This is a genomic window from Blastococcus sp. SYSU D00922 (assembly GCF_054050495.1).
This window is the reverse complement of record NZ_JBJGZL010000004.1, coordinates 111,247-338,036: the sequence shown is the minus strand read 5'-3', so window position 1 is coordinate 338,036 and position 226,790 is coordinate 111,247. Positions and strand designations below refer to the sequence as shown.

The 226,790-nt window shown below is 73.9% G+C and carries 216 protein-coding genes and 3 tRNA genes (2 of these 219 only partly in view); 110 read left to right on the top strand and 109 right to left on the bottom strand.

The window, feature by feature from the left end:
* The 4 genes from ACI78T_RS08805 to mftA all read right to left on the bottom strand — a co-directional run.
* Positions 1 to 1,403: the 5' portion of a putative bifunctional diguanylate cyclase/phosphodiesterase gene (locus ACI78T_RS08805; protein WP_456557711.1), read on the bottom strand. Its footprint begins 484 nt before the window's first position; 1,403 of the gene's 1,887 nt are visible here — the first part of the coding sequence; the start codon lies at positions 1,401 to 1,403; its stop codon lies off the left edge, out of view.
* Between the two features lie 70 nt (positions 1,404 to 1,473).
* Positions 1,474 to 2,688 carry a mycofactocin radical SAM maturase gene (gene mftC, locus ACI78T_RS08800; protein WP_456557710.1) on the bottom strand — a complete coding sequence of 405 codons (1,215 nt, stop codon included), beginning with the start codon at positions 2,686 to 2,688 and terminating at the stop codon, positions 1,474 to 1,476.
* Positions 2,685 to 2,966, bottom strand: a complete 282-nt coding sequence (gene mftB, locus ACI78T_RS08795; protein WP_456557709.1) for a mycofactocin biosynthesis chaperone MftB — start codon at positions 2,964 to 2,966, stop codon at positions 2,685 to 2,687. Before mftB ends, mftC begins: the two co-directional genes overlap by 4 nt.
* Positions 2,967 to 2,971: 5 nt before the next feature.
* Positions 2,972 to 3,088 carry a mycofactocin precursor MftA gene (mftA, locus tag ACI78T_RS08790; RefSeq protein WP_456557708.1) on the bottom strand — a complete coding sequence of 39 codons (117 nt, stop codon included), beginning with the start codon at positions 3,086 to 3,088 and terminating at the stop codon, positions 2,972 to 2,974.
* 80 nt (positions 3,089 to 3,168) lie between these two features.
* Between mftA and mftR the strand changes: the two genes are divergently transcribed.
* The gene (gene mftR / locus ACI78T_RS08785) at positions 3,169 to 3,756 is read left to right on the top strand and encodes a mycofactocin system transcriptional regulator (RefSeq protein WP_456557707.1); all 588 of its coding nucleotides are present in this window, start codon (positions 3,169 to 3,171) and stop codon (positions 3,754 to 3,756) included.
* Between the two features lie 92 nt (positions 3,757 to 3,848).
* Positions 3,849 to 5,081: a pre-mycofactocin synthase MftD gene (gene mftD, locus ACI78T_RS08780; protein ID WP_456557706.1), complete on the top strand. Its 1,233-nt coding sequence runs from the start codon at positions 3,849 to 3,851 to the stop codon at positions 5,079 to 5,081.
* Between the two features lie 52 nt (positions 5,082 to 5,133).
* Here the strand turns inward: mftD and ACI78T_RS08775 are convergent, their stop codons facing one another.
* Positions 5,134 to 6,573: a bifunctional 3-(3-hydroxy-phenyl)propionate/3-hydroxycinnamic acid hydroxylase gene (locus ACI78T_RS08775; RefSeq protein ID WP_456557705.1), complete on the bottom strand. Its 1,440-nt coding sequence runs from the start codon at positions 6,571 to 6,573 to the stop codon at positions 5,134 to 5,136.
* A gap of 170 nt (positions 6,574 to 6,743) precedes the next feature.
* On the opposite strand from ACI78T_RS08775, the gene ACI78T_RS08770 reads away from it, so the two are divergent.
* Positions 6,744 to 7,868, top strand: a complete 1,125-nt coding sequence (locus tag ACI78T_RS08770) for an NDMA-dependent alcohol dehydrogenase (protein WP_456557704.1) — start codon at positions 6,744 to 6,746, stop codon at positions 7,866 to 7,868.
* 21 nt (positions 7,869 to 7,889) lie between these two features.
* Here the strand turns inward: ACI78T_RS08770 and ACI78T_RS08765 are convergent, their stop codons facing one another.
* The 5 genes from ACI78T_RS08765 to ACI78T_RS08745 all read right to left on the bottom strand — a co-directional run bounded on the left by ACI78T_RS08765 (position 7,890) and on the right by ACI78T_RS08745 (position 12,599).
* Positions 7,890 to 8,462, bottom strand: coding sequence for an MOSC domain-containing protein (locus tag ACI78T_RS08765; protein ID WP_456557703.1), 573 nt, complete (start codon positions 8,460 to 8,462; stop codon positions 7,890 to 7,892).
* A gap of 8 nt (positions 8,463 to 8,470) precedes the next feature.
* On the bottom strand, positions 8,471 to 9,592 hold the full coding sequence (locus ACI78T_RS08760) for an XdhC family protein (protein ID WP_456557702.1): 1,122 nt from the start codon (positions 9,590 to 9,592) through the stop codon (positions 8,471 to 8,473).
* Between the two features lie 41 nt (positions 9,593 to 9,633).
* The gene (locus ACI78T_RS08755; RefSeq protein WP_456557701.1) at positions 9,634 to 10,749 is read right to left on the bottom strand and encodes a vWA domain-containing protein; all 1,116 of its coding nucleotides are present in this window, start codon (positions 10,747 to 10,749) and stop codon (positions 9,634 to 9,636) included.
* A complete protein-coding gene (locus ACI78T_RS08750) occupies positions 10,742 to 11,656 on the bottom strand; it encodes an AAA family ATPase (protein WP_456557700.1) in 915 nt (304 codons plus the stop codon). Before ACI78T_RS08750 ends, ACI78T_RS08755 begins: the two co-directional genes overlap by 8 nt.
* Positions 11,657 to 11,771: 115 nt before the next feature.
* Positions 11,772 to 12,599, bottom strand: a complete 828-nt coding sequence (locus tag ACI78T_RS08745; protein WP_456557744.1) for a DUF2382 domain-containing protein — start codon at positions 12,597 to 12,599, stop codon at positions 11,772 to 11,774.
* Positions 12,600 to 12,943: 344 nt separating this feature from the next.
* On the opposite strand from ACI78T_RS08745, the gene ACI78T_RS08740 reads away from it, so the two are divergent.
* The 4 genes from ACI78T_RS08740 (at position 12,944) to ACI78T_RS08725 (ending at position 15,320) form a co-directional block, all read left to right on the top strand.
* Entirely contained in the window at positions 12,944 to 13,753 is an 810-nt protein-coding gene (locus tag ACI78T_RS08740) for a DUF3097 domain-containing protein (protein WP_456557699.1), read from the top strand.
* A gap of 66 nt (positions 13,754 to 13,819) precedes the next feature.
* Complete coding sequence (locus ACI78T_RS08735) at positions 13,820 to 13,984, top strand: hypothetical protein (RefSeq protein ID WP_456557698.1); 165 nt, start codon at positions 13,820 to 13,822, stop codon at positions 13,982 to 13,984.
* A gap of 72 nt (positions 13,985 to 14,056) precedes the next feature.
* Positions 14,057 to 14,938, top strand: coding sequence for a hypothetical protein (locus ACI78T_RS08730; RefSeq protein ID WP_456557697.1), 882 nt, complete (start codon positions 14,057 to 14,059; stop codon positions 14,936 to 14,938).
* 4 nt (positions 14,939 to 14,942) lie between these two features.
* Positions 14,943 to 15,320, top strand: coding sequence for a GntR family transcriptional regulator (locus ACI78T_RS08725; RefSeq protein WP_456557696.1), 378 nt, complete (start codon positions 14,943 to 14,945; stop codon positions 15,318 to 15,320).
* On the opposite strand, the gene ACI78T_RS08720 is transcribed toward ACI78T_RS08725, so the two are convergent.
* Together ACI78T_RS08720 and ACI78T_RS08715 are read right to left on the bottom strand one after the other, a co-directional pair.
* Entirely contained in the window at positions 15,321 to 16,160 is an 840-nt protein-coding gene (locus ACI78T_RS08720; RefSeq protein WP_456557695.1) for an aldo/keto reductase, read from the bottom strand.
* Positions 16,161 to 16,229: 69 nt separating this feature from the next.
* Complete coding sequence (locus ACI78T_RS08715) at positions 16,230 to 17,489, bottom strand: MFS transporter (RefSeq protein WP_456557694.1); 1,260 nt, start codon at positions 17,487 to 17,489, stop codon at positions 16,230 to 16,232.
* Positions 17,490 to 17,627: 138 nt separating this feature from the next.
* Here ACI78T_RS08715 and moaA point away from each other — a divergent pair, with 138 nt between their 5' ends.
* From moaA to ACI78T_RS08685, 6 genes are all read left to right on the top strand, one after another.
* The gene (moaA, locus tag ACI78T_RS08710; RefSeq protein ID WP_456557693.1) at positions 17,628 to 18,680 is read left to right on the top strand and encodes a GTP 3',8-cyclase MoaA; all 1,053 of its coding nucleotides are present in this window, start codon (positions 17,628 to 17,630) and stop codon (positions 18,678 to 18,680) included.
* Between the two features lie 2 nt (positions 18,681 to 18,682).
* The gene (locus ACI78T_RS08705) at positions 18,683 to 18,949 is read left to right on the top strand and encodes a MoaD/ThiS family protein (RefSeq protein WP_456557692.1); all 267 of its coding nucleotides are present in this window, start codon (positions 18,683 to 18,685) and stop codon (positions 18,947 to 18,949) included.
* A gap of 20 nt (positions 18,950 to 18,969) precedes the next feature.
* Positions 18,970 to 19,167 (top strand): hypothetical protein, encoded by a 198-nt coding sequence (locus ACI78T_RS08700; protein ID WP_456557691.1) that lies wholly within the window; start codon positions 18,970 to 18,972, stop codon positions 19,165 to 19,167.
* 41 nt (positions 19,168 to 19,208) lie between these two features.
* Positions 19,209 to 19,697 (top strand): GAF domain-containing protein, encoded by a 489-nt coding sequence (locus tag ACI78T_RS08695; protein ID WP_456557690.1) that lies wholly within the window; start codon positions 19,209 to 19,211, stop codon positions 19,695 to 19,697.
* A gap of 42 nt (positions 19,698 to 19,739) precedes the next feature.
* On the top strand, positions 19,740 to 20,585 hold the full coding sequence (locus ACI78T_RS08690; RefSeq protein ID WP_456557689.1) for an SMP-30/gluconolactonase/LRE family protein: 846 nt from the start codon (positions 19,740 to 19,742) through the stop codon (positions 20,583 to 20,585).
* Between the two features lie 191 nt (positions 20,586 to 20,776).
* Complete coding sequence (locus tag ACI78T_RS08685; protein ID WP_456557688.1) at positions 20,777 to 21,109, top strand: hypothetical protein; 333 nt, start codon at positions 20,777 to 20,779, stop codon at positions 21,107 to 21,109.
* Positions 21,110 to 21,140: 31 nt separating this feature from the next.
* On the opposite strand, the gene ACI78T_RS08680 is transcribed toward ACI78T_RS08685, so the two are convergent.
* The 6 genes from ACI78T_RS08680 to ACI78T_RS08655 all read right to left on the bottom strand — a co-directional run bounded on the left by ACI78T_RS08680 (position 21,141) and on the right by ACI78T_RS08655 (position 25,265).
* Positions 21,141 to 21,551 (bottom strand): molybdenum cofactor biosynthesis protein MoaE, encoded by a 411-nt coding sequence (locus ACI78T_RS08680; RefSeq protein ID WP_456557687.1) that lies wholly within the window; start codon positions 21,549 to 21,551, stop codon positions 21,141 to 21,143.
* Positions 21,548 to 22,135, bottom strand: coding sequence for a nucleotidyltransferase family protein (locus ACI78T_RS08675; protein ID WP_456557686.1), 588 nt, complete (start codon positions 22,133 to 22,135; stop codon positions 21,548 to 21,550). The genes ACI78T_RS08680 and ACI78T_RS08675 overlap by 4 nt, the downstream gene beginning before the upstream one ends.
* Before the next feature lie 12 nt (positions 22,136 to 22,147).
* A complete protein-coding gene (locus ACI78T_RS08670; RefSeq protein ID WP_456557685.1) occupies positions 22,148 to 23,194 on the bottom strand; it encodes an ABC transporter ATP-binding protein in 1,047 nt (348 codons plus the stop codon).
* Entirely contained in the window at positions 23,191 to 23,997 is an 807-nt protein-coding gene (locus tag ACI78T_RS08665) for an ABC transporter permease (RefSeq protein WP_456557684.1), read from the bottom strand. The genes ACI78T_RS08670 and ACI78T_RS08665 overlap by 4 nt, the downstream gene beginning before the upstream one ends.
* Complete coding sequence (gene modA / locus ACI78T_RS08660) at positions 23,994 to 24,791, bottom strand: molybdate ABC transporter substrate-binding protein (RefSeq protein ID WP_456557683.1); 798 nt, start codon at positions 24,789 to 24,791, stop codon at positions 23,994 to 23,996. The genes ACI78T_RS08665 and modA overlap by 4 nt, the downstream gene beginning before the upstream one ends.
* A gap of 81 nt (positions 24,792 to 24,872) precedes the next feature.
* The gene (locus tag ACI78T_RS08655) at positions 24,873 to 25,265 is read right to left on the bottom strand and encodes a TOBE domain-containing protein (RefSeq protein ID WP_456557682.1); all 393 of its coding nucleotides are present in this window, start codon (positions 25,263 to 25,265) and stop codon (positions 24,873 to 24,875) included.
* Positions 25,266 to 25,366: 101 nt separating this feature from the next.
* On the opposite strand from ACI78T_RS08655, the gene ACI78T_RS08650 reads away from it, so the two are divergent.
* From ACI78T_RS08650 to ACI78T_RS08625, 6 genes are all read left to right on the top strand, one after another.
* Entirely contained in the window at positions 25,367 to 27,076 is a 1,710-nt protein-coding gene (locus ACI78T_RS08650; protein WP_456557681.1) for a RecQ family ATP-dependent DNA helicase, read from the top strand.
* Positions 27,077 to 27,158: 82 nt separating this feature from the next.
* Entirely contained in the window at positions 27,159 to 28,802 is a 1,644-nt protein-coding gene (locus tag ACI78T_RS08645; RefSeq protein ID WP_456557680.1) for a carbamoyltransferase family protein, read from the top strand.
* Between the two features lie 172 nt (positions 28,803 to 28,974).
* Positions 28,975 to 29,412, top strand: coding sequence for a DUF4383 domain-containing protein (locus ACI78T_RS08640; protein WP_456557679.1), 438 nt, complete (start codon positions 28,975 to 28,977; stop codon positions 29,410 to 29,412).
* A gap of 142 nt (positions 29,413 to 29,554) precedes the next feature.
* Positions 29,555 to 29,830 carry a DUF3040 domain-containing protein gene (locus tag ACI78T_RS08635; RefSeq protein ID WP_456557678.1) on the top strand — a complete coding sequence of 92 codons (276 nt, stop codon included), beginning with the start codon at positions 29,555 to 29,557 and terminating at the stop codon, positions 29,828 to 29,830.
* Between the two features lie 43 nt (positions 29,831 to 29,873).
* Positions 29,874 to 31,085, top strand: coding sequence for an acyl-CoA dehydrogenase family protein (locus tag ACI78T_RS08630; RefSeq protein WP_456557677.1), 1,212 nt, complete (start codon positions 29,874 to 29,876; stop codon positions 31,083 to 31,085).
* Between the two features lie 41 nt (positions 31,086 to 31,126).
* Positions 31,127 to 31,501 (top strand): DUF1801 domain-containing protein, encoded by a 375-nt coding sequence (locus tag ACI78T_RS08625; RefSeq protein ID WP_456557676.1) that lies wholly within the window; start codon positions 31,127 to 31,129, stop codon positions 31,499 to 31,501.
* A 9-nt stretch (positions 31,502 to 31,510) separates the two neighbouring features.
* Here the strand turns inward: ACI78T_RS08625 and ACI78T_RS08620 are convergent, their stop codons facing one another.
* Entirely contained in the window at positions 31,511 to 31,711 is a 201-nt protein-coding gene (locus tag ACI78T_RS08620) for a hypothetical protein (protein WP_456557675.1), read from the bottom strand.
* 164 nt (positions 31,712 to 31,875) lie between these two features.
* Here ACI78T_RS08620 and ACI78T_RS08615 point away from each other — a divergent pair, with 164 nt between their 5' ends.
* The gene (locus ACI78T_RS08615) at positions 31,876 to 32,385 is read left to right on the top strand and encodes a SigE family RNA polymerase sigma factor (RefSeq protein WP_456557674.1); all 510 of its coding nucleotides are present in this window, start codon (positions 31,876 to 31,878) and stop codon (positions 32,383 to 32,385) included.
* Between the two features lies 1 nt (position 32,386).
* Positions 32,387 to 33,781, top strand: a complete 1,395-nt coding sequence (locus tag ACI78T_RS08610; RefSeq protein WP_456557673.1) for a hypothetical protein — start codon at positions 32,387 to 32,389, stop codon at positions 33,779 to 33,781.
* 4 nt (positions 33,782 to 33,785) lie between these two features.
* On the opposite strand, the gene ACI78T_RS08605 is transcribed toward ACI78T_RS08610, so the two are convergent.
* The gene (locus ACI78T_RS08605) at positions 33,786 to 33,995 is read right to left on the bottom strand and encodes a hypothetical protein (RefSeq protein ID WP_456557672.1); all 210 of its coding nucleotides are present in this window, start codon (positions 33,993 to 33,995) and stop codon (positions 33,786 to 33,788) included.
* A 29-nt stretch (positions 33,996 to 34,024) separates the two neighbouring features.
* On the bottom strand, positions 34,025 to 34,537 hold the full coding sequence (locus ACI78T_RS08600; protein ID WP_456557671.1) for an N-acetyltransferase family protein: 513 nt from the start codon (positions 34,535 to 34,537) through the stop codon (positions 34,025 to 34,027).
* Between the two features lie 102 nt (positions 34,538 to 34,639).
* Between ACI78T_RS08600 and ACI78T_RS08595 the strand changes: the two genes are divergently transcribed.
* Genes ACI78T_RS08595 through ACI78T_RS08580 form a run of 4 tightly spaced genes read left to right on the top strand, consistent with a single transcriptional unit; the run spans position 34,640 to position 36,825 of the window.
* Positions 34,640 to 35,533 (top strand): DNA/RNA non-specific endonuclease, encoded by an 894-nt coding sequence (locus ACI78T_RS08595; RefSeq protein WP_456557670.1) that lies wholly within the window; start codon positions 34,640 to 34,642, stop codon positions 35,531 to 35,533.
* Positions 35,534 to 35,573: 40 nt separating this feature from the next.
* Positions 35,574 to 35,864 (top strand): ArsR/SmtB family transcription factor, encoded by a 291-nt coding sequence (locus ACI78T_RS08590; protein WP_456557669.1) that lies wholly within the window; start codon positions 35,574 to 35,576, stop codon positions 35,862 to 35,864.
* A gap of 1 nt (position 35,865) precedes the next feature.
* Positions 35,866 to 36,264, top strand: a complete 399-nt coding sequence (locus ACI78T_RS08585) for a VOC family protein (RefSeq protein WP_456557668.1) — start codon at positions 35,866 to 35,868, stop codon at positions 36,262 to 36,264.
* 39 nt (positions 36,265 to 36,303) lie between these two features.
* The gene (locus ACI78T_RS08580; protein WP_456557667.1) at positions 36,304 to 36,825 is read left to right on the top strand and encodes a GNAT family N-acetyltransferase; all 522 of its coding nucleotides are present in this window, start codon (positions 36,304 to 36,306) and stop codon (positions 36,823 to 36,825) included.
* 9 nt (positions 36,826 to 36,834) lie between these two features.
* On the opposite strand, the gene ACI78T_RS08575 is transcribed toward ACI78T_RS08580, so the two are convergent.
* Complete coding sequence (locus ACI78T_RS08575) at positions 36,835 to 38,421, bottom strand: LCP family protein (RefSeq protein WP_456557666.1); 1,587 nt, start codon at positions 38,419 to 38,421, stop codon at positions 36,835 to 36,837.
* Positions 38,422 to 38,627: 206 nt separating this feature from the next.
* Here ACI78T_RS08575 and ACI78T_RS08570 point away from each other — a divergent pair, with 206 nt between their 5' ends.
* From ACI78T_RS08570 to ACI78T_RS08555, 4 genes are all read left to right on the top strand, one after another.
* The gene (locus ACI78T_RS08570) at positions 38,628 to 39,578 is read left to right on the top strand and encodes an acyl-ACP desaturase (protein WP_456557665.1); all 951 of its coding nucleotides are present in this window, start codon (positions 38,628 to 38,630) and stop codon (positions 39,576 to 39,578) included.
* 28 nt (positions 39,579 to 39,606) lie between these two features.
* On the top strand, positions 39,607 to 40,410 hold the full coding sequence (locus ACI78T_RS08565; protein WP_456557664.1) for an exodeoxyribonuclease III: 804 nt from the start codon (positions 39,607 to 39,609) through the stop codon (positions 40,408 to 40,410).
* Between the two features lie 2 nt (positions 40,411 to 40,412).
* Positions 40,413 to 41,162 (top strand): peroxide stress protein YaaA, encoded by a 750-nt coding sequence (yaaA, locus tag ACI78T_RS08560; RefSeq protein WP_456557663.1) that lies wholly within the window; start codon positions 40,413 to 40,415, stop codon positions 41,160 to 41,162.
* A 136-nt stretch (positions 41,163 to 41,298) separates the two neighbouring features.
* On the top strand, positions 41,299 to 43,887 hold the full coding sequence (locus ACI78T_RS08555) for a SpoIIE family protein phosphatase (protein ID WP_456557662.1): 2,589 nt from the start codon (positions 41,299 to 41,301) through the stop codon (positions 43,885 to 43,887).
* Here the strand turns inward: ACI78T_RS08555 and ACI78T_RS08550 are convergent.
* Positions 43,884 to 45,551 carry a DEAD/DEAH box helicase gene (locus tag ACI78T_RS08550; RefSeq protein WP_456557661.1) on the bottom strand — a complete coding sequence of 556 codons (1,668 nt, stop codon included), beginning with the start codon at positions 45,549 to 45,551 and terminating at the stop codon, positions 43,884 to 43,886. The two genes, ACI78T_RS08555 and ACI78T_RS08550, sit on opposite strands and share 4 nt — an antisense overlap.
* A 63-nt stretch (positions 45,552 to 45,614) precedes the next feature.
* Here ACI78T_RS08550 and ACI78T_RS08545 point away from each other — a divergent pair, with 63 nt between their 5' ends.
* Complete coding sequence (locus ACI78T_RS08545; RefSeq protein WP_456557660.1) at positions 45,615 to 47,027, top strand: amidase; 1,413 nt, start codon at positions 45,615 to 45,617, stop codon at positions 47,025 to 47,027.
* A 121-nt stretch (positions 47,028 to 47,148) separates the two neighbouring features.
* Here the strand turns inward: ACI78T_RS08545 and ACI78T_RS08540 are convergent, their stop codons facing one another.
* Entirely contained in the window at positions 47,149 to 52,113 is a 4,965-nt protein-coding gene (locus ACI78T_RS08540; RefSeq protein ID WP_456557659.1) for an NAD-glutamate dehydrogenase, read from the bottom strand.
* Between the two features lie 79 nt (positions 52,114 to 52,192).
* Positions 52,193 to 52,564, bottom strand: a complete 372-nt coding sequence (locus ACI78T_RS08535) for a phage holin family protein (RefSeq protein ID WP_456557658.1) — start codon at positions 52,562 to 52,564, stop codon at positions 52,193 to 52,195.
* 115 nt (positions 52,565 to 52,679) lie between these two features.
* Here ACI78T_RS08535 and ACI78T_RS08530 point away from each other — a divergent pair, with 115 nt between their 5' ends.
* From ACI78T_RS08530 to ACI78T_RS08520, 3 genes are all read left to right on the top strand, one after another.
* Complete coding sequence (locus ACI78T_RS08530) at positions 52,680 to 53,129, top strand: hypothetical protein (protein ID WP_456557657.1); 450 nt, start codon at positions 52,680 to 52,682, stop codon at positions 53,127 to 53,129.
* Positions 53,130 to 53,203: 74 nt separating this feature from the next.
* Positions 53,204 to 54,397, top strand: coding sequence for an AAA family ATPase (locus tag ACI78T_RS08525; protein ID WP_456557656.1), 1,194 nt, complete (start codon positions 53,204 to 53,206; stop codon positions 54,395 to 54,397).
* Between the two features lie 53 nt (positions 54,398 to 54,450).
* Positions 54,451 to 55,194, top strand: a complete 744-nt coding sequence (locus tag ACI78T_RS08520; protein WP_456557655.1) for a ZIP family metal transporter — start codon at positions 54,451 to 54,453, stop codon at positions 55,192 to 55,194.
* On the opposite strand, the gene ACI78T_RS08515 is transcribed toward ACI78T_RS08520, so the two are convergent.
* A complete protein-coding gene (locus ACI78T_RS08515; protein WP_456557654.1) occupies positions 55,195 to 56,967 on the bottom strand; it encodes a SpoIIE family protein phosphatase in 1,773 nt (590 codons plus the stop codon). It lies immediately after the preceding gene.
* Positions 56,968 to 57,181: 214 nt separating this feature from the next.
* On the opposite strand from ACI78T_RS08515, the gene ACI78T_RS08510 reads away from it, so the two are divergent.
* Both ACI78T_RS08510 and ACI78T_RS08505 read left to right on the top strand, forming a co-directional pair.
* Positions 57,182 to 58,864 carry a SpoIIE family protein phosphatase gene (locus ACI78T_RS08510; RefSeq protein ID WP_456557653.1) on the top strand — a complete coding sequence of 561 codons (1,683 nt, stop codon included), beginning with the start codon at positions 57,182 to 57,184 and terminating at the stop codon, positions 58,862 to 58,864.
* Positions 58,865 to 58,920: 56 nt separating this feature from the next.
* A complete protein-coding gene (locus tag ACI78T_RS08505) occupies positions 58,921 to 59,376 on the top strand; it encodes an ATP-binding protein (protein WP_456557652.1) in 456 nt (151 codons plus the stop codon).
* Between the two features lie 99 nt (positions 59,377 to 59,475).
* On the opposite strand, the gene ACI78T_RS08500 is transcribed toward ACI78T_RS08505, so the two are convergent.
* From ACI78T_RS08500 to crcB, 18 genes are all read right to left on the bottom strand, one after another.
* A complete protein-coding gene (locus tag ACI78T_RS08500; RefSeq protein WP_456557651.1) occupies positions 59,476 to 59,955 on the bottom strand; it encodes a hypothetical protein in 480 nt (159 codons plus the stop codon).
* Complete coding sequence (locus ACI78T_RS08495) at positions 59,952 to 60,314, bottom strand: response regulator (RefSeq protein WP_456557650.1); 363 nt, start codon at positions 60,312 to 60,314, stop codon at positions 59,952 to 59,954. Before ACI78T_RS08495 ends, ACI78T_RS08500 begins: the two co-directional genes overlap by 4 nt.
* Positions 60,311 to 60,865, bottom strand: coding sequence for a chemotaxis protein CheX (locus tag ACI78T_RS08490; protein WP_456557649.1), 555 nt, complete (start codon positions 60,863 to 60,865; stop codon positions 60,311 to 60,313). Before ACI78T_RS08490 ends, ACI78T_RS08495 begins: the two co-directional genes overlap by 4 nt.
* On the bottom strand, positions 60,862 to 61,245 hold the full coding sequence (locus ACI78T_RS08485) for a response regulator (RefSeq protein WP_456557648.1): 384 nt from the start codon (positions 61,243 to 61,245) through the stop codon (positions 60,862 to 60,864). Before ACI78T_RS08485 ends, ACI78T_RS08490 begins: the two co-directional genes overlap by 4 nt.
* Before the next feature lie 2 nt (positions 61,246 to 61,247).
* A complete protein-coding gene (locus tag ACI78T_RS08480; RefSeq protein ID WP_456557647.1) occupies positions 61,248 to 62,072 on the bottom strand; it encodes a CheR family methyltransferase in 825 nt (274 codons plus the stop codon).
* Entirely contained in the window at positions 62,069 to 63,175 is a 1,107-nt protein-coding gene (locus ACI78T_RS08475; RefSeq protein WP_456557646.1) for a protein-glutamate methylesterase/protein-glutamine glutaminase, read from the bottom strand. The genes ACI78T_RS08480 and ACI78T_RS08475 overlap by 4 nt, the downstream gene beginning before the upstream one ends.
* A 429-nt stretch (positions 63,176 to 63,604) precedes the next feature.
* The gene (locus tag ACI78T_RS08470) at positions 63,605 to 64,498 is read right to left on the bottom strand and encodes a hypothetical protein (RefSeq protein WP_456557645.1); all 894 of its coding nucleotides are present in this window, start codon (positions 64,496 to 64,498) and stop codon (positions 63,605 to 63,607) included.
* A gap of 145 nt (positions 64,499 to 64,643) precedes the next feature.
* On the bottom strand, positions 64,644 to 65,090 hold the full coding sequence (locus ACI78T_RS08465; protein WP_456557644.1) for a chemotaxis protein CheW: 447 nt from the start codon (positions 65,088 to 65,090) through the stop codon (positions 64,644 to 64,646).
* 2 nt (positions 65,091 to 65,092) lie between these two features.
* Positions 65,093 to 67,549, bottom strand: coding sequence for a chemotaxis protein CheA (locus ACI78T_RS08460; RefSeq protein ID WP_456557643.1), 2,457 nt, complete (start codon positions 67,547 to 67,549; stop codon positions 65,093 to 65,095).
* Between the two features lie 153 nt (positions 67,550 to 67,702).
* Entirely contained in the window at positions 67,703 to 69,337 is a 1,635-nt protein-coding gene (locus ACI78T_RS08455; RefSeq protein ID WP_456557642.1) for a methyl-accepting chemotaxis protein, read from the bottom strand.
* Between the two features lie 274 nt (positions 69,338 to 69,611).
* Positions 69,612 to 71,216, bottom strand: coding sequence for a methyl-accepting chemotaxis protein (locus ACI78T_RS08450; protein WP_456557641.1), 1,605 nt, complete (start codon positions 71,214 to 71,216; stop codon positions 69,612 to 69,614).
* Between the two features lie 241 nt (positions 71,217 to 71,457).
* Positions 71,458 to 73,104, bottom strand: a complete 1,647-nt coding sequence (locus ACI78T_RS08445) for a methyl-accepting chemotaxis protein (RefSeq protein ID WP_456557640.1) — start codon at positions 73,102 to 73,104, stop codon at positions 71,458 to 71,460.
* Positions 73,105 to 73,350: 246 nt separating this feature from the next.
* Positions 73,351 to 74,967 carry a methyl-accepting chemotaxis protein gene (locus ACI78T_RS08440; RefSeq protein WP_456557639.1) on the bottom strand — a complete coding sequence of 539 codons (1,617 nt, stop codon included), beginning with the start codon at positions 74,965 to 74,967 and terminating at the stop codon, positions 73,351 to 73,353.
* A 259-nt stretch (positions 74,968 to 75,226) separates the two neighbouring features.
* Entirely contained in the window at positions 75,227 to 76,834 is a 1,608-nt protein-coding gene (locus ACI78T_RS08435; RefSeq protein WP_456557638.1) for a methyl-accepting chemotaxis protein, read from the bottom strand.
* Positions 76,835 to 77,140: 306 nt separating this feature from the next.
* Positions 77,141 to 77,887, bottom strand: coding sequence for a trehalose-phosphatase (gene otsB, locus ACI78T_RS08430; RefSeq protein ID WP_456557637.1), 747 nt, complete (start codon positions 77,885 to 77,887; stop codon positions 77,141 to 77,143).
* Positions 77,884 to 79,299 carry an alpha,alpha-trehalose-phosphate synthase (UDP-forming) gene (locus ACI78T_RS08425; protein ID WP_456557636.1) on the bottom strand — a complete coding sequence of 472 codons (1,416 nt, stop codon included), beginning with the start codon at positions 79,297 to 79,299 and terminating at the stop codon, positions 77,884 to 77,886. The genes otsB and ACI78T_RS08425 overlap by 4 nt, the downstream gene beginning before the upstream one ends.
* A gap of 65 nt (positions 79,300 to 79,364) precedes the next feature.
* A complete protein-coding gene (locus ACI78T_RS08420; RefSeq protein ID WP_456557635.1) occupies positions 79,365 to 79,721 on the bottom strand; it encodes a fluoride efflux transporter FluC in 357 nt (118 codons plus the stop codon).
* Positions 79,718 to 80,095, bottom strand: coding sequence for a fluoride efflux transporter CrcB (gene crcB, locus ACI78T_RS08415; protein WP_456557634.1), 378 nt, complete (start codon positions 80,093 to 80,095; stop codon positions 79,718 to 79,720). Before crcB ends, ACI78T_RS08420 begins: the two co-directional genes overlap by 4 nt.
* Positions 80,096 to 80,193: 98 nt before the next feature.
* Here crcB and ACI78T_RS08410 point away from each other — a divergent pair, with 98 nt between their 5' ends.
* Complete coding sequence (locus ACI78T_RS08410; RefSeq protein ID WP_456557633.1) at positions 80,194 to 81,300, top strand: CaiB/BaiF CoA transferase family protein; 1,107 nt, start codon at positions 80,194 to 80,196, stop codon at positions 81,298 to 81,300.
* Between the two features lie 64 nt (positions 81,301 to 81,364).
* Here the strand turns inward: ACI78T_RS08410 and ngg are convergent, their stop codons facing one another.
* From ngg to ACI78T_RS08395, 3 genes are all read right to left on the bottom strand, one after another.
* The gene (ngg, locus tag ACI78T_RS08405; protein ID WP_456557632.1) at positions 81,365 to 83,122 is read right to left on the bottom strand and encodes an N-acetylglutaminylglutamine synthetase; all 1,758 of its coding nucleotides are present in this window, start codon (positions 83,120 to 83,122) and stop codon (positions 81,365 to 81,367) included.
* Positions 83,123 to 83,133: 11 nt separating this feature from the next.
* Complete coding sequence (locus ACI78T_RS08400; RefSeq protein ID WP_456557631.1) at positions 83,134 to 84,918, bottom strand: N-acetylglutaminylglutamine amidotransferase; 1,785 nt, start codon at positions 84,916 to 84,918, stop codon at positions 83,134 to 83,136.
* Positions 84,919 to 85,028: 110 nt separating this feature from the next.
* Positions 85,029 to 86,504 carry a S8 family serine peptidase gene (locus ACI78T_RS08395; RefSeq protein ID WP_456557630.1) on the bottom strand — a complete coding sequence of 492 codons (1,476 nt, stop codon included), beginning with the start codon at positions 86,502 to 86,504 and terminating at the stop codon, positions 85,029 to 85,031.
* Positions 86,505 to 86,624: 120 nt separating this feature from the next.
* Here ACI78T_RS08395 and ACI78T_RS08390 point away from each other — a divergent pair, with 120 nt between their 5' ends.
* From ACI78T_RS08390 to ACI78T_RS08380, 3 genes are all read left to right on the top strand, one after another.
* Positions 86,625 to 87,617, top strand: coding sequence for an aldo/keto reductase (locus ACI78T_RS08390; RefSeq protein WP_456557629.1), 993 nt, complete (start codon positions 86,625 to 86,627; stop codon positions 87,615 to 87,617).
* 84 nt (positions 87,618 to 87,701) lie between these two features.
* Positions 87,702 to 88,067 (top strand): hypothetical protein, encoded by a 366-nt coding sequence (locus tag ACI78T_RS08385; protein WP_456557628.1) that lies wholly within the window; start codon positions 87,702 to 87,704, stop codon positions 88,065 to 88,067.
* The gene (locus ACI78T_RS08380) at positions 88,060 to 88,515 is read left to right on the top strand and encodes a hypothetical protein (RefSeq protein ID WP_456557627.1); all 456 of its coding nucleotides are present in this window, start codon (positions 88,060 to 88,062) and stop codon (positions 88,513 to 88,515) included. Before ACI78T_RS08385 ends, ACI78T_RS08380 begins: the two co-directional genes overlap by 8 nt.
* Here the strand turns inward: ACI78T_RS08380 and ACI78T_RS08375 are convergent.
* A complete protein-coding gene (locus ACI78T_RS08375; RefSeq protein ID WP_456557626.1) occupies positions 88,470 to 89,216 on the bottom strand; it encodes a hypothetical protein in 747 nt (248 codons plus the stop codon). The genes ACI78T_RS08380 and ACI78T_RS08375 overlap by 46 nt on opposite strands.
* A gap of 168 nt (positions 89,217 to 89,384) precedes the next feature.
* On the opposite strand from ACI78T_RS08375, the gene ACI78T_RS08370 reads away from it, so the two are divergent.
* Positions 89,385 to 91,685, top strand: a complete 2,301-nt coding sequence (locus tag ACI78T_RS08370) for a SpoIIE family protein phosphatase (protein ID WP_456557625.1) — start codon at positions 89,385 to 89,387, stop codon at positions 91,683 to 91,685.
* A 7-nt stretch (positions 91,686 to 91,692) separates the two neighbouring features.
* Here ACI78T_RS08370 and ACI78T_RS08365 read toward each other — a convergent pair whose 3' ends face one another.
* Both ACI78T_RS08365 and ACI78T_RS08360 read right to left on the bottom strand, forming a co-directional pair.
* Positions 91,693 to 92,199, bottom strand: coding sequence for a flavin reductase family protein (locus tag ACI78T_RS08365; RefSeq protein ID WP_456557624.1), 507 nt, complete (start codon positions 92,197 to 92,199; stop codon positions 91,693 to 91,695).
* Positions 92,196 to 93,134, bottom strand: a complete 939-nt coding sequence (locus tag ACI78T_RS08360; RefSeq protein ID WP_456557623.1) for a hydroxymethylglutaryl-CoA lyase — start codon at positions 93,132 to 93,134, stop codon at positions 92,196 to 92,198. Before ACI78T_RS08360 ends, ACI78T_RS08365 begins: the two co-directional genes overlap by 4 nt.
* Positions 93,135 to 93,282: 148 nt before the next feature.
* On the opposite strand from ACI78T_RS08360, the gene ACI78T_RS08355 reads away from it, so the two are divergent.
* Positions 93,283 to 94,191 carry a GGDEF domain-containing protein gene (locus ACI78T_RS08355; protein WP_456557622.1) on the top strand — a complete coding sequence of 303 codons (909 nt, stop codon included), beginning with the start codon at positions 93,283 to 93,285 and terminating at the stop codon, positions 94,189 to 94,191.
* Positions 94,192 to 94,195: 4 nt separating this feature from the next.
* On the opposite strand, the gene ACI78T_RS08350 is transcribed toward ACI78T_RS08355, so the two are convergent.
* Complete coding sequence (locus tag ACI78T_RS08350; RefSeq protein ID WP_456557621.1) at positions 94,196 to 94,810, bottom strand: hypothetical protein; 615 nt, start codon at positions 94,808 to 94,810, stop codon at positions 94,196 to 94,198.
* A gap of 192 nt (positions 94,811 to 95,002) precedes the next feature.
* Between ACI78T_RS08350 and ACI78T_RS08345 the strand changes: the two genes are divergently transcribed.
* A complete protein-coding gene (locus ACI78T_RS08345) occupies positions 95,003 to 96,955 on the top strand; it encodes a methyl-accepting chemotaxis protein (RefSeq protein ID WP_456557620.1) in 1,953 nt (650 codons plus the stop codon).
* A 63-nt stretch (positions 96,956 to 97,018) separates the two neighbouring features.
* On the opposite strand, the gene ACI78T_RS08340 is transcribed toward ACI78T_RS08345, so the two are convergent.
* From ACI78T_RS08340 to ACI78T_RS08330, 3 genes are all read right to left on the bottom strand, one after another.
* Positions 97,019 to 98,098 carry a M20 family metallopeptidase gene (locus ACI78T_RS08340; RefSeq protein ID WP_456557619.1) on the bottom strand — a complete coding sequence of 360 codons (1,080 nt, stop codon included), beginning with the start codon at positions 98,096 to 98,098 and terminating at the stop codon, positions 97,019 to 97,021.
* A 1-nt stretch (position 98,099) separates the two neighbouring features.
* On the bottom strand, positions 98,100 to 99,734 hold the full coding sequence (pgm, locus tag ACI78T_RS08335; protein ID WP_456557618.1) for a phosphoglucomutase (alpha-D-glucose-1,6-bisphosphate-dependent): 1,635 nt from the start codon (positions 99,732 to 99,734) through the stop codon (positions 98,100 to 98,102).
* Between the two features lie 145 nt (positions 99,735 to 99,879).
* On the bottom strand, positions 99,880 to 100,728 hold the full coding sequence (locus ACI78T_RS08330) for an alpha/beta fold hydrolase (RefSeq protein WP_456557617.1): 849 nt from the start codon (positions 100,726 to 100,728) through the stop codon (positions 99,880 to 99,882).
* Positions 100,729 to 100,794: 66 nt separating this feature from the next.
* On the opposite strand from ACI78T_RS08330, the gene ACI78T_RS08325 reads away from it, so the two are divergent.
* Positions 100,795 to 102,507: a helicase gene (locus ACI78T_RS08325; protein WP_456557616.1), complete on the top strand. Its 1,713-nt coding sequence runs from the start codon at positions 100,795 to 100,797 to the stop codon at positions 102,505 to 102,507.
* Here ACI78T_RS08325 and ACI78T_RS08320 read toward each other — a convergent pair.
* The 3 genes from ACI78T_RS08320 to ACI78T_RS08310 form a co-directional block, all read right to left on the bottom strand.
* Positions 102,494 to 102,919, bottom strand: a complete 426-nt coding sequence (locus ACI78T_RS08320) for a DUF6220 domain-containing protein (RefSeq protein ID WP_456557615.1) — start codon at positions 102,917 to 102,919, stop codon at positions 102,494 to 102,496. The two genes, ACI78T_RS08325 and ACI78T_RS08320, sit on opposite strands and share 14 nt — an antisense overlap.
* 65 nt (positions 102,920 to 102,984) lie before the next feature.
* A complete protein-coding gene (locus ACI78T_RS08315; RefSeq protein WP_456557614.1) occupies positions 102,985 to 104,523 on the bottom strand; it encodes a flotillin family protein in 1,539 nt (512 codons plus the stop codon).
* Positions 104,520 to 105,083: a hypothetical protein gene (locus ACI78T_RS08310; protein WP_456557613.1), complete on the bottom strand. Its 564-nt coding sequence runs from the start codon at positions 105,081 to 105,083 to the stop codon at positions 104,520 to 104,522. The genes ACI78T_RS08315 and ACI78T_RS08310 overlap by 4 nt, the downstream gene beginning before the upstream one ends.
* Positions 105,084 to 105,215: 132 nt before the next feature.
* On the opposite strand from ACI78T_RS08310, the gene ACI78T_RS08305 reads away from it, so the two are divergent.
* The 3 genes from ACI78T_RS08305 to ACI78T_RS08295 are packed head-to-tail and all read left to right on the top strand — an operon-like array spanning position 105,216 to position 108,736.
* Positions 105,216 to 106,568, top strand: coding sequence for a DNA polymerase IV (locus ACI78T_RS08305; RefSeq protein ID WP_456557612.1), 1,353 nt, complete (start codon positions 105,216 to 105,218; stop codon positions 106,566 to 106,568).
* Positions 106,565 to 108,121 carry an FAD-binding oxidoreductase gene (locus ACI78T_RS08300; protein WP_456557611.1) on the top strand — a complete coding sequence of 519 codons (1,557 nt, stop codon included), beginning with the start codon at positions 106,565 to 106,567 and terminating at the stop codon, positions 108,119 to 108,121. Before ACI78T_RS08305 ends, ACI78T_RS08300 begins: the two co-directional genes overlap by 4 nt.
* Positions 108,122 to 108,130: 9 nt before the next feature.
* Positions 108,131 to 108,736, top strand: coding sequence for a class I SAM-dependent methyltransferase (locus ACI78T_RS08295; protein ID WP_456557610.1), 606 nt, complete (start codon positions 108,131 to 108,133; stop codon positions 108,734 to 108,736).
* Between the two features lie 262 nt (positions 108,737 to 108,998).
* On the opposite strand, the gene ACI78T_RS08290 is transcribed toward ACI78T_RS08295, so the two are convergent.
* From ACI78T_RS08290 to ACI78T_RS08280, 3 genes are all read right to left on the bottom strand, one after another.
* A complete protein-coding gene (locus tag ACI78T_RS08290) occupies positions 108,999 to 109,889 on the bottom strand; it encodes a hypothetical protein (RefSeq protein ID WP_456557609.1) in 891 nt (296 codons plus the stop codon).
* A gap of 134 nt (positions 109,890 to 110,023) precedes the next feature.
* Entirely contained in the window at positions 110,024 to 111,208 is a 1,185-nt protein-coding gene (locus ACI78T_RS08285) for a CoA transferase (protein ID WP_456557608.1), read from the bottom strand.
* 5 nt (positions 111,209 to 111,213) lie between these two features.
* Positions 111,214 to 112,407: a PucR family transcriptional regulator gene (locus ACI78T_RS08280; RefSeq protein WP_456557607.1), complete on the bottom strand. Its 1,194-nt coding sequence runs from the start codon at positions 112,405 to 112,407 to the stop codon at positions 111,214 to 111,216.
* Positions 112,408 to 112,499: 92 nt separating this feature from the next.
* Between ACI78T_RS08280 and ACI78T_RS08275 the strand changes: the two genes are divergently transcribed.
* Positions 112,500 to 113,597, top strand: coding sequence for a ferredoxin reductase (locus ACI78T_RS08275; protein WP_456557606.1), 1,098 nt, complete (start codon positions 112,500 to 112,502; stop codon positions 113,595 to 113,597).
* A gap of 19 nt (positions 113,598 to 113,616) precedes the next feature.
* Entirely contained in the window at positions 113,617 to 114,819 is a 1,203-nt protein-coding gene (locus ACI78T_RS08270; protein WP_456557605.1) for a fatty acid desaturase family protein, read from the top strand.
* 60 nt (positions 114,820 to 114,879) lie between these two features.
* Here ACI78T_RS08270 and ACI78T_RS08265 read toward each other — a convergent pair whose 3' ends face one another.
* Positions 114,880 to 115,041: a hypothetical protein gene (locus ACI78T_RS08265; protein ID WP_456557604.1), complete on the bottom strand. Its 162-nt coding sequence runs from the start codon at positions 115,039 to 115,041 to the stop codon at positions 114,880 to 114,882.
* Position 115,042: 1 nt separating this feature from the next.
* Entirely contained in the window at positions 115,043 to 116,437 is a 1,395-nt protein-coding gene (dnaB, locus tag ACI78T_RS08260; RefSeq protein ID WP_456557603.1) for a replicative DNA helicase, read from the bottom strand.
* A gap of 489 nt (positions 116,438 to 116,926) precedes the next feature.
* On the opposite strand from dnaB, the gene ACI78T_RS08255 reads away from it, so the two are divergent.
* The gene (locus tag ACI78T_RS08255) at positions 116,927 to 117,328 is read left to right on the top strand and encodes a RidA family protein (protein WP_456557602.1); all 402 of its coding nucleotides are present in this window, start codon (positions 116,927 to 116,929) and stop codon (positions 117,326 to 117,328) included.
* Between the two features lie 85 nt (positions 117,329 to 117,413).
* Here ACI78T_RS08255 and rplI read toward each other — a convergent pair whose 3' ends face one another.
* The 5 genes from rplI to ACI78T_RS08230 all read right to left on the bottom strand — a co-directional run bounded on the left by rplI (position 117,414) and on the right by ACI78T_RS08230 (position 120,129).
* The gene (gene rplI / locus ACI78T_RS08250; protein WP_456557601.1) at positions 117,414 to 117,860 is read right to left on the bottom strand and encodes a 50S ribosomal protein L9; all 447 of its coding nucleotides are present in this window, start codon (positions 117,858 to 117,860) and stop codon (positions 117,414 to 117,416) included.
* A gap of 11 nt (positions 117,861 to 117,871) precedes the next feature.
* Positions 117,872 to 118,108, bottom strand: a complete 237-nt coding sequence (gene rpsR / locus ACI78T_RS08245) for a 30S ribosomal protein S18 (RefSeq protein WP_116452047.1) — start codon at positions 118,106 to 118,108, stop codon at positions 117,872 to 117,874.
* A gap of 35 nt (positions 118,109 to 118,143) precedes the next feature.
* Positions 118,144 to 118,632, bottom strand: coding sequence for a single-stranded DNA-binding protein (locus ACI78T_RS08240; RefSeq protein ID WP_456557600.1), 489 nt, complete (start codon positions 118,630 to 118,632; stop codon positions 118,144 to 118,146).
* 2 nt (positions 118,633 to 118,634) lie between these two features.
* Positions 118,635 to 118,922, bottom strand: coding sequence for a 30S ribosomal protein S6 (gene rpsF, locus ACI78T_RS08235; protein WP_135095045.1), 288 nt, complete (start codon positions 118,920 to 118,922; stop codon positions 118,635 to 118,637).
* A 178-nt stretch (positions 118,923 to 119,100) separates the two neighbouring features.
* Positions 119,101 to 120,129 carry a hypothetical protein gene (locus ACI78T_RS08230; RefSeq protein ID WP_456557599.1) on the bottom strand — a complete coding sequence of 343 codons (1,029 nt, stop codon included), beginning with the start codon at positions 120,127 to 120,129 and terminating at the stop codon, positions 119,101 to 119,103.
* Positions 120,130 to 120,266: 137 nt separating this feature from the next.
* Between ACI78T_RS08230 and ACI78T_RS08225 the strand changes: the two genes are divergently transcribed.
* Positions 120,267 to 121,076 (top strand): deoxyribonuclease IV, encoded by an 810-nt coding sequence (locus ACI78T_RS08225; protein ID WP_456557598.1) that lies wholly within the window; start codon positions 120,267 to 120,269, stop codon positions 121,074 to 121,076.
* Here the strand turns inward: ACI78T_RS08225 and ACI78T_RS08220 are convergent.
* The 3 genes from ACI78T_RS08220 to ACI78T_RS08210 form a co-directional block, all read right to left on the bottom strand.
* A complete protein-coding gene (locus ACI78T_RS08220; RefSeq protein ID WP_456557597.1) occupies positions 121,071 to 122,636 on the bottom strand; it encodes a glycosyltransferase family 87 protein in 1,566 nt (521 codons plus the stop codon). The two genes, ACI78T_RS08225 and ACI78T_RS08220, sit on opposite strands and share 6 nt — an antisense overlap.
* Positions 122,637 to 122,719: 83 nt before the next feature.
* A complete protein-coding gene (locus tag ACI78T_RS08215) occupies positions 122,720 to 125,134 on the bottom strand; it encodes a transglycosylase domain-containing protein (protein WP_456557596.1) in 2,415 nt (804 codons plus the stop codon).
* 206 nt (positions 125,135 to 125,340) lie between these two features.
* The gene (locus ACI78T_RS08210; protein WP_456557595.1) at positions 125,341 to 125,754 is read right to left on the bottom strand and encodes a DUF5318 family protein; all 414 of its coding nucleotides are present in this window, start codon (positions 125,752 to 125,754) and stop codon (positions 125,341 to 125,343) included.
* A 145-nt stretch (positions 125,755 to 125,899) separates the two neighbouring features.
* Here ACI78T_RS08210 and ACI78T_RS08205 point away from each other — a divergent pair, with 145 nt between their 5' ends.
* From ACI78T_RS08205 to ACI78T_RS08195, 3 genes are all read left to right on the top strand, one after another.
* A complete protein-coding gene (locus tag ACI78T_RS08205; protein WP_456557594.1) occupies positions 125,900 to 126,517 on the top strand; it encodes a PadR family transcriptional regulator in 618 nt (205 codons plus the stop codon).
* Positions 126,505 to 127,584 carry an inositol-3-phosphate synthase gene (locus tag ACI78T_RS08200; RefSeq protein ID WP_456557593.1) on the top strand — a complete coding sequence of 360 codons (1,080 nt, stop codon included), beginning with the start codon at positions 126,505 to 126,507 and terminating at the stop codon, positions 127,582 to 127,584. Before ACI78T_RS08205 ends, ACI78T_RS08200 begins: the two co-directional genes overlap by 13 nt.
* Before the next feature lie 103 nt (positions 127,585 to 127,687).
* Positions 127,688 to 128,464, top strand: coding sequence for a hypothetical protein (locus tag ACI78T_RS08195; protein ID WP_456557592.1), 777 nt, complete (start codon positions 127,688 to 127,690; stop codon positions 128,462 to 128,464).
* A 126-nt stretch (positions 128,465 to 128,590) separates the two neighbouring features.
* On the opposite strand, the gene ACI78T_RS08190 is transcribed toward ACI78T_RS08195, so the two are convergent.
* Positions 128,591 to 129,259, bottom strand: coding sequence for a YqgE/AlgH family protein (locus ACI78T_RS08190; protein WP_456557591.1), 669 nt, complete (start codon positions 129,257 to 129,259; stop codon positions 128,591 to 128,593).
* Between the two features lie 100 nt (positions 129,260 to 129,359).
* Between ACI78T_RS08190 and ACI78T_RS08185 the strand changes: the two genes are divergently transcribed.
* A complete protein-coding gene (locus tag ACI78T_RS08185) occupies positions 129,360 to 130,646 on the top strand; it encodes an MFS transporter (protein WP_456557590.1) in 1,287 nt (428 codons plus the stop codon).
* 7 nt (positions 130,647 to 130,653) lie between these two features.
* Here the strand turns inward: ACI78T_RS08185 and ACI78T_RS08180 are convergent, their stop codons facing one another.
* Positions 130,654 to 131,652: a matrixin family metalloprotease gene (locus tag ACI78T_RS08180; protein WP_456557589.1), complete on the bottom strand. Its 999-nt coding sequence runs from the start codon at positions 131,650 to 131,652 to the stop codon at positions 130,654 to 130,656.
* A 43-nt stretch (positions 131,653 to 131,695) separates the two neighbouring features.
* Positions 131,696 to 133,183 carry a CCA tRNA nucleotidyltransferase gene (locus ACI78T_RS08175; RefSeq protein WP_456557588.1) on the bottom strand — a complete coding sequence of 496 codons (1,488 nt, stop codon included), beginning with the start codon at positions 133,181 to 133,183 and terminating at the stop codon, positions 131,696 to 131,698.
* A gap of 124 nt (positions 133,184 to 133,307) precedes the next feature.
* Here ACI78T_RS08175 and ACI78T_RS08170 point away from each other — a divergent pair, with 124 nt between their 5' ends.
* The 9 genes from ACI78T_RS08170 to ACI78T_RS08130 all read left to right on the top strand — a co-directional run bounded on the left by ACI78T_RS08170 (position 133,308) and on the right by ACI78T_RS08130 (position 145,222).
* A complete protein-coding gene (locus ACI78T_RS08170; protein WP_179708004.1) occupies positions 133,308 to 133,784 on the top strand; it encodes an NUDIX hydrolase in 477 nt (158 codons plus the stop codon).
* Positions 133,781 to 136,138, top strand: coding sequence for a hypothetical protein (locus ACI78T_RS08165; protein ID WP_456557587.1), 2,358 nt, complete (start codon positions 133,781 to 133,783; stop codon positions 136,136 to 136,138). The genes ACI78T_RS08170 and ACI78T_RS08165 overlap by 4 nt, the downstream gene beginning before the upstream one ends.
* Positions 136,135 to 138,111 carry a murein biosynthesis integral membrane protein MurJ gene (gene murJ, locus ACI78T_RS08160; protein ID WP_456557586.1) on the top strand — a complete coding sequence of 659 codons (1,977 nt, stop codon included), beginning with the start codon at positions 136,135 to 136,137 and terminating at the stop codon, positions 138,109 to 138,111. Before ACI78T_RS08165 ends, murJ begins: the two co-directional genes overlap by 4 nt.
* A gap of 80 nt (positions 138,112 to 138,191) precedes the next feature.
* Positions 138,192 to 139,922 carry a hypothetical protein gene (locus tag ACI78T_RS08155; protein ID WP_456557585.1) on the top strand — a complete coding sequence of 577 codons (1,731 nt, stop codon included), beginning with the start codon at positions 138,192 to 138,194 and terminating at the stop codon, positions 139,920 to 139,922.
* 56 nt (positions 139,923 to 139,978) lie between these two features.
* Entirely contained in the window at positions 139,979 to 140,989 is a 1,011-nt protein-coding gene (gene trxB, locus ACI78T_RS08150; RefSeq protein ID WP_456557584.1) for a thioredoxin-disulfide reductase, read from the top strand.
* A gap of 74 nt (positions 140,990 to 141,063) precedes the next feature.
* On the top strand, positions 141,064 to 141,393 hold the full coding sequence (gene trxA / locus ACI78T_RS08145; protein ID WP_116452060.1) for a thioredoxin: 330 nt from the start codon (positions 141,064 to 141,066) through the stop codon (positions 141,391 to 141,393).
* A 149-nt stretch (positions 141,394 to 141,542) separates the two neighbouring features.
* Entirely contained in the window at positions 141,543 to 142,712 is a 1,170-nt protein-coding gene (locus ACI78T_RS08140; protein ID WP_456557583.1) for an N-acetylmuramoyl-L-alanine amidase, read from the top strand.
* 69 nt (positions 142,713 to 142,781) lie between these two features.
* A complete protein-coding gene (locus tag ACI78T_RS08135; RefSeq protein WP_456557582.1) occupies positions 142,782 to 144,218 on the top strand; it encodes an aminotransferase-like domain-containing protein in 1,437 nt (478 codons plus the stop codon).
* Positions 144,215 to 145,222 carry a D-alanine--D-alanine ligase family protein gene (locus ACI78T_RS08130; protein WP_456557581.1) on the top strand — a complete coding sequence of 336 codons (1,008 nt, stop codon included), beginning with the start codon at positions 144,215 to 144,217 and terminating at the stop codon, positions 145,220 to 145,222. The genes ACI78T_RS08135 and ACI78T_RS08130 overlap by 4 nt, the downstream gene beginning before the upstream one ends.
* Positions 145,223 to 145,300: 78 nt before the next feature.
* Here the strand turns inward: ACI78T_RS08130 and ACI78T_RS08125 are convergent, their stop codons facing one another.
* From ACI78T_RS08125 to rpmH, 8 genes are all read right to left on the bottom strand, one after another.
* Positions 145,301 to 146,335 (bottom strand): ParB/RepB/Spo0J family partition protein, encoded by a 1,035-nt coding sequence (locus ACI78T_RS08125; RefSeq protein ID WP_456557580.1) that lies wholly within the window; start codon positions 146,333 to 146,335, stop codon positions 145,301 to 145,303.
* Positions 146,336 to 146,363: 28 nt separating this feature from the next.
* The gene (locus ACI78T_RS08120; protein WP_456557579.1) at positions 146,364 to 147,407 is read right to left on the bottom strand and encodes a ParA family protein; all 1,044 of its coding nucleotides are present in this window, start codon (positions 147,405 to 147,407) and stop codon (positions 146,364 to 146,366) included.
* Between the two features lie 100 nt (positions 147,408 to 147,507).
* Positions 147,508 to 148,185, bottom strand: a complete 678-nt coding sequence (gene rsmG / locus ACI78T_RS08115) for a 16S rRNA (guanine(527)-N(7))-methyltransferase RsmG (protein ID WP_456557578.1) — start codon at positions 148,183 to 148,185, stop codon at positions 147,508 to 147,510.
* The gene (locus ACI78T_RS08110; protein ID WP_456557577.1) at positions 148,182 to 148,835 is read right to left on the bottom strand and encodes a Jag family protein; all 654 of its coding nucleotides are present in this window, start codon (positions 148,833 to 148,835) and stop codon (positions 148,182 to 148,184) included. The genes rsmG and ACI78T_RS08110 overlap by 4 nt, the downstream gene beginning before the upstream one ends.
* Positions 148,836 to 148,910: 75 nt before the next feature.
* Complete coding sequence (gene yidC / locus ACI78T_RS08105) at positions 148,911 to 149,996, bottom strand: membrane protein insertase YidC (RefSeq protein WP_456557576.1); 1,086 nt, start codon at positions 149,994 to 149,996, stop codon at positions 148,911 to 148,913.
* The gene (gene yidD / locus ACI78T_RS08100) at positions 149,989 to 150,321 is read right to left on the bottom strand and encodes a membrane protein insertion efficiency factor YidD (RefSeq protein WP_456557575.1); all 333 of its coding nucleotides are present in this window, start codon (positions 150,319 to 150,321) and stop codon (positions 149,989 to 149,991) included. The genes yidC and yidD overlap by 8 nt, the downstream gene beginning before the upstream one ends.
* Positions 150,318 to 150,698 (bottom strand): ribonuclease P protein component, encoded by a 381-nt coding sequence (gene rnpA / locus ACI78T_RS08095; RefSeq protein ID WP_456557574.1) that lies wholly within the window; start codon positions 150,696 to 150,698, stop codon positions 150,318 to 150,320. Before rnpA ends, yidD begins: the two co-directional genes overlap by 4 nt.
* A gap of 1 nt (position 150,699) precedes the next feature.
* Entirely contained in the window at positions 150,700 to 150,837 is a 138-nt protein-coding gene (gene rpmH, locus ACI78T_RS08090; protein WP_040338882.1) for a 50S ribosomal protein L34, read from the bottom strand.
* Positions 150,838 to 151,515: 678 nt separating this feature from the next.
* Between rpmH and dnaA the strand changes: the two genes are divergently transcribed.
* The 7 genes from dnaA (at position 151,516) to ACI78T_RS08055 (ending at position 160,852) form a co-directional block, all read left to right on the top strand.
* Positions 151,516 to 153,258, top strand: coding sequence for a chromosomal replication initiator protein DnaA (gene dnaA, locus ACI78T_RS08085; RefSeq protein ID WP_456557573.1), 1,743 nt, complete (start codon positions 151,516 to 151,518; stop codon positions 153,256 to 153,258).
* Between the two features lie 969 nt (positions 153,259 to 154,227).
* Complete coding sequence (gene dnaN, locus ACI78T_RS08080; protein WP_456557572.1) at positions 154,228 to 155,376, top strand: DNA polymerase III subunit beta; 1,149 nt, start codon at positions 154,228 to 154,230, stop codon at positions 155,374 to 155,376.
* Positions 155,373 to 156,386 (top strand): phosphogluconate dehydrogenase (NAD(+)-dependent, decarboxylating), encoded by a 1,014-nt coding sequence (gene gnd / locus ACI78T_RS08075; RefSeq protein WP_456557743.1) that lies wholly within the window; start codon positions 155,373 to 155,375, stop codon positions 156,384 to 156,386. The genes dnaN and gnd overlap by 4 nt, the downstream gene beginning before the upstream one ends.
* Before the next feature lie 47 nt (positions 156,387 to 156,433).
* The gene (gene recF, locus ACI78T_RS08070; RefSeq protein ID WP_456557571.1) at positions 156,434 to 157,612 is read left to right on the top strand and encodes a DNA replication/repair protein RecF; all 1,179 of its coding nucleotides are present in this window, start codon (positions 156,434 to 156,436) and stop codon (positions 157,610 to 157,612) included.
* Entirely contained in the window at positions 157,609 to 158,109 is a 501-nt protein-coding gene (locus ACI78T_RS08065; RefSeq protein WP_456557570.1) for a DUF721 domain-containing protein, read from the top strand. Before recF ends, ACI78T_RS08065 begins: the two co-directional genes overlap by 4 nt.
* A gap of 33 nt (positions 158,110 to 158,142) precedes the next feature.
* The gene (locus ACI78T_RS08060) at positions 158,143 to 159,072 is read left to right on the top strand and encodes a hypothetical protein (protein ID WP_456557569.1); all 930 of its coding nucleotides are present in this window, start codon (positions 158,143 to 158,145) and stop codon (positions 159,070 to 159,072) included.
* A 55-nt stretch (positions 159,073 to 159,127) separates the two neighbouring features.
* A complete protein-coding gene (locus ACI78T_RS08055; protein WP_456557568.1) occupies positions 159,128 to 160,852 on the top strand; it encodes an ABC transporter ATP-binding protein in 1,725 nt (574 codons plus the stop codon).
* A gap of 106 nt (positions 160,853 to 160,958) precedes the next feature.
* Here ACI78T_RS08055 and ACI78T_RS08050 read toward each other — a convergent pair whose 3' ends face one another.
* Complete coding sequence (locus ACI78T_RS08050) at positions 160,959 to 162,440, bottom strand: SDR family oxidoreductase (protein WP_456557567.1); 1,482 nt, start codon at positions 162,438 to 162,440, stop codon at positions 160,959 to 160,961.
* Between the two features lie 121 nt (positions 162,441 to 162,561).
* On the opposite strand from ACI78T_RS08050, the gene ACI78T_RS08045 reads away from it, so the two are divergent.
* The 7 genes from ACI78T_RS08045 (at position 162,562) to ACI78T_RS08015 (ending at position 170,076) form a co-directional block, all read left to right on the top strand.
* The gene (locus tag ACI78T_RS08045; RefSeq protein WP_456557566.1) at positions 162,562 to 163,971 is read left to right on the top strand and encodes an APC family permease; all 1,410 of its coding nucleotides are present in this window, start codon (positions 162,562 to 162,564) and stop codon (positions 163,969 to 163,971) included.
* A 259-nt stretch (positions 163,972 to 164,230) separates the two neighbouring features.
* Positions 164,231 to 166,264: a DNA topoisomerase (ATP-hydrolyzing) subunit B gene (gene gyrB, locus ACI78T_RS08040; protein WP_456557565.1), complete on the top strand. Its 2,034-nt coding sequence runs from the start codon at positions 164,231 to 164,233 to the stop codon at positions 166,262 to 166,264.
* Positions 166,265 to 166,310: 46 nt separating this feature from the next.
* Positions 166,311 to 168,779, top strand: coding sequence for a DNA gyrase subunit A (gyrA, locus tag ACI78T_RS08035; RefSeq protein WP_456557564.1), 2,469 nt, complete (start codon positions 166,311 to 166,313; stop codon positions 168,777 to 168,779).
* Between the two features lie 78 nt (positions 168,780 to 168,857).
* Entirely contained in the window at positions 168,858 to 169,532 is a 675-nt protein-coding gene (locus ACI78T_RS08030; RefSeq protein WP_456557563.1) for a DUF3566 domain-containing protein, read from the top strand.
* Between the two features lie 162 nt (positions 169,533 to 169,694).
* Positions 169,695 to 169,768, top strand: a tRNA-Ile gene (locus ACI78T_RS08025).
* 63 nt (positions 169,769 to 169,831) lie between these two features.
* The gene (locus tag ACI78T_RS08020; RefSeq protein WP_456557562.1) at positions 169,832 to 169,975 is read left to right on the top strand and encodes a DLW-39 family protein; all 144 of its coding nucleotides are present in this window, start codon (positions 169,832 to 169,834) and stop codon (positions 169,973 to 169,975) included.
* A gap of 28 nt (positions 169,976 to 170,003) precedes the next feature.
* A tRNA-Ala gene (locus tag ACI78T_RS08015) sits at positions 170,004 to 170,076 on the top strand.
* A gap of 14 nt (positions 170,077 to 170,090) precedes the next feature.
* On the opposite strand, the gene ACI78T_RS08010 is transcribed toward ACI78T_RS08015, so the two are convergent.
* A complete protein-coding gene (locus ACI78T_RS08010) occupies positions 170,091 to 170,714 on the bottom strand; it encodes a carboxymuconolactone decarboxylase family protein (RefSeq protein ID WP_456557561.1) in 624 nt (207 codons plus the stop codon).
* 148 nt (positions 170,715 to 170,862) lie between these two features.
* On the opposite strand from ACI78T_RS08010, the gene ACI78T_RS08005 reads away from it, so the two are divergent.
* A complete protein-coding gene (locus ACI78T_RS08005; RefSeq protein WP_456557560.1) occupies positions 170,863 to 171,396 on the top strand; it encodes a peptidylprolyl isomerase in 534 nt (177 codons plus the stop codon).
* 79 nt (positions 171,397 to 171,475) lie between these two features.
* On the opposite strand, the gene ACI78T_RS08000 is transcribed toward ACI78T_RS08005, so the two are convergent.
* The gene (locus ACI78T_RS08000) at positions 171,476 to 171,679 is read right to left on the bottom strand and encodes a hypothetical protein (RefSeq protein WP_456557559.1); all 204 of its coding nucleotides are present in this window, start codon (positions 171,677 to 171,679) and stop codon (positions 171,476 to 171,478) included.
* On the opposite strand from ACI78T_RS08000, the gene ACI78T_RS07995 reads away from it, so the two are divergent.
* Complete coding sequence (locus ACI78T_RS07995) at positions 171,663 to 172,307, top strand: rhomboid family intramembrane serine protease (RefSeq protein WP_456557558.1); 645 nt, start codon at positions 171,663 to 171,665, stop codon at positions 172,305 to 172,307. The two genes, ACI78T_RS08000 and ACI78T_RS07995, sit on opposite strands and share 17 nt — an antisense overlap.
* Here ACI78T_RS07995 and ACI78T_RS07990 read toward each other — a convergent pair.
* Positions 172,304 to 172,717 carry a PH domain-containing protein gene (locus ACI78T_RS07990; protein ID WP_456557557.1) on the bottom strand — a complete coding sequence of 138 codons (414 nt, stop codon included), beginning with the start codon at positions 172,715 to 172,717 and terminating at the stop codon, positions 172,304 to 172,306. The genes ACI78T_RS07995 and ACI78T_RS07990 overlap by 4 nt on opposite strands.
* An 86-nt stretch (positions 172,718 to 172,803) precedes the next feature.
* Here ACI78T_RS07990 and ACI78T_RS07985 point away from each other — a divergent pair, with 86 nt between their 5' ends.
* Complete coding sequence (locus tag ACI78T_RS07985) at positions 172,804 to 173,961, top strand: thiolase family protein (RefSeq protein WP_456557556.1); 1,158 nt, start codon at positions 172,804 to 172,806, stop codon at positions 173,959 to 173,961.
* Between the two features lie 507 nt (positions 173,962 to 174,468).
* Here the strand turns inward: ACI78T_RS07985 and crgA are convergent.
* Entirely contained in the window at positions 174,469 to 174,741 is a 273-nt protein-coding gene (gene crgA, locus ACI78T_RS07980) for a cell division protein CrgA (protein ID WP_456557555.1), read from the bottom strand.
* A gap of 130 nt (positions 174,742 to 174,871) precedes the next feature.
* Between crgA and ACI78T_RS07975 the strand changes: the two genes are divergently transcribed.
* Positions 174,872 to 175,636 (top strand): DUF881 domain-containing protein, encoded by a 765-nt coding sequence (locus ACI78T_RS07975; RefSeq protein WP_456557554.1) that lies wholly within the window; start codon positions 174,872 to 174,874, stop codon positions 175,634 to 175,636.
* An 11-nt stretch (positions 175,637 to 175,647) separates the two neighbouring features.
* Positions 175,648 to 176,316: an aminodeoxychorismate/anthranilate synthase component II gene (locus tag ACI78T_RS07970; protein WP_456557553.1), complete on the top strand. Its 669-nt coding sequence runs from the start codon at positions 175,648 to 175,650 to the stop codon at positions 176,314 to 176,316.
* 61 nt (positions 176,317 to 176,377) lie between these two features.
* On the opposite strand, the gene pknB is transcribed toward ACI78T_RS07970, so the two are convergent.
* The 7 genes from pknB to ACI78T_RS07935 all read right to left on the bottom strand — a co-directional run bounded on the left by pknB (position 176,378) and on the right by ACI78T_RS07935 (position 185,617).
* Positions 176,378 to 178,126, bottom strand: a complete 1,749-nt coding sequence (gene pknB, locus ACI78T_RS07965; RefSeq protein ID WP_456557552.1) for a Stk1 family PASTA domain-containing Ser/Thr kinase — start codon at positions 178,124 to 178,126, stop codon at positions 176,378 to 176,380.
* A 154-nt stretch (positions 178,127 to 178,280) separates the two neighbouring features.
* Entirely contained in the window at positions 178,281 to 179,969 is a 1,689-nt protein-coding gene (locus ACI78T_RS07960) for a protein kinase domain-containing protein (protein ID WP_456557551.1), read from the bottom strand.
* The gene (locus ACI78T_RS07955) at positions 179,969 to 181,414 is read right to left on the bottom strand and encodes a peptidoglycan D,D-transpeptidase FtsI family protein (protein ID WP_456557550.1); all 1,446 of its coding nucleotides are present in this window, start codon (positions 181,412 to 181,414) and stop codon (positions 179,969 to 179,971) included. Before ACI78T_RS07955 ends, ACI78T_RS07960 begins: the two co-directional genes overlap by 1 nt.
* The gene (locus ACI78T_RS07950) at positions 181,411 to 182,826 is read right to left on the bottom strand and encodes an FtsW/RodA/SpoVE family cell cycle protein (RefSeq protein ID WP_456557549.1); all 1,416 of its coding nucleotides are present in this window, start codon (positions 182,824 to 182,826) and stop codon (positions 181,411 to 181,413) included. The genes ACI78T_RS07955 and ACI78T_RS07950 overlap by 4 nt, the downstream gene beginning before the upstream one ends.
* Positions 182,826 to 184,226 carry a protein phosphatase 2C domain-containing protein gene (locus ACI78T_RS07945; protein ID WP_456557548.1) on the bottom strand — a complete coding sequence of 467 codons (1,401 nt, stop codon included), beginning with the start codon at positions 184,224 to 184,226 and terminating at the stop codon, positions 182,826 to 182,828. The genes ACI78T_RS07950 and ACI78T_RS07945 overlap by 1 nt, the downstream gene beginning before the upstream one ends.
* Positions 184,227 to 184,299: 73 nt before the next feature.
* Positions 184,300 to 184,767, bottom strand: a complete 468-nt coding sequence (locus ACI78T_RS07940) for an FHA domain-containing protein FhaB/FipA (RefSeq protein ID WP_456557547.1) — start codon at positions 184,765 to 184,767, stop codon at positions 184,300 to 184,302.
* A gap of 16 nt (positions 184,768 to 184,783) precedes the next feature.
* Positions 184,784 to 185,617: an FhaA domain-containing protein gene (locus tag ACI78T_RS07935; RefSeq protein ID WP_456557546.1), complete on the bottom strand. Its 834-nt coding sequence runs from the start codon at positions 185,615 to 185,617 to the stop codon at positions 184,784 to 184,786.
* Positions 185,618 to 185,806: 189 nt separating this feature from the next.
* Here ACI78T_RS07935 and ACI78T_RS07930 point away from each other — a divergent pair.
* Positions 185,807 to 185,889 (top strand) — tRNA-Leu (locus ACI78T_RS07930).
* A 63-nt stretch (positions 185,890 to 185,952) separates the two neighbouring features.
* On the opposite strand, the gene ACI78T_RS07925 is transcribed toward ACI78T_RS07930, so the two are convergent.
* The 3 genes from ACI78T_RS07925 to ACI78T_RS07915 form a co-directional block, all read right to left on the bottom strand.
* The gene (locus ACI78T_RS07925; RefSeq protein WP_456557545.1) at positions 185,953 to 186,405 is read right to left on the bottom strand and encodes a DUF1707 SHOCT-like domain-containing protein; all 453 of its coding nucleotides are present in this window, start codon (positions 186,403 to 186,405) and stop codon (positions 185,953 to 185,955) included.
* A 90-nt stretch (positions 186,406 to 186,495) separates the two neighbouring features.
* Positions 186,496 to 186,975, bottom strand: coding sequence for a pyridoxamine 5'-phosphate oxidase family protein (locus ACI78T_RS07920; protein ID WP_456557544.1), 480 nt, complete (start codon positions 186,973 to 186,975; stop codon positions 186,496 to 186,498).
* A 37-nt stretch (positions 186,976 to 187,012) separates the two neighbouring features.
* Complete coding sequence (locus ACI78T_RS07915) at positions 187,013 to 188,176, bottom strand: acyl-CoA dehydrogenase family protein (protein WP_456557543.1); 1,164 nt, start codon at positions 188,174 to 188,176, stop codon at positions 187,013 to 187,015.
* An 89-nt stretch (positions 188,177 to 188,265) separates the two neighbouring features.
* On the opposite strand from ACI78T_RS07915, the gene ACI78T_RS07910 reads away from it, so the two are divergent.
* Positions 188,266 to 188,847, top strand: a complete 582-nt coding sequence (locus tag ACI78T_RS07910; RefSeq protein ID WP_456557542.1) for a TetR/AcrR family transcriptional regulator — start codon at positions 188,266 to 188,268, stop codon at positions 188,845 to 188,847.
* Positions 188,844 to 189,299: a GNAT family N-acetyltransferase gene (locus tag ACI78T_RS07905; RefSeq protein WP_456557541.1), complete on the top strand. Its 456-nt coding sequence runs from the start codon at positions 188,844 to 188,846 to the stop codon at positions 189,297 to 189,299. The genes ACI78T_RS07910 and ACI78T_RS07905 overlap by 4 nt, the downstream gene beginning before the upstream one ends.
* A 6-nt stretch (positions 189,300 to 189,305) precedes the next feature.
* Here ACI78T_RS07905 and ACI78T_RS07900 read toward each other — a convergent pair whose 3' ends face one another.
* Positions 189,306 to 190,181 (bottom strand): proline dehydrogenase family protein, encoded by an 876-nt coding sequence (locus ACI78T_RS07900; protein ID WP_456557540.1) that lies wholly within the window; start codon positions 190,179 to 190,181, stop codon positions 189,306 to 189,308.
* 58 nt (positions 190,182 to 190,239) lie between these two features.
* Here ACI78T_RS07900 and ACI78T_RS07895 point away from each other — a divergent pair, with 58 nt between their 5' ends.
* The 7 genes from ACI78T_RS07895 to nhaA are packed head-to-tail and all read left to right on the top strand — an operon-like array spanning position 190,240 to position 198,221.
* On the top strand, positions 190,240 to 191,154 hold the full coding sequence (locus tag ACI78T_RS07895; protein WP_456557539.1) for an aldose 1-epimerase family protein: 915 nt from the start codon (positions 190,240 to 190,242) through the stop codon (positions 191,152 to 191,154).
* Between the two features lies 1 nt (position 191,155).
* Positions 191,156 to 191,887, top strand: coding sequence for an MOSC domain-containing protein (locus ACI78T_RS07890; RefSeq protein ID WP_456557538.1), 732 nt, complete (start codon positions 191,156 to 191,158; stop codon positions 191,885 to 191,887).
* A gap of 5 nt (positions 191,888 to 191,892) precedes the next feature.
* Positions 191,893 to 192,108 carry an RNA-binding S4 domain-containing protein gene (locus ACI78T_RS07885; protein ID WP_456557537.1) on the top strand — a complete coding sequence of 72 codons (216 nt, stop codon included), beginning with the start codon at positions 191,893 to 191,895 and terminating at the stop codon, positions 192,106 to 192,108.
* Between the two features lie 52 nt (positions 192,109 to 192,160).
* A complete protein-coding gene (locus ACI78T_RS07880) occupies positions 192,161 to 193,597 on the top strand; it encodes an RNB domain-containing ribonuclease (protein ID WP_456557536.1) in 1,437 nt (478 codons plus the stop codon).
* Positions 193,594 to 194,781, top strand: a complete 1,188-nt coding sequence (locus ACI78T_RS07875; protein WP_456557535.1) for a pyridoxal phosphate-dependent aminotransferase — start codon at positions 193,594 to 193,596, stop codon at positions 194,779 to 194,781. Before ACI78T_RS07880 ends, ACI78T_RS07875 begins: the two co-directional genes overlap by 4 nt.
* Before the next feature lie 11 nt (positions 194,782 to 194,792).
* A complete protein-coding gene (locus ACI78T_RS07870) occupies positions 194,793 to 195,539 on the top strand; it encodes a nitrilase-related carbon-nitrogen hydrolase (RefSeq protein WP_456557534.1) in 747 nt (248 codons plus the stop codon).
* 60 nt (positions 195,540 to 195,599) lie between these two features.
* Positions 195,600 to 198,221 carry a Na+/H+ antiporter NhaA gene (nhaA, locus tag ACI78T_RS07865; protein WP_456557533.1) on the top strand — a complete coding sequence of 874 codons (2,622 nt, stop codon included), beginning with the start codon at positions 195,600 to 195,602 and terminating at the stop codon, positions 198,219 to 198,221.
* A 4-nt stretch (positions 198,222 to 198,225) separates the two neighbouring features.
* On the opposite strand, the gene ACI78T_RS07860 is transcribed toward nhaA, so the two are convergent.
* A complete protein-coding gene (locus ACI78T_RS07860) occupies positions 198,226 to 199,059 on the bottom strand; it encodes a PRC and DUF2382 domain-containing protein (RefSeq protein WP_456557532.1) in 834 nt (277 codons plus the stop codon).
* Between the two features lie 139 nt (positions 199,060 to 199,198).
* Between ACI78T_RS07860 and ACI78T_RS07855 the strand changes: the two genes are divergently transcribed.
* Both ACI78T_RS07855 and ACI78T_RS07850 read left to right on the top strand, forming a co-directional pair.
* On the top strand, positions 199,199 to 200,725 hold the full coding sequence (locus ACI78T_RS07855; RefSeq protein WP_456557531.1) for a CYTH and CHAD domain-containing protein: 1,527 nt from the start codon (positions 199,199 to 199,201) through the stop codon (positions 200,723 to 200,725).
* 73 nt (positions 200,726 to 200,798) lie between these two features.
* Positions 200,799 to 202,046, top strand: coding sequence for a metallophosphoesterase (locus ACI78T_RS07850; protein ID WP_456557530.1), 1,248 nt, complete (start codon positions 200,799 to 200,801; stop codon positions 202,044 to 202,046).
* 9 nt (positions 202,047 to 202,055) lie between these two features.
* Here the strand turns inward: ACI78T_RS07850 and ACI78T_RS07845 are convergent, their stop codons facing one another.
* Positions 202,056 to 202,625, bottom strand: a complete 570-nt coding sequence (locus ACI78T_RS07845; RefSeq protein WP_456557529.1) for a TetR/AcrR family transcriptional regulator — start codon at positions 202,623 to 202,625, stop codon at positions 202,056 to 202,058.
* Positions 202,626 to 202,782: 157 nt separating this feature from the next.
* The gene (locus ACI78T_RS07840; RefSeq protein WP_456557528.1) at positions 202,783 to 203,814 is read right to left on the bottom strand and encodes an ATP-dependent 6-phosphofructokinase; all 1,032 of its coding nucleotides are present in this window, start codon (positions 203,812 to 203,814) and stop codon (positions 202,783 to 202,785) included.
* A gap of 149 nt (positions 203,815 to 203,963) precedes the next feature.
* Between ACI78T_RS07840 and ACI78T_RS07835 the strand changes: the two genes are divergently transcribed.
* From ACI78T_RS07835 to ACI78T_RS07825, 3 genes are all read left to right on the top strand, one after another.
* Positions 203,964 to 204,704, top strand: a complete 741-nt coding sequence (locus ACI78T_RS07835) for a GntR family transcriptional regulator (protein ID WP_456557527.1) — start codon at positions 203,964 to 203,966, stop codon at positions 204,702 to 204,704.
* Positions 204,704 to 205,177, top strand: coding sequence for an SRPBCC family protein (locus ACI78T_RS07830; protein ID WP_456557526.1), 474 nt, complete (start codon positions 204,704 to 204,706; stop codon positions 205,175 to 205,177). The genes ACI78T_RS07835 and ACI78T_RS07830 overlap by 1 nt, the downstream gene beginning before the upstream one ends.
* A 126-nt stretch (positions 205,178 to 205,303) precedes the next feature.
* On the top strand, positions 205,304 to 205,576 hold the full coding sequence (locus ACI78T_RS07825; protein WP_206340279.1) for a GlsB/YeaQ/YmgE family stress response membrane protein: 273 nt from the start codon (positions 205,304 to 205,306) through the stop codon (positions 205,574 to 205,576).
* Between the two features lie 25 nt (positions 205,577 to 205,601).
* Here ACI78T_RS07825 and ACI78T_RS07820 read toward each other — a convergent pair whose 3' ends face one another.
* Positions 205,602 to 206,252 (bottom strand): MBL fold metallo-hydrolase, encoded by a 651-nt coding sequence (locus tag ACI78T_RS07820; protein ID WP_456557525.1) that lies wholly within the window; start codon positions 206,250 to 206,252, stop codon positions 205,602 to 205,604.
* 116 nt (positions 206,253 to 206,368) lie between these two features.
* Between ACI78T_RS07820 and ACI78T_RS07815 the strand changes: the two genes are divergently transcribed.
* Positions 206,369 to 206,587: a hypothetical protein gene (locus ACI78T_RS07815; RefSeq protein ID WP_456557524.1), complete on the top strand. Its 219-nt coding sequence runs from the start codon at positions 206,369 to 206,371 to the stop codon at positions 206,585 to 206,587.
* A gap of 158 nt (positions 206,588 to 206,745) precedes the next feature.
* On the opposite strand, the gene ACI78T_RS07810 is transcribed toward ACI78T_RS07815, so the two are convergent.
* Positions 206,746 to 207,510: an enoyl-CoA hydratase-related protein gene (locus tag ACI78T_RS07810; protein ID WP_456557523.1), complete on the bottom strand. Its 765-nt coding sequence runs from the start codon at positions 207,508 to 207,510 to the stop codon at positions 206,746 to 206,748.
* Positions 207,511 to 207,695: 185 nt separating this feature from the next.
* Between ACI78T_RS07810 and efeU the strand changes: the two genes are divergently transcribed.
* The 6 genes from efeU (at position 207,696) to ACI78T_RS07780 (ending at position 216,350) form a co-directional block, all read left to right on the top strand.
* Positions 207,696 to 208,586 (top strand): iron uptake transporter permease EfeU, encoded by an 891-nt coding sequence (efeU, locus tag ACI78T_RS07805; RefSeq protein WP_456557522.1) that lies wholly within the window; start codon positions 207,696 to 207,698, stop codon positions 208,584 to 208,586.
* Positions 208,573 to 209,715 carry an iron uptake system protein EfeO gene (gene efeO, locus ACI78T_RS07800; RefSeq protein ID WP_456557521.1) on the top strand — a complete coding sequence of 381 codons (1,143 nt, stop codon included), beginning with the start codon at positions 208,573 to 208,575 and terminating at the stop codon, positions 209,713 to 209,715. The genes efeU and efeO overlap by 14 nt, the downstream gene beginning before the upstream one ends.
* A complete protein-coding gene (gene efeB, locus ACI78T_RS07795; protein WP_456557520.1) occupies positions 209,712 to 211,016 on the top strand; it encodes an iron uptake transporter deferrochelatase/peroxidase subunit in 1,305 nt (434 codons plus the stop codon). Before efeO ends, efeB begins: the two co-directional genes overlap by 4 nt.
* A gap of 219 nt (positions 211,017 to 211,235) precedes the next feature.
* Positions 211,236 to 212,867 carry a protein kinase domain-containing protein gene (locus ACI78T_RS07790; protein WP_456557519.1) on the top strand — a complete coding sequence of 544 codons (1,632 nt, stop codon included), beginning with the start codon at positions 211,236 to 211,238 and terminating at the stop codon, positions 212,865 to 212,867.
* A gap of 83 nt (positions 212,868 to 212,950) precedes the next feature.
* A complete protein-coding gene (locus ACI78T_RS07785) occupies positions 212,951 to 214,456 on the top strand; it encodes a protein kinase domain-containing protein (protein WP_456557518.1) in 1,506 nt (501 codons plus the stop codon).
* Positions 214,457 to 214,556: 100 nt separating this feature from the next.
* Positions 214,557 to 216,350 carry a SpoIIE family protein phosphatase gene (locus ACI78T_RS07780; RefSeq protein ID WP_456557517.1) on the top strand — a complete coding sequence of 598 codons (1,794 nt, stop codon included), beginning with the start codon at positions 214,557 to 214,559 and terminating at the stop codon, positions 216,348 to 216,350.
* A 6-nt stretch (positions 216,351 to 216,356) separates the two neighbouring features.
* Here the strand turns inward: ACI78T_RS07780 and ACI78T_RS07775 are convergent, their stop codons facing one another.
* Positions 216,357 to 217,094 carry a hypothetical protein gene (locus tag ACI78T_RS07775; RefSeq protein ID WP_456557516.1) on the bottom strand — a complete coding sequence of 246 codons (738 nt, stop codon included), beginning with the start codon at positions 217,092 to 217,094 and terminating at the stop codon, positions 216,357 to 216,359.
* Positions 217,095 to 217,204: 110 nt separating this feature from the next.
* On the opposite strand from ACI78T_RS07775, the gene ACI78T_RS07770 reads away from it, so the two are divergent.
* Positions 217,205 to 218,488: a competence/damage-inducible protein A gene (locus ACI78T_RS07770; protein WP_456557515.1), complete on the top strand. Its 1,284-nt coding sequence runs from the start codon at positions 217,205 to 217,207 to the stop codon at positions 218,486 to 218,488.
* A 15-nt stretch (positions 218,489 to 218,503) separates the two neighbouring features.
* Here ACI78T_RS07770 and ACI78T_RS07765 read toward each other — a convergent pair whose 3' ends face one another.
* From ACI78T_RS07765 to ACI78T_RS07740, 6 genes are all read right to left on the bottom strand, one after another.
* Positions 218,504 to 218,662, bottom strand: a complete 159-nt coding sequence (locus ACI78T_RS07765) for a hypothetical protein (protein ID WP_456557514.1) — start codon at positions 218,660 to 218,662, stop codon at positions 218,504 to 218,506.
* A gap of 38 nt (positions 218,663 to 218,700) precedes the next feature.
* Positions 218,701 to 219,546: a class E sortase gene (locus tag ACI78T_RS07760; protein ID WP_456557513.1), complete on the bottom strand. Its 846-nt coding sequence runs from the start codon at positions 219,544 to 219,546 to the stop codon at positions 218,701 to 218,703.
* A 133-nt stretch (positions 219,547 to 219,679) separates the two neighbouring features.
* A complete protein-coding gene (locus ACI78T_RS07755; protein ID WP_456557512.1) occupies positions 219,680 to 220,717 on the bottom strand; it encodes a hypothetical protein in 1,038 nt (345 codons plus the stop codon).
* Between the two features lie 149 nt (positions 220,718 to 220,866).
* Positions 220,867 to 221,922 (bottom strand): hypothetical protein, encoded by a 1,056-nt coding sequence (locus tag ACI78T_RS07750; protein WP_456557511.1) that lies wholly within the window; start codon positions 221,920 to 221,922, stop codon positions 220,867 to 220,869.
* A 34-nt stretch (positions 221,923 to 221,956) separates the two neighbouring features.
* Positions 221,957 to 222,973, bottom strand: coding sequence for a hypothetical protein (locus ACI78T_RS07745; RefSeq protein ID WP_456557510.1), 1,017 nt, complete (start codon positions 222,971 to 222,973; stop codon positions 221,957 to 221,959).
* Between the two features lie 168 nt (positions 222,974 to 223,141).
* Positions 223,142 to 223,582, bottom strand: a complete 441-nt coding sequence (locus tag ACI78T_RS07740) for a hypothetical protein (RefSeq protein ID WP_456557509.1) — start codon at positions 223,580 to 223,582, stop codon at positions 223,142 to 223,144.
* A 28-nt stretch (positions 223,583 to 223,610) separates the two neighbouring features.
* On the opposite strand from ACI78T_RS07740, the gene ACI78T_RS07735 reads away from it, so the two are divergent.
* From ACI78T_RS07735 to ACI78T_RS07715, 5 genes are all read left to right on the top strand, one after another.
* Positions 223,611 to 224,084, top strand: coding sequence for a hypothetical protein (locus ACI78T_RS07735; RefSeq protein ID WP_456557508.1), 474 nt, complete (start codon positions 223,611 to 223,613; stop codon positions 224,082 to 224,084).
* 295 nt (positions 224,085 to 224,379) lie between these two features.
* A complete protein-coding gene (locus tag ACI78T_RS07730; protein WP_456557507.1) occupies positions 224,380 to 224,592 on the top strand; it encodes a ribbon-helix-helix protein, CopG family in 213 nt (70 codons plus the stop codon).
* On the top strand, positions 224,580 to 224,948 hold the full coding sequence (locus ACI78T_RS07725; protein WP_456557506.1) for a type II toxin-antitoxin system death-on-curing family toxin: 369 nt from the start codon (positions 224,580 to 224,582) through the stop codon (positions 224,946 to 224,948). The genes ACI78T_RS07730 and ACI78T_RS07725 overlap by 13 nt, the downstream gene beginning before the upstream one ends.
* Before the next feature lie 55 nt (positions 224,949 to 225,003).
* The gene (locus tag ACI78T_RS07720) at positions 225,004 to 226,623 is read left to right on the top strand and encodes an acyl-CoA dehydrogenase family protein (RefSeq protein ID WP_456557505.1); all 1,620 of its coding nucleotides are present in this window, start codon (positions 225,004 to 225,006) and stop codon (positions 226,621 to 226,623) included.
* A gap of 123 nt (positions 226,624 to 226,746) precedes the next feature.
* Positions 226,747 to 226,790 carry the 5' end (the start) of a putative bifunctional diguanylate cyclase/phosphodiesterase gene (locus ACI78T_RS07715; RefSeq protein ID WP_456557504.1) on the top strand. 2,077 nt of this gene lie beyond the right edge of the window, so only the first 44 of its 2,121 coding nucleotides appear in the window; the start codon lies at positions 226,747 to 226,749; the stop codon falls past the right edge of the window.

Below are 226,790 nucleotides of genomic sequence, written 5' to 3'. Positions count from 1 at the left end.
TCCTCGAGCGCCGCGACGACGTCGGCCGTCACGTCGCCGTCCTGGAACTGGCGGGGCGAGAGGTTGACGGCCATGCGCAGCGGCGTGCCGGTCTCGGCCGTCCAGGCGGCGCCCTGGCGGAGCGCCTCGCGCAGCACCCACCGCCCGATGCCGGTGATCGCGCCGGTCTCCTCGGCGAGCGGGATGAACTCGACCGGCGGGACCAGGCCGCGTTCCGGGTGGTTCCAGCGGACCAGCGCCTCGAAGCCGGTGGTGCGGCCGTCGGTCAGGCGGACCGTCGGCTGGTAGTGGACCTCCAGCTGGCCGGCGTCCGCGGCGACGGCGAGGTCCTGGGCCAGGCCGGCCCGGCGGCGGGCGGCCTCGGCCATGCCGTCGGCGTACACGACGAGCCGGTTCTTGCCCTGCGCCTTCGCCAGGTACATGGCGAGGTCGGCGTTGCGCAGCAGCGCGTCGGCGGTGCGGTCGGTCGAGTCCGTGGAGGCTGCGACGCCCACGCTGGCGTGCACGGTGACCGGCCCCTCGGCCAACGGCACCGGTACCGACAGCGCGACGAGCGCACGCTCGCCGACGGCGCGGGCCACGTCGGGACCGCCGCTGACGACCACGGCGAACTCGTCACCGCCGATGCGCGCGACGACGTCCCCCGGGCGCACGCAGCCCCGGAGACGCTCGGCCAGGACCAGCAGCAGCTCGTCGCCGGCGGCGTGGCCGCGGCTGTCGTTGACGTCCTTGAAGTCGTCGAGGTCGATGAACAGCACGCTGACCGCGCCGCCCCGGTCGAGCAGGCGGTGGGTGATCTCCTCGAGCAGCGTGCGGTTGGCCAGGCCGGTGAGCGGATCGCTGAGGACCTGGTCCTCGTTGAGCCGCCAGGCTGCCAGGTGCGCGATGCTCGCGGCGAGCACGAAGGCCGCGTGGATCCCGGCCCACAGCCACGGGTCGTGCTGCGCGTCGTGGCTGAAGACGGCGTGCGGGTACAGGGTGCCGAAGACGCCGTGGTGCACGGTGACGACGACCAGCGCGATGCCGTACGGGACCCAGTCCTGGTACAGCGAGACGACGCCGATCATCACGAAGAAGACGAAGTGCGACTCGGTGACGCCGCTCCACAGGTGGACGAGCGCTACCGAGGCGGCCATGAGGCTGATCGTGGTGGCCGCCGCGCGGAGCTTGCGGCCGAGCTGCGGGAGCGCGGCCGGGACGACCGGGCCCGCGACCGCGGCGAGGACGGCCACGGCGGCCGGCTGACCCGCGCCCTGGAACCAGGCGAAGATCACCAGGAGCCCGGCCGAGGCCAGGCACAGCCGCATGATGACGCCGTGGCGGCGTTCCCAGACCGCCTCGGGCAGCAGGCGACCCTCGGGCAGCAGGCGGACGGCGCGGTCCCGCAGGCGGAGGAGGATCACCGTCCCCGCATCGGCCGTTGCGCCCCCCGGCTGGAGGAATTTCGCGCCGGGTGCCCCTTTCGGGGTGGGATCAGCGCAGGTCGAGCCCCGCCAGCGGCGACTCGTCGCAGATCTTGCTCGGGATCGAGGGGATGCCCAGGAGCGTCGGCTGACCGCGGACCGGCCCGGTGTGGGAGTGGTCGATGTGGCTGCGCGGGGTGGCCAGCTCGGCGTCCCGCGCGGCCAGCGCCGTCTCGCCGTAGCCCTGGACGCACTCGGGGTCGGGACCGTCCAGCGGCAGACCGGTGAAGAACTTCGCGGCCATGCAGCCGCCGCGGCAGGCGTCGAAGTGGGCGCACTTCGTGCAGGCGCCACCGGTCTGCGGGCTGCGCAGCTCGGCGAACAGGTCCGACGACTGCCAGACCCGCTGGAAGCCGCCCTCGTCGCGGACGTTGCCGGCCAGGAAGTTCTCGTGGATCGCGAACGGGCAGGCGTAGACGTCGCCGACCGGGTCGATCAGGCAGACCACCCGGCCCGCCCCGCACAGGTTCAGCCCCGGCAGGGACTCCCCCAGCGCCGACAGGTGGAAGAACGAGTCACCGGTGAGCACCCGGTCGCCGTTGGCGAGCAGCCAGGCGTAGAGCTCGCGCTGCTGCTGCTGGGTGGGGTGCAGCCGGTCCCAGACGTCGGCACCGCGCCCCGACGGCCGGAACCGGGTGATCCGCAGCTGCGCGCCGTAGCGGTCGGTGAGGGCCGTGAACTCGTCGAGCTGGCCGGCGTTCTCGCGGGTGACGACGACGGAGACCTTGAAGTCCTTCATCCCGGCCTCGGCCAGGTTCTCCAGGGCGCGGGTCGCGGTGGCGAAGGAGCCCGTGCCGCGGACGGCGTCGTTCACCTCCGCCGTGGCGCCGTCCAGGGAGATCTGGACGTCGACGTAGTCGGTGCGGGCCAGCTGCTCGGCACGGGCCCGGTCCAGCTTGATGCCGTTGGTGGAGAACTTGACGCCGACGTCGTGGCCGATGGCGTAGTCGAGCAGGTGCCAGAAGTCGGGCCGGACCGTCGGCTCCCCGCCGCCCACGTTGACGTAGAAGACCTGCATCCGCTGCAGCTCGTCGATGACCGCCTCCGCCTCGGCGGTGGACAGCTCCCGCGGATCCCGCCGTCCCGACGAGGACAGGCAGTGCACGCACGCCAGGTTGCAGGCGTAGGTGAGCTCCCACGTGAGGCAGATCGGGGCGTCGAGCCCGTACTCGAACTGGTCGACCAGCCTCCCGCCGACGGGGCGTGCGGGGACGACGGCGGTCATGCGCGAACCTCGATCATCTGGGAGCGGGCCAGGTCGGCGAGCGCCTTGACGTAGGCGGCCCGCTGCGCGTCGGTCACGCCGCAGGCGGTGAGCGCCTCCGCGGCGGTGGGGTGGTCGGCCAGCGCCTCGACGACGGCGACCAGCAGCTTCGACTTCAGGAAGGAGAGCTTCCGGTTGCCGAAGTGGTAGACCAGCGCGCCGAACGGCTCGGGCCGCAGGGCGACCGACCGGGCCTTCCGCCAGGGCAGGTCGACGTCGAAGCCGACCGCGGTGGTCACCGGGCTCAGTAGACGCCGCACATGCCGTCGATGGAGACCTCCTCGACGAGGGACTCCTCGACCAGCTCCTCCTCCGCCGCCGGAGCGGGGACCGTATCGACGTCGGTGTTCGTCTCGGGCATGGCGGCCTCCGGGCGGTGCGTGCGGGTGCGGTGTCGCGGACGTTAGTGACACCGGGTGCCACTGGCAACACAATGCCCGCGTGACGGGGACGAGGACGGCGCCGGCCGAGACCACGCGGCTGCGCGTCGAGCGCGCCGCCCTCGACCTGTTCGCCGCCCGAGGCTTCGAGAACGTGATCAGCGACGAGGTCGCCGACGCCGCCGGGATCAGCCGCCGGACGTTCTTCCGCTACTACCCGACGAAGGCCGACGCCGTCTGGGGCGACTTCGCCGGGCACGTCGCCCGGCTGGAGGCGCTCCTGGCGGCCACCCCGCCGGCGCAGCCGGTGCTCGCTGCGGTCTGCGCCGCCTACGTCGAGGTCAACGACTACCCGGAGGCCGAGCTACCGCTCCTGCGGAGGCGGATGCGGCTGATCCTGGGCGAGCCGGCGCTCCTGGCGCACTCGGAGCTGCGCTACGCCGACGTCGACCGGGCGGTCGCCCGGTACGTCGGGGGGCGGACCGGCTCACCGGCGACCGCGCTCGTCCCCCGGCTGGTGGCGACCTGCACCCGCGCGGCCGCGATCACCGCCTTCGAGGTCTGGCTGGCCGACGAGCACTCCTCCCTGGCCGCGCACCTGCACTGGGCGTTCGAGGAGATGGCCGCCGGGTTCCCGGGCCTGCGCTGAACCGGCCCCGGTGTGGTGCCCGTCTCCTGCCCGGCCGCTAGCCTGGCACTCAGTGCCAACGGCCGGGCGGCCGGTCGGCGAGGAGGTCAACGATGGCTAACCCCTGGTTCGAGTCGGTCGCCGAGGCGCAGCGCCGGGCGAAGAAGCGGCTGCCCAAGGGCGTCTACGGCGCGCTGGTCGCGGGCTCCGAGCGGGGGCTGACGCTCGAGGACAACCTGGCCGCGTTCGCCGAGCTCGGCTTCGCGCCGCACACCGCGGGCCTCGCCAACGAGCGGAACCTGGGCGTCACCGTCATGGGCCAGCCGCTCTCGATGCCGGTGCTGATCAGCCCGACCGGCGTGCAGGCGGTCCACCCGGACGGCGAGGTGGCGGTCGCCCGCGCCGCGGCCGCCCGTGGCATCGCCATGGGGCTCTCGTCCTTCGCCAGCAAGCCCGTCGAGGAGGTCACCGCGGCCAACCCGCAGACCTTCTTCCAGATGTACTGGGTGGGCACGCGCGACGAGATGCTCGCCCGCATGGACCGCGCGAAGAAGGCCGGCGCGGTCGGCTTGATCGCGACCCTCGACTGGTCGTTCGCCTACGGCCGCGACTGGGGCAGCCCGTTCATCCCGGAGAAGATCGACTTCGAGGCGGCCCGCCGGTACGCCCCGCAGGTGCTCCTGCGCCCGCGCTGGCTGTGGGACTTCGCGAGGACGAAGAAGCTGCCCGACCTCACCGTGCCGAACATGGTGGCCACCCCGGGCGAGCCGGCGCCGACCTTCTTCGGCGCCTACGGCATGTGGATGAACTCCCCCATGCCGACGTGGGAGGACGTCGCCTGGCTGCGGGAGCAGTGGGACGGCCCGTTCATGCTCAAGGGCGTCATGCGGGTGGACGACGCCAAGCGCGCCGTCGACGCCGGCGTCACGGCGATCTCGGTGTCCAACCACGGCGGCAACAACCTGGACGGGACGCCGGCCTCGATCCGCGCCCTCCCGTCGGTCGCCGACGCGGTGGGCGACCAGATCGAGGTGCTCCTGGACGGCGGCATCCGGCGCGGCGGCGACGTCGCGAAGGCCCTCGCCCTGGGTGCCAAGGCCGTGATGATCGGCCGCGCCTACCTGTGGGGCCTCGCCGCCAACGGCCAGGCGGGCGTGGAGAACGTGCTCGACCTGCTGCGCGACGGGCTCGGCTCGGCGATGGTGGGCCTGGGCCGCCCGTCGGTCGGCGAGCTCAGCCGCGACGACCTGGTGATCCCGCCGGGCTTCGAGCGCCAGCTCGGCCAGGCCGCCGTCGACACCGCTCTGCAGCCGGTCAACCCGGCCCGCCGCCGCCGCGAGGCCTGACCCCGCGCACCACTGTGCGCTGATCCACCTCATCGGCACGCCATGGGGTGGATCAGCGCACAACGGCGGCTGAGGCCACGATGCGGTCCGGGCGGATCCGGACGGTCGCGCCCCGCAGCCACGTGCGCAGCCGGCCGCTGGGATCCGTGACCTGGACCTCCGTGCCGTCGTCGCGGCGCAGGACGAGGTCCGCCGTCAGCTCCGCCCAGCCGCCGCCCAGCACGTCGTCCAGCCGGCACGGCCGCCCGTCGACGAGCACCTCCGGCTGCGGCACCAGCGACCCGGCCAGCCGGCGGCCGGCCCGGCCGCTGCGTTCGACGAGCGGACCGGGCCGCAGGGGCGGGGTGCGGCTGTCGGTGGCGAGCGCGGCCACGGCAGGGATTCGGCGCAGCACGGCCAGCACCCCGCGCCGGACGACGTCCCCGCCGCGCCCGCCGCCGGTCATGAGCGCCCCGAGCAGCTGGGCGACCCGGATGAGCGCCCTCGCGTGCGGCTCCCGCTCGGCCTGGTAGCTGTCGAGCAGGTCGTCGTCCGCCTCGCCGGCGAGGACGGCGGCCAGCTTCCAGGCGAGCTGGTGCACGTCACGCAACCCGAGGCCCAGCCCCTGACCGACGAACGGTGGGGACAGGTGCGCGGCGTCCCCCGCCAGCAGCACCCGCCCGGCGCGCCACCGGTCGGCGACCTGGGCCCGGAACGTGTACTCGACCGCACGCACGATCTCGACGTCGCCCGGGTCGACCGGGCGGAGCAGCTCGGCGAGCCGTTCCGGCGTCGTCGCGTCCGCGACCGTCTCGCCCGCCGCGAGGCGGCACTCCCAGCGGTACCGGTCCCCCGTCACCGGCATGAACGTGGCGGGGTGCCGCGAGTCGCAGACCTGGTGCGCACCCGGCCACACGGGGAGCTCGGCCGGCGAGACCACGTCCAGCACCAGCCACCGGTCGGGCCGGCCGAGGTCGCGCATGGAAGCACCGATCAGCTCGCGGACCGTGCTGTTGGCGCCGTCGCACCCCAGCACCGCCGCGGCGCGGACGGACCGGTCCGCCCCGGCGCCCCTCCCGCGCGCGACCACCGTGACGCCGTCGTCGTCCTGGGTGAGGCCGGTGACCTCGACCCCGCGCTCGACGGGGATGCCTGCCGCGGCGACGGCGCCGGCCAGCACCGCCTCCAGGTCGGGCTGGTGGACCAGCGAGCCCTGCGGCCAGCCGTGGACCCCGGCGTCCGGGTGCCGGGCGAACTCCGCGAGCACGCGGTGCGACCCGTCCAGCAGCCGGAGCCCGGCCATCGGCCGGCTGCGGGCCAGGACGTCGTCGGCCACGCCGGCCGCCTGCAGGACGCGGAAGACCTCGTCGTCCAGGTGCACGGCCCGCGGCAGCGGATAGGGCTCGCGGTGCCGCTCGAGCACGACGACGGGCACCCCCCGCCGGGCGAGCAGCAGCGCCGCCGTCAGCCCGACGGGCCCGGCGCCGACCACGACCACGGGAGCGCCGGACACGCCGTCAGTCTCGCCGACCGCTGCACGACGTTGCAGCCCACCACGGAACCGAACAGTCAGGGTTGACGGGCGATGCGCGCCGTCAGCAGAGTGTGACCCACGGCACGGTACCCCCTGGTACCGCGCCGCTCTGTCTTGCCAACGGCGGCACATCGGCGGAAGGAAACGGCGTGAAGACCAAGGGCGCGATCCTGTGGGGCGTGGGCGAGGAGTGGTCGGTCGAGGAGATCGAGGTCGGCGACCCGGTGCACGGCGAGGTGACCGTCCAACTGGCGGCCTCCGGCCTCTGCCACTCCGACGAGCACCTCGTCACCGGCGCCACCCCGGTGAACTTCCCCTCCCTGGGCGGGCACGAGGGCTCGGGCGTCGTCACCAAGGTCGGCCCGGGCGTGGCCAACCTCAAGGAGGGCGACCACGTCGTCACCGCCTTCATCCCGGCCTGCGGGCAGTGCCCGCCGTGCGCCAAGGGGATGCAGAACCTCTGCGACCTCGGCGCCTTCCTCCTCGGCGGCACCGCGATCGCCGACGGCACGCACCGCGTGACCGCCCGGGGTCAGGGCGTCTCGCCCATGTGCCTGCTCGGCACGTTCTCCCCGTACATCACCGTCCACCAGGCGTCGGTCGTGAAGATCGACGAGAACGTCCCCCTCGACGTGGCGGCGCTCGTCGGCTGCGGCGTCACCACCGGCTGGGGCTCGGCGACCAAGGTGGCCGCGGTCCGCCCCGGGGAGACCGTCGTCGTCATGGGCGTGGGCGGGGTCGGCATGAACGCCGTCCAGGGCGCCGCCGCCGCCGGTGCCCGGCACGTCGTCGTGGTGGAGCCGGTCGCGCACAAGCGCGACTGGGCGAAGAACTACGGCGCCACGCACTCCTTCGCCACGGCCGAGGAGGCCACGGCCGCCGTCAACGAGCTCACCTGGGGGCGGATGGCCGACAAGACGATCATCGCCGTCGGCGACATCCAGGGCGAGGACATCCAGGCCGCGCTCAGCCTGACCGGCAAGGGCGGCCGCGCCGTCGTCACCGGCATGGGGAACTACGCCAACGTCGACGTGAAGCTGAGCCTGTTCGAGCTCACGCTGCTGCAGAAGGACCTGCAGGGCGCCATCTTCGGCGGGCTCAGCCCCCGCGCGGCCATCCCCGAGCTGCTCGCGCTCTACCAGGGCGGCCAGCTCAAGCTCGACGAGCTCGTGACCAACCGGTACGCCCTCGAGGACATCAACAAGGGCTACCAGGACATGCGGGACGGCGAGAACATCCGCGGGATGATCGTCTACGGCGACAGCGACCGCTGACGTCCTGGCCGGCCGGGTGCCTCAGGCGCCCGGCCGGCCCCGGACCGCCGGCTTCACCGCGTCCCCGGCCCTCGCCGGGTCCAGCGGGACGGCGCTGCGGAGGACGGCCGGCCCCACCCTCAGGACGCCGTCCGACAGCGGCGCGCAGCGGATGCCGCCCCGCCCGCGCATCCCCCGGTGGGCGCCGGCGGTCAGGACGGCGTCCAGCCAGGCGCAGGGGTTGGCCGGCCGGCCGCCCTGCAGCAGCACCTCCCCCTCGCCGCAGTCGAGCGAGAACAGCTGCCCACGCAGCGCCTCCACCTCGGCGCCCCGCAGCACGACGTTGCGCCGGGCGAGCAACGGGTCGAGCGGCCCGGAGCCGAGTTCCGCGGCCAGCGCCTCCACGGACTCGGCCGCCAGCACCGTCACCGAGGCGTCCCGGTGGGCGGGCTTGCCGGCGTAGCGGTCGCCGACGATGCCGAAGCCCGCGCGGACCCTGATGCGCTCGCGCCGGTCCGCGGACTGCTCGGGGACGGTTCCGCCCGGCCGCCCGTCGTAGCGGTGCTCCGGCGAGGCGAGCAGCCCGACGACGTGGACGTCGTAGCGGTGCGGCACGTCGGGCGTCAGCGCTCGGCCGTCCGGTGGATGGGGCCCTCGGTCCCGGCCAGCCGCTCCCCCGTGCCGCCCCAGCGCCCGGCGATGATCTCCGCCGCGATCGAGATTGCCGTCTCCTCCGGCGTGCGCGCCCCCAGGTCCAGGCCGATGGGCGAGGACAGCCGGGCCATCTCCGCCTCCGACAGCCCGGCCTCCGCCAGCCGCTCCAGCCGCTCGTCGTGCGTGCGCCGCGACCCCATCGCCCCGACGTAGGCGACCGGGATCCGCAGTGCGACCTCGAGCAGCGGGACGTCGAACTTCGGGTCGTGGGTGAGCACGCAGAGGACCGTGCGCTCGTCGATCCGTCCCGCGTCCACCTCGGCCTGCAGGTAGCGGTGCGGCCACTCCACGACGACCTCGTGCGCGTCGGGGAACCGCTTCGCCGTCGCGAACACCGGCCGGGCGTCGCAGACGGTCACCCGGTAGCCGAGGAAGGCGCCCACCCGCGCGACGGCGGCCGCGAAGTCGATGGCACCGAAGACGACCATCCGCGCCGGGGGTGCGAACGAGTTCACGAACAGGGTCAGGTCGTCGCCGCGGCGCTCGCCGTCGTGGCCGACGTGCAGGAGACCCGTGCGGCCCGCCGCCAGCATGCCGCGGGCGTCGGCGGCCACCGCGTCGTCCAGGCGCTGGAGGCCGAGCGTCCCCGACTCGCGGTCGGGCCAGAGGACCAGCCGCCGGCCCAGCCGGTCGTCCGGGCCCTTCACCACGGTGACGACGGCGACCGGCTCGTGCCGATCCACCGACTCGGCGACCTCGCCCAGTTCCGGGAACGACTCGCGGGAGACCGGCTCGACGAAGACGTCGAGGATGCCGCCGCACGTCAGCCCGACGGCGAACGCGTCGTCGTCGCTCACGCCGTAGCGCTCGAGGGTCGGGACGCCGGTCTCGACGGCGTCCTTGGCCTCTTCGTAGACCGCGCCCTCGACGCAGCCGCCGGAGACGCTGCCCACCGCCGTGCCGTCCGGGCCGACCAGCATCGAGGCACCCGCGGGTCGCGGCGCGGAGCGCCAGGTGGCGACCACCGTGCCCATGCCGACGGTCTCCCCCGCCTGCCACCAGCCGACCAGCTCGTCGAGCACGTCACGCATCGGAGGGCTCCTTCCTCCCGGAACGTTCCACGTGCAACGTCTCACGCACGCTGGATCACTCCCGTCAGCTCCTCGAAGGCGGCCATGCTGTGGCCGGACACGAAGTGGTCGACCGACGGCAGCGCCGCCTGCATCCCACCGGTCAGCGGCTCGTAGCCGGCGCGCCCCTTGTGCGGGTTCACCCAGACGACCGCGTGCGCCAGCCGCCGCAGCCGCACCATCTGCGCGGCCAGCAGGTCGGTGCCGCCCCGCTCCCAGCCGTCGCTGCACAGGACGACGACCGCGCCCCGAGCGGTGCCGCGCTGCCCCCACCGGTCCAGGAACGCCTTGAGCACCTCGCCGAGCCGCGTGCCGCCCGACCAGTCGGGGATCGCCGAGCCGCTGGCGGCCAGCGCGCGGTCGGGGTCGCGCAGCCGCATCTCGCGGGTGACGCGGGTCAGCCGGGTGCCGATGGTGAAGACCTCGGTGGTCGCCGGCCGGGCGCGGACGGCGGCGTGCGCGAACCGCAGGAGGGCGTCGGCGTAGGGCGCCATCGAGCCCGAGACGTCGACGAGCAGGACGACGCGACGCGGGCGGGCCTGCCGGCGGTGGTGCGCCAGCCGGGTGACCTCGCCGCCGCTGCGCAGCGCCCGGCGGACCGTCCGACCCGGGTGGACCGGGCCCTGGGCGCTCGGCCGCCGACGGCGGGACGGGCGCATCGGCGTCGCCGGGGCCATGAGGGCGAACAGCCGGCGCAGGTGCTCGCGCTCGGCCGGGGTCAGCTCGGCGACGTCGCGGTGGCGCAGCACCTCCTCGCCGCTGGCCTGGACGGCGAGGTCCGGTGCCTCGGCGTCGTCCGCGCCGTCCGCCCGGCCCGGCTCCAGCGGCGCCGCCGCCGTCAGGTGGACCTCGGGGCGGGCGTTCGGCCGGGGGATCCGCGGTCGCTCGCCCGCGAAGTACGCGGAGAAGGCGGCGTCGTAGCGGTCGAGGTCGTCCGGGCCGGCGCAGAGGGTCAGCCGCCCGGCCCAGTAGACGGCGCCTGGGTCGAGGACGTCGAGCGAGCCCAGCGCCACGAGCATCGACTCGACGCGGTCGGGCGAGGCCGCCACGCCGGCGTGCCGCAGCGTCCGCGCGAAGCCGAGCACCGTGTCGACGACGTCCCGCCCCCCGTCAGCCACCGAAGAGCGCCCCCCTCGCCATGGCCTGCACCCGCTCGGTGTCCTCCCGGTACTTGAGCACCGCGCCGAGCGTGCGGGCGGCCAGGTCTGGGTCCAGATCGCGGGCGCCGAGGGTGTGCAGCGCCGTGGCCCAGTCCATCGACTCGGCGATGCCCGGCGGCTTGAGCAGGTCCAGGGTGCGCAGCTTCGCCGTCGCGCGGGCGACCTCGCGGGCCAGCTGCTCGGTCACCTGCGGCAGCCGGCGGCGCAGGATCGCCACCTCGCGGTCGAATTCGGGGTGCTGCAGCCAGTGGTACAGGCAGCGCCGCTTGAGCGCGTCGTGCACCTCGCGGGTCCGGTTGGAGGTGAGGACGACGAGCGGCGGCGTCGCGGCGCGCACGGTGCCGAGCTCCGGGATGGAGATCGTGAAGTCGGAGAGCACCTCGAGCAGGAACGCCTCGAACTCGTCGTCGGCGCGGTCGACCTCGTCGACCAGCAGCACGCTCGGCGAGTCCTCCAGGGCCTGCAGCAGCGGCCGGGCGAGCAGGAAGCGCCGGTCGTAGAGCGAGGCCTCCAGCGACGCTGTGTCCTGCGTGGCGTGCGCGGCTTCGGCGGCCCGCAGGTGCAGCAGCTGGCGGCCGAAGTCCCAGTCGTAGAGCGCCTGGCTGGCCTCGAGACCCTCGTAGCACTGCAGCCGGTAGACAGGCCGGCCGGTGACCTGGGCGAGCGCCTGGGCAAGCGCGGTCTTGCCGACGCCGGCCTCGCCCTCGAGGAAGAGCGGGCGGTGCATGACCAGCGCCAGGTAGGCCGCCGTCGCCAGGCCCTCGTCGGGGAGGTAGCCGGTGGCCTCCAGCGCGGCCGCGAGGTCCTGCGGGCCGGCGAAACCGGTGGGCTCGACGGCGCCGGGCGCGACGGTGGGCTCGCTCACGGCTGTGAGCATCCCACCTGCACGGACGACGGCGGCCGGTCGAGTCTGGTCCTCGACCGGCCGCCGCCGTCAACGGGCCCCGTCGCGGGGCCGGGTTGGTTCAGATGGGGTGCGGTCAGATGCGGTCGCCGCGGTCCCGGGCGGTGCCGTCGGCGTCGAGCTCGACCTCTTCCTTGCGGAGGCCCTCGCTCACCTGCGTCTGCTCGGTGACCGTCTCCTTGTCCAGGCGCACGCGCTCGACCGGGACGGCCTCCTTCTCGACGACCGGGGTCTCGGCGTGCAGGACGACCTCGTGCTCCTCCTCGGAGATGGCCGGCCCGTCCATGGCCTTGCCGACGTTGGCGTCGGTGATGGGCTCGCGCTCGAGGCGGACCTCCTCGCGCGACACCGGGACGGTCTCCGTGACGTTCTCGGTGACGACGTACTTGCGCAGGCGGGCGCGGCCGACCTCCTGCGAGCGGGTGCCGACGTTCAGCCGCTCCTCCGACAGCGTCATGGCGTCGTCGGTGGTCGGGCCCGAGGTGTCGTGGCCGACGGTCCCGCGGGCGTCGGTCGTGTCGGTCATGCCGCCGGCCATCCCGGTGCCGGCCATGCCGGTCGTCGACTCGGTGGTCGTCGTCTGGGTGGTGCCGGTGCCCAGGCCGTAGTAGCGGTAGAGCTCCTGCTCCTCCTGCGGGGAGAGGTGCCCGTCGGTGTCGATCTTCGGGGCGTCCTTGACGCGCTCCTTGCTCACGGGTACGCGGACGCCGTCGTCGGTCAGGTTGGCGTCGCGGATCGGGACGAACGACTCCTTCGTGCCGAACAGGCCGGTGCGCACGGTGACCCACTCGGGCTGACCGGTCTCGTCGTCGAGGTAGACCTCCGCGGCCGAGCCGATCTTCTCTCCGGACTCGTCGTAGACGTCCTGGCCGATCACGCGGCTGATGGTGTCGGTGCCGATCATCGTGGTGGTGCTCCCATCCATTGCTCGGGGGTGGCGCGGTCGCTCGAATGGGTGACCGGCACCACGAGGGCGAAACGATCTCGTCCGTCCGACACGCGCGACCCCGGGGGAGATCCGACCCCGACTTCCCGCGACCCGGCGGCACGGCAACCGGGTGGCGGGGTGACATCCGCGCAGGTCGGACGCGCAATCCGGTTGTGGGCCACAGGGGCCGTGGGCGGTCCGACAAGGAGCGCAGCAACCCGATCACGCTCCGCTACTTCCCGGGCCGCCGGGCGTGTCCGCGGATGCCGCACCGGCGCGTCCTCCGCGGCCGGAGCGGGTCCCGTGCTCAGCATGGAGGGATGCCACCCCGCTCGCCGTACGACAACCTCGTCCACCCGCGCACCGTCAAGAAGCCGGCACCCCAGGTCGAGGCCGAGAAGGATCTCGTCGTCGAGGACCCGAGCTCGGGGTTCGTGGGCGCGGTGGTGCGCTGCGAGAAGGACGTCGTCCATCTCGAGGACCGCTTCGGCCGGGTGAAGGGCTACCCGCTCGGTCCCGGTTTCTGGGTCGACGGCCGGCCGGTCGTGCTCGTGCGCCCGAAGCACGCGGCGCCGTCCGGGCCGCTGCGCAGCGCGTCGGGCTCGCTGTACGTGGAGAACGCCCGTGCCCGGGTGGCGCGGGCCGGGCGCATCTACGTGGAGGGCAAGCACGACGCCGAGCTGGTCGAGAAGGTGTGGGGCCACGACCTGCGCATCGAGGGCGTCGTCGTGGAGCCGCTGCACGGTGTCGACGACCTCCCGGCGATCGTGCGCGACTTCCGGCCGGCCCGGGGACGTCGTCTCGGCGTCCTCGTGGACCACCTGGTGACGGGCTCGAAGGAGTCCCGCATCGCCGAGCAGATCACCGGCGAGCACGCGCTGGTCGTGGGGCACCCGTTCATCGACATCTGGCAGGCGGTCAAGCCCCAGGTCGTCGGCATCAAGGCCTGGCCGTCCGTGCCCAAGGGCGAGGACTGGAAGACCGGCGTCTGCCGGCGGCTGGGCTGGGAGGACGACACGGGGTACGTCTGGGCGCAGCGGATCCTGGCCCGCGTCACGAGCTTCACCGACCTCGAGCCGGCGCTGCTCGGCCGGGTCGAGGAGCTCATCGACTTCGTGACGACGGATTAGCCCGCCGGCATCGAGGGAACTGCCGGAGAGGACATCCGAGCACGGGGGCACGAGAAGGCGAGACCCATGAGACCCCCGACGCACGACGATCCGAACGCCATCCCCCGCAACGGCACCGAGGTGCCGTGGGTGGAGATCCCCGACCCGCACGGCGGCGACCGGCGCGCCGCGTCCCGCCAGGAGAGGCGGCCCGGCACAGCGGGGCAGGCACGGCGCGCCACCGGTCGCTGAGGGGGCTTGCGCCCCGGCCTCGCCGCTGCCATTGTCTCAATCTCTTGAGTCAATGGAGCAGTGGAGGTCGTCATGGGGTTGCTCCCGCTGGGGTTGCTCCTCGCCGGGGCCGTCACGCTCGCGGTGGGCACGGCCGTCGCCCGCCGCTCACCACCCAGCCGGGAGACGTCGGTCGCCGCCGCCCGCGCGCACGCGAGGAACGCGTCGGGTGCGGCCCTGCTGCTCGGCGCGATGGCCGCCCTCTACGTCGGCACCACCCGGCTCGGGGACAGCTCGCCCGGCGGCCTGGGCGTCACCGCCCTCCTGGTGCCGATCGCCTTCGGCGTCGTGCACACGGCCGTCCTGGCGCTCGGTGAGCTGACCTGGCCCCGCCCGCAGGGCGAGGTCCGGCGGGCGCGCCTCGTCCGCCGCGGCCTGCTCGACCAGGCGGCTCCCTGGCTGGTGCGCACCGGTGGGCCGGCCGTCGGGCTGGTCGTCCTGGTCCTGCTCGGCGGGGGGCTGATCGCCGAGGACGACGGCCGCAGCGTCAGCAGCGGGACCGACCTGGTTCGCGCGACCGCGAGCCCCTTCCCCGGCGCGTTCTACGGCGTCCCGGCCGGGCTCGGCCTGCTCCTCCTGGGCGCGCTGACGGTGGCCGCGCTGTGGATCGTCGCCGACCGCCCGGCCGTGGCCACGGCGGACGACGCGATCGAGACCGCCCTGCGCCGCGCCTCGGTGCACCGGGTGCTGCGCGTGGCGGTGGGGGTGACCCTCGTCGTCGCCGGTGGCCTGCTGTTCGTGGCCGGACGGGCCTGGCACTCGCTGGCCACCAGCAGCCTCGACTCCGGGCTGCTCGAGGCGGCCGGCGCGGCCACCTCCCTGGTCGGGGGGGCGGCCCTCCTGGCGGGCGTCGTGGTCGCCTGCATCCGCGCTCCCGGCGTGCCCGCCGACGCCCCTCCCGTCCGGGCCGGCTGATCCGGTGCCGCTCGACATCACCGTCGACGTGCAGGCGGCGACGCCGCCGTACGAGCAGATCCGCCGCCAGATCGCCGCGTACGTCGAGGGCGGCCTGCTCGACGACGGAGCCCGGCTGCCGACCATGCGGGCGCTGGCCGCCGACCTGGGTGTCGCCACCGGGACCGTGGGCCGGGCCTACGCCGAGCTCGAGGCGGCCGGCCTGGTCGCCAGCCGCCGGCGCACCGGCACGGTCGTCACCCGGCCCGCGCACCGCCCGGTGGAGGACGAGGTCCGGCGGACCGCGACGCGGCTCGCCGCCCAGGCCCGGGACGCGGGCCTGGACGGCGAGACGGTGCTGGCCATCGTGCGCGCGGCCCTGCTGCGGGCCGGCGCCGCCTGATCAGCGCGGGACGTAGTCGAACGTGTCGGGGTCGGGCCCGGTCCGCTCGCCGCGGTCGAGCCCGGTCAGGGTCGCCATGTCCTCCGTGCCGAGCTCGAAGTCGAACAGCGCGAAGTTCTGCTCGATGCGCTCCCGCGTCACCGACTTCGGGAAGACGACGTCGCCGCGCTGCACGTGCCAGCGCAGCACGACCTGGGCCGGCGTGCGACCCACGCGCTCGGCGATCGCGGTGATCGCCGGGTCGTCGAGCACCTTGCCCTGCGCGATGGGGGACCAGGCCTCGGTGACGATCTCGTGGTCGGCGTCGAAGGCCCGGACGTCGTCCTGCGCCAGGTAGGGGTGCACCTCGATCTGGTTGACCGCCGGACGGATCTCGGTCTCCGCGAACAGCCGCCGCAGGTGGTGCGGGTTGAAGTTGGAGACGCCGATCGCGCGGCACCGCCCGCTGGCGTAGATCTCCTCCATCGCCTTCCAGGTCTCGACGTAGTCGACGTCGATGGTGGGCAGCGGCCAGTGGATCAGGAACAGGTCCAGCTGGTCGAACTTGAGATCGGCCAGCGTCTGGTCGAAGGCGCGCAGGGCGTCGTCGCGGCGGTGGAAGCCGTTGTTCAGCTTGCTGGTCACGAAGATCTCGGAGCGGTCGATGCCCGAGCGGGCGACGGCCTCGCCGACGCCCTTCTCGTTGCCGTACATCTCGGCGGTGTCGATGTGCCGGTAGCCGACCTCGAGCGCGGTGCTGACGACGTCGGCGGTGTCCTCGGGCGGCACCTGGTAGACGCCGAAGCCGAGCTGCGGGATCTCGACGCCGTTGTTGAGGGTGATCGTGGGCACGGATGCCACAGGGAGTCCTTCCGATCGGGGAGAGGCGCCGCGCCGCAGGGAGAGCGCACGGCCTACCAATCGGTGCCGCTACCCCGCCGGGGCGTGATCGACCCGTGCGGTTCCGTCCTGCGGAACCGGGAGGGCCGGATCAGGACGGCGCAGCAGCGGCGCGCCCGCCAGGGCGAGCAGCCCGGCGAGGCCGCCGGCCAGCGCCGGGACGGCGAACGCCGTCTCCGCACCCCACGCGTCCACCGCCGCGCCGGCCAGCGCCGAGCCCGCGGTGACACCGACGGTGAGGCCGGTGATCGTCCAGGCCAGCGACTCGGTCAGCCCGCCCGGCGTCACCCGCGACTCGACCAGCGAGGTCCCGGAGACCAGCACCGGCGCGATGGTGAGGCCCGCCAGGAAACCGCAGCCGACGAGCACCGGCAGCGACCCCACGCCCCACAGCAGCTGGGCGGCCAGGCCGAAGGCGACGCCGGTGACGACGAAGCGCGCGGCCAGCGTCCCGGGCAGCGCCACGAGGCCGTAGACCAGGCCGGCCACCAGGCTCCCGAAGGCGAAGACGGCCAGGGCGAGGCCGGAGAACGCCTGCGCCCCCTCCGCCTCGGCGAAGCCCACGACCACCACGTCGATCGCGCCGAACACGGCGCCCACCGCCAGGTAGGTGACGACGACGACCAGCAGCGTGGGGGTGAGCACCGACCGGCGCCGCTTCGGCCCCGAGGGGTCGGCCACGTGCAGCGGCGGCTCGGTGTCCCGCTGGCCCGCGAGCCAGAGCCCGCCGACCACGCCGAGCACGATCCCGGTGAGGAAGCCCACCGGAGGCGCGATCAGGGTCGCGAGCAGCGTGACCAGCGGCGGTCCCAGGACGAAGACGACCTCGTCGGCCACCGCCTCGAACGCGAAAGCGGTCTGCCGGCCCTGCGGGTCGAGCAGCGCCGACCACCGGGCCCGCACCAGCGAGCCGATGTTCGGGCTGCTGAACCCGGTCGCGGCCGCGAGCAGGAACCAGCTCCACCGCGGGCCGCCCGCCACGACGGCGGCGACGAAGGCGGTCCCGGTCAGCAGGAACGCCGCCATGGCGAGCCGCAGGACCGTGGCCTGGCCGCGCCGGTCCATGGCGCGCGCCCACACCGGGCCGGCCACCGCGAAGGACAGGGCCAGCGTGCCCGAGACGGCGCCCGCCAGGCCGTAGCTGCCGGTCTCCCCCTCCACGAGGAGGACGGCGCCCAGGCCCAGCATCGGGGCGGGGAAGCGGCCCACCCAGCCGGCGAAGGAGAAGCGGGCGGCGCCGGGAACGGCGAACAGGCGGGTGTAGGGGCCCAGGAGGGTTCGGGGTGACACGGGTTCTTCTCGCGCTTCCTGGCCACGGGCGAGTGCGGGTGATTCGTCCGCCGGTCTCTCGGGTGGCGTCGGGGAGCCTAGCCGCGGACCTCGGACTTCCCCGCCCCATTTGTCGGCCGGCGCTACTACATTCGGCGCATGACCAGCAGCTCGCTGCCCGACCCCTGGGTGCGCCCCGCGGACGCGCCCGCCCCGGGGAGCGGCGGGCTGGTCGACCGGCACGGCCGCGTCGCCACCGACCTCCGCGTCTCGCTGACCGACCGCTGCAACCTCCGCTGCACGTACTGCATGCCGCCGGAGGGGCTGGACTGGCTGCCCAAGGTCGAGGTGCTCACCGACGACGAGGTCGTCCGGCTGGTGCGCATCGGCGTGGAGCAGCTCGGCATCACCGAGGTCCGGTTCACCGGCGGCGAGCCGCTGCTGCGGCCCGGCCTCGTCGGCATCGTGGCGGGGGCGACGGCGCTCGAGCCGCGGCCCGAGGTCAGCTTGACCACCAACGCGATCGGCCTGGCGCGCGTCGCCCCGGCACTGGCCGCCGCCGGGCTGGACCGGATCAACGTCAGCCTTGACACCGTCGACCGTGACAGGTTCAAGCAACTCACCCACCGCGACCGCTTCGACGACGTCGTCGCCGGGCTGGCCGCCGCGCAGGCCGCGGGGCTGACCCCGGTCAAGGTGAACGCAGTCCTCCTGCGTGGGATGAACGAGGAGGACGCCGTCCCGCTGCTGGACTTCTGCCTGGAGCGCGGCTACCAGCTGCGCTTCATCGAGCAGATGCCGCTGGACGCCCACCACGCCTGGACCCGCGGCGAGATGGTCACCGCCGAGGACATGCTGGAACGGCTCTCCGCCGCCCACACGCTCACGCCCGACACCGAGGCCCGCGGATCGGCCCCCGCCGAGCGCTGGCTGGTCGACGGCGGCCCGGCCACGGTCGGCGTCATCGCCTCGGTCACCCGCTCGTTCTGCGGCAGCTGCGACCGCACCCGGCTGACCGCCGACGGCCAGGTGCGCAACTGCCTGTTCGCCCGCGAGGAGTCCGACCTGCGCACGCCGATGCGCGACGGGGCGACCGACGCGGAGATCGCCGACCGCTGGCGGATCGCGACGCTCGGGAAGCTGCCCGGCCACGGCATCGACGACCCGAGCTTCCTGCAGCCCGCCCGGCCGATGTCCGCGATCGGGGGTTGACCGTGTCGGCCACCCACCCCACCACCCCGACGGTCACCGTCCGGTACTTCGCCGGGGCCCGGGCCGCCGCCGGCGTCGACACCGAGACCCGCGAGGCGGCCAGCCTCGACGAGCTGGTCGGCCAGATCGTCGGCGACCACGGCGAACGGCTGGAGCGGGTGCTCACCGCCTGCTCGTTCCTCGTCGACGGAACCAGCACCCGCGACCGGGCGTTGGTGCTGTCACCCGGGGCGGTGGTGGACGTGCTGCCCCCGTTTGCGGGCGGCTGAGCTCGGCGAGAGGTGGGGACATGAGCATCTTCGACAAGGCGAAGGCCAAGGCAGAGGAGCTGCTCGGCCGGGCCGAGCAGGTCTACGGGGAGTCGCACGGCGACGCCGCGGCCGAGGTCGCCGGCGAGGCGCACCTCCTGGAAGCCGAGGCCGAGGAGGAGGAGCTCGAGCGGCGGGAGCACCGCCGGGACGACGACGGCCTCGCCGGAGCGCGCTGACCTGCATTGTCCCCCGCCCTCGGCGGGAATAACGTTCCGACATGGTTCCGGAGCCGTTCGCGGATGTCGCGCCGTGGCCGGACTGGTGCGCGGCCGCCGAGGGATCGCTGGGCTTCCTCGCCCAGCACGTGGGCTGGGACGTCTGGATGGTCACCCAGGTCGTCGAGGACCGGCAGGTGGTGCTGCTCGCCCATCCCCCGGGCGCCGTCCGCACGGGCATCGAGCTGCCCTGGGAGAAGAGCTTCTGCCGCCAGATGATCGAGGGCAACGCCCCCCGGCTGGCCACCGTCACCGCCGCCGTCCCTGCGTACGCGTCGCAGACCACCGGCGCGTTGCGCGACGTCGCCGCCTACGTGGGCGTTCCGCTGGTCCGCGCCGACGGCAGTCTTTTCGGCACGCTCTGCGGCGTGGCGTTCCGCGCCAAACCGCGCAGCGCTGCGCGCGACCTGCGGGTGGTCGAGGCGGCCGCCCGGTTGCTCAGCACGCTCATGGCCGCCGGCCTGGACCCTCCGGCCCTACCGGAGGATTGACGGCGCCTGGCGCCCGGGCTGCGGGTGCGGTCAGATCGTCGGGTGCGGGCCGAGCAGCTGACCGACGCGATCGCGTTTCACGGCGAGGGGCCGGTCTGGTGGCCCGACGGCACTGGCCTGCGCTGCGTCGACATGCTCGCCGGCGACGTCCTGACCCTGGCGGCCGACGGCACCGTCGGCCGGGTCCACGTCGGCGACGTCGCGGCGGTGGTCCGTCCGCGCGCGGGTGGCGGGGCGGTGATCGCGGTCGAGCGCGGGTTTGCCCTGCAGGACGCCGACGGCGCCGTCACCACGCTCGACCCCGTCTGGACCGACCCGGGCATCCGCATGAACGAGGGCGGCTGCGACCCCCAGGGGCGGCTCTGGTGCGGGTCGATGGCCTACGACCAGACGCCCGGCGCCGCGGCGATGCACCGGCTGGACCCCGACGGCAGCGTGCGCCGGGTGTTCGGCGACCTCACCGTGTCGAACGGGCTGGAGTGGAGCCCCGACGGGTCCCTCGTCTACTACGCCGACACCGCCACGCACCGGATCGACGTCCTCGACTACGACCGGGAGACCGGGCTGACCGGCCGGCGGCCGTTCGTGACGCTCGGCGACGACGGCAACCCCGACGGGCTCACCGTGGACGCCGAGGGGGGCGTCTGGGTGGCGCTCTACGGGGCCGGCGCGGTGCACCGGTACGACAGCACCGGCCGACTGGACGCCGTCGTCGAGGTCCCCACGCCGAACACGACCGCCTGCACCCTGGGCGGCCCGGACCTCGACCAGCTCTTCGTCACGACCTCGCGCCAGGGCATGGGGCCGGACGACGACCCCCGGGCCGGAGCGCTGTTCCGCGTCGAGGCAGGCGTCCGGGGTCTGCCGGTGCGGGCGTTCGGGGGCTAGGTCGCGGTCCGCTACCTGACCCGCGCGTATCGCTGCGTCCTGCGGCGTGGCGACCCGAGCGGGGGTCCGGACCCGGCGCGAGGACCTTGCCACTCCCGCGCGCAGGACCACGCTGGTACCCGACCGCGCAGCGTCGCGCCGTCGCTCCCCCCGGGAGCCCCGACCGTCCGACGACCCCGCGGAGCCCGACCATGACCAGAACCCGCCACGACGACGACAACATCCTGATCCAGGACGAGGGGCGCACCGTCGCCAGCGCGGAGGTGCGCCCGACCCGCGAACCGGGCCTCGTCCACTCCGACCTGCACGTGGAGTCAGGTCACCTGCCCGGCGGTACCGGGACCCGCCTGGTCGATGCCGTGCTGGAGCACCCGCAGGTCGACGAGGCCGAACGCATGGTGGCGACCATGCCGCTGGGCGACACCGAGATGCTCGCCCGGGTCCGCGAGCGGTGCGATGCCGTGGAGACCCGGGCCGCCGGTGCCACCAAGCTCGTCGAGGCCCGGCTGCCGCACCGGGGCTAGCCGCTCGTTGCGCGGCGCGGGCGACCTGGACCTACGGGCAGGCGACCCACTCCTCCTCGCCGTCGGTGAAGACCTGCCGCTTCCAGATCGGCAGCCGCTTCTTCACCTCGTCGACGAGCTCGGCGCAGGCGGCGAACGCCTGGCCGCGGTGGGAGGCGCTGACCGCGCAGGCCAGCGCGACGTCGCCGATGCCCAGCAGACCGACCCGGTGGGACACGGCGACGGCGTGCACGTCCGGCCGGGCGGCGAACTCGTGCGCGAGCTGGGCGATGACCTCGGCCGCGGTGGGGTGGCCGACGTACTCGAGCTCGGTCACCGACCGGCCCCCGTCGTGGTCGCGGACGACCCCGGCGAACGAGACGACGGCGCCGGCGGCCTTGTCGGCGACGGCGTCCTCGTGCTCGGCGACGGACAGCGGCTCGTCGACGACCCGGGCGATCACGGCGCCGAAGGTACCCCGGGCGGCGGCACGTCGAGGTCGGTCGCGTCCGCGAGGCCGGTGCAGTCGACCTCGGTGACGTCATGGGCGGCGAGGTAGCGCCGCGCGCCCTCGTCGCCGGTCGCCGTCTCCACCACCCCCGCCCAGTGGTCGCGACCGAGCAGGACGGGGTGCGCCCGGACGCCGTCGTAGGTGGCCACCGCGAGCGCGTCCGGGGCGGCGTGCTCGGCCATCCGGGCCAGGGCGGCCGGGGTCATGCCCGGCATGTCGACCAGCAGGACCAGCGCCGCGTCGACCCTGCCGGGCCACCCACGCAGACCCTCGAGCCCCGTGCGCAGGGAGGAGGCCATCCCGGTCTCCCAGTCCTTGTTCGCCAGCACGGTCGCCCCGTCGAGGTCCGCCTGCCGCCACACGTCGACCGCTTGCGCGCCGAGCACCACGAGGACCGGGTCGCAGACCGCCCGCGCCGTCCGCACCGCCCGCTCGACCAGCAGGCTGCCCTCGTACTCGACCAGGGCCTTGGGCATGCCGTACCGCCGTCCGCCCCCGGCGGCGAGGACGACGGCGGCGAGGACCGGTGCGCTCATGGCCCCACCCTCTCAGCGCTGGTAGACGGCGACCTCGGAGGCCTTCACCGTCGCCCACACCTCTGCGCCGGGGGCCAGCCCCAGCTCGGCGAACGAGGTGGCGGTGACGTCGGCGACCAGGGGCACCTCCCCCGCCAGCTCGCAGCGCACCGTCGCCCCGTGCGGCGTGGCGCCCACCAGCCGGACCGGCCACACGTTGCGCGGGCTGCCCGCGGGGCGGGCCAGGTAGAGGGCCACCGACTCCGGCCGGACGGCGGCGAACACCGGTCCCGAGGCCTCCTCGGCGACGGCGACCGCGCCGCCGCCGTCGAGACGGACCACGCGGCCCTCCGCCGTCCCGGCCAGCAGCGAGAGCCCCACGAGGCGGGCCACGTAGTCGGTGCGCGGCCGGCGGCTCACGTCCTCCGGCGTGCCGGACTGGACGATCCGCCCCTCCTCGACGACGACGACCCGGTCGGCCAGGGCCATGGCGTCCACGGGGTCGTGGGTGACCAGCACGGTGCTGCCCGCGAACTCCGCCAGGTGCCGCCGCAGCTCGGCGCGCACCACCAGCCGGGTGCGCGCGTCGAGCGCCGACAGCGGCTCGTCGAGCAGGAGGACGGCGGGGTCCACGGCGAGCGCCCGGGCGAGCGCGGCCCGCTGCGCCTGGCCGCCCGAGAGCTCCGCGGGCCGGGCGTCCCCCAGGCCGTCCAGACCCACCCGCGCCAGCCAGTCCTCCGCGGCCGACCGGCGCGCCTGGCGACCGACCCCGCGGGTGCGCAGGCCGAAGGAGACGTTGTCGGCGACCGACAGGTGGGGGAACAGCAGCGCGTCCTGGAAGACCATCCCCAGCGACCGATGGTGCGCGGGCAGGTGGGTGGCCCCGTCGTCCCACACGACGCCGTCGACGACGACCCGGCCGTCGTCGGGCCGGAGGAGGCCCGCCAGCACGCGGACGAGCGTGGACTTGCCCGCGCCGTTGGGGCCGAGCAGGGCCAGCACCTCGCCGCCGTCGACGGCGAAGCCCGCGTCCACCGCGAGGGTGCCGCGCAGCACCGCGACCTGCGCCTCCAGGCTCACAGCGCCCTGCCCGCCCGGCCGAGCCAGCGGTCGCGCAGCAGGAGCAGCGTGGCCAGCGAGACCGCCAGGAGGACGAGGGAGAGCACGATCGCCGCCTCGGGCTCGCTCTGCAGCGCGAGGTAGACCGCGAGCGGCATCGTCTGCGTCGTCCCGGGGAAGTTGCCCGCGAACGTGATCGTGGCCCCGAACTCCCCCAGCGCCCTGGCCCAGCAGAGGACCGCCCCTGCGGCGACCCCCGGCGCCACGAGCGGGAGCGTGACCCGGCGGAACGTCGTCCACCGGCCGGCCCCGAGGGTGGCGGCGACGTCCTCGAACCGGGCGTCCGCGGCGCGGAGGGCGCCCTCGACGCTGACCACGAGGAACGGCATCGCCACGAAGGTCTCGGCGATGACGACGGCGGCGGTCGTGAACGGGATCGTGATGCCGAAGGCGTCGTCGAGCCAGCTGCCGACGATGCCCTGGCGGCCGAGGACGAGGAACAGGGCGACGCCGCCGACGACGGGCGGGAGCACCAGCGGCACGGTGACCAGCGCGCGCAGCAGGCTGCGGCCGCGGATGCGGGACCGCGCGAGCACCCAGGCGAGCGGGACGCCCAGCACCAGGGACACCAGCGTGGCGAGCGTCGCGGAGACCAGGGAGAGCCGGAGGGCCTGGCCGACCTCGGGCTGCGCCAGCGCGGGGCCGATCGCCGACCAGGGCGCGCGGACCAACAGCCCGACCAGCGGCAGGACGAGGAACGCGACTGCCAGCGCCGCGGGGACCAGCAACGGCGCCGGGATGCCCGCTCCCGAGCGGCGCCTCACGCCGTCGGGGCCCGGAACCCGGCCGCCTCCAGCGCGGCCTGCCCGTCGTCGGACAGCACGAGGTCGACGAAGGCCTGGGCGGCCGCCGGGTTCGGGGCGTCGGCGAGGACGCAGACCGGGTACTCGTTGACCGCCTCCTCCGCCTCGGGGAAGGGGATCCCCTCGACGTCGTCGCCGGCGCTGCGGACGTCGGACGCGTAGACGAGCGCGGCGTCCACCTCCCCGAGCTGCACCTTGGTGAGCGCCGCCCGGACGTCCTCCTCCTCGGTGTCGGGGACCGGCGTGATGCCCGCGGCCTCGAACACCTGCTCGGCCGCGGCGCCGCAGGGGACGGCGGGAGCGCAGACCGCGAGCGCCAGGTCGGGGTCGGCGAAGTCGTCGATGCCCGTGACGTCTCCCGGGTTGTCGGCGGGGACGGCGATCTCGAGGACGTTCTCGGTGAAGACCTCCGGGTCCGCGGCCTCGAGGCCCGCGTCGGTGACGACGGCCATCTGCGCGTCGTTGGCGCTGGCGAAGACGTCCGCCGGCGCGCCCTGGGTGAGCTGGGTGGCGAGCGCCGAGCTGCCGGCGAAGTTGAAGCGGACCTCGAGGTCCGGGTTGGCGGCCATGAGCCGGTCCCCGAGCTCGGTGAACACGTCGGTGAGCGACGCGGCGGCGAAGACCGTGAGCGTGCCGGTCAGCTCCCCACTCGCCGACGACGGGCCCGCCGCCGCGTCCTCGGCGGTCGATCCACCGCAGCCGGTGAGCGCCAGGACGGCCGCCAGGGGGATTCCCAGCAGCGCACGACGCCTCATCCGGTCCTCCGATCCGCAGGTGCGGAGGAAGTAGGGCACATCCAGCCGCGTCTGCGCAAGCGCCGACGTGCGCCCCCGGTGCTACGGGACGTCGACGCTGACCTGGGTGGCCTTCACGGTCGCGACCGCGCGGACGCCGACCTCCAGGCCCAGCTCGTCCGCCGCCTCGCGGGACATCAGGGAGACCAGCCGGAACGGGCCGGCCTGGATCTCCACCTGCGCCATGACGGTGTCCCGGACGACGCGGGTGACGATGCCGGCGAGCCGGTTGCGCGCCGACGACGGCGTGGTGCCGGGCTCGGGCGCCTCGCGGAGCTGGGTGGCGACCCGCGCGAGGTCGGCGCCCTCCACCACGGCGGGTCCGCCCCCGTCGCGGTGCGCGGGGAGCCGGCCGCTGTCGATCCAGCGCCGCACCGTGTCGTCGCTGACCCCGAGCAGCGCCGCCGCCTCGGCGATGCGGTACGTGGCGGCCACGCCGCGACCCTAGCCGCGGCGACCGCACGGTCGTTCCCGCGGGAACGCCGGGTGAGTCCCGGCACCGTTTGCCGCGAGCGCCGCACGGGGAGTGGGAGCCGGTGCCCCCTGCTGCGCCCGCGGACAACCCCGCCGGAAACTCCGCCTCCGTCCGCACCCGACGGATCCGCGAGTTCGCCCGCGACGTCCTCGGCTTCGAGGATTTCCGGCCGGGGCAGGAGGCGGCCATGCAGTCCGTCGTCTCGGGCCGCGACACCCTCGCCGTCCTCCCTTCGGGCGCCGGGAAGACGGCGGTCTACCAGGTCGCCGGGCAGCTGCTGGACGGCCCGGTCGTCGTCGTCTCGCCGCTGATCGCCCTGCAGCGCGACCAGGTCGAACGGCTGGCCGAGATCGAGGACCGCGCCGGCCGCGCCGCCCAGCTGAACTCGACCCTCTCCACCGGCGACCACCGCGAGGTGCTCGAGTCGCTGCAGGACGGAACTGTCCGCTTCGTCTTCCTCGCCCCCGAGCAGCTGGCCCGGCCCGACGTCGTCGACGCCATCGGCGAGGCGAAGCCCGCGCTGTTCGTCGTCGACGAGGCGCACTGCGTCTCGGCCTGGGGCCACGACTTCCGCCCCGACTACCTGCGTCTCGGCGGCGTCATCGAGCAGCTCGGGCACCCGACGGTGCTCGCACTGACCGCGACGGCGGCGCCGCCGGTCCGCGCGGAGATCGTCGAGCGGCTGGAGATGCGCGACGCCCAGGTCGTGGTGGCCGGCTTCGACCGCCCCGAGATCCGGCTGGAGGTCGACCACCACGCCGACGCGCGCGGCAAGGAGCTCGGCGTGCTCGACCGCGTCCTGACCGAGATCGGCGAGGGCCGCGGCCCCGGGATCGTCTACAGCGCGACGCGCCGCGGCACCGAGGAGATCGCCGGCGAGCTGGCCGAGCGCGGCCTGCGGGCCCGGCACTACCACGCCGGCCTGAACAAGGGCGACCGCGAGGACACCCAGCGGGCCTGGATGGAGGACGAGCTCGACGTCGTCGTCGCCACCACCGCGTTCGGCATGGGCATCGACAAGCCCGACACCCGGTTCGTGATCCACGCCGAGCCCGCCGACTCCGTCGACAGCTACTACCAGGAGATCGGCCGCGCCGGGCGCGACGGCGAGCCGGCCCTCGCGGTCCTCGTCTACCGGCAGGAGGACCTCGGGCTCCGGCGCTTCTTCGCCGCCGGCGCCCCGGCGGAGGAGGAGCTCCAGCAGGTCGCCGGCCTGGTCCAGGCCGCCGCCGCGGCGGGCATCGAGGACGGCGTCGACGTCAAGGACCTCCGCGAGGAGACCGGCCGGGCTGCCACGCCGCTGGCCCGCGACCTGAACCTGCTCGAGCAGGTGTCGGCCGTCGTCCTGGACGAGGACGGTGCCGCCCACCCGGCGGAGGGCGCCCCGGCGCCCGGCGAGGCCGCCGCCGCGGCCCGCGAGCTCGCGGAGCACCACGAACGCGTCGACCAGAGCCGCGTCGAGATGATGCGCGGCTACGCCGAGACGACCCAGTGCCGCCGGCAGTTCCTCCTCGGCTACTTCGGCGAGCAGCTGGACGAGCCCTGCGGCAACTGCGACAACTGCTCGGCCGGCACCGCCCAGGAGGCGGCCGTCGAGAACGAGGACACGCCGTTCCCGTCCGAGACGCCGGTCGAGCACGCGGAGTGGGGGCCCGGAGTCGTCATGCGGGTCGAGGACGACCGCATCACGGTGCTCTTCGACGAGGTCGGCTACAAGACGCTCGGCCTGGCCGCCGTCCTCGAGCACGACCTGCTGCGTCCCCGCGGCTGAGCCTCGACCTGCGCGACCCGCGCAACCCACTGATGATCACCACAGCGCCCGGACACCGCGTCCGGCCGGGAGGAGCTGCACCGTGAAGGTCCTGGGCATCAACGCGATCTACCACGACCCGGCGGCGGCGCTCGTCGTCGACGGGAAGGTCGTGGCCGCCGCGGAGGAGGAGCGCTTCAGCCGGCGCAAGCACGGCAAGCGCCCGGTCCCGTGGAGCGCGTGGGAGCTGCCCGAGCTCTCCGCGGCCTGGTGCCTGGCCGAGGCCGGCATCTCCCCGGAGGAGCTCGACGCCGTCGCCTACTCCTTCGACCCCGCCCTGATGGGCACGCCCGAGGAGTCCGGGCTCTTCGACGACGGCGACGTCATGCGCAAGATGTACGCGGAGAAGGCGCCGGACTTCCTGGCCCACGCGCTGCCCGGGCTGGACCCGGCGAAGGTCCGCTTCGTGAAGCACCACGTGGCCCATGCCGCCTCCGCCGGGCTGTCCGCCCCCACGGCGGACAACTCGGTGCTGGTGCTCGACGGCCGCGGCGAGGCGCACAGCCACCTCGCCGGCCGCTACGTCGACGGGCAGCTGGAGATCCTGGCCGGCCAGGCGCTCCCCCACTCCATCGGCCTGCTCTACGAGGACCTCACCGAGCACCTGGGCTTCCTGCGCAGCAGCGACGAGTTCAAGGTCATGGCGATGGCCTCCTACGGCAAGCCGCGCTTCCTCGGCGAGCTGTCGGAGCTCATCGTCGCCACCGAGGACGGCGGCTTCCGGACGCCGAAGATCGACTTCTCCGAGTACGCCCCGCGGCTGACCAAGGGCGACGACTGGACCTCCGACCACGCCGACCTCGCCGCCAGCGTCCAGCAGCGGGTGGAGGAGGTGCTGCTCGACCTGGCCCGGTGGCTGCACGAGCGCACCGGCGACACGACCCTGACCCTCGCCGGCGGCGTCGCCCTCAACTGCGTGGCGAACACCCGGATCTTCGCCGAGACCCCGTTCGAGCAGGTGTGGGTGCAGCCGGCCGCCGGCGACTCCGGCACGGCCCTCGGCAGCGCCCTGCACGTGGCCCGCGGCCTCGGCGAGCGGACCGAGCCCATGCCCGGCGCCGACCTCGGCCGGGGCTGGTCCGACGAGGAGATCGAGCAGTTCCTGCAGACGGCGGCCATCGAGTACGAGCGCCCGCGGGACGTGGCCGACGCCGTCGCCGAGGTGCTGGCGAACAACGGCATCGTCGCCTGGTTCCAGGGCCGCAGCGAGTACGGCCCCCGCGCCCTCGGTCACCGCTCCCTGCTCGCGCACCCCGGCTACGAGGCCAACCTCGAGCGGATGAACAACGTGAAGGGCCGCGAGCAGTTCCGCCCGGTGGCCCCCATGGTGCTGGCCGGGCGGGCCTCGGACATCTTCAGCCGCGGCCCCATCCCCTCGCGGTACATGCTGTTCGTCCACGACGTCGCCCAGGAGTGGAAGGAGCGCATCCCGACCGTCACCCACGTCGACGGGACGGCGCGCATCCAGACCGTCGACCGCGCGGAGGAGCCCCTGGTCGCCCGCATGCTCGAGTGCTTCGAGCGGCGCACCGGCCTGCCCGTCGTCGTGAACACGAGCCTGAACACCGCCGGCCGGCCGATGGTGGACGACCCCCGGGACGCGCTGGAGTGCTTCGGGTCCGCTCCGGTGGACCTGCTGGCGATCGGTCCCTTCGTCGTCCGGCGGACCCGCTCGACCCTCGGCTGAACCGGCCGGGGGCCGGCGCCCGAACGCCTGCCGGACAACCCCCCGGCGGACGGTGACGTTTAGGCAACGGCCGTCGCCCGTACGGGGGAGATCCGTTACGCGCGATCCATCGCGGGTACCGGATCGGCAGCCCCCGCCGGGACCCCGGTGGGCTCACGTTCGGGAGGACATCATGGCCGCAACCGCGGGCAACAACGCAGCAGGTCGGGGCAAGACCGTCCCCGAGATCCTCGGGCTCGCATTCGGTGCGATCTACCTGCTGGTCGGGATCGTCGGCTTCTTCGTCACCGGCTTCGACGACTTCTTCGCGCACGACACCGGTGAGACCCTGCTCGGCTTCGAGATCAACGGCATGCACAACGTCGTGCACATCGTGATCGGCCTCGCCGGGCTCGCGCTCAGCCGCACGCTGGCCGGTGCGCGCACCTACGGCTGGCTGCTGGCCGTCGGCTACGGCGCCGCCTTCATCTACGGCCTCATCGCGATCGACAAGGAGTGGGATTTCCTCAGCATCAACACCGCTGACAACGTCCTGCACATCCTGACCGCCCTGGTCGGCCTCGTGATCGCCCTGCTGCCGGTGCGCAACGCCGTCGACAGCCGTCGCTGATCTGAACCACCCCGGCCGGTGACGGCCGGGCATCCGAGAGCCGGGTCGCGCCTCCTGAACGAGGCGGGACCCGGCTCTCGGCGTCTTCCCGCGGGGACGCCCGCGGAGCACACTTCCCGCAGCGGTGGGGAGGTGGTCCGAGATGGACGACGACCCGGTCCTGCGCCAGCTGGGCGAGGACCTCGCCCGCGACGACCCGCGCCTGGCCGAGCTCCTGGGGGAGACCGCTCGTCCCCGGCCACCGCGGCACCGCGGCCGACTGCTGGTCGTCGTGGTCCTCCCGGTCGTGCTGGCCGTGGCCCTGCTGGTGCCGCCCACGGTCGCCCTGGGCGCCACCGCCATGGTGCTGGCGGTCGCCTCCCCGCTGGTCGCCTGCTGGTTCGTCTCCGGCGGCGGATCGGCACCGCACGCGCGCTGACCCCCGATGCGACGGCGGTCACGTCCGCAGTTACGTTGCGGGCATGGACTTCGCTCTCTCCCCCAAGGCCGAGGACGTCTGCGCCCGCGCGTGGGACTTCATGCGTGAGCACGTGTTCCCCGCCGAGCCGGTCTACGACGCGTGGCGGGCCGAGCGCGGGCACGACAACCACGAGCACCCTCCGGTCCTCGAGGAGCTCAAGGCCGAGGCGCGCAAGCGCGGCCTGTGGAACCTGTTCCACCACGAGCTCGGGGGCCTGACCAACCTCGAGTACGCCTCCGTCGCCGAGATCACCGGCTGGTCGCCGACCATCGCCCCCGAGGCGATGAACGTCGGCGCGCCCGACACGGGCAACATGGAGACGCTCATGCTCTTCGGCACCGACGAGCAGAAGCAGCGGTGGCTGAACCCGCTGCTGGAGGGCGAGATCCGCTCCGGCTTCGCGATGACCGAGCCCGACGTCGCGTCGTCGGACGCCCGCAACATCCAGACGTCGATCGTCCGCGACGGCGACGAGTACGTGATCAACGGCCGCAAGTGGTGGACGTCGGGCGCCGCCGACGAGCGCTGCCAGATCTTCATCGTCATGGGCAAGACCGACCCCGACGGCGCCCCGCACCGGCAGCAGTCGATGGTGCTGGTGCCGCGCGACACCCCCGGCCTGGAGATCATCCGGCACCTGCCGGTGTTCGGGTACCAGGACCAGCACGGCCACTCGGAGCTGCGCTTCACCGACGTGCGGGTGCCGGCGTCCAACATCCTGGCCGGCGAGGGCGACGGCTTCATGATCGCCCAGGCCCGGCTCGGACCCGGCCGCATCCACCACTGCATGCGCGCCATCGGCATGGCCGAGCGGGCGCTGGCCCTCATGGTCGAGCGCACGAAGAACCGGGTCGCCTTCGGCCGCCCCCTGGCGGATCAGGGCACCGTCCGCGAGGCGATCGCGCTCTCCCGCATCGAGATCGACCAGGCGCGGCTCTACGTGCTCAAGACCGCCGACCTGATCGACAAGTACGGGGCCAAGGGCGCGCGCACCGAGATCTCGGCGATCAAGGTGGCCGCGCCGAAGGTGGCGCTGGACGTCATCGACCGAGCCATCCAGGTGCACGGCGGCGCCGGCGTCAGCAACGACACCGTCCTGGCGCGCTTCTACGCGAGCGCCCGCACGCTGCGCATCGTCGACGGCCCGGACGCCGTACACATCCGCGGTGTCGCCAAGGAGGAGCTGGCCCGGGAGCGGCCCTACAGCGGCTGACGGAGGACGTCCCCGTCGTACCCCCGTGCCACGGTGCGGGGGTGCCCCGGGACCCGGCCGTCGACCAGCTGCTCGCCGACCACTCCGACGCGGTCGTCGCGCTCACCCAGCGCCTGCGCGGCGTCGTCCTGGACGCCCACCCGCAGCTGACCGAGCGCGCCCGGCCCGGCTGGCACTCGGTGAACTACCGCGACCCGGCGGCCGGGTTCGTGTGTGCCCTCTTCCCGGGCGCCGACCGCGTGCAGCTGGTGTTCGAGCACGGCGCCCGGCTGCCCGACCCGGAGGGGCGGCTGTCGGGTACCGGGCGGCAGGTGCGCACGCTGGACCTCCCCGTCGGCGAGGAGCCCGACGCGGACGCGGTCGTGCACTTCCTGGACCTGGCGGTCGAGCTGGGCGCCGCCCTCCGTGCCCGCTGACCCCCGGCGTCAGGGAGCGACGGTGCCGCCCAGGCCGCCACCGGCCAGCTTCGCGAGGAGCTGCGTCCGGTCGAGCCCGATGGCGTCGAGGGCGTCGCCGTCCCGGTCGGTGTCGATCTCGTCCGGCAGGCTCTGCTCCGCCCTGTCCGCGGTGTCGTTGTCACCCTCGGTGCGCAGCACCCGCACGAGCTCCTGCTTGTCCAGCTTCACCGCTCCTCCGTCCGTCGGCCTCTCGCGTCGTCGCGAGTGTGGGACGCCTCATCTCCCGCGGCAACGCGAGACGAACGGAACCGTCGCGATCACGATCCGGTCACGACGGCGTTCGCACCGGCCACCTCCGGACGTCATAGAGGGTGACGACGGGGGGAGGCCCGGTGGGACCACAGGAGGAGAGCGCCTTCGAGGCGTTCGTCGCCGCGCGCTCGGCGGACCTGCTGCGCACGGCGACCCTGCTGACCCGCGATCGCGGGCACGCGGAGGACCTGCTGCAGACCGCGCTGGTGAAGGCCTACCGCCGCTGGGGGCGGATCGAGGGCGACCCCTACCCGTACGTCCGCCGGGTGCTGGTCACCAGCGCCGCGAGCTGGTGGCGGCTGCGCAGCACCCAGGAGATCGTGTCGCTGCCGGCCCACGACCCGGCCGAGCCCGACGGGACGGACGCCGTCGACGAGCGGGAGCGGATCGCCGAGGCGCTGGCCACCCTCCCGCCGCGCATGCGCGCCGTCCTCGTCCTCCGCTACACCGAGGACCTAGGCGAGGCGGCCACCGCAGAGCTCCTCGGCTGCTCCGTCCACACCGTCCGGAGCCAGACCGTGCGGGGGCTGGCCCGGCTGCGCACCGTCCTCGGCGCTCCCGCGCCCGCGTCGATCCTCGAGGAGTGCTGACGTGACCATCTCCGACAGCCAGCTGGAAGCGGGGCTGCGCGACCTCCGGAACCGCGCCGACGTCATGGCACCCCCGCCGGCGGACCTGGCTCAGCGGACCCGGGAGCGCTACCGGGCGCAGCGCCGGTCACGGGCGGCTCTGGCGGCCGGCGGCCTGGTGGCACTGGTGGTGTTCGTGGGCGTCCCCGTCGTCGCCTCGACGCTCGCCGACGCGCCCCGCGCGGAGGTGGCCGGCACCTCGGGCCGCACCTTCGTCCCGTCCGCGCCGACCGGCCTCTACGCCCTGCCCACCCGCGGCAGCCTGGCCGACGACGAGGAGTGGCTCAGCGGCGTCGCGGCCCTGGCGTGGGACCCGGTGATCCCGGAGGGGTATCCGGCCGACCTCGAGGTGCCCGACCCACCGATGGACACCCGGCGCGTGGCCTACGCCGGTGACGTCACCAGCGGCCGGGTGGCACTCGTGCTGGGCATGGTGGACAACACCGTCGCGTACTCCTGGTTCACCGGCCCCGCCGGAGCCGCCGCGGACGAGATGGCGCTGGCGACGTTCCCCTCGACCACCGGTCCCGACGGCGTCCTGGCCCTGCGGGACGCCCCGGATCCGTCGGCGGAGACGGTGACCCTGGTCGTCGTCGCCGAGGACGGTGACAGCGTCGAGGTCCGGCTCACCCCCGTGGTCGAGGCCGACGGGACGGTGCGGTCGGACAGCCTCCCGATGGACGTCGTGGACGGCGTCGCGGAGATCGACATGGACGTCCTCGCGTACGTGATGAGCCTCAGCGGCGAGGTGCGGGTCCGGGACGCGGCGGGTGCGGACCGGCCGCTGCAGATGGCCGACTCCGACCGGCTCGGCGGGGGCGAGCCCTGGGGCGGCGTCCCCGAGGTCCAGGCCCTGGACCCGCGCGGTCTGGCCGATCGGACGTGGCAGCAGGCCTCGCTGTGGTCGGTCGGCTCGGAGCTCGCCACCTACGGCCTGGGTGTCGAGACCGCTCAGCCGACCCTCCTGGCCGCCGGGCCGCTGGGATCCCGGGTCAACCAGTACGGCGAGCTCTACGGGATGACGCATCCGTCCGGTGCCACCAGCACCTGGCTGATCGCCTACTCACCCGGTAGCCCCGACGCCGGCGCGACGTCGATGCAGTTCGCGCCCGCGGCCGCCGGGACGGCGCTGCTGGACCGGGTCATCGCCGTCCAGGCCATGTCGGGGGTCCTCGTGAGCGCCCCCTCCGGCGTCGCGGCGCAGGTCGTGGACGACGCAGGCACCGTGCTGGTCACCGTGCCGCTCGAGCGCGGGGCCGGGACGGCGCCCTACAGCGGCCCCGAGATCGGCGTGACGGTGCGCATCCTGGACGCCGACGGCGACGTGCTGGCCGAGGCGCCGCTCGAGGGGCAGTGAGCGGTCAGCCCCGTCCGGACCGGCGGACCAGGAAGGCGCCCACGGCGGCGAGCACGACGCCGAGGACCAGCTGCCCGACGCCGACCAGCGCCTGGTCGCTGGCGAACCAGGTCACCGACGAGACCAGCAGGACCAGGGCCACGCCCAGGACGAGCAGGCCGACGAGGCGCTCGCGCCGGGCGTCGCGCGAACCGGGGGGCACGGGAGCCGACATGGCACCCACCCTGCCAGGTGGGCCGGCCGTCACAGGCGGCACGCCATGACGATCTCGTCGCGGTCGTCGCCGGGAGCGACCCGGATCGCGCCCGGGAGGCGGCCGACCTCCGCGTAGCCCAGGCCGCGGTAGAAGGCGTCGACGCCGGTGCCCCCGCGCGCGGTCAGGTGCAGGAACTCCCAGCCCCGGTCCCGGGCGATGCGGTGCACGCCGTCCATGAGCACCCGGCCCAGCCCCTGCCCCTGGCGGGACGGGTGCACCTGCACGCGCAGCACGGTGCCCCAGTGCCGCCGCAGCGGGCTGAGCGAGCCGACGACGCTGGCGAAGCCCGCGGTCTTGCCGTCGACGGTCAGCAGGGCGAGCACGTCCCGGCCGGAGGCGACGCCCTCCAGCAGCTTGTCGAGCAGCGGCACGACGTCGTCCTCGGTGACCGGCGGCACGAACCCGACGGCGCCCCCGGCGTTGGTCACGTCGGTCCAGCAGGTCAGGAGCTCCTGGCGCAGCGCGTCGTCGACGTCGGTGACGGCGCGGACCTCGGACACGGGACTGTCGTCGCTACCCACGGCGTCCATCTTCCGCGCCACTCCCGACGGACCGCGCAGGACCTACTGTCGGCGGCGTCCCGGCGGTCCTAGCGTTCCGCCATGACAGATCTGTCCACCTCCGCCGAGGCGCTCCCGACGGCGCAGGACCTGGACGACCGGGCCGGCTACGACCCCGCCTTCCTCGGCCCCGCGGTCCCGATGCCCGCGATCGGCTCGCCCATGCCGACCGTGCTGCTGCACTACACGCACTACAGCCTGCTGTTCCGCCCCGACCGGCGCTTCGCCGCCGTCACGGCGCACGCCATGGACGGCGCGAAGCTGTTCTCCCTCGACCGCGACGACGACTGGAACCTCGATCCGCGGCTGGCCGCGGAGCTGCAGGCCGGCCCGGCGGTCTACGCCCGCAACGACCTCGACCGCGGCCACCTGGTGCGCCGGGCGTCCGTCTCGTGGGGCCGCGACCGCGCCGAGGCGCAGCGGGCCAACGTCGACTCCTTCTACTACACGAATGCCGCACCCCAGGCCGCGAAGTTCAACCAGGGCAAGGACCTGTGGCTGGGCCTGGAGGACTACCTGCACGAACACGCCGCGACCTTCGACCGGAAGCTCGTCGTCCTCGCCGGGCCCGTCCTCGAGGACGGCGACCCGCCCTACCGGGGCATCCGGATCCCGCTGCGCTTCTGGAAAGTGGTCGCGTTCGTGCAGGACGGCGCCCTCGCCGCGACGGGCTACCTGCTGGACCAGACCCCGCTGGTCGACGACCTCGACGCCGCGCTCGCGGGCGCCGCGGCGGCCGGCGAGGCGCCGCCGCTCGGTCCGTTCCGCACGTTCCAGGTGCCGATCGCCGACATCGCCGCCGTGGCCGGCGTCCTGCTCGACCAGCTGGTCCTCGTCGACCTGATGGGCGCCGCCGCCACCGGGGAGGCCCCGCCGGCCGGGCAGGCGAACACCGGCTGGCTCCAGCTCTCCTCGCTCGAGGACGTCATGCTCTGAGGTCTTGTCAGGCAAGTGGCTACTTGCCTATTGTCCCGTCGTGGGCGGCGACGTGTTCAAGGCCCTCGCGGACCCGACCCGGCGCGCGATCCTCGACGAGCTCCAGGAGCGGGACGGCCAGACCCTGTTCGAGCTGTGCACCCGGCTGATCAGCCGGCACGGGCTCAGCTCGTCGCGGCAGGCCGTCTCGCAGCACCTGGACGTGCTCGAGGCCGCGGGCCTGGTCCGGACCCGCCGCGAGGGTCGCTACAAGTTCCACGACCTGGACACCTCGCCCCTCCGGACGATCACCGAACGCTGGCACCTGCCCGGCGACCGAAGGGACCCCTGACATGCGGATCAACCTCGCCAGCATCCACGTGGACGACCAGCAGAAGGCGCTGCGCTTCTACACCGAGGTGCTCGGCTTCGTGAAGAAGAACGACGTCCCCATGGGTGAGCACAGCTGGCTCACCGTCGTGTCGCCGGAGGAGCCGGACGGCGTCGAGCTGGTGCTCGAGCCGAGCGACCACCCCGCGGTCCGCCCGTACAAGGAGGCCCTGGTGGCCGACGGCATCCCGTTCACCTCGTTCGCCGTCGCCGACGTGCACGCCGAGTTCCACCGGCTGAAGGGTCTCGGTGTCACGTTCACCCAGGAGCCGGCGTCGATGGGCCCGGTGACGACCGCCGTCCTCGACGACACCTGCGGCAACCTGATCATGATCGCCGCGATGAACGAGCCCGTGGCGTGACCGGGTGCGCGGCGCCGGGCTCGCGGTCACACTGCCCGCGTGCACGTCCGCCGGGAGGAACCCGCTGACCACGACGCCGTCCGGGCGCTGCACCGGGCGGCGTTCAGCCGCCGGGCCGCCGACCGGCACGAGGACGTGGTCGAGGCACGGCTGACCGACGAGCTGCGGGAGGACGTGGGTTTCCTGCCCCACCTGTCCCTGGTGGCCGTGCGCGACGGCGCCGTCGTGGGGCACGTGCTGGCCACGCGCGGGTGGCTGGAGCCGCTGGGCGTCCCGGCCCTGGGGATCGGGCCGCTCGGCGTGCTGCCCCGGGCGCAGGGCACGGGCGTGGGGAGCGCCCTGGTGCACGCCCTCATGGCCGTCGCCGAGGCCGCGGGCGAACGGGTCGCGGCCCTGCTCGGCGCGCCGGAGTACTACCGGCGCTTCGACTTCCGGCCGGCCGCGGAGCTGGGGATCGCCGCACCGGATCCCGCCTGGGGCCCGCACTTCCAGGCCCGGCACCTCACCGGGCCCCCGGTGGGCGGCGCCTTCCGCTACGCCGCACCGTTCGACGCCCTCTGACCCGCAGGGTCAGCGGCCGCGCGTGGGCGGCTTGCCCGCCGCGAGGGCCTCCTGCGCCTGGGCGCGGTCGAAGGCGCAGGCGTCGGCGACATCGGCCGTGGGGTCCTGCACGGTCGTCGGCTCGGCGCTCGTGGGCTGCGAGTCCTCGGCCTCCACCGGCGCCGGCGAGGTCCCCGAGCCGGAGGGCGCGTCGTCCGCGGGCGCCTCGCTCGAGGGCGCGGGCGGCGCGATGGCGTTCTGCACGATCTGGCGCATCTGGTCGTAGTCCGGATAGGCCGGGTCGATCACGCTGGCGTCGAACACCACGCTCTGGACGTCCGCGTCCTTGACCAGGAACCCCAGGTCGACGAAGTCGTCCAGGGCGGACCGCGGGATGTCGGTGCTGATGATGTCCTGGGTCGTCGCCGCGAGCTCCTGGTACTTGCGCAGGAGCGTCGCGGGGGAGGCCGCGTCGATGATCGCGTCGATCGTGCAGCGCTGGCGCGCCATGCGGTCGTAGTCGGTCAGCCCGAACCGGCCGCGCGCGAACTGGAGCGCGGTGAAGCCGTCCATGTGCTGGTCCGGCCCCGGGGTGATGTAGTCGTCGGGCAGCTGACCGGTGCCCGGGTCGCCGTTGACGGGCACCCAGTAGTTGACGTTCACGGTGATGCCGCCGAGCGCGTCGACCAGCCGGCTGAAGCCGTCGAGGTTGACCAGCACGAAGTAGTCGATGTCGAGCCCCAGGGCCTCGCCGACGCCGAGCTTGAGGAAGTCGGCGCCCGGGTCGTCGGTCGGGCCCAGCACGTCGGGGTGGTCGGCCGGGCCGTTCCGGTAGACGGCGTTGAGCAGGCTCTCGCTCTCGCTGCCCGACTCGAAGCCCTCCGGGTAGAGCGCGGCCAGCGGGCTGTCGGCCGGGAACGGCAGGTCCTCGAGGTTGCGCGGCAGGCTGAACAGCGTGGTGTCGCCGGTGTCGGTGGCGATGCTGGCCACGATGACGGTGTCGGTGCGGACGCCCTCGCGGCCCTCTCCCCCGTCACCGCCCAGGAGCAGCACGTTCACCCGCTCCTGGTCCCCGAACGGGTCGGGGGTGTCCTCGACGGTGGCCGACTGGCCGTCCTCGTCGAAGACCCCGGCGATCAGGTCGCGCTGGGCCAGGGCGAGCCGGCCGGCGAAGACGGCGGGCACGGCGACGGCGGCGATCAGCGCGACCACGGCCAGCGCCCCCAGCGCCCGCTGCCCCCGCCGCAGGCCACGCGGCACCAGCACCAGGTAGCCGGCGACGATGACGGCGATCCAGAGCAGCGCGATCAGGGCGATCCCGCCGACCACCCAGACCAGCTGGTCGGCGTCGACGGCGGTCAGGACGACGGTGCGCCGGCCGCCCGTGGCCAGCCAGACGCCCCCGCCGACGAGCAGCACGAACACCGCCAGCGTGACCGCGCCGAGCACCCGCCGCCCGGCCGCGAGGAACGCCGTCCCGGGGACGAGGGCGTTGAGGGCGGCCAGCCCCACGGCGGAGCGGAGCCGCCGCTGCCGGGCGTGCCGGGGGGCGCTGGGGCGGAACGCGCTCGCCCCGCCCGCGGGACCGTCGGCAGGGGAGTGGGGACCGGCGCTCACGCGCCGGCCGTCGTTCCGCGCTGCCGGGTCATGGGTTCATGATCGCACCGTTGCGCCGGGAGGGGGTCGGACGGAGGCGGGACCACCCGTACGGCGGAGGCGCGCGGAGGGGTTGCCGGCACCCCGCCGGGGAACCACCGGAGGACCGCGGCCGTTGGTCCCGACGGCGCGGGTGGCGCGTCGGCATCGGCACCCCGGAGGTCCGCATGGCCCAGACATCACCGCACGCCGCGGTCCTGATCGAGCTGGAGCCGGTGGTCGCCGAGAACCTCGACCGGCACATCAAGCTGGCCAAGGAGTGGCACCCGCACGACTACGTGCCGTGGGACGAGGGCCGCAACTTCGCCTTCCTCGGGGGCGAGGACTGGACACCGGAGCAGTCGAAGCTCGACGAGACGGCGAAGGCCGCCATGTTCGTGAACCTGCTCACCGAGGACAACCTGCCCAGCTACCACCGCGAGATCGCCACGCGGTTCGGCCGGGACGGCGCGTGGGGTGAGTGGGTCGGCCGCTGGACGGCGGAGGAGGGCCGGCACGGCATCGCGATCCGCGACTACCTCGTCGTCACCCGTGGCGTCGACCCGGTCGAGCTCGAGCGGGCCCGGATGGACTACATGACACTCGGCTACGACTCGGGGGACAAATCACCGCTCGAGGCGGTCGCCTACGTGTCGTTCCAGGAGCTGGCGACCCGCGTCTCCCACCGGAACACGGGGAAGGCCACCGGCGACCCGGTCGCCGACAAGCTGCTCGCCCGCATCGCCACGGACGAGAACCTGCACATGATCTTCTACCGGAACCTCGTCACGGCGGCGTTCGACATCGACCCGGACGAGATGATGAAGGCCGTGGCGCACGAGGTGATGCACTTCGAGATGCCGGGCGCGAACATGGCGAACTTCCGCAAGAATTCGACGATCATCGCCAAGGCCGGGATCTACGACCTGCGGCTGCACCACGACGAGGTGGTCAGCCCGATCCTGCGCAAGTGGCAGGTGTTCGAGCGCGACGACCTCGGCCCCGAGGGCGAGCAGGCGCGGGAGCAGCTGGCCGAGTTCCTGGCCGGCCTGGACGCCCAGGCGACGAGGTTCGTGGAGAGCCGCGAGCGGATGCGCGCCCGCATGGCCGCGAGGGGCGAGGTCCCCGTCCAGGTGTGACCGGCGCCGTTCCGTAGGGTCGGTGGCCATGCGGCTGGCCACCTGGAACGTCAACTCCATCCGCACGCGGGCCGACCGGGTGGCGGCCTGGCTGGAGCGCAGCGACGTCGACGTCGTGGCGCTCCAGGAGACCAAGTGCCGGGACGACCAGTTCCCGGAGATGGTGTTCAGCGCGATCGGCTACGAGGTCGCCCACGTCGGCCACTCGCAGTGGAACGGCGTCGCGATCCTCTCCCGCGTCGGCATCGAGGACGTCGAGATCGGCTTCCCCGGCATGCCGTCCTGGGCGGCCAAGGAGGGGCTCGACCCCGCCCTCGAGGCGCGGGCGCTGGGTGCCACCTGCGGCGGCGTGCGGGTGTGGAGCCTGTACGTGCCGAACGGACGCACGCTGGCCGACCCGCACCTGCAGTACAAGCTCGAGTGGCTCGCCGCGCTGCGCACGACGGCGGCCGGCTGGCTCGCCGAGCGGCCCGAGCTCCCCACGGCCCTCGTGGGCGACTGGAACATCGCCCCCGAGAACGACGACGTCTGGGACATGGCCGTGTTCGCCCACTCGACGCACGTCTCGCCGCCCGAGCGGGCCGCGTTCCGGGCGGTCGTCGACGCCGGGTACGCCGACGTCGTCCGCCCCTACGCGCCCGGCCCGGGCGTCTACACGTACTGGGACTACACGCAGCTGCGCTTCCCTCGTCGCGAGGGCATGCGCATCGACTTCGTGCTGGGCAACCCGGCCCTGGCAGCGCGGGTGACCGGCGCCCGCATCGACCGCGAGGAGCGCAAGGGCAAGGGCGCGAGCGACCACGCCCCCGTCGTCGTCGACCTGGCGGAGTAGCGGTGCTCGTCCTGCTGCCGCCCTCGGAGACCAAGGCCCCCGGCGGGGACGGCGCCCCGCTCGACCTTGCGGCCCTCACCGCCGCTCCCGAGCTGACCGGAGTGCGCACCGAGCTGGCCGAGGCACTCGTCAAGCTCGCCGACGACGTCCCCGCCGCCCGGGAGGCCCTCGGTCTGTCGGCGAAGCAGGACGCCGAGATCGCGCGCAACGCGCAGCTCTGGAGCAGCCCCACCCGCCCGGCGGTCGAGCGCTACACCGGCGTCCTCTACGACGCCCTCGACGTCGCCTCCATGAGCCGGGCCCAGCGGGCGCGGGCCGGGCGGCGCCTGGCGGTGGGCTCCGCGCTCTTCGGGTTCGTCCGCGCGGACGACCCGATCCCGGCCTACCGGCTGTCGGCCGGTTCCGCCGTGCCGGGCCTGCCCACGCTGCGGGCGCTGTGGAAGCCGGTCCTCTCCCCCGTCCTCGCCGGGCTGGACGAGCTCGTGGTCGACCTCCGCAGCGGCTCCTACGCGGCGCTCGCCCCCGTGCCGGGTGCGGTGACCCTCGACGTGCTGAGCGAGCGGCCCGACGGCTCCCGGTCGGTCGTGAGCCACTTCAACAAGGCGCACAAGGGCCGGGTCGCGCGCCTGCTGGCGCTGACGACCGCCGAGCCGGCCGACGTCGTGCGACTCAGGAGCCTGCTGAGGCGAGCGGGGTTGCACGTGGAACATGACGGCGGCACGGCACTGACCCTCGTCGTCCCAGCTCCCTGAGCCGCCGGCCCCGCGCCGCCCAGGAGTGATCTGCGTCCGGTCCATTGCGGGCAACACACCTCGCGTGGCATAACGGTTCCCGACGCTCCAGCACGCGGGCGATCCCCCTGGCGGACGACCAGGCAGAAGGGCACCAGTGGACGACCCCGCAGACCGGGTGGCCGACGACCTCGGCACCGGCCCCTCCGCCGTGCTCGCGCACGACCCGGGCCGTGCGGACGCCGCCGCCCGTCTCCGGCCACGGGACGCCGACGGCGCCGGTCTGGATCGGCTCGCGGAACTGGCCGCCCGGCTCCTCGGGACCGCCTCCAGCCAGGTGTCGCTCCTGGGGCAGGTCCAGTTCGTCCCCGCCGGCGTCGGGCTCGCCCCGGGCGTGCTCGGCGGCGAGAGCCCGCTCGACGAGTCCCTCTGCACCGTGACCGCCGCGCTGGCCGGTCCGCTCGCCATCGAGGACGCGCGGACCGACGCCCGGGTGCGGGACCTGCCTCCCGTGTCGGGCGGCGAGGTCGTCGCCTACCTCGGCACCCCGCTGATCACCCACGACGGCCAGGTCGTCGGCGCCCTGTGCGTGTTCTCGCCCGAGACCCGCTCGTGGTCCGCGCAGGACGTCGCGACGCTGACCCAGCTCGCCGGGTCGGTGGTCACCGAGCTCGAGCTGTCCGCCCTGGTGCGCGAGTACGAGGAGGACCGGCTCCGGTGGGGGCTGGCAATCGACGCCGCGCGCATCGGCACCTTCGACTGGGACCTGGTCACCCGGAACCTCACCTGGGACGACCGGCTGCAGGCCATGTTCGGCTTCGGCACCGGCGAGTTCGAGCAGACGATCGAGGCCTTCAACGACCGCCTCCACCCGGACGACGTCGATCGCGTCTCCGAGGCGCTGCAGGCCGCCATCGACAGCTGCGGCGACTTCGAGACGGAGTACCGGATCGTCCTGCCCAGCGGTGAGCACCGCTGGATCCATGCCCGCGGACGGGCGCTCCGGGGGACGGACGGCACCGCGGACCGGTTCCTCGGTGCCGCGTACGACACGACCGACGAGCAGGCGAGCACCGCGCGGGTCACCCGCGTGCTCGAGGCCATGCCGGCCGGTTTCTACAGCCTCGACCGCGAGTGGCGGTTCACCCACGTCAACGCCGAGGCCGAGCGCCTGCTCGCGGCGACGCGGGACGAGCTGCTGGGTCGGGTGATCTGGGAGGCCTTCCCCGACGCGCTCGCCAGCGCCTTCGAGGCCAACTACCGCAACGCCGTGACGAGCGGCGAGCCGGTCGAGTTCGACGCGTACTACCCACCGCCGCTGGACGGCTGGTACGAGATCCGCGCGTGGCCGAGCCCCGACGGGCTGTCGGTCTACTTCCTCGAGGTCACCGACCGGCGCCGCGACCAGGAGCGGGCCCAGCGGTCGGCCGAGCGGCTGGCCGTGCTGGCCCAGGTCAGCGCCGAGATGGCCGGCCAGCTCGACGTGGAGGCGGCGGCGGCGCACCTGCCCCGCCTCGTCGTGCCGAGCCTCGCCGACTTCTGCATCGTGACCCTCGTCGACGCCGACGGCCGGCCGCGCGACATCGCGTCCTGGCACGCGGAGACGGCCTCCCGCCCGGTGCTCGAGCGGTACGCCGCCGTCCGGCTGGACGCCATGCCCATGGGGTCGCCGGTCGCGCGCGCGCTGCTCAGCGGTGAGCGGGTGCGGGAGCAGGGGCGTGCCGTCATCGAGCTCCTGCCGCCCGGCGAGGCCCGGGACCTGGCGCAGGTGCTCGATCCCGCCGTCGCCGTCGTCCTCCCGATCCGCGGCCGCGGCCGGACGCTCGGCCTGCTGACGATGTACTACCGGGCCGACGGGATCCGCGAGCACGACCTCTCCACCGCCCAGGACGTCGCCGACCGCACCGGGCTGGCCCTCGACAACGCCCGGCTCTACAGCGCGCAGCAGCAGCTCGCCGAGGGTCTGCAGCGCTCGCTGCTGACCGAGCCACCGGAGCCCGACCACGCGCAGATCGCCGTCCGGTACCTGCCGGCCGCCGAGGCGGCCCGGGTGGGCGGCGACTGGTACGACGCCTTCCTGCAGCCCGGCGGCGCCACCATGCTCGTGATCGGTGACGTCGTCGGGCACGACACCGAGGCCGCCGCCGCGATGGGGCAGCTGCGGAGCCTGCTGCGCGGCATCGCGACCTACAGCGACGCCGGGCCGGCGGAGGTGCTGCGCGGGCTGGACGCCTCCATGACCACGTTGCGCACCGGCACGCTGGCCACCGCGGCGGTGGCCCGGTTCGAGCAGACCCCCGATGAGCTGGAGCGGGGCCTCACCCGCATGCGCTGGGCGAACGCCGGCCACCTCCCGCCGCTGGTGATCAACCCCGACGGCAGCGTGGCCGAGCTCGCTGCCTGGAAGGGCGACCTGCTGCTCGGCGTGGACCCCGACGTGCAGCGCCGGGAGTCGGTGGTCACGCTCGACCGCGGCGCCACGGTGCTCCTGTTCACCGACGGCCTCGTCGAGCGGCGCAACTCCGACCTCGACGCCGGTCTCGCGCGGCTGCGGGACGTGCTCGTCGAGCTGGCCGATCGCCCTCTCGACGAGCTCCTCGACGAGGTGCTCGACCGGCTGGTCGACGGCCACCCCGAGGACGACGTCGCGCTCGTCGCAGTCCGGCTGCACCGGCAGGACCGGCCGCGGCCGGTGGAGGCGGGCCCGAACCGGGTGCCGCCGAACGTCCCCGAGGACCCCGCCTAGGCCTTGTCGCGGCGGACGGTCGCCTTGCGGCCCTTGATCATCGTGGCCTTGAGCGCCCGGATGACCTCGTCGGCGGCGGGCGCCGGCACCTCGACCAGCGCGAACCGCTGGTGGATCTCGATCGCGCCGATGTCCCGGCCGGTCAGCCCGGTCTCGCCGGTGATCGCGCCCACGAGGTCCCCGGGGCGGATGCCGGCCTCCCGGCCCAGGCCCACGAACAGCCGCGCCGCCGGGCCGCCTGCCGACCGCCGCGGACGCGCCCCGGCGTCCCGGCCGTTGCCCGCCCGGGGCGCCTTGCCGGAGTCGGCGCGGAAGGAGACCTGCGGGATCTCCTCGTCGTCGTCGACCGCTCCCCCGGCCTCGTGCGCGAGCTTCACCGCCGCGAGCGCCACCTCCATGAGGTCGAACTCGTCGGCGAGGCTCTCGACGACGACGCGGAACCCGTCCAGGTCGCCCTCGAGCAGCGCCTCGCGCAGCGACGCGCGCGTCAGGTCCAGCCGGCGCGCGCGCAGGTCGGCGACCGTCGGAACCGTCTGCACCGAGATGGGCGACCCGGCGACGCGCTCGATGGTCTTGAGCATCCGGTGCTCGCGCGGCTCGGCCAGCGTGATGGCCACGCCCTCCCGTCCGGCCCGGCCCACGCGGCCGATGCGGTGCACGTAGGACTCCGGCGCGGAGGGGACGTCGTAGTTGACGACGTGGGTCAGCTGCTCGATGTCCAGCCCTCGCGCGGCGACGTCCGTGGCGACCAGCAGGTCCGCCGTCCCCCCGCGCAGCCGTCCCATGACCCGGTCGCGCTGCTCCTGGCTCATGCCACCGTGCAGCGCCTCGGCCCGGTAGCCGCGGCCGTTGAGGGTCTCGGTGAGGGAGTCGACCTCCTCGCGCGTGCGGCAGAAGACGATGGCCGCCGTCGGCGCCTCGATGTCGAGGATCCGGCCGAGGGCGGCGGGCTTGGCCGCGCGCGGGACGACGTAGGCCGTCTGCCGCACCCGCGGGGCCTCCCCTGCGGCGGCCTGCTCCTTGGCGATGGTGATGCGCACCGGGTCGCTGAGGTGCCGCCGGGCCAGGGAGTCCAGCCGCCGCGGCATCGTCGCGGAGAACAGGACGGTCTGGCGGGTCTCCGGCGTCTCGTCGAGGATCGCCTCGAGGTCCTCGGCGAAGCCCATGTCGAGCATCTCGTCGGCCTCGTCGAGCACGACGGTGGCGACGCCGCCGAGGTCCAGGCTGCCGCGGGTGAGCAGGTCCAGGGCACGGCCGGGCGTCGCGACGACGACGTCCACGCCGGACTCGAGGCTGCGCAGCTGCCGGACGATCGGGGCGCCGCCGTAGACCGGCAGGACCCGGGCACCGAGGTCCTTGCCGTAGCGGTGGAAGGCCTCCGACACCTGGACGGCGAGCTCGCGGGTGGGCAGGAGGACGAGCGCCACGGGGGCCTTCTCGCGCCGGTGGGCGGTCAGCCGCTCGAGCACGGGGAGCGCGAAGGCGGCCGTCTTGCCGGTGCCGGTGGCGGCCTGGCCCAGCAGGTCGCGGCCCTCGACCAGCGGTGGGATCGCCTCCTGCTGGATCGGCGTGGGCTCCTCGTAGCCGAGGGCGCTCAGGGCGCCGAGCAGCTCCGGCCGCAGGCCCAGTCGTTCGAACGTCACGCCGTCCTGGTGCTCGGTCATCGGGGACCATCGTTCCCTGGGCGCCGGGCCCGCACGCGGGCGGGGGCGTGACAAGCTCCACGCGTGAGTGACGACCTGTGCTTCCGGCCCGCCACGGAGCTGGCCGCGCTGCTCCGCGCCCGGGAGATCTCGGCGCGCGAGCTGCTCGACGCGCACCTGGCGCGCATCGACCGGCTGAACCCGTCGGTGAACGCCGTCGTCACCCTCGACACCGAGGGTGCTCGGGCAGCGGCCGACGCGGCCGACGCCGCGCTCGCGGCCGGCGACCCGGTCGGACCGCTGCACGGCCTGCCCGTCGCGCACAAGGACACCCACGCCACCGGCGGCATGCGGACGACGTGGGGCTCGCCCCTGCACACCGACACGGTGCCGCTGCGGGACGAGCTCGTCGTGGCCCGGCTGGCCGCCGCCGGGGCCGTCCGCGTGGGCAAGACGAACGTGCCCGAGTTCGCGGCCGGCTCGCACACCTTCAACCCGCTGTTCGGTGCGACCCACAACCCGTACCGGCACGGGTTGTCGGCGGGCGGCTCCTCGGGCGGCGCGGCCGCAGCGCTCGCGGCGGGCTTCGTGCCGCTCGCCGAGGGCAGCGACATGGGCGGCTCCCTCCGCAACCCGGCGGCGTTCTGCAACGTCGTCGGCCTGCGCCCCACGCCCGGTCGCGTGCCGACGTGGCCGGCGCCCATGGCGTGGTCGCAGCTGTCGGTGCAGGGGCCGATGGGGCGGACCGTGGCCGACGTGGCGCTGCAGCTCTCGGTGCTGGCCGGGCCGGACGCGCGGGTGCCGATCGCGCTGGACGAGCCCGGCGAGGGCTTCGCGGCGGCGCTGCCGGAGCGCCTGGACGGCCTGCGCATCGCCTGGGCGCCGGACCTCGGCGGGCAGGTGACCGTCGACCCGGCGATCACCGGTGTGCTCGCGCCGTCCGTCGCGGTGTTCGAATCGCTGGGCGCCACCGTCGAGGAGGCCTGCCCCGACCTGTCCGGCGCCGACGAGGTGTTCGGGACGCTGCGGGCGTGGCTGTTCGACGCGAACTTCTCCGAGCTGGCGCGCCGGTCGCCGGAGAAGCTGAAGGAGTCGATCCGCTGGAACGCCGAGATGGGCGCCAAGCTGACCGGGTCCGACCTGGCGCGCGCCGAGCAGCTGCACACCCGGCTGTACGAGCGGGTGGTCGCGTTCTTCGGGCAGTACGACGTGCTGCTGGCGCCGACCACGCAGGTGCTGCCGTTCCCGGTGGAGATCGAGTACCCGACCGAGATCGCCGGGGTGCACCAGGACAACTACCTGGAGTGGATGCGCTCCTGCACGGTCATCTCGGCGACCGGCTGCCCGGCGCTGTCGGTGCCGGGCGGGTTCACCGAGGAGGGGCTGCCGGTGGGGCTGCAGGTCATCGGGGCGCCGCGGGCCGACCGCCGGGTGCTCGAGGTGGGCCACGCCTTCGAGCAGGCGACCCGCTTCGGCGACCGCCGCCCCGCCCTCTGACCGCTTCTACGCTTCTCTAGCCGCCGCGCTAGACGGGGCCAGACGTGCCGAGATCCCGCGATCTCGGCGCTTCACGAGGTCTGAAGCGTCGAGATCACGTGATCTCGACGAGGGGCGCGGGCTACTTCTCGCCGGGGCGGGGCAGGCGGCGGGCCTGGCGGCGCTTGCGCAGGCCGCGCAGGGTCCGGACAGCGACCAGCAGCTCGGCCAGCTCGTGCCGGTCGCCGGCGGCGATGTCGGCCAGCTGCGCGGCGGAGCGGGCCTGGGCGGCGTCCCAGTTCTCGACCCACGCCGCGACGAGCCGCTGCGGGTCGTCGCCGTCCGACCCCCGTGCGCTGAGGACGTCCTCCGTCAGCGACGACGTCTCGGCGGCCAGGTCGTCGCGCAGCGACGCACGGGCCATCGACGGCCAGCGCCGGTCCCGCGGCAGCTCCAGCACGAGCTCGCGCAGGGTCACCAGCCCGAGCCGCTCGGCCAGGCACTGCATGACCTGCCCGGCCAGCGGGACCGGCGCGCCCGTCCGCTCGGTGACGACGGCCAGGTCGAGGGCCGCGGGCAGCAGCGGCGCGGCGGCCACCTCGACGGCGAGCTCCGGCGGCACCCCGGCCTCGCGGAGCCGCCCCACGCGTGCGGCGTACTCCTCCGCCTCCAGCCCCAGGAGCCAGGTCGGCAGCCCGTCGCGGACGGCCGCGACGGGCTCCGCGAAGCGGTCCCGCACGGCCGACACCGGGGGTGCCGGCTCGGCGACGAGATCGGGCTGGCGCAGCAGCCAGCGCGCCGTCCGCTCCGCCAGCCGGGTCGCCTCGGTGCGCAGCTCGACCTGGGTGGTCGCCGGCACCTGGTTGTCCAGCGCCCCGACGGCGTCCCAGAGCCGGTCGACGTCGAACACGGCCCGCGCCACCGCGTGCGCCCGCACCACCCGGTCCAGCGGCACCCCGGTCTCCTGCGAGAGCCGGAACAGGCCGGTGACCCCGGCGACGTTGACCGCCCGGTTGGTCAGCGCCGTCGCCACGATCTCCCGCCGCAGCGGGTGGCCGGCGATCGCGGCGGGGAAGCGCTCGCGCAGCCGGCTCGGGAAGTAGCCGGTGAGCAGGTCCTCGAGCGCCGGGTCGTCGGGCAGGTCGGTGCCGAGGACGACGTCGCCGGCCTCCAGCTTCGCGTAGGCCAGCAGCACCGAGAGCTCCGGCGAGGTGAGCGCCTGCCCGTCCCGCCGCCGTTCGGCCAGGCCGCGGTCGTCGGGCAGCGCCTCGACGCTGCGCACCAGCCGGCCCGACCGCTCCAGCGAGCGGAGGAAGCGCTCGTGGGCGTCGAGCAGGCTGCGGGACGACGCCACCTCCACGGCCAGCGTCGCGTTCTGGTCGTGGTTGTCGGCCAGGACGGCGGTGGCGACCTCGTCGGTCATCTCGCCCAGGAGCGCGGCGCGGCCGGCGGCGTCCAGCTCGCCGTCGTCGACCACCCGGTTCAGGGCGATCTTGATGTTGACCTCGTGGTCGGAGGTGTCGACGCCCGCGGAGTTGTCAATGGCGTCGGTGTTCACCCGGCCGCCGGTGAGCGCGTACTCGACCCGGCCGCGCTGGGTGAGGCCGAGGTTGCCGCCCTCCCCCACCACCCGCACGCGCAGCTGCTCGCCGTCCACCCGGACGGCGTCGTTGGCCTTGTCCCCCACGTCGAGCGCGCTCTCGGTGGACGCCTTCACGTAGGTGCCGATGCCGCCGTTGAACAGCAGGTCGACCGGCGCCAGGAGGATCGCCCGGATCAGCTCGACGGGCGTCATCGACTCCAGGCCGTCGGGCAGGCCGAGCGCGGCCCGCATCGGCGCCGAGATCGGGATCGCCTTCGCCGTCCGCGGCCAGACACCGCCCCCGGCGCTGATCCGCGAGCGGTTGTAGTCGGCCCACGAGGACCGCTGCAGGCCGAACAGCCGCTTGCGCTCGGCGAACGACGCGGCGGCGTCGGGGGTCGGGTCGACGAAGACGTGCCGGTGGTCGAAGGCGGCGACCAGCCGGATGTGCTCCGACAGCAGCATGCCGTTGCCGAAGACGTCGCCGGACATGTCACCGATGCCGACGACGGTGAAGTCCTGCTGCTGGACGTCGATGCCCAGCTCGCGGAAGTGCCGGGTGACCGACTCCCAGGCGCCGCGGGCGGTGATGCCCATGGCCTTGTGGTCGTAGCCGACCGAGCCGCCCGAGGCGAAGGCGTCACCCAGCCAGAACCCGCGCTCGATCGCGACCGAGTTGGCCAGGTCGGAGAACGTCGCCGTCCCCTTGTCGGCGGCGACGACGAGGTAGGTGTCGTCGCCGTCGTGGCGGACGACCTTCTCCGGAGGGACGACCTTGCCGTCGACGAGGTTGTCGGTGAGCGCGAGCAGCGCGCCGATGAAGAGCTTGTAGCAGGCCTGGCCCTCGGCGAGCACGGCGTCGCGCGAGGCGCCCTCCGGGGGAGGCTGCTTGACGACGAACCCGCCCTTGGCGCCGGTCGGCACGATGACGGTGTTCTTCACCATCTGCGCCTTGACCAGGCCGAGCACCTCGGTGCGCAGGTCCTCGCGCCGGTCGGACCAGCGCAGGCCGCCGCGGGCGACCGCGCCGAACCGCAGGTGGATGCCCATGACGCGGGGCGAGCTGACCCAGACCTCGCGGGCCGGCCGGGGCTCGGGCAGGTCGGGGACGGCGTGCGGGTCGAGCTTGAGCGCGAGCGGCCCACCGGCGTAGTACGTCGTCCGCTGGGTGGCGGTGACGGCGGCGAGCAGCGAGCTCAGCACGCGGTCGGCGTCGAGCGACTCCACCTCCCCGATCGAGCCGCGCAGCGCCTCGACCAGCTCCTCCTGCCGCTTCGCCCGCCCGTTCACCCGGCCCGGGGAGAAGCGGGTCTCGAACAGCAGCACCAGCCGGGCGACGACGTCGGGGTGCGCGGCGAGCGTCTGCTCGACGTAGGTCTGCCCGAACGGCAGGCCGGCCTGCCGCAGCCACTGCACGTAGGCCCGGACGACGGTGACCTGCCGCCAGTTGAGCCCGGCGAGCAGCACGAGGGAGCCGAGCCCGTCGTCCTCGGCATCCCCGCGCCAGACGGCGCCCACGGCGTCGGTGAACCGCTCCGGCAGGGAGCGCAGCAGCGGCAGCTCGGCCGCCGGCACCGCGACCCCGAAGTCGTAGATCCAGGTGGGCGGCGCCCCGATCCGGTCGATCTCGTAGGGCCGCTCGTCGACGACGTCGACGCCCATGTTCTGCAGGACCGGCAGCACCTCCGAGAGGAGCAGCCGCTGCCCGACCCGGTAGATGGTCAGCCGCCGCTCCCCCGCCGCGGCGCCGCGCGGCGTCCACAGCCGCATGGCCAGCTGGCCCTCGGTCAGCCCCTCGAGCCGGTCGAGGTCCTCGACGGCCTGCTGAGCGGAGAAGTCCTGCTGGTAGGCCGCCGGGAAGGCGTCGGCCACCCGGGCGAGCATCCTCTCGGCCTCGGTGCCGTACCGCGCGTGCAGGGCGTCGGACAGCTCGTCGAACCAGCTCCGGGCGGCGGCGGCCAGCTCGGCCTGCAGCGCCTCGACGTCGACCGACACGGGCCTGGTCGCCCCGCGCCGGCCCTGCGGCACCCGGACGACGAAGTGCAGCCGCGCCAGCACCGACTCGGTGGACCGGGCGGTGTACTCGATGCTCGTGCCGCCGAGCCGCTCGAGCAGCACCTGCTGCATCGCCAGGCGGACCTCGGTCGTGTAGCGGTCGCGCGGTAGGTAGACCAGGGCCGACCAGAACCGGCCGGTCTGGTCCTGGCGGAGGAACAGCCGGGTCTGCCGGCGCTCCTGCAGGTGCAGCACCGCCATCGCGACCGGCAGCAGCTCGTCGGACCCCACCTGGAGCAGCTCGTCGCGCGGGTAGGTCTCGAGGACCTCCAGCAGCTCCTTGCCGGTGTGGCTGTCGGAGGGGACGCCGGAGCGCGCCACCACGTCGGCGACCCGTCGCCGCACGAGCGGGACGTCGACGACGCTGCTCGTGTACGCGGCGGACGGGAACAGCCCCACGAAGCGGAACTGCCGCGCCCGCCCGTCCCGGTCGGCGGGGAGGTTCACCGCGATCAGGTCCAGCCAGGCCCGCCGGTACACCGGCGACCGGGTGTCGGCCTTGGTCACCGTGACCAGGTGCTGGCCGGGCGTCCGCACCGCCGCGGGCATCCGGGCGGCCGGCTCGTTCATGTCGGTGTCGCTGCGCAGCACGCCCAGGCCGCTGCCGGGGACGACGGCGGCGGCCGGCTTGCCCCGGCCGGTCCCCTGCTCGAGGTCGCGCGCACCGAGGAAGACGAAGTTGCCGTCGGCCAGCCATCGCAGCAGCGCGGCGGCCTCCGAGGGGTCGTCCGCGGGGTCGGCGTCGGCGTCCGGGCGGACGAGCTGGTCGAGCCGGTCGGCCAGCTCGAGCACGCGCACCCGCAGGCGCTCGGCGTCCTCGTCCACCGCGCGCACGTCGTCGAGCACCGTGCGCAGCCCGGCGATCAGGTCGGCGCTCGCCTCGTCGTCCAGCGGCCCGTCGAGGACGACGGCCATCCACGACTCGGTGAGCGCGTCGGACCCGCAGCCGACCGCCAGGTTGCTGTCGCAGAACGCCTTGATCTTCCCCCGCAGGTCCCGCCGCACCACGACCACCGGGTGCACGATGTGCGCCAGCGCGAAGCCCTGCCGCACGACCTCGGCGGTGACCGAGTCGACCAGGAACGGCATGTCGTCGGTGACCAGGCGGACCACGGCGCGGCCGTCGGGCAGCTTCTGCGCGTCGACGGTCGCCGATCCGGGCGGGCGGACCTCGGCCAGCCGCAGGTGGCCCAGCGCGAGGTCGGCGAGCTCGCCCGGCTCGTGCCCGAGCACCTCGGCCGCGGGCTCGCTCCAGTAGTAGCGCTGCAGCAGGGCGGGCAGGTCGTCAGGCGCGCAGCCCGCCGGCAGGTCGCGCTTCGCCTCGCGCGCCGCCGCGGCGGCGCGCTCGAGCAGTTGACGCTTCTCGTCGCGGGCGGCCTCGAGCGCGGCGAGCTCGGTGAGAGACCCGGCCGAGGCGGCGCCGTCCGGTCCGCGCACCGGGGTCTCCGGTACGACGGTGGTGCTGGCCATGTCAGGCCACGCTACTGCGATCCGGACCACTTCTCACGGCGACGCGTCCGGCGTTACCGACCCGTGGCCCGGGGCCGCGTCAGCGGTCGAGCAGCTGGTCGGCCACCCAGCCGGCGACGGCGAGGATGAGGCCGCCGAGGATCGCCGTCCCGAAGCCGTCGACGGTGAGCCGGTCGGTGATCAGGGCGGTCAGCCCGAGCAGCGCCGCGTTGATGACCAGCAGGAACAGGCCCAGCGTGAGCACCACGAACGGCAGCGACAGCAGCCGCAGCACCGGGCCGACGATCGCGTTCACCACGCCGAAGATCAGCCCGATCCAGAGGTAGGTGCCGTACTCCCCCAGCGGCCCGTCCGGGTTGGGGTCGACGTCCAGCCCGGGCAGGACGTCGAAGTAGGTCAGCCCGTAGAAGACCGCCGCGAGGATGACGACCTTGAGCGCGAACTTGATCACGACGGCGACGCTAGCGGTGCCCCGCCCCGCGGTGGGGGATCTGGCGGCGTCTGGGGCCGTCTAGCGTCGGCACTAGAGATTGGCAGACGGCGGTCGACGGCCGCAGACTTCCCGCGTGACGAGGACCGAGCAGCCGCTCGACATCCGGCCGCCGGCCTGGGCCCGGGTGCTCGGGCCGGTGCTGCTCGTCGTCTGGGTGGCGGTGTTCCTCCTCGACGAGCGGACCTCCGGGGAGTTCCGGGCACTCGGCCTGGTCGTCGCCGTGCTCGCCGTCGCCGTCATCGGCCGGCTGTTCCTGTCCAGCGCGATCGGGACGGCGGACGGCCGGCTCACGGTGCGCAACGTCTGGTCGACCCGCACGTTCACCCGCGACGAGATCGCGGGCGTGGAGGTCGACCGGGTGCGCGGCCGCGGCTGGGCGGTGTGGCTCCGGCTGGACCAGGGCGAGCGGCACCGCCTCGACGTGACCGAGGCCCCGTTCCTCGGACCCTTCCAGGCGACGCTCGACCGGCAGGCCGCCGAGGTCCTGGCGTGGCTCGACGGCCGGCCGCACGCGCACCTCTGACCTCACGCGACACGCGCTACCCCGTTCTACCGATCTCTACGGATCGGGCTAGAGAACGCCATACGGTGCTCGACATGGATCCCGTGCGGAACCCCTACGCGCCCGGCGCCGGCCAGCGACCGCCCGAGCTGGCCGGGCGCGACACCGAGCTCTCGGCCTTCGACGTGGTGCTGGAGCGGATCGCGCACGGCCGACCGGAGCGCTCGCTGGTGCTCACCGGGCTGCGCGGGGTCGGCAAGACGGTGCTGCTCAACCAGCTGCGGTCGGCGGCGATCTCCCGCGGCTGGGGCACGGGCAAGATCGAGGCCCGGCCCGACCAGTCGCTGCGCCGGCCGGTCTCGTCGGCGCTGCACATGGCGCTGCGGGAGCTCGGCCCCCGCCACCCCGACCCGGAGTCGATCGCCGAGGTGCTCGGCGTGCTCAAGGCCTTCGCCCAGCGGGTCTCGCCGTCCGACGCCAAGGTGCGCGACCGCTGGTCCCCCGGCATCGACGTCCCGCCCGCGACCGGCCGCGCCGACTCCGGGGACATGGAGATCGACCTCGTCGAGCTGCTCAGCGACGCCGCCGGGGTGGCCGCCGACATCGGCAGCGGGATCGCGTTGTTCATCGACGAGATGCAGGACGTGCAGCCCGACGACGTGTCGGCGATCTGCGCCGCCTGCCACGAGCTGTCCCAGCAGGGCGCGCCGCTGATCGTCGTCGGCGCGGGGCTCCCCCACCTGCCTGCCGTCCTCTCGGCGTCCAAGAGCTACTCCGAGCGGCTCTTCCGCTACCTGCGCATAGACCGGCTGGAGCGGGAGGCCGCCGACCGCGCACTCATCGCGCCGGCCGAGCGCGAGGAGGTGGAGTTCGAGCAGGGTGCGCTCGACGCGCTGTACGAGGCGGCGGACGGCTACCCGTACTTCGTCCAGGCCTACGGAAAGGTCACCTGGGACGTCGCCGCCTCCTCCCCCATCACCGCCGCCGACGTCGCCATGGCCGCACCCGTGGCCGAGGCCGAGCTCGCCGTGGGCTTCTTCGGCTCGCGCTACGACCGGGCGACCCCGGCCGAGCGCGAGTACATGCACGCGATGGCCGAGCTGGGCGGGCCGAACGGGGCCGCGGTCGCCACGTCGGAGGTGGCGGTCTCGCTGGGCCGCAAGCCGGCGTCCCTCTCCCCCGCCCGGGACTCGCTGATCAAGAAGGGCCTGGTCTACTCGGCCGAGCGCGGGCAGATCGCCTTCACCGTCCCCCACTTCGGCCGGTACCTCCTCCGCCACCCCGACTGACCCGCGGTTCGGGAACGGTTGCAGCGGGCACCTGCCCGCTCGTGCCAGGAGCGGTGGAGGCGGGGCTGTTCGGGCTCCTCGGCGGGGCGGCCCTCGTGCTGGGGGCCCTCGTCGCGTGGTTCGTCCGGGTGCCGCAGGCGGTGGTCGCCGCGGTCATGGCGTTCGGCTCCGGCGTCCTCATCTCCGCCGTCGCGTTCGACCTCATGGAGGAGGCAGCCGAGACCGGTGGCCTGCTGCCCACCGCGGTGGGATTCGCCGCCGGCGCGCTGGCCTACGTGGCGGCCGACTTCGCGCTCGCCCGACGGGGTGCCCGCCACCGCAAGCGCTCCCAGGACCAGCAGCCGTCGGAGGAGGAGCAGTCCGGCAGCGGCGCGGCCATCGCGGTCGGCGCGCTGCTCGACGGCATCCCGGAGTCGGTGGTCCTCGGGCTGGGCCTGCTGGGCGGTGGCTCGGTGAGCCTGCCGGTCCTGGCCGCCGTCTTCATCTCCAACGTGCCGGAAGGCCTCTCCAGCGCCGCCGGCATGAAGCGCAGCGGCCGGTCGGCCGGTTACGTCTTCGGGGTCTGGGGCGGCATCGCGGTGGCCAGCGGTCTCGCCGCGCTCGTCGGCTACCTGTCGCTGGGTGGCGCGAGGCCGGAGACGATCTCGGTCATCACCGCCGTGGCCGCCGGCGCGATCCTGACGATGATCGCCGACACGATGATCCCCGAGGCGTTCGAGGACACCCGCGCGTGGACCGGCGTCATCACCTCGCTGGGCTTCCTCACCGCCTTCGCCATCGAGGTCGCCGGCGGCTGATCAGACCGGGTGCGGGACCACCGGCGGCAGGATCTCCGGACCGGCCTCCGCCGGGCGCTCGGCGTGCACCGGGTGGGCCCGGACGGCGAGCACCGCGACGTCGTCCTCGACGTCCTCCCCCAGCAGCTCGGCGAGCAGCCGGTCGCACAGCTCGTCCAGCGTGAGGCCCGTCGACCGGCCGAGGACCTCGCGCACCCGGTCGCGCCCCTCGTCCAGGAGTACGCCGCGCCGCTCGAACAGGCCGTCGGTGAACAGCAGGAGCGTGCTGTCCTCGGGCATCGCGACCGTGCCGTCGGACCGCGGACCCAGCCAGCCGATGCCCACCGGCGGCCCGACCGGCGCCACCAGGTCCTCCACCGTGCCGTCGGCGTGCAGCAGCATCGGGTCCGGGTGCCCGGCCGTCGACCAGCGCAGCCGGCGCATGCCGATCAGCGCGTCGGCCGGGGTCTGCTCGATCCGGCAGACCAGCGCGGTGGCCATGGCGGGCACCGCCAGCCCGACGAGGGCGTGGTCCACCCGCCGCAGGACGCCGGCCGGCTCCTCGAGCCGGTCGAACGCGATGCCGCGCACCAGCGTCTTGACCTGCCCCATCGCCGCGGCGGCCTCGATGTCGTGACCCATCACGTCACCGATCACCACGACGGTGTCGCCGTCGGGCTGCAGGAACGCGTCGTACCAGTCGCCGCCGATGGAGACGCCCTGCGTGGCGGGGCGGTACCGGACCGACAGCTCGAGCGAGTCCGGCTGCACCGGAGGTGAGAGCAGGCTCAGCTGCAGCCGCTCCGCCACCTGCTGGTTCGCCAGGGCGAGGCGGGCGTTGTCGAGCGCCAGCGCCGCCCGGCGGGAGGCGATCTCCGCGGTCCGCAGCTCCGCGTCCGTCGACGGACCGCGCGCCGGCCCGTTGACGAGCGTGAACGCACCGAAGGTCTCGTCCCGCGCGATGAGCGGGAAGGTCGCCACCGCGGTGGGCCGCAGCGGGCGGACGGCCTCACGGGCGGCCGGCTCGGCGACCATCGCCTCGATGTCCGCGTCCGTCAGCTCGGGGATGATCACCGGCCGGCTGTTGCGGAGGGCCGTCGGCACCGGCGCGTTCGGCCGGTTGGTCGCCACCCGCGCGTCGGCGTAGCGGTGCATCGCCTCCACCATCGCCGGGTCGCTGTGGGCGCGGCCGACGTCGCGGCGGGTGCCGTCCGGGTCGATGACGCTGACCAGGCACCAGTCGGCGAGCAGGGGGACGACCAGCTCCGCGAACCGCTGGACCGCTTCGTCCACGTCGGTCGTGGAGGTCATGGCCAGGTTGATGTCGCCCAGGAGTATGAGGTGACGCCCGGCGATCTCGGCCTCCATGGCGGCGCGCGCCGCCTCGGCCGTCACGGCCTCGCGCTCGCTGATGGCGGCGGTCCGCTCCTCCGCCGCGCGGCGGCGCTCGGTGATGTCGTCGTAGGTGACCACCAGCCCGGCGTCGGTGAGGAAGGCGTCGGCGCGGAACCACTTGCCCAGCGGGCCGAACCAGTCCTCGACACCGTCGCTCACGCCGGTGCGGCGCACCCGGGCGTACAGCTCCTCGAACGGGCCGCCGACCGCCTCGGGGAACTCCGTCCAGACGTGCCGTCCGATCAGCCCGTCGACCGTCCGGTCGAGCACGCGCGCGCCGGCGGGGTTGATGTACCGGAACCGCCAGTCGTCGTCCAGGACGAACAGCGGGCGCTCCATGCCCTCGACGGCCTGCGTCAGCAGATCGCCGGGCGGCGGTGCCGCCTGGTCCCGGGTCATGCCGACCACTCTGCCTCATGCCGGCTCCTACGCCGTAAACCCGGGCCGAGAGGTGACCCGAAGCTCACCCCTGCGGGGCGGTCACGATCCGTCCCGTGCCGTTCCCGGCCTCCTTGGCAGGAGCACACCGCGTGGACACAATCGCGTCGTCCTCCACCGCCTGGTCCGGGTGCGGACGCTCCAGCAGCGGGGGCCTGGGACCGGATCGAGGGACGTGGGCACCGCGGTGGACGAGCACGAGACCCGGCACCTCCCCGGCACGGAGGACGACCTCGTCCGGTTCCTCGAGAGCATGCCCGCGGCCTTCTGCTCCCTGGACGCCGGCTGGCGGTTCCGCTACGTCAACGCCGAGGGCGAGCGCCTCATGGGGCGGTCGCGTGCCGAGCTCGTGGGGCGGTCGCTCTGGGCGGTGTTCCCCGGCCTCACCGGTGGCGTGTTCGACAGCAGCTTCCGCGCAGCGGCCGGCTCGGGCCACCCGCTGACCTTCGAGGCGTCGTTCCCCGGTGCCCCCGACGGGTGGTTCGAGGTCCGGGTGTGGCCCGGGTCGGACGGGCTGGCCGTGTACGTCCTCGACGTCACCGACCGCCGCGACGCCGAGGAGGCGGCCCGCCGGGCGACCGCCCGCACGGCGCTGCTGGCGCGGGTGAGCGCGGAGCTGGCCGGTCAGCTGGACACGCTGTCGGCGCTGGGCCGCCTCGCCGAGCTGGTCGTCCCGGTCCTCGCCGACGGCTGCATCGTCACGCTGGTCGACCGCGAGGGCCGGGCCCGCGACGTCGGCTCGTGGCACGGGGACCCGGCGCGCCGGCCGCTCATGGACCGGTACGCCCAGCTCCGGCTCGACACGCTCCCCGGCACCTCCCCCGTCGCGCAGGCGCTGGTGGCCGGGACCCCGGTCACCGAGTCCGTCGACGCCGTCCTCGACCTGATGCCCGACGGCCCGGCCCGCGAGCTGCTGGTGGAGCTCGCCCCGGCGACGGCGGTCGTCCTGCCCCTGACGGCCGAGGCACGCACCGTCGGCGTCCTGACGCTGTACCTGGACCCCGGGCGGGTGACGACCGGCGAGGACACCGAGACCGCCCGGCAGGTCGCGGCCGAGGCGGCCCGTGCGATCACCCGCGTGCACCGGCAGAGCCAGCAGGCCCAGCTGGCCGAGGCGCTCCAGCGCAGCCTGCTCACCGATCCGCCGGTCCTCGACCGCGCCGCGGTCGTCGTCCGCTACGTCCCCGCGGCCGAGGCCGCCCGGGTGGGCGGCGACTGGTACGACGCCTTCCTCCAGCGCGACGGCTCGCTCGTGGTCGTCATCGGCGACGTCGTCGGGCACGACACGGCGGCGGCCGCAGCGATGGGGCAGGTGCGCGGCCTGCTGCGCGGCATCGCCCACTACAGCGGCGCGGGCCCGGCAGAGGTGCTGCGCGGGCTCGACGAGGCGATCGTCGGCATGCACGACGAGACGCTGGCCACCGCCGCCGTCGCCCGGTTCGAGTGCGACGGCGCCGGCGGCTGGCAGCTGCGCTGGGCCAACGCCGGCCATCCCCCGCCGCTGCTGCTGAGCGCCGACGGCGACGTCACGGTGCTGGGCGAGGTGATCGGCGACCTGATGCTCGGCATCGACCCCGCGACGGTCCGGGAGGAGTCCGTCGTCCCCGTGCCGCCGGGCTCGACGGTGCTCCTGCACAGCGACGGGCTGGTGGAGCGGCGCGACAGCACGATCGACGAGGGGACGGCGGCGCTGGCCCGGCACCTCGCCGAGCTCGCGGGCAGCCACCTGGAGGAGCTGTGCGACGGCGTGCTGCGCCGCATGCTGCGCGGGATCCCCCAGGACGACGTCGCGCTGGTGGCCGTCCGGCTCGCGGTTCCGGACCCGGACGAGTCACGAACCACACCCGCCCACGATTGACGCCGCCCGCCGCTGGGCAACCCGGCTTGCACACTCTCAAACCGGGGGAGACGGCGATGGGTCGACTGGCGTGGCCGCTGCGGCCGCTACCGGACGGGCGCGGTGAGGTCTGGCGGTGGGACCTCGGCGGTCTGGCTGAGCTGCCTGCTGCCCGGGCGGGCCTGCGCAGCCGGCTGGGCGTCGTCGGCTTCCCGCCCCCGGACGAGGACACGGCCGGCGAGCGGCTCGTGCTGGCGTTCGACGAGCTGGCCTCGAACGCGCTGCGGCACGGGGAGGCGCCGGTGGTGGCGACCGTCGTCGCCGGCAGCGGCGGCTGGCTGCTCGACGTCAGCGACCGGGCGGCGGAGACGATGCCCTCACCGGCCGTCGACCGGGACCCGGCCACGGGTGGCATGGGGCTGCACCTGGTGGCCCGCCTGTCCGTGGCCCACGGCTGGTACGTGGACGAGGGCTGCAAGCACGTGTGGGCCTGCCTCCCCTCGACGGTCGACCGCCAGCCCGCCCTGGCCTGAACGCGCCTCGACCCCCGGCCCACAAGGGGACGGGGGTCGAGGCGATGCGCCTGGCCGGGGACGGCTACCGGCCGCGGTGCGGTCCGGAGGACCGCAATGTCACGGCACGACCAGCGACAGGGATCCCTTTCCGTAGCCCTGCACGTCGACGTCGAGGTCGACGCGGTTGAAGGCGGCGAGCATGCCCGCCAGGTCGGCCGCGACCTCCTCGCCGGGCGCGTACAGCTTGTGCAGCTTCGAGTGCGGCGCACCCGGGGTGTTGAACAGCGCCGAGAGCACGTTCACCACCTCGTGGAGGGCCTCCACCTGCATGCCGCTGAGCTCGCCCTCCTCGACGGCGTCCTGGCAGCCACCGGGGGGCAGCAGGGCCAGGCCACCGGCGGTGTAGGCCGAGGCGCCCAGGTCCATCAGGCACAGGGCGTTGACCGACATGTCGGGGGCGACGTAGACGGCGACGGACACCGGACGGTCCGGCGCGGGGGTGACCGGCGCGCCGGGCGAGACGGTGACGTTGCGCCCGACGAGGCCCGCGAGCATGTCGCGGACGTCCTTCGGCGCGGGGAGCAGGACGGTGCTCACGCGATCACCCCGTCCAGGTGCTCCTTGAACGTGTCCTCGTTGAACGGCTTGGCGATGAGGAACATGGCGCCGGCGTTGGCCGCCTTCTCCCGCATCTCCGGCGAGCCCTCCGAGGTGACGAACCCGAACGGCACGGCCGAGCCCGAGGCGCGCAGCGCCTGGAGGCACTCGATGCCGGTCATGTTCGGCATGTTCCAGTCGGACAGGACCAGGTCCGGCTTCTCGGACCCGACCTTGGCCAGCGCGTCCGCGCCGTCCTCGGCCTCGACGATGTCGTGGTCGTCGTAACCGGCCTGCCGCAGGGTGCGGATGACGATCTGCCGCATGACGCGGCTGTCGTCGGCGACAAGGATCTTCACAGGGGCACCTCGTTCTTCTGGTGGTTCTTCTGCTGGTCGGTCAGGGCGCCGGCGGCGCCCTGGACGGTGATGGTCAGTGCCTGCGCGCGCCACAGGAGGTCGACGCGGAGGACGTCGGCGCCGGCCTCGGGGGCCGAGCCCACCTCGGGCAGGCCGAGCACGGAGGGTCCGGGGAGGACGGCCTTGACGTTGCCGCCCACGACGTTGGCGAGCTCGCCCAGACCGTCGGCGATGTCCTCGTCGTCGAGGATCGGCGGGGCGTGCTCGGCGAGCAGGCAGCGGGAGAGCTCCTCGGCCGTCGCGCGCCCGCAGGTGAGGACGACGGAGCCGGTCCACGGCCCGACGACCTCGACCCAGGAGCTGACGGCGTCGTCGGGCAGCCCGCCGGGCAGGGGGACGAGGAACTCGTCGTCGCCGATGAGGGCCGACCACGCCTCCTGCGCGATGCTCTGGACGGTCTCCTCGTCGACGAGGTCGGTGATCAGCAGCGGCGCGTCGCTGGTCCGGCGGCGCTCGCCGGTGTCTCCATGACTGCCGGGGAAACCGGTCACAGGACAGCCTCCTGGGGGAGCAGGCCGAGCAGCGCGAGCTTGTCGCGGATCGCGTCGGCGGTGAACGGCTTGATGACGTACTCGTGGGCGCCGGCCGCCAGCGCCTTCACGATCTGGCCGTGCTCGCTCTCGGAGGTGACCATCATGATCGTCACCTGCCGCCAGGCCGGGTTGGAGCGGACGGCGGAGACGAACTGGAGCCCGTCCATCACCGGCATGTTCCAGTCGACGCAGACGAGGTCGGGCACGAAGCCGCCCTCGAGGGCGTCGAGCCCCTCGCGGCCGTGGCCGGCCTGCTGCACCTCGTAGCCGAGATCCTCGAGGATCCCGGAGACGATCCGGCGCATGACCTTCGAGTCGTCGATCACCAGAGCGCGCACGTTCAGCTTCCCTTCAGCGGGCGGTAGGCGGAGCTGCGGCCGACGACGACCCGCTCCCAGGAGTCGTCCACCCCGAGCGTCGTCTCTGCCGCACCGAGGAACAGCCATCCGTCGGGGCGCATGAGGTCGCGCACGCGGCGGAGGATCGCCTGCTTCGTGGGCAGGTCGAAGTAGATGAGGACGTTGCGCAGGTAGACCACGTCGAACGGGCCCATCCGCGGCAACGGCGCTGCCAGGTTGCACTCCGAGGCGGTCACCATCCGCTTCAGCGGTGCCGCGACCTCCCACTCGTTGCCCGCCCGCACGAAGTGCCGGACGAGCATCGGTGCGGGCAGGCCCCGGTTGACCTCGAGCTGGCTGAACCGGCCGGCCCGGGTGCGGTTGACCATCTCGCGGGAGAGGTCGGTCGCGGTGATGGAGACGCGCGTGGACGCGTTCGGGATGGCGTCCTCGAGCAGCATCGCGATCGTGTACGGCTCCTGACCGCTGGAGCAGGCGGCCGACCAGATCTGCAGGCGCTCGTTCGCGCCGCGGGCGGCCAGCAGCGCGGGCATCACGGTGGAGGTGAGCGCCGTGAACGGGTCGCCGTCGCGGAACCACGACGTCTCGTTCGTGGTCAGCGCCTCGACGATCCGCCGGGTGCTGTCCGGGTCGGGCCGGTTACGGACCGTCTCCACGAACTGGGAGACGTCGGGCAGGCCCTTCTCGCGGGCGATGGGCAGCAGCCGCGCCTCGACGAGGTACTCCTTGCCCGGCTGGAGGACGATCGCGCTCTCCTTGTGCACGAGCTGGCGCACCCAGTCGAAGCTGGTGGTGGTGAGGGTCATCGGGCGCTCCCAGCGGTCGCGGCGGGCCGGTTGCCGGCGACGCCGGAGAGGTGGCGGGAGATGGCCTCGGGGATGCGGTCCAGGGGCAGCACCTCGTCGGCGTAGCCCGCCTGGCTGATGGCGCCGGGCATCCCCCAGACGACGGAGGTGCTCTGGTCCTGCACGAGGACCGTGCCGCCGGCGGCGCGGATCTCGCCGGCGCCGTTGCGGCCGTCGGAGCCCATGCCGGTCAGGACGACGGCCAGGACCGCTCCGTCGAACGCGGTCACCGCGGAGCGGAAGAGCGGGTCGACGGCCGGGCGGCAGAAGTTCTCGGGCGGGCCCTGGTTGAGGCCCGTGTGCAGGCCGCGTGCGCCACCGCGGACGACGAGGTGGTGGTCACCGGGCGCCAGGTGCACGGTGCCGGGGAGGAGCGGCGTGCCGTCGGAGGCCTCGACGACCCGCAGCGGCGAGAGCCGGTCCAGGCGCTGGGCGAACTGGCGGGTGAACACCGGCGGCATGTGCTGCACGAGCAGCACGGGCACCGGCAGCGACGCCGGCAGCTGGGGGAGGACCTTGGCGAGCGCCTCGGGACCGCCGGTCGACGAGCCGATGACCAGGACGGCGGGCTTCTTGCCGGGTCCGCTGCGCGGGCGGGCCGGGGGAGGGGGCGGCGGTGCGGCGGCAGCCGTGCGCGCCGGGCCCATCGAGACGGGACGTCCGGTGAGCGCCTTGATCTTGGGGATCAGCTGCTCGCGGACGCTCTCCATCGACTGGCCGACGCTGCCGACGTTGGCCGGCTTGGTGACGTAGTCGCTGGCGCCGGCGGAGAGCGCGTCCATGGTGGCCGAGGCGCCGCGCTCGGTCAGCGTGCTGAACATGATGATCGGCACGCGGGAGCGGGTGGCCCGGATGGCCCGGACCGCCTCGATGCCGTTCATCTCCGGCATCTCGATGTCCATCGTCACGAGATCGGGCTCGAGCTGGGCCAGCTTGGCGACCGCGATCCTGCCGTTGACGGCGGTGCCGACGACCTCGATGTCCGGGTCGGCCGAGAGGACGTCGGTGACGATCTTGCGGACGACGACGGAATCGTCGACCACCATCACCCGGATCGGGTTCACGCGTGTCCTCCAGCTTCCCTGTCGGGCTCAGCCCGGCAGGCTGTTCATTTCTGTATCGGCACCAGCCAGCAGCCCTTGAGCGGGTTGCGGTGATCCTTTTCGCGGTGCGGCGACAGGAGAAGCTTCGGGTGTGCGCAATGAAAGATGAAGAGGCCCGTCCAACTCGTTACGCAATTCATCAGCGAGCGGCCTTAAATGGTCGAATCGGCAATATGGGCACGAGTCGACAATTGCGGGACGGTGACCGGGAGGCGCCGGAAGCCGCAGGTCACAGCGCTGCATCCGGACGGAGCCGCCGCGTGGTGCCGGTGGTGGCCCGTCCAGTGCAACTTCTGCGAAGTGGTGACTTCCCGAGCCGCTTCGGCCCCACTTCTCAGAAGTGGCGGCAGGGAGCCGGCGCGGGAGCCGCGGGGGAGGGGAGGAGTCCGCTCAGCCGGCGGAGAGGCGGCGCACGGGCGCCTGGAGGACGGCCTGGGACCCCTCGTCCAGCAGATCGCCCATCGCCAGCCCCTGGACGCAGCCTGCGACGGCGTTCCAGACGCCCGCCGCGCCGTCGTGCAGGTCGAAGCCGCCGTCGAGGAAGGCCTGGACGGCGTGCAGCTGCGCGGTCGCGAGCGCGCGGGTGCGCCCGGACACGTGGGCGGCCCAGGACGCCTCGTGCATGGCCGCCGCCCACGGCCGGTGCTCGGGGCGCCCCTCGTCGACGGCGGCGCGCCACGCGGAGCGGCCGGCGTCGTCGAGGTCGCGGATCCCGGCGAGCAGCTCGGCCAGCTCGTCGGAGGAGGGGCCCAGCTCCGCGCCGACGGCGGGGACGGCGACGAGGCCGCGCTCGGCGGCCCGGTCGTAAGGGCCGGTGAGCTCGCGCCGCACCAGCGGGGGGAGCACGCCGGCGGCCCAGTAGCCGACGGCGGCATCGGCGAGGACGTCCACCGCCTCGTCGCGGTCCTCCGCCGGCAGCGAGCCCGCCGCCGGGTGCTCGGGACCCAGGACGTCGTCGCGCAGCAGGCGCTCCAGCGTGGGGGCGTCACCGATGGTGCCCTGCTCGAGCTGGGTGACGAGAACGGAAGCGCGGTCACCCGCGGCGGCGGCGTTGCGGACGTGCGGGACGGAGGCGGCCATCTCGCGGGCGCGACGGCCGCGGACGGCGCGGACACCCCGCTCCTCGCGGGTCAGCCCGCGGCCGGGGTTCGCCTCGGCCAGCCGGGCGAGGGCGCTCTCGTCGGCGCCCAGGCCGGTCAGCAGGACGCCGGCGACCGCCCGGCCCGCAGGGAGCCGGACCAGGTCGAAGCCCAGCGTTGCTGCGCTGACCAGGGAGTAGGGCACGGTCGCCTCCAGAGGTGGGTCAGACCATGCTGGCGGCTCCTGCCCGGAAACGCCACGCGACCATCACCCCTTCGCGGGAGAGCGGAAGGGTGATGGTCGCGTGTTCGGTGCGTCTACGTGTAGGCGCGGTGACGCTGAGTGAGCGTCAGGCGCTGACGGCCTTCTGCACGTCGAGGGCGAGCAGGAGCTGGCCGCGCAGCTTGTAGGCGCCGCGGATGAGGTCCCGGGCCTGGCCCTCCAGCGTGTCCGGCGGAGCCTCGAAGTCGCTGGCGTCGACGTCCACGACGTCGGCGATCGAGTCGACCAGCATGCTCACCGCCTCCCCGTGCAGCCGGACCACGATGACCACGGGGTCGGTGCCCTCGGGCCGCGGCGGCCGGCCGAGCCGCTCGCGCAGCTCGATCGCGGTCACCACCTGCCCGCGCAGGTTGATCAGCCCGGCGACGGCGGTCGGGGCCAGCGGCACGCGGGTGAGCTGCTGGCTGCGCAGCACCTCCTGCACGTGCTCGACCTCGATGCCGTACAGGTCGCCGTCCAGCCGGAAGGTGGCCAGCTGCCCGCTGGTCGCGGGAGCGGTGGTGGGGGCGGTCACGGTCAGACCTCCAGCAGGGAGTCGGGAACGCCGGCCGGGGCCGACGAGGGGTGCGAGTAGAACTGCGGGTCCGCGGCCAGGATCGCGGCCCGGACGTCGAGCAGCTCGGTCACCTTGTCGCCGAGGACGGCGGATCCGAGCAGGCCCAGGTCGTCGATGTCGCTGCGCACCGCGGCCTCGCCGTCGACGATGTCGAGGATCTCCTCCACGACGATCGCGACGCTGCGCCCGTGGTCGCTGTAGACGATGACCTCGAGCACCTCGCGCTCGGTCTCGCCGTAGGCGCCCAGGTGCCGGTCGAGGCGGACCATCGGCAGGATCGCGCCGCGGTACTGCACGACCTCCCGGTTGCCGACCTTCTCGACCGACTCCGTGCGGACCTGCTCCAGGCGGGTGACGGTGTCGAGCGGGATGGCCACCCGGCGACCGCCGCCGATGGCGGCCAGCAGCATCCGCTGCCGGTCGGTGTCGGTGGACGACGCCGACGCGGCCGCCTCGCGGGCGGCCTCCTGACCGCGCTCGCTGGACTCGGTCCGCAGTGCGCGGCGGGCGAGCGCCTGGACGTCGAGGATCAGGGCGACGGTGCCGTCGCCGAGGACCGTCGCGCCCGAGTAGAGGCCGATCGCCTTGAGCTGGCCGCCGACGGCCTTGACGACGATCTCCTCGGTGTTGATGACGCGGTCGACGACGAGGCCGAAGCGCCGGCCCTCCGAGCGCAGCACGGCGATGACGACGTGGCCGTCGTGCCGCTCCGAGGTGAGGCCGAGGACGTCGGTGAGCCGGACGAGGGGGAGCAGCTCGCCGCGCAGGCGGTAGACCTGCGCGCCACCGACCTCCTCGACGGCGTTGGCGGCCTTCTCGGCGTCCAGGGAGACCAGCTCCTGGAGGCTGATCTGCGGGATCGCGTAGCGGTCGGAGGCGCACTCGACCGTCAGCGCCGGGACGATCGCCAGGGTCAGCGGGATCCGCAGCCGGCAGACGGTGCCCACACCCGGGTCGGACTCGACCTCGATGGTGCCGCCGATGGCCTCGATGTTGGTCTTGACGACGTCCATGCCGACACCGCGGCCGGAGACGTTCGTGACCGCCGCGGCGGTGGAGAAGCCGGGCAGGAAGATCAGCTGCAGGACGTCGGCCGGGCTCATCTTGTCGAGCTGGGCGACGGTGATGAGGCCGCGCTCGACGGCCTTCCTGCCGAGCTTGACCGGGTCGATGCCCGCACCGTCGTCGGCCACCTCGACCACGACCTGGCCGCTCTCGTGGCGGGCCCGGAGGGTCAGGACGCCCTCGGCGGGCTTGCCGGCCGCCTTGCGGGCATCGGCGGCCTCGATGCCGTGGTCGACGGAGTTGCGCACGAGGTGGGTCAGCGGGTCCTTGACGGCCTCGAGCAGCGTCTTGTCGAGCTCGGTCTCCCGGCCCTCCATCTCCAGGCGGATGTTCTTTTTGAGCTGGAGGCCGAGGTCCCGGACGACGCGCGGCAGCTTGGACCAGATGTGGTCGATCGGCTGCATGCGCGTCTTCATGACGCCCTCCTGCAGCTCGCTGGCGATGAGGTTGAGCCGCTGGGAGGCGCGGATGAGGTCGGTGTCGGTCTGCCGCGCGACGTTCTGCACGATCTGGTTGCGGGTGAGCACCAGCTCGCCGACGAGCAGCATGAGCTCGTCGAGCAGGTCGACGTCCACGCGGATGGTGCTGTCGGCCACGCCGCGGCGGTTCTGGTCGCTGCCCCCGGCGGCCGGGGCCTCGGCCTCGGCCTGCTCGGCAGCGGGTGCCGGCGCGGCCGGCTCCTCGACGGTGGGCTGCGGCATGGCGGCGTTCGCTCCCTCGAGCTGCTCGTCGGCCAGGACGGCGACCGGGGCGTCGTCCTGCGGCCCGGCGGCGGGCGCCTCCGGGGTGGCCGCGCGCGCGGCCGGGGCCTTGCGCGCGGTCGTCTTCCTGGCGGGGGCCTTGGCGGCTGCCTTGGCCGGGGTCTTCGCGGCGGCGGCCTTGGCCGGCGCCTTCTTGGCGGCGGTCTTGGCGGGGGCCTTGGTGGCGGCCCGGGGCGTGGGGATCGCCGGTGCGGCGGCGGCCGGGGCGTCGTCCATGGCGGCGGTGATCGCGGCGACGACGCCGGCGACCTCGACCGACCCCTCGCCACCGCTGGCCTCGATGGAGGTCAGCAGCGAGCGGACGGTGTCGACCATCTGCAGCAGCACGCTGGTGCGGGCGGGGGTCAGCTCCAGCTCGCCGTCGCGGAGCCGGGACAGCATGTTCTCCCCGACGTGGGTGACCTCCTCCAGCCGGTTGAAGGCGAGGAAGCCGCTGGTGCCCTTGATCGTGTGGATCGTCCGGAAGATGCTGGACAGCCGCTCGCGGGAGTTCGGGTCCTGCTCCAGCGCGACCAGGTCCGAGTCCAGCTGGTCGAGGTTCTCGTGGCTCTCCACCAGGAACTCTTCGACGATGTCGTCCAGACCGTCCACCGTTGCTGCCTTCTCTCTCACGTCGCGGACCGGCTGGGAGCCCGTCCGTGGGGTTCATCGGCGGGCCGCCGGCGGAGTCAAGGTGAATCCGCCGGCGGCCCGGCCGTCCTGCCTGTTATCGGCACCCCGGTGGGCGCCGGTGACGAGGTGCCGTCAGTAGGTGAAGCTGCCCACCGTGGTGCGCAGGTCGGCGGCCATCCGGGACAGCTCCTCGACGGCGGTCTGCGTCTGGGTCAGCGCCTGCGTGGTGGAGTCGGCCGCGGTCGAGACGCCGGTGATGTTGCTGGCGATCTCGGTGGTGCCACCGGCGGCCTCCTGCACCGACCGGGACATCTCGTTGGTGGTGGCGGTCTGCTCCTCCACCGCCGAGGCGATGGTGGTCTGCCGGTCGGAGATCTGGGCGACGATCGCGCTGATCTCCTCGATCGCGGTGACGGCGGCGGTGGTGTCGCCCTGGATGGACAGCACCCGGCGGGCGATGTCCTCGGTGGCCTTGGCCGTCTCCTGCGCCAGCTCCTTGACCTCGTTGGCCACGACGGCGAACCCCTTGCCCGCCTCACCGGCCCGGGCGGCCTCGATCGTCGCGTTCAGGGCGAGCAGGTTCGTCTGCTCGGCGATGCTCGTGATCACCTTGACCACGTTGCCGATCTCCGCCGAGGACTCGCCGAGCTTGGCCACGGTGGCGGTGGTGGTCTCGGCGGCGGTGACGGCGCGGGCGGCGACCTCGCTGGCCTCCGCGGCGTTCGAGGCGATCTCGCGGATCGAGGCGCCCATCTGCTCGGCGCCGGCCGCGACTGTCTGGACGCTGCGGCTGACCTCCTCGGCGGCGGTGGACACCACGCCGGACTGGGCGGCGGTCTCCTCGGCGGAGGCCGAGATCTGGGCCGAGGACGCCGACAGCTCCTCCGACGAGGCGGCGACGGCGTCGGCGGACGCGGCGACGCCGCCCAGGACCGAGCGCAGGTTGCCGACGGCGGCGTCGAGCGCGCCGCCCATGCGGCCGAGCTCGTCGTTCGTGGTCAGGCCGGCGGACTTCGTCAGGTCCCCGGCGGCCAGGGCGACGGCGACGTCCTGCACGCGGCGGGTGGCGCCGGCGATGCCGCGGGCGACGAACCAGCCCACCAGCACGGCCACGCCCAGGCCGGCGATCAGGAGGGTCAGCGCGAGCGTCCGCTGCGACTCGTAGTCGTCCCGGGCCGCCGCGGCCGACGCCGCGGCGTCGGCGTTCTCGGCCTGGATCAGGCCGGTCAGGATCTCGTCCGCCGAAGTGGCCAGCGGGGAGGCCTGCTGCTGGTTGACGGCGTAGAAGCCGGCGACGTCGTTGGCGACGCCGAGCGGACCGACGACGGTCTGCGCGATGGAGACGTACTGGTCGTAGGTGTCCGCGGCCTGCGCCACCGCGTCGGCCTGCTCGGCGGCCGGTCCGGTCGCCTCGTAGTCGGCCTGCCGGGCGTGGAACTGCTCCTGCAGGTCGGACAGGCCGGCCAGCAGCTCGCTCGCCTCGGTCGGGTCGGGGGTGATGGCCACGTCCCGCAGCTGCTTCCGGGTCTCCATGACCGTAGCCATCATCGAGTCGGCCGCGGCCACGGCGCGGAGGTTGCCCTCGTACAGGTCCTGGGTGGTGTCCGCCGAGTCGCCGAGAGCGGTGAGACCCATGATCCCGACGCCGGCAGCGACGATCGAGGCGGCGCCCACAGCGCTCAGGATCTTCGTGCTCACCCCGCGGTCCCCCCACCAGGAGAGCGGCGAGCGGCCGGAAGGAGTCGGGGCAGGTGCAGCGGCGGACATGGCGGGTCTCCAGGGATGAATCAGTGCGGGCGGGATGCGGGCTACGTCGCGCCGCGGGGACCGGAATGGTGTCGGTCCGGAATGGTCGTGCGAGAGGACCGTAGGCGATGTGCGCGATCAGTGTTTCCACTTTCAAACGTGTCGCCGCCGACTCGGGAAGATTGTCCGGTGACCGCCTTTCCGGGGTCGACATGACGCCATTCCTCGAACTCCCGGAATGGCGACGGGGCGGTGACCGGTCGTCCGGTCACCGCCCCGTCGTCGTGCAGGTGGATCAGTAGCGGAAGCGCCCCACGCTGGTGCGCAGCTCCGTGGCCATGCGGGAGAGCTCGTCGACGGCCGTCCGCGTCTGGGTCAGCGCCTGGGTCGTCGACTCGGCCGCGGTCGAGACGCCGGTGATGTTGCTGGCGATCTCGGTGGTGCCGCCTGCTGCCTCCTGCACCGAGCGCGACATCTCGTTGGTCGTGGCCTCCTGCTCCTCGACGGCGCTGGCGATCGTGGTCTGGCGGTCGGAGATCTGCCCGACGATCGCCGAGATCTCCTCGATCGCGGCCACGGCGGCGGTGGTGTCGCCCTGGATCGCGAGCACGCGCTTGGCGATGTCCTCCGTGGCCTTGGCCGTCTCCTGCGCGAGCTCCTTGACCTCGTTGGCGACGACGGCGAAGCCCTTGCCCGCCTCGCCCGCCCGGGCCGCCTCGATCGTTGCGTTCAGGGCCAGCAGGTTGGTCTGCTCCGCGATGCTCGTGATCACCTTCACCACGTTGCCGATCTCGGCCGACGACTCGCCGAGCTTCGCCACGGTGGCCGTGGTCGTCGCGGCCGCGTCGACCGCCCGAGCGGCGACCTCGCTGGCCTGGGCGGCGTTGCTCGCGATCTCCCGGATCGAGGCACCCATCTCCTCCGCGCCCGCCGCCACGGTCTGCACGCTGCGGCTGACCTCCTCGGCGGCGGTGGACACGACACCCGACTGCGCCGACGTCTCCTCCGCCGACGCGGAGATCTGCGCCGAGGAGGCGCTTAGCTCCTCCGACGAGGCCGCCACGGCGTCGGCCGACGCGCCGACCGAGCCGAGCACCGTCCGGAGCGAACCCACCGCCTCGTCGAGGGAGCGGCCCATGCGGCCCAGCTCGTCCTTCCCCGTCAGACCGGCGGTCCGGGTCAGGTCGCCCTCGGCGAGCCCCTGGGCGACGGCCTGCACCCGCTGCACGTCGCGCCGGATGGCCCGCGCGATGGCCACCCCGAGTCCCAGCGCGAGGAGGGCCCCCGCCACGATGACCGCGAGCAGCAGCGTCCTGGTGGACTCGTAGCTGTCGGTCGCGGCCTGGGCGCTCTTGGCGGCGTTGCCCTGGCGCACGCTCGACAGCTCGTCCAGGTCCTCGGTGATGGCGGCGGCGATGGGCGCCACAAGCGCGTCCCGCTTCGCCGACCAGTCGGCGATCAGGCCGGCCTCGCCCAGCGGGTCGAGCTGCGTCATCGCCGCCTTGTACTGCTCGATGCCGTCGAGCACCTCCCCGATCAGCTCCCGCCCCGCGGCGCTCGGCTTCGTGGCCAGGTACCGGTCGGCCGCCGTGGCGAGGTCCTCGTAGGCCTGGTTCCGGGTGTCCATGAACTTCTGCCGGGCCTCGTCGTCCAGGGCGACCGCGTAGTTGGTCGCGGAGAGCCGGAGGAGGAACAGCTGGGTGCGGACCTGCTCTACCTCGAGCGTGCCGATCAGTTCCTTGCTGTACATCGCCTCGGTCGCCCGAGCCGTGTCGGAGAGGCTTCGGAGGCCCTGGACCCCGACCCCGACGGCGACGAGCACTGCGAGGGTCACGGCCGCGAGGATCTTGGTGGTGACGCCCAGATCGCGGAAGCGGGCGGCGAGGCGGAACACGTTCACGGGGCTGTCTCCGGTGGCCAATTCTGCGGGGCACCCGGCGGGTGCGGCTGAATGGTGTCGCGCCACCGAATTGCACGACCACGAAACACCGACGTGTCGGAAAGGTCGCAGGAAATAGCCCGGCGACCGTCTCCGCGTTGTCGACATGGCGCCCGGACGGCCAACTTGCCGACCCGCGCGTGCGCGAGGGGCGGCAGCCGGGCTTCGGCTGCCGCCCCTCACGGACGATGGTCGTTCCGGTTCAGTAGGTGAAGGTGCCCACCGTGCTGCGCAGGTCGGCAGCCATCCGGGAGAGCTCGTCGACCGCCGTGCGCGTCTGCGCGAGCGCCTGGGTCGTCGAGTCCGCCGCGGTGGAGACGCCGGTGATGTTGGTGGCGATCTCCGTCGTCCCGCCGGCCGCCTCCTGGACCGATCGGCTCATCTCCTGCGTCGTCGCCGTCTGCTCCTCCACAGCCGAGGCGATGGTCGTCTGCCGGTCGGAGATCTGGCCGACGATCGAGCTGATCTCCTCGATCGCCGCCACCGCCGCGGTGGTGTCGCCCTGGATCGCCAGGACCCGCTTGGCGATGTCCTCGGTGGCCTTGGCGGTCTCCTGCGCGAGCTCCTTGACCTCGTTGGCGACGACGGCGAAGCCCTTGCCCGCCTCGCCGGCCCGGGCGGCCTCGATGGTGGCGTTGAGCGCCAGGAGGTTCGTCTGCTCGGCGATGGAGGTGATCACCTTGACCACGTTGCCGATCTCGGCCGACGACTCGCCGAGCTTCGCCACCGTGGCGGTGGTCGTCTCCGCCGCGGTGACCGCCCTGGCGGCGACCGCGCTGGCCTCCGCCGCGTTCTGCGAGATCTCGCGGATCGAGGCACCCATCTGCTCCGCGCCGGCCGCGACGGTGGCGACGCTGCGCGACACCTCCTCCGCCGCACCGGAGACCACCCCGGACTGCGCGGCGGTCTCCTCCGCCGAGGCCGAGATCGCCGCCGACGAGGCGGACAGCTCCTCCGAGGAGGATGCGACCGCGGCGGCCGAGGCGACGATCTCCTCGATCGTCGTCGCCATCGCGTCCGCGGCGGTGTTGAGGGCCGTCGCCATCTGCCCCAGCTCGTCGCGGCCGCGCACCGGGGTCCGCGCCGTGAGGTCGCGGGCCGCCAGCCGCTCGAGTCCGCCGTGCACCTCCCGGACACCGCGGGAGATGCCCCGCGACACGAACCAGGCCAGCCCGCCACCGAGCACGAAGGCCAGTGCCGACACGACCACGGAGACCACGAGCGTCTCCGTCTTGGCGTCCGCGACCGCCTCCTCGGTCCGCGCCACGCGCGCGTCGACGGAGTCGACGAGCTCGGTCATCGCCTGGTCGAGCACGTAGAAGACGTCCCACTTCTCGCCGGTCGACATCGCGTCGCCCTCGTCGAGGCGACCCTGCTGCCAGAGCGCGAAGATCTGGTCGTTGTAGTCGCTCATCGTCGTCCAGTTCGCCTGGATGACGGCGAGGCTGGCCTCCGCGTCGCTGTCGAGCTGGCTGCGGTCGATGTCGAAGAGCCGCTCGAAGCCCTCGGCCCCGTCGGTGTAGTTCGCGACGTTGTCGCCGTCCGGCGCGGCCGCCACCTGGCCACCGACCACCCGGGAGTTCCAGGCGGTGATGTTCTGCCAGTTCGCCGCCCACAGCAGGTCGTAGCGGGCATCCTCCACCGTGCGCTGCGCCGCGACCGCGGCCGTCGCCTCCTCGTGCAGGTCTCCCACCCGCTGCGTGCCGGCGACGCCCGACACGGTCGCGGCCAGCGTCCCCAGGAGCAGGGCCGCGCTGACGGCGAAGATGCGGGTCGCGATGCCGCGGTCCCGGTACCAGTGGCGTGCGGGGGCGCTCTCGCGGAACTGCGCCCCTCGTGCGTGTGACATGTGCTGCTTCCTCGATCCGTCCGTGGTGCGTGATGCGCAGTGCTCACGAGTTTGCGGTACGGGATCGGTTTGTTCAGCGCTAAGACAAGCGTGTCGGCCGACGCCCGGAAAAGGCTCGGTGACCGCATTTCCGACGTCCATTTGTCGACCCGGGAGAACCCGTGGAAATGGCGAGAGCGCACGGCCCCTGCGGGCCGTGCGCTCTCGTCGTCCGTCCGGTTCAGCGCCGGTGCGCGCGCTGCTGCCTCAGTACGTGAACGTCCCGACGGTGCTGCGCAGGTCGGCGGCCATCCGGGACAGCTCGTCGACCGCGGTGCGGGTCTGGGTGAGGGCCTGCGTCGTGGACTCCGCCGCGGTGGAGACGCCGGTGATGTTGGTGGCGATCTCGCCGGTGCCGCTGGCCGCCTCCTGCACCGACCGCGACATCTCGCTCGTCGTCGCGGTCTGCTCCTCCACCGCCGAGGCGATGGTCGTCTGCCGGTCAGAGATCTGCGCGACGATCGAGCTGATCTCCTCGATCGCCGCCACCGCCGCGGTGGTGTCGCCCTGGATCGCCAGGACCCGCTTCGCGATGTCCTCGGTGGCCTTCGCCGTCTCCTGCGCCAGCTCCTTGACCTCGTTGGCGACGACGGCAAAGCCCTTGCCCGCCTCGCCGGCGCGGGCGGCCTCGATCGTGGCGTTGAGCGCCAGCAGGTTGGTCTGCTCGGCGATGCTCGTGATGACCTTGACGACGTTGCCGATCTCGGCCGAGGAGTCGCCGAGCTTGGCGACCGTCGCCGTCGTGGTCTCGGCGGCGGTGACCGCGCGGGCGGCGACCTCGCTGGCCTCCGCGGCGTTCGAGGCGATCTCCCGGATGGAGGCGCCCATCTGCTCCGCGCCCGCCGCGACGGTCTGCACGTTCCGGCTGACCTCCTCGGCGGCGCTGGAGACGACGCCCGACTGTGCCGAGGTTTCCTCGGCGGAAGCGGAAATCTGCGCCGAGGAGGCGCTCAGCTCCTCCGACGAGGCCGCGACCGCGTCGGCCGACGCGACGACGGAGGAGAGGACGTCACGCAGGCTGGTCTGGGCGGCCGCGAGCGCGCCCGCCATCCGGCCGATCTCGTCGTCGCTGGAGATCTCCGGCGCGACGGTCAGGTCCCCGGCCGCCATCGCCTCGGCGGCCCGCTGGACGGAACGGACGGAGCGGGTGATGCGACGGACGACCACCCAGGTGAGCAGGCCGGCCGCGAGCACCGAGCTGAGCGCGGTGACCAGCAGCATGGTGATGGCCGAGCTCGCCTCGTCGGCCGCCTCCGCGTTGCGGGCCTCCGCCTGCGCGGACTGGGCGATGCCCTCCTCCTCGAGCCCGTCGGCGATGTCGGTCAGCAGCGGGCTGGACACCTCCCGGTAGACCTGCGCGTACGTGGCCAGGTCGCCGGCGTCGGCGGCCGGGAACAGCTGCGTCGCGTTGGACGCGAGGAACTGCTCGCGGGCGCCCAGGTACTTGTCGATCGCCCCCTGGTCGATGACGTAGGGCTGGTACTCGGCGAGGGCCGCATCCACGTCGGCCTGCTTCTCGTCCATCTCGCCCAGGAGCTCCGCCCGCCGGGCCGGGTCCGACACCGCGTACTCGAGGACGCGGGCCCGGTGCGCGGCCGTGGCGCGCTGCACCGCCGACAGGGCGTTGAGCGGCTTCAGGTTCTCGGTGTAGATCTGCTCCTGGCCATCACGCATCTCCTGGATGCGGTCGACGGCCAGCCAGTTGGTGCCGAGGACGACGACGGCGAGCAGTCCGACTGCTGCGCCGACCTTGGCGCCGACGGGGCGGTCCGCGAACCAGCGGGCGCGGCCGCCGGCGCGGATGGTGGTCTTTCGGACGGACATCTCTGCTCCTGGTCGAACGAGGCTCGGTGGGGCTTCACCGGGGCTGCTCGGCAGAAGAATGGAGGAATGCGACGGTAGAGGTACCACCAAACGCCTCGTGTCGCATTTCTCGCGAAGAAAGGTCGGCGACCACCCTTTCCATGCCGTTTTGTCGACAACGGCGCCGCCATTTCGCGGACGGAACGCAGGAGCGCGCGACCCGGTGCCGGGTCGCGCGCTCCTCCATTTCGGTCCGGATCAGCGCCGGTGCGGGTCGTGCCTAGTAGGTGAACCGCCCCACGGTGGTGCGCAGGTCGGCGGCCATCTGCGAGAGCTCGTCGACGGCGACCCGGGTCTGGGCCAGCGCCTGGGTCGTCGAGTCGGCCGCGCCGGACACCCCGGTGATGTTGGCCGCGATCTCGCCGGTGCCGCCGGCGGCCTCCTGGACCGAGCGGGACATCTCGCTGGTCGTCGCGGTCTGCTCCTCCACCGCCGAGGCGATGGTGGTCTGCCGGTCGGAGATCTGCGCGACGATCGTCGAGATCTCGTCGATGGCCGCCACGGCCGCCGTCGTGTCGCCCTGGATCGCCAGCACGCGCTTGGCGATGTCCTCGGTCGCCTTGGCGGTCTCCTGTGCGAGCTCCTTGACCTCGTTGGCCACGACGGCGAAACCCTTGCCCGCCTCGCCGGCCCGGGCCGCCTCGATGGTGGCGTTCAGCGCCAGCAGGTTCGTCTGCTCCGCGATGCTCGTGATCACCTTCACCACGTTGCCGATCTCCGCGGACGACTCGCCCAGCTTGTCGACGGTCGCCTTCGTGGTGGCCGCGGCCTCCACCGCCTTGTTGGCGACCTCGCTGGCCTCGGCGGCGTTCTGGGAGATCTCCCGGATCGAGGCGCCCATCTGCTCCGCGCCGGCGGCCACGGTCTCGACGCTGCGGGAGACCTCCTCGGCCGCCGAGGCGACCACGCCGGACTGGGTCGAGGTCTCCTCGGCCGAGGCGGCGATCTGCGCCGACGTCATGCTCAGCTCCTCCGAGGAGGAGGCGACGGCGTGCGCCGACGAGGCGACACCGGCCAGCACCTCGCGCAGGCTGGCCTGGGCGGTGTCCAGCGAGGCGGCCATCTGACCGACCTCGTCCTTGGACCGGATCCCCGTGCTCTTGGTGAGGTCGCCGGCCGCCAGGGCCTCGAGCGAGGCCTTCACCAGCTTCACCGGCCGGGTGATCGAGCGCATCGTGACCCAGCAGACCAGCGCGATGAGGATCAGCCCGCCGACGGTGATCACCGAGCCCAGCAGCTGGGACCGGGCGATCGCGTCGTCGAGGCGGACCTGGGCGGCGTCGCTCTCGGCGGCGAGAGCGTCCTTCGCCGCACTGACGGCGCCGTCGGACAGGTCGTTGGCCGCCTGGATCTCCTCCCAGCGCAGCCGCATCGCGGCGGGGTCGGCCACCGCCAGGTCCACCCACGCGGAGATCGCGTCGGTGTAGGCGCCGAAGGCCTCGGACAGGCCGGCCACCGACTCGGCCGCGGCACCGGTGAGCGGGATGGTGTCGAGCTCGGCCAGCATCGCCTCGGGCGTGGCGATGTCGTCGGCCAGCTCCGGCAGCTGCTCGGCCGGGTTCTCCCGCGTGATGGTCTTGAAGCCGTCGACCTTCAGCTCGCTGGCACGGGTGTCGAGCTGGAGGACCAGCTCCTGGGCCTCGTTCAGGTGGGCGAGGTCGGTGTTCGCCTCGTGCACGTCGGCGTTGCCGATGAGCACCGCGCCGAGGACGCCGCCGAGGGCGAGGACGACAGCGGCGAGGAGCACGCCGAACTTGACGGCCAGCGGACGGTCGGCGAACCAGCCGCTTCGCCGCCCGGGGGCAGGGGAGGGGGGAGTGGCTTTCACGGAGACCGTCCTGGGGAAGAAGTGGAGCACGTGCCGGATGTGGATGACACGGAGATTGTTGTGACTCCACCCAGAAATCCCCGCTCAAGAATCTCGAGCGGGATGAAATGTGATGTTTGATGCAGGTCGGCGCATTCCGCTCAACCTCTTGTCGACATGGAAGGACGCCGACCCGCTCCATTCAGGGGCAGCAGGACGGGTCCGCCTGCGCATTCGCCGGAAATGTCGACAACGGCGCGACGGCGACCTCGGCACCGGGATGCGGGGCTTCTTCCGTTGCACGCGACACGACGCGCGGCGCGTGGCTCAGGTGAGGAGGGCCGCCAGGTGCTGGAGGACGGCGAGCGCCCCCGCGGTGTCGGGGACCCGGTGCTGCGCAGCGGTGTCGCCGTCACCGATCTTGACCGTGACGTCGCCGGGCCCGAGGGCGCGGAAGCCGTCCTCGTCGGTGACGTCGTCGCCGAGGTAGAGCGTCGCGGCGGCGCCCAGCTCGTCGGCCAGACGTCGCAGGGCGCTGCCCTTGTCGGCGTCGGTCACCGCGAGCTCGAGCACGTCCTTGCCCGGCTTCAACGTCAGTGACGAATCGGCGGAGGACCGGGCCTGGTCGAGCAACGCCGCGGCCGCGACGCGGTCGGCGACCTGGCGGACGTGCACCGCGACGCTCGCCGGCTTGACCTCCAGCCGGGCGCCGGGTGTCCCGGCGACGAGAGGGGCGAGCCGCTCGGCCAGCGCGTCGCGGCGGTCGGCCAGCTCACCGGTGAGCGGACCGTCGAACTCGGCCCCGTGACTGCCGACCCAGCGCAGCGGCCCGGTCAGCCCGCTCGTCGACCGGAGGTCCGCGACCCCCCGGCCGCTGACCATGGCCACCGTCACGCCGTCGACGGCGGCCAGCCGGGCGAGCACCTCGGCCACCCCCTCCTCGGGGACGGCGTCGGACGGGTCGTCGCGCAGCCGCGCGAGGACGCCGTCGTAGTCGCTGGCCACCAGCAGCGGCCGGCGGCCGGCCAGCGCGGCCAGCGCGTCGGTCAGCCCGCCCGGCAGCGCCTCGGTCATGCCTCGCGCCGCAGGGCCTCGAAGAACGAGGAGGCCCAGTGCTCGAGGTCGTTCTTCGCGAGGTGCCGGCGCATCGCGCGCATCCGCGTGGCCGCCTCCTGCGGGTCGACGCGCAGCGCCCGCAGGAGCTGGTTCTTCACGCCGGCGATGTCGTGCGGGTTGACCAGGAACGCCTGCTTGAGCTCGGCCGCGGCGCCGGCGAACTCCGACAGCACGAGCGCGCCGCCCAGGTCGGACCGTGCGGCGACGTACTCCTTGGCCACCAGGTTCATGCCGTCCCGGTACGGGGTCACGAGCATGACGTCGGCCGCGCGGTAGAGGGCGGCCAACTCCTCGCGGGGCATCGACTGGTTGAAGTAGTGCACCGCCGGGCCGGCGATCGACCCGTACACGCCGTTGATGTGGCCGACCTGCTGCTCGATCGTCTCGCGCATGTGCACGTAGTGCTCGACCCGTTCGCGGCTTGGGGTGGCCACCTGCACGAGCACCGTGTCGGGGGCCTCGACCGCGCCGTCCTCGAGCAGCTCCTGGTAGGCGTTGAGCCGGACGCCGATGCCCTTGGTGTAGTCCAGCCGGTCCACCCCGAGGATGATCTTGGCCGGGTTGCCGAGCTCCTTGCGGATCTCCTCGGCACGGGCGACGACGTCGGGGGAGCGGGCCAGCTCGTCGAAGGCCGCGACGTCGATCGAGATGGGGAACGCCTTCGCCGTCACCGTGCGGCCGTCGTACTCGATGACGTTCTTCCGGGCCGGCAGGTCGTGCAGGCGGCGGGCGAGCTGGACGAAGTTGGTCGCCGCCGAGGGACGCTGGAACCCGACCAGGTCGGCGCCGAGCAGGCCCTCCACGATGGCCGACCGCCACGGCAGCTGGGTGAACAGCTCGTAGGGCGGGAACGGGATGTGCAGGAAGAAGCCGATCGTCAGGTCGGGACGCTGCTGGCGCAGGAGCGCGGGGACCAGCTGCAGCTGGTAGTCGTGCACCCACACGATCGCGTTCTCGGCGGCCACCGCCGCGGCGCGCTCCGCGAAGCGCTTGTTGACCTGGACGTAGGTGTCCCACCAGGTCCGGTGGTACTCGGGCTTCTCGACGACGTCGTGGTAGAGCGGCCAGAGCGAGGCGTTGGACATGCCCTCGTAGTAGCGGTCCACCTCGTCGTCGGTGAGCGCCACCGGGATGAGCGACATGCCGCCGGACTCGAAGGGCTCCGGGGCGTCCCCGGCCGAGCCCGACCAGCCGACCCACGCGCCTCCGCGGCCGGCGACGAACGGCTCGAGGGCGGTCACCAGGCCACCGGGGCTCCGCTGCCAGCGGGTGCTGCCGTCGGGATCGGTCACCTGGTCGACGGGCAGCCGGTTGGCCACGACCACGACGGGGCTGTCCGCCCCCACACCGTGCCCCGTGTTCTCCGCCATACCGCCCCCGACCCTACTGAGCCGCGCGGGCGGCCGCCGCCCGGGTGCGGGCGACGCCGTCCTGGTCAGCTCGCGGCGAGCACGTACCCGCCCGCCGCGGCCGCCAGACCGAGCACCAGCGTCGCCGCGAGGTAGGCGGCCGCCCGGCCCACCGCGCGTTCCTCGACCAGCCGGACGACGTCGTACCCGAACGTCGAGAAGGTGGTCAGCGTCCCGCAGAAGCCGGTGCCGACGAGGGCGACGACGGCGGGGGAGACCCCGCGCGCGCCCAGCAGCATCCCGAGCACCGCGCTGCCGACGACGTTCACGGCCAGGGTGCCGAGCACGCTGCCCGGTCCCCGGCGGGCGGCGGCGACCCGGTCGGCCAGCAGGCGCAGGGGTGCGCCGGCCAGGGCACCCAGCACCACCCAGGCCGCCGTCACGCACCCACCGCCGTCCGGCCGAGGAGCAGGCCCGCCACCACGGCCAGCAGGCCGCCGAGCACCGAGGCCACGACGTAGCCGGCCGCGACGGCCCAGGCGCCGGCGTCGGCCAGCCGGACGACGTCGACGGCGAAGGTCGAGTACGTCGTGAAGCCGCCGAGCACACCGGTGGCCAGGAAGGGGCGCAGCAGCGTGGTCGTGCGGACGCGCTCGAGCAGGACCGCCACCAGGACCCCGATCAACAGGCAGCCGGTGAGGTTGACCGCCAGGGTCGGCCACGGCCAGCCGGCGGGGGAGGAGGGCAGCGCCTCGCCCACCGCCCACCGCGCCAGGGCGCCCAGCGCACCGCCCAGCGCCACCGCGAGGTAGACCATCGGCGTCCGGGACCTCCTGCTGGGCGTCGGTTCGGGGTCGGGCAGCATGCCGGGAGGAGGGTCGCACGACCGCGGCCCGGGCCTGAGGAGGAGCCACGGTGGGCGGACCGCTGCAGGGCGTACGGGTCGTGGAGTTCGCCGGGCTGGGTCCGGGGCCGTTCTGCGGCATGCTGCTGGCCGACCTGGGTGCCGACGTGGTCCGGATCGACCGGCGCGGTGCCCGAGGTGGGCTCATCGGCGCGCTGGGTGCCACCTCCCTGCTCGACCGCGGCAAGCGCTCCATCGCCCTGGACCTCAAGGACGACGCCGACCTGGCCGTCGTCCGGGCGCTCGTGGAGCGGGCCGACGTCCTGCTCGAGGGCTTCCGGCCCGGCGTGATGGAGCGCCTGGGCCTGGGGCCCGACGAGTTGCTGGCCCTGCGCCCCTCCCTGGTCTACGGGCGGATGACCGGCTGGGGGCAGACCGGCCCGCTGGCCAGCTCGGCCGGGCACGACATCGGCTACATCGCACTCACCGGTGCCCTGGGCGCCTCGGGCCGGCCGGACGAGCGGCCCGCGCCACCGCTCAACCTGCTCGGCGACTTCGGTGGCGGGGGAGTGTTCCTGGCCCTGGGGGCCGTGGCGGCGCTGGTGCACGCCCGGGCCACGGGCGAGGGGCAGGTGGTGGACGCCGCCATCGTCGACGGCACCGCCGTCCTGACCACGATGATCCACGGCATGCTCGACGCCGGCGTGTGGACCGACCGCCGGGGCCGCAACCTGCTCGACACCGGAGCGCCGTTCTACGACGTCTACCGCTGCGCCGACGGGCAGTTCCTGGCCGTGGGGGCGCTGGAGGAGCAGTTCTACGCGGCCCTGCTGGACGGTCTGGGGCTCGCCGGCGACGAGTCGCTGCCCGACCGGAACGACCCGCGCCAATGGGCCGCCCTGCGCGAGCGCTTCACCGAGGCGTTCGCCTCCCGCACGCGGGAGGAGTGGTGGACGGTCTTCGCCGGCACCGACGCCTGCGTGGCCCCCGTCTGGTCGCTGCTCGAGGCGACGCGCGACGAGCACAACCGCGAGCGGGGCGTGTTCGTCGAGGTCGACGGCGTGGTGCAGCCCGAGGTCGCGCCCCGGTTCTCGGTCACGCCCGGGGCCGTGGGCCCGGTCCCCCGCCCCGGCCAGCACGACGCCGAGATCCGCGCCGAACTGGGCCTGGTGACGTGATGGAACGGCCCCCTGCAGGGTCCCGCCGCGAGCCTGCGAGTGGTGGGGGGCAGGGGGTCCTTCCTCAGCGGCGGCGGGTCTCGGGGAAGAGCAGGTCGACGAAGCGCTCCGCCGTGGGCTGCGGCTCGTGGTTGGCGAGGCCCGGGCGCTCGTTCGCCTCGATGAACACGTAGTCGGACCCCTCGACGTCGGGCACCAGGAAGTCCAGGCCGGTCACCGGGATGCCCAGCGCCGCGGCCGCGCGCACCGACGCCTCCGCGATCTCGGGGTGCAGCCGGTCGGTGACGTCGACGATCGTGCCGCCCGTGTGCAGGTTCGCCGTGCGCCGTACGCGGATGCGCTCGCCGTTGGGCGGGACGTCGTCCATCGCGTACCCGGACTCCGCGACCACCTCGGCCGTCGTGTCGTCCAGCGGGATCCGCGACTCCCCGCCCGTCGCCCGCTCGCGGCGGCGGCTGGTCGATCGGACCAGCTCGTCCACCGTGTGCCGGCCGTCCCCGACGACCTCGGCCGGACGGCGGACGGCGGCGGCCACCACCTCGCGGTCGATGACGATCACCCGCAGGTCCTCGCCGTCCACCAGCTCCTCCACGAGGACGTCGGGGCAGAACTGCAGCGCGAGGGCGACCGCCCGCTCCAGTCCCGCCTCGTCCCTGACGCCCACCGTGATCCCGCGGCCCTGCTCGCCGCGGGCGGGCTTGACCACGACCTCGCCGACCTCCTGCATCAGCGCGACCGCATCGGCCAGCTCGCCCTCGCAGGCCAGGGCACCCCGGGCCACCCGGACGCCGGCCCGCTCCATGATGCGGCGGGTCACCCGCTTGTCGTCGCAGCGGCTCATCGCCACGGCGCTGGTGAACTCCGACAGCGACTCGCGCGTGAGCACGGTGCGGCCACCGACCGACAGCCGCATCTCGCCCCACTCCGGATCGGTCACCTCGACCCGGATGCCGCGCCGGAGCGCCTCTTCGGCGATGATCCGGGCGTAGGGGTTCACGTCCTCCAGCCCCGGCGGCCGGGAGGCGAACAGCGGGGTGTTGATCGGGTTCTTCCGCTTGACGCAGACCGCCGCCACCCGGGTGAAGCCGAGCTTGTCGTAGAGCCGGATCGCGCCCTGATTGTCGTGCATGACCGAGAGGTCCATGTACGACCGCCCCCGCCCGACGTAGCGCTCGGCAAGCACCCGGACCAGCGCCTCCCCGGTGCCGGGCGGTGCGTCCTGCGCGTGCACGGCCAGGCACCAGAGGCTGCTGCCGCCCTCCGGGTCGTCGAAGGCGAGCTGGTGGTCGACGCCGGTGACGGTGCCGACGATCGCGCCGGTGCGCTGGTCCTCGGCCACCAGGTAGGTGAAGGCGCGGGTCCGGTGGTTGCGCCACATGAGCTCGGCGTCGCCGACGACCATCCCGTTGCGGGCGTAGATGTCGTTGATCGCCTCCATGTCGGCCTGGGAGGTGACCGTGCGCACGAAGACGCCGCGGATGAGCTCGGTCCGCGGCCGGTACCGGTGCAGGTCGAGCCGGTAGGTGTAGCTCGGGTCGATGAACAGCTCGTCGGGCGCCAGCCCCACCAGGACGTGCGGGTCCCGCGGGTAGATGCAGATGTCGCGCTCGCCGGCCTCCTCGGCCCGCAGCGCGTCGACGACGTCGAGGAGATCGGCGAACGTCTGGCCGAAGATCAGCCGGCCCCACGCGAGGTCCAGGACGACGTCGGACTGCATGCCCTGGCGCTCGTGCTGCGACGGCGACCGCCACGAACGGCTGGTCATCGCGGGCGTGGTCGGGACGGGCGTGCGACGGCGGTGGCCGGCGAGCCGGGGTGACACGGGGCTCCTCCTCAGACCGCGTGCGCCTGCAGCCAGAGCTCGAGCAGGCCCAGCTGCCAGAGCTTGTTCCCATGCAGCGGCGTGAGCTCGCCGTTCGGGTCGGCGAGCAGCGCGTCCACGTACTCCGGCCGGAACAGGCCCCGGTCGCGGGCGGCGTCCGCGCCCAGGGCGTCGCGCACCAGCCCGAGGACCTTGCCCTCGAGGTGGGTGATCGCCGGGACGGGGAAGTAGCCCTTGGGCCGGTCGATGACCTCCGGCGGGATGATCCGCCGGCCGATCGCCTTGAGGATCCCCTTGCCGCCGTCGGCGAGCTTGAGCTCGGGCGGGCACAGCGCGGCGAGTTCGACCAGGTCGTGGTCGAGGAACGGCACGCGGGCCTCCAGCCCCCACGCCATGGACATGTTGTCGACCCGCTTCACCGGGTCGTCGACCAGCATGATCTCGCTGTCCAGGCGCAGCGCCGCGTCGACGGCGGTCTCGGCACCGGGCCGGGACATGTGGTCGCGCACGAACGCCAGGCTCGGGTCCTCGGCGAGGGCGTACCGGTCAGAGACGACCGACCGCATCTGCGCGTGGTCGCGGTCGAAGAAGGCCTGCGCGTACTTCTCGACGGCCTCGTCGCGCCCGACCCCGGCCAGCGGCGGGTACCAGTGGTAGCCGGCGAAGACCTCGTCGGCGCCCTGCCCCGACTGGACGACGCGGATGGTCTCGCTGACCCGCTCGCTGAGCAGGTCGAAGGCGACGACGTCGTGGCTGACCATCGGCTCGGCCATGGCCCCGATGGCGTGCCCGAGCGCGGCGGACAGCTCGTCGGAGGTCACCCGGATCCGGTGGTGGTTCGTGCCGAAGTGGTCGGCGATGACGTCGGAGTAGGCGAACTCGTCGCCCTCGCGCCCGCCGACCGACTCGAAGCCGATCGAGTAGGTGGCGAGGTCGGTCTGCCCCTCCTGCGCGAGCAGGCCGACGATGAGGCTGGAGTCCAGGCCGCCGGAGAGCAGCACGCCGACGGGGATGTCCGCGACCAGGCGCCGGCGCACGGCGACGCGGAGCGCCTCCTCGACGGCGTCCTCCCAGTCCCGCGCCGACCAGCCCGCGTGCTCGGGGCGGCGCTCGTAGGTGGCGTTCCAGTACCGCTGCTCGGTGCTGCTGCCGTCGGCCTCGACCACCCGCACCGTGGCCGGGGGGAGCTTGCGGACGCCGTTGAGGATGGTCCGCGGCGCCGGCACGACCGCGTGCCACGTCAGGTAGTGGTGCAGCGCCACGGGGTCGATCGAGGTGTCGACGTCCCCGGCCTTCAGCAGCGCCGGCAGCGTCGAGGCGAACCGCAGCCGCTTGCCGGGCGTCTCGGCCAGGTACAGCGGCTTGATGCCGAGCCGGTCGCGGGCCAGCACCACCCGGCCGGTGTCCCGTTCGTGGATGGCGAAGGCGAACATGCCGTGCAGGTGCGAGACGACGTCGGTGCCCCAGTGGTGGTAGCCCTTGAGGATCACCTCGGTGTCGCTGTGCGAGAAGAAGCGGTAGCCGTGGCCCTCGAGCTCGGCCCGGAGCTCCTTGTAGTCGTAGATGCAGCCGTTGAAGACGGCGGTCAGCCCGAGCTCGTTGTCCACCATCGGCTGGGAGCCGCAGGTGGAGAGGTCGATGACCGACAGCCGGCGGTGACCGAAGGCGACCCGGCCGTTGCTCCAGGAGCCCTGGCCGTCCGGTCCCCGGGGCACCAGGGACTCGACCATGCGGGCGACCGCGGTCGTGTCGGCCAGTGATCCGTCGAACGTGATCTCGCCGCAGAGGCCGCACATGCGACTAGATCCAACCCGGGCCGCAGGGGGTGCGCGAGTCGAGAACGGCCCGGGGTGGCGCAGTTCACGCCGCCCCGGGCCGGTGTTCCACGTGGAACCGGCTCCCCTCGTCAGCCGGCGGTGAGGCGGGCCACCGCCGCGACGACGTCGACGAGCCCGGTGCCCTTGTCGTAGGACGTGGTGTACCCGCCGACGGACTGGTACGCCGCACCGTCGGTGAAGCGGTGGGTGGTGCCCTTCAGCGCCGCCTCGATCTCGGCCGGGGTGGCCGTCGGGTCGGCCTGGAAGAGCTGCGCCACGATGCCGGCGATGTGCGGCGCCGCCATCGACGTGCCGCTGATCGTGTTGAACGTGCCGACGTCGAGCAGGCCGGGACCGTTGCGGGGGTCGAGACCGGTCGAGCAGATCGGCAGGTACAGCCGGCAGGACGACGTGATGTTCTCGCCCGGCGCCGAGAGGTCCGGCCAGGTCGACGGGTCGGCGGCCGCACCGCGCGAGGAGTACTCGCTGACCACGCCGTCCCGGGTGCCGGTGTCCTCGTCGTAGTACGACGCCACCGAGAGGATGCCGCCGGTCGGGTCCTGGCCGGGCGGGTTGGTGAGCGACGAGGAGCCGTCACCGCCGTCGTTGCCGGCCGCCCAGACGGTCACGACCCCTTCCTCGACCAGGGCCCGCTGCAGCTTCACCGTCGCGGAGTTGGGGTCGAACTCACCGCCACCGCTCGGGCCGTAGGAGTTGTTCGTGACCTTGATCGGCGGGCAGACGGTGGCCGGGACACCCGCACCGCAGGGCGCCTCGTGGTTCTCCAGCACCCAGTTGAGCGCGGAGTCGGCGCCCACGATGAGCAGGACCGCGCCGGTCGAGATGGACACGATGCTGGCGCCCGGTGCGGCACCCTGGAGCTGCCCGCCGTCGGCGAGGGTGGTCGGCCGGCCGCCGACGATGCCGCTCACGTGCGTGCCGTGCCCGCCGCCGGAGATGGTGTCGGTGTCGAGGACGCCGGGCACGCGGAGCACGCAGTCGGTGCCGGTGTCGGACTCGACGAGGCACACGCTCTTGAGGTTGGCGACGACCGCGCTGCTGCCGTCCTCGTTCCGGAAGTACGGGTGCGTCGGGTCGACGCCGGAGTCGATGACCGCCACCGAGACCCCGCTGCCGTCCAGCGGCTGCCCGTTCGCGTCGGTCAGGGTCCGCACCGCCTCGGCCCCGCGCGTGGCGGTGTTGGACGTCTCCTGGCTGAACTCGATGGGGGTGTTGCCCTCGAGGTAGGTGACGCCCGGCTCGCCACGGGTGGCCTCGATCTGGTCGGCCGTGCCCGACGCCACCACGACGCCGATGCGCTCGAACTCGGTGACGGTCCGCAGCCCTGTCGACTGCACGGCGGCCCGGGCCGCCTCGATGTCGGTGCCGTGCACCAGCACCGTCGCCTGGGCAGCGCCGGCCAGCCCCTCGAGCTGGTCGGCGAGGAAGTCCTGCACCGGAGCCAGCGGATCGGACGGCGCCGCCTGGGCCGGCGCGGCGAGGACGGCCGCCGTCAGGGCGGACAGACCTCCCACCGCGAGAGCTCGACGCAACGACCGGTTCATGGGCACTCCTCGCGGGTTCACGGCGACCTGTGCGCTGTCCCAACGAGGCCGCGGCGCGGTGGTTACTCCCGGGTACGGCCGTTCCGGTTGCCCGGGCGGCGGACCGGGCAGGAGCGGGCCATGCGCACACGGACACTCGGCGAGCTGACCGTCCCGGCGGAGGGGCTCGGCTGCATGGGGATGAGCGAGTTCTACGGGACGGCCGACCAGGCGGAGGCGGAGCGGACCATCCACCGCGCGCTGGATCTGGGCGTCACCTTCCTCGACACCGCGGACATGTACGGGCCGTTCACCAACGAGCGGCTCGTCGGCCAGGCGATCGCCGGACGCCGCGACGAGGTGGTGCTGGCGACCAAGTTCGGCAACGAGCGCGGGGAGGACGGCTCCTACCGCGGCGTCAACGGCCGGCCCGAGTACGTCCGGGAGGCGTGCGAGGCCTCCCTGCGGCGGCTGGGCGTCGACGTCATCGACCTCTACTACCAGCACCGCGTGGACACGACCGTGCCCGTCGAGGACACCTGGGGGGCCCTCGCGGAGCTCGTCACGGCCGGGAAGATCCGGTACGCGGGCATCTCCGAGGCGAGCCCGGAGACGATCCGCCGGGCGCACGCGGTCCAGCCGGTCACCGCGGTGCAGACGGAGTACTCGCTGTGGACCCGCGACCCGGAGGAGAACGGCGTGCTCGCGACCTGCGCCGAGCTCGGCATCGGCTTCGTGGCCTACTCGCCGATCGGCCGCGGCTTCCTCTCGGGCGAGATCCGCAGCGTCGACGACCTGGCACCCGACGACTTCCGCCGGCGCAACCCGCGCTTCCAGGGCGAGGCGTTCGAGCAGAACCTGCGGCTGGTGGACCGGGTCCGCGAGATCGCCGCGGAGAAGGGCGTCACCGCGAGCCAGCTGGCGCTGGCGTGGGTGATGGCGCAGAGCGACCGCCAGGGCAATCCGGACGTCGTCCCGATCCCGGGCACGAAGCGGGTGGCCTACCTGGAGGAGAACGCGGCCGCCGCCGGCGTCGAGCTGAGCGCGGACGAGCTGGCCAGGATCGACGAGGCCGCCCCGGTCGGCGCGGCGCAGGGCGACCGCTACCCGGACATGTCCACCGTCCACCGCTGAGGAGGGACCTCGCTGCGGCCGGGGGAGGCCACCGCGAGAGGATGGGCGGGTGCTGACCGGCCCCTCCGCTCCGGACCCGCGCCGGTGACGTCGTTCCTGGTCGGCACGATCACCGTGGTGGCGGCGGCGATGACCCTGCTCGGGCTCCTCTCGACGCTCGCCCACCGCCGCACCGGCCTGGTGCACCTCGTGACCGCCGGGGTGCTGGAGCTGCTGCTGCTGCTACAGGCCGGGATCGCGGTGGCGGCCATGCTCGGCGGTGCACGGCCGGAGGAGACCGCGACGTTCCTGGGCTACCTGCTCGGCGTCGTCCTGGTGCCGGTCGCCGGGGTGCTGTGGGCCCGGACCGAGCGCACCCGCTGGGCGGGCACGGTGCTCGCCGTCGCCGGCGCGGTGGTGGGCGTCATGGTCTGGCGGTTGCTGCAGCTCTGGGAGGCGACCGGTGCGTGAGGACCGGGCGCTGGGCGCGCCGGCGGAGCCGGGCACCTCGGGTCCCGGGCGGGTGCTCGTGGCCGTGTACGGCACCTTCGCGCTCGCCGCCGGTGCGCGGGCGGGGGTGCAGCTGGCCACCCGTTTCTCCGAGGCACCGGTCGCCTACCTGCTGTCGGCGCTGGCCGCCGTGGTCTACGTGGTGGCCACGATCGGTCTCGCCCGAGGGCCCCGCGGTCGGCGGATGGCGCTGGCCGCGATCACCGTCGAGCTGGTCGGCGTCCTCGTCGTGGGCACGCTCTCCCTCGTGGACCGGGCCGCGTTCCCGGACGAGACGGTCTGGTCGGCGTACGGGCGCGGCTACTACTTCGTGCCGCTGGTGCTCCCGGTGCTGGGGCTGCTCCTGCTGCGCAGGAACCGGGGTCAGAAGTCGCCGCCGCCGAAGTCCCCGCCGCCGAAGTCGCCGTAGTCCCCGCCGCCGTCCCAGCCGTTGTCGGCACCGCCGGCGAAGTCCGCGCCCGGGTCGCCGCCGTAGTCGCCGCCGTCCGCGCCGTCCTGGTACCCCTCGGCGTAGGCCTCCTCGTCGCCGCCGCCGAACAGGCCGCCGTCACCGATGCCGGTGTCGAAGAGCGCGTCGGCCACCGCGGTGCCGATCACCAGACCACCGATCGTGCCGAGCAGGCTGCCGCCGATCATGCTGCCCATGCCCATGCCGCCGCCGTAGCCGTACCCGCCGCGGCCGTAGCCGGGCCCGTACCCCTGTCCGTAGCCGGGTCCGTACGGCTGACCCCCGTAGCCGGGTCCGTAGCCGCCCAGCGCGCGCTCCAGCGTCCCCGGCTGCCGCATCTCGGCCCGGGTGGCGACCCGGGCGAGGGTCTCGGGGTCGTCGGTGCGCGGCCGCTCGCCGGCCGGCACGGCCGCGGCGAGCTGGGCGAGCACCTGCTGCCGCTGGTCGGTGGTCAGCTGCGCGAAGGCCTCGGCGTGCGCCTGCTCGATCTGCTCGGGGGGAGCGGTGCGCAGCAGGTACCGGTAGCGGGCGATGGCCTGGTCGTCGGGCAGCTGCTCACGCCGTCCCTGCGGCTGCGCGTGCTGCGGCCGGCCGTACTGCTCCTGCTCGTAGCGCTGCTCCTGGTGCGGGCGACGGCCGAAGAGCCGGTCGAGCAGTCCCATGGCGCTTCCTCTCGGCGTGACCGCGGGGCGCGGTGCCTCACCCCGGTGACGAACGGGTCGGCCGGGACGTTCCCCGTGCGGTTCCGGGCCACACCCGTCCGGCGTACGCGCAGGTCAGCGGGGAGCAGCTGCTGGGAAGGGATAGATGGCACGCGGTTAAATGGGTGCGTGCCGTCCGAGCGCGACCGTCCCGGGTCGTCCCCCGCCTCCGACACCGGTCTGGGCCAGCAGGCGGGCATCGTCACCGCCGCGAGCGCTGCCGTGGCGGGCCAGAGCGGCCACACCGGGCAGGCCTCGCTGCCGGGCGTGCTGGCCGACGTGCCGGTCGCCGTCCTGGTCATCGACCGCCTGACCAGCTCGGTCGTCTACGCCAACACCGCCGCCGTCGAGCTCGCCGGCAACGTCCGCCTACCCGTGGACGTCGACACCTGGGGTGCCTCCGCCGGGCTCACCGACGTCTCCGGGCGGCCGCTGGCGAGCACCAGCGGCCCGCTGTCGACGGTCGCGCAGGGCCGGCCGGTGACCGGCGAGGCGGTGCGGCTGGCCCCGGGGACCAGCACCGAGCAGCGCCGGGCGGACGCCGCGGACGGCGACGGGCTGGACGACCTGCTGCTGTGGGTGACCGGCTTCCCGCTGACGCAGATCGGCAGCGAGGAGCAGCTCTCGCTGGTGGTGTTCCTGCACCTCGACCCGCCCGAGAAGGTCGAGGACCCCGACATCTACCTGCAGGCGCTGCGCGAGCGCGCGGTCATCGCCACGGACATCACCTTCACGATCACCGACCCGCGCCAGGAGGACAACCCGCTGGTCTGGGTCAACCCGTCGTTCACCCGTGTCACCGGGTACGAGGCGGAGGACGCGATCGGCCGCAACTGCCGCTTCCTCCAGGGCCCGGCCTCTGACCCGGCCGCCGTGGCCGAGATCCGGGACGGTCTCGCGGCCCGCCGGACGGTGACCACGACGCTGCTGAACTACCGCAAGGACGGGACGGCCTTCTGGAACCAGCTGTCGGTCAGCCCCGTGTTCGACGGCGCCGGCGAACTGGTGAGCTTCGTCGGCGTCCAGACCGACGTCACCGAGCGGGTGCGGGTGGAGCGCGAGCGGGAGGCCGCCTTCGCGGCCGAGCAGACCGCGCGGCAGGAGGCGGAGCTGGCGCGCGCGGTCGCCGAGCAGGCCCGCGGCGACGCCGAGCACGCGCAGGCGGAGGCGGAACGGGCGCAGGGGCGGCTGGCGCTCATGGCCGAGGCGACGAGCGCGCTCATCGCGACCCTGGACATGGCCGAGCTGCTGGACCTGCTGGCCGGCCTGTGCGTGCCGGCCCTGGCCGACTGGGGCTTCGTCACCCTCCTCGACGACCACGGCCAGATGAGCCGATGGGCCTCCCGGCACCGCGACGGGAGGGAGGACGAGCTGGCCGAGTTCGCCTCGCTGCACGTCATGCACCTCGGCTCCGGGTCGCCCAGCCTGCGCAGCATGGCCACGGCGCGCCCGGTGCTGCTCGACGAGCTCGACGACGGCACGCTGCACCGGGTGTTCACCTTCCCCGGCGCGCTCGAGGTCTTCCAGCGGCTCGGCGGGGAGCAGGTGCTGACCGTCCCGATGATCGCCCGCCGCCGCACGCTGGGGGCCATCGCCCTCGTCCGCGCGCCGGGCACCCGGCCCTTCAGCCAGGACGACGTCGACCTGGCGGCGGACCTGGGCGGCCGCGCGGCGCTCGCCATCGACAACGTGCGGCTCTACGAGCGGGAGCACGCCGTCGCCGACACGCTCCAGCGCTCGCTGCTGCCCGTGCTGGGGGAGATCCCCGGCATCGAGTCCGCCGCGCACTACGTGAGCGCGTCGCAGGCGGCCGACGTCGGCGGCGACTTCTACGACCTGCTCGCCCTGCCCGACGACTCGGTCGCCATCGTGGTGGGCGACGTGGTCGGGCACGACGTCGCGGCCGCGGCCGCCATGGGCCACCTGCGCGGTGTGCTGCGGGCCAGCATCTGGGAGGCCGACGACGCCGACCCCGAGGTGGTCCTGAGCCGGGTGGACCGGCTCGTGCAGGGCCTGCGGGTCGCGCCCATGGCGACGATGGTCTACGCCCGCGCCCTCCGGCCCGACGCGCCCGGCCGGCCGTGGCGGCTGCACGTCGCCAACGCCGGCCACCCGCCGATGCTGCTGCGCACCCCGGACGGCTCGGTTCGCGTGCTGGCGGAGGTGACCGGGATGCTCGTGGGCGTCGACGCGACGACGCAGCGCACCACCGTCTCCCTCGAGGTGCCGCCCGGCTCGACGCTGCTGGCCTACACCGACGGGCTGATCGAGCGGCCCGGCGAGGACATGGACCAGGGCATCAGCGAGCTGTGCGCGCGGATCGCCACGGCGCCGGCCGACGCCGGACCCCGCGAGCTGTGCGACGCCGCCGTCAGCGGTGCGCTCGACCACCGGGACGACGTCGCGCTGATCGCCGTCCGCTTCCGCTGAGCGGGGGTCAGCCCTCGCGCAGCAGCCCGTAGGACCCCCGGTGGAACAGCAGGGGCCGCCGGTCGGGGTGCGCCCCGAGGTCCAGGACGCGCGCGACGACGATGGTGTGGTCCCCGCCGTCGTACTCGGCCCACAGCTCCCCGTCGATCCAGGCGACGACGTCGTCGAGCACCGGGGAACCGTGCGGGCTCGGCGTCCAGGGCACGTCCGCGAACTTGTCCGGCCCGGACCGGGCGAAGTTCTGCGAGACCGCGTCCTGGCCCTCGGCCAGCACGTTGACGCAGAAGCGGCCGATCTCGCGCAGCCGCGGCCAGGTGCGCGAGGTGCGGGCCGGGGCGAAAGCGATGAGCGGCGGGTCCAGCGACAGCGAGCTGAAGGACTGGCAGGTGAAGCCGATCGGCCCCTCCGCGGTGTCGGCGGTGACGACCGTGACCCCCGAGGCGAAGTGGCCGAGGACGTCGCGCATGACCGCCGGGTCGACGATGCGGGGCGCGCCCTCCGGCGCCCCCGTCACCCGGCCACCGGGGCCGGGCGCGGGACGGAGCGGCCGCCGGCGCGGTACAGCGAGCTGGGGAGCTCGTGGCCGACGGCGTCCTCGGTGACCTTGGCGGCGGCCAGGACGGCGTCGAGGTCCAGCCCGGTGCGCACCCCCGACTCCTCGAGCATGTAGACCAGCTCCTCGGTGGCGATGTTGCCGCTGGCCCCCGGCGCGAACGGGCAGCCGCCCAGCCCGCCGACGGAGGAGTCCAGCTGGGTCACACCGGCCTGGATCGCCGCGAGCGCGTTCGCCTGGCCCGTTCCCCGGGTGTCGTGGAAGTGCACGCCGACGGGCACGCCGGGGCAGGCCCGGCGGACGGCGTCGAGCAGCTGGACGACGCGCAGCGGCGTGGTCGTGCCGATCGTGTCGCCCAGGCACAGCTGGTCGGCGCCGGCGGTGACGGCGGCGCGGGCGACGTCGACGGTGCGCGCGATCGGGGTGCGGCCGTCGAACGGGCAGTCCCAGGCGGTGGCGATGACGACCTCGAGGGAGCCACCCGCGCCGTGCGCCAGGCCGGCGATCTCCCCCACCGCGGCGACCGCCTCGGCGGTCGGGCGGCCGGCGTTGGCGCGACTGTGCCCGTCGGACGCCGACACCACGTACTCGAGGTCGGCGATCCCGGCGTCGACCGCCCGCACGGCGCCGCGGGGGTTGGCGACCAGGGCCGACCAGTGCACGTCGCCCCAGCGGGACAGCTCGGCGGCCACCTGGTCGGCGTCGGCCAGGGCGGGCACCGCCTTGGGGGAGACGAACGACGTCACCTCGATGCGGCGCACGCCGGTCGCCACCAGCGCCTCCAGCATGGCCAGCTTCGCGTCCAGCGGGAGGGGTGCCTCCAGCTGCAGACCGTCGCGCATGCCGACCTCGCGGACGTCGACCGCCGTGGGCAGCACCAGGTCGAACTCGAACACGGGGGCTCCTCGGACTGTCAGTGGTCCCCCGCATCCTGCACCTTCCTGCGGACACCCGGCCGGGTGACCCGGAACGGATCCGTGACGCCAGGTGCATCCAACGGGGTACCGGTCACGCAAGATGTGGGCAGGCGAAGGGAGGTGGGACGTGATCGAGGTGGTCGACGCGCTGCCTCCGGGCGACCGGCGCAGCGCCTTCTCCAACGCGCCGATGGGCATCGCGCTCACCACCCCGGCGGGCGTCCTCGTCGACGCCAACCCGGCCCTCTGCGCCATGCTCGGCCGCAGCGAGGAGGAGCTGCACGGCCACTCGGTGCTCGACCAGGTGCACCCCGACCTGGTGGTGGCCGCCAACGAGGCGCACGCCTCGTGGATCGCCGATCCCGTCCGCCCGATGCGCCACGAGACGCGCCTGCGGCGGGCCGACGGCTCCGACGTCCCGGTCCAGGTCACCGCCTCCTGGGTGGCCGAGGGCAGCAACGGCCTGGCCGCGCACCTGGTGATGATCGTCGAGGACATCACCGAGCGGAAGGAGCTCGAGGCGCAGCTCGTGCACCGCTCCCTCCACGACCCGCTCACCGGCCTGCCCAACCGGCTGCTGTTCCAGGACCGGCTGTGGCACGCGCTCGAGCGCGGCCGCCGGGAGAACACCCCCACCTGCGTGCTGATCACCGACCTCGACGGCTTCAAGGCGATCAACGACGAGCTGGGCCACCCCATGGGTGACCTGGTGCTGGTGACCTTCGCCGAGCGCCTGCGGTCCGTGCTGCGGGCGAGCGACACCGCGGCCCGCCTCGGCGGTGACGAGTTCAGCATCGTCTGCGAGAACACCGAGCCGGCCGACGCCGAGGTCCTCGCCGACCGGTTGCGCGCATCGGTGACCGAGCCGCTAGTGCTGAGCGGGACGACGGTCTCCGTGGGGCTGAGCATCGGCATCGGCTCGGTGGCCGGCGGCGACCACCCCGGCGACGTCTACGAGCAGGTGATCCGCGAGGCCGACGACGCGATGTACGCCGACAAGGCCCGCCGGCGCAGGCAGCAGCGCGCCGGCTCCTGACCGGTCAGCAGGCGTCGACCCAGCCCCGGACGTCGTGATGGCGGGCGAGCGCCGCCGTCAGGATGGGCAGCGGCAGAGCGATGAACACCACGAGGACCATCACGGCCCGGTCACCACCCGCGAGCGTGGCCAACCCGACCAGGAGGACCAGGACGAGCACCGCCACCGACGCCAGGGCACCGCGGAAGACGATCTCCTCGGTCCGCTGGTCCAGGAGGGCGGCCGCGCCCACCGCCAGCGTGATCGCGCACGGGATGCCGAGGAGCATGAGCAGCGTGGACGGGTCGGTCGTCCCGTCCACCACCGCGAGCAGGATGCCCACCATGACCAGGGCGGTGAGCCCCGCGGTGACGAACCCCAGCACGGCGACAGCCGTGGCGATGGTCGGCCGGGCCGGCCCGTAGGGCCACGGGAGCGGTACGGCGGGGACCGTCGGGTAGCCCGGCCCGTACGGGCCGTACCCCGGCTGCGCCCAGGTCTGGGCGTACTGCGGGTGACCGTACGGCTGGGGCGCGTAGGGGCCGGGGGGCGGCGCGTAGGCGGGCTGCCCGTACCCGGGCGGCGGCGCCTGCCCCGGCGGGTACGCCTCCCAGTCCTGCGTGCTGCCCTCTCCCGTCATGCCGCCAGTCTGGCGTGGTCCGGGCGTCGTCCGGCCGCGCCGCGAGGGCGGGTCACCCGCTCGGGGCAGGTGGCGCCGGGGCCGGATGAGAACACTGTGTGTCCTGCGGTCACACCTGTCACGGCCGCGTGGAGGTCGTCGCTCGACGGCCGATGGGGAAGGCACCGATCCCGTCGTCCCGAAGGCGCCCCCATGGCCGCACGCAGCACTTCCCTCCGCACGAAGCTGATCGTGTTCGTCCTGCTCCTGGTCATCACTCCGCTGGGTCTGCTCGGGGCGGTGGCCTACAGCAAGAGCAGCGGCGACTGGCTGTCCGCGCAGGGCGACCTGCTCCGCAGCGAGGCCGTCTCCACCATCGACAAGATCGACCGCAACCTGTTCGAGCGCTACGGCGACGTCCAGGCGTTCGCGTTCAACCCCGCGGCCCAGGAAGACGCGGCCACCGTGCAGGCGGCAGCGGACTTCTACAGCAAGAACTACGGCATCTACGACGTCCTGCTGATCGCCGACGCCGACGGCACGGTGGTCGCGACGAACACCGTCACCGGCGACGGGCAGCCGGTCGCGTCGGCATCGCTCGTCGGGACGAACGTGGCCTCGGCCGCCTGGTTCCAGGCGGCGCTCGGCCTGTCGGCCGGGCAGACGCACTACAGCGAGGCGGTCGTCGAGCCGCTGGTGACGACGGCGACCGGCCGCGAGGTGCTGTCCCTGCCCTACGCGGCCCCGGTGCTGGACGCCTCGGGCACGCCGGTCCGGGTGTGGGCGAACTTCACCTCCTGGGACCGCGTGGTGGGGCAGATCCTCGACGAGCAGGTGGCCAAGCTGCGCGACCGCGGGTCGGCCTCCGTCGAGGGCCAGGTGCTGCGCTCGGACGGCGTCGTCCTGGCGGGGCCCGGCGCGGACGGGACCGACGGGCTCGACCTCGCCGCGGCCGGCCTGCCGGCGGCGCGGGCCCTGGTCGACGGGCGTTCGGGGTCCGGGCGGGCCGACTACCCGGACGGCAGCGACCAGGTGCACGGGTACGCGGCGTCCGAGGGCGCGCTGGGATTCGCCGGCTACGGCTGGGGCGTCCTGATGCGCGAGGACGCCGACGAGGCGACGGCCCCGGCCGGTGCCCTCCTCGGCTTCATCCTCGCCGTGGCCAGCGCGGCCGCCGTCGTGGTGGGGCTGGTCGCGGCCCGCTTCGCCGGCGGAATCACCCGGCCGCTGCGGAACGCCGCCGGTGTCCTGCAGCAGGTCGCCCGGGGCGACCTGACCGAGCGGCTGCCGGTGCGGTCGGGCGACGAGGTGGGTCGGCTCTCCGCCGCGCTCAACAGCAGCCTCGACGACCTGTCCCGCGTCCTCGGCGCCACCCGCGACACCGCGACCGGGCTGGCCGCCTCGTCGGCGGAGCTGCTGGGCCTGGCCGACCGGGTGGCGACCGACGCCGACACCGCCGCGTCGTCGGCCTCCGAGGTGTCCGCCGCCGCCGGCCAGGTCTCGACGTCGGTGCAGGCGGTCGCCGCCGGCGGGGAGCAGATGGGGGCGTCGATCCGGGAGATCTCCGGCAACGCCACCGAGGCGGCCCGGGTCGCCGCGCGGGCGGTGACCGTCGCGGCGACGACGAACGACACGGTGCGCGAGCTGGGGGAGTCCTCGGCACGCATCGGGGAGGTGGTCAGGGTCATCACCTCGATCGCCGAGCAGACCAACCTCCTCGCGCTCAACGCCACCATCGAGGCGGCCCGGGCGGGCGAGGCGGGCAAGGGCTTCGCGGTCGTCGCCAACGAGGTCAAGGAGCTGGCGCAGGAGACCGCGACGGCGACCGACGAGATCGCCCGGCGCGTGGCCGCGATCCAGGCCGACTCGGCCGGCGCCGCGACGGCCATCGAGGAGATCACCGCGATCATCGGGCAGATCGACGACTACCAGACCACGATCGCCTCGGCCGTCGAGGAGCAGACGGCGACCACCGCCGAGATGAACCGCGGGGTCGGCGAGGTGGCCGCGGGCGCCGGCGGGATGACCGACCGGATCGAGGGCATCACGGCTGCCGCGCGGTCGACCAGCGGCTCCGTCGGCGAGCTGCGCGCCGCCGCCGACCGGCTCACCGGTACCGCCGAGGAGCTCAGCGGCCTCGTCGAACGGTTCCGCCTCTCGGTCTGACCCGTCGCGCGCCGGCAACGGAGGCCCGTCCCCCCGGGGGAGCGGGCCTCCTGCGCGTCCGGGTCAGGAACCGCGCCCCCAGGCGGCCGCGACCTCGCCGAAGGCGGCGGCCGCCTGCTCCAGCTCGGCGACCTCGACGTACTCGTCCCGCGCGTGCATCACCGCGGGGGTCCCCGGTCCCCAGACGACGATCGGCGCGCCACCGGCCACCGCGCCCAGCACGGAGGCGTCGGTGAAGTACGTGGCCGGGACCGGGCGCACCGGCGCGGGGAGACTCCGCACCCAGGGGTCGTCGGCGGGCGTCCGGACCGGCGGGAGGTCGACCCGCACGTCGACGGCGGCGACCTCCGGCTGGCCCCGCCACCACCCGAGCAGGTCCGCGCCGGCGCCCACGGTGCGCATGTCGACCACCGCCTCGGCGCGGTCCGGGACGACGTTCGGCACGGTGCCGCCGCTGATCACGCCGGTGTTCCAGGTCTCCGGCCCCAGGAAGTCGTCGCTGCGCAGGGGCAGCTCCGTGCCGGCACGCCCCAGCACCGCGACGAGGTCGAGGACCGCGTTGTGCCCCCGCTCGGGAGTGCTGCCGTGGGCAGCCCGCCCCGCGGTGCGCACGGCGACCCACAGGGCGCCCTTGTGGCCCAGGACCACCTCGTTGCCGGTGGCCTCCGGCACGATCACCGCCCCGATCCGCTGTTCCGACAGCGCGGCGGCGGCCGCGGCGGCGCCCTTGGAGCCGATCTCCTCGTCGCTGGTCAGCAACAGGGCGACCGGGATGTCCGGGTCCGCGGCGGCGAGCGCCGTGGCGGCCGCGACCACGCCTGCCTTCATGTCGCTGCCACCGCGGCCCCACACCCGGCCCCCGTCGAGGTCGGCGTCGAACGGGTCGCGGGCCCACTCGGTGGCGTCGGTGACCGGCACCGTGTCCACGTGGCAGGCGAGCAGCAGCACCGGTCGCGCCGGATCGGCCGGCGTGCGCAGCAGCGTCCACGGCTGGTCGGGGTCGTCGCCCCGGACCGCCTGCAGGTGCGGCGCACGCTCGCGGAGCACCTCCGCGACCATCCCCATCACCTGCCGCTGCGGAGCGGGGTTGCCAGAGGCGGTGGGCCACCGCACCAGCTCCTGGAGGAGCTCCAGCGGCTGCACGTCAGCTCCCGAGCGCGGCGGAGACCACGGCCCGGGCCTCCTCCTGCACCTGCGCCAGGTGCTCGGGGCCGCGGAAGGACTCGGCGTAGATCTTGTAGACGTCCTCGGTGCCGGACGGGCGGGCGGCGAACCAGGCGTTCTCCGTCGTCACCTTGAGGCCGCCGATCGCGGCGTCGTTGCCGGGCGCGCGGGTCAGCTTGGCGGTGATGGGCTCGCCGGCCAGCTCGGTGGCCGCGACGTCGTCCGGCGAGAGCTTCCCGAGGGCCGCCTTCTGCTCGCGGTTCGCCGGCGCGTCGATCCGGGCGTAGGCCGACTCGCCGAAGTGGTCGGTGAGCTGCTTGTGCAGCTTCGAGGGCGAGCGCCCGGTCACGGCCTGGATCTCGCTGGCCAGCAGCGCGAGCAGGATGCCGTCCTTGTCCGTCGTCCACACCCCGCCGTCCCGCCGCAGGAACGAGGCGCCGGCCGACTCCTCGCCGCCGAAGACCACGGAGCCGTCGAGCAGGCCGGGGACGAACCACTTGAAGCCGACCGGCACCTCGACCAGCGTGCGGCCGAGGTCGGCCACCACCCGGTCGATCAGCGAGCTGGACACGAGCGTCTTGCCGACGGCGGCGGACGCGGACCAGCCCGGGCGGTGGCTGAGCAGGTAGGCGATGGCGACGGCGAGGAAGTGGTTGGGGTTCATCAGGCCGCCGTCGGGCGTGACGATGCCGTGCCGGTCGGCGTCGGCGTCGTTGCCGGTGGCGATCTGGAACTGGTCGCGCTTGCCCACCAGGGAGGCCATGGCCGACGGGGACGAGCAGTCCATCCGGATCTTGCCGTCCCAGTCGAGCGTCATGAAGCGCCACGTCGGGTCGACCAGCGGGTTCACCACCGTCAGGTCGAGGCCGTGCCGCTCGGCGATGGCGGCCCAGTAGTCGACGCTGGCGCCCCCGAGCGGGTCGGCACCGATCCGCACCCCGGCGTCCCTGATCGCGTCGAGGTCGACGACGTTCGGCAGGTCGTCGAGGTAGCTGCCCAGGAAGTCGTAGGGCTGCGTGGCGGCGCGGGCCTGGTCCACCGGCACGCGGCGGACGCCGCTGAGCCCGGCCCGCAGCAGGTCGTTCGCCCGGCCGGCGATCCAGCCGGTGGCGTCGGTGTCGGCCGGGCCGCCGTGCGGCGGGTTGTACTTGAACCCGCCGTCGCGGGGCGGGTTGTGCGACGGGGTGACGACGATGCCGTCGGCCAGCCCCGACGTCCTGCCGCGGTTGGCCGTGAGGATCGCGTGGCTCACCGCCGGCGTGGGCGTGTACCGCTCCCCGGCGTCGACCAGCACGGTGACGTCGTTGGCGGCGAGCACCTCGAGCGCCGACGTCCAGGCGGGCTCGCTGAGGGCGTGGGTGTCTCGCCCGATGAACAACGGGCCGTCGTAGCCCTGCTGCGCGCGGTACTCGCAGATCGCCTGGGTGGTGGCCAGGATGTGCGCCTCGTTGAAGGCGGCGTCCAGGCTCGAGCCGCGGTGCCCCGAGGTCCCGAAGACGACCTGCTGCGCGGGCTCGGCCGGATCGGGCTCGACGGTGTAGTAGGCGCTGACGAGAGCGGGGACGTCGACCAGATCGCTGGGCTGGGCGGGCTGTCCGGCGCGCGGGGAGGTCATGCGCTGATCTTGACGCGTCGGCCGGCGACGCGCTCGATCGGGACGCCGACTGCACCCCACCACCTCGACCACGCGGTAGCTCCGCCGAGCACGCGGTCGACCGCGGGGCCGACGATCGCACCGCGCGGTCGACCCGGCGCCCACATCAGGCTTCGACGCGCTCCAGGAACCGCCTCAGCGTCTCCAGGAAGACCTCCGGCTGCTCGGAGTGGACCCAGTGGCCGGCGTTCTTGATCCGCACCAGCCGGGTGGCCGGGAAGAGCGCGTCCATGTGCGGGCGGTCCTCGTCGAGCACGTAGGTGGAGTTCGCGCCGGCGATCCACAGGACCGGCCCGTCGAAGCCGGCGCCGGGCGACGGCTCGGGGAACCCGCGCAGCTCGCCGAGGTCGCGGCCGAGCAGGTCGAGGTTCAGCCGCCAGCGCCACCCGTCGTCGCCGGTGCCCTCCCGGACGAGGCTCTGGAGCAGGAAGCTGCGCACCATCCGGCTGGGGACGGCGGTCTGCAGCGCGGCGTCGGCGTCGGCGCGCGAGGCCAGCGACCCCAGGTCCATCGCCTGCATCGCCTCGATGAAGGCCGCGAAGGGCGACGCCTCCTCGTCCGGGTCGTCGGTCCGCCCGCCCTGCAGCGGGTACTCGACCGGGGCGATGTCGACGACCACCAGCGCCCGGAGCAGCTCGGGCCGGCGCAGGGCGAGGGTCATCGCCACCTTGCCGCCCATCGAGTGCCCGACGAGGGTGACCGGCTCCCCGAGGCCCTCCAGCTCCGCGGCCAGCAGCGCGGCCATGTCCTCGTAGTCGACCCGGTCGGTCCACGGCGAGTGACCGTGGTTCGGCAGGTCGACCAGGGTCACGCGGTGCCCGTCGGCGAGGCCCTTCGCGATCGTCGTCCAGTTCTTGCCCTGGCCGAACAGCCCGTGCACGAAGACGACGTGCGGCCCGGACTCCCCGACGGTGCGCGTGGCGAGGCGCTCGTCGCCGTCCGGATCCTCGCTCACCCGGCGATTCCACCACGTCGGTGTCGGTGCGCCCGCCTACCGTGCCCCGGGACGAGGGGGAGAACCATGCCCGGACGACGGCGGCGCACCAGCACGCCCGCCCGCAGGACGACCGCGAAGCGCACCACCACGCCGGCCCGGTCGAAGAAGCCCGCACCCGAGACGCCGGTGGCCGGGCCGGGGGAGCGGGTGTGGGTGCTGGCCGTGCCGTTCCGCGCCCCGGCGCCCGGCGCCGTCTGGCACCCCGGCCTCCAGGCACACGTCTGGGTCGGGCGGGAGCTGCCCCCGGAGCTGGCGCCCTACGACCCGCCGCCGTACACCTTCGAGCGCTTCCTCGAGGACGAGCTGAACGAGAAGCCGCGGCCGATCGCCCTCGCCCGGCCGATGACGCCGCGCGACCAGCAGTGCGACGGCGCCGACGTCGTCGCCGCGCACGCCGCGGCCGGGGGCCGGGTGTTCCTGCTCGGCGACGACCCCGGCGTCGGCAAGACGGGGACGGCGATCCTCGCGGTCAAGGCGGTCGCCGAGCAGCGCGACGTGCGGACCGTCCTGGTCGTCGCCGACCGGCCGGCGGCCATCACGATCCCGCACTGGACGCGGTCCATCGCCGGGTTCGGCGACGGCGGCATCCGGTGGTGCGTGACGACGTGGGACCGGCTGGCGAAGGTGTCGAAGCTCCGGTTCGACGTCGTGATCGCCGACGAGGCGCACATGGTGCGGCACACGACGACGCAGCGGTGGAAGCACTGGAAGGCGGTGTCCGGCGCCGGCCGGGCGAAGGACGCCCCGTACGTGCTGGCCACGACGGCGACGCCGGCGCACACCCCGCTGGAGCTCCCCTACCTGGCGCCGGAGTTCGCCGCCCGCCAGGGCGAGGGCATCCGGGAGTGGGCCGACCTGCCGAAGCGGCTGGAGGCACACGGGTTCCACGTGGAACGTGGCCGCTACGGCTGGCAGTGGACCGAGGACGCCGACGAACGGCGCACCGACCTCGCGCGGCTGCAGTCCTGGCTGACCGACGCCGATCCGCCGGCCACGCTGCACCGGCCCGCGCCCTGGGGCCCGGTCTCGGTGACCGGCACGCCGGTCGCGCTCACGCCCGCGGAGCGGGCCGCCTACGAGTCCGAGTGGTCGGAGTTCCGGGCGGAGATGCAGCTGGCCCGGCGGGCCCGGCAGAGCGCGCGCGGCCGCGCGGCGCTGCTCCGGTTCCGCCAGAAGGCCGGGCTGCTCCGCGTGCAGGCCACCGTCGACTGGATCCGGGCGCAGGTCGAGGCGGAGCGGCAGGTGGCGGTGTCGGTGGAGTTCGTCGAGACGGCGGCCGACCCGATCCGCGACGCGCTGCTGGACGCCGGCATCCCGGTGGCCGGCATCTACGGCCGTGACCGCTTCGACGTCGAGGCCGAGCGGCTGCGCTTCCAGCGTGGCGAGGCGGCGGTGTGCGTCTTCACCGTGACGGCGTCCATCTCCCTGCACGCCGGCGAGACGCTCCCCGACGGCCGCCCTGCGTCCGACACCCCGCGGGTGGGGCTGTTCCACCAGCCGCGGTTCTCCGGCATCCAGGCCCGGCAGGTCACCGGCCGCACGCACCGCGACGGCAAGGTGTCGCCGTGGCGGATCGCGTTCGCCGAGGACACCGTCGAGGAGCAGGTCGCCCGGGTGATGGTGGAGCGGCTGGCGGTCAGCGGCTCGGCGGCCGGAGCCGACACGTCCTCCCTGCAGGAGATCGCCGAGCTGCTCGACGCCGACTGGCTGCCGACGACCGCGCTCACCGAGGAGTGACCGACGGCCTCCCGGACGTCCACAGCAGCCAGGCGGGGATGCCGACGATCGCCAGCCCGCTGAGCGCGTGCAGCCCGCCGAGCCAGGCGTCGTCGAACCCGAGCTCGGCGAGCAGGTGCTGCACCACGCCGGCCAGCACCAGCACGACGGCGGTCGCCGCGATGTGCCGGATCCCCGCCCGCGCGACGATCGCCAGCACGAACAGCACGAACGCCGCGGCGGCGATCACGATGCTGAAGAACCGGTGCGGTTCGAAGCCCGGGTCACCGCGGGAGGAGAAGACCCCGAGGCCGGCCAGGAAGATCTGCACGGCACCGAGCACGACGAACGCCGCCAGCGCCCAGCGGTAGGCCTGGAACGCCCCCGCGCGAGTCCCCGTCCCCGCTGCCCGCTCCGTCGTCCGCTCCGCCATGGCCCTCGCCTCCGCCCGAGACGGTGGACCGGGCGACCGGTCAGGTCAAGGAGCGCCGGCGCGGCTCAGGCGGGAGCGGCGCCGTTCCCGCCCGGGCCGTCGCCCGAGATGGGCACCCGCGTGACGCCGTCGACGGTGCTCCCCGTGCTGCCGCTGAGGCGGCGCAGGAGCGCGGCGACGTCGATGCCGGTGAGGTCGCCGGAGAGCTGGAGCCCCTGGGCCACGTTGGCGGCGACGGACTTGCCGATCGCGCCCGGGCCGTCGGAGGAGATGACCGTCATCTTGTCCACCGACGACAGCGGGGCGGCGGCCGCGCCCACCACCTCGGGCAGCACCTTGACCAGCATCTCGAGGATCGCGGCCTCGCCGTACTTCGCGAAGGCGTCCGACCGGGCGTCCAGCGCCTCGGCCTCGGCCTGACCGCGGGCGAGGATCGCGGCCGCCTCTGCGGCACCCTCCCGCTCGACGGCGTCGGCGACCGCCTGGCGGCGCAGCTTCTCCGCCTCACCGCGCTTGGCGCCCTCGATCGCCTCGGCCTCGGCGAGCGCCGAGCGGCGGGCCCGCTCGCCCTCACCGGACAGCTTGGCCTGCTCGGCGGCGGCCTGGGCGGCGGCGATGGTGGCCTGCCGCTGCGCCTCCGCGGTCAGGATCGCCGCGTTCTTGCGGGCCTCCGCCTCCTGCTCGGTCTTGTACCGCTGGGCGTCGGCCGGCCGGCGGACCTGGGTGTCGAGCTGCCGCTCGGTCAGGGCCGCGGTCCGCTCGGCCACCTTCTCCTGCTCGGTGAGGATCGCCTGGTCCTGGGCGGCCTGCGCGAGCGGGCCGGCCGCGGCGGCGCGGGCCTTGGCTGCGTCGGTCTCCGCGGTGATCTCGGCCTGGCGGAGAGCGAGCTGGCGCTGGGCGACGGCGATGGCCTCGTCGGCGAGCAGCTGCTCCTGCTGCGCGGCCTGGCGGGCCCGCGCCTCGGCGATGCTGGCCTCCTTGAGCACCCGCGCGGCCTCCGGGCGGCCCAGGTCGGCCAGGTAGGAGCCCTCGGCCTGGATGTCCTGCAGCTGGAACGTGTCGAGCACCAGGCCCTGACCGGTGAGCGAGGACTCGGCCTCCTCGGCGACCGCCGAGGCGAAGGCGGCGCGGTCGCGGATGATCTCCTCGATGGTCAGCCGGCCGACGATCGAGCGGAGCGCACCGGCGAGCACCTCCGAGGTGAAGGTGTCGATCCCCTCCTGCTGGTTGAGGAAGCGCTGGGCGGCGGCGCGGATCGAGCTCTCGGTGCCGCCGACCTTCACGATCGCGACGCCCTCGAGGTCGCACTTCACGCCCTGCTTGGAGACCGCGCCGCGGATGCCAACCGGGATCCGGCGGCTGGAGAGGTCCATCGTGTGCAGCTTCTGCACGACGGGGAGCACGAAGACGCTCGCGCCCATGACGACCTTCTGGCCGGAGCTGTCCCGGGACACCACACCGGAGGCGTCGGTGATCGGGCGCCCCTGGCGGCCGGTCACGAGGAAGGCCTGGTTCGGGCCGGCGACCTTGATCCGCGAGAGGACCAGCAGGACCAGCAGGATGACCAGGACGGCGATGCCGCCGATGGCGTAGAGCAGCGTCATGGAGTGCCTCCGGGCTCGGGCATGGGGTGGGGCGGGAGTTCGGCGGCGGTCGAGACGACGTGCACCGCGGTGTCGCTGAGCGCCTCGACGACGTAGACGGGGGTGCCGGCGGGCAGCGGCAGGTCGCTGCGGGCGGCGAACTTGAGGTGCTGGCCGGCCACTGCCAGCCGGACCTCGCCGAACCCGGCGCTCGGCACGGCCGAGACGACGACGCCCTGCCTGCCGGCCAGGTCGTCACGGGTCAGCGTCGCCGCGGTCGGCATGTCCCTGAGCGCGCGGGTGAGGCGGATCGCGCCCCACGCCAGCGGGACGGCGACGACGAGCCCGGCGCCCAGCGCCAGCAGGGCCGCCGCCGCGTCGGGCAGGGCGTCGGGGAGGAGGCTCACGGCGGCCGCGCCACCGAACCCGATCCCGCCCAGGAGCGCGGCGATCGCCGGCACCGAGAACGGGCCGTCGGCGTCGACGTCGCCCAGCCCCAGCTCGCCGATCTCGCCGACGAACAGGGAGATCAGGAGCACGAGCAGGCCGAGCGCGCCGACGACGAGGAAGACCGTTGCCACTCCGCGCGTCCTCCCCGTCGATCTTGGTGGCGGCAGCCTCCCAGTTCCGGCACGACCGCGGCAAGGAAATCCACAGTCGGGTGAACCGGGGCCGCGGCGCGCCCGGTCGGTGGCACGGGCGATCATCGGTGCATGCGGCGGGAGGCGAGCGTGCTGCACCTCGACCTCGACGCCTTCTTCGCCGCGGTCGAGCAGCGGGACAAGCCCTCCCTGCGCGGCCGCCCGGTGGTCGTCGGCGGCGTGGGGGGCCGCGGCGTCGTCGCCACCGCCTCCTACGAGGCGCGCGCCTACGGCGCCCGCTCGGCCATGTCGACGGCCGAGGCGCGGCGGCGCTGCCCGGCCGGTACGGCGTTCCTCGGCGGGCGGTTCGCCGCCTACCGGCAGACCTCCGACGTCGTCATGGCCCTGCTGCGCGAGCTGTCCCCGCTGGTCGAGCCGGCCTCGCTGGACGAGGCCTACGTCGACCTGGCCGCCGGGGAGGGGCACGACCTGTCCGTCAAGGGCGTGACGGAGATCGGCCGGCGGCTCAAGGAGCGGATCGCCGCGGCGACCGGGGGAGTGACCGGGTCGGTCGGCATCGGCACGTCGAAGCTCATGGCGAAGATCGGGTCCGACCTGCAGAAGCCCGACGGTCTGGTCGTCGTCCCGCCCGGCCGGGAGCTCGACGTCCTGCACCCGCTGCCGGTCACCCGGCTGGGCGGGGTCGGGCCGGCGACGGCGGAGCGGCTGCACCAGGTGGGCGTCAAGACGGTCGGCGACCTGGCCGCGAAGTCGCTGGCCGACCTCGTCGCGCTGGCCGGCCGCGCGCACGGGTCGAGCCTGTACGCGCTCGCGCGGGCGGAGGACGACCGGCCCGTCGTCGCCGACCGGGAGGCGAAGTCGGTCTCGCACGAGGAGACGTTCGAGCGCGACCTCACCGACCTCGACGTCCTGGGGCGGGAGATCGACTCGATGGCCGCGCGGGTGGGGGAGCGGCTGCGGAAGTCGTCGGTGTCCGGGCGGACGGTGACGCTGAAGCTGCGCCGCTACGACTTCACCACCCTCACCCGCTCGCAGACCCTGCCGCAGCCGACCGACGACGTGCGGACCATCGCGACGACGGCGCGACGGCTGTTGACCGAGGCCGGGACGCAGGGCGGCCTGCGGCTGCTCGGCGTCGGCGTCTCCGGGCTGTCGGTGTACGCGCAGGGCGACCTGTTCGCCGACGAGGACCCCGCCGACGCCCCCGACGTCCTCGCCGCCGACACGGCGGACCCCGAGCCGGCCGCCGACCGACCGCCCGAACCCGCGGAGACGCGCTGGTGGCCGGGGCAGGACGTGCGCCACGAGGAGCTCGGGGCCGGCTGGGTGTGGGGGCGCGGGCTCGGCCGCGTCACCGTCCGCTTCGAGGGCCCGCGGACCGCGCCGGGCCGCGTGCGCACACTGGCCGCCGACGACCCGCTGCTGCACGTCGCCGACCCGCCCGACTGGAGGACGCCCGAGTGACCGAACGCTCCTGGTGGGGGTGGGGGACGACCGACCGCGCCCTGCCGGACGACGAGTGCGTCTCGCTCGCAGCGATGATCCCGGGACTGCCCGACCACCCGCGGCCCGTTCCCCGGCTCGCCGACCTGGAGCTGCCGGCGCCGCGCGTCGACCCGCCGGCCACGCTCCCCGTCACCACGGAGCCGGCGGACCGGGCGGCGCACACGTACGGCAAGGCCTACCGGGACGTCGTCCGCGCCCTGTCGGGCGACCTGCGCGGCGCCCCCGACGCCGTGGCGCACCCGGCGACCGAGGACGACGTGGTGCGGCTGCTCGACTGGGCCTCGTCCAGCGGCACCGTCGTCGTCCCGTTCGGCGGCGGCAGCTCGGTCGTCGGCGGGGTCGAGTACCGGGGCGATCGGCCCTGGCTGTCGGTGGATCTGACCCGGCTGGACCGCGTCCTGGAGGTCGACCCGGTGAGCCGCGCCGCCCGGATCCAGGGCGGCGCGCTCGGGCCGGTGCTCGAGGAGCAGCTGCGCCCCCACGGGCTGACGGTGCGGCACTTCCCGCAGAGCTTCGAGTTCTCCACCCTCGGCGGGTGGCTGGCCACCCGGGCCGGCGGGCACTTCGCGACGCTGCACACGCACATCGACGACCTGGTCGAGTCGATGCGGGTGGTCACGCCGGTCGGCGTCAGCGAGTCCTGGCGGCTGCCGGGGTCCGGGGCGGGTCCGTCGCCGGACCGGATGTTCCTCGGGTCGGAGGGGACGCTCGGCGTCATCACCGAGGCCTGGATGCGGCTGCAGGACCGTCCCCGGTTCAAGGCGTCCGCCTCGGTGACCTTCGCGGGCATGAGCGCCGCCACGGGCGCGGTCCGCGCGATCGCGCAGTCGGGTCTGCACCCGGCGAACTGCCGCCTGCTCGACCCGGGCGAGGCCGCGCTGTCCGGGGCGTCGTCCGGCGCCCCGGTGCTGGTCCTCGGCGTCGAGTCGGCGGTGCACCCGGTCGAGAGCCGGCTGGCAGAGCTGACGTCCCTGGCCCGGGACTGCGGGGGCACGGTCGCGGAGGGCGGCTCCGGCGGGGGCGATGCGGCTGCCGACGCCTGGCGCTCGGCGTTCCTCCGGATGCCCTACGTCCGCGACGGCATGGCCCGCATGAGCGCGATCGTCGAGACCTTCGAGACGGCGTGCACCTGGGACCGGGTCGACGAGCTGTACGCCGCGGTGCGGGCCGAGGTCGGCGCCGCCGTGCGCCAGGTGACCGGCGCCGACGGGCTGGTCAACTGCCGGTTCACGCACGTGTACCCCGACGGCCCGGCGCCGTACTTCACGGTGATCGCCGCCGGCCGGCCCGGTTCGGAGGTCGCCATGTGGGACGACGTGAAGACGGCGGCGAGCGAGGTGCTCGGCCGGCTCGGCGCGACGATCACCCATCACCATGCGGTCGGCCGCGACCACCGCCCCGGCTACGACCGGCAGCGGCCCGAACCCTTCGCCGTCGCGCTGCGCGCGGCCAAGGCGTCGCTGGACCCGGCAGGAGTCCTCAACCCCGGGGTGCTCGTGGGCCCGGTGTAGAACCGGACCGTGACCGAACCCAGCATGTGGACGCGGATGACCACCGAGAACCCGGAGCACTCCACCGCGTACGTGCAGCGGTTCCGCGACCTCGCCGCGGCCGGCCACGACCTGGTCGGGGAGGCCCGGATGGTCGACGCCATGCTGCCGCGGGCCGCCCGGGTCCTGGACGCGGGATCGGGCACGGGACGGGTCGGGGGCTTCCTGGCCTCGGTCGGGCACGAGGTGGTCGGGGTGGACGGCGACCCGGTGCTCGTGGCCGAGGCCGAGCGCCTGCACCCCCGGGCCCGATGGCTGGTGGGCGACCTCGCGGAGCTCGACCTCCCGGCGGCCGGGATCGACGAGCCGTTCGACGTCGTCGTGTGCGCCGGGAACGTGATGACCTTCCTGGCCGAGTCCACCCGGACCGAGGTGCTGCGCCGGTTGCGCGCCCACCTGCGGCCCGAGGGGCGGGCGGCGATCGGCTTCGGCGCCGGCCGGGGCTACGAGTTCGACGACTTCCTGTCCGACGCCGGCTCCGCGGGCTGGGCGCCCGACCTGCTGCTGTCCACCTGGGACCTGCGGCCCTTCGGTCCGGACTCCGACTTCCTCGTGGCGGTCCTCCGCCCGGCCTGACCCGGCGTCACGCGGCCCGCCCTGGGGGCAGGGGGCGGACCGCGCGACACCCGGTGTTCGCGAGCCGGGGCTCCGACGGCCGGGGTGCCGGCCATCGGACGCGCGGCACGCCGATCCGGAGACGTGCCGCACGCCCGACGACCGGGCCGGCGCCCCCGACCAGTGGCGCCCGCGATGGGGGAAGGACTCGAGCAGACGGTGCCGGGCGAACCTGGCGGCAACCTGTGAGGCGGGTGTCAGGCAGCAGTGAGTCAGGCCGCGGTCAGGCCAGGACGCCGTTGGCGCGCAGAAGGACCAGCGCCTGGACGGTGCGGTGGCCGCGCCACTCCAGCGTGGCGGCGGGCGAGTAGCTGGCGAAGTCGACCGCCCAGCCGCCGTCGGGCTGCTGCCCGGCCGCGAGCCGCTCCAGCTCGGCCTCGACCACCCCGTCGGCGAACAGCGTCCGGGCGGGCCCACCGGGCAGCGGCGCGAAGTCCAGCGGGCGCATGAACTCGTCGTCGGCCCCGCCGGCCACGTGCAGCAGGCCGTCGGCGGGGACGTGCGGCCGGAGGGCGTCGACCAGCGCCCTCGCTTCGGGGACCGACGGGGCCGCCGCGTCGAGGAGCTGCGCGGCGAACGCGATCACCATGGCGTGCGGCTTGTCGTCCAGCTCCCGCACGGCCCGCATGCAGTATCCGGTCGCCCGCTCCAGCCACGGGTGCCCGGCCAGCGCGGGATCGGCCTCCGCGACCCGGTGGGCGACCGCCGCGACGACGGCCGTGATCTGCAGGGACGACGTGCCGCTGTCCGCCGATGCCCAGAACGGCGCGCAGGCGGCCTGGTCCGGCACGGGCAGGGCGAACGGCAGACCGCCGTCGGGGAGGGTCACCGCGTCGAGCCAGTCGCAGAGCTGCACGGCGCGGGGGGAGACCAGCGGCGCGACGTCGGCGAACACCTCGAGGGCGTGGAGAGCCCCACCGGGCTGGCTGGTCCGCGAGCGCAGGTCCGGCTCCAGCCCCCACCCGTAGCCGCCGTCCGGGTTGCGGTAGCCGTCGACGACCGCCAGCACCGCCTCGGCGTCGCCGTCACCGAACAGCAGGTCGAACCGGCGCCGGTCGAGGACCCGGGCGGAGCCCGCCAGGAAGTCCGCGGCCGCGGCGAGGTCGACGCTCATGCCGCTCATCCTGCCGCCGACGATCGGGGATACCAGACCGGATCGGCAGCCGGTGGCAGCACGGCCGCCGTCGTCCACCGCGGTGAGCCCGGGGGTGCGATCACCTCGACCGGGCCGTCGGTCGAGTCGAGCCTCTACAGGTAGGGGGCGGGATCAGCGCCTGGCGCAGGAGCTGTGGAGGTGCGCGGCGCGGCCAGCAGCCACCGCGCGGTCTGCGCCAGCGACAGCTCGCCGTACCAGCCACCGCCGTCGGCGTGCTGCCGCACCAGCGCCGCCAGCACCGTGGCGGCGGCGAGGTAACCGGTGGCGTGGTCCAGCGCCTGCGCCGGCAGGGCGCCCGGCTGCTCCGGCGTCCCGGCGATGGTCGCGATTCCGGTCGCCGCTTGGACCAGTGAGTCGAAGCCGCGCCGGCCAGCCCACGGCCCACGCGCGCCCCAGGCCGACAGGCGGACGACGACGAGGTGGGGATGCCGCGCGGCAAGGGCTGCCGGATCCATGCCGAACGCCTCCAACGCGCCCGGCCGGTATCCCTGCACCACCACGTCCGCCCCCGCCAGCAGCTCCTCGACGGTGGTCCGGTCTGAAGCCGCGGCCAGGTCCAGCACCACGTGCCGCTTGCCGACGCCGGTATCGATCAGCCCCTCCGGCAGGTCGGGCAACCGCGGCCCGTCGACCCGCAGCACGTCGGCGCCGTGCGATGCCAGCACCCGGGTCGCGACCGGCCCGGCGATGACCCTGGTGAGATCCAGGACCCGCAGGCCGCTCACCGCCGACCGCCTCAGCGGCGAGTCGGCGGCGCGGCGCAGCGTCAACAACGGCAGCCCTGCGACGGCCCGGCCCTGCGGGGTCGTCGCCCAGACCTCCGGCGTCCGGACAGCCGCTGCTGCCCCGCCAGCCGCGACCACCGCGCTCTCCAGCTCCTCGGCTCGCCAGCTGGCGGCCGCCGTTCCCACGGCAGCGGCCTCGTCCGATCCCAAGACCGCCGCCACGGCCGCACGGTGGTGCGGGTAGTTCCCGTGCAAGCGCAGCCAGCCGTCGGCTGTCCGCCAGAACCGGGACAGCGGCGCGAAGCCCATGCCGACCGGTCGGCCGGCCAGCCGGGCGTACCGCTCACTGCGCGCGGCCAGGCCCACGTGCGCCGCGTCCAGCCGGAGCTGTCGGGGGTTCCTTGTCAGAATGCGCGCAGCGGCAAGCTGAGCAGCCACGGCACCGATCAGCAGTTCGTCGACAGCGAGCGGGCCACCGAGCCCGGTGCTGCCGTCGACCTCGACGGGGTCGAGCACCGGCACCCCCGTCGCCTCGCTGAACGCCTCGAGCAAGACGGTCACGACTCGGCACGCACAGGCTGCACGCCCAAGGCCAATGTGAGTTCCAGGACCGTGCGGGGGTCCTCGAGGCGTTTCCCGTACAGCTCGCGCAGCTGCCCCATGCGGTAGCGGACCGTCTGCGGGTGCACGAACAGCTCCGCCGCGACCGCCTCCCGCCGTCCGTGGTGCAGCAGCCACGAGCGCAGGGTCTCGGTGAGCTTCTCCCGGGCGCTGTCACCCAGGTCCGCCAGCGGCGCCAGCGCCTGGGCGCGGAGGTCGGCCAGCGCGCCCTCGTCGGCCCGCAGCACCAGGTCCGCGAGCCGCTCCTCGGTGTCGAGGGGCTCCCCGCCGTCGGGCGCCAGCCCCATCGCGACGGCGCGGCACGCGCGCGCGTAGGAGTCCCCGACCCGGTCCCACGTGCGTGCCGGGCCCACCACGGCCTCGGCCTCGGCCAGCGACCGCATCAGCGCCGGGCGCGACCGCCCGTCGGCGTCCGGGACCAGCAGCGCGACCAGCTCACCGGCCACCCCGGGCACCTCCGCGGTGGAGCGCAGCGTGCGGGGGTCCAGCGCCAGCAGCGCGCCGCGGGCGCGCGCCTCGGGGACGATGACAGCGGTCAGCGTGCGCGGGGGCGGCCAGTCGGCCCGCTCCGCGGACGCCAGGAGCTCCTGCTGCGACGCCCCGCCGAGCAGCTGGTCGGCCAGCCGCTCGCGGTAGCGCTCCCGGACGCGGCCCGTCGTCGCCAGCTCGTCGCTGTGCCCTGCCACGCTGGCCGCCGACAGCTGGTCGATGTAGGCGAACACCAGCTCGGCGAAGCGCGCCAGCTGCTCGGCGGTGAGGCCCGCGCGGACGCCGCTCTCCGCCATGTGCCGCCACGACACCCGGGCCCCGACCCGGTAGGCGCCCAGCAGGGCGTCCATCGACCGTCCGCTGCGCGCCTCGCCGCGACCCAGCGCGTACGCCCCGTCGAGAGCCGGCTGGATCGGTGTGCTGGCGTCTCCGGCGCCGCCCGACGAGGCCAGCACGAGGAACCCACCCAGGGCGAGCTGGACGGCGTTCTCGATGGTGCGGCCCATCTCGCCGCCGAACGCGTCGGCGTAGCTGGGCACCTCGACGACGATGGCAGCGACGGTCTGCTCGGCGACCGCGGGCAGCTCGTCGCGGATGGCCTCCGCCGCGGCCGGTGGGATGCTCAGTTGGTCGTCAGACATTCCGCCCTCTTGTTCGCAGGGAACAGAACCTACCCGCCGATTCACGTCCGGCACACAGGTACTTGCCCCGAGGGCTGGGAAAAGCTCTAGGCATGACGACCACCGATCCGCGTCCGACCACGGCCACGCCGCGCGTCGCCCTGCGCGACCGGTTGCTGAAGCTCGCCGAGCTGGTGACCACCCCCCTGCTGCCGAGCGACTACCTCGACCTCGTCGACCCGCTGCGCTCCGGCGCCGACCTGCGCGGCCGCATCGAGGCGATCCACCCCGAGACCCGGGACGCCGCGACGATCGTGATCCGGCCGGGCCGCAGCTGGCGGCCGCACACCCCGGGCCAGTACGTCCGCATCGGCATCGACGTCGACGGGGTGCGGCAGTGGCGGGCGTACTCGATCACGTCCGACCTGACGCGCACCGACGGCTGCATCTCGGTGACCGTGAAGGCCATCCCGGACGGCAAGGTCAGCAACCACCTGGTGCACCGCACCGAGCCGGGCACGATCGTGCAGCTCGACCAGGCGACCGGGGAGTTCTGCCTGCCCGAGCAGCGGCCGGAGAAGGCGCTGTTCGTCACCGCCGGGTCCGGCATCACGCCGGTCATGGGCATCCTGCGCAACCACCCGGAGCTCACCGACGTCGTGCTCGTGCACTCCGCGCCCACGGCGGACGACGTCGTCTTCGGCGAGGACCTGCGGGAGATGGCCGCCGAGGGCCGGATCCGGCTGGTCGAGCGGCACACCGACGTCGACGGCATGCTCGACGCCCCGGCGATCGCCGAGCTGGTCCCCGACCTGCACGAGCGCTCCACGTGGGCGTGCGGGCCGGTCGGGATGCTCGAGGCGCTCGAGGAGCACTGGGAGGCGGCCGGGCTCGCCGACCGGCTCTACACCGAGCGCTTCCGCCCGTCGGTCGTCGTCACCGGCGAGGGCGGCACGGTGTCGTTCGCCAGGAACGGCACGACGCTCGAGGCCGACGGCGCCACCCCCATCCTCGACGCCGCCGAGGAGGCCGGCGTCCTCATGCCGAGCGGGTGCCGCATGGGCATCTGCTACGGCTGCGTGCTCCCGCTGCGCGAGGGCGCCGTGCGCGACCTGCGCAACGGAGAGCTGACCGTCGCCGCCCCGGGGGACGGAGTCCTGATCCAGACCTGTGTGAGCGCCGCCGCCGGCGCCTGCGACATCGACCACTGACCTCAGAGGAGCCGAACCGGTGACTGCCCTGCAGAAGAAGAACGAGAACCCGATCGCGCACCTGTCCGCCGAGGACATCGAGATCATCGGCAAGGAGCTCGACACCATCCGCCAGGAGGTGCGCGACAGCCTCGGCGAGGACGACGCGAAGTACATCCGCACCGTCATCGACGTCCAGCGCAAGCTCGAGCTGGGCAGCCGCGCCGTCCTGCTGGCCTCGCTGTTCCCGCCGGCCTGGGTCGTGGGCACCGTGGGCCTGTCGGTCGCCAAGATCCTCGAGAACATGGAGATCGGGCACAACATCCTGCACGGCCAGTGGGACTGGATGCGCGACCCGAAGATCCACTCCACGACGTGGGAGTGGGACATGGCCAGCCCCGCCGAGCAGTGGAAGCACTCGCACAACGAGCTGCACCACACGTACACGAACGTGATCGGCAAGGACAACGACCTCGGCTACGGCATCATGCGCGTGGACGAGGACCAGAAGTGGCACCCGCTGTACCTGGCGCAGCCGCTGTGGAACTTCATCAACGCGTGCTTCTTCGAGTACGGGATCGCGGCCTACGACCTGGAGCTGGGCAAGAACCTGGCGACCAAGAAGCGCCGGCAGAACCCGAAGTTCCGGGCCGACGCCAAGAACGTGCTCAAGAAGATCCGCAACCAGGCGTCGAAGGACTATCTGGTGCACCCGCTCCTCTCGGGCCCGTCGTTCCTGCCCACCCTCGCGGCGAACTTCACCGCCAACGTGGTGCGCAACCTCTGGTCGCACTCGGTGATCATGTGCGGCCACTTCCCCGAGGGCGTCGAGACCTTCGAGAAGAAGTCGATCGACGGCGAGACCCGCGGCGAGTGGTACCTGCGGCAGATGCTCGGCTCGGCCAACATCTCCGGCAGCAAGGCCATGCACATCATGACCGGGAACCTGTCGCACCAGGTGGAGCACCACCTGTTCCCCGACATCCCGAGCAACCGGTACGCCGAGATCGCGCCGAAGGTGAAGGACATCTTCGACAGGTACGGGCTGACCTACCACACCGCGCCGCTCTACAAGCAGGTCGCGAGCGCCTGGCACAAGGTCATCCGCCTGTCGCTGCCCAACGGATGGCTGGCCGAGACGACGCCGAAGAACGCCCCGGCGCAGCTGGCCAAGCTGGCCCGCCTGACGTTCGGTGGCAAGAAGGTCCGCCGCGAGCTCTCGCGGGCCACTGCCGCCGCCTGACCGCACGCGTCCGTCGAACCGGAGAGGCCCAGAACCGTGATGGTTCTGGGCCTCACCGGTTCAGTGCTTCCGGGGTCTGCGCCGCACCGCCGACGGGTGCGCGGCCATCTCGGCGTCGCGCAGCATGCCCGCGATCCGGCCCAGCCGTTCCTGGCTGGGCGAATCGGCGGCCCGCGCGGTCACCTCGAGGACGACGCTGCCCGGCACGGTGGCGGTGGTCATGTCAGTTCGCCATGTCCACGAAGCGGCTGTAGTGGCCCTGGAAGGCGACCGTGACGTTCGCCGTCGGGCCGTTGCGGTGCTTGACCAGCATGATGTCGGCCTCGCCGGCCCGCGGGCTCTCCTTCTCGTACATGTCCTCGCGGTGGATCATCATGACCATGTCGGCGTCCTGCTCGATCGAGCCGGACTCGCGGAGGTCGGACAGCATCGGCTTCTTGTCCTGACGCTGCTCGGAGCCACGGTTGAGCTGCGACATCGCGATGACGGGGACCTCGAGCTCCTTGGCCAGCAGCTTGAGCGCCCGGGAGAACTCCGAGACCTCCTGCTGGCGGCTCTCGACGCGCTTGCCCGACGTCATGAGCTGGAGGTAGTCGATGACCACGAGCTTGAGGTCGTTGCGCTGCTTGAGCCGCCGCGCCTTCGCCCGGATCTCCATCATCGTCATGTTCGGCGAGTCGTCGATGTAGAGCGGGGCGTCCGCGATCTCGCCCATCCGGCGGGCGAGCTTCGACCAGTCCTCGTCGCTCAGCGTGCCGGCGCGCATGTGGTGCAGCGGCACCTTCGCCTCGGCCGACAGCAGACGCATGGTGATCTCGTGCTTGCTCATCTCCAGCGAGAAGATGGCGGCCGGCAGGTGGTGCTTGACCGACGCGGACCGGGCGATGTCCAGGCCGAGGGTCGACTTGCCCACACCGGGACGGGCCGCGATGACGACCATCTGACCGGCCTGCAGGCCGTTGGTGAGCTCGTCGAGGTCCCGGATGCCGGTCGGCACGCCGCGGCTGACGCCGCCGCGGCTCGCGATGGCGTCCAGCTCGTCCATCGTCGGCTGGAGGATGTCCTCGAGGCGCGAGTAGTCCTCGCTCATCCGCTTCTCGGTGACGTCGTAGATCTCCTGCTGCGCCCGGTCGACGATGTCGTCGACGTCGCCCTTGCCGCCGGCGGCGCCGTAGCCGAGCTGCACCACGCGGGTGCCGGCCTCGACGAGCCGCCGCAGGACGGCCTGCTCCGCCACGATCGCGGCGTAGTAGCCCGCGTTGGCCGCCGTGGGCGTCGAGGCGATCAGGGTGTGCAGGTAGACCGCGCCGCCCATCTTGGACAGCTGGTCGGTGCGGTTGAGCTCCGCGGCGACGGTGATCGCGTCGGCCGGCTCGCCGCGGCCGTACAGGTCGAGGATGCAGTCGAAGATGATCTGGTGCGCGGGCCGGTAGAAGTCGGGGCCCTGCAGGGCCTCGACGACGTCGGCGATCGCGTCCTTGCTGAGGAGCATGCCGCCGAGCACCGACTGCTCGGCGGGGATGTCCTGCGGCGGCTGCCGGTCGTAGGCCGGTGCCGTCGCTGAGGGCCGGCTGAGTTCGTCGGCCACCGCCACGCTGGGTTCCTCCGTCTCGTGCATGGCGCGCCCGCACCACCACTCCGTGGGGAAGCCGGAGTTCGACGGGCGCCGCCGGACCGAACGTCTGTTCGGTGATTGCTACCGCCGGGCACTGACAGTTCGGCGCCCGGCGGCAGCTGAGGAGGACGTTAGGAAGCCGGAGGGCCCCAGGTCCAACACCCGTGTGCACGTCGATCTGCACAACTTGTGGACAAGTCGGTGGATCCACGCCTGTCGACATGTGGAGACGTCGGGGGACACGGGCAGGTCACCCCGCGTCCACCCGCCCGCCACCTGCGACAACCGCCTCCACGGGCTGTGGACACGAGAAAGTGGGCAAGAATTTTCCGGCGTGCCGCACCACGAGTCACAGGCCTCCCGGGAGGGCGACGGACCGCCGTCGCCGACCTCCGGGGAGCCGCGCGCACGAGTTCCCCACAGGGCCTCCGGGCGGGCCAGCATCGGTCGCTCCGCCGCGCACCGGCGCGGTGCCCGATGGAGGGAGCAGCGATGGCAGTGAGCCGGACGCCGGTCAACCCGTGGCCGTGGTCGGTCGCGATGGGCTTCAACCAGGCCGAGGTGGTCGAGGGGGCCACACGGGTGCTCGTGTGCTCCGGTCAGACGGCGATGTCGGCCGACGGCGTCCCGCAGCACGCGGGCGACATGGCCGCCCAGGTGGCGATGGCCCTCGACAACGTCGAGGCCGTCCTCGCCGAGGCCGGGATGACGTTGGGCGACGTCGTGCGGCTGGACATCTTCACCGTCGACGTCGACGCGTTCTTCGCCAGCTACGGGTCGGTGGTCGAGCGGTTCGGCCGCGCCGGGGTCCGGCCGGCGAGCACCTTGCTCGGCATCAGCCGGCTGGCGTTCCCGGAGCTCCTCGTGGAGCTGGAGGCGACAGCGGTGGCCTAGCGGCCCCGGAACGCCGCCAGGGGCGCCGGACCGCGGTCCGACGCCCCTGGCGGGCATGTGCCACCCCTCGACGAGGGGCGCGCGTTCAGCTGGGGACGACCTCGATCGCCAGCTGGGTGGTGACCTCCGGGTGCACCCGCACGGTGACGGTGTGCTCGCCCGTGGTCTTGATGCTGCTCGGCAGCTCGATCCGGCGACGGTCGAGCTCCGGGCCACCGGCGGCGGTGACCGCGGCGGCGACGTCGGCGGTGGTGACGCGACCGAACAGGCGGCCACCCTCACCGGCACGGGCCGGGACGCGCACCGTCAGGCCGGACAGCTGCCCGGCCACGGCGGTGGCCTCCTCGTGCGAGCGCACGTCGCGGGCGGCACGCGCCCGGCGGAGCGACTCGACCTGCTTCTCGGCGCCACGGGTGGCCTTGATGGCCAGGCCGCGGGGCAGCAGGTAGTTGCGGCCGTACCCGCCCTTGACCTCGACGGTGTCGCCGGAGGAACCGAGGCCGGTGACCTCCTGCGTGAGGATCAGCTTCATCGTGCTCATGATCAGCGCGCCGTCGAGGTGTAGGGCAGCAGGGCCATCTCACGGCTGTTCTTGACGGCCGTGGCGACGTCCCGCTGGTGCTGGCTGCAGTTGCCGCTGACGCGGCGGGCACGGATCTTGCCGCGGTCGGAGATGAACTTCCGCAGCAGGGTCGTGTCCTTGTAGTCGATGTAGGTCGCCTTGTCCTTGCAGAACTGGCAGACCTTCTTCTTGACCTTGCGGATGGGGGGCTTGGGCACCGGGTTCTCCAGGTGTGTCGTTCAGGGAGTTGAGATCAGAAGGGCGGTTCGTCGGACGGACCGGCGGGCGTCGACCACGGGTCGCTCGCACCGCCCCCGCCGCCACCGCCGCCGGAGAAGCCGCCTCCGCCGCCACCGAAGCCGCCGCCGCCCTCACCGCGGGAGGCACGGGTGACCTTCGCGGTGGCGTAGCGGAGCGAGGGGCCGATCTCGTCGACCTCGAGCTCGATGACGGTGCGCTTCTCGCCTTCCTTCGTGTCGAAGGAACGCTGCTTGAGCCGGCCACTGACGATGACCCGCGAACCGCGGGTGAGCGACTCGGCCACGTTCTCCGCGGCCTGGCGCCAGACGTTGCAGCGGAGGAACAGCGCCTCGCCGTCCTTCCACTCCTGCGACTGGCGGTCGAAGGTGCGGGGGGTCGACGCAACGGTGAAGTTGGCGACGGCAGCGCCCGACGGCGTGAAGCGCAGCTCCGGATCGGCGGTCAGGTTGCCGATGACGGTGATGACGGTTTCGCCGGCCATGGTCAGTGGACCTCGGGCCGCATCAGCTTCGTGCGCAGCACCGACTCGTTCAGGTTGAGCTGGCGGTCCAGCTCGGCGACAGCGGCAGGCTCGGCCTGGATGTCGATGACGGCGTAGATGCCCTCGACCTGCTTCTTGATCTCGTAGGCCAGGCGACGCCGGCCCCAGATCTCGGTCTTCACGGTGCCACCGGACTTGGTGACGACGGTCAGGAACCGGTCGAGCGAGGGCGCGATCGTGCGCTCCTCGAGATCGGGGTCGAGGATGACCATCAGTTCGTAGTTCCGCACGGAGAACCCCACCTCCTCTGGACTTGGCGGCTGCAGGACATCTGCAGCAGGAGGGTCGTGCATGCGTAGCGCGCCCCGGCACGTGCCGAGAGCGCGCAGCTCGAGGTTACCAGTGCGCCGGAACGACCGTGGCCGCCGTCCCCCGGGGGGACGACGGCCACGGACCGGTTCGGGTTCGTCAGCGGGTGGCGCGCGACGCCTGGTGGGTGCGGACGAGCGCGGCGGTCACCGCGGCGAGGGCGACGACGGCCGCCAGGGCCGCGGCCGGCAGCGCCTGCGCCGGCGCCGACTCCGACGCCGCCTCGGTCACGGCGTCGCCCTCCTCGAGCGCGGCACCGTCGAGCCCGGCGAGCTGGCCGAAGACCGGCACCGAGGCGCCGTCGTAGCTGCCCGGGACGCCACCGGCACCGCCGGAGCCGGCACGGTCGGAGCCACCGAGGCTCTGGCCCGGCACGAAGTAGCGCGAGGGGTCGAACGCCGCGGCGGCGACGATGTCCGACGGCGACATGCGCGGAGCCGCGCCACCGACGTCGTAGGCGTACGGGTCGCCGGGCGTGGGCGGGATCTGGTTCGAGGGCCCGTTGCCGGTCGGGCCACCGTCGGGGGTCGGCAGCGGCGAGCCGGGGACCGGAGCGGGGACCTGACCCCCGGGCAGCGGCACGTTCACCTGCGGCAGCGGCGGCAGGCCCACGCTGGGCAGGTTGGGCACGTTCGGCGCGATGGTCTGGACGACGTAGGGGATCGGGGCCGGCAGCGGCGGCAGCGAGCCCAGCACCGTGTCGACCACCTGCTGGGCGGAGACCCCCAGCGGCAGCGAGGCCTGGGGGACCACGCGGTAGGTGTAGGTGATCGTGCCGGTGGTGGCGGGTCCCGGGAAGGTCCAGGACGCGCTCTGGTCCGTCGCCAGGTTCTTCGTCTGCCCGAAGAAGCTCACGGCCACGTCGGTGTGGACGGTGGCGGAGACGCTGACGATCCCGAGGTTGATCCCACCCCTGTTCGCGGCGGGGATCTTGTTCACGAAGGTCACCGTGCCGCCGGCGTCCACGCTCGCCACCGGCGGCGTCAGGTTCCTGATCTCGATGGTCGCCGTGGGGGCCGCGGCGGCGCTGGGGGCCATCAGGACCGAGAAGGCGGCCACACCAAGCCAGCCGAGGACGGCAGCGGCGATGCCCCGCTGCGCCGTTCGACGGATCCGACCGGTTGCCATGTTCTGCTCTACCTCCACTGTGCTGAGGAACGCCACCCGCCTACTGGCGAGTAACCCCCGTCACGCTGCTTGAACGATGATGTGTGGCCGGGGTTACGGCTAAACCTGGATTGCCGGACGAACTAGGGTCGTCGAGCGTGGGCAGACACCCGATCGGCGTACACGTCGGACCCGGCCTGACCGATGACGGCGAGCTGGACGACGGCGGACCGCTGGCCCGGGCGGCGGAGATGGACGCCGACGGCGTGCAGGTGTTCCTCACCGACCCGCAGAGCTACAAGAACCCGAAGCCGCGCCCCGACCAGGCCGACCTGCTGGCCTCCGACGTCGTCGTCGTGGTGCACGCGCCGTACATGCTCAACGTGGCGACGACGAACAACCGGATCCGCGTCCCCGGCCGCAAGCTGCTCGCGGCCCACGCCGCGGCGGCCGCGGCGATCGGCGCCGCCGGGCTGGTCGTGCACGGGGGCCACGTCCTCGCCGACGACGACCCGGCGGTCGGCGTCGAGAACTGGCGCAAGACGTTCGCCTACCAGCAGAAGGACGGCGGCTTCCCCCTGCCGCTGCTGATCGAGAACACGGCCGGCGGCGGCAACGCCATGGCGCGCGACCTGGACGCGGTCGACCGGCTCTTCGACGCCGTCGGCGAGTTCGGGGCGGGCTTCGTGCTCGACACGTGCCACGCCTGGGCGGCCGGGTGGGACCTCGCCACCGTGGTCGACGACGTGCGCGCCCGGACCGGCCGGATCGACCTCGTCCACCTCAACAACAGCCGCGACCCGCACGGCTCCAGCCGAGACCGGCACGCCCCCCTCACCGACGGCGAGATCCCGACCGAGCTCCTCGTCGAGGTCGCACGGGCGGCGGACTGCCCGATCGTGCTCGAGACCCCCGGCGACGCGGCGTCGCACGCCGAGGAGATCGCCCTGCTGCGGGCCGCCCTATGACGTCGCGTCCCTCCGGGACGCCCCGCGGCCAGGCGCCGACCCCCCGGTGAGCTGAGCCGCGGCGTCACTCCTGCGCGGGACCCTCCGGACCCCGCTCGGCGCGACCAACCGCCAACCGTCGAGGACGACGCGGTCGCGCGCGTGGTCCAGCGGGCCGCCCGCGGGGTCGTCGATCCCGAGCCACGAGGTCCGGACGACGTCCCCGTCGGGGCGCAGGACGTCGCGCACGACCAGCACCATGAGGACGACGACGGCGGCGTCCCGCAGCAGGACCCCGAAGAAGAACCACTCGACCTCGATGCCCCGGTTGTCGGTGCCGAGGTAGTGCAGCATCGTCACGACCCAGACCAGCACCTCCGTGGCCTGCCACAGCAGCAGGGAGCGCCAGCGGGGCCGGGCCAGGACGGCGAGCGGGAGCAGCCACAGCGAGAACTGCGGGCTCCAGACCTTGTTGAGCAGCAGGAAGCCGGCCACCAGCAGGAACGCCAGTTGCGCCACCCGCGGGCGGACGGGGGCAGCGAGGGCGAGCCACGCGACCCCGGCCGCGAGCGCGAGCAGGCAGACCGTCACCACGGCGTTGAGCACCGACGGCGTCTCGCCCGCGGGCAGCGGCCCGTCGAGGATCCGCGAGTCGGTGGCGTGCAGGAGCATGTTCCAGATCGACTCGGGGTTCGCCGGCCGCTGCCGGCTGAAGACGAAGAACCACGACCAGTTGTCGGGGGCCACCAGGGCGACCGGCAGGTTCACCGCGGTCCAGGCCACCACGGTGGCGGCGAGCGTGCTCGCCCACTCGCGCAGCCGGCCGGCGCGCAGGCACAGCACGAAGAGGACGCCGAGCAGCAGCAGCGGGTAGAACTTCGCGGCGACGCCGAGGCCGAGCAGCACCCCGGCCAGCACCGGCCGCGACCGCGCCCAGGCGAGCATCGCGAACGTCGTCAGCGCGACGGCCAGCAGGTCCCAGTTGGTGAAGGCGTGCACCAGCAGCACCGGTGAGAGGCCGATCATCGCGGCGTCCCAGGGACGTCGACCGGTGAGCCCGAGCACGGCGCGCACGACCAGCAGCGCGCAGAACGACAGCATCAGGCAGGTCAGCACCGTGAAGGCCTGCACGGGCGGGACGTCGGGCAGCAGGCCCACCCCGGCCGACGCGTCGTCGTACAGCCGCGCGCCGGCCGCCGCGAGCGCCATGAGGCCACCGGTGAGCACCGGGTACTCGACGCGGGCGTCCAGGTAGGGGAGCGCACCCTCGCCGAGACCGTAGCCGCCGAAGAGCGGCACCCCGTCGGAGTAGCAGAAGTGGGTGTACTGGCGGGATCCGCTCCAGTCGCCGGACGCGCACGGCGCCTGCTTCATCCACGCCAGGGCCAGCACGCAGGTGGCGAACAGCAGGCACACGCGCAGCGGCGTCCAGAACCAGGCCCGGCCGGTGGCCGCGTGCCGCCCCCACGGCCCGCCCACCGCTTCGCTCGCCTGCGCGACGACCGGGTCGACCCACGATGGCACCACCCGGTCCGGCCGTTCCGGCAGGACGTCGGTGGCCGTTCCACGTGGAACGAGCACGGACCCCTCCGGAGGCGTTCCGGAGGGGTCCGTGGAGGTGCTGCTCACCCGCTCAGTGTGCGGGATCGGGAGGTGCCGGCGACTCAGCCGCCGCCGGGGTTCTCCGGTCGCCCGGGCTGTCCGGGCTGTCCGGGTTGGCCCGGAAGGCTCGGCGCGCCGGGCTGGCTGGTCGTCGGCCCGCCCGTGGTCCCGGTCGGCTGCCCGGTCCCGGTCGGGAGACCCCCGGTGTTCACCGGGGTCTCCGTGGGCGCGGCGGCCGTCGTCTGCGGGGCCGGGGCCTCCGGCGTGGGCGTCGGGGTCGGCGTCGGCTCGGGCACGCCCTCGCCGGTGTCGCCCTCGATGATCGCCTCGTCCGGCAGGTTCTCCTCGGGGGTGCCCTCGAGGACGGTGTTCATGAACTGCTGCCAGATCGCGCCCGGCAGCCCCGAGCCGTAGATGATCCGGCCCCGGACGTCGACGATCGGGTCGTTCCCGTCGCTGCCCATCCACACGGCCGCGGAGAGGGACGGCGTGTAGCCGACCATCCAGGCGTCGGAGTTGTCCTCGTCGGACGAGCCCACGGTGCCGGTCTTGCTGGCCACCTCGCGGCCGTCGTCGAGGGCGCGACGAGAGTAGGACGCCACGCCCTCGATCGCGAACGTGGTGTCGTTCGCGACGTCGGCGTCGATCACCTGCTCACCCGGGTCGCCGGTGTACTCCAGCAGCACCGTGCCCTCGTTGTCGGCGACCTTGGCGACGAAGTACGGGTCCCGCTGGATGCCGCCGGCGGCCAGGGTCGCGAACCCGACGGCCTGGTCGATCGGCCGCATCTCGTACTGGCCGATGCCGAGACCGGAATCGGTCCCGCCGGTCTGCGGGTCAGCCAGGGTGGTCGAGCCCTCGAGGTTGCCGCTCTCCCATGTCTCGGGGAGGCCGGTGGCCCGCAGCATCGTGTCGCGCACGTTCTGCGGACCGAGCTCGTAGGTCAGGCCGTAGAAGGTGGTGTTCAGCGACCGCGTGATCGCCTCGGTCAGGGTGCACGCCGGGCAGGAGGCGCCACCGGAGTTGCGCACCGGCCGGTTCGGCGGCCGGTCCGGGAAGGTCTGCGGCGAGCTGCCGTCGCGGCGGGCGTTGACGCTGATGCCGTTCTCCAGGCCGGTCGCGAGCACGTAGGGCTTGACCGACGAGCCGGGCTGGCGCTGGGCCCGCGCGTAGTCGATCGCGCCGTCGCCGGAGCCGATCTCGCCGCCGTAGTACGCCTTGACACCGCCCGTGCGCGGGTCGACGGCGACCAGAGCCTGGCGCAGGACGTCGCGCGGCTCCCCGTCCATCACCTCGTCCACGGCGGTCTCCGCGGCGTTCTGCATGTTCGGGTCGACCGTCGTGGTGATGCGCAGGCCGCCCGCGTAGATCTGCTGGTCGTCGTACCCGTGCTTGCTCTCCATCTCGGCGAGCACCCGGTTGACGATCAGGCCCTTGGAGTCGGTCGGGATGGCGAGCGACGTCCCCGTGTTCGGCAGCACCGTCGGGTACGTCGAGGCGGCGCGCTCGTCCGCCGTCAGCCAGCCCTCCTCGACCATCGCGTCGAGGACCCGCTCCCAGCGGTCGAGGGCGTCCTCGGGGCTGACCTCGGGGTCGTACCGGGATGGGCTCCGGATGAGGACGGCGAGGACGGCGCCCTGCTGCGCGGTCAGTTGGGCCGCGGGGACACCGAAGTAGGTGTTGGCCGCCGCCTCGATCCCGTAGGCGCCGCGGCCGTAGTAGATCGTGTTCAGGTAGTTCTCGAGGATCTGCTTCTTCGTGTAGTTGTTGTCGAGCTTGATCGACAGGAAGAGCTCCTGGAACTTCCGGCTGAAGGTCTGCTCGGAGTTCTGCAGGATCGCGTTCTTCACGTACTGCTGGGTGATCGTCGAGCCGCCCTGCGTGGAGCCACCGGTGAGGTTGTTCCAGGTCGCCCGGATGATGCCGGACAGCGAGATGCCGGGGTCGGAGTAGAAGCTGCGGTTCTCCGCCGCCAGGACCGCGTTCTGCGCGGGCTCGGAGATCTGGTCCAGCGAGACGTTGGTGCGGTTCTCGTCCCCGAGCCGGGCCATCTCGGTGACGCCGTCGGAGTAGTAGATGACCGTCGTCTGCGACGTGGTGATCGAGTCGGGGCTGGGCACCTCGGTGCTGGCGTAGACGACGCCGACGAAGACGCCGAGCAGCACGAGCATGCCGGCGATGGCCCCGCCGGCGATCTTCAGTCGCCGCATGCGCTTCTGCTTCTTGGTGCGGGCGGCCTTGCCCTTGGGCTTGCCGCCCTTGGCGGCCGGCCGGGCACCGGTCGGCCGGCTGCCCGGGGGGCGCGGTGGGGTGCCGCCGCTGCGGGACGCCGTCGTGCGCGCGCGACCGCCGCCGGCCGGCGGCCGGCCCGATGATCCACGGCCGCCCCCGCCGGTGCTCCTGGTTCGCGCGGGCGGCGGACGGCGGACCGATCCGGCGCGCGGCGCGACGGGCGAGGTCTCGTCGTGGCTCGGCACGAAGAACCCCTCTCTCTGTCAGTTCTGTTCGGGCAAGTCTGTTCGCGGCACGTCAGCGGCCGACCGGTGTGTACCGGATCTGCGCGTGCAGTGCAGCCTGGCGTCTCCGGCAGGGGGAGCGGGGGAGGTCCCCGTCCAGCGGCTCCCCGCAGGGGCTGCTGTGACGGAGGGGTCCGGCGTGACGACGGCCGTCCCCCGCCCGGGCGCTACTCGGTGGCGGCCCGCCGCCGCCCCCTGCGGGGCTGCTGCCCCGGCACGGGCTCCGCACCCAGGACGTACGACGAGACGAGGTGGTTCCAGCCGCAGCCGCGGCACACCTCGACGGCGTACACCGTGAACTCCTCCTGCGCGGCGTCCATCCGGGCGAGCTCGGCCTCCGTCTTGGCCTGCCCGGAGGTCGGACCCAGGTGGTCGCCGTACACGTAGTTCACCAGCGTGAGTCGTTCCTTGCGGCACACCGGGCAGGCGACCGAGGTCGCCTCGCCGTGGTACTTCGCCGCCCGGGAGAGGTAGGGACTGGCGTCGCAGACCTCGAACAGACCCGTGCGGCCCGCGTACACGTCGGCGAGAACGGCTCGCCGCTGCAGCGAGTAGTCCACGACGGATCGACGTCCGGGCACGGCGGCCAATGTACGCACCGGCACGGCCCGGTGGCCGGTCCGAGACGCCGGTCACCGGGCACGGCGCGGCGTCCGGCTGTCGGTGACCCATCGCCCCAATGTATCGTCTCGATACATCGAGGACGTCGGTCGCAGGGGAGGCGGGATGCTCGAGTTCGCCATCCTCGGCCTGCTCCACCAGTCCCCGATGCACGGCTACGAGCTGCGCAAACAGCTCGCGGAGGTCCTCGGGGGGATGCGCAGCATCTCCTACGGGTCCCTCTACCCCGCGCTCAAGCGGATGCGGGCGGCCGGGCTCATCTCCAGCGACGAGCCCGATCCGCACGCGCTGCTGCCGGCGGACGCACCGCCGCTCACCGGCCGGCGCGGGAAGGTGGTCTACACGATCACCGCGGACGGCAAGGAGCGCTTCCACGAGCTGGTCAGCCAGACCGGCCCGGAGGCCTACGACGACGGCGGGCTCTTCGGCGTCCGCCTCGCCTTCTTCCGGCACACGGCCGCCGACGTGCGGCTGCGGATCCTCGAAGGGCGTCGTCGCACCGTCGAGCAGCAGCGCGAGGGGCTGCGGTCCTCACTGGCGAGAACCCGGCAGCGGCTGGACCGCTACACCCTCGAGCTGCAGCGCCACGGCCTGGAGTCGGTGGACCGGGAGGTCCGCTGGCTCAGCGAACTGATCGACACGGAACGTCGCGAGGCGACATCCCCGGCCACGACACAGACACAGAGCAGCAGCTCGGAGAAGGAGAACCCATGGGGTCAGTGAAGGTCGCCATCGTCGGCGTCGGGAACTGCGCGGCCTCGCTCGTCCAGGGCGTGGAGTACTACAAGGACGCCGACGAGACCACGTCGGTCCCGGGCCTGATGCACGTCCGCTTCGGCGAGTACCACGTCTCCGACGTCGAGTTCGTCGCCGCGTTCGACGTGGACGCCAAGAAGGTCGGCCGTGACCTCTCCGAGGCCATCGTCGCCAGCGAGAACAACACCATCACGATCACCGACGTCCCGCCGCTGGGCGTCACCGTGCAGCGCGGAACGACCCTCGACGGCCTCGGCAAGTACTACCGGGCCACCATCGAGGAGTCCGACGAGCAGCCGGTCGACGTCGTCGCGGCCCTCCGCGAGTCCGGTGCCGACGTCCTCGTCTGCTACCTGCCCGTCGGCTCCCAGCAGGCCGCCGAGTTCTACGCGCAGGCGGCGCTGGACGCGGGTGTCGCCTTCGTCAACGCGCTGCCGGTGTTCATCGCGGGCACCAAGGAGTGGGCGGACAAGTTCACCGCCGCCGGCGTCCCGATCGTGGGCGACGACATCAAGAGCCAGGTCGGCGCCACCATCACGCACCGCGTGCTGGCCAAGCTGTTCGAGGACCGCGGCGTGCAGCTCGACCGCACCATGCAGCTCAACGTCGGCGGCAACATGGACTTCAAGAACATGCTCGAGCGCGAGCGCCTGGAGTCCAAGAAGATCTCCAAGACCCAGGCCGTCACCAGCCAGGTCGACCGCGACATGGGCACCGACAACGTGCACATCGGCCCGTCGGACCACGTGCCGTGGCTGTCGGACCGCAAGTGGGCCTACGTCCGCCTGGAGGGTCGCGCCTTCGGCGACGTGCCGCTGAACCTGGAGTACAAGCTCGAGGTCTGGGACTCCCCGAACTCGGCCGGCATCATCATCGACGCCGTCCGCGCCGCGAAGATCGCCCAGGACCGCGGGATCGGCGGCCCGATCCTGTCAGCGTCCTCGTACTTCATGAAGAGCCCGCCGGTCCAGTACAGCGACAGCGAGGCCCGGGACGCCGTCGAGGCCTTCATCCGGGGCGACGTCGAGCGCTGAGCGACCGCTCCAGCACCGCGACAGGGCCCGCGTCTCCTCCGGGGACGCGGGCCCTGCCGCGTCCTGCCGGGTTCGCGGCCTCCGGCTGCATACGCTCCACCGCATGTCACGCCGTGCCCGCCGCCTGCTCCTCGCGGCCGGCCTGGGGATGGCGCTCACCGCCGGCTGCAGCGCGGACGCCGGGGTGCGGGCCGCGGGCGACGCGGTCACGGAGGAGGAGGCCGAGGTGCTGGCCGCCCTGCTGCAGCGCAACGAGCAGCGCGGCGGGGCCGACTTCGTCGTCACCGCCCCCTACGGCGAGCACGAGCTCCTGACCCTCACCGGCACGGTGGACTTCCGCGAGGACGTCGGTCGCGCGCAGGCGGTGACCAGCTTCGACGACGGTCGCCCCGACGACGTCCGGACCCTGTTCTTCACGCCTGACCAGGTGTGGGTCGGTGACGTGCCCGGCCTCGCCGACGCGCTCGCCGGTGCGGGGACTCCCGAGGTGTCCTACCTGCGGCGGCCCGCCAGCACCGCGGGCACGAGGGCAGACGGCGCCCCGCTGCTCGTCGACGTGCTGACCGAGGTGCTGCTCAACCTGTCCGCGCGGACCGACGACGATCCCCGCGCCTTCCTGGACGGCGACTGGACCTGGGAGGGGCAGCGGTCGATCGACAGCCGGCTGGCCACCCTGTTCGGGGCTCCCGGGGGCCGCACGGTCGCCGTCGACGCCTCCGACGACCTGCTCACCCAGTTCGTCACCACCGTGGCCGGCGCCGGGTTCGACGTGACGATCACGCTGTCCGACCACGGGATCCGCCGGATCGACCTGCCCGCGGAGGAAGAGACCGCGGACGCCGCCGAGCACGCCGACGTCGCGGCCCTGCTCGGGATATGACCCCGGAGATGACGAAGGCCCCGTCCTGATCGGACGGGGCCTCGGACAGCGGGAGAGGGCGGCCTCTTCCCCAGACCGCCCTCTCCCGGGCTCTTTCCTACCAGATCCGGAGCGATCCGGACACCCTCAGTTGACGGATGGGTCTGCTGGGGCTGTCGAGAGCACCGCGAGCCGGCCGGTCTGCCGGCCCATCACCGCGCGCCACAGCTCCGGCCCCGACGCCTCGCTCAGCACGTCGTCGGGCCGGCCCGGCACGCAGGCCCACGCGCCCTCCGCGATCTCCCCGGCGAGCTGGCCCGGTGACCAGCCGGCGTAGCCGGCGAAGACGCGCAGGCCGCTGAGCTCGGTCTGCAGGTCGTCGGGGTCGCTGTCGAGGTCGACGAGGTAGACGTCGCCGGCCACCTTGCGCAGCGGGCCCTCGCCGTCGGCGACAGCGACGGGGGACGTGGCCAGGCACAGGGCGGTGTCGGTCTCGCAGGGACCGCCCACGTGGAACACCCCGGGGGCGACGGCGAGGTCGCACCAGCCCGGCAGCACGTCGCGGATCTCCACCTGGCTCGGGCGCCCCAGGACCACGCCCAGGGTGCCGTTGTCGGAGTGGTCGAGGACGTAGACGACGGTGCCCGCGAACGTGGGGTCGGTCAGGGCCGGCATCGCGACGAGCAGGGACCCGGGACGGACGTCGTCGAGCCGGCCGATGTCGAGCACGGGGACCGCGGGGACGCGTCGGCGCCCGGTCGCCGGCCCTACCGGGCGGGCGGACTCGGGGTCGGGTGACGAGGGCACCGGGGTCATCACGACAAGTGTGCCCCACCCGCGCGCTCCCGGTAGCCGATCCCTCGCGGCCTGCGGAAACGCCCGTCACGGGCCGGTGGGCCGCCCGTAGGGTGATCGCGTGCCGCAGGTGCAGACGGGCGTCCGCCACGTGCTGCACCGCGGCGACTTCCGCCGGCTGCTGGCCACCCGGCTGCTCGCGCAGTTCGGCGACGGCGTCTTCCAGGCCGCCCTGGCCGGCACCGTGCTGTTTAACCCGCAGCGGGCCGCCGATCCGGTGGACATCGCCGCCGGCTTCGCCGTGCTCCTCCTCCCGTACTCCCTCGTGGGGCCGTTCGCCGGCGTGTGGCTGGACCGGTGGAGCCGTCGCCAGGTGCTGCTCCGGGCCAACGTCGTCCGGGCGGGGCTGGTGGCCGTGGTGGCGGTCCTGGTATTCGGCGGCGTCGAGGGCGCGGTGTTCTACACGGCCGGCCTGGCCGTCTTCTCGGTCAACCGGTTCGTGCTTTCCGCGCTGTCCGCCGGGCTGCCGCACACCGTCGACGAGCCCTCCCTCGTGGCGGCCAACGCGCTGTCGACGACGGCCGGCGGCGTCGCCACCGTCGCCGGCGGGACGGCGGCCCTCCTGCTGCTCGAGGCGACGGCCTCGGCGAACCCCGGTTACGCCGCGATGGCGCTCGCCTCGGCTCTGCCGTACCTCGCCTCCGCCGCCGTCGTCCGGGGGTTCTCCCGCGCCTACCTGGGACCCGACCACCCACCCGGTGCCCACCGGGCGTCCTCCCGCGAGACGGCCCGCGACACCCTCGCCGGCATGGCCGAGGGTGCCCGGCACGTGGCCGCCCGGCCACCGGCGGCGGCCGCGCTGCTGGCGATCGGGCTGCACCGGTTCTGCTACGGCGTCTTCACGCTCATGACGCTGCTGCTCTACCGCAACACCTTCCCCGACGGCGGGGGCGTCTTCCCGGGCGGCATCCTCGGCCTCGGGCAGGTCGTGGCGGCCGCCGCGGTCGGCACGCTGGTCGCCGCCGCGGTCACCCCGCCGGTCGTGCGGCGGATCGGCACCCGGCGGTGGATCCTCGTCCTCCTGGTCGGCGGCGCGGTGGCCCAGCCGGTGCTGGGCCTGTCCGTCACGACCCCCGCCGTCGTCCTCGTCGCGCTGCTCCTGGGCTTCGTGGCCCAGGGGGTGAAGATCTGCGTCGACAGCACGCTGCAGGAGGAGATCGAGGACGACTACCGGGGCCGGGTCTTCTCCGTCTACGACACGCTGTTCAACCTGGCGTTCGTGGTGGCCCTGGTCGTGGGGGCCTTCTCCCTGCCGGAGTCGGGCGTCTCGACGCTGGTCCCGGTTGTGGTGGCCGTCGGCTACCTCGTCGCGGCCGGCACGTACTGGCGGATCACCCACAGCCACTGACCGGCGGTCACAGCTCCGGGACGCAGGGACCGCTGCCGAGGACGGCCAGCCCCGTGAGGTCGCCGGCGGCGAAGTCGGGGACCTCGCGGCGGGCCTCGGGGTACATCAGCTGCGCGGGGTCGTCGACGTGGCCCAGGCCGACGAGGTGGCCGAGTTCGTGCAGGATGATCCCCCGCGCCGTCTCGGCGCCGTCCCGGAACGACAGGATCTCCGGCATCCGGCCGGCGTCCAGGGAGACCGTGCCGGTGACGAAGACCTGCGTCCCCTTGCCCAGCGCCACGGCGACGCTGCCGGCCTGGCCCACGGTGTCGCCGGCCAGCGCCGGGTTCTGCTCCTCGGTCTCCCAGGCCACCAGCACCGGCGCCCAGCGGTCCCCGTAGCGGTCGGGCTGGAAGATCGGGCGCTCCAGCGTCGACGGCTCGTCACTGCCGCCGTCGTGGACGAACCGCAGGCCGGTCACCTCGGACAGCCGGGCGAAGGCCGCGTGCACGGCCTCCTCGCCGCCCGCGGGGGCGTTGTCGGGCCGGACCACGTAGTGCACCGGCCGGCAGGGGTCGTAGGCGACGGGGGTGACGCCGTCGGGCTGGAAGGCGATGAAGGAGTGGGTGCCGCCCTCGGGCGGAGCGGGCAGCGGGCGGCCCAGCGGCGTGCGGGCCGCCTCGCGCCCCGGCGTCGGCCGGTCCGGCGGTGAGGTGGGCGTCGGTGGCGTGACCTCCGGCGTGGCCGACGGGAGGTCGGCCGCGACCCCGGTCCACGGCCAGGTGCTGGGGCCGACCAGCACCGAGGCGCCGAGGCTCAGCAGCACCACCAGGGGCACGACGAGCAGCGCGCGCAGCACCGAGCGGCCGCGCCGGCGCCGGGGCGGGACCGGCGGGACGGGCGTTCGCCAGGGGACGGGCTCCACGTGGAGCCCGGCCGCCTCGTCCAGCACCCACTGCGGGACCCGCCCGGTCGGCGAGGCCGGGAGGGGACCGGTGTCGCCGTCCGAGGCGGGGTGCGGGTCCACAGGAGGATTGTCGGCAACCCGCGCGGTCAGGTGGAGCCGGGGATCAGCCCCGCTCTGCGGCCCACCACTCGCGCAGCGCGGCCTCGGCCTCGTCGGGCTCGAGCGGTCCCCGCTCGAGGCGGAGGTCCTTGAGGAACCGCCACGCGCGGCCCACCTCGGGTCCCGGGCCCAGGCCGAGGATCTCCATGATCGCGTTGCCGTCGAGGTCGGGGCGGACGCGGGCGAGGTCCTCCTTGGCGGAGATCTCGGCGATCCGCTGCTCGAGCGAGTCGTAGGTCGCCGACAGCGCGGCCGCCCGCTTCTTGTTGCGGGTGGTGGAGTCGGAGCGGACCAGCTTGTGCAGACGGGGGAGCAGGTCGCCGGCGTCGGTGACGTAGCGCCGGACGGCGGAGTCGGTCCACTCCCCGCTCCCGTAGCCGTGGAAGCGCAGGTGCAGGAAGGTCAGCCGGGAGACGGCCTCCACGATCTCCTTGGCGTAGCGGAGGGCGGTCAGGCGCTTCCGGACCAGCTTCGCGCCGACCACCTCGTGGTGGTGGAAGGAGACCCGTCCGCGCGGCTCGTGGCGGCGGGTGGCCGGCTTGCCGATGTCGTGCAGCAGCGCCGCGAGGCGCAGGACGAGGTCCGGCGACCCCGAGTCCGGGTCGGCCTTCTCCAGCGCGATCGCCTGGTCGAGCACCGTGAGCGAGTGGGTGTAGACGTCCTTGTGCTGGTGGTGCTCGTCGATCTCCATCCGCAGCGCCGACAGCTCGGGCAGGACGACGTCGGCCAACCCGGTCGCGACGAACAGCTCCAGCGCCGCCCGCGGGGAGTCCTGCAGCAGCGTCTTGGACAGCTCGGCCTGGACGCGCTCGGGGGTGATCCGCGCCAGCTCGCCCGACATCGCCGTCATCGCCGCGACGACGTCCTCGGACGGGGTGAGGCCGAGCTGCGCGACGAAGCGCACCGCGCGCAGCATGCGCAGCGGGTCGTCGGCGAAGGACTCGGTCGCCGAGCCGGGGGTGCGCAGCCGTCGCGCCAGCAGGTCACCCAGCCCGCCGAAGGGATCGGTGACGGTCCGGTCGGGGCCGAGCGAGACGGCCATGGCGTTGACGGTGAAGTCGCGCCGCACGAGGTCGTCGACCAGCGAGTCGCCCCAGGCGACCTCGGGGTTGCGGGACTCGCGGTCGTAGCGGTCCGCGCGGAAGGTGGTGATCTCCAGGCGCACGCCCCGGACCTCTGCCCCGACCGTGCCGAACGCGATGCCGGTGTTCCACGTGGAACCGGCCCAGCCACGCAGCAGCTCGAGCACCTGCTCGGGCCGCGCGTCGGTGGTGACGTCGAGATCCCCGGGGACCTGCGGCGCACCGGCGCCGGCCGCCAGCAGCGCGTCGCGGACGGAGCCGCCGACGAGGTGCGCCTCGAACCCGGCGGCGGTGAACCGCTCGCCCAGCGCGGTCAGCACGGGGGAGAGGTCGACCAGCTCCCGCACCGTCTCCTGCACCGCCGGGGGAACCGGCTCGGGCGACGGAGGACGCGACGGCTCATCGGACACGACGAGTCAGGGTAGTGCCGTGGCTCTGCGCCCTCGGTCCGGCTCCGCGCCCCGGTCCGCTCCTCGCTCGTTCCTCGCTGCGATGCTCCCGGGGCTGTCGCCGGAGTCGCGCTACCCTCCTGGCATGGCTGGGACGGGCGGGCGCGGACGCCCCGGCCGCCGGCTCCGCCGGGTCGACGAGACCTCAGCCGGGGGCCTGGTGGTCGCCGACGACGGTGTGACCGGGCCCCGTGCCGCCCTCATCGGCCGCACGGATCGCCGCGGGCGCCTGCTCTGGTCGCTGCCCAAGGGGCACATCGAGGCGGGGGAGACCCCCGAGGACACCGCCGTCCGCGAGGTGGCGGAGGAGACCGGGATCATCGGCGAGGTCGTCGCCCCGCTGGGGATCATCGACTTCTGGTTCGTCGCCGACGGCCGGCGCGTGCACAAGACCGTGCACCACTTCCTCCTCCGCGCGATCGGCGGCGCGCTCTCCGACGCCGACGTCGAGGTCACCGAGGTCGCCTGGGTCCCGCTGGACGAGCTCAGCGGCCGGCTCGCCTACGCCGACGAACGGGCACTCGTCGAGCGCGCGCCCGCACTGCTGGCCGACAGCGCGTGACGCCGACGGCGCTGCCGCGCGCCGCCGTCGCCCCCCTGTTCGCCACGGCGCTCGGTCTCGCGGTGCTCGGTCCCGCGGCGCCTGCCGTGGCCTCCCCCGCCGGACTCCCCGTGCTCACCGCGGAGGACCCGTCGGCCGACGAGGACGAGGCCGTCGACGCCGACCGGCCGGTGACCATCGAGGTCGGCCGGTTCGAGCCGCGCACCATCACGCCCGGCTCCCTGGTGACCGTCACGGGCACGCTCACCAACACCGGCGGGTCCACGATCACCGACCTCGGCGTCCGGCTGCAGCGCGGCGCCGTGCTCACCAGCCGCGCCGACCTCGCCGCCGACCAGCAGGACCCGGACCCCGCCACGACGGTCTTCGCGCCGTTCCAGCCGGTGGACGGCGAGCTCGCACCCGGCGGCGAGCTGCCGTTCAGCTACACCGTCGCCGCCGAGGAGCTCCGGCTCACCCAGGACGGCGTCTACCCCGTGCTGCTCAACGTCAACGGCGTCGTCGACGGGCTCGAGCAGCGCCGCGTCGGCGAGCTCTCGACCTACGTCGTGCAGCAGCCGACCGCGCCCCAGGCCACCACGGCGGTCGCGTGGCTGTGGCCGATCGTCGAGGCCTCCCACCGGACGCCGTCGGGCGGCTTCCGGGACGACGGCCTCGCCGACTCGGTCAGCAGCGGGGGGCGCCTGGACCGCGCGCTCGCGGTGGTCGAACGGCTGCCCGGCGGCCTGACCGGCAACGGCACCGAGGTGGCACCCCTCCTCCAGGTGGCCCTGGCCGTGGACCCGGCGCTCGTCGAGGAGCTGCAGCTGATGGCGGCGGGGCCCTACGAGGTCGACGGCCGGCCGGGCGGCGGCACGGAAGCGGCCGCGGCGTTCCTGGACCGGCTCGCCGACGTCGCCGCCGTCCACCCGGTGGTGGCGCTGCCCTACGGCGACGTGGACGCGGACGCCCTCACCGGTGCCGGGCTGCCCGACGTCCTCACCCGGAGCCTCCCCGGGACACCCGAGGGCACCGCCCAGGACCCGCCCGGCAGCACCCGCAGCGAGGACGGCGCGGCGGCCACGCAGTCGACCGGCGCCGCGGAGTCGTCGGCACCCGAGGCCGAGGAGCCGGCGGAGAGCGCCGGGGCCGCCATCCTGGCCGGCGCGCTCGACGTGGAGCCGCGCACCGACCTGGCCTGGGCGCCCGGCGGCTCCCTGCGGGCCGACACCGTTCCCGTCCTGCAGGCCGGGGGTGTGCGGCAGCTCGTCCTCGGCGCCGCCGCGGTCTCCGAGGGGGACGACGCGACCGGCCTGGCCGACCCCACCGCCGCCGCCCGCACCGCCGTGGCCACCGCCGCCGGCCCGCTCGACGTCCTGGTCGCCGACCCGACCCTCGGGGCCGTCGTCGGCTCGGCGGAGCAGGCCCCCGGAGGCGCGCGGATGGCCGAGCAGCGCTACCTCGCCGAGCTGGCCGTGCTCAGCCTGCAGGCGCCGGCGGGCACGGAGCAGACCGTCCTCGTGGTCCCGCCGCGCGAGGTCGAGGCCGGACCCGAGGGCGCCGGCTCGATGATGGCCGACACCGCGAGCCTCCCGTGGCTGCGCGCCGCGACGCTGGCCGAGCTCTCCGCCGGGCCCTCGACCGCCACCGGCGACCTCACCGGCCTGGCGGACGCCTCCTCGCTCGACCCGGCCGGCATGCTCGAGGTCGTCGAGGCGGCCACCGCGCGGGAGGACCTCGCCGGCGCCGTCGTGGGGGACGACGACACGGCCCTGCGCAGCTACGACGCCGCGATCGCGCGCACCGTGTCCGCGACCCGCCGCGACGACGCCGAGGAGTTCCGGCAGCTCGCCACGGCGCTGCACGAGTCGCTGGACCGCGTGCTGGACCAGGTGACCCTCCTCGCCCCCGCCGACGGCACGTACAGCCTCGGCTCCAGCGACGCCCCGCTGGTCCTGACCGTCCGCAACGACCTCCCGATGACCGTGGAGGTGCGGCTGGAGGTGCGCACCCGCGGCAGCCGCGGCCTGTCCATCGGCGACATCGGCACCCAGACGCTCGCACCCGGCCAGCGCTCGACCCTCCAGGTGCCCACCGAGGTGCGCCAGGCGGGCGGGTTCGCCGTCCGGGCGCAGCTGACGACGCCGGGCGGCCGGGCCCTCGGCGACGAGATCTCGCTGCAGGTGAAGAGCACGGCGTACGGCTCCATCTCGCTGATCATCACCATCGGCGCAGCGGGTCTGCTGGGACTGCTCTTCCTGCGCCGGCTGGTCAACTTCGTGCTGCGGCGCCGACGGGCCGCCGCCGGCGAGGTCGCGGGCGGCGGTCCCGAGGGCGCCACCCTGCTGCCGCCGCCGAACCGGAGCCCGGTGTGACCGCGCACCCCGACGACCGGCCCGCCGACGACCGGGTGCGGGCCGGCCGCCCGCCCGTCCCGCCCCCGGCGCCGCGCCCCCAGCGGCGCACGGGCGCTCCCGGCCTGCCGCCGCCGCCCTACCGCGCCGCCCCGCCGCCGTCGACGCCGTTCGGGGACGCCGCCCGGGAGGCGGCGCCCGAGCAGCCGCCGGTGACCCCACGGCCCGCCGGCCGGCCGCTGCCCCCGGTGCCACCGCTGCGCAACCGCTGGGTCCCGGCCGCCGACGACAACTTCACCCAGGTCATCACCGTCCTGCCGCCGGTGCCCCGCGGGCCGGCCGCGGAGACGGAGGAGGAGGCCGACCGGCGCGAGGGCGCGCCCGGCGCTGCCGGCGGGATCCTGCGGGCGGCCGGCACGATGGCGGTCGCCACCCTGGTCTCCCGGATCACCGGGCTCCTGCGCACGATGGTCCTCGCGGCCGCGCTCGGCGTGGGGCTGGTCAACGACGCCTACAACACGGCGAACACCCTGCCGAACATCGTCTACGAGCTGCTGCTGGGCGGCGTCCTCACCTCGGTCGTCGTCCCCCTGCTCGTGCACGCGCAGGAACGAGACCGGGACGGCGGCGTCGGCTACGCGCAGCGCCTGATGACCCTGGCCACCGCGGGCCTGGTCGTGGTCACCGGGATCGCGGTCCTGGCGGCGCCATTGCTCACCGCCCTCTACGGCATCTCCGACAACCCCGACCAGGTGGAGCTGGCGAACTGGCTGGCCCGGATCCTGCTGGTCGAGATCGTCTTCTACGGCATCGGCGCGCTCGCCCAGGCGATCCTCAACAGCCGCGGGGTCTTCGGTCCCCCGGCCTGGGCGCCGGTGCTCAACAACGTCGTCGTCATCGCCACCGGCGGGCTGTTCATCGCCGCCAGCGGGCCGGGCGAGCTCACCGAGGCGACCATCACGCCCGGCCAGGTGTGGCTGCTCGGCATCGGGACCACCCTCGGCATCGCCGTCCAGGCGCTCGTCCTGCTGCCGCTGCTGCACCGCGCCGGGGTGCCGCTGCGGCCGAGCTGGCGGTGGCGGGAGACCGGCCTGCGGGAGGCCGGGACGCTCGGCCTCTGGGTCATCGGCTACGTGGCCGTCAGCCAGATCGGCGTCGTCGTGGCCACGCGGATCGCCAACGCCGCCGGCCGCGAGGGAGGCCTGGGCTCGAGCGCCTTCGCGATCGCCAGCCTCCTGTTCCAGATGCCCTACGGGATCATCGGCGTCGCGCTGCTGACCGCCCTGGTGCCGCGGATGAGCCGGGCCGCCGCCCGCTCCGACGTCGACGGCGTCGTCCGGGACCTGTCCCTCGGCACGCGGCTCTCCGCGCTGGGCCTGCTACCCGTCACCGCCGCGCTCGTCGTCCTCGGTCCGCCGCTGGCCGTCGTGGTCTTCGCACGGGGCAACACCTCCGTGGCCGAGGCGGAGGGCATCGGCGTGGCCCTCGCCGTCGGCGCGTTCGGCCTGCTGCCCATGGCGGTGACGCTGCTGCAGCTGCGGGTCTTCTACGCCATGAAGGACGCCCGCACCCCGACGCTGATCCAGGTCGGCATGGTCGCCGTACGGGTGCCCCTCCTGCTCCTCGTGCCGGTCGTGGTGGGGCCCGACGACGTGGTGGCCGGCCTGATGCTGGCCACCAGCGTCACCTACGTCGCCGGGTGGGTCATCGGCGACCTGGCCCTGCGGCGGCGGCTGGGCGGGCTGCGCTCGCGCGCGACCTTCGGACCGGTCCTGCGCATGGCCGCCGTCTCGGTGGTCGCGGGCGGGGTCGGCCTCCTTGTCCGGAACGTGACCGAAGACCTGTTCGGCACGTCCCTGGCAGGGTCGCTCGTGACGGTCCTGGTCGGTACCGTGGTCATCGGCGGTGTGGCTCTCGCGGGTCTCGTGATCGCCCGTGTGCCCGAGGTCCGGGAGCCCCTCGCGGCGCTCCGGGGTCGAAGGGGGCGCGGGTGACCGGATCCTCGGGCGGTGCGCCGTCCCCGCCGGAGCGCTCGCGTCGGCGGCCGGAACAGGACAGGGGGTCGACAGTGTCGATGACATCGACGACCACCGGCCTCCCCGACCGCTACCGGCCCATCGACCAGGTCGGCCCCGACGAGCCGACCCCCACCGGCGTCATCCAGTGCTGGCGGGCGAAGGACCGCGTGCTCAACCGCGACGTCGCGATCCGCGTGCACACCCCGGCCGGGCCGGCCGCGCACGCGTGGATCAGCCGCGCGCTGACCGCCGGCGGGCTCGCCACCCCTGCCCTGGCGATGGTCTACGACGCCTCCGAGGGCACCGGTGACCCCAACAGCCCCGGCGGCGCCGCGTACGTCGTCAACGAGTGGATCGACGGCGAGACCCTCGCCGAGCGCCTCGCCCGCGGGCCGATGCCCGACCGCGAGGTCCGCACGGTCCTGCGCCGGCTCGCCGAGGGCGTCGCCGAGGCGCACCGCGTCGGCCTCGCCGTCGGCGGGCTGACCCCCGACAACGTCGTGCTCCGCCCGAACGGCCTGGTCGGGCTGCGCGCCGTCCCCGCCGCCACCGGCACGATCGACGGCGACATCACGGCCCTCGGCGGGCTGCTCGAGGCCTGCCTGACCGGCCTGGACCCCTCGGAGCCGGGCCCGCGGCGGCTCACCGGTCCGTCGGACCTGGTGGCGCTGGCGCGCCGGGCGCGCTCGACCGAGCCCGGGCAGGGCCTCTCCAGCGTCGCCGCCATGGCCTCGCTGCTGGCCGAGCGGTCTCGGCCGGGCCCCATGTCGGCCGCCGCACGCGCCGAGGAGACCGACAGCGGCTGGCTGCGCCGGCTGCGCGACCGGCGTCCCGACCAGCCCTCCGACCACCCGGTCGACGGCGCGACGCCGGGCACCGAGGGCGAGGCGGTGCGGCTCGATCCCCAGACGCTGCCCCCCGTCCCGCCGGTGCGGCCGGTCACGGACAGCACGGTCGCCCCCGCCGCCCTCGGCGGCGACACGATCGCCGCCGGCTCCGTCACGCCCGCCGCGGGCGCCTACGCCGCCGGATCCGGGGTGCCGGCGCCCCCCACCCGCTACGACGACGAGGCGTTCGGCGTCCTGGACGATGACGGGTACGGGGGCTACGACGAGCCGGCCACCGGCACCACCGACATCGACGAGGACGGCGCCCGCCGGCACCGCCTGGTCGTCGTCGGGCTGCCCCTGCTCGCCCTGCTGGTCGTCGCCGCGCTGGCGTTCTGGTTCGGCAAGGGAGTCATCTCCGTCGCGGGCGACGTCGACGAGACGCCGGGCTCCACGCCCTCGTCCAGCGTGCCGGCGCAGGGCTCCGAGACCGGCGCCGCCGTGGAACCCGGCGCTGCCGTGACCATCGCCGGCGCCGAGGTCTTCGACCCTCAGGGCGACGGCGACCCGGACAACCCCGGCGACGTGGAACTGGCCTTCGACGGCGACGCCGCCACGTCGTGGTCGACCTACGAGTACCGGGGCTCGCCGGCCTTCGGCAACCTCAAGGACGGCGTCGGCCTGCTGCTCGACCTGGGCTCCGCGCAGGACCTGGCGGCGGTCACCATCACGACCACCGCGCCGGGCGCCACCGTCGAGATCCGCACCGGGGACTCGGCCGACGCCGGCCTGGAGGGCTTCGCCCCGGTCGCCGACGCCGAACTGGGCCAGGAGACCGAGCTGGCCTTCGACGAGCCGGTCTCCGCTCAGTACGTCCTGGTGTGGATCACCGGCCTGGTCCCCAGCGAGGGCGGCTTCTCCGCCGGCCTCGCCGAGGTCGCCGTCCAGGCGGCCGGCTAGGACCCGGCAGCGCGCTGCCGGGGAATGCCGCCCCTACGATCCTCGTTGTGCCGCGCGTGAGTGACTTCCCGACCCCTGGCCCCGCCGTGACGACGGAGGAGATCGCCGACCCCGCGATCCCGCCCGCCGAGCACGACGGCATCCGCGACCTGATCATCATCGGGTCCGGCCCGGCCGGATACACCGCTGCCACCTACGCCGCGCGTGCCAACCTGCACCCCCTGGTGTTCGAGGGCTCGCAGTTCGGCGGCGCCCTGATGACCACCACCGAGGTCGAGAACTTCCCCGGCTTCCCCGAGGGCATCCAGGGCCCGCAGCTCATGGACGACATGCGCACGCAGGCGGAGAAGTTCGGTGCCGAGCTCGTCGCGCGGGACGTGACCGAGGTCGATCTGACCGCCGAGCCGAAGATCGTGAAGGTCGGCGACGAGGTGCACCGCGCGCACGCGGTGATCGTGGCCACCGGTTCCAAGTACCGGTACCTCGGCCTGGAGAACGAGGAGCGGCTGCTCGGCCGCGGCGTCTCGGCCTGTGCCACCTGTGACGGCTTCTTCTTCCGCGACCAGGACATCGTCGTGGTCGGTGGCGGTGACTCCGCGATGGAGGAGGCCACCTTCCTGACCCGCTTCGCCAAGAGCGTGACCGTGGTCCACCGGCGCAACGAGCTGCGGGCGTCGAAGATCATGGTCAAGCGCGCCCAGGACAACGAGAAGATCCGCTGGGAGCTCGGCAAGCAGGTGACCGACGTCCTCGGTGACAGCACCGTGGAGGGCGTGCAGCTCACCGACGTCGCCAGCGGCGCCACCGAGACCGTGCCGGTCAGCGGCATGTTCGTCGCCATCGGGCACGACCCGCGCAGCGAGCTGTTCGCCGGCCAGCTGAAGCTGGACGACGAGGGCTACATCCAGGTCGAGCACCCGAGCACGCGGACCAACATCGACGGCGTCTTCGCCTGCGGTGACGTGGTCGACCACATCTACCGGCAGGCCATCACCTCCGCCGGCACCGGCGCGGCCGCGGCGATCGACGCCGAGCGCTGGCTCGCCGACACGTTCGACGAGCGCTGACCGGGCATACATCCACCCGCCCGCCGGTTGACCCGACAGGCACCCCAGCAAGCCGAGACAAGGGAGAACGACCCATGGCAGGCAACACCGTCACGGTGACCGACACGAGCTTCGCCAGCGACGTCCTGGGCAGCGACAAGCCCGTGCTCGTCGACTTCTGGGCGGAGTGGTGCGGCCCGTGCAAGATGGTCGCCCCCGTCCTCGAGGAGATCGCCGCCGAGCACGGCGACAAGCTGACGATCGCCAAGCTCAACATCGACGAGAACCCGCAGATCGCCCGCGACTACCAGGTCATGTCGATCCCGACCATGACGGTGTTCCAGGGCGGCAAGCCGGTGAAGAGCATCATCGGCGCCAAGCCCAAGGGCGCGATCCTCAACGACCTCGCCGACTACATCCGCTGATCCCCGGCCCGCCGGGGCTCACGCAGCGCCACCAGGGGCCCGCCCGTCCACCCGGACAGGCGGGCCCCTCGCTCGTGCGGGTGGACCCCGGTGGGCCGTCACGGTCCGCGAGGACGACAATCAGGAACACGATGGGAGCCGACAGCCGTATGCATATCCTGCGCCTCGGGGACCGCGGTCCCGCCGTCGCCGACGTGCAGACGGCGCTCCGGAGCCTCGGCCTGCTGCCCGACGGCGACGGCACCGCCCAGGCGCGCCCGCCGCACGCCATGGCCACCCTCCCGAACATCGCCCTGGACGACGCGGAGTTCGACGCCGCGACCGAGCTGGCGGTGCGGCACTTCCAGCAGAACCGCGGCCTGTCGGTCGACGGACGGGTCGGCGAGGAGACCTACCGGGCGCTGAACGAGGCCCGCTGGTCGCTGGGTGACCGGCTGCTGCGCTACGACCCGGAACGGCCCATCCGCGGTGACGACGTCATCAGCCTGCAGGAGCGGGTGCACGAGCTCGGCTACGACGCCGGCCCCGTCGACGGCGTCTTCGGTCCGGAGACCGAGGTCGGCCTGCGCACCTTCCAGCGCGACTACGGGCTCACCGCCGACGGGACCTGCGGACCGGCCACCCTGCGGGCGCTGCGCCAGCTCGGCCGCAAGGTCACCGGCGGCCGGCCGCAGCTGCTGCGGCAGAGCGCCTCGTTCGTCGACAGCGGCCCGCACCTGATCGGCCGCCGGATCGTCGTGGACCCCGGTCACGGCGGTCCGGAGACCGGCTACGTCGAGGGCGAGACCACCGAGGCCGACCTGGTCTTCGACCTCGCCTCCCGCATCGAGGGGCGGCTGGCCGCGGCCGGCGCGACCGTCTACCTCACCCGCGGCCGCGACCAGAACCCGTCACCGGCGGAGCGGACCGCGTTCGCCAACGACGCCCGCGCCGACCTGTTCATCGCGCTGCACCTCGACGCGCACAGCTCGGAGCACGCCCGCGGGGTGGCCAGCTACTACTACGGCACCGGCTCGGGTGCCTCCTCCACGGTCGGCGAGGAGTTCGCCAACCTGGCGCGTCGCGAGGTGCTCGCCCGCACCGGGATGCTGGACCTGGGGTCGCACCCGAAGACCTGGGACCTGCTGCGGATGACCCGCATGCCCGCCGTCCGGCTGGACTGCGGCTACCTCTCCCACCCGGTCGACCGGCTGCTCCTGCTCGACGCCCGCGTGCGCAGCGCCGTCGCCTCCGCCGTCCTGGCCGCCGTCCAGCGCCTCTACCTGCCGGCCGAGGCCGACCCGCCCACCGGCACCTTCGTGCTCCCCGAGCGCATCTAGGGCGGATTCCAGTCCATTTCTGCAGGCGGCCCGGTCGTGCCGCGTGGCGGCGTCCTTACACTCGTGAAGGTGCCCACCACCCCGCCCGGCTCGCCCGCCGGTCCCGGTCAGCAGGGGACGCACCTGACGCACGGTGCGCATCCCCACGTCGTGCCGCGGCATCCGCGGCTGGACCCGCTGGCGGACAGGTACGCAGCACGCACCCACGGCATGAAGACCTCGGAGATCCGGGCGCTCTTCTCCGTGGTGAGCCGGCCCGAGGTGGTCTCCCTGGCCGGCGGCATGCCCGCGGTCACCGCCCTGCCCCTCGACGCCGTCGGCTCGATGATCGGCGACCTGGTGTCCGGCATGGGCGCCCAGACGCTGCAGTACGGCTCCGGGCAGGGCGATCCGCGCCTGCGCGAGCGGATCTGCGACGTCATGGCCCTGGAGGGCATCACGGACGCCTCCCCGAGCGAAGTCGTGGTCACCGTCGGCTCGCAGCAGGGCCTGGACCTGGTCACCCGCGTCTTCGTCGACCCCGGTGACGTCATCCTCGCCGAGGCGCCGTCCTACGTCGGCGCCCTGGGCGTCTTCCAGTCCGCCGAGGCCCGCGTCAAGCACGTGGCCATGGACGACGACGGGCTGATCCCCGAGGCGCTGGAGCAGGCGCTGGCCGAGTGCCGGGCCGCCGGCGACCGGGTGAAGTTCCTGTACACGGTGCCGAACTTCCACAACCCGGCCGGTGTGACGCTCACCGAGCCGCGCCGCCAGGCGATCATGGCCATCGCCGAGCGCTACGACCTGCTGATCGTCGAGGACAACCCGTACGGCCTGCTGGGCTTCGACCACGAGCCGATGCGCGCGCTGCGCGCCCGTGACGCCCAGCGGGTCATCTACCTCGGGTCGTTCTCCAAGACCTTCTCGCCGGGCCTGCGCGTGGGCTGGGTCCTCGCGCCGCTCGCCGTCCGCGAGAAGCTCGTGCTGGCCACGGAGGCGCAGGTCCTCTGCCCGCCATCGCTCACCCAGTACGCCGTCGCCCGCTACCTGGACACCCAGCCGTGGCGCGAGCAGATCAAGCTGTTCACGGAGCTGTACCGGGAGCGCCGGGACGCCACGCTGGAGTCCCTGGACGCGATGATGCCGGCCGGGACGACGTGGACCCGCCCCGACGGCGGCTTCTACGTGTGGCTCAAGCTGCCGCACGGCCTGGACGCCAAGCTCATGCAGCCCCGCGCGGTGAACGCCCTGGTGGCCTACGTCCCGGGCATCGGCTTCTACGCCGACGGCAGCGGCCGCGAGTACATGCGGCTGTCCTACTGCTACCCGGAGCCGGACGCCATCCGCGAGGGCGTGCGGCGCCTGGCCCGCGTCATCGAGGCCGAGCTGGATCTGCACTCCACCTTCGACAAGGTCGACACCGGCACCTTCCGCGCCGTCCGGCCCGGCGCGGAGGCCCCGTTCACCGGATCGGGCACGATCGTCGGACCCGCTAACAGCGACACCTACGAGGACGGACGGGCATGACCCATCCCCCAGCCGACCAGTCGACGGCCACCTCCCCGGCACGGGAGACCACCGCCTCCGGGCTGCGCGCCGTAGTCCTCAGCGGCGGGCTGACCTTCGAGCGCGAGGTCAGCCTCTCGTCGGGGACGCAGGTCTGGGAAGAGCTGGCCCGTGCCGGCGTCGACGCCGAGGTCCGCGACGCCGACGCCGACCTGCTGCCCGGGCTGGCCGCCTCCCCGGCGGACGCCGTCTTCATCGCCCTGCACGGCGCGACCGGCGAGGACGGCGCCCTGCGGGCGGTGCTCGACCTCGCGGGGGTGCCCTACGTCGGCTCTCCGGCCGCCGCCTGCCGGCTGGCGTGGGACAAGCCCGCCGCGAAGTCGGTCGTCCGAGCCGCCGGTGCGACCACGCCGGACTGGGTGGCGCTGCCGCACAGCACCTTCCGCGAGCTGGGCGCCGGCGCCGTCCTCGACCTGATGGTGGCCCGGCTCGGCCTGCCCCTGATCGTCAAGCCCGCCTCCGGTGGCTCGGCGCTCGGCGTGCAGAAGGTGAGCAACGTCGAGGAGCTGCCGGCCGCCATGGTCAGCTGCTTCGCCTACGGCGACACCGTCATGGTGGAGCGCTACGTCGAGGGCACCGAGCTGGCGATCTCGGTGATCGACCTGGGGGAGGGGCCGCAGGCGCTGCCGGCGGTCGAGATCGTTCCCGCCTCCGGCGTCTTCGACTACACCGCCCGGTACACGCCCGGGCTGACCGAGTACCACGCGCCGGCCCGGGTGTCCGACGACGTCGCCGCCCGCGCCGCCGCGCTCGCGGTGCGCGTGCACGAGGTGCTGGGGCTGGCCGACCTGTCCCGCACGGACGCGATCGTCTCCCCGGACGGCGACGTCCACTTCCTCGAGGTGAACGTCTCGCCGGGGATGACCGAGACGTCGATGTTCCCGATGTCGGTGGAGGCGGCCGGCTACGAGCTGGGCGAGGTGCTCGCCCGCCTGCTCGCGCGTCGCGCGGCGAAGGCCCGCTAGCCGCCGGACACGGACCGACGAGAAAGGCCGGGAAGCGTCAGTGACGTAACCCGGCCTTTCTCCGTGGGTGGGGGCTGTTCAGGCCTCGGGACGCCGTCCGGTGATCTCCGGGGCCATGACGCCGATGATCCGCTGGAGGTCGTCGACCGACCCGAACTCGACGACGATCTTCCCCTTCGACCGGCCGATCTGGATCTTGACCTTCGTCTCGAAACGGTCGGACAGCCGCGAGCCGAGCTCCTCGACCCCGGGGGCGGTGATGTTGCGCGTCCGGCGCTTCGCGGTGGGGCGCTCGGCGGCCGCCATCGCGACGGCCTCCTCCGTGGCCCGCACCGACATGCCCTCCGCGACGATGCGGGTGGCCAGCGCGTCCTGGGCCTCGGGGTCCGGCAGCCCGAGCAGGGCCCGGGCGTGACCGGCCGAGATCACTCCGGCGGCGACGCGCGTCTGGACCTTCACCGGCAGCTTCATCAGCCGGATGGTGTTGGTGACCTGCGAGCGGCTGCGCCCGATCCGGTTGGCGAGCTCCTCGTGGGTGGCGCCGAACTCCTCGAGGAGCTGCTGGTAGGCGGCGGCCTCCTCGAGCGGGTTCAACTGGACCCGGTGGATGTTCTCCAGCAGGGCGTCGCGCAGCATCGCGTCGTCGGTGGTGTCCCGCACGATGGCCGGGACCGTGTCCAGCCCGGCCGCGCGGGCAGCCCGCAGCCGGCGCTCGCCCATGATGAGCTCGTAGGCGCCGTCCCCGTTCTCGCGGACGACGATCGGCTGCAGGAGACCGAACTCCTTGACGCTGTGCGTGAGCTCCTCGAGCGCCTCGTCGTCGAAGACCTGCCGCGGCTGCTTCGGGTTCGGGACGACGGAGGTCACCTCGACCTCGCGCAGCTGGGCGCCGGGCACGCCGACGGCGCCCGCGGCGTCGTCCACCGGACGTGCCGTGGACGGCGCCGCGCCCTCGGCCGTGGGCGCCGGGTCGGGGACCAGGCTGACCGCCGGGGCCTCCGCGGCCGGGGTCGGCGGGGCGGGAGCGGCCGCCGCCGCCGCGGTGTGCTCGGGAGGAGCGCTGGTGGGGATGAGAGCCGCCAGGCCCCGGCCCAGGCCGCCGCGCTTCGTCATGACCGCTCTCCGCTCACCCGTGGGCTGCTCACTGGCTCTCCTGCGTGCTGACTGCGTGCTGTGCGGCGACCGGTGGAGCGGGGCTGACGCCGGCCATGCCCGTGCGCTCGAGCGGCGGCAGGTCCACCCCGCGCTCGGCGAGCTGACGGGCCGCCTCGACGTAGCTGGTGGAGCCGCGCGACCCGGGGTCGTAGGTGAGAACCGACTGGCCGTAGCCCGGAGCCTCGGAGACGCGCACGTTCCGGGGGATGACCGCCGGCAGGACCAGGTCGCCGAAGTGGTTGCGCACCTCGTCGGCCACCTGGTCGGCGAGCTTGGTCCGCCCGTCGTACATCGTCAGGAGGATCGTCCGGACGGAGATCCCCGGGTTGAGGTGCTGGCGCACCAGGTCGATGTTGTTGAGCAGCTGACCCAGGCCCTCGAGCGCGTAGTACTCGCACTGGATCGGGATGAGCACCTCGTCGCCGGCGACCAGCGCGTTCAGCGTGAGCAGACCCAGCGACGGCGGGCAGTCGATGAGCACGTAGTGGGGGCGCTGGTCGGGCGGCAGCTCGTGGACGTAGGCCTCGATCGCGCGCCGGAGCCGGTGCTCACGGGCGACCACCGAGACCAGTTCGATCTCGGCGCCGGCCAGGTCGATGGTCGCTGGGACGCACAGCAGCTTGGGGCTCGCCGTCGTCGGGTGGACCACCTCCGCCAGCGAGCTGTCGCCGACCAGGGCGTCGTAGACCGACGGCGTGCCGACGGTGTGCTCGACGCCGAGGGCGGTGCTGGCGTTGCCCTGGGGGTCGAGGTCGATGACGAGCGTGCGCAGCCCGTAGAGCGCCAGGGCCACCCCGAGGTTCACCGTCGACGTGGTCTTGCCGACGCCGCCCTTCTGGTTGGCGATGGTGATGACCCGGATGCGGCTGGGCGCGGGGAAGGGATCCTGGTCGGCCGCGTGCAGGACGCGGGTCGCGCGCAGCGCCTCCATCGCGATGGGGCTGTCGAAGTCCGCCATGCCGGCGGAGGAGGGAGCGGACGCCTGGTCGGCGGCGAGGCTGCTGCGCAGCCGCTCACCGGGGTCGGTCATCGCGGGTCCTTCCTGGTTCGCCTAACCATCTGCGCACCCGTTTCACGTGGAACGGGTCGTGCGACTGCACCTGTTCCACGTGGAACAGCACCGTGCAGCGTCACCGTGCTCCGCGCGTCATGACCACCACGGTAGTGGCAGCGTCGCCCAGCTCGGCGCCGACGGCACGCGGATGCACGTCACGCATCCCCGCGGCGGTGAGTTCGGGCAGCATGGCGGGCAGTTCGGCCAGCGCCCGGGCGCCCACGAGGGCCACCAGCTGGGTCCCGGGCCGCATCAGCCCCCGGCACCAGCCGACGAGGCGGGGGAGCGGGGCCACCGCGCGCGCGGTGACCACGTCGACCGGTCCCACCGCCGTGACGACGGAGCGCTCCTCGGCGCGACCCCGCACCACCCGCCAGGAGCGTCCGGTGGGGGCGCCGAGGACGGCCACCGCCTGGTCGAGGAACTCGACCCGCCGCGCCATCGGCTCGACGAGCGTGAGGACGACGTCGGGTCGGGCCAGCCCGAGCGGGATCCCCGGCAGGCCGGCCCCGCTCCCCACGTCGACGACGCGCGCACCCGAAGGCACCGCCTCGGCCACGGCCGCGCTGTTGAGCACGTGCCGCTCCCAGAGGCGGGACACCTCGCGGGGGCCGATCAGGCCGCGCACCACCCCGTCGGACGCGAGCTGGCGGACGTAGCGCTCCGCGAGCGGCAGGGCGTCGCCGAAGACCCGCGCGGCGACCTCCGGCGCGGGCGGGGCGCTCTCCCCCGTGGGGTCGTCCGGAGCCGTCACTTGTCGGGCAGGACCACGACGCGGCGGTTCGGCTCCTCGCCCTCGGACTCGCTGTGCACGCCCTGCACCGAGGCGATGACGTCGTGCACGACCTTGCGCTCGAACGGGTTCATCGCCGACAGGCGCTCGGGCTGGCCGCTGGAGGCCACCCGACGGGCGGTGTCACCGGCCAGGGCGGTGAGGTCGGCGCGGCGACGGGCGCGGAACTCCCCGATGTCGAGCATCAGCCGGCTGCGCACACCGGTGGACTGCGCCACCGCCAGGCGGGTGAGCTCCTGCAGCGCCTCGAGGGTCGCGCCGTCGGGGCCGATGAGGTCGGTCAGCTTCCCGCCGACGATGGCCACCGACGCGCGGTCGCCCTCGACGTCGAGGTCGATGTCGCCGTCCTTGTCGAGGATGTCCAGCAGGCGCTCGAGGTAGTCACCGGCCACGTCGCCCTCGCGGACGAGCAGGTCGTCGCCGTCCTCATCCGCCTCGTCCGCCTCATCCGTGTCGGCGTCCTCCACGACCGCGTCGGCGCCGAGGGCGTCGTCCGCGGCGAGGTCGGGGTCACCGACGCCGCTCGCGGCCGGGGTGAGGACGGTGCCGGGCGCCGCCGCGTCGGTCGCGCTCTCGGTGGCGGTGTCGGTGGGCTGCTGCGGGGCACTCACGGGGTTCCTCCCAGGTCGGTGCAGGCGTTCCGGGCCGGACCCGGTGGTCTGTGGGGCGTCGGTGGTGGCAGGCGCTCAGCGGCGCTTGCGCTTCCCCCGGTTCGGCGGCGACTGGCCGGCCCGCGAGGCTCCACCGGCCTTGCCCGGCGGACGGCCGTTCGACGAGCCGTCGCTCGCCGGCGGTGCGCCGTCACCGGTCTGGGCGCCGTCAGCCGCCGGGGCGACGTCGGTCGTGGGCGAGGCGGCGGGCGGGGTGACCGGGCGGCCGCCCTTGGGGCGGACCGGCTTGGCGCCGGGCTTGGGAGCCAGCGTCTTGGGGTCGATCGCAGGCTTCTCGGCGGCGGCCTTGGCCTTCGCGGCGTCGGAGCCGGGCGGCGGCATCTTGCGCAGGATGAAGAACTGCTGGCCGAGCGTCCACAGGTTGTTGGTCATCCAGTACAGGAGGACACCGATCGGGAAGATGAAGCCCGAGACGAACAGACCCGCCGGCATGACGTAGAGCAGGATCTTCTGCACCATCGCGGCCTGGCCCTCGACCGGGCCGGAGCGCTTCATGATCTGCTTCTGCGTGAAGTAGGTCGTGAAGCACATGATCACGATGAGCACGAACGCGACGATGCGGATGTTCGTGTAGGTGACCCCGGGGATGGCGAGGATCGCCGCTTCCTTGGCGCCGTCCATGTTGAACGACGCGGAGATCGGGGCGCCGAAGAGCTTGGCGCGGGCCGCCTCGTCGGTGAGCTGGTCCGACCAGCTGTACAGGCCCTCCGCACCCGGCTGCAGCCGGCGCAGGACGTGGAACAGCGACAGGAAGACCGGGATCTGCGGCAGGATCGGCAGGCAGCCGGCCAGCGGGTTGACCCCGCGCTCCTTCTGCAGCGCCATCATCGCCTGGCTGAGGCCCTGGCGGTCGCTGCCGTACTGCTTGCGCAGCTTGGCCATCTCCGGCTGGAGCTCCTGCATCGCCCGCTGCGACTTGATCTGCTTGACGAACAGCGGGAAGAGGATCAGCCGGATCGTCACGACGAGGAAGACGATCGCCAGGACCCAGGAGAGGCCACCCAGACCGCTCTCGGGGGCGGGGTCACCGAACAGCCAGTTCCACAGCGAGTGCCACCGCGCCATGACCCACGAGATGGCGGTGTACAGCCAGTCAAGCAACGGAGGACTCCTCGTTCGCCCGGCGGTGGACCGGCGGGACAGCTCGGTGGTGCGGTGTCTGCGGCGCTGCAGTGCCCGACGAGCGGGCGGCCGCCCCGGTTCCACGGACGACGTCCGGCACGAGGTCGACGCCGCCCGGATGCCAGGGCGCGCACTTCGCCAGCCGCCGGAGCGCCAGCCAGCTGCCGCGCGCGGCGCCGTGCCGGCTGATCGCCTCGGCCGCGTAGGCGCTGCAGGTCGGGTAGAAGCGGCAGCGGGGTGGGAGGGCCGGGCTGATCGCCCGGGAGTAGAAGCGGATCCCGGCCAGGAGCGCGCGCCCGATCATGGCTGCCGGACCCGCTCGCCGAGGAGGCGGTCCAGGCCCGACACGAGGTCGCGGCGCAGAAGCTCGGAGGTGGCGGTGCCGGCCTCCGGCCGGGCGCGCACCACGAGGTCCGCGGACGGGGGCAGCCGGTGCAGCTGGTCGCGGACCACGGCGCGCAGGCGGCGGGTCACGCGGTGGCGGACCACCGAGTTGCCGACGGCCTTGCCGACCACGAAACCGGCCCGGGCGGCGGGTGGGGACGCGAGGTCGCCACCCGGCCGCTCGGGCCGTTCGGACAGGTAGTGGAGCACCATGGTCGGCCGCCCGGCGCGCCTGCCGGTCCGGACGACCGCGGTGAACTCCGGACGCCGGCGCAGGCGTGCCTGCGCGGGCAGCACGTCAGGCGGAGAGCTTCTCGCGACCCTTGCGCCGACGGCCGGCGAGGATCGCCCGGCCCGCGCGGGTACGCATCCGCAGCCGGAAGCCGTGGGTCTTCGACCGTCGGCGGTTGTTCGGCTGGAACGTGCGCTTGCTCACGAGGTACTCCCACTACACGACATCGGCGGTGCGCACCCACCGGTGGGCGGGCGCGCGCGGGGCGACCGGGACGGACGGCGACGTGCCGCATCCCGGCGACCCCGGAAGCTGGTCCCTGCGGAACGGAGCACCGGCGCTCTCCACCTGCGCGGGGACGCCGCGCGGGCAGGGAGGGCGGCCGGGACCGTCCACAGACTCCAGCCAGCATAACCGAGAATCCGGCGACGCCGAAGACCGGGCGGATCGCGACTCCCGATGGTCCCCCCGACGAGGCGCCGGAGCACGGCGGCACGCCGGAGCCGACGCGCCCGGGCGCGTCGCGGGAGCGTTGCCCGGCTGTGGATGGGGCTGTTAGCGTCGCCGTCGCTCCGCGTCGGACGTCAGGGTCACGGCGCGCGGGCCGACCCCCTCGGTCAACCGACCGTCGAACCGTCCGTCCTCCCGCCCCCACTGGCCTCCGACCAGCAGCGATGTCCGTCGCTACCGGACCGGCGCCCGGCCCCGGCAGTGTCGCTCGCCGACCGTGCACAGCCTGTGGACACCGGTGTGGACCCAGTGCGTCCGCGCATCCACAACGGGTAGTCCACCGGGACCGTCCCCGGTGCCGCGAGGTGCTGGGGACGCCGGGGAACCGGACGGGGGACCGGGGTCGACACCGATCGGGGAGGAAGAAACGGCATGGCCGATGCCACGCTGGACCTGGCGACCGTCTGGGACCAGATCCGCGAGCGGCTGGCGACGAGCCTGTCCCCTCAGCAGAACGCGATGCTGAACCTCACCCGGCCGCTGATGCTCGTCGAGGACACCGCGGTGCTCGCGGCGCCCAACGAGTTCACCCAGACCGTGCTCGAGTCCCGGATGCGGCGGGTGCTCGCCGAGGCGCTGTCCGAGCAGTTCGGCCGCGACATCCGCGTCGCCGTCCAGCTCGAGGACGCCCCCGCCGGCCCCCAGGGCGACAGCCAGGACGAGGAGCCCACGCGCCGCCCGTGGTCGGCCGCCGAGGCGCAGCGCGCCGAGGAGGACCGGGCCAGCCGGGACCGGGCCGACGACGGGCGCAGCGCCTTCGGCGTGCGGACCGACGCGGTGAGCTCCGCGCCGTGGGACCGGGACGCCGGCGACGACCTGCCCGCGCGCGCCGACTCCGAGGTGCGCGAGCTGCGCCCGGCCGACCGCGCCCCGGTCGACCGCGGGGCGCCCGAGGACTGGGCCACCACCACCTGGGGGTCCGAGCCCACCGGACGCGACTGGGGTGGCGCCGGGGACGGCGGCACCGCCGACGTCCTGCCCTTCGACCTCGACGCACCGGCCGGCACCGACCAGCGCGGCCGGGCCGCCGGCGGGGGAGGCCGCGGGCGCCGTCCCGAGGCGGGCCGCCCAGCGGGCCTGGACCCGGGTCTGAACCCCAAGTACGTCTTCGACAGTTTCGTCATCGGCAACAGCAACCGGTTCGCCCACGCCGCGGCGGTCGCGGTGGCCGAGGCGCCGGCCCGCGCGTACAACCCGCTGTTCATCTACGGCGAGTCCGGGCTGGGCAAGACCCACCTGCTGCACGCGATCGGCCACTACGCCGCGCGGATGTTCCCCAACGTCAAGGTGCGCTACGTCAGCACCGAGGAGTTCACCAACGAGTTCATCAACCTGGTGCACTCCGGGCGGGCCGAGGACTTCCGCCGCCGCTACCGGGACATCGACTTCCTGCTCATCGACGACATCCAGTTCCTGGAGCGCGCCGAGCGGACGCAGGAGGAGTTCTTCCACACCTTCAACACGCTGCACAACGCCAGCAAGCAGATCGTCATCACCTCCGACCGGGCGCCGAAGAAGCTGACGACGCTGGAGGACCGGCTGCGCACGCGGTTCGAGTGGGGCCTGATCACCGACGTCCAGGCGCCCGACCTCGAGACCCGCATCGCGATCCTCCGCAAGAAGGCGTGGGGCGAGCGCCTGCAGGTGCCCGACCAGGTGCTCGAGTTCATCGCCAGCAAGGTGCAGACCAACATCCGCGAGCTCGAGGGCGCGCTCATCCGCGTCACCGCGTTCGCATCGCTCAACAAGCAGCAGGTCGACCTGCCCCTGGCCGAGCTCGTGCTCAAGGACCTCATCAGCGACGAGCAGGGCCCGCAGATCACCGCGGCGATCATCATGGCCGCGACGGCGGAGTACTTCTCGGTGACGATGGAGGAGCTGCAGGGCTCCAACCGCAGCCGCACGCTGGTCAACGCCCGCCAGATCGCGATGTACCTGTGCCGCGAGCTGACCGAGCTGTCACTCCCGCGGATCGGGGCCTCCTTCGGCGGCAAGGACCACACCACGGTCATGCACGCCGTCAAGAAGATCACCAACCTGATGAGCGAGCGCCGGGCCACCTACACGCAGGTCACCGAGCTCACCGCCCGCATCAAGAGCCGCGCCCGGCAGTAACTTCGTCGTCCTCCGGACGACACCGCCTCCACGTGCCGTCCCCGGCCACGTGGAGCTGTTCAGTCGTTCCTGCGCGGAACCCTCCGGGCCCCACTCGGCTCGACGGTGCCGTTCCCCGGCGCGTCCCCCGGCTCCACGGGTGCCGTTCCCGGCTCTCGCACCGTCGTCGCCCGCCGGCTGGATCAGGCGCCCTTCCCTGCTCTCGCTGCCCGTCGTCCGCCGTTCCCGTCCTCATCCCTCGACCCGTATCCCAGGGTTTGTCCACAGCGGTGGACAGAAGTCGACAGCCGGGATGTGCTCATCGGAGGCGGTAGCTGCCGGTATCCGGCCGGTGACCGTCGTCTACTCGTCGAGAAGTTGTCCCCAGACATGTGCACAGGTTGGGGAGATCTCGTGCCCGCGACGTCACCACCGGTGACCTCCGCTGGGCGGCCCTAGCCCATCGCCCGGCGGTCGCACAACCCCTTGACACCGCGTTGACCTGCGCATATGTCGCGGTGCCCGGTCGACGGCCGGCCGCCGGCCGCGGGCGTCCACGCACGCCCTGGGCACGACCTGGGGATCGCGCCGGGAGAGACAGGGGACAGGGAGTGGACGCCGCCGGGGGACGGTGAACAACCGTCGAGATGTCCACGTGTCGACACAGGCGGAGCGGTCACCGCCCACAACGGGCCAACAGGCCCATTCCGGCCCTGAGCAGCACGAAGGGCCTCGATCCCCAGCTTCCACACCAGTGATGACGAGGATGAGGGAGTTATCTCGGAGATTTCTCGAACCACACTCTGGGTGGGGAAGCTGCGGCCCGAGGGGCCGGACGCTGCTCAGGAGCACTCATCGAGGGACAGGGTTTCCCCCGGGGGCACAGCAACAGGCACGATGAGCACCGCACCGGCGGCGCAGCTCCGCGCCTCCACACCGGTGCGCCGTGGACGCTGAACAGATCGGGTGGGTCGAGAGATGAAGTTCCGGGTGGCACGTGAGGTGCTCGCCGACGCCGTCGCCTGGACGGCACGCAGCCTGCCGCCGCGTCCGTCGGTACCGGTGCTCGCCGGGATCCTGCTCGAGGTCGACGGCAACCAGCTGTCGGTCTCCGGCTTCGACTACGAGGTGTCCGCCCGCGCCGAGGTCGACGTGAACGCCACCGAGGCCGGTCGCGTCCTCGTCCCGGGCCGGCTGCTCGCCGAGATCACCCGCGCGCTGCCGCCGCACCAGGTCGACATCACCGCCGAGGGCCCGCGGCTGTCCATCACCTGCGGCAACGCCCGCTTCAGCCTGCCGACGCTGCCGGTCGAGGACTACCCGTCCCTGCCGTCGATGCCGTCGTCGGCCGGTCTCGTGGACAGCGACGTCTTCGCCGAGGCGGTCGGACAGGTGGCCGTCGCCGCTGGTCGCGACGACACCCTGCCGATGCTCACCGGCGTCCGCCTGGAGATCGAGGACGACCTGATCACCCTCGCCGCCACCGACCGCTACCGGCTGGCGGTGCGCGAGTTCGCCTGGCGCCCGGAGACCCCGGGGGTGTCCGCTGCGGTGCTCGTGCCGGCGCGCACGCTCGCCGACGCCGCCAAGACCCTGACGAGCGGACCGGAGATCGTGCTCTCGCTGTCGTCGGGCAGCTCCGGCGAGGGCATCCTGGGCCTGTCCGGCAAGGACCGGCAGACCACGACCCGGCTGCTCGACGCCGAGTTCGTGAAGTACCGCGCGATCATGCCGAACGAGTCGAACTCCCACGCCACGCTGCCGGTGGGCCTGTTCACCGACGCCGCCAAGCGCGTGGCCCTCGTGGCCGAGCGCGGCACCCCGCTGCGCTGCGAGTTCACGCCCGGCCAGGTCACCCTGCGCGCGGGCGGTACGGACGAGGAGGGGCAGGCCGAGGAGCGCTGCGACGTGGAGTTCGACGGCGAGCCGCTCACCATCGGCTTCAACCCGACGTTCCTGCTCGACGGGCTGGCCGCCGTGCACAGCGACCGGGCGCGCATGGACTTCACCAGCCCGCTCAAGCCCGCCGTGCTCTCCGGCGTCGACGAGCCCGCCGCCGACGACGACCAGCAGTCGCGGCCGGCCGAGCGGACGGGGAGCTACCGCTACCTGATCATGCCGGTGCGTCTCCCGGGCTGAGCCCCGGTGTCGCGGGACCTTGCCGCGGCCAGCACGATGAGCACTGGATCCGGGATCGACAAGAGGGGACTTCCGTCGTGCAGCTGGGGCTGATCGGGCTGGGCAAGATGGGCGGCAACATGGCCGAGCGGCTCCGCCGCGCCGGCCACGAGGTGGTCGGGTACGACCACTCGCCGGGGAAGCGGGACGTCGAGAGCCTCCCCGAGCTGGTCGAGGCGCTCTCCGAGCCGCGCGTCGTGTGGGTGATGGTCCCCGCAGGTGAGCCGACCCGGTCGACGGTCAAGGAGCTCGGCGAGCTGCTCAGCCCGGGGGACGTCGTCATCGAGGGCGGCAACTCCAAGTACACCGATGACCAGGTGCACGACGTCATGCTCCGCGAGAAGGGCGTCGGCTACATCGACGCCGGCGTCTCCGGCGGGGTCTGGGGCCTGGAGAACGGTTACGCGCTGATGGTCGGCGGCACGAAGGAGGACGTCGCCAAGGCGCAGCCGATCTTCGACGCCCTGAAGCCGCCCGCGCCGGAGGACGAGTCCGGTCAGGCGCTGCCCGGCGCCGGGTTCGTGCACGCCGGTCCCGTCGGTGCCGGGCACTTCAGCAAGATGGTCCACAACGGCATCGAGTACGCGATGATGCAGGCCTACGGCGAGGGGTACGAGCTGCTGGCCGCCGTCGACCTGATCGAGGACGTCCCGGGCGTCGTCGCCTCCTGGACGCAGGGCACCGTCATCCGTTCCTGGCTGCTGGACCTGCTGGTGCGCGCCCTGCAGGAGGACCCCGAGCTGGACCGGATCAAGGGCTACGCCGAGGACTCCGGCGAGGGCCGGTGGACCGTCGAGCAGGCCATCGAGAACGCCGTCCCCATGCCGACGATCGCGGCGTCCCTGTTCGCCCGCTTCGTCTCCCGCCAGGACGACTCGCCCACCATGAAGGCCGTCGCCGCCCTGCGCCAGCAGTTCGGCGGGCACGCGGTGCACGCCGTCCAGGCGCAGGAGGCCGAGCGCCCGGCATGACGCAGCAGGGCCAAAGTTGCCACTTTGGCCCTGGGGGAGGGTGACGGGTGTACGTCCGGCACCTGCAGCTCGGGTCGTTCCGGAGCTGGGAGCGCGTGGACCTGGCGCTCGGGCCCGGCCCGACGGTGTTCGTGGGGCGCAACGGCGAGGGCAAGACCAACCTCGTCGAGGCGGTCGGCTACCTCGCGACGATGAGCAGCCACCGGGTCTCCAGCGACGCGCCGATGGTCCGCCACGGCGACAGCCAGGCGGTCGTCCGCGCGGCCTTGCGGCGGGGTGACCGCGAGCTGCTCGTCGAGATCGAGATCAACCCCGGCCGGGCGAACCGGGTGCGGGTCAACCGCGCCCCGCTCCCCCGGCCGCGCGAGCTGCTCGGCCTCGTGCGCACCGTCCTGTTCGCGCCCGAGGACCTGGCGCTGGTGCGCGGCGACCCGACCGAGCGCCGCCGGTTCCTCGACGAGCTGCTGGTCACCCGCACCCCTCGCCTGGCCGGCGTCCGCTCGGACTACGACCGGGTGCTCAAGCAGCGCAACGCCCTGCTCAAGACCGCGCGGCTGGCGCGCGGCAAGGCGATCGAGACCCTCGACGTCTGGGACGGCCACCTGACCGACTTCGGCGGGCAGCTCCTGGCCGCCCGGCTGCAGCTGGTCGCCGACCTCGCCCCGCACATGGCCCAGGCCTACGCCGGCGTCGCCGGCGAGGGGGCGGCGGTGGCCGGGCTCGGGTACACCTCGACCGTGCCGCTGGCCGGCGACGGGACGGCGGTGGCGCTGGAGGGCGCCGTGCCGTCTGCCGCCGAGCTGACGGCGGCGATGCGGGAGCGGATCGCCGAGCGGCGCAACGACGAACTCGACCGCGGGATGACGCTGGTCGGCCCCCACCGCGACGACCTCGTCATCCACCTCGGCCCGGCCCCGGCCAAGGGGTTCGCCAGCCACGGGGAGTCGTGGTCGCTGGCGCTCGCGCTGAAGCTGGCGACCTTCGCCCTCTTGAGGGCCGACGGCGAGGACCCGATCCTGGTCCTGGACGACGTCTTCGCCACCCTCGACGCCGAGCGGCGGGCTGCCCTGGCCACGGTCGCGGCCTCCGCCGAGCAGACGCTGATCACCGCGGCCGTGCTCGAGGACGTGCCGCAGGAGCTCCGCGGCGCGCGGGTGGAAGTGGGTGGCGGGTACGCCGTCCTGGTCAAGGACGCGATCCCGGCCGGCGAGGGGAGGGTGCCGTGAGCGAGGAACGGCCGGCCCGCCCCAGCGACATCGCACGGGCCGCCCTCGAGGCCGCCCGCGCCGCGTCGGCCGCGCGCCCGCAGCCCACGCGCCGGCGGATCGCCGGCCCCCGGCGGAAGTGGACGGGTGCGGGACCGGGTGCCGACGACCCGCAGCCGCTCGGCAAGCTGGTGGACTCGCTGATCACCGAGCAGGACTGGTCCGAGCGCACCCGGGTCGGCGCCGTCTTCGGCCGGTGGTCGGCCCTGGTCGGCCCCGACATCGCCGAGCACTGCCGGCCCGAGACCCTCACCGAGGGCGAGCTGCTGGTCGTCGCGGAGTCCACCGCGTGGGCGACGCAGCTGCGGCTCCTGGCGCCGACGATCCTGGGCAAGCTGCGCGCGCAGGTCGGCGGGGACGTCGTGACCCGCTTGCGCGTTGTGGGACCGACGGCCCCGAGCTGGAAGAAGGGCCCGCGCTCCGTGCGCGGGCGGGGGCCGCGCGACACGTACGGCTGAGACGACTCCAGGACAGGCGACGGAAGGGCACCGATGAGCACCCCGCGGGACCGCGACGGCTTCGAGGAGGGCTTCGACGACCAGGCGGGTCGCGGCTGGCAGGAGCCGTCGCACCTCTCCGGTGACGAGGCCGGGGACCAGCCCAACTTCGCCGACCGCCGCAAGCAGCCGCGCGACAGCGACCACACCGCCGAGGGAGCGTCCTGGCAGCCGCCGGGGTGGGACCTGCCCGCGGCCACTCCCGACAGGGGGCAGGGCGTCGACCCGTCCTGGGCGCCGCCGACCTCGCCCGGCAGCCCGCCGGCCACCACGGCCCCGGAGCGGACCGGCGGCCTGTTCGGCGGACGGCAGCGGCAGCAGGACCCCGAGATGACCCGGGCGTTCACCTACGAGGGCGACCAGCTCGGCGCGCAGAGCTGGGCGCTCCAGCACGGCTGGACGATCTCGGACGGCAGCGGGCCCCAGGACGCCGTCCTCGCCGAGCTGATGGCCGGATCGCCGGTGCGCCCGGGCAAGGAGGCGCGGGCGGCCGGGGTGCTGCGCGGGCGCGCCGGAGCCGTGGAGCTCGTCGCCTTCGACGTCGTCTACCCGTGGGGCCGGCAGTGGGTGGCGAAGTACGCCATCACGGCCGCGCCCGTGCTCGGTGCGGTCCCGGGGCTGCGGCTGTCCCCGGCGCGGCTGTGGAAGCACCGCACCGGCGGCCTGATCCCGCTGCAGAGCGGGAACGACGCCTTCGACACCCGCTGGCAGCTGCTGGTCGCCGAGGACGGTCCGCAGGTGCGCCGCCTCGTCCAGGACCCCGCGGTGCAGGGCCTGCTCCTGGGCAGCGACGACGGCGACGAGTTCTGGACCGGCGCCGGGCACGTGGCCGGCGTCCGGCCCGACGGGCACCGGCCGCAGCTCATCGAGCACCACGCCCGGTTGCTGACCGCGATCGTCGGCGCGCTCGCCGCCGGCTACTGAGCGGGCCGGTCCGCTGACCGCGCCCGACGGGACGGACCCGGCCGCCGCCCGCCCCGTGCGGGCCGGGCTGCGCGAGCTGCTGCCGCTGCTGCGGCCGCACCGCGCGGCGCTGGCGCTCGCGGCGGCCCTCTCCCTGGTGGGGGCTGTCGCGGCGTTGGCCCAGCCGGCGCTGGTCGCCCGGGTCATCGACGCGGTGGGGGCCGGGCGGTCCCTGCTGCCCGGGGTCGCCGCCCTGGTGACCGTGCTCGTGGCCGGCGCGTTCCTCGGTGCGGCGCAGCAGTTCGTGCTGCAGCGCACCGCGGAGGGTGTCGTGCTGAGCACGCGCCGGACGCTCACCGACCGGCTGCTGCGGCTGCCGGTGGTCGAGTACGACCGCCGGCGGACCGGTGACCTGATGTCCCGCGTGGGTGCCGACACCACGCTGCTGCGGGCGACAGTCACCTCCGGCGTCGTCGAGGTCGCCGGGTCGGTGGTGATCGCGGTCGGCGCGCTCGTCGCGATGGCGCTGGTCGACGTCTGGCTGCTGCTGGTCACCGTGGTCGCCGTCGGCTCCGGGATGGCGGTGGCGATCAGCGTCTCCCGCGGGGTCCGGCGGCTCTCCCGCCAGGCGCAGGAGGCCGTCGGGGCGATGACCGCGGCGCTGGAGCGGGCGCTCTCGGCGGTCCGGACCATCCGCGCCAGCGGCGCCACCACGCGCGAGGTGGCGTCGATCGGCGAGACGGCGGGCCGGGCCTACGACTCGGGCGTGCAGGTGGCTCGGCTGCAGGCCCTGGTCTCCCCGGCCAGCTCCATCGCCGTCCAGGGTGCCTTCCTGGCCGTGCTCGGCCTCGGCGGGTACCGGGTGGCGACCGGCTCGATCGAGGTCGCCGACCTGATCGCCTTCATCCTCTACCTGTTCCTGCTGGTCATGCCGCTGGGCCGGTTCGTGCACGCCTGGACGGAGATCCAGACCGGCCTCGGCGCCCTCGCCCGGATCCAGGAGATCCTCGGCCTCGAGCCGGAGCACGACGAGCGCCCGGAGCGCCCTCCGGCGGGCACCGCGCCGGCCGGTGCGCCGCTGCTCGAGCTCGACGACGTCTCGTTCGCCTATCCCGACGGCACCCCGGTGCTGCGCGGGGTCTCGCTCGAGGTGCCCGCCGGCAGCCGGGTCGCCCTGGTCGGGCCCTCCGGCGCCGGCAAGTCGACGATCCTGGCGCTCATCGAGGGCTTCTACCCGGTGGGCTCGGGCGCCGTGCGGTGGGCGGGGACCGACGTCCGGGAGCTGCCGCGCGCGGCGTTGCGGGCCCGGCTCGGGTACGTCGAGCAGGAGGCCCCGGTGCTGGCCGGCTCGGTGCGGGACAACCTGCTCCTCACCCGGCCGGACGCGACCGACCCGGAGCTGTGGGCGGTGCTCGCCGACGTCGGCCTCACCGAGGTGGTGCGGCGGTCGCCGCGCGGCCTCGACGTGCTCGTGGGGGACGAGGGCGTGCTGCTCTCCGGCGGCGAGCGGCAGCGGCTGGCCATCGCCCGTTCCCTGCTGGCCAGGCCGGACCTGCTCCTGCTGGACGAGCCGACCGCCAGCCTCGACGCCCGCAACGAGGGGCTGCTGCGCGAGACGCTGGCCGCGGCCGCCGCCGACCGCGCGCTGCTGGTGGTGGCCCACCGGCTGTCCACCGTGCTCGACAGCGACCAGATCGTGGTGCTGGACCAGGGCCGGGTGGTCGCGCGGGGCACGCACGACGAGCTCGTGGACAGCAGCCCGCTCTACCGGGAGCTCGCCGCCGCCCAGCTGCTGGTCTAGGTCCGGCCGACGAGTGGGGCCCGGAGGGCTCCGCGAGGAGGGCGGGGTGGGGCTCCGCTCGGTCGGGACGGCACCTGGCCGCGGTGCGGCCCGGAGGGGCGCGATGTCATTGCCCCTCCGCCGCCCGGGCGATGCCCTTGACCATGCCGCCGAAGACCACGCCGTGGAAGGCCGCGATCGCCCACCAGTAGGCGTGCCCGGCCAGCCCGTGCGGGGCGAACGTGGCGCGCTGGCGCAGGACCGTCGACCCGTCCGCGGGGTCCCCGTGTTCCACGTGGAACTCCAGCCAGGCGAGGCCGGGCAACCGCATCTCCGCACGCAGCCGCAGCAGGCTGCCCCGCTCGAGCTCCTCCACGCGCCAGAAGTCCAGGGCGTCCTCGACGAAGAGCTTCTGCGGGTTGCGCCGTCCCCGGCGCAGGCCCACGCCGCCCACCGCCCGGTCGAGCCAGCCGCGCACCCGCCAGGCCAGCGGGAAGGAGTACCAGCCGGTGTCCCCGCCGATCCCCTCGACGACCCGCCACAGCTCGGCCGGGTCCGCCGTCGTCGTCCGCGTGCGCTCGTCGACGTACAGCGTCCCGCCGGCCCAGTCCGGGTCGGTGGGCAGCGGGTCGGACGGCGCCCCGGGCACCGAGGCGCCCGACCACCGGGTGGCGACGGCGGAGTCGCGCACCCGGGCGACGGCCAGCCGGACCGCCTCGTCGAAGCCGAGCAACCCCTCCGGCGGGTCGGGGACGAACTCGGCGATGTCGTGCTCGTGGCAGACGACGGTGTTCCGCAGCGACTCGACCAGCGGGCGGGCGATCCCGGCAGGAACGGGCGTGATGAGACCGACCCAGTGGCTCGACAGGGAGGGCGAGAACAGCGGGACCGGCAGGATCCGGCGGCGGGGGAGGCCGGCCACCACGGCGTAGCGCTGCATCATCTCGGCGTAGCTCATGACGTCGGGTCCGCCGACGTCGAAGGCCCGGTTCACCGTGGCGGGCAGCCGCGCGCAACCCACGAGGTACCGCAGCACGTCGCGGACGGCGATGGGCTGGATCCGGCTGTGCACCCAGCGCGGCGTGACCATGACCGGCAGCCGCTCGGTGAGGTAGCGGAGCATCTCGAACGACGCCGACCCGGACCCGAGCACGACGGCGGCCCGCAGCACGACGGTCGGCACCCCCGAGCCGAGCAGGATGTCGGCCACCTCGGTGCGTGAGCGCAGGTGCGGGGAGAGTTCCTCGCCCTCGGGCCGCAGCGCCCCCAGGTACACCAGCCGCTCGACGCCTGCCTCCCGCGCGGCCGCGGCCATGGTCCGCGCCGCCTGCCGGTCGGTCTCCTCGAAGGCGGACCCGCTGCCGAGGGCGTGCACCAGGTAGTAGACGACGTCCGCACCGGCGCACGCGGCCGCCACCTGGCCGGCGTCGGTGGCGTCGGCCCGGGCCACCTCGACGTCGGCCGCCCACGGCCGGTCACGCAGCCGCTCGGGGGACCGGGTCATCACCCGGACCCGGTGGCCGGCCGCCAGCAGCTCGGGGACCAGCCGCCCGCCGATGTAGCCGGTCGCGCCCGTGACCAGGCACAGCTTCGGTTCCTCGGTGGCCATGAGCCGAGTGTCGCCGCCATCGGGACCGCGCGCTCGAATCGCGGGACCCCAGGGGGAGCAGGACGATCGGACGCGCCCCGGCGACGCCGGTCGACCCGCATCCCGCCCCCAGGAGGTCCCGATGGCCGACACCGCCGCGACGGAGGACCGGACGAGGGACGGCCAGCCCGCGCTCAAGCGGGTGATGGGTCCCGGTCTGCTCCTGCTGTTCATCGTCGGGGACGTCCTCGGGACGGGCATCTACGCGCTGACCGGCACGGTCGCCGCCGAGGTGGGCGGCGTGGTCTGGCTGCCGTTCCTCGTCGCCTTCCTGGTCGCCCTGGTGACCGCGTTCAGCTACCTGGAGCTCGTCACCAAGTACCCGCAGGCCGCGGGGGCGGCGCTCTACGCGCACAAGGCCTTCGGCGTCCACTTCCTGACGTTCCTGGTCGCCTTCGCCGTCATGAGCTCGGGCATCACGTCGGCGTCGACGGCCGCGCGGGCGTTCAGCGCGAACGCCGCGGAGGTGCTGGGCCTCGACCTCGGTGACGGCATCGGCATCACCCTCATCGGGCTGGGCTTCATGACGCTCATCGCGCTGGTCAACCACCGCGGGGTCGGCGAGAGCGTCAAGACCAACGTGGTGCTCACCTGCGTCGAGCTCAGCGGCCTGCTCATCGTGATCGGGGTGGGCGTGTGGGCGCTCGGCATCGGCGAGGGCGACTTCTCGCGGGTCACCGAGTTCGACACGGGGGACGACTCGGTCCTCACGGGCGTCATCGCCGCGACCGGTCTGGCCTTCTTCGCGATGGTCGGCTTCGAGGACTCGGTGAACATGGCCGAGGAGTGCAAGGAGCCCCGGCGGATCTTCCCGAAGGTGCTGCTGCTCGGGCTGGGCATCACCGGGCTGATCTACGTGCTGGTCTCGGTGTCGGCGATCGCGCTGGTGCCGCCGGACCAGCTGAGCGAGGGCGAGACGCCGCTGCTCCAGGTCGTGGAGGCCGGCGCACCGGGCTTCCCGATCGGCCTGTTCGGCGTCATCACGATGTTCGCGGTCGCCAACACCGCCCTGATCAACATGCTCATGGCCAGCCGGCTGGTCTACGGGCTGGGCCGCGAACGGGTGCTGCCGCCGGTGCTCGGCCGGGTGCACCGGAGCCGGCGCACGCCGACCGTGGCGATCCTCTTCACCACGGCGCTGGCGTTCGGCCTGGTCACCTTCGTCGGGGCCGTCCCGGCGCTGGGCGGGACGACGGCGCTGCTGCTGCTCGTCGTCTTCACCGTCGTGAACGTCGCCGTCCTGGTGCTGCGCCGGCAGCGGGTCGACGCCGACCACTTCCGCACCCCGACGGTGCTGCCGGTCGTCGGCGCGCTGGCGTGCGGGTTCCTCGCCACCCCCTGGGCGGGCCGCCCCGCCGAGCAGTACCGGATCGCCGGCATCCTGCTGGCGATCGGCGTCGTCCTGTGGGGCGTGACCGTGCTGGTGAACCGGCGCAGCGGCGGGCGGGCACCCGACTTCGACCCCGCCGCGCTGGCCGACGACCGCCCGTAGGCACCCCCGGACGCACCGCGATCGGCCCAGCGGCCCCGAGGACGGCGTGTCCCCCGCCCGGGCAGCACCGGAGGTGGCGGGCGAGCCGGAAGGGGCTCAGACACGACGTGAGGGCGTGGACGGCGGCATTCCTGTCGGTGGACCCGGTATCCTGGGTGACAGAAACCGCCAGCAACCGGCTCAGCGCCGTTGTGCGTCCTCGCGCCCCCATCTCCCTGTGGGGGTGCCGCGTGCCGGTTGCGCGAAAGGAAGGGCCCACGTGGTCGCAGCAGCGCAGACCCAGAACGCCTACTCGGGCAGCTCCATCACCGTGCTCGAGGGGCTCGAGGCGGTCCGTAAGCGCCCCGGTATGTACATCGGCTCCACCGGTGAGCGCGGCCTCCACCACATGGTGTGGGAGGTCGTGGACAACGCCGTCGACGAGGCGCTGGCCGGCTTCTGCGACACCGTCAAGGTGACCCTGCTGGCCGACGGCGGCGTGCGGGTCGAGGACAACGGCCGTGGCATCCCGGTCGACATGCACCCGGTCGAGAAGCGCCCGACCGTCGAGGTGATCATGACCGTCCTGCACGCGGGCGGGAAGTTCGACGGCAAGAGCTACGGCGTCTCCGGCGGTCTGCACGGCGTCGGCGTCACCGTGGTCAACGCCCTGTCCACGCGGCTCCACGTCCGCGTCTGGCGAGACGGCACGGAGTGGGAGCAGTCCTACGCCGAGGCCAAGCCCGGCCCCCTGGAGGAGGTCGGCCCGACCAAGAAGCGCGGCACCGCGATCACCTTCTGGGCCGACGGCGGCATCTTCGAGACGACGACCTACTCGTTCGACACGATCAACCGCCGCCTGCAGGAGATGGCCTTCCTCAACAAGGGCCTGACCATCGTCCTGCGCGACGAGCGCCCCGGTCAGGGCAAGGCGGACACCGGCCTGGCCGAGGAGGCGTCCGTCGTCGAGGAGGCGCCGACGCCCGGCCACGAGGACGAGGCGTTCGAGCCCACGGAGATCACCTACCGCTACGACAGCGGCCTGGTCGACTACGTGGCGCACATCAACCGCCGCCGGACGCCGATCCACAAGTCGGTGATCAGCTTCGGGGCCGAGGGCACGGGCAAGAACGACACCGCGATGTCCCTCGAGGTGGCGATGCAGTGGTCCGACGCCTACTCGGAGTCGGTGCACACGTTCGCCAACATCATCAACACGCACGAGGGCGGCACCCACGAGGAGGGCTTCCGCGCGGCGCTGACCTCGATCGTCAACCGGTACGCCGTCGACAAGAAGCTGCTCAAGGAGAAGGACGAGAAGCTCACCGGCGACGACATCCGCGAGGGCCTGGCCGCCATCGTCTCGGTGAAGCTCGGTGACCCGCAGTTCGAGGGCCAGACCAAGACCAAGCTCGGCAACACCGAGGTCAAGGGCTTCGTGCAGCGGGTCTGCAACGAGCAGATCGGCCACTGGTTCGAGGCCAACCCGACCGAGGCCAAGACGATCATCAACAAGGCCTCGTCCGCCGCCCGCGCCCGCCGCGCGGCGCAGGACGCCCGCAAGCTGGCCCGCAAGAGCCTGCTCTCGGTCAGCGGGCTGCCCGGCAAGCTCGCCGACTGCCGCTCGACCGATCCGCGCAACTCCGAGGTCTACATCGTCGAGGGCGACTCGGCCGGCGGTTCCGCCAAGTCCGGCCGCGACTCGATGTACCAGGCGATCCTGCCCATCCGCGGCAAGATCATCAACGTCGAGAAGGCGCGCATCGACCGGGTCCTCAAGAACACCGAGGTCCAGTCGATGATCACCGCCTTCGGCACGGGCATCCACGACGAGTTCGACATCTCGAAGCTCCGGTACCACAAGATCGTCCTGATGGCCGACGCCGACGTCGACGGCCAGCACATCAGCACGCTGCTGCTCACCCTGCTGTTCCGCTTCATGCGGCCGCTGGTGGAGGGGCAGTACGTGTACCTGGCCAAGCCCCCGCTCTACAAGATCAAGTGGGGCGGCAAGCACGGCGACGAGTACGCCTACAGCGACCGGGAGCGCGACGCCGTCGTGAAGGCCGGCGTCGAGGGCGGCCGCAAGATCAAGGACGAGATGATCCAGCGGTTCAAGGGGCTCGGCGAGATGAACGCCAGCGAGCTCTGGGAGACCACGATGAACCCGGAGACCCGCGTCCTGCGGCAGGTCACGCTCGAGGACGCCGCCGCCGCGGACGAGCTCTTCAGCATCCTCATGGGCGAGGACGTCGAGGCCCGGCGCAGCTTCATCACCCGCAACGCCAAGGACGTCCGGTTCCTGGACGTCTGAGGCCCCCGGCTCCGCATCTCCGCACCGAACACTGAGGACCTGAACCGTGACGGACATCCCCACCCGCGACCGCATCGAGGCGGTCGACCTCCAGCAGGAGATGCAGCGCAGCTACATCGACTACGCGATGAGCGTGATCGTCGGCCGCGCCCTGCCCGAGGTGCGCGACGGCCTCAAGCCGGTGCACCGCCGGGTGCTCTTCGCGATGTACGACCAGGGCTTCCGGCCCGACCGCGGCTACGTGAAGTGCGCCCGCCCGGTCGCCGAGGTGATGGGTAACTACCACCCCCACGGCGACTCGGCGATCTACGACGCCCTCGTCCGCCTGGCCCAGCCGTGGTCGATGCGCTACCCGCTGATCGACGGGCAGGGGAACTTCGGCTCGCCGGGCAACGACCCGGCCGCCGCCATGCGGTACACCGAGTGCCGCCTCACGCCGCTGGCGATGGAGATGCTCGCCGGCATCGACGAGGAGACCGTCGACTTCCAGGGCAACTACGACGGCCGCACCCAGGAGCCCGTCGTCCTGCCCGCGCGCGTGCCCAACCTGCTGATCAACGGCTCCGCCGGCATCGCGGTCGGCATGGCCACCAACATGCCGCCGCACAACCTGCGCGAGGTCGCCGAGGCCGTCTTCTGGATGCTCGACCACCCGGACGCGGAGGCCGAGGAGGCCCTCACCGCGTGCATGGAGCGGATCAAGGGCCCCGACTTCCCGACCTACGGCCTGATCGTCGGCCGCGAGGGCATCGAGGACGCCTACCGCACCGGCCGCGGCTCGGTGCGCATGCGCGCCGTCGTCACCGTCGAGGAGGACTCGCGCGGGCGCGTCCAGCTGGTCGTCACCGAGCTGCCCTACCAGGTCAACCCGGACAACCTGGCCGAGTCGATCGCCGAGGCGGTCAAGGAAGGCCGCCTGCAGGGCATCAGCGAGATCGCCGACGAGTCCAGCGACCGCGTGGGCCGCCGGCTGGTCATCACGCTGCGCCGCGACGCCGTCGCCAAGGTCGTGCTGAACAACCTCTACAAGCACACCCAGCTGCAGACGAGCTTCGGCTGCAACATGCTCTCGATCGTCGACGGCGTGCCGCGCACGCTGCGGCTCGACGAGCTGGTGCGCAACTGGGTGCACCACCAGATCGAGGTCATCCAGCGCCGGACCCGCTACCGGCTGCGCAAGGCCGAGGAGCGCGCGCACATCCTGCGCGGCTACGCCAAGGCCCTCGACCAGCTCGACGCCGTCATCGCGCTGATCCGCAACAGCGAGTCGGCCGACGCCGCGCGCACCGGTCTGATGGAGCTGCTCGAGGTCGACGAGATCCAGGCCGTCGCCATCCTCGACCTGCAGCTGCGCCGCCTGGCCGCCCTCGAGCGGCAGCGGATCATGGACGAGCTGGCCGAGATCGAGGCCCGCATCCGCGACCTGCAGGAGATCCTCGACTCCCCGGAGCGGCAGCGGCAGATCGTCCGCGACGAGCTCGCCGAGATCGTCGAGAGGTACGGCGACGACCGGCGCACGCAGTTCGTCGCCAACGAGGGCGACGTCTCCATGGAGGACCTCATCGCGGAGGAGGAGGTCGTCGTCACCATCACGCGCACCGGCTACGCGAAGCGCACGAAGAGCGACCTCTACCGCTCCCAGCGCCGCGGCGGCAAGGGCGTGATGGGTGCCCAGCTGAAGCAGGACGACATCGTCGACCACTTCTTCGTGGGCTCCACCCACGACTGGATCCTGTTCTTCACCAACAAGGGCCGGGTGTACCGCTCGAAGGCCTACGAGCTGCCGGAGGCCAACCGCACGGCCCGAGGCCAGCACGTGGCGAACATCCTCGCGTTCCAGCCGGACGAGAAGATCGCCCAGGTCATGCAGATCAAGGACTACTCGGTCGCGCCGTACCTGGTCCTGGCCACCGCCCGCGGGCAGGTGAAGAAGACCCGGCTGACCGACTTCGACTCCCCGCGCCAGGGCGGCGTCATCGCGATCAACCTGCGCGACGGCGACGAGCTGGTCGGCGCCTCGCTGATCGGCGAGGACTCCGACCTGCTGCTCGTGACCCGGAAGGCGATGTCGATCCGGTTCACGGCCGACGACACGGCGCTGCGTCCCATGGGCCGTGCGACCGAGGGCGTGCGCGGCATCTCCCTCGGCGAGGACGACTCGCTGCTGTCGATGATGGTCGTCCAGGAGGGCGTCGACGTCCTCGTGGCCACCGAGCGGGGCTTCGCCAAGCGGACCGGGATCGAGAACTACCCGAACCAGGGCCGCGGCGGGAAGGGCGTGCTCACCGCCGACCCGAAGGCGCGCAAGGGCGCCCTCGTCGGCGCGCTGGCCGTGACCCTCGGCGACGAGCTCTACGCCATCACCTCCGGTGGCGGCGTCATCCGGACGCCGGTCAACGGGGTGCGGCACAACAAGGACCGGGCCACCATGGGTGTCAAGCTCATGAACTTGCCGGAGGACGTGTCGATCGTGGCGATCGCCCGTACGACGGACAACGACGAGCCCGACGCCTAATCTGAGGCGCAGATGACAGGTGGCCGACCCGGTCACGCTGGGGAGCGGCGCGCGCCGCCCGGGGATGGGGAGACAGGCATGAGCGACCGGACGCAGGGTTCGGTGCGCACCGACTCCCCCGCCGGGGACGGAGCTGCGTCGGCAGGCACTCCGGCCGCGGCCGCTCCCCCCGCCTCGGCGACGCAGACCATCCCGGCGACGGGCAGCCAGCGGGCGCAGGCCCCCGGCACCGGCAGCGCGCCGGCCGCCGGCCAGCCCGCCGGTGCCCCGACGGTGCCGCCGGCGGCCGGAGCCGCGGCGGCGTCCGCCCCGCGGGGTCCCGAGGCGGACTCCAGCGGCGGCAAGGGGTCCCGTGGCCGCGGCACCGCCCGGTCCGGGGGTGGGCGCGGTCCCCGCAGGGCGCGGCTGCAGCTGCGGCACATCGACACCTGGTCGGCGCTGAAGATCTCGCTGGTCCTGTCGATCGCGTTGTTCTTCATCTGGATGGTCGCCGTCGGGATCCTCTACGGGGTCCTCAACGCGCTGGACGTCTTCGACACCCTCAACGACCTGTTCGGCCAGATCGGGTCCGCGTCCGGTGAGGGGGGCGGCGGCGACGTCGTCACCCCGGGCCTGGTGTTCGGCGGTGCGGCGATCATCGGCGCGATCAACATCGTGCTGATGACGGCGCTGTGCACCGTCGGGACGTTCATCTACAACCTCTGCTCCGACCTGGTCGGCGGCCTGGAGCTCACGCTCTCCGAGCGCGACTAGGCAATCTGTCGTCCTCCGGACGACACCGCGGCCACGTGCCGTCCCCCGGCAGGCGGAGCCGCTGCGTCGCGGCTCCGCGGAGCCCTCCGGGCCCCACTCGCCGCGACCTTGCCCCCCTGTCCGAAGCCTTCATCACTGCCAGGTACGCTGTTCGAGGTTCACGGGCCTGTAGCTCAGGCGGTTAGAGCGCATCCCTGATAAGGATGAGGCCGGAGGTTCAAGTCCTCCCAGGCCCACCCGTGTGCACGCTCGCCGGTTGCACGAGCCTCCGGCGCCGACCGGTCGAGGAGGCACCCCGCGTGCTGAAGAAGCTGGCGCTGGCCGCCATCGCCGCCGGTGCCCTGGCGGCCGTGCGGAAGCGCTCGAGCGGCAAGGCCGAGGCCGACCTCTGGCACGAGGCCACCAAGGGCCCGAACGCGGTCAGCACTCCCACCACCCGCTGAACCACCCGGCCGCTCCAGGCGGTCACCCGGGGACGTAGCTCAATTGGCAGAGCACCGCCTTTGCAAGGCGGGGGTTAGGGGTTCGATTCCCCTCGTCTCCACCCACCGCTGACGATCAGGCCGGCGACGGCCCCACCGCGGGCGCCCGGCCGTAGTCCACTGCCGACCGCACCGCCTCCGGCGCCGCCGCGACCATCTGCTGGTCCGGCCGGGCACCCAGGGCGTCGTTCACCGTCGAGAACGCGATCCGCAGCGCCACGTAGACGGTCGTCGCCAGGATCTGCGCCTCGTCCAGCCCCGTCTCCCGCAGGGCGTCCACGTCGGCCGGCGTCGTCCCGCTGGGGTCCCGGGCCAGCTGGCGGGCCCAGCGGGCCAGCGGGCGGTCACCCGGTTCCAGGGCGTCGTCGTCGCCCCGGAGCACCGCGGCGGCCACCTCGTCGCCGGCCTCGTCGGCCAGCCGCGTGCCCCACGCCAGCGAGCAGTGCGGGTCGCCGAGGGCGGCGGCCGAAGCGGCCACCAGGACGCCCCGCTGCCGGAACGAGAGCCCGGCCGCCGCGGCCGCCTCCCTGAGCTGGTCCATGAGCGCCTGCTGAGCGCCGGGCAGGTGGGCCCAGGCGTGCGAGAGGTTCATGACGTAACCGGCTTCGTCCCGGTCGTCGGCGAACAGCTGCTCGGCCGCCGGGGAGGGGGCAGCGGGCCGGAGGAAGCCCCGGTCCGTGCCCGTCTGGTCGACCGTCATGGGGAACCTCCCGGAAGCGCGCGGTGTCGGCGGCAACCTAGCCCGGTCGGCCCGTCCCGCGGCAGGTCCGCTGCCGCGCGGTGTTCCACGTGGAGCGCGGCCGGGAACCGGCCGGTCGTCCTCCTGGGATCGGTGGCAGAGTGGAGCCGTGACTGAATCGACTCCCGCCCGCCGCGCGGTGCTGCACACCAACCACGGCGACATCACCGTGGACCTGTTCCCCGACCACGCCCCCAAGACGGTCGCGAACTTCGCCGACCTCGCCGAGGGCGCCCGCGAGTGGACCCACCCGGAGACGCGTCAGAAGACGACGGACCCGCTGTACGACGGCACGATCTTCCACCGGGTGATCTCCGGCTTCATGATCCAGGGCGGTGACCCGCTGGGTCAGGGCTACGGCGGCCCCGGCTACCAGTTCGGCGACGAGTTCCACCCCGAGCTGTCCTTCGACCGGCCGTACCTCCTGGCGATGGCGAACGCCGGCCCGGGCACCAACGGCTCGCAGTTCTTCATCACCGTGGGACCCACCCCGCACCTCAACCGCAAGCACACGATCTTCGGCGAGGTGGCCGACCAGGCCAGCCGCGACGTCGTCGACCGCATCGCGACCACCCCCACCGCGCGCGGCGACCGTCCCGTCGAGGACGTCGTCATCGAGTCCGTCGAGGTGCAGCGCAGCTGACGGAGAACGCCGGCGACGGTCCCGTCCAGGGGCCCGCCCCGAGCGAGCGCGGGGTGGGCGGGACGGGGCCCTCGGCCTGCTACCGGCACCCGGACCGGCCGACCGGCATCTCCTGCACGCGGTGCGGCCGGCCCATCTGCCCGGAGTGCATGATCCCGGCCTCGGTGGGCTTCCAGTGCCCCGAGTGCGTCCGGGAGGGCAACGCCTCCATCCGGCCGGTCCGCCGCGGCAGCGGGTTGCGCGCGGCGGGCCGCCGGTGGGGCGCGGTGACCCTGACGCTCATCGCGCTGAACGTCGCGATGTTCGTCGTCACCGCGATCTCGGCGGTGTCCGTGGGCAACCCGCCCCTGGACAACTGGCGATCGCCGGTGTTCGCCGACCTGGCGCAGATGCCGATCCTCGTCCAGCTGGGCGAGTGGTGGCGGCTGCTCACCGCCGCGTTCCTGCACATCGGACCGCTGCACCTGGCCATGAACATGCTGGCGCTGCTGCTGTTCGGCTCCGAGCTCGAGCGGCAACTGGGCCGGTGGCGGTTCCTGGGGGTCTACCTGGTGTCCGCGCTCGGCGGCGCCACGGCCATCCAGCTGTTCGGCTTCCCCGGCGGTTACGTCGCCGGTGCCTCCACGGCGCTCTACGGGCTCCTGGGCGCTCTCGGCGTGCTGCTGATCGCCAACCGGCAGGACATCCGGGGCCTGCTCACCCTGCTGGCGATCAACGTGTTCATCAGCTTCCTGCCCGGTGTCTCGCTGCTGGGCCACCTCGGCGGCCTCGTGGGCGGTGCGCTCGCAGCCGGGGTCCTCGTCGCCACCCGCCGGCGGGAGAAGCTCCAGCTGCCCGGTCTGGCCGTGCTGGGCGTCGTCCTCGCCGTGGTGGCCGCGACCGTGCCGACGATCGTCGTCCTGAGCCTCTAGCGCGCCGTCGAGTCCATCCCGCGGAGGGCCCGGGCCACCGCCTCCGGGTCGGCGCCCAGGTCCCGGCGGCCCAGGACCACCAGGACGCCCTCGTCGTCGGGGCCGGTGGCGGTGTCGAGCTCCAGCGTGCGGCTGCGCATCCCGAGCCGGCGGGTCTCGCGCACGCGGATCCGCAGCCGGGCCCACGGCAGGTGGTGCCCACCGGTGACGTTCCGGACGTCGACCCCGTCGGGACCGGCCGCCAGCCGCGGCCGGGTCAGCACGTCGCGGACGGCGAGGGCGAGCACGAGGAGCGCACCGGCACCGACGAGGACCCGACCGGCGGCATCGAGGACGACGACGGCCAGCGCGAGGCCGACGCCCAGCACCGCCAGCGCGACCGTCTCACCGGGCCGGGGTGACCACTGCACGGGCCCAGCCTGCCAGTGCACCGCTCGTCCTACGATCGGTCAGGGCTGACCGTTCGGCGCCCGGACCGTCGTCGAGGAGTTCGACCATGCGAGATGCCGTCATCTGCGCCGCCGTGCGCACCCCCGTGGGCAAGCGCGGCGGGGGGCTGTCCGGCGTGCACGCCGTGGATCTCTCCGCCCACGTGCTCACTGCTCTGGCCGAGCGCTCGGGCATCGACCCCGGCGTCGTGGAGGACGTCTTCTGGGGATGCGTGAGCCAGGTGGGCGAGCAGACGTTCAACATCGGCCGCAACGCCGCGCTGGCGGCCGGCTGGCCGGAGAGCGTGCCGGGGACGACGATCGACCGCCAGTGCGGCTCCTCGCAGCAGGCCGTCGCCTTCGCCGCCGCCACCGTGATCAGCGGCCAGGCCGACGTCGTCGTCGCCGGCGGCGTCGAGTCGATGAGCCGGGTGCCCATGGGAGCCGCCCGGGGCGACGGGTCGGCCGGTAAGCCGCTGGGCCCGCGGTTCATGGAGCGCTACGGCGGCGTGTACCCGAACCAGGGCATCGGGGCGGAGATGATCGCCGAGCGCTGGGGCTTCTCCCGGACCCAGCTGGACGAGTTCTCCCTCGCCTCGCACGAGAAGGCCGCCAAGGCGCAGGCCGACGGCGCCTTCGACGAGGAGATCGCCCCGGTGCCCACGCCCGACGGCGTCGTCAGCGCCGACGAGGGGATCCGGCCGGGCGGCACGCTCGAGAAGCTGGCTGCGCTGAAGACCCCCTTCAAGGAGGACGGCGTCATCAGCGCCGGCAACGCCAGCCAGATCTCCGACGGCGCCGCGGCCCTGCTCGTCACCACCAGCGAGAAGGCCCGCGAGCTCGGGCTGACGCCGCTCGTGCGCATCCACACCACGGTGATGGCCGGCGACGACCCGGTCATCATGCTGACCGCGCCGATCCCCGCGACGCAGAAGGTGCTCGCCCGGTCCGGGCTGTCGATCGACGACATCGGCGTCTACGAGGTGAACGAGGCGTTCGCGCCGGTGCCCATGGCGTGGCTGTCCGACACCGGCGCCGACGACGCGCGGCTGAACCCGCGCGGCGGTGCCATCGCGCTCGGCCACCCCCTCGGCGGCTCCGGCGCCCGCATCATGACCACCCTCGTCCACCAGATGCGTGCCGACGGCATCCGCTACGGCCTGCAGACCATGTGCGAGGGCGGCGGGATGGCCAACGCCACCGTGCTGGAGCTGCTCGACGCCTGAGCCGGGTGCTTCCACGGCGCGGGGCCGGAGGTTCCCGCCGTGGAAGACGGACGCGCTCGCTGCAGCGCGACCCGGTCGTCGGCCGCGGTGCGGTCCGGAGGACCGCGATGTCGTGGTACCGACCGTTCCGTCGCCACACGGTTCCCATCCGTCACCGCCACGCGTGTACGCGCAGGTCAGCACGGGTAGAGGTGCTTCGCGGTCACCGTTCCGCCGTTGCCCGCATGTCGACACGTCCACAGCCGTGTGCACAGCTGGGGACAGACTCACACGGGTGTAGTTACCCCCGTGGTGCTCTCGTCACAGGAGCCTCATCCCTGGCAAAACCGCAGGTCACGCAGGTGCGGGTCCGTTCCGTCTCTCCACACTCGGTGGACAACCCTGGGGGTGGAGCGCCATGTCGACCTGTGGACGCAGCGTCGGTCTGTGCACAGCGTCCACACCGCCCACGACAGAGGCCCCCGTCCCCGGGTGGGGACGAGGGCCTCGTGTACGGACCGCGCGCTGTCAGCGCCAGCGCATCGACATGACCAGCCCGGCGACCATCGCGCCGAAGCCGATCGCGAAGTTCCAGGCGCCCAGCGAGACCATGAACGGGATCTTGTCGCCGGCGACGTAGTACACGACGATCCACAGCAGGCCGATCAGCATCAGCGCGACCATGACCGGCGCGTACCAGCGGGGGCTCGGCTGGGCGACCCGCGCCTGCCCCGACCGCGCCTGCAGCACGGTCTCCGGCGGCGTGTAGGCCGACTTCTTGCGGACCTTGGACTTGGGCACCCGACGTTCTCCCTTCCGCGGGCCGGGCTGTCACCCCCGGCCGCAACCGCCCCCAGCCTAAGCTGCCGGGGGACGGCGGGGCCGGGCCACATGCCGTCCACGCCCAGGAGATCCCCCCGAGGAGGTGCCCGTGAGCAGGTCGCTGCTGCACCGGCCGCTCCTCGGCGGACGCCGGCTGTCGGCCTGGGGCGCGCTCGTGCCCGTGGTCGCCCTCCTCGCCGGGCTGCTGTTCGCCACCTCCGGGCGCACCGCGCAGGGCACCGACCTGCGCGGCGGGGAGGTCACCGAGCTCTCCGGGCTGATCGACCAGCGCAACGACGTGATCGCCGACCAGGAGGACCAGCTCGGCGACCTCCAGCGCCAGGTCGAGCGCCTCACCGAGCAGGCGGCGTCCCGCGACACCGACGTCGCCGCCGCCCAGACCGCGGGCGACGCCGGCGCGCTGTCGGCCGCCCTGCTGCCGCTGTCCGGCCCGGGCGTGGTCATCACGCTCGACGACGCCCCCTCGCGCCCCGACGGGAGCCTGCCGGTCAACGCCCGCCCCGACGACCTCGTCATCCACCAGTCCGACGTCCAGGCCGTCGTGAACGCGGTGTGGGCCGCCGCGGCCGACGGGGTGGCGATCATGGACCAGCGGCTGATCGCGACCAGCGCCGTCCGCTGCGTGGGCAACACCCTGCTGCTGCAGGGCCGCACCTACTCCCCGCCCTTCGTCGTGGCGGCGATCGCCGAGCCCTCGGCGGTCCGCGCGCAGCTGGCGGCCTCGCCCCAGGTGGCCGTCTTCCAGCAGGCCGTCGAGGCCTACGGGCTGACCTTCACCGTGCGCGAGCGACCGGTCGTGGAGCTGCCCGCCTACGATGGGCCCCTGGACCTGCAGTACGCGACCGCCGGATGAGAGGAGGGACCATGAGCGGCACGACCGCCGACCGTCCCGTCCTCGTCGTCGACAACTTCGACAGCTTCGTCTACAACCTGGTCCAGTACCTCGGCCAGCTGGGCGTGCGCTGCATCGTCCGGCGCAACGACGCCGTGGACGTCGACGAGCTGGCCGACCTCGATGTCGCGGGCGTGCTGCTGTCGCCCGGCCCGGGGACCCCGGCGGGCGCCGGCGTGACGGTGCCCATGGTGCGCGCGGCCGCCGAGGCCGGGACGCCGGTGCTAGGGGTGTGCCTGGGTCACCAGGCGATCGCCGAGGCCTTCGGCGCCGTCGTCGTCCGGGCGCCCGAGCTGCTGCACGGGAAGACCAGCCAGGTCGTGCACGAGGGGGAGGGCGTCCTGGCCGGGCTGCCCTCGCCGTTCACCGCCACCCGGTACCACTCGCTGGCCGTCGACCCCGCCACCGTGCCCGGCGAGCTCGAGGTCACCGGCACGACGCCGTCGGGCATCGTCATGGCCCTGCGGCACCGCGAGCTGCCCATCGAGGGCGTCCAGTTCCACCCGGAGTCGGTCCTCACCGAGGGCGGCCACCGCATGCTCGCCACCTGGCTCGAGGCGTGCGGCCTGGCCCCCGACTCCGAGGTGGTGGAGGCGGCCGCCGCCTCCGTGCGCCGCCTCGCGGCCGTCACGGCCTCCTAGCGCGCCCAGAACGACGAGGGCCCCTTCCCGGTGCGGGAAGGGGCCCTCGTCGTGTGCCGGCCTACGTCGGCGGCGCGGACGACGACGTGGTCGGCGACGTCGATGTCGGCGTGGGCTCCGGCGGCGTCGGGACGGCGATCAGCAGGACGATCTCCTCGCCGGAGCCGACGGCCGTACCGGCGCCCGGCTCCGTGCCGACGACGGTGCCCTCGGCGACGTCGTCCCGCTCCACGCTCTGGTTGACGATCTGGGCGTTGGAGAAGCCCAGGTCGGTCAGCGCGCGGCGGGCGTCCGCCTCGTTGCGGTTGGCGACGTCGGGCAGCCGCACCGTGCCCGTGGAGATCTGCAGGGTGATCGGCTGGTTCGGCGCCGCCTGCTGGCCCTCGGCGGGGTTCACGCCGACGACGGTGCCCTCGTCCTCCAGCGACTCGACCTGACGGCTGTTGATGCTGGTGAAGCCGGCCGCCTCGAGCTGGGCCCGGGCGCGGTCCTCGTCCAGCCCGACGACCGCCGGGATGCCCAGGGTGTCCGGCCCTCCGCTGACGACCAGGTCGACGGCCGTCCCTTCGTCGCGCGACGCACCCGCGGCGGGGTCGCTGCTGATGACGTTGCCCTCGGCCACGGTGGTGCTCGCCTCGGTGGTCACCGTGCCGACCGTCAGGCCGGCGTCGGTGATGGCCTGCTCGGCCTGGGCCTGGGGCAGGTTGGCCACCGCGGGGACCTGCACCTGCCGGGTGGTCGGGGTGTCGTCGCCCCCGCTCATGGCCACGGCGATCGCGATGGCACCGGCGATGAGCAGCAGCGCCACCACGGAGACGATCGCGATGATGCGGCGCTTCCGGCGCTTGCGCTCCTGCTCGTCGTCGTCCCAGTCGGCGTCGTCGTCGCCGTAGGTGCCGAACCCGCCGGGCGGGGCGCCGATGATCGCGGTCTTCTCGGCGTCGCCCATGACCGGCGTGGCCTCGACCCGCTGGCCGGCCAGCGCCCGCAGCAGGTCGTTGCGCATCTCGGCGGCCGACTGGTACCGGTTCGCCGGGTTCTTGCTCATGGCCTTGAGCAGGATGGCGTCCAGCTCCGGCGGGATCTGGGGGTTGATCGACGACGGCAGGCGCGGGTCCTCGCGCACGTGCTGGTAGGCGACCGAGACGGGGGAGTCGCCGGTGAAGGGGGGCGCGCCGGTCACGAGCTCGTAGAGCATGCAGCCCAGCGAGTAGACGTCGGACCGCGCGTCGACGCTGTCACCGCGGGCCTGCTCCGGCGAGAGGTACTGCGCGGTGCCGATGACGGCGGCGGTGGAGGTCATCGTGGCGGCGGAGTCGGAGACCGCACGGGCGATGCCGAAGTCCATGACCTTGACCGAGCCCTGCGGCGTGATCATCACGTTCCCGGGCTTCACGTCCCGGTGGACGATCCCGTTGCGGTGGCTGAAGTCCAGGGCCCCGCAGATGTCGGCCGAGAGGCTCATCGCGCGCTGGGGGGAGAGGTGGCCCTCCCGGCGGAGGACGTCGCGCAGCGTCTCGCCCTCGACGTACTCCATGACGATGTAGGGCGTCGCGCCCGTGCTGGTGCGGTCCTCGCCGGTGTCGTAGACCGCGACGATGGCCGGGTGGTTCAGCGAGGCCGACGCCTGGGCCTCCCGGCGGAACCGCACCTGGAACGACGGGTCGCGGGCCAGGTCGCTGCGCAGGACCTTGACCGCGACCTCGCGGCCCAGCCGCAGGTCCCGGCCGCGGTGGACCTCGGCCATGCCGCCCCGGCCGAGGACGCCACCGATCTCGTAGCGCTCGCCGAGCACCTGCGGCGTGGTCATCGGAGGTCCTCTCGGGCGGGGCTGTGCGTCGTCCGGGCGCGGGCCTCGACGAGCGGGCGGGTACCCCGCTGTGCGGGGCCTCCTGCGGGCGGGGAGCCGACGGCGAGCCTAGCCGCTGCGCGGGTCGAAACCCGGGAGGTCCAGGCAGCGCGGATCACGGTGCCCCGCCCTGCTCATCCGCCTCAGGATCGACGGGCGGAGAGGGGTCCGACGGCGGTCCGCCCGGCTGCCCGGACAACGTCGTGGCCGGCGCGGACGAGGACGTCCCCGGGTTCTGGTTGGTCGCCGTGTTCGGGGGGTTGGAGGTCTGCGTGGGGGTCGGGCGGGCCGAGGTCGTGGGCGCGGCCGACGTCGTGGGGGTCGGGACCGGCTGCTCCTCGTCCTCCTCGTCGTCCGGGGCGTACGCCTCGTCGGCGACGAAGAGGGTGACCTCGCTGTTCGCGGGCACCGTGCCGCCCGCCGGGTCGAGCGCCGCCACGTCCCCGGCGTCGAGCTCCTGGCCGGACGACGCGAGCTGGTCGTCGTCGGCCGACTGCTCCTCCACCACCAGGCCGGCGCCCTCCAGCTCGGCGCGGACCTCGTCGGACGGGCGCCCGATGTAGGCCGTCGGGTCGAGGACGAACCCCGAGGGGCCGGCGGAGGTGCTGGCCGAGGAGCGAGTCGGGTCGGCGGTGGTGCCGTTCCCGTCCTCCCGGCCGCTGCCGAGGAAGTACCAGAGGCCGCCGGCGAGCAGCAGGACCAGCACGAGCGCCGCTGCCAGCCAGGCCCACTTCCTGCTGCGCCGCTCGTCGGCCGGCTCGTCGGCGGGGTACCAGTCGTCGTCGTCCGGAGGCGCCTGGAGCGGGGGCATGGGGCCGCTGGGCGCGGTGCCCGGACCGAGGTAGCCAGCACCGGCCACCGCGGTCGCGCCCGTCGCCGGGATGACCTGCGTCGCCGAGTCGGCGAGCCCCCCGCCGGCGACCACCTGGGTGGGCATCGTGCCCGGACCGGCGACGGGGGCCAGCGTGCCGCCCGACGCCACCCGGCGGATGGCCTCGGCGAACGCGCCGCCGTCCGGGAACCGGTCGGCGGGGTCCTTGGCCAGCGCCCGCTCGACCAGCAGCCGCACCGCCGGCGGGATGGCGGGGGGCAGCGGGGGCGGCGGCCGGTTGATGTGCGCCAGCGCGATGGCGACCTGCGAGGCGCCGTCGAACGGCCGGACCCCGGTCAGGCACTCGTAGGCCACGACGCCGAGGGAGTACACGTCGGAGGCGGCGGTGACCTCCATGCCCTGCGCCTGCTCGGGGGAGAGGTACTGCGCCGTCCCGACGACCATGCCGGTGCGGGTCAGCGGCGTGGTGTCGCGCGCCTGGGCGATGCCGAAGTCGGTGAGCTTGACGACGCCGTCGGGCCGGACCATGAGGTTGCCCGGCTTGATGTCGCGGTGCACGACCCCGGCCCGGTGCGCCGCGGACAGCCCGTCGGCCGACTGGCTGAGCACGTGCAGCGTCCAGTCGACGGGGAGAGCGCCCTCGTCGTGCAGGATCGTGACGAGCGGCTGGCCCTCGACGTACTCCATGACGAGGAAGGCCAGCTGCTGGGTGCCGGTGTCGTCGACCGTCTCGCCGTAGTCGTAGACCGAGGCGATGTTCGGGTGGGTCAGGGCGGCCGTGTGCCGCGCCTCGTTGCGGAAGCGCGCGAGGAAGCTCGGGTCGTTGGTGTACTCGCTCTTGAGCACCTTCGCGGCCACGATCCGGTCGAGGACGTTGTCGCGGGCCTTCCACACCTCGCCCATGCCACCCACCGCGATGGGGGCGGTGATCTCGTAGCGCCCGGCCAGCAGGCTCCCGGTGGACAGGGCCATCAGCCGCCCTGCCCGTTCAGGTAGGCCTCGATGACCTGGCGGGCGATCGGTGCCGACCGCTCGCCGCCGGTGCCGCCGCCGTTGGCCACGAAGACCGCGACGGCGATCTGCGGGTCGTCGGCCGGGGCGAAGCCCATGAACCAGGTGTGGTCGGCGACGTCCTCGCTCACCTGGGCCGTGCCGGTCTTGCCGGCCACCTGGACGCCGGGGATGCGGGCAGCGCGGCCCGAGCCGTTGTCGACGACGCTGCGCATCATCTCGGTGAGCTGGTCCGCGACGTCGGCGGAGATGGGCTCGCGCCACTCCTCCGGCTCGGTGGAGTCGATGACCGTGAGGTCGGGCGCCTGCACCTGGTCGACCAGGTAGGGCTTCATTTGCACCCCGTCGTTGGCGACGGTTGCGGCGATCATGGCGGCCTGCAGCGGGGTCATCCGGACGTCGCGCTGGCCGATCGAGGCCTGGGCGAGCGCGGCGTCGTCCGGGATGTCGCCGACGTGGCTGTCGACCACGGGCAGCGGGGTCTCGAAGTCCTCGCCGTCCATCCCGAACGCCTCGGCCATCTCGCGCACGCGGTCGGCGCCGAGCTCGATGCCCAGCTGGGCGAACGCGGTGTTGCAGGAGATCGTGAGGGCGTCGATGAGCGGCTGCTCGCCGCTCGGGCTGCAGGACGAGCCGTTGAAATTCTCCAGCTGCCTCGAGGTGCCGGGCGCGGTGAAGACGTCCGGGGCCGGGATGACGGTCTCCGGGGTGTAACCGTCCTCCATCGCGGCGGCCGACACGATCACCTTGAACAGCGAGCCGGGCGGGTAGTTGTCGCCGATCCCCCGGTTCAGCCGCGGATCGCGCTCGGCGGCCTCCAGCTCGTCCCAGTACGCGCGGATGTCGGCCGGGTCGTGGCTGGACAACCGGGTGGGGTCGTAGCTCGGCGTGCTGGCCATGCCGAGGATCGCGCCGCTCTGCGGGTCCAGCGCCACCACGGCGCCGGTCAAGCCCTCGAGGCCGGCCATGCCGGCTTCCTGGACGGCGGGGTCCAGGGTGAGGACGACGTCGCCGCCGGCGGGGTCGCGCCCGGTGAACATGTCGGCCAGCCGCCGGAACGTCAGGCGGGGGTCGGTGCCCGCCAGGATGTCGTTCTCGGCGTACTCGAGCTGGGAGTTGTTGTAGATCAGCGAGTGGTACCCGGTGACCGCGGCGTACAACGCACCCTGCGGGTAGTTGCGGAGGTACTTCAGCCGGCCGTCGGTGGGCACCGACTCGGCGATCGCGGTGCCGCTGACGACGATCGCACCGCGTTCGCGGTCGTACTCCGCGGCGAGCACCCGGGTGTTGGACGGGTTGGTGCGCAGCTCGTCGGAGCGCACCACCTGGATCCAGTTGACGTTGACGATCAGCAGGGTGAACAGGACCAGCACGCTGATCGCGACACGGCGCAGGGGGGCGTTCACGGCGTGACCACCTCGGTCGGTGCCTCGCCCAGGCGCGGCGGCGGGGTGCCGTGCGGCGTGGCCGGGCGGCGGGCCGCATCGCTGATCCGGACCAGCAGGGCGACGAGCACGAAGTTCGCGACCAGCGACGAGCCGCCGTAGGCGAGGAACGGCGTCGTCAGACCGGTGAGCGGCAGCAGGCCGGTCACCCCGCCGAGGACGACGAACACCTGCCACGCGATGGCGAAGGACAGGCCGGCGGCGAGCAGCTTGCCGAACGGGTCCCGCACGACCAGCGAGGTCCGGAGGCCGCGCTCCACCAGGATCAGGTACAGGACGATGACCGCGACCAGGCCGAACAGGCCCAGCTCCTCGCCGACGGCGGCCGCGATGAAGTCGCTCTTCGCCACCGGCACCTGGTCCGGGCGCCCGCCGCCGAGGCCCGCACCGAAGATGCCGCCGGTGCCCAGCCCGAACAGCGACTGGACCAGCTGGTAGCCGGCGCCGTCCTGGTAGGCGAAGGGGTCGAGCCAGGTGTCCACGCGGGCCTGGACGTGGCTGAAGACCTGGTAGGCGATGAACGCGCCGCCGGCGAACAGCCCGACGCCGATCAGCAGCCAGCTCGAGCGCTCGGTGGCGACGTAGAGCATCACCACGAAGATCCCGAACAGCAGCAGCGAGCTGCCCAGGTCGCGCTCGAAGACCAGCACGAGGATCGAGAGGATCCAGGCCAGCAGCACCGGGCCGAGGTCGCGGCCGCGCGGCAGCTCGATCCCGAGGACCCGCCGGCTGGCCAGGGCGAGCACGTCCCGCTTGTCGACGAGGTAGGCGGCGAAGAAGACGACGAGGCAGATCTTGGCGAATTCACCGGGCTGGATGGAGAAGCCGGCCACGCGGATCCAGATCTTGGCGCCGTTGACCTCCGACAACGAGGCGGGCAGGACCGCGGGCAGCGCCAGCAGCGCCAGCCCGGCCAGCGCCAGCGTGTACGCGTAGCGGGAGAGCGTCCGGTGGTCCTTCACGAGGACCAGGAAGGCCACGAAGAGCGCGACGCCGAGCGTGGCCCACACCAGCTGGACGGGGGCGTCCTCGCGCGTGACGGTGCTCTCGACCTGCTCCGCGGCGAGGTCGAGCCGGTGGATGACCGTGAGCCCGAGACCCACGAGGAGGGCGACCGCGGGCAGGATCAGCGGGTCGGCGTAGGGCGCCCACTTGCGGATGACCAGGTGCGCGACCACCCACAGCGCGGTGATCCAGGCGCTGAAGCCGGCCATCTCCGGGCGCAGCGAGCCGGTGATGGTCAGGTCGACGATGCACTGCGCGACCACGGTGATCAGGACGGCGAATCCGAGGAGCACCGCCTCGGTGCCGCGCCGGGTGGGCAGCGGGGTGCCGGCCGCGGCTCCGCGCGGGTCGGTCACCGGGCCGGCCATCAGTCGGCCTCCCGGCAGTTCTCCCCCGGCACGGACGACGCCGTCGTCCGGGCCGACGTGGTCGGCGAGGGGACGGTCTCGGTCGGCGGGGCCTCGGTTGCCGGGGTCTCCGTCGGCAGCGGGGCGCCGGCGTCCGGCGTCGGCGCCGCGGACGTCGAGGGGGAGGGCTGGGTGGAGCCGGTGACCCGGCAGAGGGGGAGCCGCTGGTCGTGCAGGGCGGCGAGGATCCGGTCGGCGTCCTCGGCGTCGTCGGCGGTGATGCCCCCGCGGACCCGGTTGCGCGCGGCGGGGGTGAGGTCCGCGACCGCCAGGCCGGTGTCGCGGTCGAGCTCGAAGAAGTCGAAGCCGACGATGGAGACGTCCAGGCCCCGGAAGACGGCGACCTGCTCGTCCTCCCCGGTGCCGTCGACGCCGACGAACCAGTGCCCGAGAGCCCACACGTACGTTCCGACCGCTCCCGCGACGAGCACGACGAGAGCTGCCACCGCCACCAGGAGGAGTCGCAGCGGGCGGCGGCGGGCGGAGGAGCCGTCGCCCGTCGGCGGTGTGGGTGGTGGCGGGGCCGGGGGCTGCGGATCGGCGAGGGCGGCGCGGCCGGCCGCCGAGCGCGGGTCGACCTGCCGCTGGCCGACGTTGTCGCCCGCCGCGCCGTCGATGACCGGGTCCAACCGACCGCGGCCACCGTCGTCCTCGACGACGTCGGCCACGATCACGGTGATGTTGTCCGGCCCGCCGCTGCGCAGCGCCAGCTCGATGAGCCGGTCGGCCGTCGACTGCGGGTCCGGGTCCTGGAGCGCGGAGGCCAGGGTCTCCTCGCTCACCACGCCGGAGAGGCCGTCGGAGCAGAGCAGGTAGCGGTCGCCGGCGCGGGCCTCCCGCATCGAGAGGTCCGGTTCGACCTCCTGCCCGTTGAGCGCGCGCAGCAGCAACGAGCGCTGCGGGTGGCTGTTGGCCTCCTCGGCGGTGATCCGGCCGTCGTCGATCAGCGTCTGGACGAACGTGTCGTCGTGGGTGATCTGCGAGAGCTGGCCGTCGCGCACCAGGTAGGCACGGGAGTCACCGACGTGGCACAGCGCGAGGCGGCCGCCGGCGAAGAGGATCGCGGTGAGCGTCGTGCCCATGCCCTCGAGCTGCGGCGACTCGCGGATGACCTCGCGCAGGTGCTCGCTGCCCTCGAAGACCGCCTCGCGCAGGGCCTGCAGCATGTCCCCCGAGGGCGCGTCGTCGTCCAGGTGCTCCAGCGCGGCGATGACCACCTTGCTGGCGACGTCGCCGGCCGCGTGCCCGCCCATGCCGTCGGCGACGGCGAGCAGGCGGGGGCCGGCGTAGACGGAGTCCTGGTTGTTGCCGCGGATCAGGCCGCGGTCCGAGCGCGCCGCATAGCGGAGGACGAGGCTCATGCATCCACCTCGCTGGCGCTCGGGGGGCGCGTGCGCCCGGTAGCTGTCCTCATGTCGGTGCCGGCACGTGCGGTCACGTGCGCAGCTCCAGGGCAGTCTGCCCGATGCGGATCGGCTGACCGGGACCGACCAGGAGCGGTCCCTGGACGCGCTGCTGGTCGAGGTAGGTGCCGTTGGTCGAGCCCAGGTCCTCCACGTACCACTGGCCGCCGCGGTTGGTGAGGCGTGCGTGCCGCGAGCTGGCGAAGTCGTCGGTGAGGACGAGCGTCGAGTCGTCGGCCCGGCCGATGAGGATCGGCTGGTCGCCGAGGGTGATCTTCGTGCCGGTCAGCGGGCCGGCCGTGACCACCAGGGTCTTGGGTCCGCGCTGCCCCCGCTTGCGGCCGGGCGCCGCCGCGGCGGCGCGGGGCGGCACCGAGGCCACCCGGCCGGCGCGGCCACCGAAGAGGTCGGCCCGCACCACGCGGAAGGCCGCGAAGATGAACAGCCAGAGCAGCAGCAGGAACCCGAAGCGGAAGACCTGCAGGACGATCTCGCTCACGGCAGTTCCAGCCCTGTCACTGGCCGTCCTGGCGGTACACCAGCACCGAGTGACCGATCCGGATGACGTCGCCGTCGGAGAGCGCGTGCCGGTTGACGCGGCGGCCGTTGACCAGCGTGCCGTTGGTGGAGCCGAGGTCCTCGACCGTCGCCGTCCCCCCGTCGAGCACGACGTCGACGTGCTTGCGGCTGACCCCCGTGTCGGGCAGCCGGATGTCGGCCTCCGTACCCCGGCCGATGACGTTGCGGCCGTGGGTGAGCTCGTGGCGGGTGCCGGGGCCGTCGACGACCAGCACGTGCGTGACGCCCGGGCGGCTGCCCGCCCGGCCGGTGAAGGACGGGCCCTGCTTACCGGTGTCGGTCGCCGTCCGCCCGCGCAGCGGCGGGAGCGGGGGCAGCGGTGGCAGGGGCGGGTGGGCGCCGGTCGCCGGTCGCGGGGGAGCGGCCACGGCGAAGTCGTCGCGCGACGGGGGCCGCGCCGGGTCGGCGACGTGCGAGCTGACCTCGAAGACTCCGGTGGGCAGGTCGGTGTCCTGCTCGAGGCGGACGGTGACCTTGTCGAAGACCTGGTAGCCCTCGTCGTCGATGTGCTCGGCGACCATGTCGGCGAGCTCGCCGGCCAGCTGGTCCGACCACTGGCCCAGGTGCTCGAAGTCCGTGCGGCCCAGGGTCACGACGTAGACGTTCGGCGCGAGCACGCGGCCCTCGCCCATCACCGACCGCTGCTCGTCGGCCTCCCGCTGGAGCGCCTTGGCGATCTCGGCCGGGTGCACCTTGCCCTTGAAGATCCGGGCGAACGCGAGACCGACCATGCCCTCGAGGCGTCGCTCGAAGCGCTGCAGCACACCCACAGTCGCTCCTCTGCGCTCGGTCGGTCGTCCAGCTGTCCCAACGGTGATCGTAGCCGGGACGTGCCCTCCCGACCGGCCGGTAACTCGCCGGTACGTCACACCCGTCCCATCCGTTCTTGACACCGACCGGGGAACGACCCACCCCCCGGCCGGGTCACGGCTCCCGGCTGCTAATCTCTGCGGGCGCCAGGGCAAGTGGCGGAATGGCAGACGCGCACGGTTCAGGTCCGTGTGTCCGAAAGGACGTGGGGGTTCAACTCCCCCCTTGCCCACAGCACGGCCAGCACCCCGTCCCCGGGCTCCCGGGAGCGGGGTGCTGCCGTATCCGGGGCCGGTCAGCGCAGCCGGCGGGGTCCATCGCTGTCGTCGTCCCGGCGGGTCAGCGTCTGGGCGAGGAGCACCGCGCCCCAGGGCCCGATGACCCACACCGGCCAGAAGTAGAGGAACTCCCAGGTGGCCAGCGAGGTGGCGGCCCAGATGACCAGCACGATCAGGGACGTCGTGGCCCACGACCGCCAGGAGTGCGGGTCGCGGTCCCACCCACCGGAGCGGACCGGGACCGCGGCCTGCGGGGTGACCGGCGCAGCCGCCGGGCGGGCCGCGAGGTCGGTGGACGGCAGGTCGGCGGTGATCTGGTCCAGCTCGCCGTAGGTCTTGGCCGCGTACACCCGCGCCAGGCGCTCGTCGTACTCGTCCACGGTCAGCCGGCCGGCGGACATGTGCTGGCCGAGGACGGTGGCGACCGCGGCGCGGTCGGCGTCGGCGGCGCGCAGGTGGGGCTCGGGCATCGCGGCTCTCCTGGTGCGGGGGTCCCCAGTCTGGTGCGGCGCCCGTCCCCGGGTCCACTGACGGACGTCACGGGATCCCCGTGGTGCCCATCAGGTGCGCAGGGTCCGCGTGAGGCCCGCGCCGGGCCGCCACGACGTGACGACCAGAGCGCTCTTCTCCTCGTTCAGCGCCACCAGCACGACCTGGTCCAGCTCCACGCGGAACAGCTCGAACCCGAGGTCGCCGGCCGGCAGCCCCGCCGCGGTGGCGAAGTCCGCCCGCTCGGCGGTGTCGGTCACCGGGACGGCGCGCCCGGCGAGCTTGGCGTCCGCCTCGAAGGCCTCCGGCTCGGGGCTGCCGCTGTGCAGCATGAAGCGCGGGTCGCGGCGCAGGTCGGTGAACTTGACCGAGCCGGGCATGCCGGCCAGCCACGGCTCGCCGGCGACGAAGGACATCTCGATCCCGCTGATCCGCGGCGAGCCGTCGCGGCGGAGGGTGGCCAGGTACTTGTGCCGGTGCGCGTCGAAGGTGGCGCGGACCCGCGCCGCGAACTCCGGTTCCTGCGCCTCGACGTCGGCGAACGTGGTCATGGTGCGCACTCTGCACCCGACCGCCGACAGGTCGGCGTCAGCTCGTCGCGGGGACCACGTCGCGCGCGAGGGACTTCCCGATCACCATCCGCTGGATCTGGTTGGTGCCCTCGAAGATCTGCATGACCTTCGCCTCGCGCATGTACCGCTCCACCGGGAACTCCCGGGTGTAGCCGGCGCCGCCGAGCACCTGGACGGCGTCGGTGGTCACCTTCATGGCGGCGTCGGTGGCGACGAGCTTGGCGATGCTGGCCTGCCGCGAGTAGTCCTTGCCGGCGTCCTTGCGCCGGGCCGCGACCAGGTAGGTGGCCCGGGCGGACTCGACCGCCGCGGCCATGTCGGCCAGCAGGAACGCCAGGCCCTGGTGCTCGATGACGGGGCGGCCGAACGCCTCCCGCTCGCTCGCGTACCTGATGGCGACGTCGAGGGCCGACTGCGCCAGGCCGACGGCGACGGCGCTGACCCCCAGCCGGCCCGAGTCGAGGGCGGCGAGGGCGATGGACAGGCCGCGGCCGCGCTCGCCGACGAGCCGGTCGGCCGGCACCGGCACGTCGTCCAGCCGGATCGCCGCAGTGGTCGATCCGGTCAGTCCCATCTTCTCCTCGGGCCGGGCGGGGGAGAAGCCGGTCAGGTCGGGGGTGAGGTGGAAGCAGGAGATGCCCCGCTCCCCGTCGTCCGGTGTCCGCAGGAACGTCGAGTAGAAGTCCGCGTGGCCGCCGTGGGTGACCCAGGCCTTCTCCCCGTTGGCGATCCAGCCGTCGTCGCTGCGCTTCGCGGAGGCCCGCATGGCGGCGGGGTCGGAGCCCGCGTGAGCCTCCGACAGGCAGTAGGCGCCGAGCAGCTGCCCGCCGACCATGTCGGGCAGGAGGTCGCGGCGCTGCTGCTCGGTGCCGAACCTGTCGATGGGGAAGCAGGCCAGCGTGTGCACGCTGACGCCGAGCGCGACGCTCGCCCAGCGGGCCGCCAGCTCCTCGACGACCTGGAGGTAGACCTCGTAGGGCTGGCCGCCCCCGCCGACGTCCTCCCCGAACGGGAGGCCGAGCAGCCCGGCGTCGCCCAGCGTGCGGAAGACCTCGCGCGGGAACCGCTCCTCGCGCTCGTGCTGCGCGGCCTTCGGGGCCAGTTCCGCGTCGGCGAGCTCGCGGGTCAGCGCGATGAGGTCGGCGGCCTCGGGGGTGGGCAGTTCGCGGTCGACCGGCACGGTGCTCCCTCGTCGTGAACAGTACTGGGAACGGTACCGCAGTACTGTCCGTCGTCCAGGACCATGCTGACCCGCCGGGAGGAGGACCGATGACCGACACCGTGGACACCACGCTCACCCGGCGGCAGGCCGAGCTGCTCGACCAGCTGGAGGCGATCTTCCTGGCGGAGGGGTTCGCCCGGTTCACCCTGGAGGACCTCGCCGTCCGGCTGCACTGCTCGAAGAGCACGCTGTACGCGCTCGCCGGGTCCAAGGAGCAGCTCTCGCTGCGGGTGATCCGCCACTTCTTCCGCAAGGCGACCGACGCGGTGGAGGCGCACACGGTCTCCGAGAGCGACCCGGCGCTGCGGGTCACCGCCTACCTCACCGCGGTCGCCCGGGCGCTGTCCCCGGCGGGCCCGTCCTTCCACCGCGACCTGGACTCATTCGCCCCCGGCCGCGAGGTGTACGAGCGGAACACCGCGCTGGCGGCGGACCGGGTCCGCGAGCTCATCGCCGAGGGCGTGGCCCAGGGCCGGTTCCGCGAGGTGCACCCGGCGCTCATCGCCGACACGGTCACCACGCTGATGTTCCGCATCGGCCGCGGCGAGACCGCACGCGCGACCGGGCTCGACGACGCGGCCGCCTACCGGGAGCTCGCCGCCCTCCTGCTGCACGGGATCGCGCTGTGAGGGTCGAGCCGGCGTCCTGGGACGACCCCGACGTCCAGCGGCTGACCGGCGACCAGCAGGTCGAGGTCCGCGCCCGCTACGGCGGCAAGGACGAGCCGGGCACGCATCCGTCGGCGGCCGACGTGAGCGTCGTCCTTCTGGCCCGGGACGACGACGGGACGCCGCTCGGGTGCGGGGCCCTGCGGGCGCTCGGCGACGGCGTCGCGGAGGTCAAGCGCATGTACGTGGTGCCGGAGGCTCGCGGCCGGGGCGTCTCGCGCGCCGTCCTGCTCGGGCTCGAGGGCGCCGCCCGGCAGCGCGGCTGGACCACCCTCCGGCTGGAGACAGGGCCGCTGCAGCCGGAGGCGATCGGCCTCTACAGCTCCGGCGGCTACCGCCCGATCCCGGCGTTCGGCGCGTACGTCGGCGACCCGGACGCCGAGGGCTCGCTCTTCTTCGAGCGGTGCATCTGAGGCGGGTCAGGCTCCCCGGGACTCCGCCAGCCGGCGCATCCAGTAGCGGAACCAGTGCGGTCCGTACGGCACGTAGAGCCGGGTCGGGACGCCGCGACGCGCCAGCCCGTCGAGCACCTCGGGGCGGACGCCGAGCAGCTGCTCGACGGGCACGGTCCCGTGCCGGCCGGGGACCGCTTCCTGGAGCACCCGGTCGTGGGTGGCCGCCGACCAGGGCGTCCCGGACGCCGCGAGCCGAGCGGCCAGTTGCAGGTACGCCACGTCGGTCGGCTCGCCGTGGGGGAGTGTGCCGGCCGGCTCGAGGTAGGCGCCCTTGACCAGGCGCACGTGCACCCCGGCAGCGGCCAGCGCGTCGGCGTCCCCCGGCGAGCGCAGCATGTTCGCCTGGACGGTGGCGCCGAGCCGATCGGCGAGACCGCGGCCGGCGACGTCCAGGACGCAGCCGAGGACCGCGTCCGTGCGGGCGGCGTCCTCCGCGCCCACCTGGATCCGGCGTCCGGCCGGCAGGGCCGTGGCGAGGGCGGTCAGGCGGTCGGCGGTGCCGCCGGGGTCGGTGTCGAGCGCCAGGTGGCTCAGGTCGACCGACAGCCAGACGTCGGCGGGAGCGGCCGGCAGGGCGGAGAGCAGCCCCAGGTAGTCCTGGACCACGCGGTCCGCCACGGCGCGGTCGCGCTCCAGCTCGCCGAACAGGTCGACGCTCACCCCGTGCCCGCCCGCCAGCACACCGGTGACCGCGGGCAGCGCCTCCTCGAGCGACCGCCCCGCGACGTACCGCGACGCCGCGGTCCAGGCCCGTGCGTCGCCGGTCGTCGATGCCCGCACGGCCCGTTCGAGTCGTCCGCTGGTGGCGAGGCGGAAGAGCACCGCGCGATCGAGCCCCATGGCCGCAGCCTGTCAGACACCTCCGGTCCTGCGGAGCGGCCTGTGGTGAGGTGGGCGCATGCCGAACAACTGGCCGCCGGCCGCGCCGACCGAGGTGGAGCTGACCGCCGGCGACGCCGCCCTCGCCGTCGACCTCCGCGGCGGCGGCATGCGGCGGCTGGCGGTGGGGGGCTGGGAGGTCCTCGACGCCTACCCGGCGGGCACCGTGGTCGAGGGCTGGCCGGGCGCCGTCCTGATCCCCTGGCCCAACCGCATCCGCGACGGCCGCTGGACCTGGGAGGGGCGCGAGCTCCAGCTCCAGGTCCAGTCCCCGGAGGCGCCGAACGCCATCCACGGCCTGGTCGCGTGGCAGCAGTGGGACGTGCTGGCCTCGACGGCCGGCAACGCGACGGTCGGCACCGTCGTCCCGCCGCACCCGGGCTACCCGTTCCGCCTCGAGGCCGCCGTCGACTACCGCCTGGCGCCGGACCGGCTGGACGTCACCGTCCGCGTCCGCAACGCCGGGGACGACGCCGCGCCCGTCGGGATCGGCCTGCACCCCTACCTGTCCGTCGGTGCGGAGGAGGACGGGGACGTCGGCGCGGCCGAGCTGGCCCTGCCGGTGCGGACCGTCCTGGAGCTGGAGGGCGGGCTGCCCACGGGGGGGCGGGCGCCGTTCGACGGTGCCGTCGGGCGGATCGGTGACCGCGCCCTGGACGACGCCTTCACCGACCTGGTCCGCGACGACGACGGCTGGGCCCGCGCCCGGCTGGCCGGCCCCGCCGGGGCGCTGGAGCTCGCGGTCGACGGGGCCTGGTCGTGGCTGCAGGTGTTCAGCGGCGACACGCTCCCGGAGGGGCGCCGGCGGCGCAGCCTGGCCGTCGAGCCCATGACCTGCCCGCCGAACGCCTTCGCCGACGGCGCCGACCTCGTCGTCCTCGAGCCGGGGGCCGGGTGGTCGGGGAGCTGGGCGCTGTCCTGGACGGCGGCCTGAGGTGCGGGTCCTCGAGCTCTGGCGCTACCCGGTCAAGTCGCTCCAGGGGGAGCGGCTGGGCGAGGCGCCGATCGACGCGCTCGGCATCGCCGGCGACCGCCGCTGGGCGCTGTTCGACAGGAGCACCGGGCTGGGCCTCACCGCCCGCCGGGTGCCCGAGCTGCTGTTCGGGTCGGCCCGGGTCCGGGACGACGGCGGCGTCGAGGTCGTCCTGCCTGACGGCACGGTGACGACCGACGAGGCGGCCCTCTCCCGCTGGCTGGGCCGGGACGTGGAGCTGCGGGAGGCCACCGACGACCCCGACGTCGTCCCCACATACGAGACCCCGGCCGACGAGGAGGTGCCCGACCCCACCGAGTGGCTCCAGTGGGAGGGCGCCCCCGGGCCGTTCCACGACAGCCCCCGCATCCGGCTCTCCCTGGTGTCGACCGGCACGCTCGGCACCTGGGACCGGCGGCGGTTCCGGGCGAACGTCGTCCTGGACGGCGAGGGCGAGGACGCGCTGCGCGGGGAGGAGGCGGACCTCGGCTCGGTGCGCCTGCGGTTCGGCGTCCCGATCGCGCGGTGCGTGATGACCACCCGCCCGCAGCCGGGCGGTATCGGCCGGGACACGTCGGTGCTCAAGACGATCCACCGCGAGCGCGACGGGCTGCTGGCCGTCCGGGCGGCCGTCCTGCGGGCCGGCACGGTCCGGACCGGCGACGAGCTCGCCGTGCGCGGACCGGCAGACTGACCGGCATGCGCACCGTCGACCTGCGTCCGGGCGAGGACACCATCCGGCTGGGCCAGCTGCTCAAGCTGGTGGACGCCGTGCCCACCGGCGCGCAGGTGAAGGACGTGCTGTTCTCCGGCACCGTCCGCGTCAACGGCGAGCCCGAGGACCGCCGGGGCCGCCAGCTGCACCGGGGTGACGTGGTGCAGGTCGAGGGCATGGAGGACGTCCGCATCGGCTGACCGCCGGCGGCTCGTTCCACGTGGAACGCCGCCCTCTGCCAGGCTGGTGGTCATGGTCCGCGCGCCGATCCGGGTGCCCCGGTGGCCGGCCGCCGCGCCGGAGGGGCCGGACTTCGCGGCGATCCGGGCGGAGTTCGACGTCCCCGAGGAGTTCCCCGCGGCCGTGCTGGCGGAGGCGGAGCTCCGGGCCGCGCAGCCGCGGCTGCCCGAGCTCGACGCGACCGACGTCCCGCTGGTGACCCTCGATCCCGTGGGCAGCCGCGACCTCGACCAGGCGGTGCACCTCGAGCGGCGAGGGCAGGGCTTCCGGGTCAGCTATGCGATCGCCGACGTCGGCGCCGCCGTCGACCTGGACGGCCCGCTCGACGCGGAGGCCCGGCGCCGCGGCCAGACGCTCTACAGCCCCGACCGGCGGACGCCGCTGCACCCGCCCGTGCTCAGCGAGGGCGCCGCCAGCCTCCTGCCGGGGGAGCTCCGGGCCGCCGCGCTCTGGAGGATCGACCTGGACGCCGACGGGGAGGCGGTCGGGGTGCAGCTCCGCCGGGCCCGCGTCCGCAGCCGCGCCCAGCTGGACTACCCGGCCGTCCAGGCGCAGGCCGACGCCGGCACGCTCCCCGAGGCGCTGGCCCTGCTGCCCGCGATCGGTGCGCTCCTGCAGGAGCGGGCGGCCGAGCGCGGCGCCATCGAGCTCGGCACGCCCGACCAGGCGGTCGAGGCGACGCCGGCTGGCGGCTGGCGGCTGGTGCTGCGCGGGGACCTGCCCGTCGAGGGGTGGAACGCCCAGATCTCCCTGCTCACCGGCCGCTGCGCCGCCGCGCTGATGCTCGAGGGCGGCGTCGGCGTGCTGCGCACCCTGCCCCCGCCCCGGCCCCAGGACGTCGAGCAGCTGCGGTTGCTGGCGCCGGCGCTGGGCGTGGACTGGCCCGCCGGTGCCGCCCCCGGCGCCGTCGTGGCGGGTCTGGACCCCGCCCGGCCCGGGCACGCGGCGTTCCTCGAGGAGGCGGTCATCCTGCTGCGGGGAGCCGCCTACACCGCGTTCGACGGGGAGGCGCCCGAGCAGCCGGGCCACGGCGGGGTCGGGGCGCCGTACGCGCACGTCACCGCCCCGCTGCGGCGGCTGGTCGACCGCTTCGGCACGGAGGTGTGCCTCGCGCTCGCCGTCGGCCGCGAACCGGATGCGGCGCTGCGCGCCGTCCTCCCCGACCTGCCCGCGCTCATGGCGGCGTCCGACCGCCGCACCCGCGATGTCGAACGGGCGGTCGTGGACGCCACCGAGGCCTGGCTGCTGCGCGGCCGGGAGGGGGAGGACTTCCCGGCGGTCGTCGTGGAGGCCGAGGACGGGCGGGGCACCGTCGTCCTCGACGACCTCGCGATCCGCGGCCGCTGCACCGGGGAGGGCCTGCGGCCGGGCACCCGCGTGCGGGTCCGGCTCGAGACGGCCGACGTGCACGCCCGCGCCGTGCGCTTCGTCCTGGACGGTGGGGCGTGAGCCGGGCGCCGTACCTGTCCGCCCGCCTGCAGGGATTCGGCACGACGGTGTTCGCGGAGATGAGCGCGCTCGCCGTGGCCACCGGATCGGTGAACCTGGGGCAGGGCTTCCCCGACTACCCCGGTCCGCCGGAGGTGCTCGACGTCGCCCGCGCCGCCATCGGCACGCCCGCCGACCAGTACCCGCCGGGCCCGGGCACACCGGAGCTGCGGACCGCGATCGCCGAGCACGTGCGGCGCTTCCGCGGGATCGAGCTGGACCCGGACACCGAGGTGCTGGTCACCGCCGGCGCCACCGAGGCCCTGACGGCCACGCTGCTCGCCCTCCTCGAGACCGGCGACGAGGTCGTCCTGTTCGAGCCGATGTACGACTGCTACGCCGCCGGGATCGCGATGGCCGGCGGCGTCGCCCGCCCGGTGCCGCTGCACCCGCCCTCCGACGGGGCCGGGCCCTGGACGTTCGACCCCGCGGACCTCCGGACGGCGGTCACGCCGAGGACGAAGCTGCTGCTGCTCAACACCCCGCACAACCCCACGGGCAAGGTGTTCACCCGCGAGGAGCTCGACCTGCTGGCCGAGGTCGCGACGGCGCACGACCTGCTCGTGCTGACCGACGAGGTGTACGAGCACCTGGTCTTCGACGGGGCCGAGCACCTCTCCCTCGCCACGCTGCCCGGGATGCGCGAGCGCACCCTCGTCGTCAGCAGCGCCGGGAAGACGTTCAACGTGACCGGCTGGAAGATCGGCTGGATCTGCGGCCCGGCGCCGCTCGTGTCCGCCGTCCGGACGGCCAAGCAGTTCCTCACCTACGTCAGCGGAGGGCCGTTCCAGCCCGCGGTCGCCGCGGGTCTCGCGCTGCCGGACGAGTACTTCGCCGCCGCGGCGCGCGACCTGCAGTACCGCCGCGACGTCCTGGTCCAGGGGCTGGGCGACGCCGGGCTGCCCGTGGTGAGCCCCCAGGCGACCTACTTCGCGACGGTCGACGTGCGAGGTGTGCAGCCCGACGGCGACGGCCTGGCGTTCTGCCGGGCGTTGCCCCGGCGCGCGGGCGTGGTGGCCGTCCCGACCGTGGTGTTCTACGAGCCGGCCCACGCGCACCTGGGGCGGCACCTGGTCCGTTTCGCCTTCTGCAAGGGTGACGGGGTCCTGGCCGAGGCCGTGGAACGCCTGAGGGGGCTGACGTGAGGATCGCGGCGGTGCAGCACGACATCGTCTGGGAGGACCGGGACGCCAACTTCGCCCGGCTCGCCCCGCAGGTCGCGCGGGCGGTCGGCGCGGGCGCCGAGCTGGTCCTGCTGACCGAGACGTTCAGCACGGGGTTCTCCATGACCCCGGGCATCGGGGAGCCGGAGGGCGGGCCGTCGGCGCGGTTCCTGGCCGAGCAGGCGGCCGAGCACGGCGTGTGGGTGGGCGGCACCTGCCCCGAGGTCGCCGAGGGCGAGCAGTTGCCCTTCAACTCCTTCGTGCTGGCCGGGCCCGACGGGACCGCTCACCGCTACCGCAAGCTGCACCCGTTCACCCACGCCGGCGAGCACGAGCGGTTCCGGGCGGGGGAGAAGCCGACGACGGTCGAGGTCGGCGGCCTGCGGATCACCCCGTTCATCTGCTACGACCTGCGCTTCGCGAACGTCTTCTGGGACGCGGCGCCGCAGACCGACGTCTACCTCGTGCCCGCCAACTGGCCCAGCCCGCGACGGCACCACTGGCAGACGCTGCTCCAGGCGCGGGCCATCGAGAACCAGGCCTACGTCGTCGGCTGCAACCGGGTCGGCGCGGCCGGCGACGGCACGGAGCACGTGGGGGACAGCCGCATCGTCAGCCCGATGGGGGAGCTGCTGGCGACCGCCTCCGGGATCGAGACGATCCTGCTCGCCGACGTCGACGCCGCGGAGGTCACCGCGACGCGGGAGCGCTTCCGGTTCCTCCCGGACCGCCGGCGCTGACCGGCCGCACCGGCGGACGAGGACTCCCGCTGGAAACCTCCGGGCCCTAGCGTTCCTGCGGTGACGACTCTCGCCGGGTCCAGCCGCACCGGGTCCACCCACCTCGCCGCCCAGCTGTCGTCCCCCGTCCGGCGGATGATGCGCTCGGGGGTCGCCGGCGCCGGCCTGATGGTGGCCGCCACCGTCGTCGCGCTGGTCTGGGCGAACTCGCCCTGGGCCGACTCCTACGACGAGCTCTGGCACACCGAGCTGGTCCTGCGCTTCGGCGACTCGCAGATCGCCATGGACCTGCAGCACTGGGTCAACGACGGCCTGATGGTGTTCTTCTTCTTCCTCATCGGCATGGAGGTGCGGCGCGAGCTGTCGATGGGCGAGCTGGTGCAGCGCAGCCGGCTGACCATCCCCACCCTGGCCGCGGTCGCGGGCCTGGTGCTCCCGGCGCTCATCTACCTGGCCATCAACGCCGGCGGCGAGGGCGCGGTCGGCTGGGGCATCCCGATGGCCACCGACACCGCGTTCGTGCTGGGCGCGCTGGCGCTGTTCGGCCGGCACACGCCGATCCAGCTGCGGGTCTTCCTCCTGTCGCTGTCGGTCGTCGACGACATCGGCGCCCTCAGCGCGATCGCGATCTTCTACTCCGACGAGATCGACCTCGTGGCGCTGGCCATCGCGGGGCTCTGCGTCCTGGCGTTCATCGGGCTCTCCCGCATGCAGGTGTGGCGGGGGCCCGCCTACTTCGCCGTCGGCGCCGTCATGTGGGTCGCGATGTACGAGTCGGGCGTGCACGCCACGATCGGCGGCGTCGTGCTGGGCCTGCTGGTCAGCGCCTACCCGCCCCGCCGCGCCGAGGTCGAGCGCGCCGGGTCCCTCGCGCGCGCGTTCCGGCAGTCCCCCGAGCCCTCCCTCGCCCGGGAGGCCAAGCTCTCGGTGGAGCGCGCCATCTCGCCCAACGAGCGGATCGGCGCGGTCCTGGTGCCGTGGAGCAGCTACGTCGTCGTCCCGGTGTTCGCCCTGGCCAACGCCGGGGTCCGCATCGACGGGCCCCTCCTGGAGCGGGCGCTCACCTCGCCGGTCACGATCGGCGTCTTCCTCGGGCTGGCCGTCGGCAAGCTGCTCGGCGTCGGGCTGGCCGCCTGGCTGGGTGTCCGGCTGCGGCTGGGGGTCCTGCCGCCCGGCGTCACCCTCGGCAACGTGTGGAGCGGTGCGGCGCTCTGCGGGCTGGGCTTCACCGTCTCGCTGTTCGTCACCGACCTGGCGTTCGACGACGAGGCGCTGCGGGAGGAGGCGACGGTCGGCATCCTGGCGGCCGCCGTGGTCTCCGCCGCCCTCGGCGCGCTCTTCTTCCGCCTCCTCAGCCGGGAGAGCAGCACCCCCGAGCGCCCGCTCCAGCTGGACCCGCCGGTCGACCCGGCGGTCGACCACGTCCGCGGGCCGGTCGACGCGCCGCTGACCCTCGTCGAGTACGGCGACATGGAGTGCCCCTTCTGCGGCCGCGCCACCGGCGTGGTGAGCGAGCTCCGGGGCCGCTTCGGCGAGGACCTGCGCTACGTGTTCCGCCACCTGCCGCTGGTCGAGCTGCACCCGCACGCCCAGCTGGCCGCCGAGGCGGTCGAGGCCGCCGGCGCCCAGGGGAAGTTCTGGGAGATGCACGACAAGCTGTTCGCCCACCAGGACGCGCTCGAGGCGCCCGACCTGCTCGACTACGCCGCGGCCCTGGGCCTGGACCTCGAGCGGTTCGCCCGCGAGCTCGGCGACGGCACCCACGCGCCGCACGTCCGGGACGACGTCGCCGGTGCCGAGGCGAGCGGGGTGGAGGGGACGCCCACCTTCTTCGTCAACGGCATCCGCCACACCGGCCGGGCCGGCACCGACGAGCTCGCGGCGGCCCTGCTGCGCACCGATCCGCGGGGGACGCCGGTGGAGCGGACGGTCGCTGCTGCCGGGCCGGTCCCGGGCACGCGCCCGCCCTCGCCGCAGTCCCCGCCGGCGCGGTTGCCCGCGGTCGAGGGGCTCGACGAGACCGAGGACCCGAGCGGCGCCTCTCCCCGGCTGGACGAGCGGCAGCTCGCCGTCCTCCGCCGGGCCGGTCGCCGGCGCACCACGAGCAAGGGCGAGGTGCTGGTCCAGGGCGGCGCCAGCGAGTGGGACTTCGTCGTCGTCCTCGAGGGCACCGTCGCGGTGCTCGAGGACCCCGAGCCCGGCGACGGGGACGAGCCGCGCGTGGTCATGGTCGTCGGACCCGGGCGGTTCCTCGGGGGGCTCAACATGCTCGCCGGTCAGCGCGCGGTCCGGACGGTGGTGGCGGCGCGGCCGGGGGTGGTGGTCACCCTGACGGTGCAGCGCCTGCGGGAGGTGATGTCCGCCGACCGGGAGCTGGCCGACCTGATCATGCGGTCGTTCCTGCTGCGCCGGGCGATGCTGATCGGCCGGGCGACGGGCCTGCGGGTCGTCGGCGACCCGGCGTGGCCGGCCAGCGCTGCGCTGCGGGCGCTCCTCGACGAGCAGGGCATCGCCCACCAGTGGCTCGACCCGGCGGAGAACGAGGCCGCGCGGGCGGTGCTCGCCGAGAACGACGCCCTCGACGAGGAGCGACCGGTCGTCGTCGCCTCGGACGGCCGGGTGCTCGTCGACCCGGGTCCCGACGAGCTGCTGCGGGCGGCGGGGACCGACCGGGTCGGTTAGGCCGTCAGACCCGGTTCGGCGCCGTGCCCGGGTCGGCGGTGCCGCGGGGGGCGGTGTCCTGGTCGACGACGACCTGCTCGCGCTGCACCTGCTCGGTGACCGTCTCCTGCCCCTCCACGACCACGGTGCGCAGGCGGACGCGCTCGGTGGGCACGACCTCGACGGTCACGACCGGCCGCTCGGTGTGCAGGACGATCTCGTCGGGCAGCCCGCCGGATCCGGTGCCCGGCTGGTCGGCCACCAGCGTCTCGCCGGCGACGTGGTCCGGGGCGTCGATCGGCACCTCCTCGAGCCGGATCTCCTCGCGCCGGATCGGGACGGTGATCTGCACCTCCTCGGTGACCACGTACTTCACGAGGCGGGCGCGCGTGGTGGCCACCCGCTCGGTGCCGACGACGAGCTGCTCCTCGCTGCGGGTCATCGCGCCTTCGTCGGCCTGGGCCGGCGGCTGGGGAGGCGCCACCGGCATCTCGACCGTGGGCGGGGCGGCCGTCTCCTGGGTGACGGTCTCGTCCCGGCCGGGCGCCGCGGTGCCGGCTCCGTAGTGCCGGCGCAGTTCCGCCTCGTCGTCGGGCGTGAGGTGGTCACCGGTCAGGTGCGGGGCCGACTTGACCGCGTCGACGGCGACCGGCAGCCGGAGGCCGCCGTCGTCGAACGTGGCGTCCACGGCCGGGACAACGGACTGCCGGGTACCGAAGAGGCCGGTGGTGACGGCGACCCAGGTCGGAGCACCGGTGCGGTCGTCGACGTAGAAGTGCTCGACCGTGCCGATCTTCTGACCGGTCGCGTCGTACGCCGTGCTGCCGATCGCGGCGGACACCTGTCGTTCGTCCAGCATGGGTCTGCTCCCCTCCGCGCGGCGCCCTCGCCGGGCACCTCCAGGTCAGCAGGCGTGCCCAGCAGGGGTCGCCGCTGAACATCGGGCGCCTAGGGTCGAGGCAGCGGCCGAGCAGTGCGGCCGGGGAGGGAGGGCCGCCATGCCCAGCGCGCACCTCGAGGTGGAAAGCAAGTACGACGTCGACGAGGGGTTCTCGCTCCCCTCGCTGGAGGGCCTGGACGGCGTCGTCACGGTGGACGCGCCCGTCGAGCACGCACTGGAGGCGGTCTACCACGACGCGGCGGACCTCCGGCTGCTGCGCGCGCGGGTGACCCTGCGCCGGCGGACCGGGGGACCGGACGCCGGCTGGCACCTGAAACTGCCGGCCGGCGCCGCCCGCCGCGAGCTGCACGCGCCCCTCGGCCGGGCCGTCAAGCGGCCACCCCAGGCGCTGGTCGCCCCGGTCACCGGGCTGCTGCGCGGCGCGCCGACCGCGCCGGTGGCCACCCTGCGCACCCGACGGGTGGTCACCGCGCTGCGCGACGCCGACGGCCGGCTGCTCGCCGAGGTCGCCGACGACGTCGTCGCCGCCAGCGTCCCGGCGCTCGGACCCGGCCGGCCCGCGGAGGCGCACACCTGGCGGGAGGTGGAGGTGGAGCTCGGCGCCGGGGACGCGGCGCTGGCGGACGCGGTGGCCGAGCGGCTGGCCGCGGCCGGAGCACGGGCCTCGACCAGCGCGTCGAAGATCGGCCGCGTGCTGGCCGCCCGGCTGGCCGAGCTCGACGGCTGGGCGCCGAAGAAGCGGAAGAACGGCCCGCGGGCCGGCGAGTTCGCCAGCACCGCCGTGCGGGACCAGCTCGCCCGCCTGGAGGCGGCCGACGTGGCCCTGCGCACCGAGCAGCCCGACGCCGTCCACCAGGTGCGCGTCTCCGCCCGGCGGCTGCGCAGCACGCTCACCGCCCTGCGGGAGGTGCTCGATCCGGAGGTGACCCGGGCGGTGCGGGACGAGCTGCGGTGGCTGGGTGCCGAGCTCTCCACGGCGCGGGACACCGAGGTGGCCCTGGCGCACCTGCGGGAGCTGGTCGCGGCCGAGCCCGACGAGCTGGTCCTCGGTCCGGTGGCCGCGCGGTTGCAGCAGCTGGAGATCCAGGAGGAGCGCGCGGGGATGGACCGCGCGAAGGAGACGCTCGGGAGTGCCCGATACCTGGGGTTGCTCGAGGACCTGCACCGGCTCGTCGCCGACCCGCCGCTGACCGTGCACGCGGACGACCGGCTGGAGCCGGTGCTCCGCGAGGCGGTCGCCCGGTCGGTCCGCCGGCTGCGCCGGCACATGCGCACGGCGCGCCACGCCCCGGCCGAGCACCGGTCGGAGGCGCTGCACGCCGTGCGGAAGGCGGCGAAGCGGGTGCGCTACACGACCGAGGTCGTGGCCCCGCAGCTGGACGGCGCGGACGCGGCCACCACGGCGGCGAAGCGGGTCCAGGAGGTGCTGGGGGAGCGGCAGGACACCGTCGTCACCCGCGAGCTGTGCCGCCGGCTGGCCGTGGTCGCCTTCGCCGAGGGGGAGAACGCGTTCACCTTCGGCCGGTTGCACGCGCTGGAGCAGGCACGGGCCGAGGCGGCCGAGCGGCGGTTCTGGGAGCTGGAGCCGTCGGTGCGCAAGAAGCTGGCGAAGGCGACCTCCTAGCGGGTCGTGCCTGGCCGGTGGCGCCGCCCTGGGAGAGTGGGGGCGTGACGGACGCCGGTTCGAGGGTGCGCCGGTGTCGGTGATCGCCCTGGTCGGGTTCGGCACCGTGGTGCTGCTGGCCATGCTCCTGCTGCACGGCTACCTGTGGTTCCGCCTGGTCCGGAGCACGACCAGCCCCGGACGGCTCCGCCGCCGGCTCACCCTGCTCACGGTCCTGCTGGCGGTCCTCCCCGCGCTCGCGGTCGCGCTGCGCCGGACGCTCCCGCTCGAGGCCGCGGCGCCGCTGGACTGGGTCGCCTACTGCTGGCTCGGGGTCGCCTTCTACGCGTTCCTCTCCCTGCTGGTGCTAGAGCCCGTCCGGCTGGTCGGGAACGCGTGGATCCGCCGTCATGGCGCAACGGCTCCGCCCGACGGGGGAACGGCACCCGGCCGCGGTCCCGTCCGGGAGGACGCCAGTGCAGGCGCCCCGCCCTCTCCCTCCCGGCGGCTGTTCCTCGCCCGGGGGCTGGCCGTCACGGCGGGTGCGGTCGCGCTGGGCACGGCGGGCACGGGGGCGTACTTCGCGAACTCGCCGCCCGTCGTCCGCCGGGTGCCGGTGACGCTGGCGAACCTCGACCCCGCCCTCGACGGGCTGCGCATCGTCACGTTCTCCGACGGGCACCTGTCGGCGACCTACGGGGGACGGCGGTTCGAACGGCTGGTCGAGCTGGTCAACGAGCAGCGCCCCGACGTCGTGGCGATCGTGGGCGACCTGGTGGACGGGGACGTGTCCGAGCTGCGCGAGGAGGCCGCGCCGCTGGCCGACCTGGTGAGCGAGCAGGGCGTCTTCTTCGTCACCGGCAACCACGAGTACTTCGTGGACACGAACGCCTGGCTGCGCCACCTGCCCACCCTCGGTGTCGACGTCCTCCGCAACGAGCGGGTGCCGATCCGGCGGGGCGGCGCGTCGTTCGACCTCGCCGGCATCGACGACCGGACGGCGGCGTCGTCCGGGCTGACCGGTCACGGGGCGGACCTCGACGCGGCGTTGGACGGCCGGGACGACGGCGTGCCCGTCGTCCTCATGGCCCACCAGCCGGTGCAGGTCGAGCAGGCGGCGGCCGCCGGCGTGGACCTCCAGCTCTCCGGGCACACCCACGGCGGGCAGCTGTGGCCCTTCGACTACGCGATCCGGCTCGACCAGCCCACCGTCGAGGGGCTCGCCCGGTACGGGGACACCCAGCTGTACGTCACCTCGGGAGCCGGCTACTGGGGGCCGCCGATGCGGGTCGGCGCCCGGCCGGAGGTCACCGTGGTGGAGCTGCGCAGCCCGCGCGGCTGAGCCGGCCGCTCAGGAGCCCTCGAGGGCGTCGAACGCCTCGTCCATGAGCTCCTCGAGCTTGCGCTCCCCGTTGCAGTCGCCCCAGGCCAGCAGGCCGGCGGTGTAGGCGGACATGTAAGCGTTGATCTTGATCACGTCCGCCGGCCGGATGTCCGCGCCGGGCATCGCGTCGGCCACCACCTGGCCGGCCGTGCGCTCGAACTCGGCGGCTCGCGTGCGCAGGGCCGGCGACGCGGCGATGATCCGCCACCGGGTCAGGGCGTCCTGCCGGAACTCGGCGCTCCACTGCCCGAGCCACACCGTGACGGCCTGGCGGAACCGGGCGCCGACCGAGAGCTCGGCGGGGAGCGCCGCCAGCAGGGCCGTGAAGTCCTCGGCGCTGGGCATCCCCATGACGACGTGTTCCTTCGACGGGTAGTGCGCGTAGAACGTCGGGACCGACACGTCCGCCGCCCGCGCGATCTGGCCGACGTTGACCCCGTCGAAGCCGTCCCGCTGGAACAGCTCCAGGGCCGTGTCGTAGATCCGCTGGTGCGTGGCGGCCCAGCGCCGGGCACGCCAGTCCGGCGTCTCGCTCACGTTCGTCCTCCGTCGCCCCGTCTGCGAACGCGCCACCGGACCGAGGGTTGCAGCGCGGTGGCGGTGGCCATTGTGCGCCACCTACCCCGCTCGGGGACGGCGAACCGGGCACAACGTCACCCGCCTCACCTGGGCATATGTCGCCCACGGGGGCCGGTCAACCGGTGAACGCCGCCGTCTCGGCCAGCCGGGAGCGGGTGACGGTCTTGAGGCGGGAGACCGCCTTCTCGAGCGGGACCAGCTCGATCTCGGTGCCCCGCAGCGCCACCATCTGCCCGTGGTTGCCCTCGTGGGCGGCGATCGTGGCGTGCAGCCCGAACCGGGTGGCCAGCACCCGGTCGAACGAGGTCGGGGTGCCGCCGCGCTGGACGTGGCCGAGGACCGTGGTGCGGACCTCCTTGCCGGTCCGCCGCTCCAGCTCGGCGCCCAGCTGCTGGGCGACGCCCGTGAAGCGGCGGTGGCCGAACTCGTCGACGCCGCCGTCGCGCAGGTCCATCGTCCCCGGGAGCGGGGTCGCTCCCTCGGCCACGACACCGATCACGTGCGTGTCGCCGCGCTCGAAGCGCTCGGTGACCAGGCGGCAGACCTGCTCCACGTCGAAGGGCTCCTCGGGCACAAGCGTCAGGTGCGCGCCCGACGCCAGCCCGGCGTGCAAGGCGATCCAGCCCGCGTGCCGGCCCATGACCTCCACCAGCAGCACCCGCTGGTGCGACTCGGCGGTGGTGTGCAGGCGGTCGATCATCTCGGTGGCGATGCTGACCGCGGTGTCGAAGCCGAAGGTCAGGTCGGTCTCGTCGATGTCGTTGTCGATCGTCTTCGGGATCCCGACGACCGGGACGCCGGACTCCGACAGCAGGTGCGCCGCCGTGAGCGTTCCCTCCCCACCGATGGGGATGAGGACGTCGATGCCGTGGGTCGCCAGCACGTCCTTCATCTGCGGCAGCTCCGCGTTCAGCCGCTCGGGGGCCACGCGGGCCGAGCCGAGCGTCGTCCCGCCCCGGGTGAGCAGCCCGTCGACGGCCGCGATGTCGAGGGGGGTGGTCCGGTCCTCGAGGAGGCCGCGCCAGCCGTCGCGGAAGCCGACGACCTCGCTGCCGTAGTGGGCGGACGCGGTCCGGACGACGGACCGGATGACGGCGTTGAGGCCGGGGCAGTCGCCTCCGCCGGTGAGGACACCGATGCGCAACACGCTCTCCCTCGATGGGCGAGACCCGACCATACGTCATGACGTCCTGACGTTTCCGCATCTCGGGCAAGATGTCCCGAAGGGTGAGATCAGATGTGACGTCCCATACGACATGACGACCAGACGTCTTGCGATCCCGTACCTTTGCTGACGTGGTCAGCCCCGTCTCCGGACCCAAGTACCTGGCCGTCCGCGAGCACCTCCGGCGCCGGGTCGCCTCCCTGCCCGAGCTGACGCTCCTGCCGCCGGAGCCGGTGCTCTGCGCCGAGTACGGCGTCAGCCGCATCACGCTGCGCCGCGCCGTCGACGGTCTCGTCGCCGACGGCCACCTGGTGCGCGAGCAGGGCCGGGGCACCTACGTCACCCGCCCGGCGATCCGCCACGAGTACCGCGAGAGCTTCGTCCACCGGATCGCCGGCTTCAGCTCCGTGATGAGCGAGCAGGGTGCGCAGGTCGGCACGAAGGTGCTCACCCAGCGGGTCACGCCGGTCCCCGCTCCCGTCGCCGCGGAGCTTGCCCTGGACGGCACGGCCGACGTCGTCGAGCTGGAGCGGCTGCGCAGCGTCGACGGCGAGCCCAACCACGTCGCGCACAGCTTCCTGCCCGCCGCGCTCTACCCGCGGGCCGCGGAGGAGGACTTCAGCGAGGGGTCCCTGTACGAGTTCCTGCGCCGGGAGTACCAGGCCGACCTGGCCCACGCGCGCATCGTCGTCGACGTCGGCACCGCCGACCCGGGCGAGGCGGACCTGCTCCGGATCGTCGCCGGTTCGCCCCTGCTGGTCGTCCGGACGACGGTGCGCGACAGCTCGGGCCACCCCCTCGTGCACAGCTACTCGCGGCTGCGCCCCGACGTCAGCCAGGTGGAGTTCGAGGTCTCCGTGGGCGGTCGCTGATGACCTCGACCACGGCGACGGGGGTCCGGGAGGTCCCCCAGCCGCCGAAGCAGGTCTGGCGCGCCCTCGCCGTCCTGGAGCCCTACTGCTCGGTGTGCGACGTCTCGTACGTCCTCGGCGAGGACGCCCGTCGCCCCGGCCTCGGGACGACGTTCGTGTGCGCGCCGGGCCGGCTCGACGGGCCGCCCGCGGAGGGGGCGCCGCAGGGCGAGATCGTCGAGTGGGAGCCGCCCCGCGTGGTGGCGACCCGGCTCCGCCTCACGCCGGAGACCTGGACGACGCGCATCGAGCTGGCCGGTACCCGCGAGGGCGGCACGCGCGTGACCATGACCGTCACCCACGAGCCGGTCGGCGGGAGCCGGGTGGTCCGGCGGCTGCAGCGGGGGGCGCTGCGCCGGCTGGTCCGGCGCACGGTGGAGGCCGAGCTCGCCAAGGTCCCCGCGCACGTGGAGCGGGCCGCGTCGCCTGCGTGACCACCCCGTTCGGGGGATCCGTGCTTCAGCGGCGATCTTGGGGGTACGGAGCCTCCTCGTGCACCGGCGTGCGCAACCGGCGAATGCCGGGATGGGGGCCACGCCGGTCGAACGAAGGAGAACGCTGTGCAGATCCTCGGCCTCATCGTGGTCGGCCTCATCATCGGCGCGCTCGCCCGGCTCATCAAGCCCGGCCGGCAGCGGCTGAGCATCCTCGCCACCCTGCTGCTGGGCGTCGTCGGCGCCCTCATCGGTGGCGTCGTCGCCAGCCTGCTCGGCACCGGTGACATCTGGGAGCTCAACGTGCTCGGCTTCATCGTCGCCGTCATCGCAGCCGTGCTGCTGATCGGCGTCGCCGAGGGCGTGTCCGGCGGCAGGTCGCGGGGCGCCGTCCGCTGATCCCTCCCCGGGGGCTCGACCGGCCTCAGAGCTCGGTCGAGTCCCCCGGGGCCAGCCGGCTGAACGGGGTGGGGGTGCCCGGGCCACGCTCCCCCAGCAGCCCGCTGACCAGCCCCAGCCCGGTGTCGTTCAGCAGCCCGTCGTGCACGGCGAACGCCTGGTCGGCGTGCACCGCCCGGACGTAGTCGATGAGGTCCGCCGTCCGCGACCACGGCGCGTGCATCGGCACCAGCAGCGTCGCGACCGGCTCGTCCGGCACGGTCAGCGCATCCCCCGGGTGGAAGACGTTTCCCTGGGCCCCGCCGTCCACCAGGAAGCCGATGTTGGCGATCCGTGGGATCTCCGGGTGGATCACCGCGTGCAGCTCGCCGTGGACGCGGACGTCGAAGCCCGCCACGGTCACCGCGTCGCCGTCGCCGACCACGTGGACCCGGCCGCCCAGACCCTCGAGCTTCGCCGCCACCGCCGCGTTCGTCCACACCTCCAGTGCCGGGTCGGCGTCCAGCGCCGCCCGCAGCCGCTGCGGCTCGAAGTGGTCCGGGTGCTCGTGGGTGATCAGCACCGCGCTCGCGCCCTCCAGCGCCGAGGGGTCGGTCCAGGCGCCCGGGTCGATCACGAGGTTGCGGTCCCCGTCGGAGAGGACGACGCACGCGTGACCCTGCTTCGTGAGCTCCATGCCCGCATCCTGCCCCGGCGCCCGGAGCCGCGCAGACCGCCCGGTCCTCCCCCCTCGGGGGGAGGGGAGCGCCGGGGCCCGTAACGCTCGCGCCGGGTCCTGCCGACGTCCTCCGCATGATGCTGCAGACCACCGTCTTCGCCGCCGCCCGGAGCCGCGCCCACGGGCCGACCACCGCCCTGTGGCACGCGGTGGAGGTCCACCGGCCGCCGGCCGAGGTGGACGGCGCCTGCGAGCTCACCCTGTGCGGGTCGCTGGCCCGGGTGTCGACGGAGGAGTCGTGGCCGGTGGCCGCGCGCGACGTCTGCCCGGCCTGCGCCCTGCTCTCCCGCTGACGCGGGACCCCTGACGCCCTGTCGCCGGGTGGGGGAGCTCGCCCCGACGGCAGGTGCACCCGTCGCGGTCGCGCCCGCGCGCACCGCGTGCGCACGAACGGTGGTCATGACGCCCTCATGACCACCGTTCGCGCACGTCCGGTGGCCGGCGAGGCGCGTCAGCGGCCGGTGAACCGGGGCGCCCGCTTCTCGAGGAACGCCTCGACCGCCTCGAGGTGGTCGGCGGTCTGCCCGAGCCGCGTCTGCAGCCGCGCCTCGAGGGCCAGCGTCTCCTCCAGCGAGTCGGTCGCCGCCGTGGCCAGCACCGTCTTCATCGCCCGGTAGGCAGCGGTCGGCCCGGCGGCCAGCCGCGCGGCCAGCGCCTGCGCCTCCGTCAGCACCTCCTCGGCCGGGACGACGCGGTGCACCAGTCCCCACTGCTCCGCGGTCTCCGCCGTGAACGGGTCCGGTGTGAGCAGCAGCTGCGCCGCCCGCGACCCGCCGACGCAGTGCACCAGGCGCGACGCCAGCGCGGAGTCGCTGCCCAGCCCCACACCCGCGAACGCGGTCGTGAACTTCGCGCCGGCCGCGGCCACGCGCAGGTCCCCGGCGAGCGCGATGCCCAGCCCGGCTCCGGCGCAGGCGCCGTTGATCCCGACGACGACCGGTACCCGGAGCGCCGACAGCGCCAGGACCAGCGGGTTGTACTCGTCCTCGACCACCGAGAGCGACGTCGCGGCGTTCCCGCGCAGCGACTCGATGTGCTCGGCGAGGTCCTGCCCGACGCAGAACGCGCGGCCGGTGCCGGTGAGCAGCACCGCGCGGACCGTCTCGTCGGCTGCCACCTCCCGCACGGCGGCCAGCAGATCGCCGCGCAGCGCGGAGGAGAGACCCGGCCGCAGCAGGGTCAGGGTGGCCACGCCGCCGTCGTCGGTCCTGGTCACGGTCTCGGACATCGTCGTCCCGTCTGTCGTCTTCCGGTGGTTGCCGTCGGCCACCTTGTCACGGGCCCGCCGGCTGGTACCCGTGTGGCGGACGACGCTGCCGTTCCAGGTGGAACCGCGAGTAAGGTCAGCCTGCCCTACGTCAGCCGACCGGGCTCTCCTCGCCGCAGATCGGGTCCGTCGTCATGGGTCAGGCATTCCTCGCCAGCTACCTGATCGGACTCCGCGAGGGCCTGGAGGCCACCCTGGTCGTCAGCATCCTGGTCGCCTACCTGGTGAAGTCCGGGCGTCGTCGCCAGCTGCTGCCGCTCTGGGGCGGGGTCGCCGCCGCGATCGCCCTGTCGGTCCTCTTCGGCGCCCTGCTGACCTACACCGAGACCTCCCTGCTGGCCGACTACCGGTCGCGGGAGCTGTTCGAGGCGATCGCCTCCGTCCTCGCCGTCGTGCTGGTCACCTGGATGATCTTCTGGATGCGCCGGACCGCCCGGCGCCTCAAGGGCGAGCTCACCGGCAGGCTCGAGGCGGCCATCGGCGTGGGTGCCCTCGCGGTGGCCGGCATCGCCTTCGTCTCGGTGATCCGCGAGGGTCTGGAGACAGCGCTGCTCTTCTACGCCGCGGCGCAGGGCGCCACGTCGACCGCCACCCCGCTGGTCGCGATCTCGTTGGGCGTCCTCACCTCGGTCCTCATCGGGTTCGGCCTCTACGCCGGCGCGATCCGGGTGGACCTGCAGAAGTTCTTCACCGTCAGCGGCGTGCTGCTCGTCTTCGTCGCCGCCGGGATCCTCAAGTACGGCGTGCACGACTTCCAGGAGGCAGGCGTCCTCCCGGGGCTGGACGTCCTCGCCTTCGACATCTCGGGCGTCCTCGACCCGAACACCTGGTACGGCGCGGCCGTGGCCGGGATGTTCAACATCACCGCGGCCCCCACCGTCCTCGAGACGATCGCCTACCTGGCCTACCTCGTCCCGGTGCTCGCGGCCTTCCTGTGGCCGTCCCGGTCGACCCCTTCTCCCCGGACCGGTGCGGCTCCGGGTTCCTCGATCAAGTCGGAGACCTCCCAGCATGTCCCTGCGTGACCGCCGGCTCGCCCTCGTCCCCGCCCTGGCGCTCGCCGTCCTGACCGCTGCCTGCGGCGGCTCGGACGACGACGCCGGTGGGCGCAGCGCCGCCGCCGACACCATCCCCGTCGCCGCGACCGACGACGCCTGCGACGTCGACGCGTCCGAGCTCGAGGCGGGCACCCACGAGTTCGCGGTGACCAACAACGGCAGCAAGGTCACCGAGTTCTACGTCTACGCCGAGGGCGACCGCGTGATGGCCGAGGTCGAGAACATCGCCCCCGGGCTGAGCCGCGACCTCCTGGTCGAGCTGCCCGCCGGCGAGTACGAGACCGCCTGCAAGCCCGGCATGGTCGGCGACGGCATCCGCAACCCGCTGACCGTCACCGGCGAGGCGGCGCAGCTGTCGGAGGACGAGTCGCTCGCCCAGGCCGGGAAGGACTACCAGCGGTACGTCCAGAGCCAGACCGCCGCCCTGCTCGAGCAGACGACGGCCTTCACCGAGGCGGTCACCGCCGGCGACGTCGAGGGCGCCAAGGCGCTGTACCCGATCGCCCGCACGTACTGGGAGCGGATCGAGCCCGTCGCCGAGATCTTCGGCGACCTCGACCCGCTCATCGACGGCCGCGAGGGCGACCAGGAGGAGGGCCAGGACTTCACCGGCTTCCACCGCATCGAGAAGGCGCTCTGGGAGACCGGGGACGTGTCCGGCATGGGCCACTACGCGGACGACCTGCTCACCGACGTGCAGCGGATCGTCGAGCTGGCGAACGGGACGACGCTGGAGCCGCTCCAGCTGGCCAACGGTGCGAAGGCGCTGCTCGACGAGGTGGCGACCGGCAAGATCACCGGCGAGGAGGACCGCTACTCGCACACCGACCTGTGGGACTTCGCCGCCAACCTGGAGGGTTCGCAGGCCGCCGTCCAGGCGCTGCGCCCCTACCTCGAGGAGGCCGACGCCGACCTGGTCGCCGAGATCGACGAGCGGTTCGCCGCCACCGAGGCCGAGCTCGAGCAGTACCGCGCCGGCGACGGCTGGATGCTGCACGACCAGCTCACCCAGGAGCAGCTCAAGGGCCTGTCGGACAGCATCACCGCCCTGACCGAGTCGGTCAGCCAGGTCGCGGCGGTCGTCGCGGACCGATGAGCGAGCAGCAGGGAGCGGCGCAGGGGTCGGCGGGCGTCTCCCGTCGCCGGCTCTTCGGCTGGGTCGGCGCCGGGACGGCCGGCGTCCTCGCCGCCGGCGCCACCGGCGGGGTGATCGGCCGCACCACCGCCATGGAGGCGGCGTCCGCCTCCGGCCCGGGCCCCGACGACGCCGTCCCCTTCACCGGCCGGCACCAGGCCGGCATCGTCACCCCGGCCCAGGACCGGCTGCACTTCGTCGCCTTCGACGTCACGACCGACGACCGGGCCGAGCTGGTCGACCTGCTCAAGGCCTGGGCGGCCGCGGCGCGCCGCATGACGGCGGGGCAGGACGCCGGACCGGTGGGCGCCGTCGAGGGCGAGCGGTTCGCCCCGCCGGACGACACCGGCGAGGCCATCGGGCTGCCGGCCTCGGGGCTGACGCTCACCATCGGGTTCGGCCCGACCCTCTTCTCGACCGCCGAGGGGGTCGACCGCTTCGGCCTCGCCGCCCGGCGGCCCGCGCCGCTCACCGAGCTGCCCGCGTTCGCCGGCGACCAGATCGACCCGGCGATCAGCGGGGGCGACCTCTGCATCCAGGCGTGCGCGAACGACCCGCAGGTCGCGGTGCACGCCGTCCGGAACCTGGTCCGCCTCGGCGCCGGCGTGGTGAGCGTCCGCTGGTCGCAGCTCGGCTTCGGCCGGACGTCGTCCACCAGCACCGGGCAGGCGACCCCGCGCAACCTGTTTGGCTTCAAGGACGGCACGAACAACCTCAAGGCCGAGAACGAACAGGCCCTCGAACGGTTCGTGTGGGTCGGGGACGGCGACAGCGGGGGCGACTGGCTGGCCGGGGGCTCGTACCTGGTCACCCGCCGGATCCGCATGCTCATCGAACCGTGGGACAGCTCCACCCTCGACGAGCAGCACCGGACGATCGGCCGCACCAAGGGGACGGGCGCGCCGCTCGGCCAGCAGGCCGAGTTCGACCCGGTCGACTTCACGAAGCAGGTCGACGGCGAGTTCGCGATCCCGGAGACCTCGCACGTCTTCCTGGCCAACCCCACGAACTCGGGGACGGCGATCCTCCGCCGCGGCTACAGCTTCGTCGACGGCTCCGACGGGCTGGGGCGGCTGGACGCCGGGCTGTTCTTCATCGCCTACCAGCGCGACCCGGAGACCGGCTTCGTGCAGGTGCAGCGCAACCTGCGGCTCGACGCGATGAACGAGTACATCCGCCACACCTCCTCCGGCGTCTTCGCCTGCCCGCCCGGGGTCCACGGCGACGACGACTGGTGGGGCCGCGCGCTCTTCGAGGGCTGAGCGGACGTACCGATCCGGACACGCAGCGCAGTCGGCGCGCCGCCCGCGCCGCCGTGTGACCAGGAGCGCACCGGGGGATCGAACGGCCCCCGCTCGGGGCTCGTCCAGCATGTGTATCCGGGCCCCGGATTGGACAGGAACAGACCCGGGGCGCAACCCCCCGGGCGGCGACGAGGCGGCCTTCAGCAGCAGGGCCGGACAAGCGAGGAGTGACCTCCGTTGGTCGAACCAGGACGACGGTGCCTGGGCGACCGCTACGAGCTGCACCAGCTGATCGCAGCGGGCGGGATGGGCCAGGTCTGGCGTGCCCACGACCTGGCGCTGCACCGCCCGGTGGCGGTCAAGGTGCTCCGCAGCGAGTACACCGGCGACCCCACCTTCGTGGCCCGCTTCCGGGCCGAGGCCCAGCACGCCGCCTCCCTGAGCCACCCCAACATCGCCGCCGTCTTCGACTACGGCGAGGAGACCGCCCAGGACGGCACCGGCGAGACGCTCGCCTACCTCGTCATGGAACTGGTCGAGGGCGAGCCGCTCTCCGCGCTGGTCCGCCGCGAGGGTGCGCTGGGCACCGAGACCACCCTGTCGCTGCTGCGGCAGACCGCCTTCGGCCTGGGTGAGGCGCACCGCGCCGGGATGGTCCACCGCGACGTGAAGCCGGGCAACATCCTGGTCCGGCCCGACGGCAGCGTGAAGATCACCGACTTCGGCATCGCCTGGTCGGCGCGCAGCGTCGCCCTCACCCGCACCGGCCAGGTGATTGGCACGCCGCAGTACCTCTCGCCCGAGCAGGCCGAGGGCCGTCCGGCCACACCGGCCAGCGACGTCTACGCGCTCGGGCTCATCGGCTACGAGTGCCTCACCGGGACGCCGGCGTTCGAGGGCGACAACCCCGTCACCATCGCGCTCAAGCAGGTCCGGCAGGAGCCCGAGCCACTTCCCGCGGACCTCCCGGCCGACGTCCGGGCGCTCGTCGGCCGGGCGCTGGCCAAGGACCCCGCCGCCCGCTTCCTCGACGGCGCCGCGTTCGTCGAGGCGATCGACGACGTGCAGGCCGGGCGGCCGCTCGCCGAGGCCCCGCGCACCGTCAGCGTCGCGTCCGCGGCAGCCGTCGCGTCCGCGGCAGCCGTCGCGCCCGCGGCGGTCATCGCGCCCGCGGCGGTCATCGCCCCCGACGAGCCGGGGACGGTCACCACCGGCCCCGTCACCCACCCGCCCGTCGGGAAGCGCCGGAGCCGGGCTGCCGTGGTGCTGCTCCCGCTCCTCGGCCTCCTCGCGGGCGCCGGCATCGCCGTCGCGCTGCTGCTGGCACTCGCCGACGACTCCCCGACCGGCCCGGCCACCGCCGCCGAGCAGCGCGAGGCCGGCAGCATCGTCCTCGACGCCGAGCAGTACGTGGGCCGGCCGGTGGACGAGGTCGTCCGGCGGCTGACCCGTCTCGGGCTGGACGTCGAGCCGGTCGCCGAGCCCCGGGACGACGTCGTCCCCGACCAGGTGACCGCCATCGAGCCGGACGGGAAGCCGCTGTCGGCGGGGGACCGGGTGGTCGTCACCTACGCCACGCCGGCCGGGTCGGGCGGCAGCGGCCCCGCGAACCGCCCCGCGGTGACCGGCGCGGCCGGCGGCGGGAGCACGCCGGTGGTGGAGGAGCAGGCCCCGGTCGAGGACCCCGCGCCCGAGAGCACGGCTCCCCGCACGTCCGCCCCCGCGACCACGATGGCCGGGACCCCCACGAACTCGCAGCCGGGTGGGTCGTCGTCGTCGTCGTCGAGCGAGAGCAGCGACAGCGAGCCGCCCTCCTCCTCCCCGGCGACCAGCAGCGCCGCCGCACCGACGACGAACACGGCCGGGTGACGCTCCCGCTCCCGACAGGTGCCGCGGTCGGCGCGGTGCCAGGCTCGGAGTTCGGTACCGGGAGTGGACAGGGAGTGCGCGGGATGGGAGGACCGGGGCAGCGCCGGCTCGGGAACCGCTACGAGCTGCGCGCGCTGCTGGCCACCGGCGGGATGGGGCAGGTCTGGCGCGCGTGGGACACCCTCCTCGACCGGCCGGTCGCGGTGAAGGTGCTGCGCAGCGAGTTCACCGGCGACCCGACGTTCGTGGCCCGCTTCCGGGCCGAGGCCCGGCACACCGCCGCCCTGGCGCACCGCAACATCGCGGCCCTGCACGACTACGGTGAGGTGACCGCCGACGACGGCACCGGCGAGCAGCTCGCCTTCCTGGTGATGGAGCTGGTCGAGGGGGAGGCCCTCTCCGACCTGCTGGCCCGCGAGCCGCGGCTGACGGTCGACCGCACGCTCGACGTGCTGCAGCAGACCGCTGCCGCCCTCGCCGCCGCCCACGCCGCCGGTGTCGTGCACCGCGACGTGAAGCCGGGGAACGTCCTGGTCGGGACCGACGGCGTCGTCAAGATCACCGACTTCGGCATCGCCTGGTCGGCGTCCAGCATCCCCCTGACCCAGACCGGGCAGGTCGTCGGGACCGCCCACTACCTCTCCCCCGAGCAGGCGGCCGGCGCGAAGGCCGGACCGGCCAGCGACGTCTACGCGCTCGGGATGATCGGCTACGAGTGCCTGGCCGGCCGACGGGCGTTCGACGGCGAGAACTCCGTGCAGATCGCGCTCATGCAGCTGCGGGACGCACCGGACCCGCTGCCCGACGACGTACCGGAGAACGTCCGGCGGCTCATCGGCCGGGCTCTGCTCAAGGACCCCGACGCCCGGTTCGCCGACGGCGCGGCCTTCGCCGCCGCGGTCGCCGACGTGCGCGCGGGGCGCATGCTGACCCCTCCGCCGGCCGACGGGGGCACCCGGCAGTTCGCCGCCCTCGGCACCGCCCCCGCGCCGCGCCGCCGGGCCGGACGCGTCGTCGGGCCGCTCGCCGCGCTGCTGACCGGTGCCGGCATCGCCCTCGCCGGGATCGCGTTCCTCGGTGAGGAACCCGTCGCGCCCGTCGCGGAGGCCGGGCCCGCGTCGGTCGTGCTGACCGCCGCCGACTACGTCGGACGTCCCGTGGACGAGGTCGAAGCCGCGCTCGGTGAGCTGGGTCTGGCCGTCGCACGCGTCGCCGAGGAGACCACCGACCAGGCCCCAGGGCTGGTCACCGGTGTCACGCCCGCCGGTGCCGTCCGGCAAGGGAGCACCGTGACCGTCGCCTTCGCGGTGGCACCGCCGGCCCAGCCGGACCCCACGCCGCAGGCACCGGCCGACCCGCAGGGGACGGCGGGGACGCTGACCGAGGTGGCGGTGAGCGGACCGGCCGCCGGGATCCCAGCGGACGGAGGCCCCGGCCCCGCCCATCGGAACGGGGCGGACGTCCCGGCGCCGCCGGCCCCGGAGCGGGGCGGCGGCCCGGCCAAGGCGGGAGGCCCGGCAGCGGAGAAGGGTGGGGGTCCGCCCGCCCCGGGCGGCGGCCCCGGGCGGGGGAACGGCAAGGGCGGCTGAGCTCCGTCCCGCGGCTCCCGTGCGAGGATCGGTGCGCCCCGGTGACGGCCGGGTGCCACATCGAGAGGGACGCCGGGCGCGGCCCGGGCGGGAACTGTGCGTGACTGAGCGGTCCGGCGAGGAGCTGCTCATCGACCACGCCGCGGTGTTCCGGGCGATGCCGACGCCCTACCTGGTCATGACCCCGGACCTGGTCATCGCCGACGCCAACCGGGCCTACCTGGCGACCACCGGCCGCACGCTCGAGGACCTCGTCGGCCGCGACGTGTTCGAGGCGTTCCCCGGCAATCCCAACGAGACGGACCCCGACGGCGGCGTCGGCAAGGTCCGCGCGTCCTTCGAGCGGGCTCGCGACACCGGTCTGATCGACACCATGGACCTCCAGGAGTACGACATCCCGGACGGCCGCGGCGGGTTCGACAAGCGCTTCTGGAGCCTCATCAGCATCCCGGTCCTCGACGGGGCCGGCGTGTGCCGGTACGTCATCCAGCGCGCCGAGGACATCACCGACTACGTGCTCGACCAGCGCCGCGGCGGCGAGGGCGACCACGGCATGGAGTGGCACCGGCGCGTGCTCGAGGTGGAGTCCGACCTCTACGCCCGCGGCCTCGAGCTGACGGCGTCGCGGGAGGCGGAGCTGGCCACCGCCCGCCGGCTGGCCGCCCTCGCCGGGGTGGCGCTGGACCTCGCCTCGGCCGAGAGCGTCGACGACCTCGTCGCCACGGTCACCGGCAGCGGCCTGGAGGCGCTCGGCGCGAACGGCGCGGCGATCGGGGTGCGGGAGGACGCCGACCGGCTGCGGCTGGTCCGGGTCGGCAGCTTCGCCGAGGGGCTGGGGCGGTACGGCGACCTCCCCCTGGAGGCGTCCGTCCCGGCGACGCTCGCCGCCCGCGGAGGCCGCACGGTGGTCGTCCGGGACCGCGCCGCAGCGGCGCAGCTCTCCCCGGTGGCCGCCGACGTGCTCGCCGCGACGGGGACCGAGGCCTGCATCGCGCTCCCCCTCCAGGCCGGGTCGCGTGCCCTCGGCTCGCTCACGGTCGGCTGGTCGGAGGGCCGCGACTTCAGCGGGCAGGACGTCGAGCTGCTCGAGGCGTTCGCCGCCCAGTGCGCCCAGGTGCTCGACCGCATCCAGACCCGCCAGGCCGAGCGGGCGGCCCACGCGGCGGTCCGTGGGATGGCCGAGGCGCTGCAGCGGAGCCTGCTCACCGAGCCGCCGCTGATCGACGACCTGGAGATCGCCGTCCGGTACGTGCCCGCGGCCGCCCAGGCCCAGGTCGGCGGCGACTGGTACGACGCGTTCCAGGTCGGCGACGGCAGCACGATGCTGGTGATCGGCGACGTGACCGGGCACGACCGCCACGCCGCCGCCGCCATGGCCCAGGTGCGCAACGTGCTCCGCGGCGTGGCCCACAGCCAGCCCGAGTCACCGGCCCGCGTCCTGGCGGCGCTCGACCGTGCCCTCGGCGACCTCGCCGTCGACACCCTCGCCACCGCGGTCCTGGCTCGGGTGGAGCGCTACGGCGAGGACGGGGCGCAGCGGCTGCTGCGCTGGTCCAACGCCGGGCACCCCGCCCCGGTGCTGGTGGAGGCGGACGGCACCGTCACCCTGCTGGAGCGCACGCCCAACCGGCTGCTGGGCGTCGGGCCGGACGCCCTCCGGGTCGAGCACGCAGCACCGTTGCCGGCCGGTTCGACCCTGCTGCTCTACACCGACGGGCTGGTGGAACGGCGCGGTGTCAGCCTCGACGACGGCGTCGCCTGGCTGTGCGAGGAGCTGGCCCACCTGGGCTCCCTGCCGCTGGAGGAGCTGTGCGACCGGCTGCTCGGCGTGCTGCCCGACGAGCTCGACGACGACGTCGCCCTCCTGGCGCTGCGGGCGCACACCGCGGGCTGAGCGCCGTCAGTCGTTCCCGCGCGGCCCCACCCACAGCGCGCCACCCAGCGCGCCGAGGGCCGCGGTGAGCACGAACCCGCGGTCGGTGGCGACGACGGGCAGCACGACCAGCAGCCAGAAGACGGCGAGGCCGACCAGGCCGGCGGCGGCGATCCGCCACAGGGCCCCGGAACGCAGGCGCTCGCGCGCGGCGGCGGAGGCGACGAACGCGCCGAGCCCCAGCACGGCGCAGAGCGTCGCGAAGCCCGACCACAGCGGGATGTCCCGCCAGTAGGAGTCGGGCGAGCCCATCGTGAGACCGAGCTCGAGCAGCACGAGCGACAGCAGGGCGAGGCCCAGGCCGACCAGCGTGGCGCGGTCCCGCGGAGCCCGGACGCGGGTCCGCCGGGGGCGCTCGTCCGTCGTCACCTCCGACTCCAGCGTGTCGGGCCACGAGCGCGTGGCCGGCGCCGGGGTGGGGTCGGCGGCCGCGGCGGGCTCCGGCTCCTCCGGAACCGGGGCCGGCCGGACCGGCGGAGGTGGGGGTGGGGTGCCGAGTCCGGGCAGGCCGGGCACGAAGTCCACCGGCCCGGTCGGGACCGCGGAGTCGACCGGCTCCACCGGCGCGGGCGTGGTCGCGCCGGGGTGCGGGGGCAGCTGGGTGGCCGTCGCGCCCGTCGCCGGCTTCACCACCGGGATCTCCTGGGTGGACGGCGGCGTGCTGCGGCCGGGCTCCTCGGGCAGCTGGGGGTCGGACGACGTCACGGCTCCTCCTCGGCATCGGGCGATCGGACCGCTCTCCCCCGCACGGTATCCGCCCCCCGCGTGGGCGCCCTGCGAGGCGCCCCGTCCGGGCCGGCCCTAGGGTCGGCCGGGTGGGTACGCGCGCCGGCATCGTCGTCACGGGCACCGAGGTCCTGACCGGCCGGGTCGCCGACCGGAACGGGCCGTGGCTCGCCGAGCAGCTGCGCCGCCTCGGGGTCGACGTCGGCCACGTCGTCGTCGTGGGCGACCGGCCCGACGACCTGCGGGCGGCACTGACGTTCCTCGCCGGGACCGGCGTGGCGCTCGTGATCACCTCGGGCGGGCTGGGCCCCACGGCAGACGACCTGACCGCCCAGGTCGTGGGCGACTTCCAGGGCCGCCCGTCGGCGGTCGACCCGGAGCTGGAGCGGCGGATCGCGGCGGTCGTCGAGCGGCTGATGGCCGCCCGCGGCTGGCGGGCCGACCCGGACGCGACCGCGGCAGGCGTGCGCAAGCAGGCGCGGGTGCCCGCCGGGGCGACGGTGCTGGAGCCGGTCGGGACGGCGCCGGGCCTGGTGGTGCCGCCGGAGGAGGGACGGGACGGGCCGACGGTCCTCGTCCTGCCGGGACCGCCGGGGGAGCTCCAGGGCATGTGGACCGCCGCCGTGGCGGCCGCCCCGACGCGGGCGGCGCTGGCCGGAGCCGAGGAGCTCCGCCAGGAGACGGTGCGGCTCTGGGGGACGCTCGAGGCCCAGCTGGCGGTCACGCTGCGGGAGCACGAGGACGAGCTCGCCGGGTTGGAGATCACCACCTGCCTGCGCGAGGGGGAGCTGGAGATCGTCACCCGGTTCCCGCCCTCGGCCCAGCCGGCCTACGACCGGCTGGCGGCGGTGCTGGCCGAGGAGTACGCCGGGACGCTGTTCTCCACCGGGCCCACCCTCGACGAGCTGGTGGCCCGCGGCTTCGCCGACCGGGGGTGGACCGTCGCGACGGCGGAGTCCTGCACCGGCGGGCTCCTGGCCGCCCGGCTGACCGAGCGGCCCGGCTCCTCGGCGTGGGTCCTCGGCGGGGTGACCGCCTACGCGGATGCGGCCAAGGAGCAGCTGCTCGACGTCCCGGCCGGGGTACTGGCCGAGCACGGGGCGGTCAGCCCCGAGGTGGCGGTGGCCCTCGCCGAGGGCGCGCGGGCGCGGTTCGGCGCCGACGTCGGCGTCGGGATCACGGGCATCGCCGGACCCGGTGGCGGCACCGACGGGAAGCCGGTGGGCACGGTGCACCTGTGCGTCGCGGGCCCCGCCGGCCGGGAGCTGCGGGCGCTGCGCCTGCCCGGAACCCGGTCCGCCGTCCGGGAACGGTCCGTCACCAGGGCGATGCAGCTCCTGCGCTGGACCCTCCTCGGCGGCCCGCCCGCCTGAGCGAGCCGCCCGGGGTCACTGGTCGACGGTGACGTTGGTGAAGGGCAGCAGCGGCTCGACCTCGGGGAACACGACGAACAGCAGCAGGGCAGCCACGGCGACGACCAGCACGAGGGCGGCCACCGCCTTGGCTGCGGTGCCGCCGGGGAGGTGGCGCCAGATCCAGGTGTACATGCTCGGGCTCCGGGTGGGGTGGTCGACGGGAGGCTGGGTCAGCCGGCGAGCGCGGGCGGGCCGTCCGGCGCGGAGGCCTTGCTGACCGGTGCACCGTCCAGCCGGGCGTGGATCACCAGCCGCTGAGCGGCGGAGTACTTCGGGTGGCAGGTCGTGAGCGTCAGGTAGGCGCCGGAGGTGGCCGTCCCGCCGTCCGGGGTCGGTGCGATCACGCCGACCTGCGAGGGGTGGACGATCTCCATGCCGGGGATCCCGCTCGGGTCGGTGTCGAAGTCCCCCGTGGCCGGGTCGCCGAGGACCCGGTACACGTACCAGTTCAGCTCGGTCTCGACGACGATCGCGTCCCCGGGGCGCATGGTGTCGAGGTCGAGGAACGGGGAGCCGCGGCCCACGCGGTGGCCGGCCACCGCGAAGTTGCCCTCCTGGCCCGGCATCGCCGTGTCGAGGTAGTGCCCGGGCCCCTGCGCGAGCTGCACCTGGGCGGTGCCCTCGACGATCACCCGGTCGTAGTCCTCGCCCAGCCGCGGGATGTGCAGGACGGCGAACGGCTCGCCCAGGCCGACGTCGATGGTCTCGGGAGCGGGGGCCGGAGCCGGCGCCGGCGCCGGTGCGCCCTCGGACGGGGCGGGAGCGGGCGCCTCGACGGTGGGTGCGTCGGCCCACTGCTCCTGGATCTGCTGGCTGAGCTGGTCCTGCTCGCGGGCGGCCAGGATGTCGGTCACGTAGAGCTCGTAGACGACGAACAGGAGGGCGACGAGCCCGAAGGTGATGAGCGTCTGGCCGATGCCGCGGATCACCGTGCGGACCAGGTCACCGCGTCTGCGGGGTTCCGGCACGGACGGAGTGTCGCTCGGCGGGTTCTCGACGTCGACTGCGCTGCTCACCGCGGGTCCTGTCTGCCGGTGGTGGGGCGGTGGGCACCGCCTGCCGGGGACTGCTTCCCGGCAGGCGGCGCCACCTGGAGGGGGGTGGAGCCCGGCCCGCCGCCCTGGGTCGTCCGGGCGGCGGGCCGGTGGATCAGGCCGCCGCGGTGGAGCTGCGGCGCCGGCCGGCCAGCGTGAGAGCGCCACCGGCGCCGAGGGCGATCAGGCCCAGGGCGAGGGGAGCGGTGGTCTCAGCGCCGGTGTAGGCCAGGGAGCCCTTCGGCTGTGCGTAGGCGTTCACCGGAGCCGCCCGGTGCGCCGGCCGGTGGTGGACCGGAGCCGCGGGGGCGACGGCCGGCTTGTGGCAGGCGCAGTCGGCGTCGTGGTGACCCGGCTTGTGGTGGTCGGCGTGCGGGTGACCATAGGTGTCGCCGACGTTCACGTTGCCGCTGTTGTTGACGTCACCACCATCGGCCGACTGGACGACCTTCACGTCGCCCGTGTGGAAGTCGTACACGCACTTGCTGCCCTCGTAGCAGTAGAACGTGTTGCCGATGATGCCGGTGTTGATCTCGGCGTAGTTGAAGCCGCCGTCGCCACCCTCGACATCGGTCTCGATGTCGGTGATGTCGATGTTGGTGGCCTCGGCCGAGCTCTTGTTGATGTTGCCGGCCTCGGAGCCGTAGGACTCCTCGCCCTCGTCCTTGCTGACCGCGGTCTGGTCGACGTTGTTCGTGGCGGTGGCGGTCTGGTCGCCGTTGTCGCCCGACACGTGGACGTTGCCGCTGCCGTTGACGTCGCCGCCGTCGGCGGACTGGTGCAGCACCACGTCACCCGAGTTGAACTCGATCTTGGTGAACTGCTGGCCCTGCTCGTTCGACGAGGAGGTGGAGGCCATGTTGCCGCCACCGCCCACGACGCCGGTGTTGATGACGGCGATGTTCGCGCCGCCGTCGCCGCCCTCGACGTCCGTGTCGACCTCGGTCTTCTGGACGTTGGTCGCCTCGGCGCTGCTGAAGTTGGCGTTGCCGGCCCCGCTGCCCGAGCCCTCGGAGGAGCTGCTGGCGGCGCCCTGGTCGACGTTGTTGCCGGCCGAGGCCGTCTGGTCTGCGCTGGCCACCGCCTGGCCGAGGAAGAAGATCCCTCCGGCCATTCCTGCGATGGCGAGTCCGTTGCGCACGGATCGATTCATGGTGCGTGTCCTTTTCGGGTGTGCGCGTCACGGTTGGGTAGAAGTGACGCGCCTGTTGTGGATTGGGTGATGGGCGCCGGTGTGGCTGCACCGGCGTCCGGTGGATCCCGTCCGGCCGCCCGGCTGGAACCGAGCGGCCGGACGGTGGTTCAGACCGTCGCGGTCGAGGTGCGGCGGCGTCCGGCGAGGGTGAGAGCGCCACCCGCACCCAGGGCGATCAGGCCCAGGGCGAGGGGAGCGGTGGTCTCGGCGCCGGTGTAGGCGAGCTCGCCCTTGGGCTGGGCGTAGGTGTTCACCGGAGCGGCCCGGTGGTGCACCGGCGCAGCACGCTTGGCGTGGTGCGCCACGGGAGCGGCCGCCTTGTGCTCGGGGCAGTCGGCGTGGTGCGCGCCCGGCTTGTGGTGGTCGGCGTGCGGGTGACCGTAGGAGTCGCCCACGTTCACGTTGCCGCTGCCGTTGACGTCGCCGCCGTCGGCGGACTGGTGGACGGTCACGCTGCCGGTGGTGAAGTTGTAGTAGCAGGTGGCGCCCTCAGGGCAGTAGAACGTGTTGCCGACGATCCCGGTGTTGATGATGGCGACGTTCTTGCCACCGTCTCCACCCTCGACATCGGTCTCGATGTCGGTGACGTCGACGTTGGTGGCCTCGGAGGAGCTGCCGTTGATGTTGCCGGCGCCGCTGCCCTCCGACTCCTCGCCCTCGTCCTCGCTCGAGGCCGTCTGGTCGACGTTGTTGGTGGCGGTCGCCGTCTGGTCACCGCTGTTGCCGTCGGTGCTGACGTTGCCGCTCTTGTTCACGTCACCGCCGTCGGCCGACTGGTGCACGGCCACGTCGCCCGACTCGAAGTCGACGACGGTCTTGCCGTCCTCCGGCTCGGGCTGCGGCTCGACGAGCAGCGGCACCTGACCGCCGCCGCCGTAGCCGTTGACCACGCCGGTGTTGATGACGGCCACGTTCACGCCGCCGTCGCCGCCCTCGACGTCGGTCTCGACCTCGGTCTTCTGGACGTTGGTCGCCTCGGCCTCGCTGAAGTTGGCGTTGCCGGCCCCGCTGCCCGAGCCCTCGGAGGAGCTGCTGGCGGCGCCCTGGTCGACGTTGTTGCCGGCCGAGGCCGTCTGGTCCGCGCTGGCCACCGCCTGGCCGAGGAAGAAGATCCCTCCGGCCATACCGGCGATGGCAAGCCCGTTGCGCACGGTTCGCTTCATCTCGTGTCCTTCTGTGTTCCGGGGATGGGTGGGTTCAGACCGCGGCGGAAGCCGTGCGGCGACGACCGGCCAGCGTGAGAGCGCCGCCCGCACCGAGGGCGATCAGGCCCAGGGCGAGGGGAGCGGTGGTCTCGGCGCCGGTGTAGGCCAGTTCGCCCTTGGGCTGCGCGTAGGTGTTGACGGGGGCGGCCCGGTAGGTGTGCGCGGGACGCTTGGCGTGGTGCGCCACGGGAGCGGCGGCCTTGTGCTCGGGGCAGTCGGCCTCGTGACCCGGCTTGTGGTGGTCGGCGTGCGGGTGGCCGTAGGTGTCGCCCACGTTCACGTTGCCGCTGTTGTTGACCGAACCGCCGTTGGCGTTCTGGACGACGGTCACGCTGCCGGTGGTGAAGTTGTAGTAGCAGGTGCTGCCGGCCGGGCAGTAGAACGTGTTGCCGACGATCCCGGTGTTGATGTCGACGACGTTCGTGCCGCCGTCGCCGCCCTCGACATCGGTCTCGATGTCGGTGACGTCGACGTTGGTGGCCTCGGAGGAGCTGCCGTTGATGTTGCCGGCGCCGCTGCCCTCCGACTCCTCGCCCTCGTCCTCGCTCGAGGCCGCCTGGTCGACGTTGTTGGTGGCGGTCGCCGTCTGGTCACCGCTGTTGCCGTCGGTGTGGACGTTGCCGCTGCCGTTGACGTCGCCGCCGTCGGCCGACTGGTGCACGGCCACGTCGCCGGTCTCGACGTCGACGACGGTCTTGCCCTCCTCCTCGGAGGACTCGAGCGTCCGGATACCGCCGCCGTCGACGACGCCGGTGTTGATCTCGGCCTTGTTGAAGCCACCGTCGCCACCGTCGACCTCGGTCTCGACCTCGGTCTTCTGGACGTTGGTCGCCTCGGCCTCGCTGAAGTTGGCGTTGCCCGCGCCGCTGCCCGAGCCCTCGGAGGAGCTGCTGGCCGCGGCCTGGTCGACGTTGTTGCCGGCCGAAGCCGTCTGGTCGGCGCTCGCCGCCGCCTGGCCGAGGAAGAAGATCCCTCCGGCCATACCGGCGATGGCGAGTCCGTTTCTCACGGATCGATTCATCGTGTGCGTGTCCTTCATGGGTGAGCGCGGCACCAACCGGGTAAGCAGGGACGCGCTGGTGAGTGGGTGTGTGAACGAGCGGGGCGGCTGCACTTGGTCGGTGATGTGCCCCCCGTGGCACACCTGAGGACGGGCGCAGGCCGCTGAGCGGCGGCGTCAGTCCGGCCGCGTGGCGGGGTCGGTCGCCGTGGTGGTGGGCGACCCCGCTGCCGGCTCGGTGAGGCCGGCGTCGTTCACTGCGAGGGAGATCGAGAGAGGCGAGCCGAGGACGGCCGTCGAGGACGCGCTGCCGCCCTTCTGGGCGCCGGGGCCCGCTCCCTGGGTGCCACAGCCGGCGCCACCGATCGCGGTGGCCGGAGCGGCGGGAGCGGGCGTCTCCGGGGCGAGCGGCTCGCCGCCGGACGTCTCGGCGGCCGGGGCGAGGACCTGCTGGACCGGGAGGCCCTCGGCGGGCGCGGACCGCGCGACCTCGGGAGCCTCGGTGGCGGAGCGCTCGCCGGCCTGGCCGGCCGCGGAGGAGCCGGCGGTCTGCGGCGCGACGTCCGCGGTGACCACGGGAGCCGGAGCGCAGACCGGGAGCGCGGCGACGGCCGGCACGGCCGCTGTCGGGACCGGAGCCGCTGTCGTGGTCTCGCACACCGGGGAGGAGCCCGCGGCGGTGCCCTCGGCCGACGTGGTGGTGCAGGTCGCCTGGGTCGAGCCCTCGGTGACGGTCGTCGTGGTCGTGGTGACCGTGCCGCCGTCCGAGGTCTGGGTCACCGTCGTCGTGCTCGTGGTGGCCGACGACGAGCCGGTGGACGTGCTCGTCGTCTTGGCCTCCGCGCTGTCCGCGGTCGTCCCGTTGCTCGTCGGAGCCGCTGCGGGCTGGGCTGTCTCGGCCGGGGGCGGCTCCGCGCTCGTGCTCTGCGAGGTCGGCTCGGGCGAGCTCGACGAGGCCGTGGCCGCGCTCGAGGAGCTGGACGTGGAGGTGGTCGTCGTCTGCGTGGTGGACGATCCGGCGGCGCCGTCCGCGCTCTGCTGCGTCACCGAGTCGGTGGCCGCCGGTGCCGGCTCCTCGGCGCGGGCCGCGGTGTCGGTCGCGACGGCGATGCAGGCGTAGGCGCCGGCGCCCAGGAAGCACGCCGCGGCGGTGCGGCGGAGCCACGACCAGCGGGCAGGCGACGGCGCCTGGCCGTTCCTGATCGCGGTCGTCCCCGTCACGGCGCGGACGTTATGAACGAGTCCGTCTCGTGACCACCGGGTCGCGCACCATAGGATTCTGTGCGGCGTGTCACAGACGTTCCCCCGACCGGAGGATTGCGGAGAGTGACCGAAACCAGGCTGTTACCACTTCTGGTATCAACCTGATACCTGACCGGCGAAGAGCCGGAACCGGCTACGGGGGTGTGGACGGCGTGGCGATGACCCTCCGGTTGACCCCGGCGCAGAGCGACGCACTGCGCCGTCGTGCCCTGGCCGAGGGTGCCTCGATGCAGGACGTGGCACGGCGGGCCGTGGAGGCGTACCTGCGGGCGCACGAGCCGGAGGTCCCGGTCAGCGTGGTCATCGACGAGGAGCTGTCCCGGTTCGCCGGCGCCGTCGAGCAGCTGGCCACATGGCAGGACTGAGCGTCGAGGACCTCCTCGAGGTGGCCCGGCGGACGGTCGGGCCCGACGTGCGCGTGCGCGACCTGGGCCTGCTCACCGCGGCGCTCGCGCGTGTGGAGGCCCGGGCGCTCGGTCGCGACGTCTACCCCAGCATCGAGGAGCGGGCGGCCGCGCTGCTGCACTCGCTGGCCACCACGGCGCCGCTCGTGCACGGGAACCGCCCCTTCGCCTGGGCGGCGACGGCGGTGTACCTCGCGCGGCGCGGGCGGCCCTGCACGCTCACCGACCGGCAGGCGGTCGCCCTGGTCACCGACGTCCTGACCGGCCGCGTCGAGGCGGTGGAGTCCATCGCCGAGCGGCTGCGCGGGACCACCTGACCTGCCCGGGTCGGGTGCTGCCGGACCGTGCCCTCCGCCACGTACGGTGCGGCTCATGAGCGCGACGCACGAGGTCACCAACCAGGTCCCGCCGCTGGTCGGCCACGACCCGATCGCCGGTGACGCGGCACTGGCGGAGGCCTGCCTCCGGCACGCGGACGCCGCGACGCTCGACTCGCTCGCCGCGCTCGGCCGGCTGTCCGGGAGCGAGCAGGCCCAGGAGTGGGGGAGGCTGGCCAACGAGAACCCCCCGCGGCTCCGGACCCACGACCGGTACGGCCACCGCATCGACGAGGTCGAGTTCCACCCGTCCTGGCACGAGCTGATGCGCACCGCCGTGGAGAACGGGCTGGCCGGCGCGCCGTGGGTCGACGGCTCGCCGCACGCCCACGTCCGCCGCGCCGTCGGGTACTTCGGGTGGACGCAGAACGAGATGGGCCACGGGTGCCCGGTGACGATGACCTACGCCGTCGTCCCCGCCCTGCGGCGCACCCCTGAGCTCGCCGCGCGGTACGAGCCCGGCCTCACCGCGAGGGCGTACCAGTTCGGGCTGGCCGAGCCGACGGGCAAGCGCGGCCTCGTCGCCGGCATGGGCATGACCGAGAAGCAGGGCGGGTCCGACGTCCGGGCGAACACCACCCGCGCGGTCGCCCAGCCCGACGGCTCCTACCGGCTGACCGGCCACAAGTGGTTCACCTCGGCGCCGATGAGCGACCTGTTCCTCGTGCTCGCGCAGCTCGAGGAGGGCGTCTCCTGCTTCGTCGTCCCCCGCGTGCTCCCCGACGGCAGCCGCAACGTGTTCCACGTGCAACGTCTGAAGGACAAGCTCGGCGACCGGTCCAACGCCTCGAGCGAGGTGGAGTTCGACGGGACGACGGCCTGGCTGGTGGGCGAGCCGGGCCGCGGCGTTTCCGCGATCATCGAGATGGTCAACATGACCCGCCTCGACTGCGTCCTCGGGTCGGCCGCCACGGTCCGGGCGGCGCTCACCCAGGCGGTCCACCACGCGCGGCACCGCCGGGCCTTCGGCGCGCTCCTGGTCGACCAGCCGCTCATGCAGAACGTGCTGGCCGACCTGGCGGTCGAGAGCGAGGCTGCGACGGCGCTGGCGCTGCGGCTGGCGGCCGCCGTGGACGCCGGCGAGCAGGCGTTCCTCCGGCTGGCCGGCGCCGCGGCGAAGTTCTGGGTTTGCAAGCGCACGCCCGGCGTGGTCGCCGAGGCGATGGAGGTGCTGGGTGGCAACGGCTACGTGGAGGACTCGGGCCTGCCCCGGCTGTACCGGCAGTCGCCGCTGAACTCCATCTGGGAGGGCTCGGGCAACGTGATCGCGCTGGACGTGCTGCGCGCGATGGGGCGCTCGTCCGACACGCTCGCCGCGGTCAGCGCCGAGATCGAGCTGGCCCGCGGCGCCGACAGCCGGTTCGACGACGCGGTCAAGCGCTTGCACGCCGAGCTCGGCGATCCCGACCAGCTGCCCTTCCGGGCGCGCCGGATCGCCGGTCTCCTGGCCCTGTGCCTCCAGGGCTCGCTGCTCCTGCGGTTCGCGCCCGCGGCCGTCGCGGACGCCTTCTGCGCCTCTCGCCTGGGCCTTTCCGGAGGTGGCGCGCTGGGGATGCTCCCGGCGTCGGCAGCCGTCGGCACGATCGTCGAGAGAGCCGCGATCGCCCCTGTCTGATCCCCGGTCCGAATGACTACTCTCGTTGTCATTCACCCGGCACCGACGACGTCGTCGGACGGTTCCGTGCCGTGATCTCCGCCCTGGGCGGATCGACTTTCTGGGGACGAGAGCGGGGGGAACGTGCAAGCACAGGACGGTGGGCCCGGCAGCGGGCAACCCGATGT

Excerpts from the sequence above, each read along its gene's own strand:
- yidD (WP_456557575.1), bottom strand. The coding sequence starts at position 150,321 with ATGATCGGGCGCGCGCTCCTGGCCGGGATCCGCTTCTACTCCCGGGCG.
- ACI78T_RS07860 (WP_456557532.1), bottom strand. The coding sequence starts at position 199,059 with ATGCTGGACGAACGACAGGTGTCCGCCGCGATCGGCAGCACGGCGTAC.
- ACI78T_RS08640 (WP_456557679.1), top strand. The coding sequence starts at position 28,975 with ATGGCCGCAACCGCGGGCAACAACGCAGCAGGTCGGGGCAAGACCGTC.
- ACI78T_RS08120 (WP_456557579.1), bottom strand. The coding sequence starts at position 147,407 with ATGACCGACCCCGGTGAGCGGCTGCGCAGCAGCCTCGCCGCCGACCAG.
- ACI78T_RS08205 (WP_456557594.1), top strand. The coding sequence starts at position 125,900 with ATGCTCGAGTTCGCCATCCTCGGCCTGCTCCACCAGTCCCCGATGCAC.
- ACI78T_RS08010 (WP_456557561.1), bottom strand. The coding sequence starts at position 170,714 with ATGACGGTCGACCAGACGGGCACGGACCGGGGCTTCCTCCGGCCCGCT.
- ACI78T_RS08540 (WP_456557659.1), bottom strand. The coding sequence starts at position 52,113 with ATGGCCAGCACCACCGTCGTACCGGAGACCCCGGTGCGCGGACCGGAC.
- ACI78T_RS08240 (WP_456557600.1), bottom strand. The coding sequence starts at position 118,632 with ATGGCCGGCGAAACCGTCATCACCGTCATCGGCAACCTGACCGCCGAT.
- pknB (WP_456557552.1), bottom strand. The coding sequence starts at position 178,126 with ATGACCACGCCGCAGGTGCTCGGCGAGCGCTACGAGATCGGTGGCGTC.
- ACI78T_RS07725 (WP_456557506.1), top strand. The coding sequence starts at position 224,580 with ATGGCAGGACTGAGCGTCGAGGACCTCCTCGAGGTGGCCCGGCGGACG.
- ACI78T_RS08170 (WP_179708004.1), top strand. The coding sequence starts at position 133,308 with ATGGCTGGGACGGGCGGGCGCGGACGCCCCGGCCGCCGGCTCCGCCGG.
- ACI78T_RS08200 (WP_456557593.1), top strand. The coding sequence starts at position 126,505 with ATGGGGTCAGTGAAGGTCGCCATCGTCGGCGTCGGGAACTGCGCGGCC.
- ACI78T_RS07815 (WP_456557524.1), top strand. The coding sequence starts at position 206,369 with ATGATGCTGCAGACCACCGTCTTCGCCGCCGCCCGGAGCCGCGCCCAC.
- ACI78T_RS08315 (WP_456557614.1), bottom strand. The coding sequence starts at position 104,523 with ATGACGCTGCTCTACGCCATCGGCGGCATCGCCGTCCTGGTCATCCTG.
- ACI78T_RS07970 (WP_456557553.1), top strand. The coding sequence starts at position 175,648 with ATGAGCGGCACGACCGCCGACCGTCCCGTCCTCGTCGTCGACAACTTC.
- ACI78T_RS07985 (WP_456557556.1), top strand. The coding sequence starts at position 172,804 with ATGCGAGATGCCGTCATCTGCGCCGCCGTGCGCACCCCCGTGGGCAAG.
- ACI78T_RS08425 (WP_456557636.1), bottom strand. The coding sequence starts at position 79,299 with ATGGCGGAGAACACGGGGCACGGTGTGGGGGCGGACAGCCCCGTCGTG.
- ACI78T_RS08605 (WP_456557672.1), bottom strand. The coding sequence starts at position 33,995 with ATGTCGGCTCCCGTGCCCCCCGGTTCGCGCGACGCCCGGCGCGAGCGC.
- ACI78T_RS08570 (WP_456557665.1), top strand. The coding sequence starts at position 38,628 with ATGGCCCAGACATCACCGCACGCCGCGGTCCTGATCGAGCTGGAGCCG.
- ACI78T_RS08275 (WP_456557606.1), top strand. The coding sequence starts at position 112,500 with ATGACGACCACCGATCCGCGTCCGACCACGGCCACGCCGCGCGTCGCC.
- pgm (WP_456557618.1), bottom strand. The coding sequence starts at position 99,734 with ATGACCTCCCCGCGCGCCGGACAGCCCGCCCAGCCCAGCGATCTGGTC.
- ACI78T_RS07895 (WP_456557539.1), top strand. The coding sequence starts at position 190,240 with ATGCCGAACAACTGGCCGCCGGCCGCGCCGACCGAGGTGGAGCTGACC.
- ACI78T_RS07785 (WP_456557518.1), top strand. The coding sequence starts at position 212,951 with ATGGGAGGACCGGGGCAGCGCCGGCTCGGGAACCGCTACGAGCTGCGC.
- ACI78T_RS08325 (WP_456557616.1), top strand. The coding sequence starts at position 100,795 with ATGCCCGGACGACGGCGGCGCACCAGCACGCCCGCCCGCAGGACGACC.
- ACI78T_RS08595 (WP_456557670.1), top strand. The coding sequence starts at position 34,640 with ATGACAGATCTGTCCACCTCCGCCGAGGCGCTCCCGACGGCGCAGGAC.
- ACI78T_RS07755 (WP_456557512.1), bottom strand. The coding sequence starts at position 220,717 with ATGAATCGATCCGTGCGCAACGGACTCGCCATCGCAGGAATGGCCGGA.
- ACI78T_RS08125 (WP_456557580.1), bottom strand. The coding sequence starts at position 146,335 with ATGACGAAGCGCGGCGGCCTGGGCCGGGGCCTGGCGGCTCTCATCCCC.
- ACI78T_RS07945 (WP_456557548.1), bottom strand. The coding sequence starts at position 184,226 with ATGAGCCTCGTCCTCCGCTATGCGGCGCGCTCGGACCGCGGCCTGATC.
- ACI78T_RS07880 (WP_456557536.1), top strand. The coding sequence starts at position 192,161 with ATGGTCCGCGCGCCGATCCGGGTGCCCCGGTGGCCGGCCGCCGCGCCG.
- ACI78T_RS08000 (WP_456557559.1), bottom strand. The coding sequence starts at position 171,679 with ATGAGCGTCAGGGTCACCGCGCCCCACCGGCGGCCCGCCGCGCGCAAC.
- ACI78T_RS07885 (WP_456557537.1), top strand. The coding sequence starts at position 191,893 with ATGCGCACCGTCGACCTGCGTCCGGGCGAGGACACCATCCGGCTGGGC.
- efeU (WP_456557522.1), top strand. The coding sequence starts at position 207,696 with ATGGGTCAGGCATTCCTCGCCAGCTACCTGATCGGACTCCGCGAGGGC.
- ACI78T_RS07910 (WP_456557542.1), top strand. The coding sequence starts at position 188,266 with ATGACCGACACCGTGGACACCACGCTCACCCGGCGGCAGGCCGAGCTG.
- ACI78T_RS08525 (WP_456557656.1), top strand. The coding sequence starts at position 53,204 with ATGGATCCCGTGCGGAACCCCTACGCGCCCGGCGCCGGCCAGCGACCG.
- ACI78T_RS08045 (WP_456557566.1), top strand. The coding sequence starts at position 162,562 with ATGGCCGACACCGCCGCGACGGAGGACCGGACGAGGGACGGCCAGCCC.
- mftD (WP_456557706.1), top strand. The coding sequence starts at position 3,849 with ATGGCTAACCCCTGGTTCGAGTCGGTCGCCGAGGCGCAGCGCCGGGCG.
- ACI78T_RS07960 (WP_456557551.1), bottom strand. The coding sequence starts at position 179,969 with ATGGCCCTGTCCACCGGGAGCCTGCTGGCCGGGCGCTACGAGATCACC.
- trxA (WP_116452060.1), top strand. The coding sequence starts at position 141,064 with ATGGCAGGCAACACCGTCACGGTGACCGACACGAGCTTCGCCAGCGAC.
- moaA (WP_456557693.1), top strand. The coding sequence starts at position 17,628 with ATGACCAGCAGCTCGCTGCCCGACCCCTGGGTGCGCCCCGCGGACGCG.
- ACI78T_RS07925 (WP_456557545.1), bottom strand. The coding sequence starts at position 186,405 with ATGCCCGAGCCCCACCTGCGCGCCGCCGACGCCGACCGCGCCGCGGTC.
- ACI78T_RS08350 (WP_456557621.1), bottom strand. The coding sequence starts at position 94,810 with ATGACGGGAGAGGGCAGCACGCAGGACTGGGAGGCGTACCCGCCGGGG.
- ACI78T_RS07720 (WP_456557505.1), top strand. The coding sequence starts at position 225,004 with ATGAGCGCGACGCACGAGGTCACCAACCAGGTCCCGCCGCTGGTCGGC.
- ACI78T_RS08455 (WP_456557642.1), bottom strand. The coding sequence starts at position 69,337 with ATGTCCGCCGCTGCACCTGCCCCGACTCCTTCCGGCCGCTCGCCGCTC.
- dnaA (WP_456557573.1), top strand. The coding sequence starts at position 151,516 with ATGGCCGATGCCACGCTGGACCTGGCGACCGTCTGGGACCAGATCCGC.
- ACI78T_RS07750 (WP_456557511.1), bottom strand. The coding sequence starts at position 221,922 with ATGAAGCGAACCGTGCGCAACGGGCTTGCCATCGCCGGTATGGCCGGA.
- ACI78T_RS08480 (WP_456557647.1), bottom strand. The coding sequence starts at position 62,072 with ATGACCCTCACCACCACCAGCTTCGACTGGGTGCGCCAGCTCGTGCAC.
- modA (WP_456557683.1), bottom strand. The coding sequence starts at position 24,791 with ATGAGGCGTCGTGCGCTGCTGGGAATCCCCCTGGCGGCCGTCCTGGCG.
- ACI78T_RS08700 (WP_456557691.1), top strand. The coding sequence starts at position 18,970 with ATGAGCATCTTCGACAAGGCGAAGGCCAAGGCAGAGGAGCTGCTCGGC.
- ACI78T_RS08695 (WP_456557690.1), top strand. The coding sequence starts at position 19,209 with ATGGTTCCGGAGCCGTTCGCGGATGTCGCGCCGTGGCCGGACTGGTGC.
- ACI78T_RS08550 (WP_456557661.1), bottom strand. The coding sequence starts at position 45,551 with ATGACCGAGCACCAGGACGGCGTGACGTTCGAACGACTGGGCCTGCGG.
- ACI78T_RS07830 (WP_456557526.1), top strand. The coding sequence starts at position 204,704 with ATGACCTCGACCACGGCGACGGGGGTCCGGGAGGTCCCCCAGCCGCCG.
- ACI78T_RS08585 (WP_456557668.1), top strand. The coding sequence starts at position 35,866 with ATGCGGATCAACCTCGCCAGCATCCACGTGGACGACCAGCAGAAGGCG.
- ACI78T_RS08565 (WP_456557664.1), top strand. The coding sequence starts at position 39,607 with ATGCGGCTGGCCACCTGGAACGTCAACTCCATCCGCACGCGGGCCGAC.
- mftC (WP_456557710.1), bottom strand. The coding sequence starts at position 2,688 with ATGACCGCCGTCGTCCCCGCACGCCCCGTCGGCGGGAGGCTGGTCGAC.
- efeB (WP_456557520.1), top strand. The coding sequence starts at position 209,712 with ATGAGCGAGCAGCAGGGAGCGGCGCAGGGGTCGGCGGGCGTCTCCCGT.
- ACI78T_RS07765 (WP_456557514.1), bottom strand. The coding sequence starts at position 218,662 with ATGTACACCTGGATCTGGCGCCACCTCCCCGGCGGCACCGCAGCCAAG.
- ACI78T_RS08445 (WP_456557640.1), bottom strand. The coding sequence starts at position 73,104 with ATGTCACACGCACGAGGGGCGCAGTTCCGCGAGAGCGCCCCCGCACGC.
- ACI78T_RS08320 (WP_456557615.1), bottom strand. The coding sequence starts at position 102,919 with ATGGCGGAGCGGACGACGGAGCGGGCAGCGGGGACGGGGACTCGCGCG.
- rplI (WP_456557601.1), bottom strand. The coding sequence starts at position 117,860 with ATGAAGCTGATCCTCACGCAGGAGGTCACCGGCCTCGGTTCCTCCGGC.
- ACI78T_RS08305 (WP_456557612.1), top strand. The coding sequence starts at position 105,216 with ATGCGGCGGGAGGCGAGCGTGCTGCACCTCGACCTCGACGCCTTCTTC.
- crcB (WP_456557634.1), bottom strand. The coding sequence starts at position 80,095 with ATGGTCTACCTCGCGGTGGCGCTGGGCGGTGCGCTGGGCGCCCTGGCG.
- efeO (WP_456557521.1), top strand. The coding sequence starts at position 208,573 with ATGTCCCTGCGTGACCGCCGGCTCGCCCTCGTCCCCGCCCTGGCGCTC.
- ACI78T_RS08515 (WP_456557654.1), bottom strand. The coding sequence starts at position 56,967 with ATGACCCGGGACCAGGCGGCACCGCCGCCCGGCGATCTGCTGACGCAG.
- ACI78T_RS08760 (WP_456557702.1), bottom strand. The coding sequence starts at position 9,592 with ATGCGTGACGTGCTCGACGAGCTGGTCGGCTGGTGGCAGGCGGGGGAG.
- ACI78T_RS08395 (WP_456557630.1), bottom strand. The coding sequence starts at position 86,504 with ATGAACCGGTCGTTGCGTCGAGCTCTCGCGGTGGGAGGTCTGTCCGCC.
- ACI78T_RS08745 (WP_456557744.1), bottom strand. The coding sequence starts at position 12,599 with ATGATCGGCACCGACACCATCAGCCGCGTGATCGGCCAGGACGTCTAC.
- ACI78T_RS08140 (WP_456557583.1), top strand. The coding sequence starts at position 141,543 with ATGCATATCCTGCGCCTCGGGGACCGCGGTCCCGCCGTCGCCGACGTG.
- ACI78T_RS08190 (WP_456557591.1), bottom strand. The coding sequence starts at position 129,259 with ATGACCCCGGTGCCCTCGTCACCCGACCCCGAGTCCGCCCGCCCGGTA.
- ACI78T_RS08740 (WP_456557699.1), top strand. The coding sequence starts at position 12,944 with ATGCCACCCCGCTCGCCGTACGACAACCTCGTCCACCCGCGCACCGTC.
- ACI78T_RS07920 (WP_456557544.1), bottom strand. The coding sequence starts at position 186,975 with ATGACCACGTTCGCCGACGTCGAGGCGCAGGAACCGGAGTTCGCGGCG.
- ACI78T_RS08155 (WP_456557585.1), top strand. The coding sequence starts at position 138,192 with ATGACATCGACGACCACCGGCCTCCCCGACCGCTACCGGCCCATCGAC.
- ACI78T_RS08130 (WP_456557581.1), top strand. The coding sequence starts at position 144,215 with ATGACCCATCCCCCAGCCGACCAGTCGACGGCCACCTCCCCGGCACGG.
- otsB (WP_456557637.1), bottom strand. The coding sequence starts at position 77,887 with ATGACCGAGGCGCTGCCGGGCGGGCTGACCGACGCGCTGGCCGCGCTG.
- ACI78T_RS08265 (WP_456557604.1), bottom strand. The coding sequence starts at position 115,041 with ATGACCACCGCCACCGTGCCGGGCAGCGTCGTCCTCGAGGTGACCGCG.
- ACI78T_RS08630 (WP_456557677.1), top strand. The coding sequence starts at position 29,874 with ATGGACTTCGCTCTCTCCCCCAAGGCCGAGGACGTCTGCGCCCGCGCG.
- mftA (WP_456557708.1), bottom strand. The coding sequence starts at position 3,088 with ATGCCCGAGACGAACACCGACGTCGATACGGTCCCCGCTCCGGCGGCG.
- ACI78T_RS08440 (WP_456557639.1), bottom strand. The coding sequence starts at position 74,967 with ATGTCCGTCCGAAAGACCACCATCCGCGCCGGCGGCCGCGCCCGCTGG.
- ACI78T_RS08685 (WP_456557688.1), top strand. The coding sequence starts at position 20,777 with ATGACCAGAACCCGCCACGACGACGACAACATCCTGATCCAGGACGAG.
- ACI78T_RS08030 (WP_456557563.1), top strand. The coding sequence starts at position 168,858 with ATGAGCGACCGGACGCAGGGTTCGGTGCGCACCGACTCCCCCGCCGGG.
- dnaB (WP_456557603.1), bottom strand. The coding sequence starts at position 116,437 with ATGCACGAGACGGAGGAACCCAGCGTGGCGGTGGCCGACGAACTCAGC.
- ACI78T_RS07855 (WP_456557531.1), top strand. The coding sequence starts at position 199,199 with ATGCCCAGCGCGCACCTCGAGGTGGAAAGCAAGTACGACGTCGACGAG.
- ACI78T_RS08195 (WP_456557592.1), top strand. The coding sequence starts at position 127,688 with ATGTCACGCCGTGCCCGCCGCCTGCTCCTCGCGGCCGGCCTGGGGATG.
- ACI78T_RS07820 (WP_456557525.1), bottom strand. The coding sequence starts at position 206,252 with ATGGAGCTCACGAAGCAGGGTCACGCGTGCGTCGTCCTCTCCGACGGG.
- ACI78T_RS08050 (WP_456557567.1), bottom strand. The coding sequence starts at position 162,440 with ATGGCCACCGAGGAACCGAAGCTGTGCCTGGTCACGGGCGCGACCGGC.
- ACI78T_RS08060 (WP_456557569.1), top strand. The coding sequence starts at position 158,143 with ATGAGCACCCCGCGGGACCGCGACGGCTTCGAGGAGGGCTTCGACGAC.
- ACI78T_RS08290 (WP_456557609.1), bottom strand. The coding sequence starts at position 109,889 with ATGAGCGTCGACCTCGCCGCGGCCGCGGACTTCCTGGCGGGCTCCGCC.
- ACI78T_RS08505 (WP_456557652.1), top strand. The coding sequence starts at position 58,921 with ATGGGTCGACTGGCGTGGCCGCTGCGGCCGCTACCGGACGGGCGCGGT.
- ACI78T_RS07950 (WP_456557549.1), bottom strand. The coding sequence starts at position 182,826 with ATGGCCGGCCCGGTGACCGACCCGCGCGGAGCCGCGGCCGGCACCCCG.
- ACI78T_RS08255 (WP_456557602.1), top strand. The coding sequence starts at position 116,927 with ATGGCAGTGAGCCGGACGCCGGTCAACCCGTGGCCGTGGTCGGTCGCG.
- ACI78T_RS08390 (WP_456557629.1), top strand. The coding sequence starts at position 86,625 with ATGCGCACACGGACACTCGGCGAGCTGACCGTCCCGGCGGAGGGGCTC.
- ACI78T_RS08675 (WP_456557686.1), bottom strand. The coding sequence starts at position 22,135 with ATGAGCGCACCGGTCCTCGCCGCCGTCGTCCTCGCCGCCGGGGGCGGA.
- ACI78T_RS07900 (WP_456557540.1), bottom strand. The coding sequence starts at position 190,181 with ATGGGGCTCGATCGCGCGGTGCTCTTCCGCCTCGCCACCAGCGGACGA.
- ACI78T_RS08230 (WP_456557599.1), bottom strand. The coding sequence starts at position 120,129 with ATGGCAACCGGTCGGATCCGTCGAACGGCGCAGCGGGGCATCGCCGCT.
- ACI78T_RS08635 (WP_456557678.1), top strand. The coding sequence starts at position 29,555 with ATGGACGACGACCCGGTCCTGCGCCAGCTGGGCGAGGACCTCGCCCGC.
- ACI78T_RS08400 (WP_456557631.1), bottom strand. The coding sequence starts at position 84,918 with ATGTGCGGCCTCTGCGGCGAGATCACGTTCGACGGATCACTGGCCGAC.
- ACI78T_RS08730 (WP_456557697.1), top strand. The coding sequence starts at position 14,057 with ATGGGGTTGCTCCCGCTGGGGTTGCTCCTCGCCGGGGCCGTCACGCTC.
- ACI78T_RS08375 (WP_456557626.1), bottom strand. The coding sequence starts at position 89,216 with ATGGGACTGCTCGACCGGCTCTTCGGCCGTCGCCCGCACCAGGAGCAG.
- ACI78T_RS08280 (WP_456557607.1), bottom strand. The coding sequence starts at position 112,407 with ATGTCTGACGACCAACTGAGCATCCCACCGGCCGCGGCGGAGGCCATC.
- ACI78T_RS08345 (WP_456557620.1), top strand. The coding sequence starts at position 95,003 with ATGGCCGCACGCAGCACTTCCCTCCGCACGAAGCTGATCGTGTTCGTC.
- ACI78T_RS08735 (WP_456557698.1), top strand. The coding sequence starts at position 13,820 with ATGAGACCCCCGACGCACGACGATCCGAACGCCATCCCCCGCAACGGC.